Origin of the sequence: Pseudomonas putida (assembly GCF_003228315.1) — a bacterium.
GTDB classification, from domain to species: domain Bacteria; phylum Pseudomonadota; class Gammaproteobacteria; order Pseudomonadales; family Pseudomonadaceae; genus Aquipseudomonas; species Aquipseudomonas putida_S.
Map to the genome: position 1 here is coordinate 3,992,627 of NZ_CP029693.1, position 226,023 is coordinate 4,218,649.

General features: G+C 60.8%; 219 protein-coding genes, 1 other RNA gene and 1 pseudogene (2 of these 221 only partly in view). 109 read left to right on the forward strand and 112 right to left on the reverse strand.

Going from position 1 to position 226,023, the window contains the following annotated elements:
• Positions 1-1,158: the 5' portion of an OprD family porin gene (locus tag DKY63_RS18675; protein WP_110965431.1), read on the reverse strand. It extends 204 nt beyond the left edge of the window; 1,158 of the gene's 1,362 nt are visible here — the first part of the coding sequence; it begins with the start codon at positions 1,156-1,158; the stop codon falls past the left edge of the window.
• A 433-nt stretch (positions 1,159-1,591) separates the two neighbouring features.
• Entirely contained in the window at positions 1,592-2,935 is a 1,344-nt protein-coding gene (locus tag DKY63_RS18680; RefSeq protein ID WP_110965432.1) for an OprD family outer membrane porin, read from the reverse strand.
• Positions 2,936-3,300: 365 nt separating this feature from the next.
• On the opposite strand from DKY63_RS18680, the gene tauA reads away from it, so the two are divergent.
• Entirely contained in the window at positions 3,301-4,290 is a 990-nt protein-coding gene (gene tauA, locus DKY63_RS18685; RefSeq protein ID WP_110965433.1) for a taurine ABC transporter substrate-binding protein, read from the forward strand.
• Positions 4,291-4,428: 138 nt separating this feature from the next.
• On the opposite strand, the gene argA is transcribed toward tauA, so the two are convergent.
• Together argA and argE are read right to left on the reverse strand one after the other, a co-directional pair.
• Positions 4,429-5,727, reverse strand: coding sequence for an amino-acid N-acetyltransferase (gene argA / locus DKY63_RS18695; protein WP_110965435.1), 1,299 nt, complete (start codon positions 5,725-5,727; stop codon positions 4,429-4,431).
• 268 nt (positions 5,728-5,995) lie between these two features.
• Positions 5,996-7,147, reverse strand: coding sequence for an acetylornithine deacetylase (gene argE, locus DKY63_RS18700; RefSeq protein WP_110965436.1), 1,152 nt, complete (start codon positions 7,145-7,147; stop codon positions 5,996-5,998).
• A gap of 157 nt (positions 7,148-7,304) precedes the next feature.
• Here argE and DKY63_RS18705 point away from each other — a divergent pair, with 157 nt between their 5' ends.
• On the forward strand, positions 7,305-8,675 hold the full coding sequence (locus DKY63_RS18705) for an inorganic triphosphatase (RefSeq protein WP_110965437.1): 1,371 nt from the start codon (positions 7,305-7,307) through the stop codon (positions 8,673-8,675).
• Between the two features lie 122 nt (positions 8,676-8,797).
• Here DKY63_RS18705 and DKY63_RS18710 read toward each other — a convergent pair whose 3' ends face one another.
• Complete coding sequence (locus DKY63_RS18710; protein ID WP_110965438.1) at positions 8,798-9,262, reverse strand: Lrp/AsnC family transcriptional regulator; 465 nt, start codon at positions 9,260-9,262, stop codon at positions 8,798-8,800.
• 126 nt (positions 9,263-9,388) lie between these two features.
• Between DKY63_RS18710 and DKY63_RS18715 the strand changes: the two genes are divergently transcribed.
• The 3 genes from DKY63_RS18715 (at position 9,389) to DKY63_RS18725 (ending at position 11,991) form a co-directional block, all read left to right on the forward strand.
• Positions 9,389-9,727, forward strand: a complete 339-nt coding sequence (locus DKY63_RS18715; RefSeq protein ID WP_110965439.1) for a hypothetical protein — start codon at positions 9,389-9,391, stop codon at positions 9,725-9,727.
• Positions 9,728-9,817: 90 nt separating this feature from the next.
• Positions 9,818-11,602, forward strand: a complete 1,785-nt coding sequence (locus DKY63_RS18720) for a GspE/PulE family protein (protein ID WP_110965440.1) — start codon at positions 9,818-9,820, stop codon at positions 11,600-11,602.
• A gap of 71 nt (positions 11,603-11,673) precedes the next feature.
• Positions 11,674-11,991 carry a DUF2388 domain-containing protein gene (locus tag DKY63_RS18725; protein ID WP_110965441.1) on the forward strand — a complete coding sequence of 106 codons (318 nt, stop codon included), beginning with the start codon at positions 11,674-11,676 and terminating at the stop codon, positions 11,989-11,991.
• A 178-nt stretch (positions 11,992-12,169) separates the two neighbouring features.
• Here DKY63_RS18725 and gcvP read toward each other — a convergent pair whose 3' ends face one another.
• Positions 12,170-15,043: an aminomethyl-transferring glycine dehydrogenase gene (gene gcvP, locus DKY63_RS18730; RefSeq protein ID WP_110965442.1), complete on the reverse strand. Its 2,874-nt coding sequence runs from the start codon at positions 15,041-15,043 to the stop codon at positions 12,170-12,172.
• 154 nt (positions 15,044-15,197) lie between these two features.
• Here gcvP and DKY63_RS18735 point away from each other — a divergent pair, with 154 nt between their 5' ends.
• Positions 15,198-16,340, forward strand: coding sequence for a DegT/DnrJ/EryC1/StrS family aminotransferase (locus DKY63_RS18735; RefSeq protein WP_110965443.1), 1,143 nt, complete (start codon positions 15,198-15,200; stop codon positions 16,338-16,340).
• Positions 16,341-16,393: 53 nt separating this feature from the next.
• On the opposite strand, the gene gcvH is transcribed toward DKY63_RS18735, so the two are convergent.
• From gcvH to DKY63_RS18780, 9 genes are all read right to left on the reverse strand, one after another.
• Positions 16,394-16,777 (reverse strand): glycine cleavage system protein GcvH, encoded by a 384-nt coding sequence (gcvH, locus tag DKY63_RS18740; protein ID WP_110965444.1) that lies wholly within the window; start codon positions 16,775-16,777, stop codon positions 16,394-16,396.
• Positions 16,778-16,826: 49 nt separating this feature from the next.
• Positions 16,827-17,909 carry a glycine cleavage system aminomethyltransferase GcvT gene (gcvT, locus tag DKY63_RS18745; RefSeq protein ID WP_110965445.1) on the reverse strand — a complete coding sequence of 361 codons (1,083 nt, stop codon included), beginning with the start codon at positions 17,907-17,909 and terminating at the stop codon, positions 16,827-16,829.
• Positions 17,910-18,065: 156 nt separating this feature from the next.
• Positions 18,066-19,682 (reverse strand): ABC transporter permease, encoded by a 1,617-nt coding sequence (locus DKY63_RS18750; RefSeq protein WP_110965446.1) that lies wholly within the window; start codon positions 19,680-19,682, stop codon positions 18,066-18,068.
• 197 nt (positions 19,683-19,879) lie between these two features.
• Positions 19,880-20,884, reverse strand: a complete 1,005-nt coding sequence (locus DKY63_RS18755; RefSeq protein WP_110965447.1) for an extracellular solute-binding protein — start codon at positions 20,882-20,884, stop codon at positions 19,880-19,882.
• A 218-nt stretch (positions 20,885-21,102) separates the two neighbouring features.
• Complete coding sequence (locus DKY63_RS18760; protein ID WP_204354362.1) at positions 21,103-22,320, reverse strand: 2-octaprenyl-3-methyl-6-methoxy-1,4-benzoquinol hydroxylase; 1,218 nt, start codon at positions 22,318-22,320, stop codon at positions 21,103-21,105.
• Positions 22,321-22,329: 9 nt separating this feature from the next.
• On the reverse strand, positions 22,330-22,815 hold the full coding sequence (locus DKY63_RS18765; protein WP_110965449.1) for a DUF4442 domain-containing protein: 486 nt from the start codon (positions 22,813-22,815) through the stop codon (positions 22,330-22,332).
• A complete protein-coding gene (gene ubiH / locus DKY63_RS18770) occupies positions 22,808-23,995 on the reverse strand; it encodes a 2-octaprenyl-6-methoxyphenyl hydroxylase (protein WP_110965450.1) in 1,188 nt (395 codons plus the stop codon). The genes DKY63_RS18765 and ubiH overlap by 8 nt, the downstream gene beginning before the upstream one ends.
• Positions 23,992-25,326, reverse strand: a complete 1,335-nt coding sequence (gene pepP / locus DKY63_RS18775) for a Xaa-Pro aminopeptidase (RefSeq protein ID WP_110965451.1) — start codon at positions 25,324-25,326, stop codon at positions 23,992-23,994. The genes ubiH and pepP overlap by 4 nt, the downstream gene beginning before the upstream one ends.
• A gap of 26 nt (positions 25,327-25,352) precedes the next feature.
• Positions 25,353-25,913: a YecA family protein gene (locus DKY63_RS18780; protein WP_110965452.1), complete on the reverse strand. Its 561-nt coding sequence runs from the start codon at positions 25,911-25,913 to the stop codon at positions 25,353-25,355.
• A 208-nt stretch (positions 25,914-26,121) separates the two neighbouring features.
• Here DKY63_RS18780 and DKY63_RS18785 point away from each other — a divergent pair, with 208 nt between their 5' ends.
• The 4 genes from DKY63_RS18785 to DKY63_RS18800 all read left to right on the forward strand — a co-directional run bounded on the left by DKY63_RS18785 (position 26,122) and on the right by DKY63_RS18800 (position 27,545).
• Positions 26,122-26,331 (forward strand): TIGR02449 family protein, encoded by a 210-nt coding sequence (locus DKY63_RS18785; protein ID WP_007982902.1) that lies wholly within the window; start codon positions 26,122-26,124, stop codon positions 26,329-26,331.
• Positions 26,328-26,645, forward strand: a complete 318-nt coding sequence (locus tag DKY63_RS18790) for a cell division protein ZapA (protein ID WP_110965453.1) — start codon at positions 26,328-26,330, stop codon at positions 26,643-26,645. Before DKY63_RS18785 ends, DKY63_RS18790 begins: the two co-directional genes overlap by 4 nt.
• A 30-nt stretch (positions 26,646-26,675) precedes the next feature.
• Positions 26,676-26,854: non-coding RNA, 6S RNA (gene ssrS, locus DKY63_RS18795), on the forward strand.
• 85 nt (positions 26,855-26,939) lie between these two features.
• A complete protein-coding gene (locus tag DKY63_RS18800; RefSeq protein WP_110965454.1) occupies positions 26,940-27,545 on the forward strand; it encodes a 5-formyltetrahydrofolate cyclo-ligase in 606 nt (201 codons plus the stop codon).
• Positions 27,546-27,581: 36 nt separating this feature from the next.
• Here the strand turns inward: DKY63_RS18800 and DKY63_RS32400 are convergent, their stop codons facing one another.
• Positions 27,582-27,737 (reverse strand): hypothetical protein, encoded by a 156-nt coding sequence (locus DKY63_RS32400; protein ID WP_204354247.1) that lies wholly within the window; start codon positions 27,735-27,737, stop codon positions 27,582-27,584.
• A 195-nt stretch (positions 27,738-27,932) separates the two neighbouring features.
• Here DKY63_RS32400 and DKY63_RS18805 point away from each other — a divergent pair, with 195 nt between their 5' ends.
• Positions 27,933-28,382, forward strand: coding sequence for an EVE domain-containing protein (locus DKY63_RS18805; RefSeq protein ID WP_110965455.1), 450 nt, complete (start codon positions 27,933-27,935; stop codon positions 28,380-28,382).
• A 73-nt stretch (positions 28,383-28,455) separates the two neighbouring features.
• Here DKY63_RS18805 and DKY63_RS18810 read toward each other — a convergent pair whose 3' ends face one another.
• A complete protein-coding gene (locus tag DKY63_RS18810) occupies positions 28,456-28,863 on the reverse strand; it encodes a flagellar basal body-associated protein FliL (RefSeq protein ID WP_110965456.1) in 408 nt (135 codons plus the stop codon).
• Positions 28,864-29,013: 150 nt separating this feature from the next.
• Here DKY63_RS18810 and DKY63_RS18815 point away from each other — a divergent pair, with 150 nt between their 5' ends.
• Entirely contained in the window at positions 29,014-29,991 is a 978-nt protein-coding gene (locus tag DKY63_RS18815; protein ID WP_110965457.1) for an NADPH:quinone oxidoreductase family protein, read from the forward strand.
• 491 nt (positions 29,992-30,482) lie between these two features.
• Positions 30,483-31,832 (forward strand): glycerol-3-phosphate transporter, encoded by a 1,350-nt coding sequence (glpT, locus tag DKY63_RS18820; protein WP_110965458.1) that lies wholly within the window; start codon positions 30,483-30,485, stop codon positions 31,830-31,832.
• Here the strand turns inward: glpT and DKY63_RS18825 are convergent.
• The 5 genes from DKY63_RS18825 to trxA all read right to left on the reverse strand — a co-directional run bounded on the left by DKY63_RS18825 (position 31,808) and on the right by trxA (position 37,181).
• Positions 31,808-32,476 carry a gamma-glutamylcyclotransferase gene (locus DKY63_RS18825; protein ID WP_110965459.1) on the reverse strand — a complete coding sequence of 223 codons (669 nt, stop codon included), beginning with the start codon at positions 32,474-32,476 and terminating at the stop codon, positions 31,808-31,810. The two genes, glpT and DKY63_RS18825, sit on opposite strands and share 25 nt — an antisense overlap.
• Before the next feature lie 294 nt (positions 32,477-32,770).
• Positions 32,771-33,739: a CDP-6-deoxy-delta-3,4-glucoseen reductase gene (locus DKY63_RS18830; protein ID WP_110965460.1), complete on the reverse strand. Its 969-nt coding sequence runs from the start codon at positions 33,737-33,739 to the stop codon at positions 32,771-32,773.
• The gene (gene ubiD / locus DKY63_RS18835; RefSeq protein ID WP_110965461.1) at positions 33,739-35,205 is read right to left on the reverse strand and encodes a 4-hydroxy-3-polyprenylbenzoate decarboxylase; all 1,467 of its coding nucleotides are present in this window, start codon (positions 35,203-35,205) and stop codon (positions 33,739-33,741) included. The genes DKY63_RS18830 and ubiD overlap by 1 nt, the downstream gene beginning before the upstream one ends.
• 142 nt (positions 35,206-35,347) lie before the next feature.
• Positions 35,348-36,607 carry a transcription termination factor Rho gene (gene rho / locus DKY63_RS18840; RefSeq protein ID WP_003206716.1) on the reverse strand — a complete coding sequence of 420 codons (1,260 nt, stop codon included), beginning with the start codon at positions 36,605-36,607 and terminating at the stop codon, positions 35,348-35,350.
• A 244-nt stretch (positions 36,608-36,851) separates the two neighbouring features.
• A complete protein-coding gene (trxA, locus tag DKY63_RS18845; protein ID WP_003206727.1) occupies positions 36,852-37,181 on the reverse strand; it encodes a thioredoxin TrxA in 330 nt (109 codons plus the stop codon).
• 362 nt (positions 37,182-37,543) lie between these two features.
• Here trxA and DKY63_RS18850 point away from each other — a divergent pair, with 362 nt between their 5' ends.
• Both DKY63_RS18850 and ppx read left to right on the forward strand, forming a co-directional pair.
• Complete coding sequence (locus tag DKY63_RS18850) at positions 37,544-38,209, forward strand: amino acid ABC transporter permease (RefSeq protein ID WP_110965462.1); 666 nt, start codon at positions 37,544-37,546, stop codon at positions 38,207-38,209.
• A 114-nt stretch (positions 38,210-38,323) separates the two neighbouring features.
• Positions 38,324-39,826, forward strand: coding sequence for an exopolyphosphatase (ppx, locus tag DKY63_RS18855; RefSeq protein ID WP_110965463.1), 1,503 nt, complete (start codon positions 38,324-38,326; stop codon positions 39,824-39,826).
• A 166-nt stretch (positions 39,827-39,992) separates the two neighbouring features.
• Here the strand turns inward: ppx and ppk1 are convergent, their stop codons facing one another.
• On the reverse strand, positions 39,993-42,221 hold the full coding sequence (gene ppk1, locus DKY63_RS18860) for a polyphosphate kinase 1 (RefSeq protein WP_110965464.1): 2,229 nt from the start codon (positions 42,219-42,221) through the stop codon (positions 39,993-39,995).
• Between the two features lie 18 nt (positions 42,222-42,239).
• Positions 42,240-43,253, reverse strand: coding sequence for a porphobilinogen synthase (gene hemB, locus DKY63_RS18865; RefSeq protein ID WP_110965465.1), 1,014 nt, complete (start codon positions 43,251-43,253; stop codon positions 42,240-42,242).
• A 207-nt stretch (positions 43,254-43,460) separates the two neighbouring features.
• Here hemB and DKY63_RS18870 point away from each other — a divergent pair, with 207 nt between their 5' ends.
• Entirely contained in the window at positions 43,461-44,081 is a 621-nt protein-coding gene (locus DKY63_RS18870) for a DedA family protein (RefSeq protein WP_110965466.1), read from the forward strand.
• Here the strand turns inward: DKY63_RS18870 and DKY63_RS18875 are convergent.
• A complete protein-coding gene (locus tag DKY63_RS18875) occupies positions 44,062-45,297 on the reverse strand; it encodes a sterol desaturase family protein (protein WP_110965467.1) in 1,236 nt (411 codons plus the stop codon). The two genes, DKY63_RS18870 and DKY63_RS18875, sit on opposite strands and share 20 nt — an antisense overlap.
• 117 nt (positions 45,298-45,414) lie before the next feature.
• Here DKY63_RS18875 and elbB point away from each other — a divergent pair, with 117 nt between their 5' ends.
• The gene (elbB, locus tag DKY63_RS18880) at positions 45,415-46,083 is read left to right on the forward strand and encodes an isoprenoid biosynthesis glyoxalase ElbB (RefSeq protein WP_110965468.1); all 669 of its coding nucleotides are present in this window, start codon (positions 45,415-45,417) and stop codon (positions 46,081-46,083) included.
• Positions 46,084-46,204: 121 nt separating this feature from the next.
• Here the strand turns inward: elbB and DKY63_RS18885 are convergent, their stop codons facing one another.
• Together DKY63_RS18885 and DKY63_RS18890 are read right to left on the reverse strand one after the other, a co-directional pair.
• Positions 46,205-46,660, reverse strand: a complete 456-nt coding sequence (locus DKY63_RS18885; RefSeq protein WP_110965469.1) for a YaiI/YqxD family protein — start codon at positions 46,658-46,660, stop codon at positions 46,205-46,207.
• A gap of 133 nt (positions 46,661-46,793) precedes the next feature.
• On the reverse strand, positions 46,794-48,689 hold the full coding sequence (locus DKY63_RS18890; protein ID WP_110965470.1) for an FTR1 family protein: 1,896 nt from the start codon (positions 48,687-48,689) through the stop codon (positions 46,794-46,796).
• Between the two features lie 165 nt (positions 48,690-48,854).
• Here DKY63_RS18890 and DKY63_RS18895 point away from each other — a divergent pair, with 165 nt between their 5' ends.
• Genes DKY63_RS18895 through DKY63_RS18910 form a run of 4 tightly spaced genes read left to right on the forward strand, consistent with a single transcriptional unit; the run spans position 48,855 to position 51,979 of the window.
• Entirely contained in the window at positions 48,855-50,237 is a 1,383-nt protein-coding gene (locus tag DKY63_RS18895) for a COG3014 family protein (protein ID WP_110965471.1), read from the forward strand.
• 12 nt (positions 50,238-50,249) lie between these two features.
• Positions 50,250-50,618, forward strand: a complete 369-nt coding sequence (locus DKY63_RS18900) for a YcfL family protein (protein ID WP_110965472.1) — start codon at positions 50,250-50,252, stop codon at positions 50,616-50,618.
• A gap of 23 nt (positions 50,619-50,641) precedes the next feature.
• The gene (gene lpoB / locus DKY63_RS18905) at positions 50,642-51,232 is read left to right on the forward strand and encodes a penicillin-binding protein activator LpoB (RefSeq protein ID WP_110967944.1); all 591 of its coding nucleotides are present in this window, start codon (positions 50,642-50,644) and stop codon (positions 51,230-51,232) included.
• Between the two features lie 3 nt (positions 51,233-51,235).
• A complete protein-coding gene (locus DKY63_RS18910; protein ID WP_110965473.1) occupies positions 51,236-51,979 on the forward strand; it encodes a penicillin-binding protein activator LpoB in 744 nt (247 codons plus the stop codon).
• Positions 51,980-52,040: 61 nt separating this feature from the next.
• Here DKY63_RS18910 and DKY63_RS18915 read toward each other — a convergent pair whose 3' ends face one another.
• The 3 genes from DKY63_RS18915 to DKY63_RS18925 form a co-directional block, all read right to left on the reverse strand.
• Positions 52,041-52,673, reverse strand: coding sequence for a LysE family transporter (locus DKY63_RS18915; protein WP_110965474.1), 633 nt, complete (start codon positions 52,671-52,673; stop codon positions 52,041-52,043).
• A gap of 227 nt (positions 52,674-52,900) precedes the next feature.
• Positions 52,901-53,482 (reverse strand): mechanosensitive ion channel family protein, encoded by a 582-nt coding sequence (locus DKY63_RS18920; protein ID WP_110965475.1) that lies wholly within the window; start codon positions 53,480-53,482, stop codon positions 52,901-52,903.
• Positions 53,482-55,392: an ATP-binding cassette domain-containing protein gene (locus tag DKY63_RS18925; protein WP_110965476.1), complete on the reverse strand. Its 1,911-nt coding sequence runs from the start codon at positions 55,390-55,392 to the stop codon at positions 53,482-53,484. The genes DKY63_RS18920 and DKY63_RS18925 overlap by 1 nt, the downstream gene beginning before the upstream one ends.
• Before the next feature lie 50 nt (positions 55,393-55,442).
• On the opposite strand from DKY63_RS18925, the gene DKY63_RS18930 reads away from it, so the two are divergent.
• The gene (locus DKY63_RS18930) at positions 55,443-55,907 is read left to right on the forward strand and encodes a TIGR02444 family protein (RefSeq protein ID WP_110965477.1); all 465 of its coding nucleotides are present in this window, start codon (positions 55,443-55,445) and stop codon (positions 55,905-55,907) included.
• On the opposite strand, the gene DKY63_RS18935 is transcribed toward DKY63_RS18930, so the two are convergent.
• Positions 55,904-57,130, reverse strand: a complete 1,227-nt coding sequence (locus DKY63_RS18935) for an AlgP family protein (protein ID WP_110965478.1) — start codon at positions 57,128-57,130, stop codon at positions 55,904-55,906. The genes DKY63_RS18930 and DKY63_RS18935 overlap by 4 nt on opposite strands.
• Positions 57,131-57,322: 192 nt before the next feature.
• On the opposite strand from DKY63_RS18935, the gene DKY63_RS18940 reads away from it, so the two are divergent.
• Positions 57,323-57,988 carry an FKBP-type peptidyl-prolyl cis-trans isomerase gene (locus DKY63_RS18940; protein WP_110965479.1) on the forward strand — a complete coding sequence of 222 codons (666 nt, stop codon included), beginning with the start codon at positions 57,323-57,325 and terminating at the stop codon, positions 57,986-57,988.
• A 62-nt stretch (positions 57,989-58,050) separates the two neighbouring features.
• Here the strand turns inward: DKY63_RS18940 and rsd are convergent, their stop codons facing one another.
• The 7 genes from rsd to DKY63_RS18975 all read right to left on the reverse strand — a co-directional run bounded on the left by rsd (position 58,051) and on the right by DKY63_RS18975 (position 64,470).
• Positions 58,051-58,509, reverse strand: coding sequence for a sigma D regulator (rsd, locus tag DKY63_RS18945; protein WP_110965480.1), 459 nt, complete (start codon positions 58,507-58,509; stop codon positions 58,051-58,053).
• 172 nt (positions 58,510-58,681) lie between these two features.
• The gene (locus DKY63_RS18950) at positions 58,682-59,233 is read right to left on the reverse strand and encodes a disulfide bond formation protein B (RefSeq protein WP_110965481.1); all 552 of its coding nucleotides are present in this window, start codon (positions 59,231-59,233) and stop codon (positions 58,682-58,684) included.
• 252 nt (positions 59,234-59,485) lie between these two features.
• Positions 59,486-60,724 carry a heme biosynthesis protein HemY gene (locus tag DKY63_RS18955; protein WP_110965482.1) on the reverse strand — a complete coding sequence of 413 codons (1,239 nt, stop codon included), beginning with the start codon at positions 60,722-60,724 and terminating at the stop codon, positions 59,486-59,488.
• A complete protein-coding gene (locus DKY63_RS18960) occupies positions 60,721-61,863 on the reverse strand; it encodes a uroporphyrinogen-III C-methyltransferase (protein ID WP_110965483.1) in 1,143 nt (380 codons plus the stop codon). Before DKY63_RS18960 ends, DKY63_RS18955 begins: the two co-directional genes overlap by 4 nt.
• Before the next feature lie 16 nt (positions 61,864-61,879).
• On the reverse strand, positions 61,880-62,647 hold the full coding sequence (locus DKY63_RS18965; protein WP_110965484.1) for a uroporphyrinogen-III synthase: 768 nt from the start codon (positions 62,645-62,647) through the stop codon (positions 61,880-61,882).
• The gene (gene hemC / locus DKY63_RS18970) at positions 62,644-63,585 is read right to left on the reverse strand and encodes a hydroxymethylbilane synthase (protein WP_110965485.1); all 942 of its coding nucleotides are present in this window, start codon (positions 63,583-63,585) and stop codon (positions 62,644-62,646) included. Before hemC ends, DKY63_RS18965 begins: the two co-directional genes overlap by 4 nt.
• 138 nt (positions 63,586-63,723) lie before the next feature.
• Positions 63,724-64,470, reverse strand: coding sequence for a LytR/AlgR family response regulator transcription factor (locus DKY63_RS18975; RefSeq protein WP_110965486.1), 747 nt, complete (start codon positions 64,468-64,470; stop codon positions 63,724-63,726).
• Positions 64,471-65,013: 543 nt separating this feature from the next.
• On the opposite strand from DKY63_RS18975, the gene argH reads away from it, so the two are divergent.
• On the forward strand, positions 65,014-66,408 hold the full coding sequence (gene argH / locus DKY63_RS18980) for an argininosuccinate lyase (RefSeq protein WP_110965487.1): 1,395 nt from the start codon (positions 65,014-65,016) through the stop codon (positions 66,406-66,408).
• 110 nt (positions 66,409-66,518) lie between these two features.
• Here argH and DKY63_RS18985 read toward each other — a convergent pair whose 3' ends face one another.
• Positions 66,519-67,178 (reverse strand): glutathione S-transferase, encoded by a 660-nt coding sequence (locus DKY63_RS18985; RefSeq protein ID WP_110965488.1) that lies wholly within the window; start codon positions 67,176-67,178, stop codon positions 66,519-66,521.
• A gap of 124 nt (positions 67,179-67,302) precedes the next feature.
• Between DKY63_RS18985 and DKY63_RS18990 the strand changes: the two genes are divergently transcribed.
• The 3 genes from DKY63_RS18990 to DKY63_RS19000 all read left to right on the forward strand — a co-directional run bounded on the left by DKY63_RS18990 (position 67,303) and on the right by DKY63_RS19000 (position 71,092).
• On the forward strand, positions 67,303-67,599 hold the full coding sequence (locus DKY63_RS18990) for a hypothetical protein (protein WP_110965489.1): 297 nt from the start codon (positions 67,303-67,305) through the stop codon (positions 67,597-67,599).
• A gap of 211 nt (positions 67,600-67,810) precedes the next feature.
• Positions 67,811-68,056, forward strand: coding sequence for a TIGR02647 family protein (locus DKY63_RS18995; protein ID WP_110965490.1), 246 nt, complete (start codon positions 67,811-67,813; stop codon positions 68,054-68,056).
• A gap of 192 nt (positions 68,057-68,248) precedes the next feature.
• On the forward strand, positions 68,249-71,092 hold the full coding sequence (locus DKY63_RS19000) for a class I adenylate cyclase (protein WP_110965491.1): 2,844 nt from the start codon (positions 68,249-68,251) through the stop codon (positions 71,090-71,092).
• 7 nt (positions 71,093-71,099) lie between these two features.
• On the opposite strand, the gene rnk is transcribed toward DKY63_RS19000, so the two are convergent.
• The 3 genes from rnk to cyaY form a co-directional block, all read right to left on the reverse strand.
• The gene (gene rnk / locus DKY63_RS19005) at positions 71,100-71,510 is read right to left on the reverse strand and encodes a nucleoside diphosphate kinase regulator (RefSeq protein WP_110965492.1); all 411 of its coding nucleotides are present in this window, start codon (positions 71,508-71,510) and stop codon (positions 71,100-71,102) included.
• A 255-nt stretch (positions 71,511-71,765) separates the two neighbouring features.
• A complete protein-coding gene (locus DKY63_RS19010) occupies positions 71,766-71,984 on the reverse strand; it encodes a DUF1289 domain-containing protein (RefSeq protein ID WP_110965493.1) in 219 nt (72 codons plus the stop codon).
• Between the two features lie 4 nt (positions 71,985-71,988).
• Positions 71,989-72,321 (reverse strand): iron donor protein CyaY, encoded by a 333-nt coding sequence (gene cyaY, locus DKY63_RS19015; protein ID WP_110965494.1) that lies wholly within the window; start codon positions 72,319-72,321, stop codon positions 71,989-71,991.
• 295 nt (positions 72,322-72,616) lie between these two features.
• Between cyaY and lptM the strand changes: the two genes are divergently transcribed.
• The 6 genes from lptM to DKY63_RS19045 are packed head-to-tail and all read left to right on the forward strand — an operon-like array spanning position 72,617 to position 77,221.
• Complete coding sequence (gene lptM / locus DKY63_RS19020; protein WP_110965495.1) at positions 72,617-72,787, forward strand: LPS translocon maturation chaperone LptM; 171 nt, start codon at positions 72,617-72,619, stop codon at positions 72,785-72,787.
• A 9-nt stretch (positions 72,788-72,796) separates the two neighbouring features.
• On the forward strand, positions 72,797-74,044 hold the full coding sequence (lysA, locus tag DKY63_RS19025; RefSeq protein WP_110965496.1) for a diaminopimelate decarboxylase: 1,248 nt from the start codon (positions 72,797-72,799) through the stop codon (positions 74,042-74,044).
• A 4-nt stretch (positions 74,045-74,048) separates the two neighbouring features.
• Positions 74,049-74,879, forward strand: a complete 831-nt coding sequence (dapF, locus tag DKY63_RS19030; RefSeq protein WP_110965497.1) for a diaminopimelate epimerase — start codon at positions 74,049-74,051, stop codon at positions 74,877-74,879.
• Positions 74,880-74,892: 13 nt separating this feature from the next.
• Complete coding sequence (locus DKY63_RS19035) at positions 74,893-75,618, forward strand: DUF484 family protein (protein WP_110965498.1); 726 nt, start codon at positions 74,893-74,895, stop codon at positions 75,616-75,618.
• 2 nt (positions 75,619-75,620) lie between these two features.
• Entirely contained in the window at positions 75,621-76,520 is a 900-nt protein-coding gene (xerC, locus tag DKY63_RS19040) for a tyrosine recombinase XerC (RefSeq protein ID WP_110965499.1), read from the forward strand.
• On the forward strand, positions 76,517-77,221 hold the full coding sequence (locus tag DKY63_RS19045) for an HAD family hydrolase (RefSeq protein WP_110965500.1): 705 nt from the start codon (positions 76,517-76,519) through the stop codon (positions 77,219-77,221). Before xerC ends, DKY63_RS19045 begins: the two co-directional genes overlap by 4 nt.
• A gap of 188 nt (positions 77,222-77,409) precedes the next feature.
• Here the strand turns inward: DKY63_RS19045 and sutA are convergent, their stop codons facing one another.
• The 4 genes from sutA to glnK form a co-directional block, all read right to left on the reverse strand.
• Positions 77,410-77,733: a transcriptional regulator SutA gene (gene sutA / locus DKY63_RS19050; protein WP_110965501.1), complete on the reverse strand. Its 324-nt coding sequence runs from the start codon at positions 77,731-77,733 to the stop codon at positions 77,410-77,412.
• 102 nt (positions 77,734-77,835) lie between these two features.
• On the reverse strand, positions 77,836-78,261 hold the full coding sequence (locus tag DKY63_RS19055; protein ID WP_110965502.1) for a secondary thiamine-phosphate synthase enzyme YjbQ: 426 nt from the start codon (positions 78,259-78,261) through the stop codon (positions 77,836-77,838).
• Positions 78,262-78,476: 215 nt separating this feature from the next.
• Entirely contained in the window at positions 78,477-79,814 is a 1,338-nt protein-coding gene (locus DKY63_RS19060) for an ammonium transporter (protein ID WP_110965503.1), read from the reverse strand.
• A gap of 35 nt (positions 79,815-79,849) precedes the next feature.
• Complete coding sequence (gene glnK / locus DKY63_RS19065; protein ID WP_002555808.1) at positions 79,850-80,188, reverse strand: P-II family nitrogen regulator; 339 nt, start codon at positions 80,186-80,188, stop codon at positions 79,850-79,852.
• Between the two features lie 419 nt (positions 80,189-80,607).
• Between glnK and DKY63_RS19070 the strand changes: the two genes are divergently transcribed.
• Together DKY63_RS19070 and DKY63_RS19075 are read left to right on the forward strand one after the other, a co-directional pair.
• Complete coding sequence (locus DKY63_RS19070; protein WP_110965504.1) at positions 80,608-80,868, forward strand: accessory factor UbiK family protein; 261 nt, start codon at positions 80,608-80,610, stop codon at positions 80,866-80,868.
• 901 nt (positions 80,869-81,769) lie between these two features.
• Positions 81,770-83,263 (forward strand): YifB family Mg chelatase-like AAA ATPase, encoded by a 1,494-nt coding sequence (locus DKY63_RS19075; RefSeq protein ID WP_110965505.1) that lies wholly within the window; start codon positions 81,770-81,772, stop codon positions 83,261-83,263.
• 116 nt (positions 83,264-83,379) lie between these two features.
• On the opposite strand, the gene DKY63_RS19080 is transcribed toward DKY63_RS19075, so the two are convergent.
• Together DKY63_RS19080 and DKY63_RS19090 are read right to left on the reverse strand one after the other, a co-directional pair.
• On the reverse strand, positions 83,380-85,356 hold the full coding sequence (locus DKY63_RS19080; RefSeq protein ID WP_110965506.1) for a methyl-accepting chemotaxis protein: 1,977 nt from the start codon (positions 85,354-85,356) through the stop codon (positions 83,380-83,382).
• 166 nt (positions 85,357-85,522) lie between these two features.
• On the reverse strand, positions 85,523-86,443 hold the full coding sequence (locus DKY63_RS19090) for a LysR substrate-binding domain-containing protein (RefSeq protein ID WP_110965507.1): 921 nt from the start codon (positions 86,441-86,443) through the stop codon (positions 85,523-85,525).
• Between the two features lie 158 nt (positions 86,444-86,601).
• Here DKY63_RS19090 and DKY63_RS19095 point away from each other — a divergent pair, with 158 nt between their 5' ends.
• Positions 86,602-87,999: a NorM family multidrug efflux MATE transporter gene (locus DKY63_RS19095; protein ID WP_110967945.1), complete on the forward strand. Its 1,398-nt coding sequence runs from the start codon at positions 86,602-86,604 to the stop codon at positions 87,997-87,999.
• Positions 88,000-88,107: 108 nt separating this feature from the next.
• Here DKY63_RS19095 and DKY63_RS19100 read toward each other — a convergent pair whose 3' ends face one another.
• The gene (locus DKY63_RS19100) at positions 88,108-89,781 is read right to left on the reverse strand and encodes a putative bifunctional diguanylate cyclase/phosphodiesterase (RefSeq protein ID WP_110965508.1); all 1,674 of its coding nucleotides are present in this window, start codon (positions 89,779-89,781) and stop codon (positions 88,108-88,110) included.
• A gap of 265 nt (positions 89,782-90,046) precedes the next feature.
• Between DKY63_RS19100 and rep the strand changes: the two genes are divergently transcribed.
• Together rep and DKY63_RS19110 are read left to right on the forward strand one after the other, a co-directional pair.
• On the forward strand, positions 90,047-92,056 hold the full coding sequence (gene rep / locus DKY63_RS19105; protein ID WP_110965509.1) for a DNA helicase Rep: 2,010 nt from the start codon (positions 90,047-90,049) through the stop codon (positions 92,054-92,056).
• Positions 92,057-92,113: 57 nt separating this feature from the next.
• Positions 92,114-92,686: a xanthine phosphoribosyltransferase gene (locus DKY63_RS19110; protein ID WP_110965510.1), complete on the forward strand. Its 573-nt coding sequence runs from the start codon at positions 92,114-92,116 to the stop codon at positions 92,684-92,686.
• 128 nt (positions 92,687-92,814) lie between these two features.
• Here the strand turns inward: DKY63_RS19110 and DKY63_RS19115 are convergent, their stop codons facing one another.
• From DKY63_RS19115 to dadA, 5 genes are all read right to left on the reverse strand, one after another.
• Complete coding sequence (locus DKY63_RS19115) at positions 92,815-94,737, reverse strand: acetyl-CoA hydrolase/transferase C-terminal domain-containing protein (protein WP_110965511.1); 1,923 nt, start codon at positions 94,735-94,737, stop codon at positions 92,815-92,817.
• Positions 94,738-94,999: 262 nt separating this feature from the next.
• A complete protein-coding gene (locus tag DKY63_RS19120) occupies positions 95,000-95,413 on the reverse strand; it encodes a c-type cytochrome (RefSeq protein ID WP_110965512.1) in 414 nt (137 codons plus the stop codon).
• Positions 95,414-95,594: 181 nt separating this feature from the next.
• On the reverse strand, positions 95,595-96,143 hold the full coding sequence (locus tag DKY63_RS19125) for a cupin domain-containing protein (protein ID WP_007947433.1): 549 nt from the start codon (positions 96,141-96,143) through the stop codon (positions 95,595-95,597).
• Positions 96,144-96,271: 128 nt separating this feature from the next.
• Complete coding sequence (alr, locus tag DKY63_RS19130) at positions 96,272-97,345, reverse strand: alanine racemase (protein ID WP_110965513.1); 1,074 nt, start codon at positions 97,343-97,345, stop codon at positions 96,272-96,274.
• 134 nt (positions 97,346-97,479) lie between these two features.
• Positions 97,480-98,784, reverse strand: a complete 1,305-nt coding sequence (gene dadA, locus DKY63_RS19135) for a D-amino acid dehydrogenase (RefSeq protein ID WP_110965514.1) — start codon at positions 98,782-98,784, stop codon at positions 97,480-97,482.
• Between the two features lie 156 nt (positions 98,785-98,940).
• Between dadA and DKY63_RS19140 the strand changes: the two genes are divergently transcribed.
• Positions 98,941-99,429 (forward strand): Lrp/AsnC ligand binding domain-containing protein, encoded by a 489-nt coding sequence (locus DKY63_RS19140; protein ID WP_095194410.1) that lies wholly within the window; start codon positions 98,941-98,943, stop codon positions 99,427-99,429.
• 139 nt (positions 99,430-99,568) lie between these two features.
• On the opposite strand, the gene DKY63_RS19145 is transcribed toward DKY63_RS19140, so the two are convergent.
• Positions 99,569-99,922, reverse strand: a complete 354-nt coding sequence (locus DKY63_RS19145) for a YkgJ family cysteine cluster protein (RefSeq protein ID WP_110965515.1) — start codon at positions 99,920-99,922, stop codon at positions 99,569-99,571.
• A gap of 147 nt (positions 99,923-100,069) precedes the next feature.
• Between DKY63_RS19145 and DKY63_RS19150 the strand changes: the two genes are divergently transcribed.
• Complete coding sequence (locus DKY63_RS19150) at positions 100,070-101,362, forward strand: NAD(P)/FAD-dependent oxidoreductase (protein ID WP_110965516.1); 1,293 nt, start codon at positions 100,070-100,072, stop codon at positions 101,360-101,362.
• A 109-nt stretch (positions 101,363-101,471) separates the two neighbouring features.
• Here the strand turns inward: DKY63_RS19150 and DKY63_RS19155 are convergent, their stop codons facing one another.
• Entirely contained in the window at positions 101,472-101,717 is a 246-nt protein-coding gene (locus tag DKY63_RS19155; RefSeq protein WP_110965517.1) for a DUF1127 domain-containing protein, read from the reverse strand.
• Positions 101,718-101,896: 179 nt separating this feature from the next.
• On the opposite strand from DKY63_RS19155, the gene DKY63_RS19160 reads away from it, so the two are divergent.
• Entirely contained in the window at positions 101,897-103,330 is a 1,434-nt protein-coding gene (locus DKY63_RS19160; protein ID WP_110965518.1) for a PLP-dependent aminotransferase family protein, read from the forward strand.
• Between the two features lie 60 nt (positions 103,331-103,390).
• Positions 103,391-104,959, forward strand: coding sequence for a phospholipase D family protein (locus DKY63_RS19165; protein WP_110965519.1), 1,569 nt, complete (start codon positions 103,391-103,393; stop codon positions 104,957-104,959).
• Between the two features lie 7 nt (positions 104,960-104,966).
• On the opposite strand, the gene DKY63_RS19170 is transcribed toward DKY63_RS19165, so the two are convergent.
• Together DKY63_RS19170 and DKY63_RS19175 are read right to left on the reverse strand one after the other, a co-directional pair.
• Positions 104,967-106,109 (reverse strand): MFS transporter, encoded by a 1,143-nt coding sequence (locus DKY63_RS19170; protein WP_110965520.1) that lies wholly within the window; start codon positions 106,107-106,109, stop codon positions 104,967-104,969.
• Between the two features lie 178 nt (positions 106,110-106,287).
• Complete coding sequence (locus DKY63_RS19175) at positions 106,288-107,781, reverse strand: aldehyde dehydrogenase (RefSeq protein WP_110965521.1); 1,494 nt, start codon at positions 107,779-107,781, stop codon at positions 106,288-106,290.
• A 234-nt stretch (positions 107,782-108,015) separates the two neighbouring features.
• Between DKY63_RS19175 and DKY63_RS19180 the strand changes: the two genes are divergently transcribed.
• Positions 108,016-108,378 (forward strand): cupin domain-containing protein, encoded by a 363-nt coding sequence (locus DKY63_RS19180; protein ID WP_110965522.1) that lies wholly within the window; start codon positions 108,016-108,018, stop codon positions 108,376-108,378.
• Positions 108,379-108,519: 141 nt separating this feature from the next.
• Here the strand turns inward: DKY63_RS19180 and rpmG are convergent, their stop codons facing one another.
• Together rpmG and rpmB are read right to left on the reverse strand one after the other, a co-directional pair.
• Complete coding sequence (gene rpmG / locus DKY63_RS19185) at positions 108,520-108,675, reverse strand: 50S ribosomal protein L33 (protein ID WP_003177274.1); 156 nt, start codon at positions 108,673-108,675, stop codon at positions 108,520-108,522.
• A gap of 11 nt (positions 108,676-108,686) precedes the next feature.
• Complete coding sequence (rpmB, locus tag DKY63_RS19190; protein WP_003177273.1) at positions 108,687-108,920, reverse strand: 50S ribosomal protein L28; 234 nt, start codon at positions 108,918-108,920, stop codon at positions 108,687-108,689.
• 433 nt (positions 108,921-109,353) lie between these two features.
• Here rpmB and DKY63_RS19195 point away from each other — a divergent pair, with 433 nt between their 5' ends.
• Positions 109,354-110,940: an ABC transporter substrate-binding protein gene (locus tag DKY63_RS19195; RefSeq protein WP_110965523.1), complete on the forward strand. Its 1,587-nt coding sequence runs from the start codon at positions 109,354-109,356 to the stop codon at positions 110,938-110,940.
• Between the two features lie 123 nt (positions 110,941-111,063).
• On the opposite strand, the gene radC is transcribed toward DKY63_RS19195, so the two are convergent.
• Complete coding sequence (gene radC / locus DKY63_RS19200) at positions 111,064-111,738, reverse strand: RadC family protein (protein WP_110965524.1); 675 nt, start codon at positions 111,736-111,738, stop codon at positions 111,064-111,066.
• Between the two features lie 135 nt (positions 111,739-111,873).
• Here radC and coaBC point away from each other — a divergent pair, with 135 nt between their 5' ends.
• From coaBC to argB, 4 genes and pseudogenes are all read left to right on the forward strand, one after another.
• A complete protein-coding gene (coaBC, locus tag DKY63_RS19205; RefSeq protein ID WP_110965525.1) occupies positions 111,874-113,082 on the forward strand; it encodes a bifunctional phosphopantothenoylcysteine decarboxylase/phosphopantothenate--cysteine ligase CoaBC in 1,209 nt (402 codons plus the stop codon).
• 5 nt (positions 113,083-113,087) lie between these two features.
• The gene (dut, locus tag DKY63_RS19210; protein ID WP_110965526.1) at positions 113,088-113,543 is read left to right on the forward strand and encodes a dUTP diphosphatase; all 456 of its coding nucleotides are present in this window, start codon (positions 113,088-113,090) and stop codon (positions 113,541-113,543) included.
• A 189-nt stretch (positions 113,544-113,732) separates the two neighbouring features.
• Positions 113,733-115,136, forward strand: a pseudogene (locus tag DKY63_RS19215) (phosphomannomutase/phosphoglucomutase); the annotation flags it as partial.
• Positions 115,137-115,153: 17 nt separating this feature from the next.
• Positions 115,154-116,059 (forward strand): acetylglutamate kinase, encoded by a 906-nt coding sequence (argB, locus tag DKY63_RS19220; RefSeq protein ID WP_110965528.1) that lies wholly within the window; start codon positions 115,154-115,156, stop codon positions 116,057-116,059.
• A 109-nt stretch (positions 116,060-116,168) separates the two neighbouring features.
• Here argB and pyrE read toward each other — a convergent pair whose 3' ends face one another.
• A complete protein-coding gene (gene pyrE / locus DKY63_RS19225; protein WP_007954442.1) occupies positions 116,169-116,813 on the reverse strand; it encodes an orotate phosphoribosyltransferase in 645 nt (214 codons plus the stop codon).
• Positions 116,814-116,895: 82 nt separating this feature from the next.
• Here pyrE and DKY63_RS19230 point away from each other — a divergent pair, with 82 nt between their 5' ends.
• Positions 116,896-117,675 (forward strand): exodeoxyribonuclease III, encoded by a 780-nt coding sequence (locus tag DKY63_RS19230; protein WP_110965529.1) that lies wholly within the window; start codon positions 116,896-116,898, stop codon positions 117,673-117,675.
• A gap of 78 nt (positions 117,676-117,753) precedes the next feature.
• Here DKY63_RS19230 and gltS read toward each other — a convergent pair whose 3' ends face one another.
• The 3 genes from gltS to rph all read right to left on the reverse strand — a co-directional run bounded on the left by gltS (position 117,754) and on the right by rph (position 120,476).
• Complete coding sequence (gene gltS / locus DKY63_RS19235; RefSeq protein WP_110965530.1) at positions 117,754-118,962, reverse strand: sodium/glutamate symporter; 1,209 nt, start codon at positions 118,960-118,962, stop codon at positions 117,754-117,756.
• Between the two features lie 394 nt (positions 118,963-119,356).
• Complete coding sequence (locus DKY63_RS19240) at positions 119,357-119,725, reverse strand: DUF4870 domain-containing protein (RefSeq protein ID WP_110965531.1); 369 nt, start codon at positions 119,723-119,725, stop codon at positions 119,357-119,359.
• Positions 119,726-119,753: 28 nt separating this feature from the next.
• Positions 119,754-120,476 carry a ribonuclease PH gene (rph, locus tag DKY63_RS19245; protein WP_110965532.1) on the reverse strand — a complete coding sequence of 241 codons (723 nt, stop codon included), beginning with the start codon at positions 120,474-120,476 and terminating at the stop codon, positions 119,754-119,756.
• Positions 120,477-120,744: 268 nt separating this feature from the next.
• Here rph and DKY63_RS19250 point away from each other — a divergent pair, with 268 nt between their 5' ends.
• The 6 genes from DKY63_RS19250 to DKY63_RS19275 all read left to right on the forward strand — a co-directional run bounded on the left by DKY63_RS19250 (position 120,745) and on the right by DKY63_RS19275 (position 126,051).
• Positions 120,745-121,608 (forward strand): YicC/YloC family endoribonuclease, encoded by an 864-nt coding sequence (locus tag DKY63_RS19250; protein WP_110965533.1) that lies wholly within the window; start codon positions 120,745-120,747, stop codon positions 121,606-121,608.
• 12 nt (positions 121,609-121,620) lie between these two features.
• Positions 121,621-122,241, forward strand: a complete 621-nt coding sequence (gene gmk, locus DKY63_RS19255) for a guanylate kinase (RefSeq protein WP_077046302.1) — start codon at positions 121,621-121,623, stop codon at positions 122,239-122,241.
• 167 nt (positions 122,242-122,408) lie between these two features.
• Complete coding sequence (gene rpoZ, locus DKY63_RS19260) at positions 122,409-122,672, forward strand: DNA-directed RNA polymerase subunit omega (RefSeq protein ID WP_007921129.1); 264 nt, start codon at positions 122,409-122,411, stop codon at positions 122,670-122,672.
• Positions 122,673-122,729: 57 nt separating this feature from the next.
• The gene (spoT, locus tag DKY63_RS19265; protein ID WP_110965534.1) at positions 122,730-124,835 is read left to right on the forward strand and encodes a bifunctional GTP diphosphokinase/guanosine-3',5'-bis pyrophosphate 3'-pyrophosphohydrolase; all 2,106 of its coding nucleotides are present in this window, start codon (positions 122,730-122,732) and stop codon (positions 124,833-124,835) included.
• 27 nt (positions 124,836-124,862) lie between these two features.
• Positions 124,863-125,243, forward strand: a complete 381-nt coding sequence (locus tag DKY63_RS19270) for a RidA family protein (protein WP_110965535.1) — start codon at positions 124,863-124,865, stop codon at positions 125,241-125,243.
• A 67-nt stretch (positions 125,244-125,310) separates the two neighbouring features.
• The gene (locus DKY63_RS19275; RefSeq protein ID WP_110965536.1) at positions 125,311-126,051 is read left to right on the forward strand and encodes a hypothetical protein; all 741 of its coding nucleotides are present in this window, start codon (positions 125,311-125,313) and stop codon (positions 126,049-126,051) included.
• Positions 126,052-126,191: 140 nt separating this feature from the next.
• On the opposite strand, the gene DKY63_RS19285 is transcribed toward DKY63_RS19275, so the two are convergent.
• The gene (locus DKY63_RS19285) at positions 126,192-127,049 is read right to left on the reverse strand and encodes an SDR family oxidoreductase (RefSeq protein ID WP_110965537.1); all 858 of its coding nucleotides are present in this window, start codon (positions 127,047-127,049) and stop codon (positions 126,192-126,194) included.
• 188 nt (positions 127,050-127,237) lie between these two features.
• On the opposite strand from DKY63_RS19285, the gene exbB reads away from it, so the two are divergent.
• The 6 genes from exbB to DKY63_RS19320 all read left to right on the forward strand — a co-directional run bounded on the left by exbB (position 127,238) and on the right by DKY63_RS19320 (position 134,139).
• Positions 127,238-128,200, forward strand: a complete 963-nt coding sequence (gene exbB, locus DKY63_RS19290) for a tonB-system energizer ExbB (RefSeq protein ID WP_110965538.1) — start codon at positions 127,238-127,240, stop codon at positions 128,198-128,200.
• Positions 128,201-128,206: 6 nt separating this feature from the next.
• A complete protein-coding gene (gene exbD, locus DKY63_RS19295) occupies positions 128,207-128,635 on the forward strand; it encodes a TonB system transport protein ExbD (RefSeq protein WP_110965539.1) in 429 nt (142 codons plus the stop codon).
• Positions 128,632-129,378 carry an energy transducer TonB family protein gene (locus DKY63_RS19300; RefSeq protein WP_110965540.1) on the forward strand — a complete coding sequence of 249 codons (747 nt, stop codon included), beginning with the start codon at positions 128,632-128,634 and terminating at the stop codon, positions 129,376-129,378. The genes exbD and DKY63_RS19300 overlap by 4 nt, the downstream gene beginning before the upstream one ends.
• Positions 129,379-129,645: 267 nt before the next feature.
• A complete protein-coding gene (locus tag DKY63_RS19310) occupies positions 129,646-130,575 on the forward strand; it encodes a hydrogen peroxide-inducible genes activator (protein WP_096514223.1) in 930 nt (309 codons plus the stop codon).
• A gap of 9 nt (positions 130,576-130,584) precedes the next feature.
• A complete protein-coding gene (gene recG / locus DKY63_RS19315) occupies positions 130,585-132,660 on the forward strand; it encodes an ATP-dependent DNA helicase RecG (RefSeq protein ID WP_110965542.1) in 2,076 nt (691 codons plus the stop codon).
• Positions 132,661-132,738: 78 nt separating this feature from the next.
• Positions 132,739-134,139 (forward strand): aminoacyl-tRNA deacylase and HDOD domain-containing protein, encoded by a 1,401-nt coding sequence (locus tag DKY63_RS19320; protein ID WP_110965543.1) that lies wholly within the window; start codon positions 132,739-132,741, stop codon positions 134,137-134,139.
• Positions 134,140-134,234: 95 nt separating this feature from the next.
• Here DKY63_RS19320 and DKY63_RS19325 read toward each other — a convergent pair whose 3' ends face one another.
• From DKY63_RS19325 to trpB, 4 genes are all read right to left on the reverse strand, one after another.
• The gene (locus DKY63_RS19325; RefSeq protein ID WP_110965544.1) at positions 134,235-134,618 is read right to left on the reverse strand and encodes a helicase; all 384 of its coding nucleotides are present in this window, start codon (positions 134,616-134,618) and stop codon (positions 134,235-134,237) included.
• A gap of 134 nt (positions 134,619-134,752) precedes the next feature.
• Positions 134,753-135,196, reverse strand: a complete 444-nt coding sequence (locus DKY63_RS19330) for an anti-virulence regulator CigR family protein (protein WP_110965545.1) — start codon at positions 135,194-135,196, stop codon at positions 134,753-134,755.
• Positions 135,197-135,317: 121 nt separating this feature from the next.
• Positions 135,318-136,130, reverse strand: coding sequence for a tryptophan synthase subunit alpha (trpA, locus tag DKY63_RS19335; protein ID WP_110965546.1), 813 nt, complete (start codon positions 136,128-136,130; stop codon positions 135,318-135,320).
• Positions 136,130-137,350 (reverse strand): tryptophan synthase subunit beta, encoded by a 1,221-nt coding sequence (gene trpB, locus DKY63_RS19340; protein ID WP_110965547.1) that lies wholly within the window; start codon positions 137,348-137,350, stop codon positions 136,130-136,132. The genes trpA and trpB overlap by 1 nt, the downstream gene beginning before the upstream one ends.
• A gap of 126 nt (positions 137,351-137,476) precedes the next feature.
• Between trpB and DKY63_RS19345 the strand changes: the two genes are divergently transcribed.
• The gene (locus DKY63_RS19345; protein WP_110965548.1) at positions 137,477-138,370 is read left to right on the forward strand and encodes a LysR family transcriptional regulator; all 894 of its coding nucleotides are present in this window, start codon (positions 137,477-137,479) and stop codon (positions 138,368-138,370) included.
• Here DKY63_RS19345 and DKY63_RS19350 read toward each other — a convergent pair.
• Positions 138,367-138,693, reverse strand: a complete 327-nt coding sequence (locus tag DKY63_RS19350; protein ID WP_110965549.1) for a DUF883 family protein — start codon at positions 138,691-138,693, stop codon at positions 138,367-138,369. The two genes, DKY63_RS19345 and DKY63_RS19350, sit on opposite strands and share 4 nt — an antisense overlap.
• Positions 138,694-138,848: 155 nt before the next feature.
• On the opposite strand from DKY63_RS19350, the gene DKY63_RS19355 reads away from it, so the two are divergent.
• On the forward strand, positions 138,849-139,064 hold the full coding sequence (locus tag DKY63_RS19355; RefSeq protein ID WP_110965550.1) for a dodecin: 216 nt from the start codon (positions 138,849-138,851) through the stop codon (positions 139,062-139,064).
• Positions 139,065-139,185: 121 nt separating this feature from the next.
• On the forward strand, positions 139,186-139,407 hold the full coding sequence (locus DKY63_RS19360) for a DUF1161 domain-containing protein (RefSeq protein ID WP_110965551.1): 222 nt from the start codon (positions 139,186-139,188) through the stop codon (positions 139,405-139,407).
• Positions 139,408-139,538: 131 nt separating this feature from the next.
• On the opposite strand, the gene DKY63_RS19365 is transcribed toward DKY63_RS19360, so the two are convergent.
• Positions 139,539-140,540, reverse strand: a complete 1,002-nt coding sequence (locus DKY63_RS19365; protein ID WP_110965552.1) for an LLM class flavin-dependent oxidoreductase — start codon at positions 140,538-140,540, stop codon at positions 139,539-139,541.
• A 241-nt stretch (positions 140,541-140,781) separates the two neighbouring features.
• Between DKY63_RS19365 and DKY63_RS19370 the strand changes: the two genes are divergently transcribed.
• Positions 140,782-141,213, forward strand: coding sequence for an OsmC family protein (locus tag DKY63_RS19370; protein ID WP_110965553.1), 432 nt, complete (start codon positions 140,782-140,784; stop codon positions 141,211-141,213).
• A 180-nt stretch (positions 141,214-141,393) separates the two neighbouring features.
• Positions 141,394-141,627: a DUF1161 domain-containing protein gene (locus DKY63_RS19375; protein WP_110965554.1), complete on the forward strand. Its 234-nt coding sequence runs from the start codon at positions 141,394-141,396 to the stop codon at positions 141,625-141,627.
• 5 nt (positions 141,628-141,632) lie between these two features.
• Here DKY63_RS19375 and DKY63_RS19380 read toward each other — a convergent pair whose 3' ends face one another.
• Positions 141,633-142,052: a hypothetical protein gene (locus DKY63_RS19380; protein WP_110965555.1), complete on the reverse strand. Its 420-nt coding sequence runs from the start codon at positions 142,050-142,052 to the stop codon at positions 141,633-141,635.
• 40 nt (positions 142,053-142,092) lie between these two features.
• Complete coding sequence (locus tag DKY63_RS19385) at positions 142,093-142,515, reverse strand: hypothetical protein (RefSeq protein WP_110965556.1); 423 nt, start codon at positions 142,513-142,515, stop codon at positions 142,093-142,095.
• A gap of 59 nt (positions 142,516-142,574) precedes the next feature.
• Between DKY63_RS19385 and DKY63_RS19390 the strand changes: the two genes are divergently transcribed.
• Complete coding sequence (locus tag DKY63_RS19390) at positions 142,575-143,666, forward strand: aminopeptidase (RefSeq protein ID WP_110965557.1); 1,092 nt, start codon at positions 142,575-142,577, stop codon at positions 143,664-143,666.
• Positions 143,667-143,793: 127 nt separating this feature from the next.
• Here DKY63_RS19390 and DKY63_RS19395 read toward each other — a convergent pair whose 3' ends face one another.
• The 3 genes from DKY63_RS19395 to DKY63_RS19405 form a co-directional block, all read right to left on the reverse strand.
• Positions 143,794-144,252 carry an REP-associated tyrosine transposase gene (locus DKY63_RS19395; RefSeq protein ID WP_110965558.1) on the reverse strand — a complete coding sequence of 153 codons (459 nt, stop codon included), beginning with the start codon at positions 144,250-144,252 and terminating at the stop codon, positions 143,794-143,796.
• A 192-nt stretch (positions 144,253-144,444) separates the two neighbouring features.
• Positions 144,445-145,098: an HAD family hydrolase gene (locus DKY63_RS19400; RefSeq protein WP_110965559.1), complete on the reverse strand. Its 654-nt coding sequence runs from the start codon at positions 145,096-145,098 to the stop codon at positions 144,445-144,447.
• A 27-nt stretch (positions 145,099-145,125) separates the two neighbouring features.
• Positions 145,126-145,671, reverse strand: a complete 546-nt coding sequence (locus tag DKY63_RS19405) for a gamma carbonic anhydrase family protein (RefSeq protein ID WP_110965560.1) — start codon at positions 145,669-145,671, stop codon at positions 145,126-145,128.
• Positions 145,672-145,733: 62 nt separating this feature from the next.
• On the opposite strand from DKY63_RS19405, the gene prlC reads away from it, so the two are divergent.
• The gene (prlC, locus tag DKY63_RS19410; protein ID WP_162634912.1) at positions 145,734-147,812 is read left to right on the forward strand and encodes an oligopeptidase A; all 2,079 of its coding nucleotides are present in this window, start codon (positions 145,734-145,736) and stop codon (positions 147,810-147,812) included.
• Positions 147,809-148,096 (forward strand): YheV family putative zinc ribbon protein, encoded by a 288-nt coding sequence (locus tag DKY63_RS19415; RefSeq protein WP_110965561.1) that lies wholly within the window; start codon positions 147,809-147,811, stop codon positions 148,094-148,096. The genes prlC and DKY63_RS19415 overlap by 4 nt, the downstream gene beginning before the upstream one ends.
• A 45-nt stretch (positions 148,097-148,141) precedes the next feature.
• Here DKY63_RS19415 and DKY63_RS19420 read toward each other — a convergent pair whose 3' ends face one another.
• Complete coding sequence (locus tag DKY63_RS19420) at positions 148,142-148,789, reverse strand: dual specificity protein phosphatase family protein (protein WP_110965562.1); 648 nt, start codon at positions 148,787-148,789, stop codon at positions 148,142-148,144.
• A gap of 227 nt (positions 148,790-149,016) precedes the next feature.
• Positions 149,017-149,319 (reverse strand): hypothetical protein, encoded by a 303-nt coding sequence (locus DKY63_RS19425; protein ID WP_110965563.1) that lies wholly within the window; start codon positions 149,317-149,319, stop codon positions 149,017-149,019.
• A gap of 198 nt (positions 149,320-149,517) precedes the next feature.
• Here DKY63_RS19425 and DKY63_RS19430 point away from each other — a divergent pair, with 198 nt between their 5' ends.
• The 3 genes from DKY63_RS19430 to DKY63_RS19440 all read left to right on the forward strand — a co-directional run bounded on the left by DKY63_RS19430 (position 149,518) and on the right by DKY63_RS19440 (position 153,166).
• Positions 149,518-150,576 carry a PA0069 family radical SAM protein gene (locus DKY63_RS19430; protein ID WP_110965564.1) on the forward strand — a complete coding sequence of 353 codons (1,059 nt, stop codon included), beginning with the start codon at positions 149,518-149,520 and terminating at the stop codon, positions 150,574-150,576.
• Positions 150,577-150,817: 241 nt separating this feature from the next.
• Positions 150,818-151,549, forward strand: a complete 732-nt coding sequence (locus tag DKY63_RS19435) for a carbonic anhydrase (protein ID WP_110965565.1) — start codon at positions 150,818-150,820, stop codon at positions 151,547-151,549.
• Between the two features lie 90 nt (positions 151,550-151,639).
• Positions 151,640-153,166, forward strand: coding sequence for a SulP family inorganic anion transporter (locus tag DKY63_RS19440; protein ID WP_110965566.1), 1,527 nt, complete (start codon positions 151,640-151,642; stop codon positions 153,164-153,166).
• A 126-nt stretch (positions 153,167-153,292) separates the two neighbouring features.
• Here DKY63_RS19440 and DKY63_RS19445 read toward each other — a convergent pair whose 3' ends face one another.
• The gene (locus DKY63_RS19445; RefSeq protein WP_110965567.1) at positions 153,293-153,934 is read right to left on the reverse strand and encodes a hypothetical protein; all 642 of its coding nucleotides are present in this window, start codon (positions 153,932-153,934) and stop codon (positions 153,293-153,295) included.
• Positions 153,935-154,304: 370 nt separating this feature from the next.
• Between DKY63_RS19445 and coxB the strand changes: the two genes are divergently transcribed.
• The 4 genes from coxB to DKY63_RS19465 all read left to right on the forward strand — a co-directional run bounded on the left by coxB (position 154,305) and on the right by DKY63_RS19465 (position 158,701).
• A complete protein-coding gene (gene coxB / locus DKY63_RS19450) occupies positions 154,305-155,432 on the forward strand; it encodes a cytochrome c oxidase subunit II (RefSeq protein WP_110965568.1) in 1,128 nt (375 codons plus the stop codon).
• A gap of 82 nt (positions 155,433-155,514) precedes the next feature.
• On the forward strand, positions 155,515-157,101 hold the full coding sequence (gene ctaD, locus DKY63_RS19455; RefSeq protein ID WP_110965569.1) for a cytochrome c oxidase subunit I: 1,587 nt from the start codon (positions 155,515-155,517) through the stop codon (positions 157,099-157,101).
• 135 nt (positions 157,102-157,236) lie between these two features.
• Entirely contained in the window at positions 157,237-157,788 is a 552-nt protein-coding gene (locus tag DKY63_RS19460) for a cytochrome c oxidase assembly protein (RefSeq protein WP_110965570.1), read from the forward strand.
• A gap of 25 nt (positions 157,789-157,813) precedes the next feature.
• A complete protein-coding gene (locus tag DKY63_RS19465) occupies positions 157,814-158,701 on the forward strand; it encodes a cytochrome c oxidase subunit 3 (RefSeq protein WP_110965571.1) in 888 nt (295 codons plus the stop codon).
• Positions 158,702-158,719: 18 nt separating this feature from the next.
• Here the strand turns inward: DKY63_RS19465 and DKY63_RS19470 are convergent, their stop codons facing one another.
• Positions 158,720-158,923, reverse strand: a complete 204-nt coding sequence (locus DKY63_RS19470; RefSeq protein ID WP_110965572.1) for a twin transmembrane helix small protein — start codon at positions 158,921-158,923, stop codon at positions 158,720-158,722.
• Positions 158,924-158,993: 70 nt separating this feature from the next.
• On the opposite strand from DKY63_RS19470, the gene DKY63_RS19475 reads away from it, so the two are divergent.
• The 5 genes from DKY63_RS19475 to DKY63_RS19495 are packed head-to-tail and all read left to right on the forward strand — an operon-like array spanning position 158,994 to position 162,896.
• A complete protein-coding gene (locus DKY63_RS19475) occupies positions 158,994-159,734 on the forward strand; it encodes an SURF1 family protein (protein ID WP_110965573.1) in 741 nt (246 codons plus the stop codon).
• A complete protein-coding gene (locus DKY63_RS19480; RefSeq protein WP_110967947.1) occupies positions 159,700-160,293 on the forward strand; it encodes a hypothetical protein in 594 nt (197 codons plus the stop codon). Before DKY63_RS19475 ends, DKY63_RS19480 begins: the two co-directional genes overlap by 35 nt.
• A gap of 10 nt (positions 160,294-160,303) precedes the next feature.
• The gene (locus DKY63_RS19485) at positions 160,304-161,377 is read left to right on the forward strand and encodes a COX15/CtaA family protein (protein ID WP_110965574.1); all 1,074 of its coding nucleotides are present in this window, start codon (positions 160,304-160,306) and stop codon (positions 161,375-161,377) included.
• Positions 161,365-162,264, forward strand: coding sequence for a heme o synthase (cyoE, locus tag DKY63_RS19490; RefSeq protein WP_110965575.1), 900 nt, complete (start codon positions 161,365-161,367; stop codon positions 162,262-162,264). The genes DKY63_RS19485 and cyoE overlap by 13 nt, the downstream gene beginning before the upstream one ends.
• Positions 162,261-162,896 (forward strand): SCO family protein, encoded by a 636-nt coding sequence (locus DKY63_RS19495; protein ID WP_110965576.1) that lies wholly within the window; start codon positions 162,261-162,263, stop codon positions 162,894-162,896. Before cyoE ends, DKY63_RS19495 begins: the two co-directional genes overlap by 4 nt.
• A gap of 184 nt (positions 162,897-163,080) precedes the next feature.
• On the opposite strand, the gene DKY63_RS19500 is transcribed toward DKY63_RS19495, so the two are convergent.
• The 3 genes from DKY63_RS19500 to DKY63_RS19510 all read right to left on the reverse strand — a co-directional run bounded on the left by DKY63_RS19500 (position 163,081) and on the right by DKY63_RS19510 (position 165,594).
• Entirely contained in the window at positions 163,081-163,851 is a 771-nt protein-coding gene (locus tag DKY63_RS19500; RefSeq protein ID WP_110965577.1) for a MetQ/NlpA family ABC transporter substrate-binding protein, read from the reverse strand.
• A 61-nt stretch (positions 163,852-163,912) separates the two neighbouring features.
• Entirely contained in the window at positions 163,913-164,587 is a 675-nt protein-coding gene (locus tag DKY63_RS19505; RefSeq protein WP_110965578.1) for a methionine ABC transporter permease, read from the reverse strand.
• Complete coding sequence (locus DKY63_RS19510) at positions 164,587-165,594, reverse strand: methionine ABC transporter ATP-binding protein (RefSeq protein ID WP_110965579.1); 1,008 nt, start codon at positions 165,592-165,594, stop codon at positions 164,587-164,589. Before DKY63_RS19510 ends, DKY63_RS19505 begins: the two co-directional genes overlap by 1 nt.
• A gap of 187 nt (positions 165,595-165,781) precedes the next feature.
• Here DKY63_RS19510 and katE point away from each other — a divergent pair, with 187 nt between their 5' ends.
• Positions 165,782-167,941 (forward strand): catalase HPII, encoded by a 2,160-nt coding sequence (gene katE / locus DKY63_RS19515; RefSeq protein ID WP_110965580.1) that lies wholly within the window; start codon positions 165,782-165,784, stop codon positions 167,939-167,941.
• 119 nt (positions 167,942-168,060) lie between these two features.
• On the opposite strand, the gene DKY63_RS19520 is transcribed toward katE, so the two are convergent.
• Genes DKY63_RS19520 through zur form a run of 4 tightly spaced genes read right to left on the reverse strand, consistent with a single transcriptional unit; the run spans position 168,061 to position 170,863 of the window.
• A complete protein-coding gene (locus DKY63_RS19520; protein WP_110965581.1) occupies positions 168,061-168,777 on the reverse strand; it encodes a PA5502 family lipoprotein in 717 nt (238 codons plus the stop codon).
• A 37-nt stretch (positions 168,778-168,814) separates the two neighbouring features.
• Positions 168,815-169,603 (reverse strand): zinc ABC transporter permease subunit ZnuB, encoded by a 789-nt coding sequence (gene znuB / locus DKY63_RS19525; protein WP_110965582.1) that lies wholly within the window; start codon positions 169,601-169,603, stop codon positions 168,815-168,817.
• A complete protein-coding gene (znuC, locus tag DKY63_RS19530; protein WP_110965583.1) occupies positions 169,596-170,381 on the reverse strand; it encodes a zinc ABC transporter ATP-binding protein ZnuC in 786 nt (261 codons plus the stop codon). Before znuC ends, znuB begins: the two co-directional genes overlap by 8 nt.
• Positions 170,381-170,863 carry a zinc uptake transcriptional repressor Zur gene (gene zur, locus DKY63_RS19535; protein WP_110965584.1) on the reverse strand — a complete coding sequence of 161 codons (483 nt, stop codon included), beginning with the start codon at positions 170,861-170,863 and terminating at the stop codon, positions 170,381-170,383. The genes znuC and zur overlap by 1 nt, the downstream gene beginning before the upstream one ends.
• Before the next feature lie 66 nt (positions 170,864-170,929).
• Here zur and DKY63_RS19540 point away from each other — a divergent pair, with 66 nt between their 5' ends.
• Positions 170,930-171,850: a zinc ABC transporter substrate-binding protein gene (locus tag DKY63_RS19540; RefSeq protein WP_204354248.1), complete on the forward strand. Its 921-nt coding sequence runs from the start codon at positions 170,930-170,932 to the stop codon at positions 171,848-171,850.
• Positions 171,851-171,896: 46 nt separating this feature from the next.
• Here DKY63_RS19540 and DKY63_RS19545 read toward each other — a convergent pair whose 3' ends face one another.
• Entirely contained in the window at positions 171,897-172,850 is a 954-nt protein-coding gene (locus DKY63_RS19545) for a homoserine kinase (RefSeq protein ID WP_110965586.1), read from the reverse strand.
• A gap of 57 nt (positions 172,851-172,907) precedes the next feature.
• The gene (locus DKY63_RS19550; protein ID WP_110965587.1) at positions 172,908-173,198 is read right to left on the reverse strand and encodes a DUF2782 domain-containing protein; all 291 of its coding nucleotides are present in this window, start codon (positions 173,196-173,198) and stop codon (positions 172,908-172,910) included.
• A gap of 74 nt (positions 173,199-173,272) precedes the next feature.
• Here DKY63_RS19550 and polA point away from each other — a divergent pair, with 74 nt between their 5' ends.
• Positions 173,273-176,077 carry a DNA polymerase I gene (polA, locus tag DKY63_RS19555; protein WP_110965588.1) on the forward strand — a complete coding sequence of 935 codons (2,805 nt, stop codon included), beginning with the start codon at positions 173,273-173,275 and terminating at the stop codon, positions 176,075-176,077.
• A 404-nt stretch (positions 176,078-176,481) separates the two neighbouring features.
• Here polA and yihA read toward each other — a convergent pair whose 3' ends face one another.
• Positions 176,482-177,126 carry a ribosome biogenesis GTP-binding protein YihA/YsxC gene (gene yihA, locus DKY63_RS19560; RefSeq protein WP_110965589.1) on the reverse strand — a complete coding sequence of 215 codons (645 nt, stop codon included), beginning with the start codon at positions 177,124-177,126 and terminating at the stop codon, positions 176,482-176,484.
• A 191-nt stretch (positions 177,127-177,317) separates the two neighbouring features.
• Here yihA and DKY63_RS19565 point away from each other — a divergent pair, with 191 nt between their 5' ends.
• The 7 genes from DKY63_RS19565 to DKY63_RS19595 all read left to right on the forward strand — a co-directional run bounded on the left by DKY63_RS19565 (position 177,318) and on the right by DKY63_RS19595 (position 184,574).
• Complete coding sequence (locus DKY63_RS19565) at positions 177,318-177,608, forward strand: c-type cytochrome (protein WP_110965590.1); 291 nt, start codon at positions 177,318-177,320, stop codon at positions 177,606-177,608.
• Between the two features lie 45 nt (positions 177,609-177,653).
• On the forward strand, positions 177,654-178,283 hold the full coding sequence (locus DKY63_RS19570; RefSeq protein ID WP_110965591.1) for a c-type cytochrome: 630 nt from the start codon (positions 177,654-177,656) through the stop codon (positions 178,281-178,283).
• Positions 178,284-178,483: 200 nt separating this feature from the next.
• The gene (gene dsbA, locus DKY63_RS19575) at positions 178,484-179,125 is read left to right on the forward strand and encodes a thiol:disulfide interchange protein DsbA (protein WP_110965592.1); all 642 of its coding nucleotides are present in this window, start codon (positions 178,484-178,486) and stop codon (positions 179,123-179,125) included.
• A gap of 15 nt (positions 179,126-179,140) precedes the next feature.
• Positions 179,141-180,019 carry an endonuclease/exonuclease/phosphatase family protein gene (locus DKY63_RS19580; protein ID WP_110965593.1) on the forward strand — a complete coding sequence of 293 codons (879 nt, stop codon included), beginning with the start codon at positions 179,141-179,143 and terminating at the stop codon, positions 180,017-180,019.
• A complete protein-coding gene (locus DKY63_RS19585; protein ID WP_110965594.1) occupies positions 180,016-182,001 on the forward strand; it encodes a GGDEF domain-containing protein in 1,986 nt (661 codons plus the stop codon). Before DKY63_RS19580 ends, DKY63_RS19585 begins: the two co-directional genes overlap by 4 nt.
• 100 nt (positions 182,002-182,101) lie before the next feature.
• Positions 182,102-182,884, forward strand: coding sequence for an N-acetylmuramoyl-L-alanine amidase (locus DKY63_RS19590; RefSeq protein ID WP_110965595.1), 783 nt, complete (start codon positions 182,102-182,104; stop codon positions 182,882-182,884).
• Positions 182,885-182,960: 76 nt separating this feature from the next.
• Positions 182,961-184,574: an EAL domain-containing protein gene (locus DKY63_RS19595; RefSeq protein ID WP_110965596.1), complete on the forward strand. Its 1,614-nt coding sequence runs from the start codon at positions 182,961-182,963 to the stop codon at positions 184,572-184,574.
• A 6-nt stretch (positions 184,575-184,580) separates the two neighbouring features.
• Here the strand turns inward: DKY63_RS19595 and DKY63_RS19600 are convergent, their stop codons facing one another.
• Both DKY63_RS19600 and algB read right to left on the reverse strand, forming a co-directional pair.
• Entirely contained in the window at positions 184,581-186,371 is a 1,791-nt protein-coding gene (locus DKY63_RS19600) for a KinB sensor domain-containing domain (protein ID WP_110965597.1), read from the reverse strand.
• A 7-nt stretch (positions 186,372-186,378) separates the two neighbouring features.
• Positions 186,379-187,725, reverse strand: a complete 1,347-nt coding sequence (algB, locus tag DKY63_RS19605; protein ID WP_110965598.1) for a sigma-54-dependent response regulator transcription factor AlgB — start codon at positions 187,723-187,725, stop codon at positions 186,379-186,381.
• A 435-nt stretch (positions 187,726-188,160) separates the two neighbouring features.
• On the opposite strand from algB, the gene DKY63_RS19610 reads away from it, so the two are divergent.
• The 4 genes from DKY63_RS19610 (at position 188,161) to DKY63_RS19630 (ending at position 192,207) form a co-directional block, all read left to right on the forward strand.
• The gene (locus DKY63_RS19610) at positions 188,161-188,448 is read left to right on the forward strand and encodes a hypothetical protein (protein WP_110965599.1); all 288 of its coding nucleotides are present in this window, start codon (positions 188,161-188,163) and stop codon (positions 188,446-188,448) included.
• A gap of 76 nt (positions 188,449-188,524) precedes the next feature.
• Positions 188,525-188,689: a DUF1328 domain-containing protein gene (locus tag DKY63_RS19615; RefSeq protein ID WP_003170804.1), complete on the forward strand. Its 165-nt coding sequence runs from the start codon at positions 188,525-188,527 to the stop codon at positions 188,687-188,689.
• A 710-nt stretch (positions 188,690-189,399) separates the two neighbouring features.
• Positions 189,400-190,731 (forward strand): glutamate/aspartate:proton symporter GltP, encoded by a 1,332-nt coding sequence (gene gltP / locus DKY63_RS19620; RefSeq protein ID WP_110965600.1) that lies wholly within the window; start codon positions 189,400-189,402, stop codon positions 190,729-190,731.
• A gap of 246 nt (positions 190,732-190,977) precedes the next feature.
• Positions 190,978-192,207: a nucleoside recognition domain-containing protein gene (locus DKY63_RS19630; RefSeq protein ID WP_110965602.1), complete on the forward strand. Its 1,230-nt coding sequence runs from the start codon at positions 190,978-190,980 to the stop codon at positions 192,205-192,207.
• Between the two features lie 126 nt (positions 192,208-192,333).
• Here the strand turns inward: DKY63_RS19630 and DKY63_RS19640 are convergent, their stop codons facing one another.
• From DKY63_RS19640 to DKY63_RS19680, 9 genes are all read right to left on the reverse strand, one after another.
• Complete coding sequence (locus DKY63_RS19640; protein ID WP_110965603.1) at positions 192,334-192,960, reverse strand: ABC-type transport auxiliary lipoprotein family protein; 627 nt, start codon at positions 192,958-192,960, stop codon at positions 192,334-192,336.
• Positions 192,957-193,895 (reverse strand): MlaD family protein, encoded by a 939-nt coding sequence (locus tag DKY63_RS19645; RefSeq protein ID WP_110965604.1) that lies wholly within the window; start codon positions 193,893-193,895, stop codon positions 192,957-192,959. The genes DKY63_RS19640 and DKY63_RS19645 overlap by 4 nt, the downstream gene beginning before the upstream one ends.
• 1 nt (position 193,896) lies before the next feature.
• Entirely contained in the window at positions 193,897-194,691 is a 795-nt protein-coding gene (locus DKY63_RS19650; RefSeq protein ID WP_204354363.1) for an ABC transporter ATP-binding protein, read from the reverse strand.
• A gap of 5 nt (positions 194,692-194,696) precedes the next feature.
• The gene (locus DKY63_RS19655) at positions 194,697-195,845 is read right to left on the reverse strand and encodes an ABC transporter permease (protein ID WP_110965606.1); all 1,149 of its coding nucleotides are present in this window, start codon (positions 195,843-195,845) and stop codon (positions 194,697-194,699) included.
• Positions 195,846-195,898: 53 nt separating this feature from the next.
• The gene (locus DKY63_RS19660; RefSeq protein WP_110965607.1) at positions 195,899-196,927 is read right to left on the reverse strand and encodes a DUF5924 family protein; all 1,029 of its coding nucleotides are present in this window, start codon (positions 196,925-196,927) and stop codon (positions 195,899-195,901) included.
• A 180-nt stretch (positions 196,928-197,107) separates the two neighbouring features.
• Positions 197,108-198,484: a M16 family metallopeptidase gene (locus tag DKY63_RS19665; protein ID WP_110965608.1), complete on the reverse strand. Its 1,377-nt coding sequence runs from the start codon at positions 198,482-198,484 to the stop codon at positions 197,108-197,110.
• Between the two features lie 175 nt (positions 198,485-198,659).
• Positions 198,660-200,318 carry a Na/Pi cotransporter family protein gene (locus DKY63_RS19670; RefSeq protein ID WP_110965609.1) on the reverse strand — a complete coding sequence of 553 codons (1,659 nt, stop codon included), beginning with the start codon at positions 200,316-200,318 and terminating at the stop codon, positions 198,660-198,662.
• 313 nt (positions 200,319-200,631) lie between these two features.
• Positions 200,632-201,399 carry a TerC family protein gene (locus tag DKY63_RS19675; RefSeq protein ID WP_110965610.1) on the reverse strand — a complete coding sequence of 256 codons (768 nt, stop codon included), beginning with the start codon at positions 201,397-201,399 and terminating at the stop codon, positions 200,632-200,634.
• Positions 201,400-201,484: 85 nt separating this feature from the next.
• Positions 201,485-202,792: a CitMHS family transporter gene (locus DKY63_RS19680; protein WP_110965611.1), complete on the reverse strand. Its 1,308-nt coding sequence runs from the start codon at positions 202,790-202,792 to the stop codon at positions 201,485-201,487.
• A gap of 421 nt (positions 202,793-203,213) precedes the next feature.
• Between DKY63_RS19680 and DKY63_RS19685 the strand changes: the two genes are divergently transcribed.
• Positions 203,214-203,615, forward strand: coding sequence for a GFA family protein (locus tag DKY63_RS19685; protein WP_110965612.1), 402 nt, complete (start codon positions 203,214-203,216; stop codon positions 203,613-203,615).
• Positions 203,616-203,620: 5 nt separating this feature from the next.
• Here the strand turns inward: DKY63_RS19685 and DKY63_RS19690 are convergent, their stop codons facing one another.
• Complete coding sequence (locus DKY63_RS19690) at positions 203,621-203,947, reverse strand: DOPA 4,5-dioxygenase family protein (RefSeq protein WP_110965613.1); 327 nt, start codon at positions 203,945-203,947, stop codon at positions 203,621-203,623.
• Between the two features lie 82 nt (positions 203,948-204,029).
• Between DKY63_RS19690 and DKY63_RS19695 the strand changes: the two genes are divergently transcribed.
• The gene (locus DKY63_RS19695) at positions 204,030-204,689 is read left to right on the forward strand and encodes an NAD(P)-dependent oxidoreductase (RefSeq protein ID WP_110965614.1); all 660 of its coding nucleotides are present in this window, start codon (positions 204,030-204,032) and stop codon (positions 204,687-204,689) included.
• Between the two features lie 3 nt (positions 204,690-204,692).
• Here the strand turns inward: DKY63_RS19695 and DKY63_RS19700 are convergent, their stop codons facing one another.
• Positions 204,693-205,643: a choline sulfate utilization transcriptional regulator gene (locus DKY63_RS19700; protein WP_110965615.1), complete on the reverse strand. Its 951-nt coding sequence runs from the start codon at positions 205,641-205,643 to the stop codon at positions 204,693-204,695.
• Between the two features lie 114 nt (positions 205,644-205,757).
• On the opposite strand from DKY63_RS19700, the gene betC reads away from it, so the two are divergent.
• The 3 genes from betC (at position 205,758) to DKY63_RS19720 (ending at position 209,915) form a co-directional block, all read left to right on the forward strand.
• Positions 205,758-207,272: a choline-sulfatase gene (gene betC / locus DKY63_RS19705; protein ID WP_110965616.1), complete on the forward strand. Its 1,515-nt coding sequence runs from the start codon at positions 205,758-205,760 to the stop codon at positions 207,270-207,272.
• Positions 207,273-207,288: 16 nt separating this feature from the next.
• Positions 207,289-208,206, forward strand: a complete 918-nt coding sequence (choX, locus tag DKY63_RS19710) for a choline ABC transporter substrate-binding protein (protein ID WP_110965617.1) — start codon at positions 207,289-207,291, stop codon at positions 208,204-208,206.
• 140 nt (positions 208,207-208,346) lie between these two features.
• Positions 208,347-209,915, forward strand: coding sequence for a SulP family inorganic anion transporter (locus DKY63_RS19720; RefSeq protein ID WP_110965618.1), 1,569 nt, complete (start codon positions 208,347-208,349; stop codon positions 209,913-209,915).
• Positions 209,916-210,001: 86 nt separating this feature from the next.
• Here DKY63_RS19720 and aroE read toward each other — a convergent pair whose 3' ends face one another.
• Both aroE and hemF read right to left on the reverse strand, forming a co-directional pair.
• A complete protein-coding gene (aroE, locus tag DKY63_RS19725; RefSeq protein ID WP_110965619.1) occupies positions 210,002-210,823 on the reverse strand; it encodes a shikimate dehydrogenase in 822 nt (273 codons plus the stop codon).
• Positions 210,824-210,836: 13 nt separating this feature from the next.
• A complete protein-coding gene (gene hemF, locus DKY63_RS19730; protein ID WP_110965620.1) occupies positions 210,837-211,751 on the reverse strand; it encodes an oxygen-dependent coproporphyrinogen oxidase in 915 nt (304 codons plus the stop codon).
• A gap of 170 nt (positions 211,752-211,921) precedes the next feature.
• On the opposite strand from hemF, the gene DKY63_RS19735 reads away from it, so the two are divergent.
• Positions 211,922-212,899 (forward strand): NADPH:quinone reductase, encoded by a 978-nt coding sequence (locus tag DKY63_RS19735; RefSeq protein WP_110965621.1) that lies wholly within the window; start codon positions 211,922-211,924, stop codon positions 212,897-212,899.
• A 98-nt stretch (positions 212,900-212,997) separates the two neighbouring features.
• Here DKY63_RS19735 and DKY63_RS19740 read toward each other — a convergent pair whose 3' ends face one another.
• The 3 genes from DKY63_RS19740 to DKY63_RS19750 all read right to left on the reverse strand — a co-directional run bounded on the left by DKY63_RS19740 (position 212,998) and on the right by DKY63_RS19750 (position 215,821).
• Entirely contained in the window at positions 212,998-213,555 is a 558-nt protein-coding gene (locus tag DKY63_RS19740) for an L-threonylcarbamoyladenylate synthase (protein ID WP_110965622.1), read from the reverse strand.
• 55 nt (positions 213,556-213,610) lie between these two features.
• A complete protein-coding gene (gene dprA, locus DKY63_RS19745; RefSeq protein WP_110965623.1) occupies positions 213,611-214,714 on the reverse strand; it encodes a DNA-processing protein DprA in 1,104 nt (367 codons plus the stop codon).
• Positions 214,715-214,795: 81 nt separating this feature from the next.
• Positions 214,796-215,821, reverse strand: a complete 1,026-nt coding sequence (locus DKY63_RS19750) for a LysM peptidoglycan-binding domain-containing protein (RefSeq protein WP_110965624.1) — start codon at positions 215,819-215,821, stop codon at positions 214,796-214,798.
• 170 nt (positions 215,822-215,991) lie between these two features.
• Here DKY63_RS19750 and def point away from each other — a divergent pair, with 170 nt between their 5' ends.
• The 5 genes from def (at position 215,992) to DKY63_RS19775 (ending at position 220,707) form a co-directional block, all read left to right on the forward strand.
• On the forward strand, positions 215,992-216,498 hold the full coding sequence (gene def, locus DKY63_RS19755) for a peptide deformylase (RefSeq protein WP_110965625.1): 507 nt from the start codon (positions 215,992-215,994) through the stop codon (positions 216,496-216,498).
• 70 nt (positions 216,499-216,568) lie between these two features.
• Entirely contained in the window at positions 216,569-217,528 is a 960-nt protein-coding gene (gene fmt, locus DKY63_RS19760) for a methionyl-tRNA formyltransferase (protein ID WP_110965626.1), read from the forward strand.
• A complete protein-coding gene (rsmB, locus tag DKY63_RS19765; RefSeq protein WP_110965627.1) occupies positions 217,525-218,835 on the forward strand; it encodes a 16S rRNA (cytosine(967)-C(5))-methyltransferase RsmB in 1,311 nt (436 codons plus the stop codon). The genes fmt and rsmB overlap by 4 nt, the downstream gene beginning before the upstream one ends.
• 22 nt (positions 218,836-218,857) lie before the next feature.
• Positions 218,858-220,234, forward strand: coding sequence for a Trk system potassium transporter TrkA (trkA, locus tag DKY63_RS19770; protein ID WP_110965628.1), 1,377 nt, complete (start codon positions 218,858-218,860; stop codon positions 220,232-220,234).
• Between the two features lie 158 nt (positions 220,235-220,392).
• Positions 220,393-220,707: a tetratricopeptide repeat protein gene (locus DKY63_RS19775; protein WP_110965629.1), complete on the forward strand. Its 315-nt coding sequence runs from the start codon at positions 220,393-220,395 to the stop codon at positions 220,705-220,707.
• Here DKY63_RS19775 and DKY63_RS19780 read toward each other — a convergent pair whose 3' ends face one another.
• The 3 genes from DKY63_RS19780 to tag all read right to left on the reverse strand — a co-directional run bounded on the left by DKY63_RS19780 (position 220,708) and on the right by tag (position 222,505).
• The gene (locus DKY63_RS19780; RefSeq protein WP_110965630.1) at positions 220,708-220,947 is read right to left on the reverse strand and encodes a PilZ domain-containing protein; all 240 of its coding nucleotides are present in this window, start codon (positions 220,945-220,947) and stop codon (positions 220,708-220,710) included.
• Positions 220,948-221,019: 72 nt separating this feature from the next.
• Complete coding sequence (locus DKY63_RS19785; RefSeq protein ID WP_110965631.1) at positions 221,020-221,907, reverse strand: lysophospholipid acyltransferase; 888 nt, start codon at positions 221,905-221,907, stop codon at positions 221,020-221,022.
• A gap of 40 nt (positions 221,908-221,947) precedes the next feature.
• The gene (tag, locus tag DKY63_RS19790) at positions 221,948-222,505 is read right to left on the reverse strand and encodes a DNA-3-methyladenine glycosylase I (protein WP_110965632.1); all 558 of its coding nucleotides are present in this window, start codon (positions 222,503-222,505) and stop codon (positions 221,948-221,950) included.
• Between the two features lie 81 nt (positions 222,506-222,586).
• Here tag and glyQ point away from each other — a divergent pair, with 81 nt between their 5' ends.
• The 3 genes in view from glyQ to gmhB are tightly spaced (at most 6 nt apart) and all read left to right on the forward strand, a layout consistent with a single transcriptional unit that may run on beyond the window.
• Complete coding sequence (glyQ, locus tag DKY63_RS19795; RefSeq protein WP_110967948.1) at positions 222,587-223,540, forward strand: glycine--tRNA ligase subunit alpha; 954 nt, start codon at positions 222,587-222,589, stop codon at positions 223,538-223,540.
• Positions 223,537-225,591, forward strand: a complete 2,055-nt coding sequence (gene glyS / locus DKY63_RS19800) for a glycine--tRNA ligase subunit beta (RefSeq protein ID WP_110965633.1) — start codon at positions 223,537-223,539, stop codon at positions 225,589-225,591. The genes glyQ and glyS overlap by 4 nt, the downstream gene beginning before the upstream one ends.
• Positions 225,592-225,597: 6 nt before the next feature.
• Positions 225,598-226,023 carry the 5' portion of a D-glycero-beta-D-manno-heptose 1,7-bisphosphate 7-phosphatase gene (gene gmhB / locus DKY63_RS19805; protein WP_110965634.1) on the forward strand. Its footprint extends 108 nt past the window's final position, so only the first 426 of its 534 coding nucleotides appear in the window; its start codon is at positions 225,598-225,600; its stop codon lies off the right edge, out of view.

Below are 226,023 nucleotides of genomic sequence, written 5' to 3' on the forward strand. Positions count from 1 at the left end.
ATCGATGTCGTCGCCGTGCAGGTAGATCATACCGGCCGTCAGGCCTGGTACGCCGACCTTGGCGAAGTCGAACGAGTAGCGTGCCTGCCAGGTTTTCTCGCCGGCACGGGCGAACTTCTGGATCTGCATGTCGGTGATGATGTAGGCCGAGGCACCGTCGCCCTGGTTCAGGTAAGGGAAGTCGCTGCTGCCGTTGCTGACCTGGTAGCCGCCACCGAAGGTGTGACCTTCAACGGTGTACAGGAACAGACCGCTGTACAGGTTGTTGTCGACCTTGCCTTTACCGTTCGGTGCGTTGTAGTTGCCCGAGGTGAAGTAGAACGGATCGTGACCGTTGGCACCGTCATCGCTGCTGTTGAAGTAGCGCAGGTCGGATTTCAGGACGCCCGGGCCGATTGCCCAGTTGTGCGTCAGGCCCAGGAAGTGCTGCTTGTAGAAGTCTTCCAGGTTGCCGTAGTAGTACTGGGCCGTCAGGTCCTTGGTGATTTTGTAGTCACCGCCGCCGTAGATGAACTTGTTGCTGTCACGACCGGCCGCGGTGCGACCGTTGGCACCGGCGATCGACAGCTCTTCGTTGTTGCTGGAGTTACGACCCTTGGCGTGCTCGAGCTGGCCGCCGACCAGTGTCAGGTCCTTGATGTCACCCGAAGTGATCTGACCACCCTGGAAGGTTTGCGGCAGCATGCGACCGTCGTTGGTCACGATCACCGGCAGTTTTGGCTGCAGGGTGCCCAGTTTCAGCTCGGTCTGGGAGATCTTGGCTTTGGCAGTCAGGCCCAGGCTGGAGAAGTTATCAACCGCTTCACCGTTGGACTTGCTTGGGAACACGGTGCCGCCATAAGCGTTACCAGGAGTGCCATCGGCGTTAACGTTGCCATTAGTGCCGCCACCGGAATCCAACTTCACGCCCAGCAGGCCAATCGCATCAATACCGAAGCCGACTGTGCCTTGGGTGTAGCCGGAAGTGAAACGCAGATCGAAGCCTTGGCCCCATTCTTCGTTTTTGTTCGGTTTGGCACTGCCATCGCGGTAGTCGGTGTTGATGTAGAAGTTACGCAGACCCAGAGTGGCCTTGCTGTCTTCGATGAAACCGGCGGCGCTTGCCTGCTGCGCCAAAACCCCTACGGCCACAGCCAGGGCCAAGGTGGACTTGTTCATTGTTTCGCTCCTGTTTTTTCTAGTTTTGTGGTCCGGGGTCGAGTGCCCTGGATCCTTGTTTCGCATGACGTGCACCACGAACCGGCGGTGAATGCACGCCCGGTAAATTTGGGCGGCGCAGCATACCCGTTCATAAAACCGAAATGAATCACTCAATCCTTATTTATATCGGGATGGAATATATCAAGTCGTACGATGTCCGACCATAGAAGATATCGGCCTGTAAACCGATTCCTGTAGTCGTGGTGATCGGAGGATGGAACGGGGGTGAACCGTAGCGCTGCGGGACCTGTGGTACAGGTGGGGCTACTGTAGGCGTTTAGCTAAAAATCTAAAAAGAATAAAAAATCATCAATAGTTACTTTTATGGAATAAAAAAGTTGACCCAAAAAAAAGCCCCGTCCAGGGACGAGGCTCTTTTCACACCGACTGCTTACATGAAGCTGTAGGTGTAGTTGAAGATCAGACGGGTCTGGTCTTCGTCCAGGGTGCTGGTGTTGCCACGATAAGCGCCGTGACGCAGCGTGGTGCCGAAGCCTTTCAGCGGGCCGGTCTGGATGACGTAGTCCACACGCAGGTCGGTTTCGCGCTCGTTCAGGTCCGGACCCGAACCGTTGGTGGCTTTGATGTCGCGGCCGTACAGGTAAGCAGCCGAAGCTTTCAGACCTGGCACGCCCAGGGAGGCGAAGTCGTAGGAGTACTGACCGTAGGTGGTGTTTTCACCAGCACGGATGAAGCTGCCCACGGTGGCGTCGGTGAAGGAGTAGAAGCTGGCGCCGCCGCCGCCTTCGTTTCGACCGTTGCCATCGACAACGTTGCCCTGGTTCAGGAAGACGAAGCCGCCGTCATCGTTGACACGCTGATGACCGAGCAGGAATGCGCTGCCACCCAGGGTGTAGGTGAACGTGGCGCTCCAGGTCTTGTTGTCGATCTCGCCCGGGGTCTTGGCGAAACCGGCGTTGTTGTTGAACTGGTAGCCAGCCTGGCCGCTGCCGTTCTTGCCGTCGGAGCTGCTGTCGAAGTAGCGAATGTCAGTCTTGAACGACTGGTTAGGCGCGATCGGGTAGACGTGCACCAGGCCCAGGAAGTTCTGTTTGTAGAAGTCTTCCAGGTTCGCGAAGTAGTACTGCAGCAACAGGTCTTTGGTGACCTTCCAGTCAGCACCGGCATAACGGAACTGGTTGCTGTCCTTGGTAGCGCCAGCCACGGACAGGCCAGTGCTGTTGGAGGAAGCGCGACCGGTCGCGTGCTCCAGTTGGCCGACGTTGAAAGTGACGTTGTCGATTTCCTTGGAGGTGATGGTGCCACCTTCAAACGTTTGCGGCAGCACGCGGCTGTCGTTCGCGATCAGGATCGGCATGTTCGGCATCAGAGCGCCACCGACGTGGGCCTCTGTCTTCGAGAAGCGTGCCTTGACGTTGGCTGCAGCACGGCTCCACGAGCTCTCTGCAGAACCATCGGAATCGCTAGGGTTGAAGGAGTTGTTGTCCGGGTGGTGGCCCTTGCCGCCATCCAGGTGGATGCCGACCAGTGCCTGGGCGTCGATACCGAAACCAACGACACCTTGAGTGAAACCGGACTGGTAATCGAACTTCAGGCCTTCAGCGGCCTCGCGCTGGCGGTTGGCTGGAATGCTGGCGCCTTCACGTTTGTCCGAGTCGAAATAGTAAGTACGCGAACTAACAGATGCCTTGCTGTCTTCGATGAAACCCGCGGCGCCTGCCTGCTGCGCCACAACCCCAAAGGCCACGGCCAAGGCCAAGGTGGACTTGTTCATTGTTAAGCTCCTCTAGTCTCTAATTCTTGTAGTCCTGGTTTCGGGTCAAGTGCCCGGAATCCTAAGATGCGCGATTAGCGCCGGACGGTGACTCACAAGTCAATCGTAACTTTGTGTGTCTACGACCATAGTCTAATCCCCGGTTTTTTGGTCCATGCAGGGTCATGAAATTGTCATAAACCTGAAAAGAACGGATGACTTCTTTTCTCATACCATTTAGGCATTTAGCTCACTCCTCCTGCACCCCTTCAGAATAGAGCGGCTGGCTAATAAGCTAATTCCTAAATGTTATTTATTTGGCGTTTCTTATATCGATTAGGTTTGGAAGCAATTCTGAAACAAAACCATTCGAAAAGGACAACGCCATGACCACCAGACGCGCACTATCCAGACCAATTGTTACAGTTTGTGTGTCGCTGTTATTTTCTTTTACAGCTCACGCAGCCAACCTCACGGTCGGCTACCAGACCGGCATCGACCCGAGCAAAGTCCCGCAGGCCGATGGCCTCTATGAAAAAACCATCGGTGAGAAGATCGACTGGCGTCGTTTCAACAGCGGACCGGAAGTGGTCACCGCCATCGCTTCGGGTGACGTGCAGATCGGCAACCTCGGCTCCAGCCCGCTGGCCGCCGCCGCGTCGCGCAACCTGCCGATCGTGGCGTTCATCGTTTCGGCGCAGATCAACGCCGCCGAGGCACTCGTAGTACGCAACGGCAGCGGCATTGATAAACCGCAAGATCTGATCGGCAAGACCATCGCCACGCCGTTCGTTTCCACCTCCCACTACAGCCTGCTCGGTGCGCTGAAGCACTGGGACCTGGACACCTCGAAAGTCAAAGTGGTGAACCTGCAGCCGGCGGAAATCGCCGCGGCGTGGAAACGCGGGGACATCGATGGCGCGTTCGTCTGGTCGCCCGCGCTGGGGGAAATTCGCAAGACCGGCAAGACCTTGACCGACGCCGCCCAGGTCGGCCAATGGGGCGCGCCGACCTTCGAGGTGTGGGTGGCGCGCAAGGATTATGCCGAGAAGCACCCCGACGTCGTGGCGAAATTCGCCAAGGTGACCCTGGACTCCTTCGCCGACTATGCGGCGCATAAAGACAGCTGGACGGCGGACTCCGTGCCCGTGCAGAAAATCGCCAAACTGACCGGTGCCAACGCTGCGGACGTACCGGAGTTGCTGGCCGGTTCTGCATTCCCGGATGCCCGGGCACAACAGACCAGCGCGCTGCTGGACGGCGGCACGGCCAAGGCGATTGGCGAGACGGCGAAGTTCTTGAAGGAGCAAGGGAAGGTGGAGACGGTGCTGCCGGACTATTCGCCTTATGTCAGCGCGAAATTCGTACAGGACTAACAACACGACCAATGATCGTTCCCACGCTCTGCGTGGGAATGCCTCATCGGACGCTCCGCGTTCGGCTCTTGATTTGGGACGCGGAGCGTCCCGGGCTGCATTCCCACGCGGAGCGTGGGAACGATCATTGCGTCATGCTCAGAGGGACTTCTCGAAGATCTTCGAATTGCGCTGATAGTTGTACAGCGACGCCCGTGCCGATGGCAGGCGCTCCACACTGCTTGGCGCAAAGCCACGCTCACGGAACCAGTGGGCCGTGCGGGTGGTGAGGACAAACAGGGTTTTCAAGCCCTGTGCCCGGGCACGGGTTTCGATGCGTTCCAACAGTTCATCGCCGCGCCCGCCATGACGGTACTCCGGGTTCACCGCCAGGCAGGCCAGCTCACCGGCATCCGAGTCGGCAATCTGATACAGCGCCGCGCAAGCGATGATCATGCCTTCACGCTCGACCACGCTGAACTGCTCGATCTCGCGCTCCAGCACTTCACGGGAACGGCGCACCAGAATCCCCTGCTCTTCCAGCGGGCTGATCAAGTCCAGCAAACCACCCACGTCCTCGATGGCCGCTTCGCGCACCACTTCGAACTGCTCCTGGGCCACCAGCGTACCGCCACCGTCGCGGGTGAACAGTTCGGTCAGCAGCGCGCCGTCCTCGGCGTAGCTGACGATATGACTGCGGGCCACACCGCCACGGCAGGCTTCGGCCGCCGCATCCAGCAGCTCCGCCTGATAGTTGCTGCCCAGACGCTGCAGATGCGCCGGCACCTGTTGCGGACGCAGCTCGCGGACCAGTCGCCCGTGCTCATCGATTAAACCTTCCTCGGCACCGAACAGCAGCAGCTTGTCCGCGCCCAGATCGATGGCCGCGCGAGTGGCGACGTCTTCACAGGCGAGGTTGAAGATTTCACCGGTCGGCGAGTAGCCCAGTGGCGACAACAGCACGATGGAACGCTCGTCGAGCAGGCGATTGATGCCCTTGCGGTCGACCCGGCGCACTTCGCCGGTGTGGTGATAGTCGACGCCTTCAAGCACGCCGATCGGCCGTGCGGTCACCAGGTTGCCGCTGGCCACCCGCAGGCGCGAGCCCTGCATCGGCGAAGACGCCATGTCCATCGACAGCCGCGCTTCGATGGCGATGCGCAGTTGGCCGACGGCGTCGATCACGCACTCCAGGGTCGCGGCATCGGTGATGCGCATGCCGTGGTGATAGTGCGGAGTCAGGCCACGGGCGGCCAGGCGTGCCTCGATTTGCGGGCGGGAGCCGTGAACCAGCACCAGACGCACACCCAGGCTGTGCAGCAGCACCAGGTCGTGGACGATATTGCCGAAGTTGGAGTGCTCGACGCCGTCGCCGGGCAGCATGACGACAAAGGTGCAATCGCGGTGGGCGTTGATGTAAGGCGAAGCGTGACGAAGCCAATTGACGTATTCGGGCATGAACCTGGGCCTGTAATAAATAGCAGCCGAGAAAAAGGGCGAACAGAAAACGCACAGCGGGCTGATGGTTATCGTCGGAACAGGCTTGGCGACACGCGCGCTCTCCTTATGAATACGGGTTGGGGTACTGGCAATTTAAACGGCTGCCCGGGCAATGCACAAACCTTGTAGGAGCCGAGCTTGCTCGCGATGAGGGCGTCACAGCCAGCATCGATGTTGCCTGACCTGCCGCCATCGCGAGCAAGCTCAGCTCCTACAAGGGTTGAATTCAACCTGCCGGTGTCAGACAGTAATGTTCAATCAACTGTCGTAATAGATGCACCGTAGGCTGCAAACGTGACATTTCGAGGAATTCTCCCGGCTGGTGGGCGCAGGCGATGTCGCCGGGGCCGAGCACCACTGTCTCGCAACCAAGCTGCTGAAGATAAGGCGCTTCGGTGCCGAATGCCACCGCTTCGGCGCTGTGGCCGGTGAGCTTTTCGGCAATCCGCACCAGTTCCGCATCCGCGACCTGCTCGAACGCCGGCACGTCAGGGAACAACGGCGCGTAGTCGATCTTGACCTGATGCCGCTCAGCAACCGGCTTGAGCCGCTGCAGGATCTCGGCGCGCAGGGCTTTGGGGTCCATGCCCGGCAGTGGTCGCAGGTCGAACTCCAACGAACACTGGCCGCAGATGCGGTTGGGGTTGTCGCCACCATGAATGCAACCGAAATTGAGCGTAGGCGTCGGCACGCCAAACTGCGGATTGCGGAATTCGCGCTGCCACAACAGGCGCAGGCCGCGCAGTTCACCGATGGCATCGTGCATGGCTTCCAGGGCGCTGTGCCCCAGGCGCGGGTCCGAGGAGTGACCGCTCTGCCCGAGAATGTCGATGCGCTCCATCATGATGCCCTTGTGCATGCGGATCGGCCGCAGCCCGGTCGGCTCGCCGATCACCGCCGCCCTGCCCAACGGCCGCCCTGCCTGCGCCAGCGCCCGGGCACCGGACATCGAGCTTTCTTCATCGCAGGTGGCGAGGATCATCAGCGGTTGCTTGAAGGGTTGATCGAGCAGGGGCTTGATCGCTTCGATGGCCAGGGCGAAGAAGCTCTTCATGTCGCAAACACCCAAGCCGATCCAGCGGCCATCGATTTCGGTGAGCTTCAATGGATCGGTCTGCCACAGCGCACCGTCGAACGGCACGGTGTCAGTGTGCCCGGCCAATACCAGGCCGCCGGGGCCGGTGCCGAAGGTGGCGAGCAGATTGAATTTGCCGGGGCTGACCTGCTGGATGTCGCAGGCAAAACCCTGATCGCCCAACCAGGCGGCCAGCAGGTCGATCACTGGACGGTTGGATAAATCGAGGCTCGGCTGGGTACAACTGACGGACGGTGCAGCGATCAGCGCAGCGAACTGATCTTTCATGGACGGCAAAGGCATCACAGACTCCAACCCCCGAATTGAAGTCCATCATAGAACCATCCGGCGACAGTAATAAACCGTCACAGACCCTATCCCGGTCGAGTCCTGTACACTGCACGACCTTGGCAGCCACACATTCCCCCCGGCTGCGCTCCCGATCCTGGATTTTCCGGCCATGCAGAAAGAAACCGAAATCAAACTCCGCGTCAGCCGCGAAACCCTCGCCGCCCTGCGCGAGCATCCTCTCCTGAAAAAACGCATCAAGTCGGGCTGGGAACGCCGTGAGTTGATGAATCAGTACTTCGACACGCCCGAGCGCGATCTGGCCGGCGCCAAGGTCGCCCTGCGCCTGCGCAAGGATGGCGAAGAAGTGATTCAGACCCTCAAGACCCGCGGCCAGAGCGTCGCCGGTTTGTCGGTGCGCAACGAGTACGACTGGCACCTGCCCAAAGCCAAGCTCGACCTGAAGAAACTCGACGGCGAGTGCTGGCCCGAGGCGCTGGCCGAGCTGGACAAGAAAACCCTGAAGCCGATCTTCACCACCGACTTCGTCCGCGAACGCGCCGAAATCGCCTGGGGCCGTGGCAAGGCCAAAGTGGTCATCGAAGCCGCACTGGACCTGGGCCATGTCGTGGTCGGCAAACAGAAAGAAGAAATCTGCGAACTGGAGCTGGAACTGCGCGAAGGCGAACCTGCCGCGCTGCTGGAACTGGCTGCCGAACTGGCCGAGAAACTGGCCCTGATGCCTTGCGACATCAGCAAGGCCGAACGCGGCTATCGCCTGTACGACGCCAACAGCTATTCGTTGAGCCTGCCGGCGCCGCAACTCACCGCCGAAACCCCGCTGGACGAAGCCTTCGCCGCGCTGTGCTGGCACTTGCTCGGCAGCAGTCAGCGTCTGGCCGAGCAATATCGCTTCAACGGCCACTGGCGCCTGTTGCTGGACTGGGTGGAAAACCTGGCTGAATTGCGTGCACTGATCAGCAGCCTGGGTCAGGCCGCGCCGCGTCAATCGACCCACGATCTGCGCGTCGCCCTGGACGCCCTGCTGGAAGACTGGCGCCCGCTGGTCCAGGCCGGTCTTGAAGATGAAGACGTGCGCAAGGCCGCGCCTGAGCAATTCCTCGAAGAACTCGAAGACCCGCGCTGGGGCCAGTTCTCGCTCAATACCTCGCGCTGGTTGCTGGCTAAAACCTGGGCCGCCGACCGCAACACCCGTGGCAATCGCCAGGGCGCTGCGCACCTGAGCAGCTGGCTGCCAAGGCTGTTGAGCGAGGAAGCCACCTCACTGCAATTGCAGCGCTACCAGCAGCAACCTGAAGACCTGGCCGAGCAACTGCCGCGTATCGAACGCATCCAGGTCTGGCTGCACCACGCGCGCAACGTGCTGGAGATTCCGGAAATGGATCGCCTGTACGGTGAATTGAACAAGCTGGCGCAACTGGCGAACGAACCGACGATCACTGACGAACTGCTTGATGCGCGCAAGCAGCAGGCGATTGCGGTTTACCAGAATCGCGCCTGGAAGACTCTGCTGCGTCTGTAATACCGCTATCGCGAGCAAGCTTTGCTCCTACAGTGTCGGTGTCGAGCCCAAATCTGGCGATCGACTCTGATCTGTAGGAGCAAGGCTTGCCCGCGATGAGGCCGGCACATCAAACGCAAATCTCAAACCGGCAAACTGGTGGTCGACTTGATCTCCGACAACGCCACAATCGAATTCACCTCCTGAATCCCCGGCACCAACGACAGCTTCTCGAAAAAGAATCGCTCGTACGCCTCGATGTCCGCTGCAACGATCCGCAGCATGAAGTCCACCACCCCCATCAGCACATAACATTCCAGCACTTCGGGAAAGCCGCGAATCGCTTCGGTAAATTCAGTGAAATTGGAACGCCCGTGGGCGTTGAGTTTGACCTGGGCGAAGATCTGCGTGTTCAGGCCGATTTTCTTGCGGTCGAGCAAAGTCACCTGACCACGGATGATCCCCTCTTCTTTCATCCGCTGAATGCGCCGCCAGCAGGGCGACTGTGAAAGTCCCACCTGTTCGGCAATCTGCGCACTGGAAAGCGAAGCGTCCTCCTGCAGCAGCGCCAGGATCCTGCGATCGTAACTGTCCAGCTCGCTCTGCATAAAAAAACCTTCTACTGATTAGTTTTTGAATTGATTTATTCGAATCAAGCTCAATTACGCTCATCTTAGATAAGAAATACCCGCCACCGAATGTAAATATTTCTCCAGTGATTTTGGAGAACAATCATGCCGCACCTGGAAGCCGTGAATACCTCGCCCACCCGCGCCGATGTCTGGAATGCCAGCAACGCGCACTGTCGCGTTCGTTATCAATTGCTGGCCGATGCCGAACCCGACCTGCTGTGTCGCGCGCTCAACCTGTTCGCCTTGCAGTGCCTGACACCGGAGCAAGTGAACGTGCAAAGGCAGGCCGACACCCTCTGCATCGAGGTGGTGATCGACGGATTGAGCTGGCATCGCGCCCAAGTGATTGCGGAAAAATTGCGCAATCTGATCAGCGTCCTCTCGGTCGATCTGCAAACCGCAGACGCCGCCTGGGTTGAAGCGGCTCAGGCTGCCGGCTGAAAAATATCGATATGGCTTCGTCGGGTAGTGGCCCAACGGTCTGTGACGCCACGACTATCCTTTGCGCACTTGTGTTCAAAAGGAGCCCGCATGTCCGTTCAACTCGCCTTTCAGGACCGCTGGCTGGATCTCAATGACGTACTGCGTGAACTGGTCGCCCAGGGCTACATCAGCCAGGACTCGGCCGAACACGCGCTCAATGCCCGTCGCCGTCACGCCAACCATGGCCAGATGCATCCCCTGGAGTTCATCGCCAGCCAACAACTGGACGACCTCAGCCGCCCCGGCAAACACCACGACCTGGAAAACCTGACCCTTTGGCTGTCCCAGCAGGCGGGCCAGCCTTACCTGCGCATCGACCCGCTGAAAATCAACGTCGCGGCCGTCATGCCGCTGATGTCCTACGCCTTCGCGCAACGTCACAAGATTCTCGCGGTATCGATCGACCGCGACGCCGTGACCGTGGCCAGCGCCCAGCCCTATGTCAGCAGTTGGGAAGCCGACCTGACCCACGTGCTGAAGTTGCCGATCAAGCGCGTGGTGGCCAATCCGGTGGACATCCAGCGCTTCAGCGTTGAGTTTTTCCGCCTGGCCAAATCGGTTACCGGCGCCAGCAACGGCGAGCAGCCAATCAACACCTTGGGTAATTTCGAACAATTGCTCAACCTGGGCGCCAGCGACCAGGAGCCGGACGCCAATGACGCGCACATCGTCAACATCGTCGACTGGCTGTTCCAGTACGCCTTTCAACAGCGCGCCAGCGATATCCACATCGAACCCCGGCGCGAACAGGGCACGGTGCGCTTTCGCATCGACGGCGTGCTGCACAACGTCTATCAATTCCCGCCGCAGGTGAGCATGGCCATCGTCAGCCGCCTGAAAACCCTGGGGCGGATGAACGTCGCGGAAAAACGCAAACCCCAGGACGGCCGGGTCAAGACCAAGACACCGGACGGCGGTGAAGTGGAGTTGCGGCTGTCGACCTTGCCCACGGCCTTCGGCGAAAAAATGGTCATGCGGATTTTCGACCCCGAGGTGCTGCTCAAGGATTTCGACCAGCTCGGGTTTTCCAACGACGACCTGCGCCGCTGGCAGGACATGACCCGCCAACCCAACGGCATCATCCTGGTCACCGGGCCGACCGGTTCCGGCAAGACCACCACGCTGTACACCACACTGAAAAAACTGGCGACGCCGGAGGTCAACCTCTGCACCATCGAAGACCCGATCGAAATGGTCGAGCCGGCGTTCAACCAGATGCAGGTCCAGCACAACATCGACCTGACCTTCGCCTCCGGGGTGCGCGCGCTGATGCGGCAAGACCCGGACATCATCATGATCGGCGAGATCCGCGACCTGGAAACCGCCGAGATGGCGATCCAGGCCGCCCTCACCGGCCATCTGGTGCTGTCGACACTGCATACCAACGACGCGCCAAGCGCCATCAGCCGCCTGCTGGAACTGGGCGTGCCGCATTACCTGATCAAGGCCACGGTCCTTGGCGTCATGGCCCAGCGACTGGTGCGTACCTTGTGCCCGCACTGCAAGGCCCCGCAAACCCTGGGCGAAGAAGACTGGCAAAGCCTGACCCGACCCTGGCAGGCACCGCTGCCCACCAACGCGCAACGGGCCATCGGTTGCCTGGAGTGTCGCGACACCGGCTACCACGGCCGCGCCGGGGTGTACGAAATCATGCAATTGACCGATGGCGTGAAGGCCCTGATCAATCCCGACACCGATCTGCTGGCGGTGAGGCGCCAGGCGTTCAAGGAGGGCATGCGCAGCCTGCGACTGTCCGGCGCGCAAAAAGTGGCGGCCGGTTTGACCACGGTCGAAGAGGTGCTGCGGGTGACGCCGCAGAGCGAGCAGAAGTAGGCGCGGCCTGAGGGAACTCGGTCAGGGGCAGGCAATCCAAGGGCGTAGATCAAACAGTGGAGTCACCCATCATGCGTTTCAAACTTGCTGTCGCCACCATCGCCCTCTTGTCCCTGCCAGTCGGCTCGGCGATGGCTGACAGCTTCTGGCGTAACGTCATTTCCTCCGGTGCAACCACCGGTTCGACCTACCTGACGTTCAAGGACCACAAGCTGATCATCGCCGCCCAGGACGATGCCAGCAGCTTCGTCGCCAGCGATGGCGGCATCCGCGGCCCGTACCTGGAAGCGGCGATGCAGAAAGTCCGCGCCGACAACCCGGGTCTGCAGGCTTCGGACATGGAATTGGCGAATGCGATTCTGGCGAAGAATGCCTTGGCTTCGGAATAAGCCTTTTGGCTGAACGAAAATGCCGCTCACATGAGCGGCATTTTTTATTGCCTCACTAAATCCCCTGTGGGAGCGAGCCTGCTCGCGAAGGCGGTTTAACATTCAACAGATTTGTTGACTGAACTGCCGCTTTCGCGAGCAGGCTCGCTCCCACAGTTGTTTTGTGCCGCCTGGAAGATCAGCGGTACTCATCCAGCGGTACACAGGCGCAAAACAGATTCCGGTCCCCGTACACATTGTCCACCCGATTCACCGCCGGCCAATACTTGTGGGCCCTGGTGTGTGCATCCGGCGTAACGGCCTGTTCGACGCTGTAAGGCCGCTCCCAGACCCCGGTGATATCGGCCAAGGTGTGCGGCGCGCGCTTGAGCGGGTTGTCCTCGGCGGGCCAGTTGCCGTTTTGCACTTCGGTGATTTCCGCGCGGATGCTCAGCATCGCGCCGATGAAGCGGTCCAATTCCGCCTTCGACTCACTTTCGGTCGGTTCGACCATCAACGTTCCAGGCACAGGGAACGACATGGTCGGCGCATGGAAGCCATAGTCCATCAGCCGCTTGGCCACGTCCTCCTCGGTGATACCGGTCGCTGCCTTGAGCGGCCGCAAATCGAGAATGCATTCGTGAGCCACCCGCTCGTTGCGCCCGGTGTAGAGCACCGGGAAGGCGCCGGACAAATGCCGCGCCAGGTAATTCGCCGCGAGGATGGCCACTTCGCTGGCATCCGCCAGTTGCGGGCCCATCATGGCGATGTACATCCAACTGATCGGCAGGATGCTCGCGCTGCCCCAGGGCGCGGCGCTGACGGCACCGTTCTGCGCCAATGGTCCCTCGATCGGTACCACCGGGTGATTGGCCACGAACGGCGCCAGGTGCGCGCGCACGCCAATCGGCCCCATGCCCGGCCCGCCACCGCCATGGGGAATGCAGAAGGTTTTGTGCAGGTTCATGTGGGACACATCGGCGCCAATGTCCGCCGGCCGCGCCAGCCCGACCTGAGCATTGAGGTTGGCGCCGTCCATGTACACCTGGCCGCCATGGCTGTGGATAACCTCGCAGATCTCGCTGATGCCTTCTTCATACACACCGTGGGTCGACGGATAGGTCGCCATCAGGCAGGCGAGCTTGTCGCCCGCTTGCGCGGCCTTGTCTTTGAGGTCATCGAGGTCGACGTTACCGGCCTCGTCGCATTCGACGATCACCACGCGCATCCCGGCCATCTGCGCCGATGCCGGGTTGGTGCCGTGGGCCGAGGATGGAATCAGGCAGATATCCCGCCCGCCCTGATGACGACTCTCGTGGTATTTGCGGATTGCCAGCAACCCCGCGTACTCACCCTGGGCACCGGAGTTGGGCTGCATGCAGATCGCGTCGAAACCGGTGATCGCGCAGAGCCAGCGCTCCAGTTCTTCGATCATCAACGAGTAGCCGACCGCCTGCTCTTTCGGCGCGAACGGATGCAGGTTGGCAAATTGCGGCCAGGTGATCGGGATCATCTCGCTGGTGGCGTTGAGCTTCATGGTGCAGGAGCCCAGCGGGATCATTGATTGATTGAGCGCCAGGTCCTTGTTTTCCAGCTGCTTGAGGTAGCGCAACATTTCGGTTTCGCTGTGATGGGCGCTGAACACCGGATGCCGCAGATAGGGCGAGGTTCGCACCAGCGCAGAGGGGATGCCTCCGGCCAGGGTTTCAGCGTCCAGTTCCTCGACGATCAGCCCATGATCGGCACCGAGGAATACATCGAACAGCCGCGCCACCGTGGTTTCGTCGCAGGTTTCATCAAGACTCAGGCCCAACCGCCCGCGCCCCAGAATGCGCAGGTTGATCTGTGCGGCCTGGGCGCTGTCGATGATCGCGGTCTGGGTGCCGCCGACCTCCAGGGTCAGGGTGTCGAAGAAATGCTGGTTCAGGCGCTTGATGCCCTTGCGCTCAAGACCCGCGGCGAGGATGCACGTCAGCCGGTGCACCCGCTGGGCAATGCGCTTGAGGCCTTCCGGCCCGTGGTACACCGCATAGCAACTGGCGATATTGGCCAGCAGCACTTGCGCGGTACAGATGTTGGAGTTGGCCTTTTCCCGGCGAATGTGTTGCTCGCGGGTTTGCAGGGCCATGCGCAGGGCCACGTTGCCACGGGCATCTTTCGACACACCGATGATCCTGCCGGGGATCGCTCGCTTGAACTCTTCGCGGCTGGCGAAGAATGCCGCGTGCGGCCCGCCGTAGCCCATCGGCACACCAAACCGCTGGGAAGAACCGAACACCACGTCGGCACCCAATTCCCCCGGCGGGGTCAACAGCAGCAGGCTCAAAAGGTCAGCAGCAACACACGCCAGCGCCTGCTGGGCATGCAGGTGATCAATCAGGGGACGCAGGTCGCGGATCTCGCCGTGGGTGTCGGGGTACTGCAGCAGCGCGCCGAACACCTGATGCTGTTTCAAGTTATCCACAGCGTCGATGATCAGCTCGAAACCGAAACCCTCGGCACGGGTCTGCACCACGGAAATGGTTTGCGGAAGGCAGTTTTCATCGACGAAGAACAGATTGCTTTTCGACTTCGCGACCCGCTTGGCCAGGGCCATGGCTTCGGCCGCCGCCGTGGCTTCGTCCAGCAGCGAGGCGTTGGCCAGTTCCAGGCCCGTGAGGTCGATGGTCAATTGCTGGAAATTCAGCAGGGCTTCGAGTCGACCCTGGGCGATTTCCGGTTGATAGGGTGTGTAAGCGGTGTACCAGCCGGGGTTTTCCAGGACATTACGCAGGATCACGGCCGGTGTGAGCGTACCGTGATAGCCCATGCCGATCAGGCTGGTCCAGATCTGGTTCTGCTCGGCATAGCCGCGCAACTTCGCCAGTGCGGCTACTTCGTCGAGTGCCGGCGGCAGGTCGAGCGCGCGGTTCAGGCGAATGCCCGGGGGCACCGTCTGTTCGATCAGTTCGACCCGGCTGCCCAGCCCCAGGCTGTCGAGCATCGCCTGCTGCTCGGCGGCATCCGGTCCGAGGTGACGGCGAAGAAAGGCATTGGGGTCGCGTAACTGGCTCAGGGACGGCAACTGGGACATGACGGGCTCTCTCTTGTCTGGCGCTCTGCGTCGATGTGGCACGGTCAATCCAGCATAGCAGCCGGTATTCGCGTCGATGACGTGGCGCGGCCGGACAATCCGGATCATCATGTGCGGCGCTTACCTATTGTCCGATGATCAGGTATCAACATTTATGAGCCAGTTGCCTTTCCTGCCCTTCTCCAAACCCACCATCGATGAAGCCACCATTGCGGCGGTCGGCGACGTATTGCGTTCAGGCTGGATTACCAGCGGCCCCAAGGTTCAGGCCTTTGAAGCGCAACTCTCGGAGTATTTTGGCGGACGCCCGGTGCGCACGTTCAACTCCGGCACCTGCACCATGGAAATCGCCCTGCGCATTGCCGGCATCGGCCCGGGGGACGAAGTGATCACCACGCCGATTTCCTGGGTGGCCACCGCCAACGTCATTCTGGAAGTCGGCGCCACGCCCGTGTTTGCCGACATCGACCCGGTGACCCGAAACATCGATCTGGACCGACTGGAAGCGGCGATTACCCCGCGCACCAAGGCCATCATCCCGGTGTATCTCGCCGGATTGCCCGTGGACATGACGCGGTTGTACGCCCTGGCGCAAAAACACGGCCTGCGGATCATCGAAGATGCGGCCCAGGCACTGGGTTCCAGCTGGAACGGCCAGCGCATTGGCTCGACCGGCGACTTCGTGTCCTTCAGTTTCCAGGCGAACAAAAACGTCACCTCTTCCGAGGGCGGTTGCCTGGTGCTCAATACACCCGAAGAAGTGCGATTGGCAGAGAAATACCGGCTGCAGGGCGTTACCCGCAGCGGCTTCGACGGCCTGGATGTCGACGTGCTGGGTGGCAAATTCAACATGACCGATGTCGCCGCGGCCATTGGCCTGGGGCAATTTGCCCACATCGAAGCGATCACCGCTCATCGCCGTGACCTGGCCCGGCACTACTTCGCCTGCTTTGGCGAGGACTTTGAGGCGCAGTACGGCGCTCAGCTGCCGCCAGCTGACTTCGAGAACAGCAACTGGCACTTGTTCCAGCTGGTATTGCCGGAGCGTACGGATGGCAAACCGGCGCGGGCGACCTTCATGGAGCAGATGCAGGCATTGGGTGTCGGGATCGGCTATCACTACCCGCCGATTCATCTGTTGAGCCTTTACCGCGAGCGCGGGTTCAAGGAGGGGATGTTCCCGGTCGCCGAGCGGGTCGGACGGCTGATTGTCTCGTTGCCGATGTTCACGGCGATGAGCAAGGCGGATGTCGAGCGTTCGGTGGCGGCCGTGAAGGCGGTTTTGCGCGACGCCTGAGCCAGCAATGAAAAAGCCCCGAAGGATCGGGGCTTTGGAGTGTCGCTCAACGATTACTCGCCGATGGCAGCCTTGTAACCGGCCGCATCCAGCAGCTTGTCCAGCTCAGCGGTGTTGCTTGGCTTGAGCTTGAAGATCCAGGCGCCGTAAGGCTCGGAGTTCAGCAACTCAGGCGATGCGCTCAGTTCTTCGTTGATCGCGATCACTTCACCGGAAACCGGGGAATAGATGTCGGATGCCGCTTTAACCGACTCCACCACACCGGATTGATCACCGGCCGCGAAGACTTTTCCTACTTCGGTCAACTCGACGAACACCACATCGCCCAGCGCTTCCTGTGCGTGATCGCTGATGCCCACGGTAACGGTGCCGTCGGCTTCCAGGCGTGCCCATTCGTGACTTTCGGCAAAACGCAGGTCGGCAGGGATATCGCTCATGTTCTGTGTCCTCAGGAAAATGGTCGGCGGACAAGGCCCGCCAGAAAGATTAGATCAGGGTTTTGCCATGGCGGACGAAGGTCGGTTTGACCACTCGGACCGGGTACCACTTGCCACGGATTTCCACTTCCGCGCGGTCGGCAGTTGCCATCGGCACGCGCGCCAGCGCAATCGACTTGCTAAGCGTAGGAGAGAAACTACCACTGGTGATCTCCCCTTCGCCAACATCAGCGATACGGACCACTTGATGAGCACGCAAAACCCCGCGCTCCTCAAGGACCAGACCGACCAGTTTGTGCTGTACGCCACCGCTCTGTTCGGCTTCCAGCGCGGTGCGCCCGATGAACTGGCGAGTGGCGGGCTCCCAGGCGATGCTCCAGGCCATGTTGGAGACCAGCGGTGACACCTGCAGCTCGATGTCCTGGCCGTACAGGTTCATGCCGGCCTCAACCCGCAGGGTATCCCGCGCGCCAAGGCCGATCGGGGAAATGCCCGCGCCCACCAGATCGTTGAAGAATCCCGGCGCCTGATCGGCCGGTAGGATGATTTCCAGGCCGTCTTCCCCGGTATAACCGGTGCGTGCGAAGAACCAGTCGCCGTCAGGCAGGCCTTCGAAGGGCTTGAGCAGCTGGATCAGATTGCCCCGGCACTGATTGACCAGTTCGGCGACTTTCTGTCGGGCGTGGGGGCCTTGAATGGCCAGCATCGCCAGCTCGGAGCGTTCGTTGAGCCGCACATCGAAGCCGGCGAGATGGGCCTGCATCCACGCCATGTCCTGATCGCGGGTGGAGGCGTTGACCACCAGACGATAACCCTCGTCCAGGCGGTAGACGATCATGTCGTCGACGATGCCGCCCTGCTCGTTGAGCATGGTGCTGTACAAGGCGCGGCCGGGGCTGTGCAGGCGCTCGACGTCATTGGCCAGCAGGTGCTGCAGCCAGGCCTTGGCCTGGGGGCCATCGACGTCGATCACGGTCATGTGGGATACATCGAAAACACCGCAGTCGCGGCGCACCGCATGGTGTTCCTCGACCTGCGATCCGTAGTGCAGGGGCATATCCCAACCGCCAAAATCGACCATCTTCGCGCCGAGGGCGAGATGAAGGTCATACAGAGGCGTACGCTGTCCCATGGGTTTCTCCTTCCGGGCGTGGCGAAGGTGCGGGCGAGAAATCTATCGAGTAAAAGCCTTGAGTCAAAAGGCTTGCAGCCGATTTCTACTACTTTTTCTGTCAGACGGACCGCACCGAATGCCGCGCATTGTAGCCGCAAGGTGTAGGACTGGCACCTAGCTGTTTTGATGTGCTGAACGTCGGATCAATCCGATGACCGGTAACAGCCCGACCAGGACCAGGGTCAGTGCCGGCAAAGAGGCCCTCGCCCACTCTCCCTCACTGGTCATTTCGAAGATCCGCACCGCCAGCGTATCCCAGCCAAACGGGCGCATCAGGAGGGTCGCGGGCATTTCCTTGAGCACGTCGACAAACACCAGCAACGCGGCGCTCAACGAGCCCGGCAGCAACAGCGGAAGATACACTTTGAAAAACAGTCGCGGCCCACTGACACCCAGGCTACGTGCCGCTTCGGGCAAAGAAGGCCGTATACGCGCCAGACTGCTTTCCAGCGGCCCGTATGCCACGGCGACAAAGCGCACCAGATAAGCCAGTAGCAACGCCGAAAGACTGCCCAGGAGCAATGGCTTACCGGCACCACCGAACCAGCCGGAAAGCGGAATCACCAGTTCGCGATCCAGATAACTGAACGCGAGCATGATCGACACCGCCAGCACCGAACCGGGCAAGGCGTAACCAAGATTCGCCAGACTGACTCCGGCACGGATTCCCGGGGTCGGCGCCAGTCGCCGGGCGAATGCCAGAATGAGGGCGACACTGACGGTGATCAACGCCGCCATCGCGCCAAGATAGAGCGTGTGAACGATCAGGCCGGTGTATCGCTCATCCAGGTCGAAGCGCCCGCGCTGCCAGAACCACGCCAGCAATTGCAGCATTGGAATGACGAAAGCACAGGCGAACACCAGACCGCACCAGGTCGTGGCCAGCAACGCCTTGATGCCCCGCAGGTGATAGAGCGCCTTGACCCGAGGACGCTCGTTACTCGCCCGATTGGCACCCCGGGCGCGACGCTCGCCGTACAGCACCAGCATCACCACCAACAGCAACAGGCTAGCCAGTTGCGCGGCGGTGGAGAGGCTGAAGAAGCCGTACCAGGTCTTGTAGATCGCCGTGGTGAAGGTGTCGAAGTTGAACACCGATACCGCACCGAAATCCGCCAGGGTCTCCATCAACGCCAACGCCACGCCAGCGCCAATGGCGGGCCGCGCCATCGGCATCGCCACCCGCCAGAACGCTTGCCAGGGTGACTGCCCCAGCACCCGCGCCGCTTCCATCAGGCCCTTGCCCTGGGCCAGGAAAGCGGTGCGCGCCAACAGGTAAACGTAGGGATAGAACACCAGCACCAGAACCAGGATCACCCCGCCCGTGGAGCGCACTCGCGGCAGGCGCAGGCCAGTGCCGAACCATTCGCGCAGCAGGGTTTGCACGGGGCCGGCAAAATCCAGCAGGCCGACGAAAACGAAGGCCAGCACATAGGCAGGAATCGCGAAGGGCAACATCAGCGCCCAGTCCAGCCAGCGCCGGCCGGGAAATTCGCAGAGACTGGTGAGCCACGCCAGGCTGACCCCGAGAACCGTCACGCCGACGCCGACGCCGAGCACCAGCGTCAGGGTGTTGCCCAGCAGGCGCGGCATCTGCGTCTCCCACAGGTGGGACCAGATCTGTTGGTCGATCGATTGCCAGGACAGCAGCAGGACACTCAGGGGCAGCAGGACCAGCGCAGCGATGGCGAAGACCAGGGGATACCAGCGGCGTTGGGCGGGGTGGGCCAAGGACGAACTCTCTAACGGATGGGAGAAGCCCTTGTAGGAGCGAGCATGCTCGCGAAAAACGTCAACGATAACGCGGGGTGCCTGACGGCCAGCGGTGTCGTGTCGTTCATCGCGAGCATGCTCGCTCCTACAGGGTCAGTGGTGCGTTCACAAAAACAAAACGCCCCGCACAGGCGGGGCGAAGCATATCGGGAGACTCAGTTCCAGCCAGCCCGATCCATCATGCGAATCGCCTCCGCCTGGCGCTTGCCGGCGACTTCAACGGGCAGGGTGTCGGCGATGAACTCGCCCCAGGCGGCGACTTCGGCGGAGGGTTTCACGGTCGGGTTGGCAGGGAATTCCTGGTTGACGTCAGCGAAGATCTTTTGCGCCTCGGGCGTGGTCATCCACTCGATCAGGGCCTTGGCCGCTTCCGGATGCGGGGCGTGCTTGGTCAGGCCGATGCCCGACAGGTTCACGTGCACGCCACGATCGGCCTGGTTCGGCCAGAACAGCTTCACCGGCAGGTCAGGTTTCTGCTGGTGCAGGCGACCGTAGTAGTAGGTGTTGACGATGCCGACATCGCACTGACCGGCATTGATCGCTTCCAGTACCGCAACGTCATCGGAGAATACGTCGGTGGACAGGTTGCTGACCCAGCCCTTGAGGATCTTCTCGGTTTTCTCGGCACCGTGGGTTTCGATCATGGTGGCGGTCAGGGACTGGTTGTAGACCTTCTTGGCCGTGCGCAGGCACAGGCGACCTTCCCAGTTCTTGTCCGCCAGCGCTTCGTAGGTGGTCAGTTCGCCCGGCTTCACCCGGGCGGTGGAATAGGCGATGGTCCGCGCCCGCAGGCTGAGGCCGGTCCAGGCGTGGGAAGCGGCGCGGTATTGCAGCGGGATGTTGGCGTCGATGGTTTTCGAGGTGAACGGCTGGAGGATGCCCATTTGTTCGGCTTGCCAGAGGTTGCCGGCATCAACCGTGAGCAGCAGGTCGGCGCTGGCGTTCTCGCCCTCGGCCTTGATCCGCTGCATCAGCGGTGCTTCCTTGTCGGTGATGAACTTCACCTTCACGCCAGTCTTGGCGGTATACGCATCGAAGACCGGCTTGATCAGCTCGTCGATTCGCGAGGAGTAGACCACCACCTCGTCGGCGGCCTGGGCGGTGGTGCTGCCGATCAGGGTCAGGGCGAGTGCGGTCAGTAGACGCTTCGGTGCCAACATGGGAGCGGTCTCTCGATTGAAAAATGAGGCCAAATGATAAGGACTCACATTTACCATCTCAATCGAACAGTTCGCGGAGGAGTTACCAGATGTTGCATGGTTTGAACGTGTGGTGGATGTGCCGACGCCATCGCGAGCAGGCTCGCTCCCACAGTTGTAAATATTCCAATGTGGGAGCGAGCCTGCTCGCGAAGAGGGCATCTGCCTCAATGAAAATCTCAGGCCTTGGCCAACGCCGGCAAATCCCCGGTCAACCCAAGCGCCTCGCGCACGAACAACGCCTTGGCTTCGGGTAGCCGGTCGACCAGCTTCAGTCCGGTATTGCGCAACCAGCGCACGGCCAGTGGATCAGCCTGGAACAGGCGCTCGAATCCTTCCATGGCCGCCATCAGCGCCAGGTTATGCGGCATGCGACGACGCTCGTAGCGGCTGAGCACCTTCACATCCGCCAGGCGTTCGCCGCGGGTGGCGGCTTGCAGCAGCACTTCGGCCAGCACCGCAGCGTCGAGGAAACCCAGGTTCACACCCTGCCCGGCCAACGGGTGGATGGTGTGCGCCGCATCGCCGATCAGCGCCAGGCCTTCGGCCACGTAGCGCTTCGCGTGGCGCTGGCGTAGCGGCACACACAGACGCGGGTCGGCGTTGAGCACACTGCCCAGTTGACCTTCGAAAGCCCGCTCCAGTGCCTTGCAGAACCCCTCTTCATCCAGCGCCATCAGCTGTTCGGCCTCACCCGGCGTGGTCGACCAGACGATCGAGCACCAATCGTGCTTACCGTCTCGCTCCAGCGGCAGGAACGCCAGCGGACCAGTATCGGTAAAGCGTTGCCATGCGGTCATTTGATGGGGTTTGGAGCAGCGCACGCTGGTGACGATCGCGTGATGCAGGTAATCCCACTCCCGCGTCGCCATGCCGGTCAGGCGCCGGACCGCTGAGTTGGCACCATCGGCCGCGATCACCAGCGGCGCGCGCAGGGTGCGGCCATCGGCCAGGGTCAGCAGCCAGTCGTCGCCGGAGCGGCGCATCTGTTCAAGGCGGGCATTGGCCAGCAACCCGAGGTCGCAGTCGTGCAAACGATCCAGCAAGGCGTCCTGGACCACGCGGTTTTCGACGATGTGGCCCAGCACATCGGCATGCACGCTCGCCGCCGAAAAATGGATTTGCCCAGTGCCGCTGCCGTCCCAGACCTGCATGTCGCTGTATGGGCTGCTGCGCCGGCCGGCGATGCCATCCCAGACACCCAGGCGTTCGAGTATTCGCTGGCTGGCGATGGACAACGCGCTCACCCGCGGCTCGAACGGGGCCTGGGCATCGAAGGGTTTGACGCTCAGGGGGCTGCCGTCCAGCAGCAGGACTTCCAGCCCGCTGTCCTGCAACGCCAGCGCCAGGGCGCTGCCGACCATTCCGGCTCCGACAATCAGCAGATCTGCGCGCATTTCCATGCTTTAAGCCTGTCTCGCTTGCGGCTTGAGCCGCACGTAAAGGGTTTTCCCGACACGCGCCACCAGGTGGCCGGCGCCGTCGTGAATATCGACCTGCAGTTGCGGCAGGTATTTCTGACCATCGGCCGTCTGCCGGCGGATGTCGTCGAGCAAGGTGTCATCGATATTGAAGCGGGCGTACACCGGGCCCTTGCCCGGCGCGATGAAATCGATGTCGGCGGCCTTGTCCCAGACGATGTAGTTACGCCCGAGGTTCTCCATGAGCATCAGCATGAAAAACGGGTCGACCATCGAATACAGGCTGCCGCCGAACTGGGTGCCGACGTAGTTGCGGTTGTACCAGCCCAGCCCCATGCGGACCTGAATGTCGCGAAAGTCATCGCTGATATGCCGCACCCGAACCCCGGCGCCAAAGTACGGCGGGTAAATGTTCGTCATCCAGCGCAGCAGTCTTGCCTTGCCAAACCTGTTGATCAGCCACTTAGACATTGGGACGTGTACCCAGCCCCATGGCCTGTCGGGCGAACCAGCGCTTGGCCGGCGGCAACAGATCAAGGCCCAGCAGGCCGAGATTGCGCCCCAGGGAAACCAATGGCTGCTTGCTGCCGAACAGGCGCGTGACTTGATCGGAGAAGCCGACGGTCAGGTTCTGATCCAGGCGCTGATGCTCGCGATAGGCCTGCAAGGTCGCGAAGTCGCCCAACGGCTGCTCGCTGGCAAGCAACGCATCGGCCAGGGCCTGGGCGTCACGCAGGGACAGGTTGAACCCCTGCCCGGCAATCGGGTGCAGGCTGTGGGCAGCGTTGCCGAGGATCGCCAAGTGCGGTCGAACCTGCTCTTCGGCTTCCACCAGCGACAGCGGGTACAGATGGCGCGCACCGACCTGCTTCAGGCTGCCCAGTCGATAGCCGAATACACCCTGCAACTCGCTGAGGAAGCTGCGTTCGTCGAGTGCAGCCAGGCGTTGCGCATCCATGCCCAGACGGGTCCAGACCAGGGCACAGCGGTTGTCCGGCAATGGCAGCAACGCCATCGGGCCATCGTCGGTGAAACGTTCGAACGCCATGCCGTTGTGGGCTTCGCTCGGGGTGATGTTGGCGATCAGGGCGCTCTGGTTGTACGGGCGTTTTTTGACGCCGATACCCAGTTGCTCGCGCAAGCCCGAGCGGCCGCCATCGGCGAGCACCGCGAGGTCGCAATCGAGGGAGGTTTCGTCGTTGAGCGTCAACCGGTAGCCGTCGGTGAGCGGCTCCATGCGCGTGACTTCCGCCGGGCAATGCCAGTGGATCACGTCCTTGTCCAGGCCTTGCCACAGGCATTGGCCGAGCCAGGCGTTTTCCACCACGTAGCCCAGGGCCGGGACGCCTTCTTCCATCGCCGACAGGCGCGCGGTGGAAAACCGTCCCCGGTCGGAGACGTGAATCTGCTTGATCGGTTCGGCGCGGCGGGAAATCTCCTGCCAGATGCCCAACTTCTGATAGATCTGCCGGGAGCCAAAGGACAGGGCCGTGGAGCGCGCGTCATAGCTGGGCTGATAGCTTTCGCCCGGGGCAAACGGTTCGATCAGCACGATCTTCCAGCCCCGGGCCTTCGCCCCGGCCTGTAATGCCATCGCCAGGCTCGCGCCCACCAGGCCGCCACCGATGATTGCCAGATTGAATCGACTCATGCTGCTTGCGTCCTTGCCTGGGCCATCAGGGCCTCGATTTCGGCAACCGTTTTCGGCACGCCTTTGGTCAGGATTTCACAACCGCTTTTGGTGACCACTACGTCGTCCTCGATGCGCACACCAATGCCGCGCCATTTCTTCGCCACGTTCTGGTTGTTCGCCGCGATATAGATGCCCGGCTCCACGGTCAGCGCCATGCCCACTTCCAGCACCCGCCATTCGCCGCCGACCCGGTATTCACCCACGTCATGCACGTCCATGCCCAGCCAGTGTCCGGCGCGGTGCATGTAAAACGCCTTGTAGGCTTCGCTGGCGATCAACTCATCGACGTCGCCCTGCAACAGACCCAACTCCACCAGTCCACTGGTGATCACTCGGACCGTGGCCTCGTGGGCCTGATTCCAGTGTTTGTTCGGGGCAATCTCGGCAAACGCCGCTTCCTGGGCTTTGAGCACCAGTTCGTAGATCGCCTTCTGTTCCGGGGAAAACTTGCCATTGACCGGCCAGGTGCGGGTGATGTCGCTGGCGTAGCAGTCGATTTCGCAACCGGCATCGATCAATACCAGGTCGCCGTCCTTGAGCACGGCGTCATTCTGCTGGTAGTGCAGGATGCAGCTGTTGCGCCCCGCCGCGACGATAGAGCCATAGGCCGGCATTTTCGCGCCGCCCTTGCGAAATTCGTAATCGAGTTCGGCTTCCAGGCTGAATTCGTACAAACCGGCACGGCTGGCCTGCATCGCACGTACGTGGGCCTGGGCCGAGATCCGCGCAGCCTCGCGCATCACCTTCACTTCTGCCGCCGATTTATACAGGCGCATGTCATGCAGCAGGTGATCCAGGGCAACGAATTCGTTCGGCGGCTGGGCGCCGAGGTTCGCCTTGGAGCGGATCACGTTGATCCATTCCATCAAGTGGCGATCAAACTCCGGATTGCTGCCCATGGCCGAATACACCCGATCCCGGCCCTCGATCAGGCCCGGCAGAATGTCGTCGATATCGGTGATCGGAAACGCGTCGTCGGCACCGAAATCGCGAATCGCACCCTCTTGCCCGGCGCGCAAGCCGTCCCACAACTCGCGCTCGGCGTTGCGTTCGCGACAGAACAGGATGTATTCGCCATGTACACGCCCCGGAATCAGGACCAGCACCGCCTGCGGCTCGGGAAAGCCGCTGAGGTATTGAAAGTCGCTGTCCTGGCGGTAGACGTGTTCGACATCACGATTGCGGATGGCCACCGCGGCGGCGGGCAGGATGGCGATGCTGTTGGGTTCCATCTGCGCCATCAAGGCCTTGCGGCGACGGCCGTATTCCGACTTCGGGATATGAATCATGGGCAGATGGCGTTCCCTGGCGTTGATTAGTGCAGCGACGGTTTGGCAGCCGCCGGCTGGTCCGCTTTCCGGGTTTCGGAGAACAGCAACAGCGGCGCTACACGCAGATACTCCATGACTTCCATATAGTCGCTTTCGCCGTCTTCGGATTCCTCGAGGGCATCCTGTACCTGGGAAATGGCCGCCAGGTCCTGCAAAACCTCGGTGGCTTCGCTGCTCAGCATGCTGCTGTCGCGGCAGTTCAGGCCGAAACCGCTGAGGAAACCCTGGCACCACTCGCCCAGTGCAGCGGCGCGTTCAGCCAGAGGTGCATCGTCGGTTGGCAGCAACAGGACGACGGTGACGTCTTCGCCGGTGAGTTCACCCTTGACCATCTCTTGCAGGCCGATCAGCGCCGCGCGAACGTTGTCCTGCGGTTCGTTTTCCAGCAGCTCGGCGGCATCGACCAGCCAGCTCTCGTGGTCGAATCCGGCACCGGCGCAGCTGCGACCGAGCAGGAGGCCGTGCAATTCGGCGGGCGAAACATTGTGCCCGCTGGAAGTCAGCAGGGTGGCGAAGGCTTGGTACGGAGAATTCTGAATGGGCATGGGCAGCTAGGCGCCAGACGGCGCTATGTCTAGAATGAAGGCCTTGTATCCTACATCGACTACCCCTGTAGGAGCGAGCATGCTCGCGATGAGCCCGATAACGCAGCGGTGTGTCAGAGGCCCAGTGTTATCGTTGGCGACCATCGCGAGCATGCTCGCTCCTACGATGGATTGCCCGCGACCACCCATCAGACGAACAGTGGACACAATGGAAGACACCGACCTGCAAGCGCTGATGGCCAGACTCGAACTGCTGATTACCCGAGTCGAGCAACTTAAGAGCCAAAACGGACTCTTACTGGCACAGGAAAAAACCTGGCGCGAGGAACGCGCTCACCTCATTGAAAAAAACGAAATCGCCCGGCGTAAGGTCGAATCGATGATTTCGCGCCTCAAGGCCCTGGAGCAAGACTCATGAGTTCAAGCAATAGCGTCACCGTGCAGATCCTCGACAAAGAATATTCGATCATCTGCCCGCAGGAAGAGCGCAGTAACCTGGTGAGCGCCGCCCGTTACCTGGACGGCAAGATGCGCGAGATCCGCAGCAGCGGAAAAGTCATCGGCGCCGATCGCATTGCCGTCATGGCCGCGCTGAACATCACCCATGACCTGCTGCACAAGCAGGACAGCCCGGATATCCAGGCCAGTGGCTCGACTCGCGAACAGGTGCGTGACCTGCTCGATCGCGTTGATCTGGTGCTCTCTACCGATCCGGACGTCACCAAAGGCTGATTCGCAGTTACGCATGGGGTATACTCCCATCACTCCCTGGGGTGTTTGCCAGTTGACGACGTCCCTGAGCCGATTTGCTATACCCTGGAAGTTGCACGTTGGGCTGGTGTGCATGTCCGCTAGACGGAAAGCCTTAAAGCCTACTGCGTCTTCCACCTTGAACTCTCGGGTTCAAGGGCTAAGTCGATAGCGGCACATTCGGGGAGCCTGATTCCAAGCCGATGCCGGTTTTATACCGGCATCGGCTTTTTTACGGATAAGCTTTGTGAATCCACACTGCTCAAGTCTGAATCCATGAACGAACCTGCGCTGCTTCCCCGCCCGCAACTTCGACGCATGCTGCGCAAAGCCCGCCGCGCCCTGACCGCCAGTCAGCAACGCGAGGCCGCTCGCGGGCTGTACAAACAATTGGCCCAGCAACCGCTGTTCCGCCGCGCCCGCCACATCTCCCTTTACCTGCCTACCGACGGTGAAATCGATCCGCGCCTGCTGCTGCGTGCCGCCCAGCGTCGGGGCAAAGCCACCTATCTGCCGGTACTCAGCGCGTGGCCACGGACCAAAATGGTGTTCCAGCGTATTCGCCCCGGCGAAAAACTCAAACCCAACCGCTTTCGCATTCTGGAGCCCCGGCACAACCTCGCCCGCCAGCGCAAAGTCTGGGCGCTGGACCTGGTGCTGCTACCGCTGGTGGGATTTGACGATGTCGGCGGACGCCTGGGGATGGGCGGCGGCTTCTATGATCGCAGCCTGGCGTATCTGGCGCGCCGCAATGACTGGCGCAAACCGACGCTACTGGGGCTGGCTCATGAATGTCAGAAGGTGGAACGACTGGCTCAGGCGAGCTGGGATGTGCCGTTGCAGGGAACGGTCACGGACAAGGCGTGGTACTTCGCAGGCTAGACGCCACTTCGGGGCAGCGGCGTCGAAAGGCAGGGATCAGCGCTTGAAGGCGGTCGATTGTTGCTGCAGCGCCGAGACTTCAATCGGTGCATCGACCTTGCTGTTCCACAGGCTCTGGGCATAGCCGGTGGTCACGACGCCGAGGCCGAACAAAATAACCAAAATCCATAGTAAATCCGGTTTGCGTTTCATCGACTGCCCCCCAAAGGCATATCTATACGATGACAGCAGCGGTTTCCATTTACAGGCCGTGCAGCAGCGTCAAGCATTGAAGGCCGGCATTTTGCGACAACGTGAACCTGCACGCAAATGCTGGCGTCAACCGACTGTCGGTTTGTCATAAAATTGCCGGACAACCTCTCCACATACCTCGCAAGGAGCCAAACCATGGCCTATTGGCTGATGAAATCCGAGCCCGACGAGCTCTCGATCAAGGGCCTGGAAAAGCTCGGCAAAGCGCGCTGGGACGGGGTTCGCAACTATCAGGCGCGTAATTTCCTGCGGTCCATGGCGGTGGGGGACGAGTTTTTCTTCTATCACTCCAGTTGCCCGGAGCCGGGGATTGCCGGGATCGGCAAGATCGTCGAAGCCGCCTATCCGGACCCGACCGCGCTGGAGCCTGAAAGCCATTACTTCGATCCAAAGGCAACGCCTGAGAAAAATGCCTGGAGCGCGATCGATGTCGCGCATGTCGAGACGTTTTCCAGAGTGTTGAAGCTGGATTATCTGAAGCAGCAGACGGCGCTGGCGGAGATGCCGTTGGTGCAGAAGGGTTCGCGATTGTCGGTGATGCCTGTTACCCCGGAACAGTGGGCGGCGGTGAAAGCACTTTTGTAGGAGCAAAGCTTGCTCGCGATGGCGATCTCGAGGGCGCTATCGCGAGCAAGCTTTGCTCCTACAGGATCCAGCATTACTGGATGATGAGGTTGTTGAACAACAGATCCTCAACCACCGGCTTGCCGGTTTCGTCATTCATGACCTGCTGGGTTTGCTTCAGCGCTTCCTGACGCAACTTTTCCTTGGCCTCGACGTTGTTCATCGTCTCGGTGGTCTGTTGGGCAAACAACGCCACCAGCTGATTACGGATCAATGGCTCGTTGGCCTTGACCGCCTTGGTCGCTTCATCGCCGGTAACCCGCAACGCCACATCGGCCTTGTACACCTTGAGTTTGGGCGTGCCATCGAGCCCATAGTTGCCCACGAATGGCGGGCTCAGGGTGATGTAATTGACCTTCGGCGCGGCATTCTCCGCCGCTTCTTCGGCCATCGCTGCCACCGGCAGGGACAGGGCCATCATCAACACAATCCACGCTTTCACTATTCGCTCCTCATCCGGTTTGCGGCCTAGCATAACGACCCGCCGCTCAAGCACAAGCTTATGGCTGGCTATCAGGGGCAGGCATGCTCGTTGACCCGTTAACTCACACACCTACACTTATCGGCCATCTCTCCCAAAGGAATAGCCCTGATGAAAGCCGTGCTGTGCAAAGCCTTCGGCCCTGCCGAATCGCTGGAGCTGGAAGACGTCGCCAGTCCTGTCGCGAAGAAGAATGAAATCCTGCTGGACGTGCACGCCGCCGGGGTCAATTTCCCCGACACGCTGATCATCGAGGGCAAGTATCAATTCAAGCCGCCCTTCCCTTTTTCCCCGGGTGGCGAAGCGGCCGGCGTGGTCAGTGCGGTGGGTGAAAAGGTCAGTCACTTGAAAGTCGGTGACCGGGTCATGGCCCTGACGGGTTGGGGCAGCTTTGCCGAACAGGTCGCGGTGCCGGGCTACAACGTTCTACCGATCCCGCCTTCGATGGACTTCAACACCGCCGCCGCCTTCAGCATGACCTATGGCACCTCGATGCACGCCCTCAAGCAGCGCGGCAACCTGCAACCGGGTGAAACCCTGCTGGTGCTCGGCGCTTCCGGTGGTGTCGGCCTCGCTGCCGTGGAAATCGGCAAGGCCATGGGCGCCCGGGTGATAGCCGCCGCCAGCAGCGCGGAAAAGCTGGCCGTGGCCAAGGCCGCCGGTGCCGATGAGCTGATCAACTACAGCGAAACCAGCCTCAAGGACGAAATCAAACGCCTGACCGATGGCCAGGGCGCCGACGTGATCTACGATCCGGTAGGCGGCGACCTGTTCGACCAGGCCGTGCGCGCCATCGCCTGGAACGGTCGCCTGCTGGTGGTCGGTTTCGCCAGCGGCCGCATCCCCGAACTACCAGTGAACCTCGCCCTGCTCAAAGGTGCCGCCGTGGTCGGCGTGTTCTGGGGTTCGTTTGCCCAGCGTCAGCCACAGGACAATGCGGCGAACTTCCAGCAACTGTTCGGCTGGTTTGCCGAAGGCAAGTTGAAGCCACTGGTGTCGCAGGTATATCCGTTAAGCAATGCTGCGCAGGCGATCAATGATCTTGGCCAGCGCAAGGCGGTCGGGAAGGTGGTGGTGCAGGTTCGCTGAGCCAACCAGAGGGTCTGGACTTCGTTCAGCGCGGTCCAGACCCGATTAAAACTAAAGCAACTCGCGAATATCCTTCGGCAAGTTCCGGTATCAGGAAAACCTCCTCCGCCCTGGTTTCCACAGACAACATCATCAGCAAAACCACACACACCAACCCACGCATAACCACTCCCTTCGCCACTGAATAGCCAAACCTGGCAACAGCACAAAAGGCTAAAGATCAATGGCACCGGGCTGAAGATCATGACTTCCGGTAACTGCGCAGGACATTCCCCAAAAATCTGACCTACTCCGCAATGACCAGGCGTTTTACAGAGGCCGCCGGTAACGCTTCCTACGCGGCATTCATTTATGTCTGTACGACATGTTCGTAATGCAACGCTCGTTTTCCAACATTTGCACATTTTCCTCAATGCGAACCGCTGCTATTTTCGGTAACGAAACTGTAATATTCGCTTCCGCAGCCAAAACAAGAAATCTGGAGCTCTTGAATGTTTGCTTTCTTTCGCCCTGCCGCACATCAGGCGCCCCTGCCTGAAGAAAAAATAGACAGTACTTATCGACGCCTGCGCTGGCAGATCTTCGCCGGTATCTTCATCGGGTACGCCGGTTACTACCTGCTACGCAAAAACTTCTCCCTGGCCATGCCCTACCTGATCGAAGAGGGTTACACCCGTGGTGAACTGGGTGTGGCGTTGTCGGCGATCGCCATTGCCTACGGCCTGTCCAAGTTCCTGATGGGCATCGTGTCCGATCGCTCCAACCCGCGCTTCTTCCTGCCGTTCGGCCTGATGGTCTCGGCGGCGGTGATGTTCATTTTCGGATTTGCGCATTGGGCGACGTCCAGCGTGACGATCATGTTCGTCCTGCTGTTCATCAACGGCTGGGCACAGGGCATGGGTTGGCCGCCGAGTGGCCGGACCATGGTGCACTGGTGGTCGCAGAAGGAACGCGGCGGCGTGGTGTCGCTGTGGAACGTGGCGCACAACGTGGGTGGCGGTCTGATCGGCCCCCTGTTCCTGATCGGCATGGGCCTGTTCAACGATTGGCATGCCGCGTTTTATGTGCCGGCGGCGGTGGCCATGGCAGTGGCGATTTTTGCCTTCATCACCATGCGCGACACTCCGCAATCGGTCGGTTTGCCGCCCATTGAGAAGTACAAGAATGACTATCCGGAAGGCTACGACGCCAGCCACGAAAAGGAATTCAGCGCCAAGGAAATCTTCGTCAAGTACGTGCTGCGCAACAAGATGCTCTGGTACATCGCCATGGCCAACGTCTTTGTCTACCTGCTGCGCTATGGCGTGCTGGACTGGGCGCCGACCTATCTGAAGGAAGCGAAGGGCTTCACCGTGGACAAGACCTCCTGGGCCTATTTTTTCTACGAGTGGGCCGGTATTCCGGGCACGCTGCTGTGCGGCTGGATGTCGGACAAGATCTTCCGTGGCAACCGTGGCCTGACCGGCATGGTGTTCATGGCGCTGGTGACCGTGGCGACGCTGGTGTACTGGCTCAATCCGGCCGGTAACCCGACGGTGGACATGATCGCGCTGATCTCCATCGGCTTCCTGATCTACGGCCCGGTGATGCTGATCGGCCTGCAGGCGCTGGAACTGGCCCCAAAGAAAGCCGCCGGCACTGCTGCGGGTTTCACCGGCCTGTTCGGTTATCTGGGTGGTTCGGTCGCGGCCAGTGCAGCGATGGGCTACACCGTGGACCATTTCGGCTGGGACGGTGGTTTCGTGCTGTTGATCGGCGCCTGCCTGCTGGCGATGGCCTTCCTTGCGCCAACCCTGTGGCACAAGCAAGCGGCCAGTCAGACCCGCGAAGCGCTCGCCTGATCAATCTTTGATTTGCAACGCTTGAGCCGCGCCTCCAGATTGCGGTCTGGCATGGCGTGGCTGCGCAGGGCCTGGGCGGTCTGCTCGACATAGTCGCGCGTGGTGCCGTAGCGTCCGCAAGCGTTTTCAAACACGTGGCTCAAGACGTGATCCGGCAGGTTGCCCGCATAGCTGGGCAGATGCCGCTCCAGAACGAATCCCAACGCCTGAACCTGGTTGCCGTCTTCGAGACGGCAGTTGAGCCAGTGCGGGCGATAGGATGGAAACGGCATCTCGCGCTTCCATAACGCATACAACGAAGCGTCCAGTTGTTCTTCCGGCAAGCGATAGGCGAAACCGCTGCAAGAGCCGCCACGATCCAAACCGAACACCAGCCCGGGCATTTCCGGCGTGCCGCGATGCTCGTGGGACCACAGGTACAAACCGCGATGATAGCCGTGCACCCGCCCGCGAACGCGCTCAACCGCCGTGCATTCGGGGCGCCAGATCAGCGACCCATACGCGAACAGCCACACCGGCCCACCCTTGTGACGAGCCATGGTCGATTGCATCGAGCTAATTAATTGTTCGTGCGTGAGCTGCGGCCCCAGATCGAGGCGCGGAGGGTAAGCCAGGTTCAGAAATGAAGATTCGATGGCGCTCATGGCGAATAGCGTTCAGCTCCCCGCGAGTAAACAGTTACTAAATAGAACGCACCGCCGAAACAATAAGGCACATATGTTTTCAAGTAATTTAAGTGCCTTGGCGCGGTTCTTAATTAATTACTTGAACGAGTTATAACTTACCGAGATTTACGAGTTTTTATAAATACCGATGGGCTATATAGAGGGTTATAAACCTCGCGATGGTCTTCAACGATTACGCGGGCAGTCAGGCTGCCCGCGGTGTTCTTGAGTCCATCGCGAGCAGGCTCGCTCCTACAGGTGAGGGGATTGCCGTCAGGATCGGGGGGCGTAGGCAAAGACGTCGGCGCGCATCTGGTGGGCATCCATCCCCGCCTCGACCAGCGCATCCAACGTGCCGTAGACCATCGCCGGCGAACCGCTGGCGTAGACGTGCAAGGCCTTGAGATCGGGGAAGTCTTCGCACACCGCTTCGTGCAACATGCCGCAACGCCCCTGCCAGCCGCACTGATCACTGACGACTTTGTGCAGAAACAGATTCGGCAGTTTCAGCCATTCATCCCAGTGTTCGACTTCGTAAAAGTCTTCCGGACGACGCACGCCCCAATACAGGTGCACCGGATGCTTGAAACCGGTCGCGCGGCAATGTTCGATCAGGCCATGAACCTGGCCCATGCCGGTGCCTGCGGCGATCAGCACCAACGGACCGTCGGGCAATTCGGCCAGGTGCGTATCACCGAATGGCATGTCGATGCGCACCATCGAATCACGCTGCAATTGCTTGATCAGATTCAATGCGCTGGCTTCACGCGCCAGCACATGGATTTCCAGATCCCGCCCGGCCGAAGGTGCCGAAGCCAGGGAAAAGGATGATTTGTCGCCGTTGTCCCGATGAATCATCAGGTACTGGCCAGCGTGATAACGAGGTGGCTTGCCCGCCGGTGCCCGCAGGCGAACGCGCCAGGTATCGCCACCGACCTCGGTGCAACTGGTGACCTGACACGACAGGGTGCGCACCGGCAATTCTCCCAGCGCGAGCACGCCATCCCACAGCACGATGCAGTCTTCCAGCGGCTCTGCTATGCAAGTGTAGAACTCGCCATGGTCACGCACGAGGCCGGCTTGCTCGACCCGACCTTCCACCAGCAGCGCGGCGCACACATGGCAGTTGCCGTTGCGACAGCTTTGCGGGCATTCATAGCCCAGGCGGCGTGCGCCATCAAGAATCCGCTCGCCGGGCTGAATCTCCAGCACTGCTCCGGAGGGCTGCAAGGTTACACGCATCAATCTATTCCTAACTGATTCCAGATGGCATCGATCCGCTGGGTCACGGCATCGTCCTTGACGATCACCCGGCCCCACTCACGCGTGGTTTCGCCTGGCCATTTATGGGTGGCGTCCAGGCCCATCTTCGAGCCCAAGCCGGACACCGGCGAGGCGAAGTCCAGGTAGTCGATCGGCGTGTTTTCGATCATCACCGTGTCGCGCTTGGGGTCCATGCGCGTGGTGATGGCCCAGATCACGTCGTTCCAGTCCCGCGCGTTGATATCGTCGTCGGTGACGATAACGAACTTGGTGTACATGAACTGTCGCAAAAACGACCAGACTCCGAGCATTACCCGCTTGGCGTGCCCTGGATACGACTTCTTCATCGTCACCACAGCCATGCGGTACGAGCAGCCTTCCGGCGGCAGGTAGAAGTCGGTGATTTCCGGGAATTGCTTCTGCAGGATCGGCACGAACACTTCGTTGAGCGCCACGCCGAGAATCGCCGGCTCATCCGGCGGACGGCCGGTGTAGGTGCTGTGATAGATCGGCTTGGTGCGGTGCGTGATACGCTCGACCGTGAACACCGGAAAGCTGTCGACTTCGTTGTAGTAACCGGTGTGGTCGCCATACGGACCTTCATCGGCCATCTCGCCCGGATGGATCACGCCTTCGAGGATGATTTCGGCGGTGGCCGGCACCTGCAGGTCATTGCCGCGGCATTTCACCAGTTCGGTGCGGTTGCCACGCAGCAGGCCGGCGAAGGCGTACTCGGATAGGCTGTCCGGCACCGGAGTCACGGCGCCGAGGATGGTCGCAGGGTCGGCGCCCAGTGCCACGGAGACCGGGAACGGCTGGCCGGGATGCTTCTCGCACCACTCGCGATAATCCAGCGCGCCGCCACGGTGGCTCAGCCAGCGCATGATGACCTTGTTGCGGCCAATCACCTGCTGACGGTAGATGCCGAGGTTCTGCCGGTCCTTGTTCGGACCTTTGGTGACGGTCAGGCCCCAGGTGATCAACGGGGCGACATCGCCCGGCCAGCAGGTCTGCACCGGCAACTTGGAGAGGTCGACGTCGTCACCTTCGATGACCACTTCCTGGCAGATCGCATCTTTGACGACCTTGGGCGCCATCGAGATGATCTTGCGGAAGATCGGCAGCTTGGACCACGCATCCTTCAAACCCTTCGGCGGCTCGGGCTCCTTGAGGAACGCCAGCAGCTTGCCGATTTCGCGCAGTTCGCTGACCGCTTCGGCGCCCATGCCCAGCGCAACGCGCTCGGGGGTGCCGAACAGGTTGCCCAGTACGGGAATGTCGAAACCGGTCGGTTTCTCGAAAAGCAGGGCCGGGCCCTTGGCGCGCAAGGTGCGGTCGCAGACCTCGGTCATTTCGAGCACTGGGGACACCGGAACCTGGATGCGCTTGAGTTCACCGCGCTGTTCCAGCCCGCTGATAAAGTCGCGCAAGTCGCGATACTGCATGCGTGAGCCTCGTGTTGGCCGTGGCGTTCGGGGGCAGGCAGTTTAGCGCCGAAGCTGGCGCTTCAGAACCACGAACTGCCTGTTGATCAAAAATCAGATAGCAAAAAGCCGGGTTTCCCCGGCTTTTTGCTCAGCTATCGACTTACTTGCGCTTCATCGACAGGAAGAACTCATCGTTGGTCTTGGTCGTTTTCAGCTTGTCGACCAGGAACTCGATGGCAGCCACTTCGTCCATCGGGTGCAGCAGCTTGCGCAGAATCCACATGCGCTGCAGCTCGTCGTCGGCGGTCAGCAGCTCTTCGCGGCGAGTACCGGAACGGTTGATGTTGATGGCCGGGAAGACGCGCTTTTCAGCGATACGGCGATCCAGAGGCAGTTCCATGTTGCCGGTGCCCTTGAATTCCTCGTAGATCACTTCGTCCATCTTCGAGCCGGTTTCAACCAGCGCGGTGGCGATGATGGTCAGCGAGCCGCCTTCTTCGATGTTGCGCGCGGCGCCGAAGAAACGCTTCGGTTTCTCCAGGGCGTGGGCATCGACACCACCGGTCAGCACCTTGCCGGAGCTCGGGATCACGGTGTTGTAGGCGCGAGCCAGACGGGTGATGGAGTCGAGCAGGATCACCACGTCCTTTTTGTGTTCGACCAGGCGTTTGGCCTTCTCGATCACCATTTCGGCAACCTGCACGTGGCGGGTTGGCGGCTCGTCGAACGTCGAGGCAACCACTTCGCCGCGCACGGTGCGCTGCATTTCGGTTACTTCTTCCGGACGCTCGTCGATCAGCAGCACGATCAAGTGAACTTCAGGGTTGTTACGCGCGATGTTCGCGGCGATGTTCTGCAACATGATCGTCTTGCCCGCTTTCGGCGGAGCAACGATCAGACCGCGCTGGCCTTTACCGATCGGGGCGCACAGGTCGATGACACGACCGGTCAAGTCTTCGGTGGAACCGTTGCCGGCTTCCATCTTCATGCGCACAGTCGGGAACAGCGGGGTCAGGTTCTCGAAGAGAATCTTGTTTTTCGCGTTTTCCGGACGGTCGAAGTTGATCGTGTCGACCTTGAGCAGCGCGAAATAACGCTCGCCTTCCTTTGGAGGGCGGATCTTGCCAACGATGGTGTCACCGGTGCGCAAGTTGAAGCGACGGATCTGGCTCGGAGAGACGTAGATATCGTCTGGGCCGGCGAGATAGGAGGCGTCTGCAGAGCGGAGGAAGCCGAAGCCGTCCTGGAGAATCTCCAGCACGCCATCACCGGAGATTTCCTCACCGCTTTTCGCGTGCTTTTTCAGCAGGGAGAAAATCACGTCCTGCTTGCGCGAACGGGCCATATTTTCTATGCCCATCTGTTCGGCCAATTCGAGCAGTTCGGTAATCGGCTTTTGCTTGAGTTCAGTCAGATTCATATAGGAATGACGTAATCATTTATGGAGGGGGGAAATTAAGCTTTTGGCTTAATGAGGCCGCGCCGCGGAGAAGGCGACAGGATCGCGTACTTATTCGAAAAGGAGAGCGTCGGCGACGGCTAGCAGGGGGCACTGGAGAAACCAGCGCGGGGCCGAATGTAACACCTGAATTTCGGAGCGTCTAGCCCCGAAAACGAAAAAGCCCCGCGATTTGCGGGGCTTTTTTAGAGCGCTACAACGACGCTTAGATATTGGCGTCGAGGAAAGCCGCCAGTTGCGACTTCGACAGTGCGCCGACCTTGGTCGCTTCGACGTTGCCGTTCTTGAACAGCATCAGGGTCGGGATACCACGTACGCCGTGCTTGGCCGGGGTTTCCTGGTTTTCGTCGATGTTCAGTTTGGCAACGGTCAGCTTGCCTTTGTAAGTCTCTGCAATTTCGTCCAGAACAGGAGCGATCATTTTGCAAGGGCCGCACCATTCAGCCCAGTAGTCGACCAGTACAGCGCCTTCAGCCTTGAGTACGTCGGCCTCGAAGCTAGCGTCGCTAACGTGTTTGATAAGATCGCTGCTCATGGAATTCTCCAGGGTTGTAAGCAAAAAAACGTGGCCCATCATAGCCGCCCTTCCTTCGTTCAGGAAGGTGCAGTTGATTGAGTCTCGCTATGGTGTTTCATGAGTCTGTGTATAGCCCAGGTCGCGCAATGCGGTGCCCTGGCAGATCGTCATGACCGCCCGGTCCGGATGAACGGTCGATCCGGTTCCCGGCCCCAAAGCCGTTCAGGACGGCACATCGATGCGCCATCGCGGTGCATCTCGCGTGTCCATTCCACAAGCAAAGCGCGCCCACACCGTCGCATGCAGCGCTCACCAACGCTGGCACGGCACGTGCTCTATCGAATCACAGAGATCACTTCCGGCCGATTCGAGGACACGCTATGGCTAATCAATCCGATTTCCTGCCGATAGCGGACAACACCGAACTGCTCTTGCGCGCTGCGCTGTCCACCCTCGAACTGACGCTCATCGGCGCAGTGCTCGGGGTTGGCATCGGTATCATCGGCGCGCTGATCCGGATAGGAGGCATTCGCCCGCTCGCTGCCATTTTTGGCGTGTATGTCGAACTGATCCGCAACACACCCTTCCTGATGCAGCTGCTGTGCATCTTTTTCGGGCTGCCTTCACTCGGCGTACCGATCTCCGGATGGCAGGCCGCCGCACTGGCGATGGTGATCAATCTGGGCGCGCATGCCACCGACGCCATTCACACCAGCCTCCAGGCATTTCCCCGGCCCCCCGACGAAGCCTGGCGCCATAAAGTGCTGCTTCCCGCGCTCAACAACGCGTGGCCAGCCCTGTGCAACCAGATCATCGTCGTCATGCTCGGCTCGGCGGTGTGTTCGCAGATCGGCGCGCAAGAGTTGAGCTTCGCCGCCGACGTCCTTCAATCACGCAACCTGCGTGCCTTTGAAACCTGCGCACTGATCACCCTGATGTACCTGTGCATGGCGTTGATGATCCGTCAGTTGCTCAACTGGGTCGGCCAACGCTTTCTCACCCGGGACCGCGCAAAGGCCTGTGCGATCGTGCCGGCTCACGAATGACCGGGCAACCGGTCACCGACAGACTGCTCAGGATCAACGCTTTGAATACTGCGCGTTGGCGCCAGCCTGTGATCGTGGCACGATGTCAGGGTTATCGACCGAGACCCCCTGACCATGCCGCAATCCCAAGCCAAGAATCTGTCCCTGATCTCCGGAATCGACCTGGGCTCCAACAGCTTTCACATGGTCGTGGCCAAGGCCCAGAACGGCGAAATCCGTATTCTCGAACGTCTCGGGGAAAAGGTTCAGCTGGCTGCCGGCATCGACGAAGAACGTCACTTGAGCGAAGAATCCATGCAGCGCGGGCTCGACTGCCTGAAGCGCTTCGCCCAACTGATCAACGGCATGCCGCCCGGCGCCGTGCGAATCGTGGGTACCAACGCCCTGCGTGAAGCGCGAAACCGCGCTGAATTCATCCACCGCGCCGAAGAAATCCTCGGCCATCCGGTGGAAGTCATCTCCGGTCGTGAAGAGGCGCGCCTGATCTACCTCGGCGTATCCCACACCCTTGCCGACACCCCTGGCAAACGCCTGGTCGCCGACATCGGCGGCGGCAGTACCGAATTCATCATCGGCCAGCGCTTCGAACCGCTGCTGCGTGAAAGCCTGCAAATGGGTTGCGTGAGCTTCACACAGCGCTACTTCAAGGACGGCAAGATCACCCCGGCACGTTATGCCCAGGCCTACACCGCGGCGCGGCTGGAGATCATGAGCATCGAACACGCCCTGCACCGCCTGACCTGGGATGAAGCCATCGGCTCCTCGGGCACCATTCGCGCCATCGGCCTGGCGCTGAAGGCGGGAGGCCAAGGTTCGGGCGAGGTCAATGCCGAAGGCCTGGCCTGGCTCAAGCGCAAGCTGATCAAGCTCGGCGATGTCGAGAAAATCGACTTCGAAGGCGTCAAGCCTGACCGCCGGGCGATTTTCCCCGCTGGCCTGGCGATTCTCGAAGCCATCTTCGACGCCCTCGAACTCAAGCGTATGGACCATTGCGAAGGCGCGCTGCGCGAAGGCGTGCTCTACGACCTGCTGGGCCGTCACCATCACGAGGACGTGCGCGAACGCACCCTGACCTCGCTGATGGAGCGCTACCACGTTGACCTGGAACAGGCCGCCCGGGTCGAGCGCAAGGCCTTGCACGCCTTCGACCAGGTGGCCAAGGACTGGGATCTGGAAGACGGCGTCTGGCGCGAACTGCTGGGCTGGGCGGCCAAGGTCCATGAAGTGGGCCTCGACATCGCCCACTACCAGTACCACAAGCACGGCGCGTACCTGATCGAACACTCGGACCTCGCCGGCTTCTCCCGCGAAGACCAACTGATGCTCGCCCTGCTGGTGCGCGGTCATCGCCGCAACATCCCCAAGGACCGGTTTGCCGACTTCGGCGATGACGGCATCAAGCTGATTCGCCTGTGCGTGTTGCTGCGCTTCGCGATCCTGTTCCATCACATCCGCGGTACCCAAGCGATGCCTCAGGTGGAGCTCAACGCCAATGGCAACAGCCTGGAAGTGGTGTTCCCGGAACACTGGCTGGAGGACAACCAACTGACCCAGGCCGACTTCGCCATCGAAGCTGAATGGCTGACCCGGGTCGATATCGTCTTGAGCGTGCGCTAACGCCCCCTGTAGGAGCGAGCCTGCTCGCGATGAGCCGGAGAACAGCGCTGGGCAGCTGATAGCCAGCGTAATCGTTCACGTCCATCGCGAGCAGGCTCGCTCCTACAATGGAAACAAAAAAGGCGATCCCTCGGGATCGCCTTTTTCATTACCGCAACACCGCAGGTCAGCTGCTGACCGGCAGAATCGGGCTGCCCAGACGCTCCAGCAGCGTCGCCTGGGCGCTGCGCGGGTTCTGGTTGCCGGTTGGCGTGTTGCGGATGTAACGGCCGTCCGACTGCAGGCTCCAGCTGTGGGTGTTATCGGTCAAATACAACTCCAGCTCTTTCTTGACCCGCATGATCAGCTTCTTGCCTTCCACCGGGAAGCAAGTCTCGACGCGCTTGTCGAGGTTGCGCTCCATCCAGTCGGCACTGGACAGGAACATCTGCTCTTCGCCGCCATTGAGGAAGTAGAAGACCCGGGTGTGCTCCAGGAAGCGACCGATGATCGAGCGCACATGAATGTTGTGGGAAACCCCGGCAATGCCCGGCCGCAGGCAGCACATGCCACGTACGACGAGGTCGATGCGCACACCCGACTGACTGGCCTTGTACAACGCGCGGATGATCTTCGGATCGGTAAGCGAGTTGAACTTGGCGATGATGTGCGCCGGCTTGCCGTCGAGGGCGAACTGGGTTTCGCGGGCAATCATGTCGAGCATGCCCTTCTTCAGGGTGAACGGCGCATGCAGCAGCTTCTTCATGCGCAGCGTCTTGCCCATGCCGATCAACTGGCTGAACAGCTTGCCAACGTCTTCGCACAGCGCATCGTCCGAGGTCAACAGGCTGTAGTCGGTGTACAGACGGGCGTTGCCGGCGTGGTAGTTACCGGTACCCAAGTGGGCGTAACGCACGATCTCCCCGGCCTCGCGACGCAGGATCAACATCATCTTGGCGTGGGTCTTGAAGCCGACCACGCCGTAGATCACCACGGCGCCGGCGGCTTGCAGACGGCTGGCCAGTTGCAGGTTGGATTCTTCGTCGAACCGTGCCCGCAGTTCGATGACGGCAGTCACTTCCTTGCCGTTACGCGCGGCATCCACCAGCGCATCGACGATTTCCGAGTTGGCGCCGGAGCGGTACAGCGTCTGGCGCACCGCCAGCACGTGCGGGTCCTTGGCCGCCTGGCGCAGCAGGTCGACCACCGGGGTAAAGGACTCGAACGGGTGCAGCAGCAAGATGTCCTGCTTGCTGATCACGCTGAAAATGTTTTCGCTGTTCTGCAACAGCTTCGGAATCTGCGGGGTGAACGGCAGATGCTGAAGCTCGCGCTGACTGTCCAGGCCAGTGATGCTGAACAGACGTGTCAGGTTCACCGGGCCGTTGACCTGGTACAACTCGGTCTCGCCCAGGTTGAATTGCTTGAGCAGGTAATCCGACAGGTGTTTCGGGCAGGTGTCGGCCACTTCCAGACGCACCGCGTCACCGTAGCGACGGGAGAACAACTCGCCGCGCAGCGCACGTGCCAGGTCTTCGACGTCTTCGGAGTCCAGTGCAAGGTCGGCGTTACGGGTCAGGCGGAACTGGTAGCAGCCCTTCACCTTCATGCCCTGGAACAGGTCATCGGCGTGGGCGTGGATCATCGACGACAGGAACACATAGTTGTCGCCGGCGCCGCCGACTTCTTCTGGCACCTTTATGATGCGCGGTAACAGACGTGGTGCCGGGATGATCGCCAGACCGGAATCGCGACCGAAGGCATCGATACCTTCAAGCTCGACAATGAAGTTCAGGCTCTTGTTCACCAGCAGCGGGAACGGGTGAGTCGGGTCGAGGCCGATCGGGGTGATGATCGGCGCGATCTCGTCGCGGAAATAGCGGCGCACCCAGGTTTTCAGCTTGGTCGTCCAGTGACGGCGACGGATGAAGCGCACCTGATGCTTTTCCAGCTCCGGCAACAGAATGTCGTTGAGGATCGCGTACTGGCGGTCGACGTGACCGTGGACCAGTTCGCTGATGCGCGCCAGGGCCTGATGCGGCTGCAAACCGTCGGCACCGGCCTGTTCACGGGCGAAGGTGATCTGCTTCTTAAGGCCCGCGACGCGAATTTCGAAGAACTCGTCCAGGTTGCTGGAGAAGATCAGCAGGAACTTCAGCCGCTCCAGCAACGGATAGGACTCATCCAGCGCCTGTTCCAGCACGCGGATGTTGAACTGCAGTTGAGACAACTCGCGATGGATGTACAGGCTGCTGTCATCCAGGCCAGGGATGGCAATCGCCGCCGGTGCCGCCGCAGCAGCCTCGTTGACCGCCGCGGGCGGAGCAGGTTCGAGCTCCGGCGGGGTCTCGTCGATTTGCTCCACAATCGGCTGAGCTTCTTTTACGGCAACTTCAGTGAGTACTTCGGTATTCATCGAATGTTCCTGGGAGGGCTATTTTTGCTCTCGTAACAATTGAGCTGCGCGAACGGCAAAGTACGTCAGGATGCCATCAGCGCCTGCTCGTTTAAAAGCGGTCAGGGATTCGAGAATAACCCCTTCGCTCAACCAGCCATTCTGGATCGCTGCCATGTGCATCGCGTACTCGCCGCTGACTTGATAAACGAAAGTCGGCACTTTGAATTCTTCTTTGACCCGGCAAAGGATGTCCAGGTAGGGCATGCCTGGCTTGACCATGACCATGTCCGCACCTTCAGACAAGTCCGCCGCCACTTCGTGCAGGGCTTCGTTGCTGTTGGCCGGATCCATCTGATAGGAGGCCTTGTTGGCCTTGCCCAGGTTCAGCGCCGAGCCGACCGCATCGCGGAATGGGCCGTAATAGGCGCTGGCGTACTTCGCCGAGTAGGCCATGATCCGCACATTGACGTGCCCGGCCACTTCGAGGGCTTCGCGGATGGCCTGGATGCGACCGTCCATCATGTCCGACGGTGCCACGACCTGCGCGCCGGCTTCGGCATGAGACAGGGCCTGACGGACCAGTGCGTCGACGGTGATGTCGTTCTGCACATAGCCTTCTTCGTCGAGAATGCCGTCCTGGCCGTGGGTGGTGAACGGGTCCAGCGCGACGTCGGTGATCACCCCCAACTCAGGGAACTGCGCACGCAGGGCACGGGTGGCGCGCTGGGCGATGCCTTGCGGGTTCCAGGCTTCGGCGCCATCGAGCGACTTGAGCTCCACCGGTGTCACCGGGAACAGTGCCAGCGCCGGAATCCCCAGCTCGACCCACTTGGCCGCCTCTTCCAGCAACAGGTCGATGGTCAGGCGCTCGACGCCCGGCATCGAGGCCACCGCTTCGCGACGGTTTTCACCGTCCAGCACGAACACCGGCAGAATCAGGTCATCGACGGTCAGGACGTTTTCACGGACCAGTCGACGCGAGAAATCGTCACGGCGGTTGCGGCGCAGGCGGGTGGCGGGGAACAGACGGTTGGCGGGGGTAAAGCTCACGGCAGACTCCTGAGCCCGCGCGTACGGGCGAGCGTGACAGTTATAAGCGGCCATTATGACGAAGGTATTACAGTTGTGTGCATCCCGCGACACGTAGCCGCATTCCATTGTCCTTGTAGGAAATGTTCACGTCGAGACACATTTCGACACTTTCCTGAATGTGTACGAAGGGTTAGGCTGCGCGTTCATTTCGCCAGCACCCAGACAATGCTCCAACAATTTCTGCATGACTTCGGCTACTTTGCCTTGTTCCTCGGCACGTTCTTCGAAGGCGAAACCATTCTGGTACTCGCAGGCTTCCTCGCGTTCCGTGGATACATGGACATCAACCTGGTGGTGGTCGTGGCGTTCTTCGGCAGTTATGCCGGCGATCAGCTGTGGTACTTCCTGGGACGCAAGCACGGGCGCAAGTTGCTGGCGCGCAAACCGCGCTGGCAGATGATGGGCGACCGGGCACTGGAACATATCCGCAAACACCCGGACATCTGGGTCCTGAGCTTCCGTTTCGTCTACGGCCTGCGCACGGTGATGCCGGTGGCGATCGGTCTGTCGGGTTATCCACCGGGACGTTATCTGCTGCTCAACGGCATTGGTGCGGCGATCTGGGCGGCCGCGCTGGCGGCAGCCGCCTATCACTTCGGTGCAGTGCTCGAAGGCATGCTCGGCAGCATCAAGAAGTATGAGCTGTGGGTGTTGGGTGCCCTGCTGGTCCTGGGTGTCGGCCTGTGGCTGCGCCGCCGCTTCAAGAATGCGCGCCTGGCCAAGCAGGTCTACGCCGACGAGCAGAAGGCCAGGCAGACCAGCGAACCTAAGACGCCAGCCGAGTGAAACGGTTTCTGCAGCAGTAGAGACCGATGCCACTGAGCAGGCTGTAGCTGAGCAGGCCGACCCAGCCCACCGCGCTGGCCGGCCATAGCCCCACCACCGGCGCCAGCCACACCAGCGGCACGTTCGACACCAGCCGCAGCAGCTCCAGCTTCAACGCCCACGGGCGATTCTCCAGGGCCACGCCCAGCACGAACAAGCCCAGCGCCACCGCGCCCCAGCCCAGTACGAGGGCCGAGGTCGACAGGCTTGGCTCCAGGTTCATCAGATAACTGCCCAAGGCGATGTACACGCAGAACTGCAGCAGCACATAAATCTGCTGGCGCCCATCCAGCGGCACCTCGAACTTGCGGAACTGGCTCAGGTCCGGCTTGTTCATCGGGTATTTCGCCGCCACATCCGCCGGCCGCCAGCCGGTGCGCATGAACCAGATCCGCAGCTTGTCCCAGGTGCTGTGCGTGCGTCGCGCATCCGCCCACAACTGCGCGTAGAACTGCACATTCGCCCAGATCGGGTTCCAGCTCGCCAGCGGCGTGGTCACGCCGAAAATCACCGGTTCGTTGTCGTCTTCTTCCTGGAACGAGCCGAACAGACGGTCCCAAATAATGAACACGCCGCCGTAGTTGCGATCCATGTAGAGAGCGTTCTGCGCATGGTGAGCCCGATGATTGGACGGCGTAACGAAGAACCACTCGAACCAGCCGAGCTTGGGAATGTGCCGGGTGTGCACCCAGAACTGGTACAGCAGGTTCAGCGCGGCGACGCTGACAAACACCAGCAACGGCACGCCGACCACCGCCATGGGCAGGTAGAAGATCCAGCTCAACAGAAAACCTGTACTGGTCTGGCGCAGGGCGGTGGAGAGGTTGTAGTCCTCGCTCTGGTGATGCACCGAGTGCGCCGCCCAGAGAATGTTGCGCTCGTGGCCCATGCGGTGCAGCCAGTAGTAGCAGAAGTCATAGAAGACGAAGGCGAATATCCAGACCCAGACGCTGTCCGCCGAAAGCTCGAACAACGCCAGATGCTTGAGGGCAAACCCATAGGTCAGCAGCCCCACGCCCTTGGTCAACAGGCCCGTGGTGGTCGACAGCACGCCGGTACTGATGCTGTTGATAGCGTCCGCCACCCGATAGTTGCGGACCCCGCGCCAACGATCAGCCAGCAGCTCGACGGCAATCAGCACAAAGAAAAACGGCACCGCGTACAGAATGAAGTCCATAAGGCGTCCTGAACGGAATTTTTTAAGGACAGATGCTAGGTGTAGCCGCGAAATAACCCTATGGCAACGAGTGACAAATTAGTGGACATTTAACGCCATGAATCTGGAGAAACGCCCATGAGCAAAAAAGTTGCAGTGATCCTTTCCGGTTGTGGCGTGTACGACGGCGCCGAGATCTACGAGAGCGTGATAACCCTGCTGCGCCTGGACCAGCGCGGTGCCCAGGTGCAGTGTTTCGCACCGAACATCGCGCAGTTGCACGTGATCAATCACCTGACCGGCGAAGAAATGCCCGAGTCGCGCAACGTGCTCGTGGAATCGGCGCGCATTGCCCGGGGCCAGGTCAGGGACATCCGCGAGGCCGATGCCGAAGAGTTCGATGCGCTGATCATTCCCGGCGGTTTCGGCGCGGCCAAGAACCTCTCCAACTTCGCCATCGAAGGCACCGCCTGCACCGTGCAACCGGAAGTACTGGCCTTGACCGAAGCCTTTGCCGAAGCCGGCAAGCCCGTCGGCCTGATCTGCATCTCGCCAGCCCTGGCCGCGAAAATCTACGGTCCGGGCGTGACCTGCACCATCGGCAACGACGCCGACACCGCCGCCGCCCTGAACAAAATGGGCGCCACCCACAAGGACTGTGCGGTGAGCGACATCGTCGAAGACAAGGCGCGCAAACTGGTGAGCACCCCGGCCTACATGCTGGCCCAATCGATCAGTGAGGCCGCATCAGGCATCAACAAACTGGTCGACCGCGTGCTCGAACTGACCCACGAAAACGACGCCTGACAGCCCCTCAACTCATGTAGGAGCGAGCCTGCTCGCGATGGCGGCCTTACAGCCAACTTCAATGTTGGACGTGCCGGCCCCATCGCGAGCAGGCTCGCTCCTACAGGATCAATTACAGGCATCAGGCTTTGCGGGTCAGCCTTGTAAGTATCCGATCCAGCGCATTGGCAAACGCCTGCTTCTCCCGCTCGCCAAACGGCGCCGGCCCGCCGCTCATCTGCCCCTGCTCGCGCAAGTCGGTAAACAGGTTACGCACCGCCAGCCGATCACCCATGTTCTGCGCATCGAACTCCTTGCCCCGCGGGTCCAGCGCCGCAACGCCATTCTTTACCAGGCGATCGGCCAGCGGCACGTCGCTGCAGATCACCAGTTCACCGGGCACGGCATGCTCCACCAGGTAGTCGTCGGCCGCATCCGGGCCGCTCGGTACCACGATCAGCTTCACCAGCGCCAGGCCCGGCTTGTTCTGCGGCTGCCCGGCCACCATCACCACTTCGAACTGGCGCTTGAGGGCGAACTTCACCACCAGATCCCTCGCCGCCCGGGGGCAGGCGTCGGCATCGATCCATACGCGCATAGCTTGTTTCCTCGTCTAAAAGCATCGCGGGCAAGCCTTGCTCCTACAGTTAAGTGTCGTACACACCATGGTGTGTCACCACAAAACCTGTGGGAGCAAGGCTTGCCCGCGATTGTGAGCGAAGCGAATGTTGTTAAGCCGTAACCCGCCGCTTTTCAGCCAGACGACTACGACCATACAGCACGACAATCGCAATCAATGCCACCGCCTGCGCACTCAACGAATACGCATCGGCATGAATTCCCAGCCAATCGAACTCAAAGAACGGCACCGGCCGCGTGCCGAAGATGCCCGCTTCCTGCAACGCCTTCACGCCATGCCCGGCAAACACCACCGACAGCGCACACAGCAGGCCGGCGTTGATGCTGAAGAACAACGCCAACGGCAGTTTCGCCGAGCCACGCAGGATCACCCACGCCAGGCCGACCAGCAGCACCAGCGCCGTCGCACCGCCGGCCAATACCGCGTCGTGGCCCGCAGGACCCGCCTGTAACCACAGGGTTTCGTAGAACAGGATCACTTCGAACAGCTCGCGATACACCGAGAAGAACGCCAGGATCGCAAAACCGAAACGCCCACCGCCGCCCACCAGGCTGCTCTTGATGTAGTCCTGCCAGGCTGCCGCGTGACGACGGTCATGCATCCACACGCCCAGCCACAGCACCATGACGCTGGCGAACAACGCGGTCGCGCCTTCCAGCAATTCACGCTGCGAACCGCTGACATCGATCACATACGCCGCCAACGCCCAGGTTCCCAGGCCCGCCAGCAACGCCAGTCCCCAACCGACGTTGACGCTGCGCACCGCCGATTGCTGGCCGGTGTTACGCAGGAAGGCCAGGATCGCCGCCAGCACCAGAATCGCTTCCAACCCTTCGCGCAACAGAATCAACAGGCCGGAAATGTAGCTCAGAGACCAGCTCAAGCCATCGCTGCCGAGCAAGCCTGCAGAGGTCTTGAGCTTGGCCTTGGCCGCGTCCAGGCGCTGCTCGACCTGCTCGATCGGCAGGCCGTCCTGCAACGACTGTCGGTAGGCCATCAGCGATTTTTCGGTGTCCTTGCGCACGTTGGTGTCGACGTTATCGAGGGAGCTTTCGACCAGTTCGAAGCCTTCCAGGTACGCCGCTACTGACAGGTCGTAGGCCTGATCGTGGTCGCCGGCACGGTAGGCGGCGACACTCTTGTCCAGCGTCGCCGCGGTGTAGTCGAGCAACTGCGCCGGGCCGCGCTTGACCTGCGGCGGTTGCGCGCGCTGTGCGCGGAAGATCGCGACGGCCTGCGCGCCATCTGCCGCCTGCACCTCGGCCGGAGTCTGGCGGGCCAGGTCGGCGATGTTGTAGATCTTGTCGCCGGCGGCGGTCGCGGGGTCGGCGCTGAAGCTGGCGATGTAGGTGGCCAGGTCCCAACGCTGACGATCGTCCAGCTGATCGGCGAAGGCCGGCATGTCAGTACCTTCAACACCCAGCCCCAGGGTGCTGTAGATCGCATACAGGCTCAGGTGATCCATTCGCACGGCGTCGCGCAGATTGGCCGGAGGCGGCGTCATCCCCACGCCCGCCGGGCCGTCGCCGGCACCGCTATCGCCATGGCACACCGAGCAGTGCTGCGCGTACAGCGGCGCGCCACGGGTCGGGTCCGGGGTGATGATCGGCGCCTGGCTCACTTCATAGGCCACCGCCAGTTTCGCCCCCAGCTGCCGCGCCTGACGGGCGACATCCGCGCCGTCCTGACGGTCAGTGATCGCCCCGCGAAGCGTGGTGATGCCCTGCTCCAGCACGGCCTTTTCCGGCTTGGCCGGCATGGCGCTCACCAGACCTTGCAACGCCTGGACGAACTCCAGTTGCTCGCGGTATTCCGACTCGTTGACGACCTCACCTGCCTGCACCGCTTGCGGGTAGTCCGCACCGATATAGTCGAGTAGATGCAGGGCTTGCGGCGCGCCTTCCACGGTATCGGCCAGCAGATTGAGGCTGCATAGGGCAAGCACCGGCGCGACCAGCCAGGCCAGGAAACGGGAGGGGGAAATCATGAATGAATCTCATTTGGAAACACGAAGTAATATATTGTTCCCTCTCAATGCTTTTCACTCAAGCTTTGTCTGCTCCAGCGCCTGTCAGCACCGGGAACAAAGTGCCATCATTCGCGTCTACAGTTCGCCACCCTGAGGTGGTCTTTCAAGGAAGACACAAGGCACATGTCCACCCGCTTGCTGCTGGTACTCGGTGCGTGCTTGATGTTGAGCGGTTGCGCGAGCACACGCGACTACAACGCCGAGCTGGGAGAAACCCTGGCTTATTTCCAGGCCGGTCAGCTCGACGGTTCGTTGGCTGTACTGGAACGAAACAACCCCCTTGCTCCACGCGACCTGCTCTATCACATGGAGAAAGGCGAACTGCTGCGCCTGAAAGGTGACATGACCGGCAGTTTTGCAGCCTGGGACTACGCCGACCGGTCTATCGTGGCGTACGAAAACTCGTCGAGATTTGCCACGCTCAAAAATTTCACCGAACTCAGCAGCTACGTTGCCAACGACAAGGTGCGTTTTTACGACGGTTACGATTTCGAGCGGGTCGCCCTGACCACGCAAATGGCCCTGATCTTCATGGCCGGTGCCGATCCCGCCGACGCCCGCGTGCTGATCAAGAAAACCCACGAGCGCGAAGCCGGCATCGCCGAAAAACGCGACCTTGAATACCTCGAACTGGAAAATCAGGCGCAGGCGCAAGGGATCACCCTGCAATACAAGGACCTTCAGGGCTACCCGGTGGCGACCCTCGATGCACCCGAAGTGGTGGCATTGAAAAACAGCTACCAGAGCGCGTTCAGTCATTACCTTGCCGGCTTTATCTATGAGGCCCTGAACGAGAAAGACCTCGCCGCGCCGGGCTATCGCAAGGCGATCGAGCTGCGCCCGAATACGCCATTGCTCGAACAAGCGCTGCGCAACCTCGACAAATCGCCGCTCAAGGCTGGCGAAAGTGATGTCCTGCTGATCGTGCAAACCGGCCTGGCGCCGGCGCGCAGTTCGGTGCGCGTGCCCATCAACGTGGAGGTCGATGGCGAAAACTTCGTCACCAACATGTCCTTCCCGATCATCGTCCCTGACACCTCCACACCGCCGGTGGACTTCATTACCGTGGACGGCAAAAAACACCAGCTGACGCTGCTCAACAGCTTTGGCGACATGGCACGCCGCACCCTGCGTGACGATATGCCGGGCATCATCGAGCGCACCCTGGTTCGAGCCCGTTCCAATGCGCGTAACCAGGCCTACCTGAAAAAGAACCACCCCGAACAGCTGGAGGCGGCGATCCAGGCGCAAATCCAGCGCGAAGATGCCGACACCCGTGGCTGGCGCACGCTGCCCGACAAGACCTTCGTGGCGCGCCTGCGGCTTGACAAAGGCGTGCACCAGTTGACGCTGCCCAACGCGCCGGATTTTCAGCCGGTGAAATTCAGGCTGGATCAAACGCACCAAGCCTTGAGCCTGCGAGCCGTGAGCAACCGTATCTATGCCTCCGACAGAGCCCTGGCGCTTGAGTCCACACCCCCGCCGCAGTCTGCGGTCTTGAACTGAACGGAGATTTTCATGGGATTGAAAAGCATCGCCGTCGTCGCCCTGGCCCTCCTGGCCGGCTGCGCAACGCCGCCGCCGGAGCCGGGCAGCGCCGCCAGCAAGGTTCTGGCAACGGGACCAATCGAGGACCTGGCCATCGGCCCCATGCGCATGGCCCGGGAAAACGGATTCCTGACGGTCAACGCACAATTGAGCAATACCGACACCCGCAATAAAACCCTGTATTACCGCTATCTGTGGCTGGGCCCGGAAGGCTTTCCGGTTGCCGATGCCGAAAGCTGGAAAAGCCTGACCCTTTACGCGCAGCAGACGAGCTTTCTGCCCGCCATCGCCCCTGTGCCCCAGGCCGTGGACTTCCGCCTGGAAATCAACACGCCATGACCAACCCATCAGAGACCCTGCCCATGTTTGCACGCATTTGCTTCCTGACCCTGAGCGCCTTGCTGGTCGGTGGTTGTGCCAACAACACCTCGCCCGTACTGGGCAGCGGCAACATCAGCTACGGCGACCCGAAAGCCGTTGAACTGATCACCAACGAATTCGGCTCCACCGACCTGCAAATGATCGCGGAAAGCATGACCCGCTCCCTCGCCCAGTCCGGCGTGTTGAAAGGCCGCCCGGTGGTCCAGGTGTACGACGTGCGCAACAAGACCAGCGAATACATCGACACCCGTGAAATCACCACGTCGATCAAGACTCAACTGATGCGCTCGGGCACCGCGCGTTTTGCCAGCGACAACACCGACCTGCAGAGCCAGGTCGATCAGCTCAAGCTGCAAAACCAGAGCGGCCTGTACAAAAAGAGCACGGTGGCGAAAACCGGGAACATGATTGCCGCGCGCTATCGCCTGGAAGGCTCGATCAGCTCGATCGTCAAGCGCAGCAGCGATTACAAGGACGTCTTCTACAAATTCAGCCTGCAATTGGTCGACGTCGAAAGCGGGTTGGCGGAGTGGATGGACGAAAAAGAAATCCGCAAGACCACGGAGCGCTGAACCATGCGTACCTGGATTGGCATCATGGCCCTGGCTTGCGCGATCAGCGCCCAAGCCGCACCGAAAATCGCTGTCACCGACCTCGCCTACGAGGCCAGTGTCGAGCAATACGTCCACGTGGTTTCCGCCCGCGATGACCATCAGCAGGATTATTACGGCGCCAGCGGTTCATCGAGTTACGACGAGTACACAACCCGCAACAGCTACCTGGAACAGAGCGAAATCAGGCGCTTTGCCGGTGATATCAAAGGCCAGATGCTCAAGACCGGGATGTTTCAGCTGATTCAGGGCACGCCCTACACCCCACGGGTCGATGCCGACGTCTACGACGTGATCAAGCGCATCAAGGCCGGGCAGTTCGAAGGCGCGGACTATGTGCTGTTCGGCACCTTGTCCGACATCGACTTCACCCAGGACATGAACGAACTGGCTAACACCGACAGTGTTTCGGCGGTGCTGGCGCTGACCCTGGTGGCGGATTTCAGCCTGATTAATACGAAAACCTACGAGATTGTCTCGGCCTTCACGGCGATGGGTGAGGCCCAGGACACCAAGCTGGTTAATGACCGGGATATCCACGTGTCGCTCAATCGGCCACGGGTGGTCAGGGACGTCTCCCGCTCCTTGGGCGAAGACGTCGCGCGGCAATTGCGCGAACAACTCGGTGACGGTAATCAGGAGCCGTCGGGAGAACCGGTGGGGCACAACGACTTGCCGCCGGATACTGCGCCGGTGATTTTGCGCTGAAATCCGTTGGGCAAAGAAAAAGGCGACCTGAGAAGGTCGCCTTTTTCTGTGGCTGATGTTTTTAAACCGCAGCTTTACGCAACGTCGCCATGAACGCCGCCGCGCCGATGAACAGCCCGGCAAAAGTACGGTTCATGCGTTTTTGCTGCTTTGGCGTGCGCAGCAGGCGCAATACCTTGGACGCCAGTCCGGTGTAGCCGGCCATGACAATCAGGTCGACGCAGATCATGGTCGCACCGATGATCAGGTACTGGATCAGCAGTGGCGCGTGCGGATCAATGAACTGAGGCAACACCGCGAGCATAAACACCAGCGCTTTGGGGTTGCTGATGTTCACCAGGAAACCACGGAACACCAGGACCAGCGGCTTGCCGATCGGGCGGATGGCCGCCTCGTCAGTCATGTCGCTGGGCAGTGCACGCCATTGCTTGATGGCGAGGTAAACCAGGTACGCCACACCGAACCATTTGATCGCATAGAAGGCGGTGGCCGATGCGGTGAGAATCGCGCCCACACCGGCGCCGACAATGGCGATTTGCAGCGCCAGGCCCAGTTGCAGGCCCAGGGCGTTCCAGTAACCGCGCCAGAAACCGTATTGCAGACCGCTGGACATCGACGCAATGGCGCCGGCACCGGGAGAAAGACTGATCACCCAACAGGCGGCAAAAAACGCCAGCCATGTTTGAAGCTCCATCGCACACCTCGACTCAGACTCGTGACAAACATCTAAGCTAATGCGGCTTTGGGCGGATGACTACCGATTTTTTGCAGGATGTTGCGGTTGCCGACCAGCGTTTGCGACTCGAGGGCCCCATCGCGAGCAGGCTCGCTCCTACATCGGATCGCGTTTCTCGCGGAACAACTCGGTCAACTGTAGGAGCGAGCCTGCTCGCGATGGCGGTCTTCCAGACAACAGAAGACTTACTTCTCAAACCCGCTGGAAGGGAACACATCGGTCCCGCGCCAACGCCGCACCGAACGCTGGAAGAACAAACTATTGGGCACCTGCACCATGGCGCTACCGGTACCGAGCTCTTCAGCCTCGATCAACGTGGTGTACAGCAGATTGATCGCCACCACCCGCCCTTTCACGCCAGGCTTGTCGGTGGTGTCCACCAGTTCGACCACATCGCCGAGACGGAACGGGCCAACGGTGAAGATCAGCACCGAGCACAGCAGGTTCGAGAGCACGCTCCACATGGCGAAAAACGCCACTGCAGCGACCGCGACAAAGCCGGAAAGCGCCGTCCACAGCACCGTGGCCGACACCCCGAGTCGTTCGAGCACGAAAATCAGCGCACTGCCCATGATCAGCCAGCGCAGGCCGCCACGCAGGGGCATGAGCAATTGCGGCGGAAACGGGTAGCGCTCGCCCAGGCGAGTCAGGACCTTGGCCACGAAACGCTGGGCCAGATAGCCGGCCAGCAGAATCAGCAGGATTTGCACGCCGAGCCAGATCGGCTCGACCCACATCGCTGGCAGCGGCAGTTTGAACGCCTCCATCAGGACAGCGACTCCAGCTCCGCCTGCATGCTTTCCAGCAGTTCCAGCGCTTCCATCCAGGCTTCTTCCAGCTCCGCTTCGCGCACCTTCAACTTGGCCTGTTCCGCCAGCAGGTCGCGCAACTCGTTCTTGCGCGCCGGCTCGTAGATGTCGCTGTCACCGAGGCTGGCATCGACTTTCGCCAGTTTCTCGTGGAGCTTGCCCAGTTCGGCCTCGAGCTTGTCAGCTTCGCGCTTGTGCGGTGCCAACTGCTGACGCAGGGCCGCCGCGGCCTGACGCTGGGCCTTCTTGTCGGTCTTGTCCGGGTTGACCGGCGTGTTGCTGACCGGCGCGTTGCGCTGACGGTAATCGACCAGCCAGCGGGTGTAGTCATCGAGGTCGCCATCGAACTCTTCGACCTTGCCGTCGGCCACCAGGAAGAAATTATCAGTGGTGCTCTTGAGCAGGTGACGGTCGTGGGAGACCACCAGTACCGCGCCGCTGAATTCCTGCAGGGCCATGGTCAGCGCCAGGCGCATTTCCAGGTCCAGGTGGTTGGTCGGTTCGTCGAGCAGCAACAGGTTCGGACGGTCCCAGGCGATCAACGCCAGGGCCAGACGCGCTTTCTCGCCACCGGAGAAATTCAGGACCGGCTCGTCGATGCGCGCGCCACGGAAGTCGAAGCCACCGAGGAAGTCGCGCAGGGTCTGTTCACGCTCGGTCGGCGCCAAACGCTGCAGGTGCAGCAACGGGCTAGCCTTGGAGTCCAGGGAGTCGAGCTGATGCTGAGCGAAGTAGCCAACGACCGTGTTCTCGCCACGGGTCATTCGGCCCGCCAGTGGCGACAGTTCGCCCGCGAGGTTCTTGATCAGGGTCGACTTGCCCGCGCCGTTCGGACCAAGCAAACCGATTCGCGCGCCGGGGGTGAGTTGCAGCTTGACCTTCTCCAGCACGGTCTTCTCGCCGTAGCCCAGGCGGGCATCGGACAGATCGATCAGCGGGCTGGAAATTTTCTGCGATTCGCGGAAGACAAAGTCGAACGGCGAATCGACGTGGGCGGCGGTCAGCTCTTCCATCCGCTCCAGCGCCTTGATCCGGCTCTGGGCCTGGCGGGCCTTGGTGGCCTGGGCCTTGAAGCGGGCGATGTAGCTTTCCATGTGCGCACGCTGCGCCTGCTGCTTCTCGTAGGCCTGTTGTTGCTGGGCCAGACGCTCGGCACGGGCACGTTCAAAGGCGCTGTAGCCACCGCGGTACAGGGTGATCTTGCGCTGATCGACGTGGGCCACGTGATCGACCACGGCATCGAGGAAATCCCGGTCGTGGGAGATCAGCATCAGGGTGCCGGGATAGCCTTTGAGCCACTCTTCGAGCCAGATGATGGCGTCGAGGTCCAAGTGGTTGGTCGGTTCGTCGAGCAGCAGCAGGTCCGAAGGGCACATCAGGGCCTGCGCCAGGTTCAGGCGCATCCGCCAGCCACCGGAGAAGTCGCCGACCTGGCGATCCATCTGCTCGTTGGTAAACCCAAGGCCGGCCAGCAACTTGCGCGCCCGGGCGTCGGCGGTATAGCCGTCGGCGCTGTCGAGTTCCGCGTGCAGGCGGGCCAGGGCAGCGCCGTCGTGGGCGGCTTCGGCTGCCGCCAGCTCGCGTTGCACCTCTCGCAGGCGCAGGTCGCCATCGAGCACGTAGTCGACCGCCAGGCGTTCGAGGGTGTCGACCTCCTGGCGCATGTGGGCGATACGCCAGTCGGCCGGCAGGAAGCAATCACCCGAATCCGGATGCAGTTCACCGCGAAGCAAGGCGAACAGGCTCGATTTGCCGGCGCCGTTGGCACCGATGAGGCCGGCTTTCTGGCCGGCGTGCAGGGTCAGCTCGGCGTCTTCTAGCAGACGTTGCGGACCACGCTGTAAAGTCAGGTTCTGAAGTCGAATCATAATGGCGGCGGAGTCTACCAGCTTCGCTCGCAACTGGCGCGAGTAGCACTATGTCCTCTGACCTGTGGAGCTTTTCCCTTTCCCTTTACGCCCGCCCGGGGGTTGAACAGGCCTGCCTGCAATTGCAGTCGACGGGGGTCAATGTGTGTCTGCTGCTATGTGCGGCATGGCTGGGCCAGCGAGGCGTCGGGTGCAATGAGCAACGCTTGCAGCAACTTCGCAGCGTGGTGAAGCCCTGGGACGCCGATGTGGTGCAGCCGTTGCGGGCATTGCGAACGCAATGGAAATCCGTTGCCACGAGCGATGAGGATCTGCGCGCGCTGCGCGAAAAAGTGAAGGCTCTGGAACTGGAGGCCGAACGGCATTTGATCGTGCGACTGGAGCAGTCGACGCAGGGCTGGCAGCAGGATGAGGCGAGCGATTTAACGCCCTGGCTTGAAGGCGTGGCGGCAGATGCCGCACACCTGGACCGCGACGCGCTGCATCAGCTGCGCGTCGCGGTAACCGGCACTTAGGAAGCGCTGGTTGGGGTGGTGGTAGCGCTCGACGGTGCCACTGGGGTTGGTGCAGTGGTGGCTGTCGAGGTGGTCACTGCTGGCGCGGTTGCGGCCGGAGCAGAAGGTGCTGGCGTCGCAGGCGTTGCTGGCTTGGCGGCAGCTGTCGGGGCCGGAGCCGGCTTGGTGGCAGCGACCGGTTTTTTCACCGCTGGTTTTGCTGCAGGTTTTGCGGCGGCAGGTTTCGCAGCTGGCTTGGCTGCAGGTTTCGCTGCGGCTGGCTTGGCAGCCGGTTTGGCAGCGGCGGGTTTTGCAGCAGCGGCTGGCTTGGCTGCTGGTTTTGCCGCAGCAGGTTTTGCCGCCGTGGCTGGCCTGGTTGCTGGTTTTGCAGCTGCGGTTTTCGCAGCAGGTTTAGCGGCCGGTTTTGCAGCTGGCTTGGCAGCAGTTTTAGCCGCGACAGGTTTTGCCGCAGGCTTGGCAGCCGGTTTCGCAGCAGCGGTTCTAGCGGCGGGTTTTGCAGCCGGTTTGGCGGCTGGTTTTGCAGCTGGCTTGGCCGCTGCAGTTTTCGCCACGGCGGGTTTCGCGGCAGCAGTGCGTGCAGCCGGTTTCGCAGCAGCGGTTCTGGCGGCTGGCTTGGCAGCCGGTTTGGCTGCAGCAGTACCGGCAGCGGGTTTGGCAGCGCTGGCAGCTACAGGTTTTTTCGCCGCTGGTTTAGCGGCAGGTTTTGCTGCGGCTTTCACCGGTGCTTTGGCAACCGGTTTGGCGGCAGGCTTGGCCGGTGCTTTTGCAGCAGCCGGTTTGGCAGCGGTTTTCTTGGCAGGAGTCGCCGCAGCAGATTTGGCCGCACGCAGGGTCAATGCCTTGCCAACAGCCTCTTGAACACGACCAACGCCCTGGGCCAGTTTCAGGCTTTCCTGAGCGTCACGCTTGAGTTGCAGGATGTAGCCGCGAGTGTCCGACTGACGCTCCTTGAGGGCATCGAGCAGGTCTTCGAGTTGGCTCACGGCATCCTTGGCCTTGGCTTGCGCCTTGGCCTTGCCGGCCGCTGCCGCGTCCTGCAATTTGGTGCGGGATTTGTGCAATTTTTCCTGAGCTTTGCCGCGTTGTTTTTCCAGCTTGGCGAGCAGTTTCTCAGCATCAGCCAAAGCTTCCGAACAGGCAGTTTCTAGGTGCTCGAGCAAGCTGCCCGACAGTTGTTGGAGAAGATGCAACGGAGTGTTTACTGGCTTCTTGGTGGCCGACATGGTTTACCTCCTGGCTGAAGTGAGTGCGGCTCATACTAGACCTCTGCTGCAACCGCCGCTAGGGCATGTTGACACTATCGAAAGCGTCCTGTTGCAAAGGAGTGAAAAACTTCTTCGCTTGCGCAAAAGCAGTTCACCGTTAAGCACATTCACACTGGCATAATCGCCCGCACTTCAGGTCGGAGAGTGCCCATGTCGCGCTACCTTTTTTTATCGCTGTGCGTGATTTTTTCCGTGGCTCAGGCCGCCGAAAAAAACCAGGAAAACGACGCTCACGATCTCGCTTACAGCCTCGGTGCGAGCCTCGGCGAACGCCTGCGCCAAGAGGTTCCCGATCTGCAACTCAAGGCTCTGGTCGAAGGGTTGCAGCAGGCCTATCAAGGCAAGCCACTGGCGTTGAAAGACGAGCAGATCGAACAGATTCTGTCCGAGCACGAAGCCCGGGTTGCGATGCAGACACCGGCACCGGAAAACCAGTTGGCGGTAGAAAATGAAAAGCGTTTTCTCGCCGAGGAAAAAGCCAAGCCCGGTGTTCGTGAACTGGCCGATGGAATACTGATGACGGAATTGACACCGGGCAACGGAACCAAGGCCGGACCGAACGGAAAAGTACAGGTGCTGTACATCGGACGCCTGCCTGACGGCACCGTGTTCGACCAGAACGATCAGCCGCAGTGGTTCAGTCTCGATAGCGTGATCAGTGGCTGGCGCAGTGCGTTGCAGCAAATGCCGGTCGGCGCGAAATGGCGCCTGGTGATTCCATCGGCGCAAGCCTATGGTGCCGACGGCGCGGGCGACCTGATCGCACCGTTCACGCCTCTGGTATTTGAAGTCGAATTGCGCGGCGCAGCCGGCTGATCGCACCAATGAAAAACGGTGCGCCATGGCGCACCGTTTTCGTGTCTTGCGGGAGGGAGGGTTCAGACCTGAACCGAGTCCGCTTCCTTGTGAGCGGTGTGCAGCACTTCGATCAGGCAGTCTTCCAGCTCGAAGCGTTCGTGCAACAGGCCGCCAAGCTCCTTGAATTTCTCCGCGACGCACTTGCCTTCATCACACAGGTCGTTGAACGCCAGGAGCTTCTCGGTGATGACATCGATGCGCGGATAGATCGTCTCGGCGAGTTCCAGGCCGCGCTTGTCGTTGAAGGCCTTGGCCTCCCCCGTCAGCTGTTCGTAGATTTCGAAGTGACCGGCCGATACGTAATCGACCAGCACGCCGCAGAACTCCTGCAAGGGTTTGCGGCTTTCACCCAGGGCCGCCGGCTCTGCGCCAAGCGTGTCATAGGCCCCGATCAGTTCTCGACGCTCCTGCAACCAGCGATCGATCAGCAGGTGCACTCCACCCCAGCGTTCCTGAGCATTCTGACAACTTTCGAGCATGGTGATCTCTCTTCCCTTGTGGGTCAGCTGCTCTATGCCCGTTCGCCTCTTGTCATGGGCGTTCGGGGCAGAGCGTCATCGAGCGACAAAATTCCAATGACACGTGCGGGCCAGATTATGCCCGCAGGACTGAGGCTTCAAGGTACGCAGGCGATAAAGTTCATACAAGTGTTTAATCTTTCAACAGGGCTTGTTGCGACGATTCGCCGCTGAGCGGTCGCCGCATGGCGATCCAGAGAAGGCGCAATAACTGATAGACACCCAGAATCGTCATTGCGACGAAGAACAGCAGGCTCCATTCGGGGATGCTCAGATCCAGCCATGTCCAGGTGCGCTGGGTGCAATCGAAAGTGCCTTTGAACATCTGCTGCACAATACAGAGCCATGATCCACTGTCGAACAGCTCCACCAGGTCTGAAGCGCAGGTCGCCAATTGATGCGCTGGATTGCCTTGCAACAGCACCTGCCGCCCTGCGGCGACCGTACCCGCCAGGCTGCAGAGAAGGCCGAGCAGCCAATAGAGAAAGGAGCCGAGTCGACCAGGGCCCTGCACTGCCGCTATCAGGCAGATGCAAGTCAGCAGCGCCAGGCAAATCCGTTGCAACAGGCACAAGCCACAAGGGTTGAGGCCGATGGAGTATTCCAGATAGTAGGACGTGCCCAGGACCAGGGCGCCCACCACGAAGACCGTGAAAAACAAGGAGCGTGTGCAGGCCAATGACATGGCTTTTCCGTAACAATTAGGACCGACGGCTACGGTAGAGGAAAGCGATCCGGCGTTTCAAGGCGGGTTGCTTGGGACACTTCAGCGCAGATGTAGGGAATTCCCAACACATGCCGAAGGATTAGGCGCAGCCCTTTGTAGGACTCTACTGAAGAGGCTGTAGGAAGGTAAAAGCATCGCGAATTTCGCCACTCACAACGGGAGATTACCTTGTAGCCGCTGGCGCAACCTGCGGCTACAAGGGGCCGGAGATCATGCGCGTGCGGGCACCGGTAACGGCGCCGCGAGCAAGCGCTCATCCAGCAATCCCAGACCTTCCTGGAACAGCTGGTTGCTGCGCTCGGTATCACCCATTTGCGCCAACAGCCGCGCCAGCTCGGCGCAGGCCTCCGGATTGCGCTCCATGCGCAGGCTGCTTTCCAGATAGTCACGGGCCTTGCCCCACAGGCTGCTTTGCAGGCACAGACGACCCAGGGTCAGCAGCAGACCGGAATCGGCGGGATGCTCCTTGAGCCAGCCTTCGGCAAGGTGCAATTGACGCGCCGGGTCGCTGCCGCGAACCAGCCCGTAAAGGCGCGCCAGGTGACTGTCATAGTTGCGCTTGAGCGCTGTGCGCAACACCTCTTCTGCCTCGACCTGCGCCCCCAGTTGCCGCAGTTGCTCGGCGTAGGCGAGCACCAGTTGCGGTTCCTGGCGTTGAGCAGACGTCAGTTGCTCCCATGCGCCCTTGAGCGATTGCAAGCCAACGGTTCCGTCCTCTTCCCGCTGCGCCGCCAGGGAAAGATTCTTGCCCCAGGCGCGACGCTCAAGCTCCGCGAGTTCGGCCGCTGGCAGGGCCTTGTCCTTGCGCAATTCCGGCAGCAGGCGAATCACCGCCGACCATTCGCCTCGCTGCTGATGCAAACGCTGCAACTGACGCAACACCTGTGCGTTATGCGGGTGCCGCTCACGCATGGCTTGCAGCGTCGCCAGCGCCCCTTCGGTATCACCACGATCGGTCTGCAATTGCGCATGACTCAAGGCAATGGCCAGCTCGGCCTGTGGCTGGCGCTCCAGCGCTCGCTCCAGCAGGTTGTCGCTTTCTTCGTAGTGCCCTTGTTCGTTCGCGGCGCGGGCAGCGCCGAGGTAATAAAGCAGCGGTTGGCGCTCGGCTTCCGCGGCCCGTTGCAAGTGACGCTGCGCACTGGCCCAACGACCTTCCGCCAGGTCCAGCTGGCCGTGTTCGATCGCCACCTGCACCCGACGACTGCGGTTGCGCCGCGACCAGGGATTGACCACACCGCCGGACGTCAGCACTAGCTCGATCAGTGCCTTGATGCCCCAGAACAGCAGCCACAGCACCGCCACCAGGGCCAGAGTCGCCCACAGGCTCGACTCGTAACGGAAGCTCTTGTAAGCGATCAGCACGTAACCGGAATGCTCGGCTATCGCCAACCCCAGCGCTGCCGAGGCGGCGATGACCAGAAACAGGATCACATACAGGCGCTTCATGGCGTGGCCTCCTGCGCGGTGCTCGCGGCAGGTTTGGTCAGCGGCTTGACCGAGTCCTCGGCGTTGATGTTGCGACGCTCCAGGTAACCCTGCACTGCGCTCAGCGTACCGGTCAGGTCAGGGGTGACCACGGTGACTGGCTGTTTGCTCAGTTCGGCCACCTGTTCAAGCATCACCTTGCTCTGCTGGTTGTCCGGATTGAAGTTGCCCTTGAGCACGTCACGCGCCTCGTCCAGCGCCTGGCTGTAAACCGCCGCCTGGCCATTGAGCGCGGCCCATTGCGCCTGTTCCAGTGCCAGGCTCAAGGCCAGGCGCACCTGGCTCAAACTCTGCCCGGCGAGCAGTGGTCGGACGTTTTTATCGGCGTTGAAATCGATACGGATATAGCGCGAAATCTGATCCCACCATTGCGCCCAGCGACTGGCGCCGTCACCGTCGGCGGTCAGGCCCAGCAGCGACTCGCCACGGTCCTTGTATTCGGGAGCCAGCTCGGTGAGGCCGGTCACCTGTTCGCGTAGCGCGCCCAGGCGCAGGAACAGCCCGGTGCGATCCGGCTGATCGGTGCTGCGCAGCGCCACCAGGGTCTTGGCCACCTGCTCGCGCGCGGCAAAGGAGCCCGGGTCGTTTTGCTCGCGAAGAATATCGTCGGCACCCTGCACCAGGGCCTGGGCGCTGCTGATGTCCTGCAACGCCGACAGGCGCAGGCTGGCCAGGCGCAGCAAGTGCTCGGCCTCGGCCAGGCGCCAATCCTTGCGGCTGGCACCGAGCACCGTTTCCAGGCGTTGATTGAGTCGTTGCTGATCGCCCTGCAACTGAATGACCAGGCGGCTGCGCTCTTCCAGCACGTCGGCAGCGGGCAGTTGCTCCAGACGCGCGCTCAGTCGCTGGTCATTGAGTTTCAGGCTTTGCGCTTCATCGCTCAAAGCCTGGACCTGACTCAATTGCTGTTGATTGGTCGCCTGCAAGTGGCGCACCTGCCAGACTCCCCAACCGCCCACCGCAACACCGGCAGCGCCCAGCAACAGGGCGACGATGGCGAGCCCGTTGCCTCGGCGCGGCTCTACGGCGGGTGGTGGCGTTTCAATCGGCGCATCAAGCACTGGCCGGACGTCTTCTTTAGGCAAGGCTGTTTCGCTCACGTATCCATCCTTTGCATTAGGAAACGGGTACGGGTTGCTCCCGTATCGCCGTCAGCAAGGCCGCGGCACTGGCGCCACGACAATCCACAACTGTCAGGGCACCGGCGGCACGTGCCAGCTCGGCAACCCTGGGACTTGGTACAAACAACGGCAACCGCGCCAACTGCGGCCAGGCGTCGCCAGCCAATTGATGCAGGTGCTCAAAACCCTGTCCACTGCTGACCACCAGCGCATTCAGGCGTTCCACCCGGATCCGCTCCGGCAGCGTCGCTGCCGGGTAGTGCGGCAGCTCGCGGCGGTACAGTTCCAGATAATCGACACTAGCACCTTGCTCGCGCAAGCGCTCTGCCAGCAGTTCGCGACCGCCTTCCCCACGCATGATCAGCACCCGTGGATCAGGCCCGGCGATGGCATCGCGCAGGTTCGGCAATTCAAGCAAGGCTTCGCTGTCATCGCCTTCCAGGGGATAGCTCACGTCCAGGCCGCGATCTTCCAGAATCCGCGCCGTCGCCGCGCCGACGCTGAACCATTTCACAGGCGGCGTCTGCGAGGAAAACCGGTTGAGCAGTTCGACACTGATTCGCGCGGCAGGCTTGCTGACCACGATCACCGCACAATAGCGACCGAGACCCTGGACCACGTCCCGCATTGTGTCAGAGGCAGGGATCGGCACGATGTCCAAAAGCGGCAAGCTGCTGCTGAAAATCCCCTGCTCCGCCAGGACTGCGCTCAGCGCCGCCGACTCATCCGCCGGACGCGTCAGCAGCAGGCGCCAGCCCGTCACTCGTAGCCCGCCTCGCCATAAACCGCTTTCAGTATGTCGGCGGCGCCCTGATTCAACAGGTCTTCGGCTACTTGCACGCCCAGGGCTTCAGCATCGCCACGGGGTGCACGCGCTTGGGCACTGAGCAGCAGACCACCACTCGGATCGCCCACCAGCCCGCGCAACCAGACCTGCTCGCCTTCCAGCACGGCGTAGCAGGCGATCGGCACCTGGCAGCCGCCATTGAGGTGTTTGTTGAGCGCGCGTTCGGCAGTGACGCGGGTCGCGGTGTCCTGGTGATGCAGCGGTGCGAGCAAGGCGTGGATTTCGCTGTCGGCGCTGCGGCACTCGATGCCTACCGCGCCCTGGCCACCGGCCGGCAGGCTGTCGTCGACACTGATGGCCGAGGTGATGCGATCCTCGAAACCCAAGCGGATCAAACCGGCGGACGCCAGGATGATCGCGTCGTACTCGCCTGCATCCAGCTTGGCCAGGCGGGTGTTGACGTTACCGCGCAGGAAGCGGATTTCCAGGTCCGGGCGACGGGTCAGCAGCTGAGCCTGGCGACGCAGGCTCGAAGTGCCGACGATGCTGCCTGGCGGCAACGCATCGAGACTGGAATAGGTATTGGAGACAAAGGCGTCACGCGGGTCTTCGCGCTCGCAGATACAGAACAGGCCCAGGCCTTGGGGGAAGTCCATCGGCACGTCCTTCATGGAGTGCACGGCGATGTCGGCTTCGTTTTCCAGCAGCGCGGTTTCCAGCTCCTTGACGAACAGGCCCTTGCCGCCGATTTTCGACAACGGCGAGTCGAGCAGCTTGTCGCCGCGACTGACCATCGGAACCAGGGTCACGAGCAGGCCCGGATGGGCCTCTTCCAGGCGGGCTTTGACGTATTCGGCCTGCCACAGGGCTAGAGCGCTTTTACGGGTGGCGATGCGGATTTGGCGAGTGGACATGGATCAATCCGTACTGAATAGATACGGCGGATGATAACAGCTCAGCCAAATCCACTTTGACTTGTATCAGAAACTACTCGGCCTCCCTGGCCCCGGATGTCCGGAAATCGGGTGTGGGATCTACATGCAAGCCGCGAATCAAAGCTGCTGCATCATTTTCCGCACGCCAGCCACATGACGCCGGCTGACGATCAGTGCATCGCCGTTCAAGCCTTTCAGGAACAGCTGAAAATGCCCCAGCGGTGTGCGCTGCAAGCGTTCAATGCGGTCGCGGGCGACCAGGGCGTTTCGGTGTATGCGCACGAAACGCTCGCCGAACTCGTCCTCAAGGGCCTTGAGCGGCTCATCCAGCAGCACTTCGCCCGCTTCATGGCGCAAGGTCACGTATTTGTGATCGGCGATGAAGTAGACCACCTGATCGATGGGAATCAGTTCGATCCCCTTGCGGGTGCGCGCACTGATATGGCTGCGAGGACCGCTGCCACTTTCGGCCGCCGGCCGGGTCAGGGCGGAGAGTTGCATGCGATTGGGGCGTTCGGCTTTTTTTAACGCGTCGTTTAACTGTTCAGTTCTCACCGGTTTCACCAGATAGCCTACGGCGCTGGCCCGTAAGGCTCCCTCGGAATATTCATCGGCTCCTGCGCAGAACACCACGGCGGGCGGGGTTTCGCGTTCGCACAATCGTGCAGCCACCTGCAGGCCATCGAGGCCGGGCATGCGGATATCGAGCAACACGATATCCGGCTTGTGGCTGTCGATCAGTGCCAACGCTTCTTCGCCGTTCGTGGCGCTGGGCTCCAGGACACTGTATCCCTCGAGTTCGCCAACCATTCGGCTCAGGCGCTCGCGGGCAATAGGGTCGTCATCAACGATCAGGACATTCATATTGCGCTGGATTCCTGCGTGAGTCTCGCACAAGGATAGCGTAGACAGGTGAAGTGACGTCCGTCACCGCGATCCACGCTAAGACTAGCGCGAGCGTCAAAAAGTGCCGCTCGTCCGGCAGCAAAATTTTCAAATGCCGGGCAATTGACGGTCCAGGCCCGATTTGGCGACGGATCGCCATAGGGTTTGCTGTTACGCAATATGAACACCCCCTCTTCTTATAGTCAGCGTATGCACCGAGAAGTGCGCTGATCCTACTGTCCAACTGTAGACGGTTGCCGGGACGATATTGCTCAATCGGAAAATATCGTTGTTCTGAAGGGAAAACTTGTAGGAGCGAGCCTGCTCGCGATGGACGTTAACGATGACGCGGGCTTACTGGATACACGCGCCGCTCTCGAGTTCATCGCGAGCAGGCTCGCTCCTACAGGTTCGGGGGAGCAGTGAAAACCAGTCGACCAGCGTCTGCGACAGCCCCGGCAACCCTGTTATTATCCGCCGCAGCTTTAACGCCATCTTTTTCCAGCCGATACGAGCGAATTCATGAGCACTGACAAGACCAATCAGTCCTGGGGCGGCCGCTTCAGTGAACCCGTCGACGCCTTCGTCGCCCGCTTCACCGCCTCCGTCACCTTCGACCAGCGCCTGTATCGCCACGACATCATGGGTTCGATAGCCCACGCCACCATGCTGGCCAAGGTCGGCGTGCTGACCGATGCCGAGCGCGACAGCATCATCGACGGCCTGAAGACCATCCAGGGTGAAATCGAGGCCGGCCAGTTCGACTGGCGCATCGACCTGGAAGACGTGCACATGAACATCGAGGCGCGTCTGACCGACCGCATCGGCGTCACCGGTAAAAAACTGCACACCGGTCGCAGCCGTAACGACCAGGTCGCCACCGACATCCGCCTGTGGCTGCGTGACGAGATCGACCTGATCCTGGGCGAAATCACCCGCCTGCAAAAAGGCTTGCTGGAACAGGCCGAGCGCGAAGCCGGCAGTATCATGCCGGGCTTCACTCACCTGCAAACCGCGCAGCCGGTGACCTTCGGGCACCACATGCTGGCCTGGTTCGAAATGCTCAGCCGCGACTACGAGCGCCTCGTCGACTGCCGCAAGCGCACCAACCGCATGCCGCTGGGCAGCGCCGCGCTGGCCGGCACCACCTACCCGATCGACCGCGAATACACCGCGCAACTGCTGGGTTTCGAAGCCGTTGGCGGCAACTCCCTGGACAACGTCTCCGATCGCGACTTCGCCATTGAATTCTGCTCCGCCGCGAGCATCGCGATGATGCACCTGTCGCGCTTCTCCGAAGAGCTGGTGCTGTGGACCAGCGCGCAGTTCCAGTTCATCGATCTGCCAGACCGTTTCTGCACCGGCAGTTCGATCATGCCGCAAAAGAAAAACCCGGACGTGCCAGAGCTGGTACGTGGCAAAACCGGTCGTGTATTCGGCGCGGTGATGGGCCTGTTGACCCTGATGAAGGGCCAGCCGCTGGCCTACAACAAGGACAACCAGGAAGACAAGGAACCGCTGTTCGACGCCGCCGACACCCTGCGCGACTCGCTGCGCGCCTTTGCCGACATGATCCCGGCGATCAAGCCCAAGCACGCCATCATGCGCGAAGCGGCCCTGCGCGGCTTCTCAACTGCCACCGACCTGGCCGACTACCTCGTACGTCGCGGCCTGCCGTTCCGTGATTGCCACGAAATCGTGGGCCATGCGGTGAAGTACGGTGTGGAAAGCGGCAAGGACCTGGCGGAAATGAGCCTCGAAGAGCTGCGCAAGTTCAGCGACCAGATCGATCAGGACGTGTTTGCCGTGCTGACCCTGGAAGGTTCGGTCAATGCCCGTGACCACATTGGCGGCACTGCACCGGCTCAGGTGAAAGCTGCAGTGGTACGCGGTCAGACGCTGCTCGCCAGCCGCTAAAAGCATCGCGGGCAAGCCTTGCTCCCACGGGTTGCGTCGATTTTGAAATCAACGCTGACCTGTGGGAGCAAGGCTTGCCCGCGATGACATCCGCAAGAACGCTACAAAACCTACTTCTTGCCAGCGACCATCGCCATGAACGCCGGCATCGCCGCTTCCTTGTCCGCCGCGATCCGCTGAACGTTCGGATTCTGCTCCAGACGCTCCAGCAGCGACCGCGCACCCGGCAGCTCAGCCAACAGATCAATGCCAAACAACTTCTTCGCCACTCCATAGGCCAGCGGCACGCTGTACAGGAAATACAGGTCCGCCACGCTCAAGCTGTCACCCGCCACATAAGGGCTGAACTTGCCATGTCGCGCCAGGGATGCAAAGCCCAGCAGCAACTCGGCCTTGGTCTTCTCCTTGATGGCATCCGGCACTGTCGAACCGAAAAACGCTTCGGGATAGCAGGCGCGCGCGGGCAGTTCGATGTACAGCTCGATTTCCTTGGCCAGCGCCAGCACCTGTGAGCGCTCGAACGCATCGTTGGGCAGCAGCGGCGTGCCTTTCTGGGTCTGCTCGATGTAGTCCAGGATCACCATGGTTTCATTGATGAATCCCTTCGCGGTTTTCAACACCGGGACTTTCCCGCGAGGACTGATGGCCAACGCCTCGGGGGTTTGGCCGCCGTAGAACGGCACTTCTTCGAAGGGCAGTCCTTTTTCCAACAGTGCCAGCTTGACCATGTTGTAGTAGTTGCTGACGGAGAAACCATAAAGCTGAATCATCACAAAGCCTCCAGGCCGTGCGGGGTGGGCAGTGCCTGTTTATAGAACGCTCGAGGCTTTCTTGCCAGCAGCATCACGGCCTTGAATGCAGGTAAACTGGCCACCTTTCCTTGAGGAGCCTGCCATGAGCGAGCCAACCCCCGGCAACAACCAGGACGACATCGACGACGAAGAGTTCGCCGAAAACACGCTGATCGAAGCCATCGAGAACCAGATCGAAAGCGACAACCCTCCGGCAGCCAAGGCAACGTTCAACAAGCTGACACTGGTCGGTTACGAGCGCGAGGAAATCCTCAACCTGATGGCCCACGTTTTGGCGATAGAAATCGACGCAATCCTCGAAGAAGACCGCGCGTTCAACACCGAATGGTATGAAGCCGCGTTGCGCGCATTACCCGAGCTGCCACCCGAGAAGAAATAAGCCACCCCCCTTCTCCTGTAGGAGCGAGCCCGCTCGCGATTAACCCGAGAGCGCTGCGGGGCATCAGGCTGCAGCGTCATCGTTGACGACCATCGCGAGCAGGCTCACTCCTACCGAGAGAAAAAAGGCTGCTGCGAGCACTGGACATGCCGCACAAGCGGGTTCACCTTAAGGGCGCTGTTTTCTAATTCCTAGAAAGTCTGGAGTCCTTATGTCGCTTACCCCTGAGTTGGTTGCCGAACTGGAAATCCTCGCACTCTTCAACCTGGACAGCTCCCAGGAAGGTTTGAAAATTCATCAGTCCGCTGCCCCGCAAGCCATCGCCGCAGCCAAACGCTTATATGAAAAGGATCTGATCGACCAGCCTGATGGCGGCTACCTCACCAGCCTGGGCCGTGACGCCGCACAAGGTGTGCAAACCGTGCTCACCATTCTGAAAGCCGAAGAAACAGCCTGAATTCCATCGCATCGCCCACGGAAACCCCACCACGGGGATATCCGTGGGCCTGTTCATCTGACTGACCTTTTCCAACGTTATAAATCTGACGCCAAAAAAACAAAATCAGCTTAATTGTCCCCGGGCCGAGGCGCTAAACTGCCACCACCCGAGAGCCCCACGTCCGAGCCCTGCGAGCCGGTTTGAGCTGACATGACCCGCACCCACGAAATCCGCCCCGATCTGGACGAGGGAATCGATCGCAAGGTTCTGAGCCAGCTGCGTGCCCGCTTCCTGAAGCTCAACGAAGGCCGCATGGCCCGCGCCCTGGAGGGTTTATCGACCCGCCAGCAAGGCGTGCTGAACCTTCTGCCGCTGTTCTTCCACGTCAACCATCCGCTGTTGCCAGGCTACGTTTCGGGCAGCACCCCGGCGGGGCTGTCGAATTTCGAACCTGACGCCAACCTACTGGCCGAAGCCCAACGCCTGACCCGTTCGTTTAACTATAAACCTCGCCACGGCAGCAACCCGCCACGCCCGATTCACGGCCTGTTCCTGATGGGCAGCCTCGGCACCCTGGCCCAGGCGGACCAGAGCGATATGGACGTGTGGGTCTGCCACAGCCCGGACTTGAACGAGAACGAACTCGCCGAGCTGCGCAAGAAATGCCAGTTGCTGGAAGCCTGGGCCGCCAGCCAGGGCGCCGAGGCGCATTTCTTCCTGATCGACCCGGTCCGCTTTGTACGGGGCGAGCGCGACAATCAACTGAGCTCCGAGAATTGCGGTACCACCCAGCACTACTTGCTGCTCGACGAGTTCTATCGCACCGCGATCTGGCTGGCCGGGCGTACTCCGATCTGGTGGCTGGTGCCGGTCTATGAAGAGTCCAACTACGACCGCTACACCCATACGCTGATTACCAAGCGCTTCATTCGTGCCGACGAAACCCTCGACCTGGGCAACCTTGCCTTCATCCCGCCCGGGGAGTTCATTGGCGCGGGCCTGTGGCAGTTGTTCAAAGGGATCGAGTCACCTTACAAGTCGGTGCTCAAGCTGCTGTTGACCGAGGTGTACGCCAGTGAGCACCCGAAGGTCCAATGCCTGAGCCTGCGCTACAAACAGGCGGTGTTCGCCAATCGGCTCGACCTCGATGAGCTGGACCCTTACGTTGTCGTTTACCGGCGCATCGAGGAATACCTCATTGCCCGCAACGAACCGGAGCGCCTGGAACTGGTACGGCGCGCGCTTTACCTGAAGGTCAATCGCAAACTCACCGGCAGCACTCGCACCCAGAGTTGGCAGCGCTCGCTGCTGGAACGCCTGGCCCACGAATGGCATTGGGATCATCGGCAACTGGCCCTGCTCGACAGTCGCAGCCAGTGGAAAGTCCGCCAGGTCAGCTCAGAACGGCGGGCGCTGGTCAACGAACTCAATTACAGCTATCGCTTCCTGACCCAATTCGCCCGCCAGGAACAAACCGTCAGCCTGATCAACAAGCGCGACCTCAGCGTACTGGGCCGACGTCTGTACGCAGCGTTCGAACGCAAGGCGGACAAGGTCGAATTCATCAATCCCGGCATCGCACCGGATCTGGCCGAGGACACCCTGACGCTGGTGCATGCGGTTAACAAGAAGGAACCGGGGCAAACCCAGTGGGGCCTGTACAACGGCAGCCTGACCGCCCTTGAGTGGGAGCACTTCGCGCCGATCAAGCGCAGCCGCCAGTTGCTCGAACTGCTCACCTGGTGCCACCGCAACGGCGTGATCGACAGCAGCACGCGCCCGGCCCTGCATCCGGGCAGCAGCGATCTGAGCGAGTTCGAACTGTTCAACCTGCTCGGTAGCCTGCAACAGAGCATTCCCCTGCCGATGCCAACCGTGGACGAAGAGCCTCTGCTGCGGGCGAGCGTGCCCAGCGAAGTGCTGATTCTGGTGAACGTCGGTGTCGACCCGCTCAAACACCACCGCGACCTGAACATCCTGATGACCACCGAGCGCACCGACTCCCTGAGTTATGCGGGGGTCCGAGAAAATCTGGTGCTGACCCTGGATCAGGTCACGCTCAACAGCTGGAACGAGGTGTTGGTCAATCGCTTCGACGGCCCCCATGCCCTCCTCGATTGCCTGCGCGATTACCTCAACAACCTGCCCGACGGCCCTAAGCAACCCCGGCTGCGCGTGCGCTGCTTCTGCCACAACCGTGCGCAATTCATCGCGCAACGGGTGGAAGGCATCCTCGACACCGCGCAGGACCTGTTGCTGAGCAAGCTCAATCACCGCTACCTGATCCAGGTCCAGCAGCACTATCACGTGCTGGAACTGGTGCCGGGCCAAGTCACCCATGTCGCCCTGCCGACGCTGTCGGCACTGGTCGACTACCTGAGCGAGGAGCTGGCCAGTTACAGCCCGCTGCACCTGGATCCGATGGCCCTCGAAGACCACGACCTCGCCGTGTTGCTGCCCATGGGCCAGCCAGACTGCATCCAGGTGTTCTACCGGATCAACGAAGATCAGGCCGAGCTGTACGTGCTCGATGAATTCAATGCGCTATGGCAACAACGATTGCCGTGGCATGACGAGCAAAGCTTGCTGGTGCCGCTGCAGCGTTTCCTGCAATCGATCCAGTACCGGCGCGATGCCTTGCTGCCCATGGAGTCGGCCCAGCCTCGCAGCCTGGACACCTTGTACTACCAGCTCCTGCCGTCGGGCTCTGCCCGGGCACGCCGCGTCGAGGCGCGCCCGGCGCCACACACGCCGGTCAACAAACCCTTCTATGACGTACAGGCGATCGTCGGCAAAGCCGCACCCGGCGAGGTGCAAGTCACCCTGTACTGCAATCAGCGGGAGTTTTCGGAGCTGGAGCATGGCGACCAGCTGTTCAGCGTGGTCGCCAGGGAAATCGTCGAACAGCGCCGCGAGACCAGACGCTATCGCTGCTACATCACCGATCTGGACCTTTCGGGCCTGCTCGGTGACGGTCAGGGTTCAAGCAATCTGTATCTGCGTTACAAGGCGGACCTGGAGCGCGCATTGAACGAGGCGCTCGATCAGGTGTGAGACGCGGTCAAACGTTGTAGTCGCCACCATTGGACGGTTGCGATTCGACTTCGAGCAGTGTCAGTTTCAGCGTCTTGCCGCCAGGTGCCGGCCAGTCGATGTGCTGACCGACTTTCAGGCCCAGCAACGCGCTGCCCACCGGCGCCAGGATCGAGATCTTGCCTTCGTCGGCATTGGCGTCCTTGGGGTAAACCAGGGTCAGGTGATAGTCCTTGCCGCTGATTTCTTCACGGCAGTGAACGCGAGAATTCATGGTCACGACGTCAGGTGGCACTTCATCGTGGCCCACCAGCGTATCGGCACGGTCCAGCTCGGTTTGCAGCGCAATTACGCCCGGCAGTGTTTCATCCAGGCTGTCGATCAGACGCTCCAGACGCTGAACGTCCAGACGGGTAAGGGTGATGGAAGGTGCGGTCATGATCAGGGCAGACTCCTTTCTTCTGCACGAAAAAAGCAAAACCCCGCCAAAAACAAGGCGGGGTTTTCACGAGCCTCGATGGGTTGAGGCGTATTCGGACACTATCACAGCTCAAAAAATATACAAGCTGCCACCGGGCGGTCACCGCCACTCTGTAGGAGCTGAGCTTGCTCGCGATGGCGGTGTATCAGACGGCAGATTTTTTGACTGCCACACCGCCATCGCGAGCAAGCTCAGCTCCTACAGGGGTTTTAGTCAGGCGCGGGGTTTGCGCTGCAAAGCCTGCGTGCAAATCACCCGCCGCCGCTCATCATCGGCCGAGCGCCATTCGCGGATGTCTTCCACATGACGGAAACATCCCAGGCAGACTTTCTGCTCGTCCAGGCGACACACACCGCTGCACGGCGATGGCACCGCCGGGCTGACGTTGCTGTAGAGCGGCTTGGGCGGGCGAACTGGCGCAGGCTGGGTCACGGCGTTACAGGCCTTCGAAATCGAACTCGACACCGGCCTGTTGCTGGACGATGCGCTCGAGCATTTCGCCCAATTGCTCTTCGCTCTTGTCGCACATCCAGCGCCCGCTCTCTTCGTCGTAATCGAAGTGGAAGCCACCGGAGACCGCCGCCAGCCACAGCTGCCGCAGTGGCTCCTGGCGACTGAAGATCAACTGGGTGCCGTTTTCGAACTTGACGGTCAGCACACCGGCCGAGCTCTCCAGATCGATATCCAGGTCGCTGTCCTCGAAGATGTCTTCCAGGGTTTGCTGGGTGGCATCGACCAGATCGTGGAAACGCGCTTCGGACAAACTCATTACGGCAACCTCAAAAAGTGTCTGATCAGGCTCAAGCGCCGCAAGATACGGGCGCTGCTTGCCGAATGCAAAGGATTACGATCTGTAGGAGCGAGCCTGCTCGCGAAGGGGCCGGCACATTCAACATCATAGTTGGCTGACCCACCGCTTTCGCGAGCAGGCTCGCTCCCACAGAGATTGCATGATACCGACTGGCATCTTGCAAGCCCCGCCAGACGGGAGCCCCCTCGCATAGGCAAGCTGCCGGGTGGCCGGTATACTCCGGCCCAATTAATGCATTTTCAAGGATTTCGCCATGAAGCGCCTGATCTCTTCCCTTGCTGCGCTCCTCGCGGTTGCCTGCCTTGTGTCGGCCTGCGGTCAAAAAGGCCCGCTGTACCTGCCAGACGAAGACCAGGACCCTGCGGCGCAAGCCCAGTCCTCGCAAAAGCCATCCAAGGCTCACAAGCACGACGTCTACCAATAAGGGAACCTCATGGACGCTTTTAACTACCGTGACGGTGAACTGTTCGCGGAAGGTGTTGCCCTGTCTGCCATCGCCGATCGCTTTGGCACACCAACCTACGTTTATTCCCGTGCCCACATCGAAGCCCAATACCTGGCTTACGCCGATGCGCTGGCCGGCATGCCGCACCTGGTCTGTTTCGCCGTCAAGGCCAACTCCAACCTGGGCGTGCTGAATGTCCTGGCACGTCTGGGCGCCGGTTTCGACATCGTTTCCCGTGGCGAGCTGGAACGCGTACTGGCCGCTGGCGGCAGCGCCGACAAGATCGTGTTCTCCGGCGTCGGCAAGACCCGTGACGACATGCGTCGCGCCCTGGAAGTCGGCGTGCACTGCTTCAACGTCGAGTCCACCGACGAGCTGGAACGCTTGCAAGTGGTGGCCGCCGAGCTGGGCGTTCGCGCGCCGATCTCGCTGCGCGTGAACCCGGACGTCGATGCCGGCACTCACCCGTACATTTCCACCGGTCTCAAAGAGAACAAGTTCGGCATCGCCATCGCCGACGCCGAAGACGTGTACGTGCGCGCCGCACAGCTGCCGAACCTGGAAGTGGTCGGCGTCGACTGCCATATCGGTTCGCAACTGACCACCCTGCCGCCCTTCATCGACGCCCTCGACCGCCTGCTGGGCCTGGTCGACCGCCTGAGCGATTGTGGCATCTACCTGCGCCACATCGACCTCGGTGGTGGCCTGGGTGTGCGCTATCGCGACGAAGAACCGCCATTGGCCGGCGACTACATCAAGGCCGTGCGTGAGCGTCTCGACGGTCGCGACCTGGCGCTGGTGTTCGAACCGGGCCGCTTCATCGTGGCCAACGCCGGCGTGCTGCTGACCCAGGTCGAGTACCTCAAGCACACCGAACACAAGGATTTCGCCATCGTCGATGCGGCGATGAACGACCTGATCCGCCCGGCGCTGTACCAGGCCTGGATGGACGTCACGGCCGTGCGCCCGCGTAACACCGCTGCCCGTACCTACGACATCGTCGGCCCGATTTGCGAGACCGGTGACTTCCTGGCCAAGGAGCGTGAACTGGCCCTGGAAGAAGGCGATCTGCTGGCCGTGCATTCGGCGGGCGCCTACGGGTTCGTCATGAGTTCCAACTACAACACCCGCGGTCGTGCCGCCGAAGTGCTGGTGGACGGTGATCAGGCCTTTGAAGTGCGTCGCCGTGAAACGGTAGCCGAGTTGTTTGCTGGCGAAAGCCTGCTGCCGGAGTAAAACCATGCTGCTGCGTTTTACCAAGATGCACGGCCTGGGCAATGACTTCATGGTTCTCGACCTGGTCAGCCAGCACGCGCACATCCTGCCCAAGCACGCCAAGCTGTGGGGCGATCGGCATACCGGCATCGGTTTCGACCAGTTGCTGATCGTCGAGGCGCCGAGCAACCCGGACGTGGATTTCCGCTATCGGATCTTCAACTCCGATGGTTCGGAAGTGGAACAGTGCGGCAATGGCGCCCGCTGTTTCGCCCGTTTTGTGCTCGACAAGCGCCTGACCGCCAAGAAGCAGATCCGCGTCGAAACCAAAAGCGGCATCATCGAACTGGATGTGCGCAACGACGGGCAGATCGGCGTCAACATGGGCGCCCCGCGCCAGGTGCCGGCGGATATTCCGTTCCAGGCAGCCGAGCAGGCCCTGAGTTATCAGGTTGACGTCGACGGTACGCCGGTCGATCTGGCCGCCGTGTCGATGGGCAACCCCCATGCCGTGCTGCGGGTCAGCGACATCAACAATGCGCCGGTGCATGAGTTGGGACCGAAAATCGAGCATCACCCGCGCTTCCCGGCGCGGGTCAATGTCGGTTTCCTCCAGGTCATCGACCGCAATCGTGCGCAATTGCGCGTCTGGGAACGCGGCGCCGGGGAAACCCAGGCCTGCGGGACTGGCGCCTGCGCCGCCGCGGTCGCCGCGATCAGCCAGGGGTGGATGGATTCGCCGCTATTGATCGACTTGCCTGGCGGGCGCCTGTCCATTGAATGGGCAGGCCCCGGCCAACCGGTCTTGATGACTGGCCCGGCAGTGCGTGTATACGAAGGACAAGTGCGTCTTTGAGTGAGCCAAAGCCATGACCGATAAGCCACAGGTACCCGCCCGACAGCCCGACGAATCAGCGTCCGAAAGCCTGGAGGCGGCGGCGATTGCCGCGTACCTGGAGGCTCATCCGGACTTCTTCGTCGAACACGAAGAACTGCTCCCGGCCCTGCGCATTCCCCACCGACGCGGCGATACCGTGTCCCTGGTCGAACGGCAGATGACCATTCTGCGTGACCGCAATATCGAGTTGCGTCACCGTCTTTCGCACTTGATGGACGTGGCCCGGGACAACGATCGTCTCTTCGAAAAAACCCGCCGCCTGATCCTCGCCCTGATGGACGCCAGCACCCTGGAAGACGTGGTGATGAGCGTCGAAGACAGCCTGCGCCAGGACTTCCAGGTGCCCTTCGTCAGCCTGATCCTGCTGGGCGACAACGCCACGCCGGTGGGTCGCTGGGTGACTCATGCCGAAGCACAGGTGGCCATTGGCGGCCTGCTGCAGGAAGACAAGAGTGTCAGCGGTACCCTGCGCGAGCATGAGCTGGACTTCCTGTTCGGCGAAGAACAGCGCAAGCAGATCGGCTCCACCGCCGTCGTTGCCATCAGTCACCAGGGCATCCACGGCATCCTGGCCATCGCCAGCCGTGACCCGCAGCACTACAAAAGCTCGGTCGGCACGCTGTTCCTGAGCTACATCGCCGAAGTCATGGGCCGCGTGCTGCCACGGATCAACAGCTCCCTGCGCTCGGTACGCTGATCATGGAACGGCAACTGGACGCTTACTGCGAACACCTGCGCAGTGAGCGGCAGGTGTCGCCACATACGCTGTCGGCCTACCGTCGCGATCTCGATAAAGTGCTGGGCTGGTGTGTCAAACAGAACATTGGCAGTTGGGCCGCACTGGATATCCAGCGCCTGCGCAGCCTGATCGCCCGCCTGCATGCCCAGGGACAATCGTCCCGTAGCCTGGCGCGGCTGCTGTCGGCGGTGCGTGGGCTCTATCACTATCTGAATCGCGAAGGCCTGTGCGATCACGACCCGGCCAATGGCCTGGCGCCGCCCAAGGGCGAACGCCGGCTGCCGAAAACCCTCGATACCGACCGTGCGCTGCAACTGCTGGAAGGCGGGGTTGAAGATGATTTCCTCGCGCGCCGCGATCAGGCAATTCTCGAGCTGTTTTACTCTTCCGGGTTGCGCCTGTCGGAGCTGACCGGGTTGAACCTGGATCAGCTCGATCTGGCTGACGGCATGGTCCAGGTGCTCGGCAAGGGCAGCAAGACCCGTCTACTTCCGGTGGGCAAGAAGGCGCGCGAAGCGCTGGAGTTGTGGCTGCCCTTGCGTGCACTGGCCAATCCGGCGGACGACGCGGTGTTTGTCAGCCAGCAAGGCCGACGACTCGGCCCACGGGCGATACAGGTAAGAGTCAAGGCAGCCGGAGAGCGTGAACTGGGGCAGAACCTGCACCCGCACATGCTGCGGCACTCTTTCGCCAGCCATTTGCTGGAGTCCTCCCAGGACCTGCGGGCGGTGCAGGAACTGCTCGGCCACTCGGACATCAAGACCACGCAGATCTATACCCACCTGGACTTCCAGCATCTGGCCTCCGTTTACGACAGCGCCCATCCACGGGCCAAACGCATTAAAGGCGACGATTCATGACGATCCAACTCATCACCTTCGACCTCGATGACACCCTTTGGGACACCGCCCCGGTAATCGTCAGCGCCGAAGCCGTATTGCGTGAATGGCTGACCGAACATGCACCCAACCTGGGCGCGGTTCCGGTGGAACACCTGTGGGCCATTCGCGAACGTATCCTGAGCCGTGAACCCGGCCTCAAGTACCGCATCAGCGCCTTGCGTCGGCGCGTATTGTTCCTGGCCCTGGAAGAAGCCGGTTACAGCCAGGCGCAAGCATCGGACCTGGCCGAGCGCAGCTTCGAAGTGTTCCTGCATGCCCGGCATCAGCTGGAGATCTTCCCGGAGGTGCAACCGACCCTGGAAGTGCTGGCCAACCATTACGCCCTGGGCGTGGTGACCAACGGCAACGCCGATGTGCGCCGGCTGGGCCTGGCGGACTATTTCAAGTTTGCCTTGTGTGCCGAGGACATCGGCATCGCCAAACCCGATGCCCGACTGTTTCATGAGGCCTTGCAGCGCGGGGGAGTGACGGCTGATAAGGCGGTGCATATCGGCGATCACCCGGGAGACGACATTGCCGGCGCCCAGCAAGCGGGGCTGCGGGCGATCTGGTTCAACCCGGCGGGCAAGGTCTGGGAAGCCGAGCGTTTGCCGGATGCCGAGATTCGCAGCCTGACCGAGTTGCCGGCGTTGTTGGCGTTGTGGAACTCCAGGCAATGACACACCATCCTGTAGGAGCAAAGCTTGCTCGCGATGGCGACTGAACATGCAAAATCCATATCGACTGACATACCGCTATCGCGAGCAAGCTTTGCTCCTACAGGTGTTGTGTCAAGCCGAAGAGCTTTGTTCCAGACATGAAAAAGCCCGCAGCGACGGCGGGCTTTTTCAGTAAGCAGGGAGCAGGCTCAGATAGGCCGGCTGCCATACTTGTTGTCAGGCTTCTTGGGCGGATCGGCGACCACATTGGCCTCCACTTCCTGCACCTTGCCACCACGGGCCAGGAACTCTTCCATAGCCTTGGCCAGAGCATCACGCTCTTTGTTCTTGGCCTCGACACTCGGCAGCTCATCGACCGATACCGCAGCCTTGGCCTTGCCTTTGGCGGTCGGGACGGGTGCATCACCGCCATCGTCTTCAGCGACGTCTTCTGCCGCTGCTTCCAGGCCGTCTTCGGCCTCGTCTTCGTCGCCTACTTCGAGGTCGTCGTTTTCCAGATCATCGTCGCTCATGTTCTACCTCATGACTTGCGAAAAGCAGATTAGTTATAGCCCAGCTTAGCCCTCTGTCGAAGGCCGCCAGAAAAATTCAATAACCACCAGGTGACCAGCGGTTCATGCCTCCTCACCGTGCAAGGTGGCGAGGACTTTACGGGCACCGCCAAAATCACGGTGCTCGCCCAGATAAACGCCTTGCCAGGTTCCTAACGCCAGTCGGCCCGCCGAAATCGGCAGACTGATCTGACAGCCAAGCACGCTGGCCTTGAAGTGCGCCGGGAGGTCGTCCAGGCCTTCGTCGTTATGCTCATAGCCGTCTGTTCCTTGTGGGATCAGACGATTGAAAAATCGTTCGAAGTCGCGACGTACCGCCGGATCGGCGTTCTCGTTGATGGTCAACGACGCCGAGGTATGCTGTAGCCACAAATGCAACAGACCGACCCGGCACGCCTTGAGTTCGGGCAGACCGGCGAGTAACTCGTCCGTTACCAGATGAAAGCCCCTGGGCCTCGCCCGCAGGGTTATCAGAGTCTGTTGCCACATACAGTTCTCCGCACGTTCGGGGCGCATTCTAGCGCGCTCTGGGAAAAAACAAAGGCCCTAATACTGCTTCGAACGCCTAAGCCTTTGACCGTAGAAAATCACCCCGTGGAAACGTTCAAAAAGCTGTCGGAAAAAACCTTTCAGCTGCACCCGCGATGACAAATCGAAGACAAAAAAATGCCCGGCAAGCCGGGCAAATTTTTACATGCGCGTGCTTACAAGTTGTAGCCGCGTTCGTTATGAAGCGCCAGGTCGATGCCCACCGCTTCTTCTTCTTCGGTTACACGCAGGCCCATCACCGCATCCAGCACTTTGAGGATGATGAAGGTGGCGATCGCGGTGTAGATCACCGTGAAGCCCACGCCTTTGCACTGAATCCAGACCTGTGCGCCGATGTCGGTCACGGTGCCGAAGCCACCCAGGGACGGTGCGGCGAAAACACCGGTCAGAATCGCACCGAGAATACCGCCGATACCGTGCACGCCGAAGGCATCCAGCGAGTCGTCATAGCCCATTTTGCGTTTCAGGGTGGTCGCGCAGAAAAAGCACACCACGCCCGCCGCAAGACCGATCACCAGAGCGCCCATCGGGCCCACGGTGCCCGCCGCCGGAGTGATGGCGACCAGACCGGCAACCACACCCGAAGCAATACCCAGTGCGCTCGGTTTGCCGTGGGTGATCCACTCGGCGAACATCCAGCCCAGGGCAGCAGCGGCGGTCGCGATCTGGGTCACCAGCATCGCCATGCCGGCAGTGCCGTTGGCTGCCGCTGCGGAGCCGGCGTTGAAGCCGAACCAGCCGATCCACAGCATCGCGGCGCCCATCAGGGTGTAGCCGAGGTTGTGCGGGGCCATCGGGGTGGTCGGGAAGCCTTTGCGCTTGCCCAGTACCAGGCAGGCGATCAGACCGGCCACACCGGCGTTGATGTGCACCACGGTACCGCCAGCGAAATCGAGCACGCCCCAGTCCCACATCAGGCCGCCGTTGCCGGACCAGACCATGTGCGCAATCGGTGCATAGACCACGGTGAACCAGATGCCCATGAACACCAGCATCGCGGAGAATTTCATGCGCTCGGCGAAGGCACCGACGATCAGCGCCGGGGTGATGATGGCGAACGTCATCTGGAAGGTGATGAACACCGCTTCAGGGAACAGCGCCGCAGGCCCGGTCAGGCTGGCTGGCGTGACACCGGCCAGGAAAGCCTTGCCCATGCCGCCGAAGAAGGAGTTGAAGTTGACGACGCCCTGCTCCATGCCGGTGGTGTCGAACGCGATGCTGTAGCCATAAATGACCCACAGGATGCTGATCAGACCGGTAATGGCGAAGCACTGCATCATCACGGAAAGAATGTTTTTCGACCGAACCATGCCGCCGTAGAACAGCGCGAGGCCGGGAATGGTCATGAACAGCACCAGGGCTGTCGAGGTCAACATCCAGGCTGTGTCGCCGGAGTTGAGGACTGGGGCCGCCACTTCGTCTGCCGCCAAGGCCAGGCCGGGCATTACGATGGACAACAGGGCTCCTAGCCCTGCGAATTTACGCAGAGTCATTTTGTTTTCTCCTGGGGCGTTGGGTTTGTGGCGGCTTAGATGGCGTCGGTATCGGTTTCGCCGGTACGGATGCGAATCGCCTGTTCCAGATTGACCACGAAGATCTTGCCGTCACCGATCTTGCCGGTGTTGGCAGCCTTGGTTATCGCCTCGATGACCCGGTCCAGATCCTTGTCGTCAATGGCGACATCAATCTTCACCTTTGGCAGGAAATCGACCACGTACTCCGCGCCGCGATACAGCTCGGTGTGACCCTTCTGCCGGCCGAAGCCTTTGACTTCAGTGACGGTAATGCCCTGCACGCCGATCTCGGACAGCGACTCGCGCACGTCGTCCAACTTGAACGGCTTGATGATGGCAGTGACTAGCTTCATGAAAACTCTCTCCCGAATTGGTGGACTTGCCCCAGGAAAACAAACCCGTCTCAAGTCTAAGCGCAGTGCCTGGCTTTGTAACGCATCGTCGGCCTTACCTGCCCGTCCGACGCCAGCTAACCGCTCCTTGCCAAACACTCCCCGTGCTTCGCTCGGCGCACTGCATTCGTCACGGCGACTGCATCAGTGCATGGGTCATGAGGGTCTAAGCAGAAAGCTTGCCATCTCTGGAAATTTCACTGTTATCAAGCCTTTGCCCGCAGATGGCCGCGACTTCACAACAACACCCGGCGAGTTACGCACAACAACGGTGCGATGCCGTCCATCCGCATGCGCGAAAAGCGTGCATCCCTTGCCCGCGGATTTGACTATAGACACTGCGTGATACACTGCCCGCCATTGCTAACAGGACATTCCCCATGCTCGCGCCCAAAGACTTCCTCGACGCCCTGAGCGGCACCGCCTCCCGCCTCTTCAGCGGCGACACCCCACTGCCGAAAGCCGAAATCGAAAGCCAGTTCAAGATGCTGCTGCAAAGCGCCTTCAGCAAACTGGACCTGGTCAGTCGTGAAGAGTTTGATAGTCAGATGGTCGTGCTGGCGCGCACCCGCGCCCGCCTGGAGAGCCTTGAAGCGAAAGTGGCGGAGATGGAAGCGAAGCTGAATTCCCCAGCCGAGTGATCCCTCGCTCCCTGTGGGAGCTTGCCCGCGATAGAAGGTCGACGGGACTTTCAAATCTACCTGTAGGAACTGCCGAAGCCCGCGATCTTTTGATCTGAAGCCATGCATGCGAGAAGACATAAAAAAACCGCCCCTGCCGAAGCAGGAGCGGTTTCCATCGGTTCAATCCTTACAACGAATCATCCCAATTGTCTCTCAGAAACTCGTATAGGCGAAAAGCCCATAACGCGCTTCTAACGAGGCGCCACATATGTTTAAGAAACTTAGACATACTTTGGCCCTCCTTGCGTGGGGCCAAACCTCCGATGCACTTTCCGGCATACGAACACCTTCGGGATTACACGCGAGCGTATCCACCAAGGCGGCCGGGTGTGGGTTCCCCAAAAACAACACCGGCACGGTTCTCACACCGTGTCGAGGAACGTGAAGTCGTTACGATCCCGACCAAGCTTGGCGAGCCACCCGATGAGTGGGCATCGTCGGCGCGAATGGTATCGCAGGCGATCACGATGAAATGATCTGAATGAGCTAACAAGTTGTATCAAACCATTAGTGTTTAATCGGTCATGAATGATGCGTCGGACAATGCTTCATTTAGCGCTCCGTTTGGGGACGCATGACGTGTTCACGCGTTGGTGATACTTGCATCTACGATCAAACATGCATAACCTCAACTCACGCGAGTGTATCCACTTGGGATACGCAGGCCTTGGCCTCACCAAAGCCTGCAATCAAAAAACCGTCTTCTCAAGGCGGTTTTTTTTCGCCTGCTGTTCATGCCAAATCATCCGTAATATTCAGTGTAAATTTGCACCCTCGCCCACCCCATCAAAATCCCCTCCCAAACTACTCTTCAAAAACCCGCAGGAAGCGGCCCCCCATAGAAGCTCAAGGAACGACCATGTCCCTTTCCATCGTCCACAGCCGCGCCCAGGTTGGCGTGGATGCACCCGCTGTCACCGTCGAAGTTCATCTGGCCAATGGTTTGCCGTCGCTGACCATGGTCGGCTTGCCCGAGACCGCAGTGAAGGAGAGCAAGGATCGGGTACGCAGCGCGATCATCAATTCGGGGCTGCAGTTTCCGGCGCGGCGGATCACGCTGAATCTGGCGCCGGCGGATTTACCCAAGGATGGCGGGCGGTTCGATCTGGCCATTGCCCTGGGGATTCTGTCGGCCAGCGTGCAGGTGCCGACCCTGACCCTCGATGACGTGGAATGCCTTGGCGAACTGGCCTTGTCCGGCGAAGTGCGGGCGGTGCGCGGGGTACTGCCGGCGGCGCTGGCGGCGCGCAAGGCCGGGCGCACGCTGGTGGTGCCGCGGGCGAATGCCGAGGAGGCTTGCCTGGCGTCGGGCTTGAAGGTGATTGCGGTGGATCATCTGCTGCAGGCGGTGGCGCATTTCAACGGGCATACACCGATCGAGCCTTATGTCTCGGACGGTTTGATCCACGCCGCCAAACCCTATCCTGACCTCAATGAGGTGCAGGGCCAAATGGCGGCGAAACGCGCGCTGCTGATTGCGGCAGCCGGTGCGCACAACCTGCTGTTCAGCGGGCCTCCGGGAACGGGCAAAACCTTGCTGGCCAGTCGATTGCCGGGGTTGCTGCCGCCACTGAGCGAGAGCGAAGCCCTGGAGGTGGCGGCGATTCAGTCGGTCGCCAGTGGTGCGCCGCTCACCCACTGGCCGCAGCGACCGTTTCGCCAGCCCCATCACTCCGCGTCCGGTCCGGCGCTGGTCGGCGGCAGTTCAAAACCGCAACCCGGCGAAATCACCCTGGCCCATCACGGCGTACTTTTTCTGGATGAACTTCCGGAGTTTGATCGCAAGGTATTGGAGGTTTTAAGAGAGCCACTGGAGTCGGGCCATATCGTGATTTCCCGAGCCAGGGAGCGCGTACGTTTTCCGGCGCGCTTTCAACTGGTGGCGGCGATGAATCCCTGCCCCTGTGGATATCTGGGCGAACCAACTGGACGATGTTCATGCACACCGGACATGGTTCAGCGCTATCGCAACAAACTGTCCGGACCGCTGCTGGATCGCATCGACCTGCACCTGACGGTTGCCCGGGAAGCCACCGCCTTGAACCCCATCCCCAGGCCCGAAGATGACAGCAATAGCGCCTCTGCTCTCGTCGCCGACGCGCGCGAGCGCCAGCAGAAACGCCAGCGTTGCGCGAATGCCTTTCTCGATCTGCCGGGGTTGAAACGACACTGCACGTTATCCACAGCCGATGAGCACTGGCTGGAGTCAGCCTGTGAGCGGCTGACCCTGTCGCTGCGTTCGGCGCATCGGTTGCTCAAGGTGGCGCGCACACTGGCTGACCTGGAGCGGGTCGATGAGATCAGTCGGGAGCATCTGGCCGAGGCGTTGCAGTATCGGCCGGCGACTCAATAGGTGCTGAAACCGAGTCGGCCCCATCGCGAGCAGGCTCGCTCCTACAGTGGATCTCGGAATCCCCAAAGATCTTCTGTAGGAGCGAGCCTGCTCGCGAAAGCTATTTCAAGGACACCTCACCGAAACCGGTCAACCTCGGACCGCAAATCCGCCGCCAGCTTCTCCAGCTCTTTAGCGGTCACCGCCAAATTCGACACAACCTCACGCTGCTCACTGTTCGCCAGCGCAATGCTCTGCAAGTTACTGCTGAGCAACGTCGCAGTGCTGCTCTGCTCCTGAGTAGCCGTGGTGATCGCGGCGAACTGCTGTCCCGCCGAACGGCTCTGCTCATCGATCCGCGCCAGCGCTTCCGCAACGTTGGCGTTACGCGACAAACCTTCCTGCATCAGCACATTGCCCTGCTCCATGGTGCTGATGGCGTTGCCGGTCTCCTGCTGAATACTCTGGATCATCCCGGAAATTTCGTCAGTGGCTTCGCGGGTACGGGACGCCAGGTTGCGCACCTCATCGGCCACCACCGCAAAACCACGGCCCTGCTCACCGGCACGAGCAGCTTCGATTGCCGCATTGAGCGCCAGCAGGTTGGTTTGATCGGCAATCGCCGTAATCACCCCGACGATGCCGCCGATCTCCTGGGAACGCTGCCCCAAGGTATTGATCACTGTCGCCGTGCTGTTCAAGGCACCGGCGATCTGCTCCAGCGACGACGACGCCTCGTCCATCGAAGTGCGACCGATCTGCGTCTGCCGGGCGTTGTCCTGGGCCATGCGCTGGGTGTTGCCCATGTTGTCGGCGATGTTCAGGGACGTCGCGCTGAACTCTTCCACGGCCCCGGCCATGCTGGTGATTTCGCCCGATTGCTGCTCCATTCCCTCATAGGCACCACCGGACAGACCGGACAAGGCCTGCGCGCGGCTGTTGACCTCATGCGACGCGTTGCGGATGTGCTCGACCATGGTCGACAGCGCCTGACTCATCTGGTTGAACGCGCGGGCCAACTGGCCGATTTCGTCGTGGCTCGACACACTCAGACGCACGCTCAGATCACCGGCGCCCAGCGCTTCGGCCTGGCGCACCAGATCCCCCAGCGGCGCGAGTTTGCTGCGCAACAGCCAGACCGCCGCGCCGACTGCCAGCAACATCGCCAGCAAACTGCCGATGGCCAGGCGGATACCCACACTCCAGGTCACGGCGCTGATTTCGCTTTTTGGCATGCTCGCCACCACCGACCACGGCCCGCCTTCGAACGGTACGGCGATGCTGTAGAAGTCTTCGACCTTGTCGCTCCAGAAGTCGCCCTTGCCCGGGGTTTTAGCCAGCGCCACGACCGCCGGGACCGCTTGATCCAGCGCCTGCACCCCGGCAATCGGCACCAGCCATTTGTTCTGCTCGTCCAGCAACGCCAGGGAGCCGGTCTGCCCGATGCGGAATCGCTTGAGGTTCTCGAACTGGGCTTTCTGCGCGTCGGTGTAATCGAAGCCTACGTACAGCACCGCGATGACCTTGCCGCTGCTGTCCCGTACCGGGGTGTATTGCGACATGTAGAAGCGCTCGAAAAGCAGGGATCGACCGACGAAGCTCTGCCCCGCCATCAAGCGCGCGTAAGCCGGGTTCGCATGATCCAGGACAGTGCCGATTGCACGGCTGCCGTCCTGCTTGGTGACGTTGGTGCTGACCCGAATGAAGTCTTCGCCGCTGCGCACGAACACCGTGGCCACGCCCGCGGTCATCTGCTTGAACTCATCCACTTCCTTGAAGTTGTTGTTGAGCACTTCGCTGCCCAGGTGCAGGCCCGGTGTCTGCACGCCCGCCACGGTCACCGGTTCATCCGGGTGCACACTCAGCCCTCCGTTGAAGCGCTTCTCGAACAGCCCCGCCAGACGCAGGGTGCTTTCACGCAAGGTACCGTGGAAGGTGCTCAACTGATCGGCCAGCAACCGGGCTTCACTGGCCAGGTGCTCTTCACGGGTGGCGAGGTTGGCGGTGTCCAGCGAACGCAGGGCGAACAGGGTACTGCCGGTGATGACAATCGCCAGTATCACGGCGAGCGCAAGGCCGAGCTGTGAAGCGATCCGGGCGCGAGGTTGAGACATGACTGCTCCTGGCCGAGCAGCCGGATCATCCTGATCTCGACGCAGACTCAGCAAAATTTCTAATAATTTGGGGGGTAGCGTCGGACCTGCACGAAGGTCCCATGTGCACATTTTCGGCGGTTGAGCGGAATACTTGAGCGCTCAACCGGGACATAGCTTCATCGTTTCAGCTCAGGTGCACGACATCCGGTAATTCCATGGCCCGGACCTCACTTTGCAGGAAGTCACTGAGCCGGCGCATGCGCTCTCCGCCCGGGCGGGTTTTCGGCCAGACCAGGTAGTACTTCTCGCCACTGGCGACCGCCGTCGGCCACGGCAGGCTCAACCGCCCCTGGGCGACATCCTCGGCCACCATCAGCAAGTCGCCCATGGACACGCCGTAGCCTCGTGCGGCCGCGATCATGCCCAGCTCCAGCGTATCGAACACCTGCCCGCCCTTGAGTGACACCTGATCGGCCAGGCCCATGCGCTCCAGCCAATTGCGCCAGTCGCGGCGGTCCGGAGTCGGGTGCAACAGCTCGGTGTTGGCCAGGCGCGCGGCATCCCACGGCTGATCGCTCGGCAGATTAGGGGCGCCTACCGGAATCAATTCCTCGGGGAACAGGTAACTCGCCTCCCAGTCCGGCGGGAAATGGCCGTTGCTCAGCAGCACTGCGCAATCGAACGGCTCATCGTTGAAATCCACCGAATCGACATCCATCCAGGCGCTGGTCAATTGCACTTCATTGCCCGGCTGCAAATGGCGGAAGCGACTCAAGCGCGCCAGCAGCCAGCGCATGGTCAGGGTCGATGGAGCCTTCATGCGCAGAATGTCGTCTTCGGCGCGCAAGGTATTACAGGCGCGCTCCAGCGCCGTGAAGCCTTCGCGGATCCCCGGCAGCAGCAAGCGGGCTGATTCGGTCAATTGCAGGTGGCGACCGCTGCGGTGAAACAAGCGGCAGGCAAAATGATCTTCCAGCGTACGAATATGCCGGCTGACCGCACTTTGCGTAATCGACAGCTCTTCGGCCGCACGGGTAAACGAACTGTGCCGCGCCGCCGCTTCGAATGCGCGCAGGGCATACAAGGGAGGAAGGCGACGTGACATGGGGAAAGCTCCTACACGGGGATTCGGCCACCCTAGCAGAAACTGTTCAGCATGAGTTTGAATCATGCCATCCATCCTTTTTATCCCTTTGTGCAAACCCCTCGGAGCGCCGAGAATCGACCCTTCCTGACTACTCTCCATATTCGAGCGTGATGATCATGCAGCATCCAGCACGTACTGAACTCTGGGCCATCCTGCGGCTGTCGGGGCCGTTGATCGCCTCGCAGTTGGCGCACATGCTGATGGTCCTCACCGACACCTTGATGATGGCGCGCCTGAGTCCCGAGGCGCTGGCCGGGGGTTCGCTGGGCGCGGCCAGCTATTCGTTCGTATCGATCTTCTGCATTGGCGTGATTGCCGCGGTCGGCACCCTGGTGGCGATCCGTCAGGGCGCGGGCGATATTTTCGGCGCCGCCCGGCTGACCCAGGCCGGGGTGTGGCTGGCGTGGTTGATGGCGCTGGGTGGCGGGTTGCTGCTGTGGAACCTCAAGCCGGTCCTGCTGCTGTTCGGCCAGACCGAAAGCAACGTTCAGGCCGCCGGGCAGTTCCTGGTGTTCTTGCCCTTCGCCTTGCCGGGCTACCTGACGTTCATGGCCTTGCGTGGCTTCACCAGCGCCATCGGCCGGGCCACGCCAGTGATGGTCATCAGCCTGGGCGGCACGGTGGCCAACTTCCTGCTCAACTACGCGTTGATTACCGGGATGTTCGGCCTGCCGAAACTGGGTCTGATGGGTATCGGCCTGGTCACCGCGATTGTCGCCAACCTCATGGCCTTGGCGCTGGCGTGGCACATTCGCCAGCACCCGGCCTACGACGCCTATCCGTTGCGTCAGGGTTTGCTCAAGTTCAACCGTCAGTACCTCAAGGAACTGTGGCGCCTGGGCCTGCCCATCGGTGGCACCTACGCCGTGGAGGTCGGGCTGTTTGCGTTCGCGGCACTGTGCATGGGCACCATGGGCAGTACGCAACTGGCGGCGCACCAGATCGCCCTGCAAATCGTGTCGGTGGCGTTCATGATCCCGGCGGGGATCTCCTATGCGATCACCATGCGTATCGGCCAGCACTACGGCGCCGGGCAACTGCAGGATGCGCGACTGTCCGGGCGGGTCGGCATTGCCTTCGGTGCGGTGGCGATGCTGTGTTTTGCGATGGTGCTCTGGCTGCTGCCGAACCAGTTGATCGGCCTGTTCCTGGACCACAACGACCCGGCGTTTCGCGAAGTCATCAACCTGGCCGTGAGTCTGCTGGCGGTGGCGGCGTGGTTCGAGTTGTTCGACGGCACGCAAACCATTGCCATGGGCTGCATCCGCGGGCTCAAGGACGCCAAGACCACCTTCCTGGTGGGGCTGGCCTGTTATTGGCTGATTGGCGCGCCGGCCGCATGGTGGATGGCATTCCACCTGCACTGGGGGCCGACGGGCGTCTGGTGGGGACTGGCGTTGGGGCTGGCGTGTTCGGCGGTGAGCCTGACACTGGCGTTCGAGTGGAAGATGAAGCGGATGATCAAGCGCGACACAACGTCAGAGCAGCGCTTCGAGGTCGCCCAGCCTGACTGAGATCCCTTGTAGGAGCGAGCCTGCTCGCGATGATGGCGTGTCAGTCAGCATTGATATTGACTGGTACTCCGCTATCGCGAGCAGGCTCGCTCCTACAATGGGTCCGTGTTAGACCACGACCTCCAAAGCCGGCTGTTGATTGCTGCCAAACATCAGGTACTCCACCAATTCAGCCAGCGCCAGCGGCTTGCTGATCAAATACCCCTGCACCTGATCGCACTCGAACCCGCGCAACAACTCCATTTGCCCAGGCGTTTCCACGCCCTCGGCCACCACTTCCAGGTTGAGGTTGTGCGCCAGGTTGATCATGGCGTGGACCAGCTTGCGGTTCTCCTCGCGCTGTTCCATGCCGCCGACAAAGCTCTTGTCGATCTTCAGCAAGGTGATCGGCAGGCTGTTGAGGTGGACGAACGATGAGAACCCGGTGCCGAAATCGTCGAGGGAGAAGCGCACACCCAGGCGCCCGAGGGCGTCCATGGTCTGCTTGACCAGATCGCTGCGGCGCATGACCGCGGTTTCCGTCAGTTCGAATTCCAGCCATTGCGCCTCGACGCCGCGCTCGGCAATCAGCCGGCTCAGGGTCGACAGCAACTGGCTGTCCTGGAACTGGCGGAACGACAGGTTGATCGCCATGTGCAACGGCGGCAAGCCCAGTTCCAGCAGTGCCTGCATGTCGCGCAGGGCCCGGGAAATCACCCAGTAACCCAGCGGCACGATCAAACCGCTCTGCTCGGCCAGCGGCACGAACTCGCTCGGTGGCAGCAGGCCTCGCTCGGCATGGCGCCAGCGCACCAGGGCTTCGAGGCCGACGATCTGGCCGTCCTCCAGGTTCAGCCGTGGCTGGTAATGCAGTTCCAGCTCATCGCGGCGCAACGCCCGGCGCAGCTCGGTTTCGAGGTCGGCGATGCTGCGGGCGTTACGGTTGATGCGTTCGTTGAAGATGTGAAAGGTGCAGCCCTGGGTGCTCTTGGCCTGCTGCATGGCGATGTGGGCGTGCCACATCAGCGGGTCGGCACCGGCCTGGGCGCGGGCGTGGGCGATACCCAGGCTGGAGCCGATCAACAGGCTTTCGCCATCGATCCAATAGGGCTCGGCCAGCGCTTCGGTGATGCGTTCGGCCATCCACTCGGCACGTTGGGGCGCGCGGCGAGTGTCGATGAGCAAGGCGAATTCGTCGCTGCCCAGGCGCGCCAGCTGGTCGCCGGCTTCGAGCTGGCTCTTGAGCCGCGCGACCACTTGCAGGATCAGCCGATCACCGGCCTGATGGCCGAGGGCGTCGTTGGCGTAACGGAAGTTGTCGAGATCGAGGTGACCCAGCGCCAGGCCGCGGCCGTCGTTCTCCGCCAGGCGCGCGGTCAGCAAGGTCTGGAAGCCCTGGCGATTGGCGATGCCGGTCAGCGGGTCCTGTTCGGCCAGGCGTTGCAGAGTTGTTTCCAGCACGCCGCGCTCACGCACGTGGCGCAGGCAGCGACGCAACATGCCAGGGTCGAGATGGTCGCGTACCAGCCAGTCGCTTACACCGTCGGGCGGGGTCAGGGGCTCATGTTCGAGTAGCAGCACCGTGGGCAGACAGCAACGGCCCGGCGCCGGCTGAAGGGCCGGGATCGTCAACAACACCGCGCTGCGGTTGTCATCGAACAGACTGCTGACCGACTCCCAACTCGGCGCGCTGATGAGCACGGCCGAGCTCCCCATCGGAGCCAGACACTCGCGCAACAACGCTGCCCACGCTGGCTCTTCGGCCAATAGCAGCAAACGCAAGGGTTCGACAGGCGTAGACAAGCTAGCTCCCTAGACTCTGCAAAGATGTAGGCGACAGGCATTATGCCGATCTGATAGGCAATGACCAAATGACATCACTTATCAAACGAGGCCTTTGTATCCGAAATTACGAACATTAGCCGTGAATTCCTTGCGCATCCTGCGTGAAAGTATCAAAACCGGCAATTAGAGATCGCGTTGTGCGTCACAAGTCGGAGAGAGCAGCACAATTCTCTGAGCCTGTTAAAATGCCGGCCCATTTCGTGACCGACTCCTGAATTTACCTATGTCCCGACTCAATCCCCGGCAGCAAGAGGCCGTGAACTACGTCGGCGGCCCTCTTTTGGTGCTCGCCGGTGCAGGCTCCGGCAAGACCAGCGTGATCACCCGCAAGATTGCCCACCTGATCCAGAACTGCGGCATCCGCGCCCAGTACATCGTCGCCATGACCTTCACCAACAAGGCCGCGCGCGAGATGAAGGAACGGGTCGGGACCCTGCTGCGCGCCGGCGAGGGCCGTGGCCTGACGGTCAGCACCTTCCACAATCTGGGCCTGAACATCATCCGCAAGGAACACGTGCGTCTGGGCTACAAGCCGGGCTTCTCGATCTTCGACGAGACCGACGTCAAGGCCCTGATGACCGACATCATGCAGAAGGAATACTCGGGCGACGACGGCGTCGACGAGATCAAGAACATGATCGGCGCCTGGAAGAACGACCTGATCCTGCCCGCCCAGGCCCTGGAAAACGCGCGCAACCCCAAGGAGCAGACCGCCGCCATTGTCTACACCCACTATCAGCGCACGCTCAAGGCGTTCAACGCGGTGGACTTCGACGACCTGATCCTGCTGCCGGTGAAGCTGTTCGAGGAACACGCCGACATTCTGGAAAAGTGGCAGAACAAGGTGCGCTACCTGCTGGTGGACGAATACCAGGACACCAACGCCAGCCAGTACCTGCTGGTGAAAATGCTCATCGGCACGCGCAACCAGTTCACGGTGGTGGGCGACGACGACCAGTCGATCTACGCCTGGCGCGGCGCGCGTCCGGAAAACCTGATGCTGCTCAAGGAAGACTACCCGTCCTTGAAAGTGGTGATGCTGGAGCAGAACTACCGCTCCACCAGCCGCATCCTGCGCTGCGCCAACGTCCTGATCTCGAACAACCCCCACGAATTCGAAAAGCAGCTGTGGAGTGAAATGGGCCACGGCGACGAGATCCGCGTGATTCGCTGCCGCAACGAAGACGCCGAAGCCGAGCGCGTGGCCATGGAAATCCTCAGCCTGCACCTGCGCACAGACCGCCCTTACAGCGATTTCGCGATCCTTTATCGCGGTAACTATCAGGCCAAGCTGATCGAGCTGAAGTTGCAGCACCACCAGGTACCGTATCGCCTGTCCGGCGGCAACAGCTTCTTCGGACGCCAGGAAGTGAAGGACCTGATGGCTTACTTCCGCCTGATCGTGAACCCGGACGATGACAATGCCTTTCTGCGGGTAATCAACGTGCCGCGCCGGGAAATCGGCTCGACCACCCTGGAAAAGCTGGGTAACTACGCCACCGAACGCAAAATCTCGATGTACGCCGCCACCGACGAAATCGGTCTGGGCGAGCATCTGGACAGCCGCTTCACCGATCGCCTGTCGCGCTTCAAGCGCTTCATGGACAAGGTCCGCGAGCAGTGCGCCGGCGAAGACCCGATCTCCGCCCTGCGCAGCATGGTCATGGACATCGACTACGAGAACTGGCTGCGCACCAACAGCTCCAGCGACAAGGCCGCGGACTACCGGATGAGCAACGTCTGGTTCCTGATCGAAGCCCTGAAAAACACCCTGGAAAAAGACGAAGACGGCGAAATGACCGTCGAAGACGCCATTGGCAAGCTCGTTTTGCGCGACATGCTGGAACGCCAGCAGGAAGAGGAAGACGGTGCCGAAGGCGTGCAGATGATGACCTTGCATGCGTCCAAGGGCCTGGAATTCCCCTACGTGTTCATCATGGGCATGGAAGAGGAAATCCTCCCGCACCGCTCCAGCATCGAAGCCGACACCATCGAAGAAGAGCGTCGCCTGGCCTACGTGGGCATTACCCGCGCGCGCCAGACCCTGGCGTTCACCTTCGCCGCCAAGCGCAAGCAGTACGGCGAGATCATCGACTGCGCACCGAGCCGCTTCCTCGATGAACTTCCACCGGACGATCTGGCTTGGGAAGGCAACGACGACACTCCGACCGAAGTCAAAGCCGTTCGCGGCAATAACGCATTGGCAGATATACGCGCGATGTTAAAGCGCTAGAATTGACCACTTTTACATAGACCTTCGGCGCCACAAGCGCCATTAGAGGACAGCTTCATGGAAGCCCTGCACAAGAAAATCCGCGAAGAAGGCATCGTGCTTTCCGACCAGGTCCTGAAAGTCGACGCCTTTCTGAACCATCAGATCGACCCGGCCCTGATGAAGCAGATCGGTGACGAATTCGCCGCGCTGTTCAAGGATTCGGGCATCACCAAGATCGTCACCATCGAAGCCTCGGGCATCGCGCCGGCGATCATGACCGGCCTGAACCTCGGCGTACCGGTGATTTTCGCCCGCAAGCACCAGTCCCTGACCCTGACCGAAAACCTGCTGTCGGCGACCGTGTACTCGTTCACCAAGCAGACCGAAAGCACCGTGGCGATCTCCCCACGCCACCTGACCAGCAGCGACCGCGTGCTGATCATCGACGACTTCCTGGCCAACGGTAAGGCGTCCCAGGCGCTGATCTCGATCATCAAGCAGGCCGGCGCCACCGTGGCGGGCCTGGGCATCGTGATCGAGAAGTCGTTCCAGGGCGGCCGTGCAGAGCTGGATTCGCAGGGTTACCGCGTTGAGTCGCTGGCGCGCGTGAAGTCGCTGGCCGGTGGTGTTGTGACCTTCATCGAGTAACGCCATACCGCAACTCCACTGTAGGAGCGAGCCTGCTCGCGATTGCGGTGTACCAGTCGACATCTTCTTTGACTGATACACCGCAATCGCGAGCAGGCTCGCTCCTACAGTTGTTTTTGGGTTGCCCGTTATTGCGCGGTGGCCTTCAGGCCAGTGAGCAACAACCGCTGAAACAGCTCTTCTTTCAGGCCTTCCGGATCAGTCAGCTGCATCCGCTCCAGATGCTCGGGAAACGCCTCCGCCTGCGGCGCATCCAGCGCAGCCTTGCCCAACTCCACTATCTCGCTCAGCTTGAACTTGCTCTTCAACCAGTTCAGCGCCCGCAACAGATCCCGCTCCACCTCCGTGAAATCACACCCCAACGGATACTCCGGAAACAGGTGCCCATGTCGCGCTTGAATCCCCTGCAAACGCTGCGGGTGGTTGTCGGTGAAACGCGGATCGAGACGGAAATCCTTCGGTAGCTTGCCAACCTTCTGCGCCTGTTCGATCAGCCCGGATTGAAAACGTGAGTCCGTGATGTTCAGCAGCGCTTCGATCACCGCCGCATCGGTCTTGCCGCGCAAATCGGCGATGCCGTATTCGGTGACGACGATGTCCCGCAGGTGCCGCGGGATCGTGCAGTGGCCGTATTCCCAGACGATGTTGGAGCTGACCTCGCCACCCGACTCGCGCCAACTGCGCAGCAGCAACACCGAGCGCGCCCCTTCCAGAGCGTGGCCCTGCGCCACGAAATTGTATTGCCCACCGACGCCGCTGAGCACACGCCCGTCTTCAAGCTGATCCGCCACGCCGGCGCCGAGCAGGGTCACGGTGAACGCGGTGTTGATGAACCGCGCATCCAGGCGCTGCAGGCGCTTGAGTTCTTCCTGGCCGAAGAGTTCGTTGATGTAGCTGATGCGGGTCATGTTGAATTCGCGCCGCTTGCTGTGTGGCAAGTCGCGCAAGCGTTCGTAGAAACTGCGCGGCCCGAGGAAGAAACCGCCGTGCACCGAGATGCCATCGGCCTGCGCCGTTTCATCCAGGGTGCCGGCGTTCGCCTGTTGTTGCGTCGGCACATCCGGGTAGACCTTGCGTCGCACAATGCCGGCATCGGCCAACACCAGCAGGCCGTTGACGAACATCTCGCTACAGCCGTACAGGCCCCGGGCGAAGGGTTCGAGGCCGCCTTCGCGTTCGATCAATTGCACCCATGGGCTCAGGTTTACCTCCGCCAACAGCGACTTGTAGCGGTCGCTATCGGCCTGACGGGCAAGCAACGCCGCCGTCAGCGCATCGCCCATGGAGCCGATACCGATCTGCAGGGTGCCGCCATCGCGTACCAGGGTGCTGGCGTGCAAACCGATGAAATGGTCCTGGAAACCCACCGGCATGTTCGGCGTGGAAAACAGCGTGGTGCTGTCCTTCTCGTCGACCAGCAGGTCTAAGGTATCGATGCCCACCTCGGCATCGCCGGGCATGTAGGGCAAGTCGTTGTGCACCTGCCCGACCATGAGGATCGTCTCCCCGACAGCCCGGCGTTTGGCGATCATCGGCAGCAGGTCGAGAGTGATATCCGGGTTGCAGCTCAGGCTCAGGCGATCGGGGTGATCGGTATGGCTGGCGACCAATTGCGCCACCAGATTCAACCCGGCGGCGTTGATGTCCCGCGCGGCGTGGCTGTAGTTGCTGCTGACGTAGTCCTGCTGAGCCGGGGCACTGTTGAGCAGGCTGCCGGGCTGCATGAAAAACTGCTGGATACGAATGTTGCCCGGCAACTGGTCGCGGTGCAGGTCGGCGAGGTAATCCAGCTCCGGGTAATCACCGAAGATCCGCTCGAGGAAAGGTTCAAGAAAGCGCTTCTGCAAGCCGTCGCCCAAGGCCGGGCGCCCCAGGGACAGCGCGGTATAGATCGTCAGTTGCCGCTGTGGCAGCTGCGCGATGCGCCGATACAGCGCATTCACGAAAGGGTTGGGTTTGCCCAGGCCCAGGGGCAGGCCCATGTGGATATGCGCCGGCAACCGCGCCAGCACCTCGTCGACCGCTTGCTCGATAGAACACAGCTGCACCATCCGAACCTCCCTTACATTCCATGATCTGGGGTTGGACCGAGCTTGCCGGGTCTTTGCTGCAATGAACAGCCTGTTGAAACCAATCGACCACCCCGGCGCCCTGTAGGAGCGAGCCTGCTCGCGATGAACGACCAGGCACCGCGGGTGATCAGATAGCCCGCGTCATCGTTGACGACCATCGCGAGCAGGCTCGCTCCTATAGGGGAAAAACGACAGGCACAAAAAAGCCGCTCGAAAGCGGCTTTTTGGCAGAAGGGTCGGCTTACTTCAGGCCGGACATCTTCTGGATAGCGCCTTTGAGCTCGGCATCGGAGCAGTCGGCGCAGGTGCCTTTAGGCGGCATCGAATTGATACCGGTAATGGCCTTGGCCAGGATGCCGTCGAGGCCGCCCTGGTGATCGGCACGTTCTTTCCAGGCCGCGGCATCACCGATTTTCGGTGCACCCAGCAGGCCGGAACCGTGGCAAGCGTTGCAGTGCTTGGCAATCACTTCATCCGGGGTTTTCGCAGCACCGCCACTGGCGGCTGCCGCCACTTCCATCCCCTTGCATTCCTTGCCCTGTACACAAACCTGGCCGACTGGCTCGAGGCGCTTGGCAATGTCGTCATTCGTCGCAGCTTGAGCGCTGACAGCCCAGAGGGCCAATACGGTTGCTGGTGCGGCCAGCATTTTCATAATTAGGTTCACGCGTTCACCCTCAATGGTGGCTAGTCACGCCTGCGGCCACGGTTCGCAGGCGGGCGCAAGTATAGCGGTTAGCCCGCGACACTGAAACAACCCCAAAATCAAAGGGGTCTTGTTGCGCAACGGTAAAACGGCTCGGGGCCTCGGCCATGCTGGCAGGGCGCCTCTTTTCTTAAAAATTCGCGGGTGTAGCTGCGCTGATTAGTCGCGCCGGCGCATCGAACGGATTACGGAAACGATGCGGCTTGGTACTTTCAAAGTAGTAGCTATCGCCGGCTTCGAGCACAAAAGTTTCAAGCCCGACCACCAACTCAAGCCGACCCTCCACCAGAATGCCGGTCTCTTCGCCTTCGTGGGTCAGCATCTCGTCACCGGTGTCGGCGCCTGGCGGGTAGATTTCATTGAGGAATGCGATGGCCCGGCTCGGGTGCGCCCGGCCGACCAGTTTCATGGTCACGGCACCATCGGAAATGTCGATCAGCTCGTTGGCCTTGTAGACGATCTGGGTCGGCTTTTCCTGGAGGATCTCTTCGGAAAAGAACTCGACCATGGACATGGGGATCCCGCCCAACACTTTGCGCAGCGAACTGATCGAGGGGCTGACGCTGTTCTTTTCGATCATCGAAATGGTGCTGTTGGTCACGCCCGCGCGTTTGGCGAGTTCACGCTGGGAAAGCCCTTTGAGCTTTCGGATCGATTGCAGTCGTTCACCGACGTCCAAAGCTTGCGCCTCCAGGAATCAGGGTTGTTGAAATATTGATCGTTATCATGGCGACAGCGTTCAGTATTTACAACACCTCGACCTGAATCCTGTTCAGTCAGGCGACTTCCGGCTTGCACCCGCCGGTGTCAGTCCCCGGAATAGAGCATTGGCACGCGGCGCAAGTTGCAGAAGATCTGATAAGGAATCGTGCCGGCCGCGATGGCCACGTCGCTGGCGAGAATGTTTTTGCCCCACAACTCGACGGTCGAACCCAGGCCGGCCTGTGGAATGTCGGTCAGGTCGACGCAGAGCATGTCCATCGACACCCGGCCAATCAACTGGCTGCGCTGCCCAGCCACCAGCACAGGCGTACCGGTTGGTGCCAGGCGAGGATAGCCATCGGCGTAACCCATGGCCACCACACCGACGCGCATCGGTTTTGGCGTGATGAAGCGAGCGCCGTAACCAATCGGCTCGCCGGCCGGCAGTTCACGCACGCTGATCACTTTCGATTCGAGGGTCATCACCGGCTGCAGGCGCGCAGCCACGGCGTTGGCTTCTTCGAACGGGGTGGCGCCGTAGAGCATGATGCCCGGGCGTACCCAGTCGCTTGGAACCTGCGGCCAACCCAGCACTGCCGGCGAGTTGCGCAGGCTGACTTCGGCCGACAGCCCCTGACGTGCCACTTCAAACACTGCGACCTGCTCGGAGCTGGCCTGACAGTTCAGTTCATCGGCACGGGCGAAGTGGCTCATCAGCACGATCTTCGCCACCTTGCCGCTTGCCAGCAGACGCTGATAAGCGGCCTGGTAATCCTTCGGATGCAAGCCCACCCGATGCATGCCCGAATCGAGCTTGAGCCAGACCACGATCGGTTTGCTCAATGCTGCCTTCTCAATGGCTTCGAGCTGCCACAGCGAATGCACCACGCACCAGAAATCATGCTCGACGATCAGCGACAGCTCGTCGGCTTCAAAGAAGCCTTCCAGCAACAACACCGGAGCACGAATCCCGGCGGCGCGCAGCTCCAGGGCTTCCTCGATACAGGCCACGGCAAACCCGTCCGCCTCGGCTTCGAGCGCTTGGGCGCAACGCACCGCGCCATGACCATAGGCATCGGCCTTGATCACCGCGAGGGCGCGGGCACCCGTGACTTCACGGGCGATCTGGTAGTTGTGACGCAGGGCTTGAAGGTCGATCAGGGCACGGGCAGGACGCATGGCGGCAGACTTCTGGTCGGTCGTTGGGAAGAAAAACCGGCACTGGCTGGCGGCGATGAACCGCCAACAGTGCCGGGAGAGGGATCTATCTGACTGGCTTGAAGCAAAGCGGTCACACTCGACCGCTTGTGCAATTACTGGTGAGCCGGGGCCGGGCTGACGTGCTTGGCAGACTCCGGACGCTGGTTGCCGTAGCGGGAAATATCCAGGCCTTCGGCGCTGATCTGCGGCTTTTTCTTCGCCATCAGGTCTGCCAGCAGGCGACCGGAACCGCAAGCCATGGTCCAGCCGAGCGTACCGTGACCGGTGTTCAGGAACAGGTTCTTGAACGGGGTAGCACCGACGATTGGCGTGCCATCCGGCGTGGTTGGACGCAGGCCGGTCCAGAAGCTGGCTTCGGCCAGATTGCCGCCCTGAGGATAAAGATCATTGACGATCATCTCCAGGGTTTCACGGCGACGCGGGTTCAGCGACAGGTCAAAACCGGCGATCTCCGCCATGCCGCCGACGCGGATGCGGTTGTCAAAACGGGTGATCGCGACCTTGTAGGTTTCGTCGAGAATGGTCGAGGTCGGGGCCATGGCCGGGTTGGTGATCGGCACGGTCATGGAGTAACCCTTGAGCGGGTACACCGGCGCCTTGATGCCCAGCGGCTTGAGCAGTTGCGGCGAGTAGCTGCCGAGCGCCAGCACGTAGCGGTCGGCGGTTTCCAGCTTGCCATCGATCCACACGCCATTGATGCGGTCGCCGGCGAAGTCGAGGCGCTGAATGTCCTGGCCGAAACGGAATTGCACGCCCAGCTTCGCGGCCATTTCCGCCAGCTTGGTGGTGAACATCTGGCAGTCGCCGGTCTGGTCGTTCGGCAGGCGCAGGGCGCCAGAGAGAATATTGGTGACGCTGGCCAGCGCCGGCTCAACGCGGGCAATGCCTTCGCGGTCGAGCAGTTCGAACGGTACGCCGGACTCTTTCAGCACGGCGATGTCTTTCGCGGCGCCGTCGAGCTGGGCCTGGGTACGGAACAGTTGGGTGGTGCCCAGGCTGCGGCCTTCGTAGGCGATACCGGTTTCGGCGCGCAGTTCGTCGAGGCAGTCACGGCTGTACTCGGACAGACGGACCATGCGCTCCTTGTTCACCGCATAGCGGCTGGCAGTACAGTTGCGCAGCATCTGCGCCATCCACAGGTACTGGTCGATGTCGCCAGTGGCCTTGATCGCCAGCGGTGCGTGGCGCTGCAGCAGCCACTTGATGGCCTTGAGCGGCACGCCTGGCGCGGCCCATGGCGAGGCATAACCCGGGGATACCTGGCCGGCGTTGGCGAAACTGGTCTCCATGGCAGCAGCCGGCTGCCGGTCGACGACCACCACTTCAAACCCGGCACGAGCCAGGTAATAGGCACTGGTGACACCGATGACGCCGCTACCCAAGACCATAACGCGCATTTTCATATCCTCATCGCGGCCAGCCGCTGACGTGTGTAATACAGAGCTTTAGATGCGCGCAGTTTAAAAAAGATTCAGCAGTGATTTTCACTATATAAGCGCCTATATTTGGCGACAATTCTCGGCAAAAACCCTTTTCACGGAGGCGCATCCCCTATGCGTACCAACACGCAAACCAAACGGGAACTGGACAAGATCGATCGCAGCATCCTGCGGATCCTGCAAGCGGACGGGCGTATTTCCTTTACCGAGCTTGGGGAGAAGGTCGGCCTGTCGACCACACCCTGCACTGAGCGGGTCCGGCGTCTGGAGCGCGAGGGGATCATCATGGGCTACAACGCGCGGCTCAATCCGCAGCACCTCAAGGGCAGTCTGCTGGTGTTCGTCGAGATCAGCCTGGACTACAAGTCCGGCGATACTTTCGAGGAGTTCCGACGCGCGGTGCTGAAATTGCCCCATGTGCTGGAGTGCCACCTGGTGTCAGGGGATTTTGACTATCTGGTGAAGGCGCGGATTTCCGAGATGGCCTCGTACCGCAAGCTGCTGGGGGACATTCTGCTTAAGCTGCCCCATGTGCGGGAATCCAAGAGCTATATCGTGATGGAAGAGGTGAAGGAGAGTCTGAGCTTGCCAATTCCGGATTGAGCATTTGTGATGCCTGTTCGGCCGCCTTCGCGAGCAGGCTCGCTCCCACAGTTGATCTTCAGTGGCAACAAATTCAGTGCACGACACGATTCCATTGTGGGAGCGAGCCTGCTCGCGAATGCAGGCGACTCGGTCACCTTTAAACCAACACTTGCCTTTTCGAGGCCATGTACTCAAACACCTGCTTCTCGACCCTTGGATGAATCAAGTCCACCGGCCGCCGCCCGTTGGGGCACGGCAAGGTCTGGGTGGTACCAAACAACCGGCAGATCAACGGTCGCTCTTCATAAACAGTGCAGCCATTAGGCCCCAGGTGCACGCAATTGAGTTCGTCCATCGCCGCGTCCTGCTCAGCCCGGGTCTTGCGCGGCAGGCGCGACATTTCTTCGGGCGAGGTGGTCACCGGCCCACAGCAGTCATGACAGCCGGGCACGCACTCAAATGGGGGGATCTGCTGGCGCAGTGTGCGAATTTTCTGGCTGTTGCAGCTCATCGTAGTGCGGACCAATAACGGGACAGGCCGTGATTCTGCGGCAAAAGCCGCGATCCAGACAGCAGCAACCGACCAATGTTGCCCGTGCGCAAAGGTCCGGCTTATGCTCCGTCAAGTTTTCTAAACACAAGAATCAGGATGACGCCCATGAATGCCGGTGCCCAGCACGCTGCCTCCTACTACGCCGCCAGTAGCCTGCCGCAGCCGGATTACCCGGCGCTCAAGGGCGATGTAGTGGCCGACGTATGCGTGGTCGGCGGCGGGTTTTCGGGGCTGAACACGGCGCTGGAACTGGCGGAACGCGGGCTCAGCGTGGTGCTGCTCGAGGCGCGGAAAATCGGCTGGGGCGCCAGCGGTCGCAACGGTGGGCAGTTGATTCGCGGGGTTGGCCACGGCCTCGATCAGTTCGCCAACGTCATCGGCACCGAAGGTGTGCGCCAGATGAAACTCATGGGCCTGGAAGCGGTGGAAATCGTCCGGCGGCGCATCGATCGCTTTCAGATTCCCTGCGACCTGACCTGGGGTTATTGCGACCTGGCCAACAAACCCCGCGACCTCGAAGGCTTCGCCGAAGACGCCGAAGAACTGCGCAGCCTGGGCTACCGCTACGAAACCCGGCTGCTGCAGCCCAGCGAGATGCGCACCGTGGTGGGTTCCAATCGCTATGTGGGCGGCCTGATCGACATGGGTTCCGGGCATTTGCACCCGCTGAACCTGGCCTTGGGCGAAGCAGCCGCCGCACAGCAATTGGGCGTGAAGTTGTTTGAACAATCGGCGGTCACCCGCATCGATTACGGTCCCGAGATCCGGGTACACGCCGCTCAAGGTACGGTCCGTGCCAAAACGCTGGTGCTGGGCTGCAACGCCTACCTCAATGAGCTCAACCCGGAACTGAGCGGCAAAGTGCTGCCCGCCGGCAGTTACATCATCGCCACCGAACCCCTGAGCGAAGAACTGGCGCACTCGCTGCTGCCACAGAACATGGCGGTCTGCGATCAACGGGTGGCGCTGGATTATTACCGACTCTCGGCCGACCGCCGCTTGCTGTTCGGCGGTGCTTGCCACTACTCGGGTCGCGACCCGAAAGACATCGCCGCCTACATGCGCCCGAAGATGCTGGAGGTTTTCCCGCAGCTGGGCGATGTGCGGATCGATTACCAATGGGGCGGCATGATCGGCATCGGCGCCAACCGCCTGCCGCAGATCGGCCGGCTCAAGGACCAGCCGAACGTGTATTACGCCCAGGCTTATTCCGGTCACGGAGTGAATGCCACGCACCTGGCGGGCCAGTTGCTGGCCGAGGCCATCAGCGGGCAGCACAGCGGTGGGTTCGATCTGTTTGCCAAGGTGCCGCACATCACCTTTCCAGGCGGCAAGCTTTTGCGTTCGCCGCTGCTGGCGCTGGGGATGTTGTGGCATCGGTTTAAAGAGTTGGTCTGAAGATATTGGGGCGTTTTGGCAGACGCCATCGCGAGCAAGCTCGCTCCCACAATTGGTCTCCTGTGGGAGCGAGCCTGCTCGCGAATGGTTCTAATGATCACCTCTGCACTCAAATCCTCCAAAACGGCTTGAGCCCCTCCTCCCGCGCCTGCTCACGGGTCAGCCCGATATCCTTGAGCTGCTCCGGCGTCAGCGTCAGCAACGCCTTGCGCGTGTGCAGGCGTTGCCAGAACAGGTCCCAGCGACTCAGGCCGGACCGCGCGTTGCGCATCGGCGCATGGCGTGCGTTGTCCTTTTGCCCGATCTCCAGTTCCTGACTGCGTAACGTCAGCCGCACATCGCTCAAACCGTTCATCTTGAATGCTCCTGTTTACTTGGGTAGCCAGAGGTTTCATGATGCGCGGACGGCAAAAAGCATTACAGATCCAACTAAACTGTATTATTTCCATACAGATTTGCCGATTCTGACTCTGAATCCTGATTTTCTACCCCATCTGTACTGGTTAGCCGAACCACCTCAATCGAGACTGCGCCATGACCCTCTACGTCAACCTCGCCGAATTGCTCGGCACGCGTATCGAACAGGGCTTCTATCGCCCCGGTGACCGGCTGCCGTCCGTGCGGGCATTGAGCGTGGAGCATGGGGTCAGCCTGAGCACGGTGCAGCAGGCCTATCGCATGCTGGAAGACAGCGGGCTGGCCACGCCAAAACCCAAGTCGGGCTATTTCGTGCCGGTCGGTCGTGAGCTGCCGGAATTGCCGGCGGTGGGTCGTCCGGCCCAGCGGCCAGTCGATATCTCGCAATGGGATCAGGTGCTGGAACTGATCCGCGCAGTGCCGCGCAAGGATGTGGTGCAACTGGGCCGAGGCATGCCCGACATCACCACGCCGACCCTCAAGCCGCTATTGCGCGGGCTGGCGCAACTGAGCCGACGGCAGGACATGCCCGGTCTGTATTACGACAACATCCACGGGCACCTCGAACTGCGCGAACAGATCGCCCGGCTGATGCTCGATTCCGGCTGCCAGCTGGGCCCCGGCGACCTGGTGGTGACCACCGGTTGCCACGAAGCGTTGTCCACCAGCATCCGCGCGATCTGCGAGCCGGGTGACATCGTGGCCGTGGACTCCCCCAGTTTTCATGGCGCCATGCAGACCCTCAAGGGTCTTGGCATGAAGGCCCTGGAAATCCCCACCGACCCGCTCACCGGGATCAGCCTGGATGCCCTGGAACTGGCATTGGAACAGTGGCCGATCAAGGCCATACAGTTGACCCCCAACTGCAACAATCCGCTGGGCTACATCATGCCGGAGTCGCGCAAACGCGCGCTCTTGACGCTCGCCCAGCGTTTCGACGTGGCCATCATCGAAGACGATGTGTATGGCGAACTGTCCTACACCTACCCGCGCCCACGCACGATCAAATCCTTCGACGAGGATGGTCGCGTCCTGCTCTGCAGTTCTTTTTCCAAGACCCTCGCCCCCGGCCTGCGCATTGGTTGGGTCGCCCCCGGTCGCTATCTGGAACGGGTGCTGCACATGAAGTACATCAGCACCGGCTCCACCGCGCCGCAGCCGCAGATTGCCATCGCCGAATTCATCAAAGGCGGACACTTCGAACCGCATTTACGGCGGATGCGCACGCAATACCAGCGCAATCGCGACATGATGATCGATTGGGTCACGCGCTACTTCCCCGCCGGCACCCGCGCCAGCCGTCCGCAAGGCAGTTTCATGCTCTGGGTCGAGCTGCCCGAAGGCTTCGACACCCTGAAACTGAATCGTGACCTGCACGATCAGGGCGTACAGATTGCCGTCGGCAGCATCTTTTCCGCCTCGGGCAAATACCGCAATTGCCTGCGCATGAACTACGCTGCCAAACCAACGGCTCAAATTGAAGAAGCCGTACGCAAGGTCGGCGCTGCCGCCATCAGACTGCTGGCAGAGACCGACGGGCTGACCGACTGACCTTTCTGCAAGGACCCGCGTCCATATGCCAACATCCGCCGCCAATCGGAACGATCCTACGTGAGAGTCAGACAGCCGCTTATCACTCTGTTGTTACTCGCTTCGTTCCTCGGCGGCTGCGCCAGCCAGGACCTGCAGCGCGAGCCGAGCCAGGCCTTACCGGCCAGCGCTTCGGCCTTTGGCCGTTCGGTCCAGGCCCAAGCTGCGACTCACGAAGGTAAATCAGGCTTTCGCTTGCTGTCCGACAGCACCGAGGCCTTTACCGCTCGCGCCGAGTTGATTCGCAACGCCCAGAGCAGCCTCGATTTGCAGTACTACATCGTCCATGACGGCATCAGCACGCGCATGCTGGTGGAAGAACTGCTCAAGGCCGCCGATCGCGGCGTGCGCGTGCGCATCCTGCTCGACGACACCACCAGTGATGGCCAGGACGTCACCATCGCCACCCTGGCTGCGCATCCGCAGATCCAGATTCGCGTGTTCAACCCCCTGCACCTCGGACGCAGCACCGGCGTGACACGCACCATGGGCCGACTGTTCAATCTCTCGCAACAGCACCGGCGCATGCACAACAAGTTGTGGCTGGCCGATAACAGCATGGCCATCGTCGGCGGGCGAAATCTGGGGGACGAGTATTTCGACGCGGAACCCAAACTGAACTTCACCGACATCGACATCCTCGGCGTCGGACCGGTCGCCGAGCAGTTGGGGCACAGTTTCGACCAATACTGGAACAGCGCCCTGAGCAAACCGATCGATACCTTCGTCTCCAGCAAACCCACCGCCAAGGACCTGGAAAACACCCGGATCCGGCTGGAGGACTCCCTGAAGGAGTACCGCAAGCAGAACCACGCGCTCTATAAGCAGCTGAAGAAATTCGCCACCGCCCCGCGCCTGGACGCCTGGCGCAAGGAACTGATCTGGGCGTGGAACCAGGCGCTGTGGGATGCGCCGAGCAAGGTACTGGCCAAGGACGAGCCCGATTCGCAATTACTGCTGACCACCCAACTGGCACCGGAACTCAAAGGCGTCAGCAAGGAGCTGATCATGGTGTCGGCCTATTTCGTTCCCGGCCAACCGGGGCTGGTGTACCTGACCGGGCGCGCCGATGCCGGCGTCTCGGTGCGCCTGTTGACCAATGCCCTGGAAGCCACGGACGTACCTGCGGTGCATGGCGGCTATATGCCGTATCGCAGGGCGCTGCTGGAGCACGGCGTGCAGCTGTTCGAATTGCGCCGCCAACCCGGAGATGACAGCGGTAGCGGACCGCGGCTGTTTTCCAGCAAGTCCTACGGCGATTCCGACTCCAGCCTGCACAGCAAGGCGATCGTCTTCGATCAGCAAAAATCCTTCATCGGCTCGTTCAATTTCGACCCGCGCTCGACGCTGTGGAATACCGAAGTCGGCGTACTGGTGGACAGCCCCGAGCTCGCCGCCCGGGTCCGCGAACTGGCACTACAGGGCATGGCGCCGGCCCTGAGTTATCAGGTGAAACTGGAACATGGCCAGGTTGTCTGGGTCACCGAGGACGACGGCAAGATGCACACCGTGACCCAGGAGCCTGGCAACTGGTGGCGCCGCTTCAATGCCTGGCTCAGCAACACCGTCGGACTTGAGCGGATGCTTTGACGCGATCCTAGGCCGGCTGCACCGACCCGAACGCACCTTGGCGCGACACCAGAATCACCAACCCGAACGCCCCCGTCGCCATCAGCAACGGCAAGGCATGCCCGCTGATCCATTGGCTACCGGCGCCGGCGATCAACGGCCCGAGCAGGCAACCGATCCCCCATAGCTGCGCAATATGCGCATTGGCCCGAACCAGCGCGTCGTCGCGATAACGCTCGCCGATAAGTATCAGCGACAGGGTGAACAATCCACCGGCACTGGCGCCGAACAGCACCCACAGCGGCCAAATCAACAGCGTATCGATCAGCGGCGGAATGGCCAGGCTCGAGACCAGCAGGACCATCGCGCAGCCAGTGAACAGCGTGCGCCGCGACACGCGATCGGCCAGCGCGCCAATCGGCAATTGCAGCAGGGCATCGCCCACCACCACCGTGCTGACCATCGCCAGGGCGATTTCCGTGGTGAAGCCCTGGCGCAGGCAGTAGACCGGCAGCAGCGTCAGGATCATGGCTTCGAACGCCGCGAACAGCGACACACCCCAGGCGATCGCGGGTAAGCCGCGACAGAACGCCAGCAGATCACCAAAGGTCACACTGCAGGATTCGCTGCTGGGAGCACCGCTGCGCCCCAGCAACAGGAAAGGCGCCGCCACCAGTAAACCGACGCCGACCCAGAAGCCATAATCGTGTTCGGTGCCGAGCACGCCCAGCAGAATCGGCCCGGCCAACTGGCTCAATGCGTAGCTGCTGCCATACAGCGCTACCAGCCGTCCGCGCCATTGCTCGACCACCAGCTGGTTGATCCAGCTTTCGCCGAGGATGAACACCAGCGTCAGCACCACGCCGATCATCAAGCGCAGCGCCAGCCAGATCGGATAACTGGGCAGCAGCGCCAACAGACCGATGGACACCGCGCCACCCCACAAGCACAGGCGCATCAGGTTGGCCGTGCCCAGGCGTGACGCCAGATGACTGGAAATCTTCGCGCCCACCAGCACGCCGATGGCTGGCATCGCCGCCATTACACCGATTGCAAACGAGCCATAACCCCAGCTTTCCAGGCGAAACGACACCAGCGGCATGCTGACCCCCAGGGCCAGGCCGACACTCAAGACAGACGCCAACACGGCGAAATACGTCGCCCAACGCATGTTCCACGCTCCTGTGGATATTATTTTCTGCACACACAAAACACTGTGGGAGCGAGCCTGCTCGCGATGACGGAGCAACATTCAACATTGACGTCGACTGTCATACCGCTATCGCGAGCAGGCTCGCTCCCACAGGGGATTTGCGTCGAGCCCCGGCATTGCCAGGGCTCGCTTCACATCACAACTTGATCCAGGTCGCCTTCAGCTCGGTGTACTTGTCGAACGCGTGCAGCGACTTGTCGCGACCGTTGCCGGACTGCTTGAAGCCACCGAACGGTGCGGTCATGTCACCGCCGTCGTACTGGTTGACCCACACGCTGCCGGCACGCAGTGCACGGGCGGTGAGGTGAGCCTTGGAGATGTCAGACGTCCAGACCGCTGCCGCCAGGCCGTATGGCGTGTCGTTGGCGATATTGATGGCCTCTTCGGCGGTATCGAATTCGATGACCGACAGTACCGGGCCGAAGATTTCTTCCTGGGCGATTTTCATCGCGTTGCTCACGCCATCGAAAATGGTCGGTTCAACGTAGGTCCCGCCAGTTTCCTGGAGGGTACGCTTGCCACCGGCCACCAGTTTGGCGCCGTCGGCGTGACCGGATTCGATGTAGGACAGCACGGTGTTCATCTGCTGGGTATCGACCAGCGCACCGACGTTGGTCGCCGGATCCAGCGGGTTGCCCGGCTTCCAGGTTTTCAGCGCCTCGATCACCAACGGCAGGAATTTGTCCTTGATGGAACGCTCCACCAGCAGACGCGAGCCGGCGGTGCAGACTTCGCCCTGGTTGAAGGCGATGGCGCCCGCAGCGGATTCGGCGGCTTCTTGCAGGTTCGGGGCATCGGCGAACACGATGTTCGGGCTCTTGCCGCCGGCTTCCAGCCAGATGCGCTTCATGTTCGACTCGCCGGCGTAGATCATCAGTTGCTTGGCGATCTTGGTGGAACCGGTGAACACCAGCGTGTCGACGTCGTTGTGCAGGCCCAGGGCCTTGCCGACGGTGTGGCCGTAGCCCGGCAGTACGTTCAGCACGCCTTTCGGAATGCCGGCCTCGACAGCCAGTGCCGCAATGCGGATGGCGGTCAGCGGGGATTTTTCCGAAGGCTTGAGGATCACCGAGTTACCGGTGGACAGCGCCGGGCCCAGTTTCCAGCAGGCCATCATCAGCGGGAAGTTCCACGGCACGATGGCGGCAACGACACCCACCGGCTCACGGGTCACCAGACCCAGCTGATCGTGCGGGGTGGCCGCGACTTCGTCGTAGATCTTGTCGATGGCTTCGCCGCTCCAGCTCAGGGCTTGCGCCGCGCCGGGAACGTCGATGTACAGGGAGTCACTGATCGGCTTGCCCATGTCCAGGGTTTCAAGCAGGGCCAGTTCCTCGGCGTGCTTTTTCAGCAGGCCGGCGAAACGGATCATGGTGGCTTTGCGCTTGGTCGGCGCCAGGCGCGACCAGACGCCGGAATTGAAGGTGGCGCGAGCGTTTTCCACGGCGCGCTGGGCGTCGGCGGCGTCACAGCTGGCAATCTTGCCAAGCAGGCGGCCATCGACCGGGCTGATGCACTCGAAGGTCTCGCCGGAAACGGCATCGGTGTACTCGCCATTGAGGTAAGCGCGGCCTTCGATCTTCAGGTCGCGAGCCTTTTGTTCCCAGTCGGCACGAGTCAGGGTGGTCATACGAGTGTCCTCCTCTTATTGAATACGACACCCGCGCTTTCGCGGGTGCTTTCAGGAATTCCGCCCGGCCAGGCTGCTTTTCGGCTCTGGGCATCCGCCACCCTAAACCAGCGGCTGGTGAAGTTTCAATATATTTGACATAACGCCGGCAAACGGCCTTGCGATGTTCATTTTAATAAACATAGACTTTGACCAAATCAACCACTCGCACCGCAATGACGGGGGACAACAACAATGAGCATCCAGAACATCGTCGACTTCAGCCAGGCCACCACCGCCGCCGAACGCTATCGCCCGGATCCGGCGAAAGTGCTCAAGGGCGACCCCGAGCAAGCGGTGTACAACCACTACAACAGCCCTTGTGGCCAATTGAACGCTGGTGTGTGGGAAGGAGCCGTTGGCCAGTGGACGGTGAATTTCACGGAACACGAATACTGTGAAATCGTGCAGGGCGTGTCCGTGCTGCGTGATCTTGATGGTAATGCCAAGACATTGCGTGTTGGCGATCGCTTCGTCATCCCGGCAGGTTTCCGGGGTACCTGGGAAGTGCTGGAGCCTTGCCGCAAGATCTATGTGGCGTTTGAGCAGAAGGCCTGAGTTTACTCGTCGTTTGAACTGACGCCTTCGCGAGCAGGCTTGCTCGCGAAGGGGCACTGACAGACAACGCGTAACCAGCAGGCAACAAAAAAGGCCCGTATCTCGCGATACGGGCCTTTTTCGTAAGTCGGGAAAAATCAATTACTTGATTTTGCCTTCCTTGTAGATCACGTGCTTGCGAACAACCGGATCATATTTCTTGATCTCGATTTTGTCCGGAGTAGTGCGCTTGTTCTTGTCGGTAGTGTAGAAGTGACCAGTACCGGCGCTCGAAATCAAACGAATCAATTCACGCATGATTAGCTCCCTTAAACCTTGCCATCGCGACGAAGTTCGGCCAGCACGACACTGATGCCACGCTTGTCGATGATGCGCATGCCTTTGGCAGATACGCGCAGACGTACGAAACGTTTCTCTTCTTCAACCCAGAAGCGGTGATGCTGCAGGTTCGGCAGGAAACGACGACGGGTTTTGTTGTTTGCGTGGGAAATGTTGTTCCCAGTCACCGGACCCTTACCGGTAACTTGACATACTCTAGACATGCCTCAGCCCTCTAAAACCACATGCCCAACCCGGCATGGGTTGGCCGCTTAATCTCTAGTCATTGTGGCGCCAGGCGCCGCGATTCTTTAGAGGTCTTACCGGCTACACCTACAGTGAAGGAACCGGGCCCCTAGAAAAGAGCGCTGCTTTATACCAGAAAGACTGGAGAGCAACAACATTCGCTGTGCCCTGAATCGATAAAAACCCGGTTTTTCCCGCTTCAAGCGCTTTGGATAAGGGCTGTTGGCGATTTCGACCGCTCGTCGCAGAAAACCGCAATCGCGGGTTTCCCAACCAGGCACAGCAAAATCAGGCGCCTATAGTCCACTCAAAATGAAAAAGGGGATAGTCATTTGCAAGGCAGCCCACTAGGGTAAGCCTTTTCCAGACTGCACTTGCAGATGGGCCTTCGATCTGTAAAGGAATCCGACCATGCGCCTCGCTGCTCTACCCCTGTTGCTCGTCCCTCTTCTGCTGAGTCCTTTGGCCCAGGCAGCGGCCCTGAGTGTCTGCACCGAGGCCAGTCCGGAAGGATTCGATGTGGTGCAGTACAACTCGTTGACCACCACCAATGCCTCTGCCGATGTGCTGATGAACCGTCTGGTGGATTTCGACACCGCCAGCGGCAAAGTGGTGCCCAGCCTCGCCGACAGCTGGGAAGTCAGCCCCGATGGCCTGACTTACGTGTTCAAGCTGCACCCACAGGTGAAATTCCACCGCACCGACTACTTCAGCCCGACGCGCGAACTGACCGCCGAAGATGTGAAGTTCAGCTTCGATCGCATGCTCGACCCGGCCAACCCGTGGCACCAGGTCGCCCAGAGCGGCTTCCCCCACGCGCAATCGATGCAATTGCCAGCACTCATCAAGAAGATCGACGCACTTGATCCGCTGACCGTGCGTTTCACCCTTGATCACGCCGACTCGACCTTCCTGGCGACCTTGAGCATGGGTTTTGCCTCGATCTACTCGGCCGAGTACGCCGACAAACTGTTGAAGGCCGGCACGACGGAAAAGCTCAACAGCCAGCCAATCGGCACCGGGCCCTTTGTTTTCACGCGCTTCCAGAAAGACGCCTCGGTTCGCTACAAGGCCAACCCGGACTACTTCGGCGGCAAGCCGTCGGTGGACCCGCTGATCTTCGCCATCACGCCTGATGCCAACGTACGCCTGCAAAAGTTGCGTCGTAACGAATGCCAGATTGCCCTGTCGCCCAAGCCACTGGACGTACAGGCTGCTATGAAAGAACCGACGCTGAAAGTCGAAAAGACTGAAGCCTTCATGACCGCATTCGTCGGCATCAACAGCCAGCATCCTCCCCTGGACAAGCCGGAGGTGCGCCAGGCGATCAACCTTGCCTTCGACAAGGCCAACTACGTCAAAGCCGTGTTCGAAGACACCGCCGAACCTGCCAACGGCCCTTACCCGCCGAACACCTGGAGCTACGCCAAAAACCTGCCTGGCTACCCCCATGACATGGCAAAAGCCAAGGCATTGATGGCCAAGGCCGGGCTGAAGGACGGTTTCCAGACCACCATCTGGACTCGCCCGTCAGGCAGCTTGCTGAACCCGAATCCAAGCCTTGGTGCACAACTGCTGCAGTCGGACCTCGCGGAAATCGGCATTCAGGCCGAGATTCGTGTGATCGAATGGGGTGAACTAATCCGCCGCGCCAAGGCCGGCGAGCACGATCTGCTGTTCATGGGCTGGGCCGGTGATAACGGTGACCCGGACAACTTCCTCACGCCGCAGTTTTCCTGCGCCGCGGTCAAGTCCGGTACTAACTTCGCCCGCTACTGCAACCAGGATCTGGACAAGCTGATCAGCGCCGGCAAGACCACCGGCGAACAGGGCGTGCGCACCAAGCTCTACGAACAGGCCCAGGCGCAGATCCAGCAACAGGCGCTGTGGCTGCCCCTGGCCCATCCGACGGCGTTTGCCCTGACGCGCAAGGATATCGAGGGTTATCAGGTGAGCCCGTTCGGACGGCAGGATTACTCCAAGGTGAGTTTCAAATAATCAACACACAAACCTGTAGAAGCGAACCTGCTCGCGATGGGCGTCAACGATGACGAGGGTCGTCTGGATGAACGCGACGCCCCTGCCACCATCGCGAGCAGGCTCGCTCCTACAGAGAAGCCTTCACATCCAGCCATACTCGGCCATCGACAGCGGATCGCCATCCCCGATGATGAAGTGATCAAGCACCCGCACATCAATCAGCTCAAGCGCCTTCTGCAAGCGCTTGGTCAGCGACCGATCGGCCTGGCTGGGGGTGGAGTTGCCCGACGGGTGGTTGTGGCAGAGGATCAGGGCGGCGGCGTTGTGTACCAATGCGCGCTTGACCACCTCTCGTGGATGGACGCTGGTGTTGTCGATGGAGCCGCGAAACAGCGCCTCAAAGGTCAGCACCTGGTGTTTCGAATCCAGAAACAGACAACCGAACACCTCGTGTGGCTCATGCCGCAGCATCGCCTTGAGGTAATCACGCACCGCATGTGGATTCTCGAGGGCCGGCTTAAGGCGCAATCGTTCGGCCAGATGCCGTCGACTCATTTCCAGCACCGCCTGCAACTGTGCAAATTTTGCCGGCCCCAGCCCCAACTGCGTGCTGAAGGCGGCGAGATCTGCCTCCAACAACGACCGCAGGCTGCCAAACTGGCTCAGCAGATGCCGCGCCAGATCCACCGCGCTTTTGCCGGACACACCGGTTCGTAAAAAGATGGCCAGTAATTCGGCATCCGAAAGGCATGCCGATCCCTGCTCAAGCAGCTTCTCCCGCGGCCGCTCCGCCGCCGGCCAATCGCGAATACTCATAGCACCTCCCTGTCTGTGGGCGCCGCTGTTCCATAGCGGGCGCTGTGATATCGTAGCCCATCTTTTTTGCGGGCGAATTCACCCTGGGGAGGGGGTTTCGCTACGTATGTCACCAACGAATTGAAAGGCAGATCTATGCAGCGGCTGTATCGGAAACGCATTGTTCTGGGCGTCGGCGGCGGCATTGCTGCCTACAAGAGCGCCGATCTGGTTCGCCGCCTGATGGACCAGGGCGCCGAAGTGCGCGTGGTCATGACCCGTGGCGGTGCCGAGTTCATCACTCCGCTGACCATGCAGGCCCTGTCGGGACACCCTGTACACCTGGACCTGCTGGACCCTGCAGCCGAAGCGGCCATGGGGCACATCGAGCTGGCCAAATGGGCCGACCTGGTGCTGATCGCCCCAGCCACCGCCGACCTGATCGCCCGGCTGGCCCAAGGCATTGCCGATGACCTGCTGACCACGCTGGTGCTGGCCACCGATGCGGTGGTCGCCGTAGCTCCAGCGATGAACCAGGCCATGTGGCGCGACCCGGCCACCCAGGCCAACCTGCAAACCCTTGAAAGTCGCGACCTGAAAGTCTTCGGCCCCGCCTCCGGCAGCCAGGCCTGTGGCGACGTAGGCCTGGGCCGCATGCTCGAGGCCACCGACCTGGCCCAGCTTGCCGCGGACTGCTTCAAGCGTCAGGCACTGACCGGCAAGCACGTACTGATCACTGCCGGCCCGACCCAGGAAAACATCGATCCGGTGCGCTACATCACCAACCACAGCTCCGGAAAAATGGGCTTTGCCCTGGCCGAAGCCGCAGTGGAAGCCGGTGCCCGCGTGACCCTGATCACCGGCCCCGTGCACCTGCCGACCCCGGATCGCGTCACCCGTATCGACGTGGTCAGCGCCCGCGACATGCTCGCCGCCTGCGAAGCGGCGATTCCTTGCGACCTGTTCATCGCCTCGGCTGCGGTTGCCGATTACCGCCCGGAAGTCGTCGCACCACAGAAACTCAAGAAAGATCCTACGAACGGCGACGGCTTGTTGCTACAAATGGTGCGCAACCCGGACATCCTGGCCAGCATCGCCACGCGCCCCGACCGCCCGTTCAGTGTCGGTTTCGCCGCTGAAACCGAACACCTGCTCGACTACGCTGCCCGCAAGTTGAAAGACAAGAATCTCGATTTGATCGTCGCCAACGACGTCGCCAACCCGAGCATTGGCTTCAACAGCGAAGAGAACGCCTGCAGCGTGATCGACCGCGACCTCCACGCCACACTTTTCGCCCAGACCAGCAAGAGCAAGATTGCTCGACAGCTGATCACCTTCATCGCTGAACGACTGAACCAGGTTTAATTTACATGCACGCTTTGCAAGCCAAGATCCTCGACCCTCGCATCGGTACCGAATTCCCGCTGCCGCAGTACGCCACTCCGGGCTCCGCTGGCCTGGACCTGCGCGCCATGCTGGAAAAAGACATTGTGATCAAACCGGGAGAGACGGTGCTGATCCCGACCGGGCTGTCGGTCTACATCGGCGACCCGAGCCTCGCCGCCCTGATCCTGCCGCGCTCCGGCCTGGGCCATAAGCACGGCATCGTGCTGGGCAACCTGGTCGGTCTGATCGACTCGGACTACCAGGGCCCGCTGATGGTGTCCTGCTGGAACCGTGGCCAGACCGACTTCACCATGGCGGTAGGAGAGCGTCTGGCGCAGCTGGTATTGGTGCCGGTGGTTCAGGCTCATTTCGAGATGGTCGAAGAGTTCGTCGAGACCCAGCGCGGCACCGGCGGTTTTGGCCACTCCGGCAGCCATTGATCCGAAACGCAGCCCCTTCAGGGAGCCCGCCTGAATCAAGGCATTGGCTGGTCAAACGACTGTCGACATTGCTGGCATGGCCTTTTCGCACCACGAACTCTCTGCGAAAAACGCCGTCATACCTTCCAGTTTGAGCTTGCCGCCGAATGATTCGCCGGCAAGTCCAGCCACTTTCAAGATGGAGCATTTCCGCAGATGAGCACCCCCGCCCGCGTCGCCCCCAAGTTCCCCGACAGTATTTTTCGTGCCTACGACATTCGTGGCACCGTCCCGGAATTTCTGAACGCCGAGACGGCTTACTGGCTCGGTCGCGCCATCGGTGCCCAGAGCCTGGCCCAGAACGAACCGAATGTTTCCGTCGGCCGCGACGGTCGTCTTTCCGGCCCGGAACTGGTGGAGCAATTGATTCAGGGCCTGGCCGACAGCGGCTGCCACGTCAGCGACGTTGGCCTGGTACCGACGCCTGCGCTGTACTACGCCGCCAACGTACTGGCCGGCAAGTCCGGTGTGATGCTGACCGGTAGCCACAACCCGTCGAACTACAACGGCTTCAAAATCGTCATCGCGGGCGACACCCTGGCCAACGAACAAATCCAGGCCCTGCACGATCGCCTCAAGAACAACGACCTGAGCAGCGACAAGGGCAGCATCACCAAAGTCGAAATTCTCGACCGCTACACCACCGAAATCGTCCAGGACATCAAGCTGGCCCGTCGCCTGAAAGTCGTGGTGGACTGCGGCAACGGTGCGGCCGGTGTGATTGCCCCACAGTTGATCGAAGCCTTGAACTGCGAAGTCATCCCGCTGTTCTGCGAAGTCGACGGCAACTTCCCGAACCACCACCCGGACCCGGGCAAACCTGAAAACCTCGTCGACCTGATCGCCAAGGTCAAGGAAACCAACGCCGACATCGGCCTGGCTTTCGATGGCGACGGTGACCGCGTCGGCGTGGTGACCAACACCGGCACCATCGTGTTCCCGGATCGCCTGCTGATGCTGTTTGCCCGCGACGTGCTGGCCCGTAACCCGGACGCGGAAATCATCTTCGACGTCAAATGCACCCGTCGCCTGATCCCGCTGATCAAGGAATACGGCGGCCAGTCACTAATGTGGAAGACCGGTCATTCGTTGATCAAAAAGAAAATGAAACAATCCGGCGCCCTGTTGGCCGGCGAAATGAGCGGGCACATCTTCTTCAAGGAGCGCTGGTTCGGTTTCGACGACGGCATTTACAGCGCCGCACGGCTGCTGGAGATTCTCAGCAAGGAAAAATCCACCGCGGAAGAGCTGTTCGCCACCTTCCCGAACGATATTTCTACGCCGGAAATCAATATCCATGTGACCGAAGAGAGCAAATTCAGCATCATTGATGCATTGCATGACGCACAGTGGGGCGCAGGCGCCGACCTGACCACCATTGACGGCGTGCGAGTCGACTATGCCAAAGGCTGGGGCCTGGTTCGCGCCTCCAACACCACACCGGTGCTGGTACTGCGGTTCGAGGCCGATGACGAGGCAGAACTTTCGCGCATCAAGGACGTTTTCCGCGTCCAGTTGAAGCGCGTTGCACCTGATCTCCAACTACCGTTCTGATTCACCCGGAGCCCTGAATGACCCTCGAACGCGAAGCCGCCGCCAACACCGCCAAGGTCCTGTCCGAAGCGTTGCCTTACATTCGCCGCTATGTCGGCAAGACACTGGTGATCAAATACGGCGGCAACGCGATGGAAAGCGAGGAGCTGAAAACCGGCTTCGCCCGCGACATCGTGCTGATGAAGGCTGTCGGCATCAACCCGGTCGTGGTTCACGGTGGTGGCCCGCAAATCGGTGATCTGCTCAAGCGCCTGTCGATCGAGAGCCACTTCGTCGACGGCATGCGCGTCACCGACGCCGCGACCATGGACGTGGTGGAGATGGTCCTCGGCGGCCAGGTCAACAAGGACATCGTCAACCTGATCAACCGTCATGGCGGCAGCGCCATCGGCCTGACCGGTAAAGATGCCGAGCTGATCCGCGCGAAGAAGCTCACCGTCACCCGCCAGACCCCGGAGATGACCCAGCCGGAAATCATCGACATCGGTCACGTCGGCGAAGTGGTCGGGATCAACACCGACTTGCTGAACCTGCTGGTCAAAGGCGATTTCATTCCGGTGATCGCACCGATCGGCGTTGGCGAAAACGGCGAGTCGTACAACATCAACGCCGACCTGGTGGCCGGTAAAGTGGCCGAAGCACTCAAGGCCGAAAAACTGATGCTGCTGACCAATATCGCCGGCCTGATGGACAAGTCGGGCAAGGTCCTGACCGGTCTGAGCACGCAGCAAGTCGATGACCTGATCGCCGACGGCACCATCTATGGCGGCATGCTGCCGAAGATCCGTTGCGCGCTGGAAGCGGTCCAGGGTGGCGTGGGCAGCTCGCTGATCATTGATGGTCGCGTGCCGAACGCGATCCTGCTGGAGATCTTTACCGATACCGGCGTGGGCACCCTAATCAGCAATCGCAAGCGTCACTAAGCGATAGCGCATACGAAAAGACCCCGCTCAGCCTGGCTGAGCGGGGTCTTTTTTTGCCTGCACTCCACTGTAGGGGCGAGCATGCTCGCTCCTACAGAGGCCGCGTGTGCTAAACGCCGAACTGTGCGCGGTACGCTTCCACGGCAGGCAGGTGTTGCTTGAGCTGAGGATCGTCAGCCAGGAACTCCAGCACCTGGTTCAGCGAAACAATGCTGATCACCGGAATGCCGAAGTCGCGCTCCACTTCCTGAATCGCCGACAGCTCACCGTTGCCGCGCTCCTGACGGTTCAGGGCGATCAGAACGCCCGCCGCCTTGGCGCCATCCTGGGAGGCGATGATCTGCATCACTTCGCGGATGGCGGTGCCGGCGGTGATCACGTCGTCGATGATCAGCACTTCGCCGGTCAACGGTGCACCCACCAGACTGCCACCTTCGCCGTGGGCCTTGGCTTCCTTGCGGTTGAAGCACCATGGCAGGTCACGGTTGTGATGCTCGGCCAACGCCACGGCAGTGGTCGCCGCCAAAGGGATGCCCTTGTAGGCCGGACCGAACAGAACGTCGAAGGGAATGCCGCTTTCGGCAATGGCGGCGGCGTAGAAACGCCCCAGCTGCGCCAGGGCCGAACCCGAGTTGAACAGGCCGGCGTTGAAGAAGTAAGGACTGGTACGCCCGGACTTCAGGGTGAACTCACCGAAGCGCAAAACGCCGCGATCGATGGCAAAACGAATGAAATCGCGCTGATACGCTTGCATGAAAAAAACCCCAAATACCACGGATTTAGCTAATTAGCTTGACGCCGTGTATCATACACGCACGCGATTTTTGGGGCCATTTATGCGGATCATCAGTGTGAACGTCAATGGTATTCAGGCTGCAGTCGAGCGCGGTTTGCTCAGTTGGCTGCAGGCTCAGAATGCCGACGTCATCTGCCTGCAGGACACCCGTGCCTCCGCCTTTGAACTGGACGATCCAGCCTTCCAACTGGATGGATACTTCCTTTATGCCTGCGACGCCGAAGTCCCCGCCCAAGGTGGTGTGGCTTTGTATTCGCGGTTGCAACCGAAGGCTGTCATCAGCGGTCTCGGTTTCGAGACGGCCGACCGCTACGGGCGCTACCTGCAAGCCGATTTCGACAAAGTCAGTATTGCAACCTTGCTGCTTCCGTCGGGTATGAACGGCGATGAGGACTTGAACCAGAAGTTCAAGCTCATGGACGACTTCGCCAAGTACCTGGACAAGCAGCGGCGCAAACGCCGCGAGTACATTTATTGTGGCTCGCTGTACGTGGCGCAACAGAAGCTCGACATCAAGAACTGGCGCGACAGCCAGCAATCTCCGGGCTTCCTGGCACCTGAACGTGCCTGGATGGACGAGATTGTCGGCAACATGGGCTACGTCGATGCCTTGCGCGAAGTCAGCCGCGAAGGCGACCAGTACAGCTGGTGGCCGGACACCGAACAGGCAGAAATGCTCAACCTCGGATGGCGTTTCGACTATCAGATCCTGACACCGGGTCTGCGCCGCTTCGTACGCAGCGCGCGCCTGCCACGTCAGCCACGGTTCTCGCAGCACGCGCCGCTGATCGTGGACTACGACTGGACGCTGACCATCTAAGCGTCGTTTCACCATAAAAAATGCCCGTATCGCGAGATACGGGCATTTTTTATGCGCCAGTTCGAGCCAGCGGCTGCCTCAGACCGCCGCAATAAACGGCAGGGACAGGTACAACTTGATCACGATGACATTGATGATGTCGATAAAGAACGCGCCCACCATCGGCACCACCAGGAACGCGATCTGCGAAGGCCCATAGCGCTGCGTCACCGCCTGCATATTCGCGATGGCCGTTGGCGTCGCACCCAACCCGAAACCACAATGCCCTGCCGCCAATACTGCCGCATCGTAGTTGCCGCCCATCATTCTGAACGTCACGAAAATCGCGAAAAGTGCCATGACCAACGCCTGCACAGCCAGGATGATAAAGATCGGCAAAGCCAGCGCCGCCAAATCCCACAGCTTGAGCGACATCAGCGCGATGGCAAGAAACAGCGACAGGCTGACATTTCCCAGCACCGAGACTTCACGCTCGAATACCTGATAAAGACCAAAAATTGAAAGACCGTTGCGCAGCAACACCCCTCCGAAAAGCACGCAAACGAATGTCGGCAACTCGAATGCCGTCCCGTGCAGCAGACCATTCAAAAGATTGCCAAACAGCAGGCTGACTGCGATCAAAGCCAGGGTTTCGATAAACGTAAAGGGAGTGATCGAGCGCTCTTTGTTCGGCTGTTCAAAACCCTTCGGCAGGCGCGGTACCTCCTGCATGTTGCAGCCAGGCACCTCCACACGCCTGATGAGCAAGCGCGCGACCGGACCACCGATCAATCCGCCCAACACCAGACCGAAGGTCGCTGAGGCTATCGCCAGTTCAGAAGCGGAAGCCAGGCCGTATTTCTCGCTGAATACCGTTCCCCATGCAGCGCCAGTTCCGTGACCGCCCGCCAGGGTAATCGAACCCGTCAACAACCCCATCAGCGGATCGAGTCCCAGCATGGCTGCCAGTCCGATACCCATGGCGTTCTGCAGCACCAGAAGTCCGGTGACCGCCAATAGAAATATCCCCACTACGCGGCCGCCTTTCTTCAGGCTGGCGAAATCTGCACTCAAACCGATAGTCGCAAAAAACGCCAGCATCAAGGGAGTTTGCAGCGAAGTGTCGAAACGGACTTCAACATCAAGCGTTCGCAATACCAGAAGGATCACGGCAATCAACAGACCACCCGCCACAGGCTCGGGAATATTAAAATTGCGCAGAACACCAACACGGGCAATAAGACCACGTCCCAAAAGAAGCACAAGGGAGGCGGCCACGAGCGTGCCGTAAAAATCGAGCTGAATCATTTGGATTATTCTTGACTGTATATTCAGGGGCGAACTCTTCCTTATGTCTGCCTCATGAACCGGCTGATTGTCTCAACACTGACCACACTGAAATTCAAGAACCTTCAATGGTTTGAACATATAGAAATATTGTCGATTTAATATTTCGCGCGAGGACTTTACCAATCACAAAGTCTCGCTGCCAAGGACATGAAGTCACACTAAGAAACCACAGTTGTGACTAAACATGTAAGTGCGGCATATATATAAAATATTCACACGCCATTCATCGCAGACAGATTAGTCCTACACATATTGAGGATTATCTTAGTTGCAAAAAGCCCCGACAAGTCGGGGCTTCTGGTTTTCAAATTTTCGAAACTGCATCTTCAAACGCGGGAGGCTTGAACAGGCGCTATTTGATCAAACGCCATGTGAAAGGATAACGGTATGGAAAACCATCATTGGCCTTCACCCCGGCAATGATCGTCAGCACCAGCGCGCCAATGGCGATCAAGCCAAACAGGAAGAACCCGATAATCACCACCATCAGCAGGAAACTGATGGCGGACGCGATAGCGACGGTGATCTGAAAATTCAACGCTTCCTTGCCCTGGGCATCGATGAACGGGTCCATCTCGCGCTTCATCTGCCACAGAATCAGAGGGCCAATCAGTGTGCCGAACGGCACCCAGATTCCCAGCAAGGCGGACAAGTGACAAAACATCGCCCACTGCCGGACTTCTTTACTCGGGGTGGGAAGCAGTTGTTGCTCGTCACTCATGGCGTCCTCCTTGCCAGTAGCCATCCGATCAGTCAGCCAGTGCAGCCTTTTGCAGATCGAAAATCTCGTTCATGCCTTTTTTCGCCAGCTCCAGCATGGCGTTCAGGTCTTCAGGCTGGAACGGCGCGCCTTCGGCAGTACCCTGAACTTCGATGAAGCCGCCAGTGCTGGTCATCACAACGTTCAGGTCGGTCTCGGCAGCCGAGTCCTCAAGGTAGTCGAGGTCGAGTACCGCTTCGCCCTGGTACATGCCGACGGAAACCGCACCGATCATTTGCTTGAGCGGGTCGCCGCCTTTCAGGCCGCCGCGCTTCTTGATCACTTTCAACGCGTCGACCAGGGCCACCATGGCGCCGGTGATGGAAGCGGTACGAGTACCACCGTCGGCCTGGATCACGTCGCAGTCGACGTACAGGGTGACATCGCCCAGCTTGGACATGTCCAGCGCAGCGCGCAGGGAACGACCGATCAGACGCTGGATTTCCAGGGTACGGCCGCCTTGTTTGCCGCGACTGGCTTCACGCTGGTTACGCTCACCGGTGGCGCGCGGCAGCATGCCGTACTCGGCGGTCAACCAGCCCTGGCCCTGGCCCTTGAGGAACCGCGGCACGCCGTTTTCGACGCTGACGGTGCAGATGACCTTGGTATCACCGAACTCCACCAGTACAGATCCCTCGGCGTGTTTGGTGTAGTTGCGGGTAATGCGGATCGAGCGAAGCTGATCGGCAGCGCGACCACTTGGACGTTTCATAAGGGATACCTGTACGGGGACGGAAAACTGCGGAGCATTATAGAGCCGCCAGCCATGCGTGGGCACTTCTAAAAAAATCCTCCGACGAGCAAAGGCTCTGAACAGCCCGTTGCCGACGACCTGCGGCTCTTTGTCACCTCGTGTGTTTGGGGGCACCCATCGCTCTGCGCTACAATCCTGCGCCTTTGCTGCCAGTCGGCTTTAATTCATTCATATCGGATACCCGGAACGCCTGTTTCTGGCCGATCTGCATTGCGAGGTGCCTCCCATGGTGCACAGCATGACCGCCTTCGCCCGCGTCGAGAAAGCCGGCGTCCAGGGCACCCTGAGCTGGGAGCTGCGCTCGGTCAACAGCCGCTACCTGGAACCCCACGTGCGCCTGCCGGAGTCCTTTCGCGATCTCGAGGGCGCTGTCCGCGAAGCACTGCGCCAGGGCGTGTCCCGAGGCAAGCTCGAGTGCACCCTGCGCTTTACCGAAGAAAATGCCGGTAAACCGCTGCAAGTGGATCAGGCACGCGCCGCGCAACTGGTTGCGGCCGCGGAGACCGTCGCCGGCCTGATCAAGAACCCCGCAGCCTTGAACCCCCTCGAAGTGTTGGCCTGGCCCGGAGTACTGGTGGGCGACGCCAGCGATCCGCAAGCCTTGAACGCCGAGGCCCTGGCACTGTTCAACCAGGGCCTGAAGGAGCTCAAGGCCGGCCGCGAGCGCGAAGGCGCGGAGCTGGCACGGCTGATCGACGACCGCCTGACCTCCATTGAAGAAGACGTGGTGACCCTGCGTGAACTGGTTCCACAGATGCTCGCCACCCAGCGCCAGAAAGTGCTCGACCGCTTCGCCGACATGAAGGCCGAGATGGACCCGCAGCGCCTGGAGCAGGAAATGGTCATGCTCGCGCAAAAAAGCGACGTCGCCGAAGAACTGGATCGCCTGAGCACTCACATCATCGAAGTTCGCCGGGTGCTCAAGTCCGGTGGAGCTGCCGGGCGACGCCTGGACTTCCTGATGCAGGAGCTCAATCGCGAGGCCAACACACTGGGCTCCAAGGCCTTCGATCCGCGCAGTACCCAAGCGGCGATCAACCTCAAGGTGTTGATCGAGCAGATGCGCGAACAAGTGCAGAATATTGAGTAAGGCAAACCTGACATGACCCACAGCACCGGCACCCTGTACATCATTTCCGCCCCCTCCGGCGCGGGCAAAAGCAGCCTGGTCAAGGCCCTGACCGACGCCAACCCGGAGATCCGCGTCTCGATCTCCCACACCACCCGCGCCATGCGTCCCGGTGAAGTGAACGGCGTGAACTATCACTTCGTTGACCGCAGCGAATTTGTGAAGATGATCGAGCACGGGGATTTCCTCGAGCGCGCCGAAGTCTTCGGCAATCTCTACGGCACCTCGCAAAGCCACCTGCAGCAGACGCTGGATGAAGGCCACGACCTGATTCTGGAAATCGACTGGCAGGGTGCCGAGCAAGTGCGCAAGCTGATGCCTCAGGCCCGTTCGATCTTCATCCTGCCGCCGTCGCTGCAGGCCTTGCACCAGCGCCTGACCAACCGTGGCCAGGACAGTGACGAGATCATCGACGGCCGGATGCGCGAAGCCGTCAGCGAAATGAGCCACTACGTCGATTACGACTACTTGATCATCAACGACGATTTCGCCCACGCATTGCACGATTTGAAAGCGATTTTCCGTGCCAATCAGCTGCAGCAGAAGCGTCAGCAGCAGCGTCACGGCAAATTGCTGGCTGAATTGTTGGGCTGATCCGCTCTTCCCAAAACCGCTGCGAGGGCTTTACATTGGCACTTGCAGCGCGTTGAAGGGCTTGATCAAAAAATCAGCGCTTCCCTAATCGCTGGTGATTTTTTAAACTGTCGAGTCCGCTCGCCCATCCGGGCAGCGCGCATATTGCATTTGCTACGAGGAAGACCATGGCCCGCGTAACCGTTGAAGACTGCCTAGAACACGTGGATAACCGCTTTGAGCTGGTCATGCTCTCTACCAAGCGTGCCCGTCAACTGGCCACCGGCGGCAAAGAGCCGAAAGTAGCATGGGAAAACGACAAGCCTACCGTTGTCGCCCTGCGTGAAATCGCTGAAGGCCTGATCGACTACGCCGCTATCGCCGAAGCCGAAATCGTTGAAGATGAACCGCTTTTCGCTGCATTCGAGGACGAGTCCAACGAGGCCGTCTAAGCCTATGCCTGGTCGACGTAGCACGGCGCGGGATCACAGCTTTTGGCAGGAGACATCATGCCGAGCATAGACGCCCTCGCCGATCGCTTATCGACCTACCTCGGCAAAGACCAGGTCAACCTGGTCCGCCGAGCGTATTTCTACGCCGAACAAGCCCACGACGGCCAACGCCGTCGCAGCGGCGAGGCGTACGTCACGCACCCACTCGCGGTTGCGAATATTCTTGCCGACATGCATATGGACCATCAGAGCCTGATGGCGGCCATGCTGCATGACGTGATCGAAGACACCGGTATCGCCAAGGAAGCGCTGCAAGCGCAGTTCGGTGAAACCGTGGCCGAACTGGTCGACGGGGTCAGCAAACTGACCCAGATGAACTTCGAGACCAAGGCCGAGGCACAAGCCGAAAACTTCCAGAAAATGGCCATGGCCATGGCACGCGACATTCGCGTGATCCTGGTTAAGCTGGCCGACCGCCTGCACAACATGCGCACCCTGGAAGTGCTGTCCGGCGAAAAGCGCCGACGCATCGCCAAGGAAACCCTGGAAATCTATGCGCCCATCGCCAACCGGCTGGGCATGCACGCCATCCGCATAGAGTTCGAAGACCTCGGCTTCAAGGCGATGCACCCGATGCGTTCCGCGCGCATCTACCAGGCCGTCAAGCGCGCCCGGGGCAATCGCAAGGAAATCGTCAACAAGATCGAAGAGTCCCTCAGCCACTGCCTGGCCGTCGACGGCATCCAGGGCGAGGTCAGCGGTCGCCAGAAACACCTCTACGGCATCTACAAGAAGATGCGCGGCAAGCGCCGGGCCTTCAACGAAATCATGGACGTCTACGCGTTCCGGATCATCGTCGACAAGGTCGATACCTGCTACCGCGTGCTGGGGGCTGTTCATAATTTGTACAAACCGTTGCCCGGTCGCTTCAAGGATTACATCGCGATCCCCAAGGCCAACGGCTATCAGTCGCTGCACACCACGCTGTTCGGCATGCATGGTGTTCCGATCGAGATCCAGATCCGCACCCGCGAGATGGAAGAGATGGCCAACAACGGCATCGCCGCCCACTGGCTGTACAAATCCAGCGGCGACGAGCAGCCCAAGGGCACTCACGCCCGCGCCCGGCAGTGGGTCAAAGGTGTGCTGGAGATGCAGCAACGCGCCGGCAACTCGCTGGAATTCATTGAAAGCGTGAAGATCGACCTGTTCCCGGACGAGGTCTACGTCTTCACGCCCAAAGGCCGGATCATGGAGCTGCCCAAAGGCTCCACGGCGGTCGACTTTGCTTACGCAGTGCACACCGACGTGGGCAACAGCTGCATCGCGTGCCGGATCAATCGTCGTCTCGCGCCACTGTCCGAACCGTTGCAAAGCGGCTCCACGGTCGAGATCGTCAGCGCCCCGGGCGCACGACCGAACCCGGCGTGGCTCAATTTCGTGGTCACCGGCAAGGCACGCACGCACATCCGTCATGCGCTGAAACTGCAACGCCGCTCCGAGTCCATCAGCCTGGGCGAACGCCTGTTGAACAAGGTCCTCAACGGTTTCGACAGTTCGCTGGAAAAAATCCCGGCCGAGCGTATCAAGGCCATCCTCAGCGAATATCGCCTCGAACTGGCTGAAGACTTGCTCGAAGACATCGGCCTGGGCAATCGCATGGCCTATGTCGTGGCGCGCAGGCTGCTGGGCGAAGGCGAACAGCTGCCGAGCCCTGAAGGCCCGCTGGCGATTCGCGGCACCGAAGGCCTGGTGCTCAGCTACGCCAAGTGCTGCACACCGATCCCGGGCGACCCGATTGTCGGCCACCTGTCCGCGGGCAAGGGCATGGTTGTGCACCTGGACAACTGCCGCAACATCAGTGAAATCCGCCACAACCCGGAAAAATGCATCCAGCTCTCGTGGGCCAAGGATGTCACCGGCGAATTCAACGTCGAACTGCGCGTCGAGCTGGAACACCAGCGCGGCTTGATCGCCCTGCTGGCCAGCAGCGTCAACGCAGCCGACGGCAACATCGAAAAAATCAGCATGGACGAACGCGATGGTCGCATCAGCGTGGTCCAACTGGTGGTCAGCGTGCACGACCGCGTGCATCTGGCCCGCGTGATCAAGAAACTGCGTGCCTTGACCGGGGTGATCCGCATCACCCGCATGCGTGCGTAGCCACCCATCCATTACAAGGAGTCCTTCATGACCAAGACTGTTATCACCAGCGACAAGGCCCCGGCCGCCATCGGTACTTACTCCCAGGCGATCAAGGCTGGCAACACCGTTTACATGTCGGGTCAGATTCCTCTGGACCCAAAAACCATGGAACTGGTCGAAGGCTTCGAAGCCCAGACCGTCCAGGTGTTCGAGAACCTCAAGGCTGTTGCTGAAGCCGCTGGTGGTTCGTTCAAGGACATCGTCAAGCTGAACATCTTCCTCACCGACCTGAGCCACTTCGCCAAGGTCAACGAGATCATGGGCAAATACTTCGAACAACCTTACCCAGCTCGCGCCGCCATCGGCGTAGCAGCCCTGCCAAAGGGTTCGCAGGTTGAAATGGATGCCATCCTGGTCATCGAGTAACGTGCCCGGCGCAGCCACAGGCTGCGCCACCGCTCTGCTGTAAAGAAAAGCTTGAAAGGATTCCACCATGCGCAAAGCGCTTGCTCTCTCGCTGCTCGCCCTGCTTTTGGGCGGTTGTGCCAGCAACCCTGCCGATCGTGATATCAGTGGCACCTGGATCAACCAGGTGGCGATCGATGCAGCCTCCAAGGGCGTTCCCCTGCGCGAAGCGCTCCAGGCCTATGGTCCGAACCTGGAATGGGACGTCAACACCAAGGCCGGTCAGGCCCGCTACACCAATGGTTTTGAAAATGTCGACGGCAAGCTGTCGGGCGAAGAGTCCGGCGCCTGGAAAATCGACTTTTATGGCAGCTCCGGCAGCGAGCTGAAGCGCGACGGCAAACAATTGAGCCAGGCCGCGACTGAAAACGAACCGGCCCAGGTCTTCGATCGCGCGCTGATCCCGGTCCCCGAAGGCGCGCCGATCGGTGCCAGCTTTGAACGTGCGCTGTACTCGGCCTATATGGGCGGCACGTGGAAAGTCATCAGTGGCCCCGGCGAAGGCAACACCGTGCAATTTCAGGCCGACGGTCAGGTGACGGGCCTGCAGGGTGCGGATCGTTATGCGCTGTGCCTGGCCGGTGATTGCGCCTCGATGAGTGGCGGCAATGACAACATGTGGCTGCAGCTCAATGGCCAGGGAAATCCGTGGATCTTTGCGCGCAAGGGCAAGGAGCTGGAGATCTTCCAGGCCGTGAACACCGCCCTGGCGGATGAACAGCCTCAGTTCACGCCGGGTGATCGCAAGTGGCTGCTCGAGAAGCAGTAACCCGGTTCTAACTGCAAAGCACACCCCATGTAGGAGCGAGCCTGCTCGCGATAGCGGTGTGACAGTCAACGATGATGTTGAATGTCATGCCCTCATCGCGAGCAGGCTCGCTCCTACAGTGGTTATGGGGCGTCTGGACGTCAGCATCGCCCCTCAAGAATCGCCGCATAACCCTCGCGGAAACTCGGATACTTCGGCTCCCATCCCAAAGCCCTGGCTCGGGCATTGCTGCAACGCTTGCTCCCGGTGCGTCGCACACTGGCCTCGTCCGCCCATTCGGTCACACCCAAATACTCGCGCATCCAGCCCACCACATCCGCCAGCGCGGCCGGCGCGTCATCGACACCGATATAGACATCATCCAGCGCTACACCCCGGCGATCCGCCTCAAGCAGATACGCCATCAACCCGGCAGCGTCATCGGCGTGAATTCGATTGGCATACAGCGGCGGATCGACCGCCACGCGATAACCCTCGCGCACCTGAGTCAGTAGCCGCTCACGGCCCGGACCATAAATGCCGGTCAACCGCAAAATGCTGGCAGGAATGCCGCTACCGAGCGCAATCTGCTCGGCTTCGAGCATCAAGCGCCCTGAAAAGCCGGTAGCCACAGCTGGCGAAGCCTCATCAACCCACTCGCCCTCCTGCTGCCCATAAACACTGCTGCTGGAAACGAACAACAGACGACTGGGTGCTTGCCCGTAGTCGTCCAGCCACTCCAGCACATGCTGCAGTCCCTCGACATAAGCGGCGCGATAGCCAGCCTCGTCATGGTTAGTGGCAGCCGCGCAATACACCAGGTAATCCACTGCACCGATTGGCCAGGTCGCCGGGCATTCCTTGTTGAACAGGTCGCCTGCAACACCGATCACCCCCTCGGGCAATCGGGAAACGTCCCGACGCAGGCCATGGACCTCCCACCCTGCAGCCAACAATTGCTTGGCCAGGCGGCTGCCAACATCACCGCAACCGGCGATCAAAACAGAAGGCGCGGACATCAGAAAACTCCCTTGGGAAACGGACAGACTAGCGCTGGCACTGGACGAGCGGCCAGCAATACAGGAAAAAAAGAGACTCTATTACTTTTGTTAACAAGAATTACTTGCAATAATGCGCGCCACTTTTGTTCTCGGCCTCACGAGGCCTGGAAGAGCACCATCGTTTTTCTATCTCAGGTCCGGCCAGCATGACACGCAACCAAACCCTCGCTTCGCCAACCAAACGACCTCGCGCCTGGAGCGCTGTGGCCGCCCTGCTTCTCAGCCTGATGCTGGCACCGGTTGCCGCTTTCGCTGACGCACAAGCACCCGCCAACGCGCCAGCCACCGCAGACCATACCGCCCCGGCTGTCACGCCTGTCGCTACCGACCCGGCCCAGGCAGCACCGGCTCAAGATGCCACTAGCGAAAACGTCCCTGAAGTCCTCGAAGCCGACAACACCCTGGGCATGGCCCATGACCTGTCGCCGTGGGGCATGTACCAGAACGCCGACGTCGTCGTGAAAAGCGTGATGATCGGCCTGGCCATCGCCTCGATCATCACCTGGACCATCTGGATCGCCAAGGGCCTTGAGCTGCTGGGCGCCAAGCGCCGCCTGCGCACCGAGATCGTCCACCTGAAAAAGGCCGCCACCCTCAAGGAAGCCAGCGCCACCGCCACCAAACCCGGCACCCTTGCCAATCTGCTGGTGCACGACGCGCTGGAGGAAATGCACCTGTCGGCCAGCGCCCGGGAAAAAGAAGGCATCAAGGAACGCGTCAGCTTCCGTCTTGAGCGCCTGGTCGCGGCCTGCGGTCGCAACATGAGCAGCGGCACTGGTGTGCTCGCCACCATTGGCTCTACCGCGCCGTTCGTCGGCCTGTTCGGTACCGTATGGGGCATCATGAACAGCTTCATCGGCATCGCCAAAACCCAGACCACCAACCTCGCCGTCGTGGCACCCGGCATCGCCGAAGCCCTGCTGGCGACCGCACTGGGTCTGGTGGCGGCGATTCCTGCGGTGGTGATCTACAACGTGTTTGCCCGCTCCATCGCCGGTTACAAGGCGCAAGTATCCGACGCGTCGGCAGAAGTCCTGCTGCTGGTCAGCCGTGACCTCGATCACCAGCCTGAGCGCAGCTCGCAACCGCACATGGTGAAAGTGGGGTAATCGGCCATGGGCCTGCATTTGAAAGAAGGGGCAGACGACGATCTGTCCGAGAACCACGAAATCAACGTTACGCCGTTCATTGACGTGATGCTGGTGCTGTTGATCATCTTCATGGTGGCGGCACCGCTGGCCACCGTGGACATCAAGGTCGACCTGCCCGCCTCCACCGCCAAACCGGCGCCACGGCCGGAGAAACCGGTGTTCCTCAGCGTCAAGGCTGACCAGCGTCTGTATCTGGGCGACGACGAAGTGAAGGCCGAAGCACTCGGCGCCACGCTCGACGCCAAAACCCAGGGCAAGAAAGACACGACAATCTTCTTCCAGGCCGATAAAGGCGTGGATTACGGCGACCTGATGAGCGTGATGGACAAACTGCGCTCGGCCGGTTACCTGAAGGTCGGTTTGGTTGGTCTCGAGTCGGCAGCCAAGAAATGATCACAACGCGCCATAAGCTGACGCGTTACAGCGGTAGCCTGGCCATTGTGCTGGGTGTTCACGCGCTGGCCATCGCGCTGGCCGTGAACTGGACCGCCCGCCCGCCCATCGAATTGCCACCCCAGGCAATGATGGTCGAGCTGGCACCGGTTCCGGCTCCGCCACCGCCTGCACCGCCGAAGGTCGTCACCCCACCGCAGCCACCGGCTCCGGTTGAAGAATTGCCGATTCCGAAATTGGCCGAAGCGCCGAAGGCCGAGATCGCCGTTCCGAAACCGGTCAAGCCCAAGCCCAAGCCGCAACCGCCCAAGCCTGTGGAGAAAAAGCCGGAGCCACCGAAGGAAAAACCTTCCGAGGCCAAACCGAGCGAAGCACCACCGACGCCGGCACCGACCGAGAAATCCGCGGCACCCGATCCGGGTCCTTCGGCTGCTCAAGTCGCTGCCAAGGCCAGCTGGGAAGGTACTCTGCTAGCGCACCTGCAGAAGTACAAAAAATACCCTGCCAGCGCACAGGCACGGGGCAAGGAAGGCGTGAACCGTCTGCGATTCGTGGTGGATGCCGAAGGTAATGTGCTGTCGTTCGAACTGGTGGGGGCCTCAGGCACGGCCGATCTGGACCGGGCCACTCTGGACATGATCCGTCGCGCCCAGCCGCTGCCAAAACCACCGGCACACATGCTCACCAACGGCTCCATCGAAATCGTCGCGCCGTTTGTCTACAAGATCGAACGCAGGCGTTAACGCACCACCGACCCATTGTGGGAGCGAGCCTGCTCGCGAAGAGGCCGCTCCATTCAATCTCTTCATCGAAGATTGAACCGCTTTCGCGAGCAGGCTCGCTCCCACTCAGGTTCTCGCATCACCCCCAAAGGCACCGAAAGGTGCCTTTGGCATATCTACCCACGGCAAACCGGCATTGGCCGGTGTCACCCGACACATACCTTCTGATAACGTGCGTCTATCGATTGCAGCCGGTATGCTTGGCCCGCATCTTCATGGACGCTTGCTATGACTCTCACAGAATTACGCTACATCGTTACCCTCGCCCAAGAGCAGCATTTCGGCCACGCGGCCGAGCGTTGCCACGTCAGCCAGCCGACCCTGTCGGTGGGCGTGAAAAAGCTTGAAGACGAACTCGGTGTGCTGATTTTCGAGCGCAGCAAAAGCGCCGTGCGCCTGACCCCGGTCGGCGAAGGCATCGTGGCCCAGGCGCAAAAGGTGCTGGAACAGGCCCAGGGCATTCGCGAACTGGCCCAGGCCGGCAAGAACCAGCTGACCGCGCCGCTGAAAGTCGGTGCGATCTACACGGTTGGCCCCTATCTGTTTCCCCACCTGATTCCGCAACTGCACCGGGTCGCCCCGCAGATGCCGTTGTACATTGAAGAAAACTTCACCCACGTGCTGCGCGACAAACTGCGCAATGGCGAACTCGACGCGATCATCATCGCCCTGCCGTTCAACGAAGCCGACGTGCTGACGCTGCAGCTCTACGACGAGCCGTTCTACGTCCTGATGCCGGCCCAGCACCCGTGGACACAAAAGGAATCCATCGACGCCAACCTGCTCAACGACAAGAGCCTGTTGCTGCTGGGCGAAGGCCACTGCTTCCGCGACCAGGTGCTGGAAGCCTGCCCGACCCTGACCAAGGGCAATGACGGCGCCAAGCACACCACGGTGGAATCCAGCTCGCTGGAGACCATTCGCCACATGGTTGCATCGGGCCTTGGCATATCGATCCTGCCGTTGTCGGCGGTGGACAGTCATCACTATGCCCCCGGCGTGATCGAAGTCCGCCCGCTGTCGGCACCGACACCCTATCGCACGGTGGCGATCGCCTGGCGCGCCAGCTTCCCGCGGCCCAAGGCCATTGAAATCCTCGCTGACTCCATTCGCCTGTGCTCGGTGGCCAAGCCGTCCGCGCAGGTGGTGGCAGGTTAAGCACGCGTCATGACGGAGTTGTCGCAGGTGTCGGTGACGGCACTCAAGGGTGTCGGCGAAGCCATGGCCGAAAAATTGGCCAGGGTCGGCCTGGAAAACCTCCAGGACGTGCTGTTTCACTTGCCGCTGCGCTATCAGGATCGCACCCGCGTGGTGCCGATCGGTGCGCTGCGCCCGGGCCAGGATGCCGTGGTCGAAGGCACGGTCAGCGGTGCCGACGTGGTGATGGGGCGGCGCCGCAGCCTGGTGGTGCGCCTGCAGGACGGCACCGGCGGGCTGAGCCTGCGCTTCTATCACTTCAGCAACGCGCAGAAGGAAGGCCTCAAGCGCGGCACGCGGATTCGCTGCTATGGCGAAGCGCGCCCCGGTGCTTCGGGGCTGGAAATCTACCACCCGGAATACCGCGCCATCTCCGGTGATGAACCCCCACCCGTGGACGCAACCCTGACTCCGGTGTACCCGCTCACCGAAGGCCTGACCCAGCAACGCCTGCGCCAACTGTGCATGCAGACCCTGACCATGCTCGGTCCCACCAGCCTGCCCGACTGGCTGCCGACCGAACTGGCCCGCGACTACCAATTGGCGCCACTAGCCGATGCGATCCGCTATCTGCACAACCCGCCTGCCGACGCCGACGTCGACGAATTGGCCCTCGGTCATCACTGGGCTCAGCATCGCCTGGCTTTCGAAGAATTGCTGACTCACCAACTGTCCCAGCAGCGCCTGCGCGAAAGCATGCGTTCGTTGCGCGCACCGGCCATGCCCAAAGCCACGCAGTTGCCGCCCAAATACCTGGCCAACCTGGGGTTCAACCCCACCGGTGCCCAGCAACGGGTGGGCAATGAAATCGCCTATGACCTGAGCCAGCACGAGCCCATGCTGCGGCTGATCCAGGGTGACGTCGGCGCGGGCAAAACCGTGGTCGCCGCCCTCGCCGCATTGCAGGCACTGGAGGCCGGCTATCAAGTAGCGCTGATGGCGCCCACCGAGATTCTCGCCGAGCAGCACTTCATCACCTTCAAGCGCTGGCTCGAACCGCTGGGCATTGAAGTGGCGTGGCTGGCCGGCAAGCTCAAGGGCAAGAACCGCGCCGCCGCGCTGGAGCAGATCGCTGGCGGCACACCGATGGTGGTGGGCACCCACGCGCTGTTTCAGGACGAAGTGCAATTCAAGAATCTGGCGCTGGTGATCATCGACGAACAGCATCGCTTCGGCGTGCAGCAGCGCCTGGCACTGCGCCAGAAAGGTGTTGGCGGGCGCATGTGCCCGCATCAGTTGATCATGACGGCCACGCCTATTCCGCGCACGCTGGCCATGAGCGCCTACGCTGACCTCGACACCTCGATCCTCGACGAACTCCCCCCTGGCCGGACCCCGGTCAACACCGTGCTGATCACCGACACCCGACGCGTCGAAGTCATCGAGCGGGTACGAAGCGCCTGCGCCGAAGGGCGCCAGGCCTACTGGGTTTGCACCCTGATCGAGGAGTCGGAGGAGCTGACCTGCCAGGCCGCCGAAAGCACCCATGAAGACCTGACTGCTGCGTTGGGCGAGTTGAAAGTCGGGCTGATCCACGGTCGCATGAAGCCAGCCGAGAAGGCTGCGGTCATGGCTGAATTCAAGGCCGGCCACCTGCAGCTGCTGGTGGCCACCACCGTGATCGAGGTCGGCGTGGATGTGCCCAACGCCAGCCTGATGATCATCGAAAACCCGGAACGCCTGGGGCTGGCGCAACTGCACCAGTTGCGCGGCCGCGTCGGACGGGGCAGCGCGGCCAGCCATTGCGTGCTGCTCTATCATCCGCCGCTGTCGCAGATCGGCCGCCAGCGCCTGGGCATCATGCGCGAAACCAACGATGGCTTTGTCATCGCCGAAAAAGACCTCGAACTGCGCGGCCCCGGTGAAATGCTCGGCACGCGGCAGACAGGCCTGCTTCAATTCAAGGTCGCCGACCTGATGCGCGACGCCGACCTGCTGCCCGCAGTACGCGACGCGGCCCAAGCCTTGCTCGAACGCTGGCCGGATCACGTGAGTCCGTTACTCGACCGCTGGCTGCGCCACGGGCAGCAATATGGACAAGTGTGAGCACCGTCTCAGTTTCCGGAGGATGGGCCCCCGCAAGCTGGTTATACTCCTGCAATTGTTTTAGTACGGATACAGACCATGACCGAAGCTGCCCTTGCACCCGCTACCCCGCACACTCCGTCGGTCATTCGGATGCTGCTGGACAAGCTGGGCATCGCCTATGAAGAAGTGCTCGACCATCACGGATTGAATCCGGCGCGCAAGGTCCAGGCCGTACTGCTCGACGACGCTGTCGGCTCGCTGATGGTGCTGTTCCCGCAGAGCCAGTTGCTCGACCTCAACCGTTTGACCGAACTCACCGGCCGGCGCCTGACCGCCGTATCCACCGAGCGCCTGATCAAGATGCTCGGCAAGCACAACCTGAGCCTGCTGCCGGGCATTCCTGCCCTCACCAGCGCCCCATGCCTGTACGAAGAAAGCTTGCTGCGCGAGCCGAAAGTGCTGGTCAATTCGGGGGAGCCGGATGTGCTGCTGGAAATCTCCAGCGAAGCCTTCAAGTCCATGCTCAACAAGGCCAGCGCCGCCAATTTCGGTGAACCGCTGAGCAGCATTCGCCCGAACCTGGATCGCCCCGATGATGACCGCGAGGAAATCACCCAGGCTGTTCAGGCGTTCACCGCACGGCGTATCCAGCAACGCCTGGAAGCGACCATCGAAATTCCGCCCCTGGCCGAAACCGCGCAGAAGATCATCAAGCTGCGCGTCGACCCCAACGCGACCATCGACGACATCACCGGCGTGGTCGAAACCGACCCGGCCCTGGCCGCACAGGTGGTGAGCTGGGCAGCGTCGCCGTACTACGCCTCGCCGGGCAAGATCCGTTCGGTGGAGGACGCCATCGTGCGGGTCCTGGGTTTCGACCTGGTGATCAACCTGGCGCTGGGCCTGGCCCTGGGTAAAACCCTGAGCCTGCCCAAGGACCACCCGCAACACAGCACGCCGTACTGGCAGCAATCGATCTACACCGCCGCCGTCATCGAGGGCCTGACGCGCGCCATGCCGCGCACCCAGCGCCCGGAAGCCGGCCTGACCTACCTGGCAGGCCTGCTGCACAACTTCGGTTACCTGCTGCTGGCCCATGTGTTCCCGCCGCACTTCTCGCTGATCTGCCGGCATATGGAGGTCAATCCGCACCTGTGCCACAGCTATATCGAGCAGCATCTGCTGGGTATCAGCCGTGAACAGATCGGTTCGTGGCTGATGCGCTTCTGGGACATGCCCGAAGAACTGGCCACCGCGCTGCGTTTCCAGCACGACCCGCTTTACGACGGCGCTTTCGCCGAGTACCCGAACCTGGTGTGCCTGTCGGTACGCCTGCTGCGCAGCCGTGGCATCGGCTCGGGCCCGGACGAGGACATCCCCGACGCCCTGCTGGAACGCCTGGGCCTGAGCCGCGAAAAAGCCAACGACGTGGTCAGCAAGGTCCTCGAAGCCGAGGTGCTGTTGCGCGAACTGGCCTCGCAGTTCAGCCAATCCTAATAGCATCGCGGGCAAGCCCGCTCCCACAGGGGTTAATCAAAACCTGTGGGAGCGGGCTTGCCCGCGATGAATCCACCTCGGTTTAACCGACTATCTCAAGCCTTTGGCTTGGCCTTCCTCGGCTTCAAATACTTGGTCAACCCCTGGAACCAGATCACCAACGCCGGGTTGCCCTTGATCTGAATCGACTTGTCCTGAATCCCGGTCATGAACGCCAACTGCTTGTTCTTCGCCTGCATCGTGGCAAAGCCGTAGGCTGCATCCTTGAAGGCGATGGCAAACGCAGGCTCGGCATGTACCCCGCCCTTGCTGGTGATGCGCTGATCCTTCACCCGGAAATGTCGTGCCACCTTCCCGTCCAGGGTCTGCAGCTGGAACACCAATTCCTTGTCACCCAACTGCTGCTGAAACGCAGGGTTGGTCCGGCTGGCCTTGCCCATCAACAAACCCAGCATCCACAGCAGAAAACGAAATTTCATGCGCAAGCCTCAAGAGAAAAATGAACGGCCGGCGCATTGTATCGAGCGAAGGCAATAAAGCCACTATCGCGTTTAATTAGCAGAAGATGGACTGCTTTTTGACGCTGATGACTACCAAGTCACTGTCGATACGTTCAATACAGAACGCCCTGCAATACCTCATAAACGATCCCGGTGCCGGCCGCGATCAGCACGATATCGCTGCCCGCACGGCGCCATTCATAGCCTGGGTAATAAGGCAGGCGACTCAAGGCGCGATTATCCAGGCGCTCACCGTAGTAACCATGGGGCAGTGGTCGCCCGCGGACTACATAGATACCAGGCGGTGGAGGCGCGCCGCGTACGAAATAGTCGCGATGATCGTGAATGGTCTGACGGACCGGGCCAAAGTCCCGTGGCGGCGGACCACCGTGATAATGCTCCTGCCCACCTCGGTGATCGTCATCGTAGTGTTCGTAATGCCCCTGTGGGCCGCCGTGGTCATGATCGTCGCGCTGATCGGCGCTGGCGTGCAGCAACGGCGTCGCACTGAGCATCAGCACGCCCAGGCTGGTCATCAGACGTTTCGGCATTTTCATTCGGGATTTCCTCACAACACCTACAGCAAAAAGGGCTTCAGAACGTAGTCCTGAAGCCCTCGGTCTTGCTGTTTAGTCTGTGTCGAAAGGCGCTAATTCCTCTGTATCAGGAACTTTACTCTCAGCTGACACGGGCCTTACGTACGCCGTCGGCGAGCGCCGAGCACAGGCTCAACACGCCATCGACAGCCTGTTCTGGCGTGGCTGCTTCGGCGATCTGATCGATCAGCGCGGAGCCCACCACCACACCATCGGCCAGACGCGCGATGTTCGCAGCCTGCTCCGGTGTGCGAATCCCGAAACCGATGCTGATCGGCAGATCGGTATGGCGACGCAGACGGGCCACCGCTTCTTCGACGTGCTCCAGTGTCGCCGCTCCCGCACCGGTCACACCGGCCACAGACACGTAATACACAAACCCGGAGCTGCCATTGAGCACGGTTGGCAGACGCACATCGTCAGTGGTCGGGGTGGTCAGACGGATGAAGTCCAGGCCCGCGGCCTGGGCCGGGTCACACAGCTCGCCGTTGTGCTCGGGCGGCATGTCGACCACGATCAGGCCATCTACACCGGCTTCCTTTGCTTCAGCAATGAAACGTGGCACGCCGTACTTGTGGATCGGGTTGAAGTAACCCATCAGCACCAGCGGCGTTTCATTGTTGTCCTTGCGGAACTCGCGAACCATTTGCAGGGTTTTCGCCAGATTCTGCTTGGCGCCCAGCGCACGGATGTTGGCGAGCTGGATCGCCGGGCCGTCAGCCATCGGGTCGGTGAAGGGCATGCCCAGCTCGATCACGTCGGCGCCCGCTGCCGGCAAGCCCTTGAGGATCGCCAGGGAGGTGTCGTAGCCCGGGTCGCCAGCGGTGACGAAGGTCACCAGGGCGGCGCGGTTCTGTTCCTTGAGTTCGGCAAAACGCGTTTGCAGGCGGCTCATCAGTGTTTCTCCTGCGAGGATTGTTCCATATGGTGCATCACGGTCTGCATGTCTTTGTCGCCACGCCCGGACAGGTTGACCACCATCAGGTGATCCTTCGGCAGCTTCGGTGCGCGCTTGAACACTTCAGCCAGGGCGTGGGCGCTTTCCAGCGCCGGGATGATCCCTTCCAGGCGGCAGCACTGGTGGAAGGCGGCGAGTGCTTCGTCGTCCGTCACCGAGGTGTACTGAACGCGACCGATGTCATGCAACCAGGCGTGTTCCGGACCGATGCCCGGATAGTCCAGGCCGGCGGAAATGGAGTGGGCGTCGATGATCTGGCCATCTTCGTCCTGCAACAGGAAGGTACGGTTACCGTGCAACACGCCCGGAACGCCGCCGTTGAGGCTGGCGGCGTGCTTGCCGGTTTCGATGCCGTAGCCGGCCGCTTCAACGCCGATGATCTCGACGCTCTTGTCATCAAGGAACGGGTGGAACAGGCCCATGGCGTTGGAACCACCGCCGATGCAAGCCACCAGGCTGTCCGGCAGACGGCCTTCCTGGGCTTGCAGCTGGTCACGGGTTTCCTTGCCGATGACCGCCTGGAAGTCGCGAACCATCGCAGGATAAGGGTGCGGACCGGCCACGGTGCCGATCAGGTAGAAGGTGTTGTCGACGTTGGTCACCCAGTCACGCAGGGCTTCGTTCATCGCATCCTTCAGGGTGCCGGTGCCGGCCACGACCGGAATCACGGTGGCGCCCAGCAGCTTCATGCGGAACACGTTGGCCTGCTGGCGCTCGATGTCGGTGGTGCCCATGTAGATCACGCATTCCAGACCGAAGCGCGCGGCCACGGTGGCGGTCGCCACGCCGTGCATGCCGGCGCCGGTCTCGGCGATGATGCGTTTCTTGCCCATGCGCCGCGCCAGCAGGATCTGGCCGATGCAGTTGTTGATCTTGTGCGCGCCGGTGTGGTTCAGCTCTTCACGCTTGAGATAAATCTTCGCGCCGCCACAGAATTCGGTCAGGCGTTCGGCGAAATAGAGCGGACTTGGACGACCGACATAGTCGCGCTGGAAGTAGGCCAATTCTTCCTTGAAGGCAGGATCTTCCTTGGCCGCTTCGTATTCGCGGGCCAGATCGAGGACCAGTGGCATCAGGGTTTCAGCGACATAACGGCCGCCGAACGCGCCAAACAGGCCGTTGGCGTCAGGGCCGTTGCGCAGATTGGTCTGGGTCATGGGGCGCTCCAGTTGAATGCGAGAAATAGTGTTTTTGAACAAAGAGTGGGCTTCACTCTACCCCTGACGCCGCATGCTGAAAACCGATAAGATCGCTGCAACCTGTCAGGAAAACTCACAGATACCATGAGCCACGAACTGCCACCTCTGAACGCCTTGCGTGCCTTCGAAGCCACTGCCCGATTGAACAGCGTCAGTCAGGCTGCCGAACAGCTGCATGTCACCCATGGCGCGGTGAGCCGGCAATTGAAGGTGCTGGAAGAACACCTCGGCGTGAGCCTGTTCACCAAGGAAGGTCGCGGCCTCAAACTCACAGATGCCGGCATGCGCTTGCGTGATGCCAGCGCCGAAGCTTTCGAGCGCCTGCGCACGGCCTGTGCCGATATCTCCCGCAGCACCGCCGATGCGCCCTTCGTACTGGGCTGCTCGGGCAGCCTGCTGGCCCGCTGGTTCATCCCGCGCCTGGGACGACTGAACGCCGACCTGCCGGATCTGCGCCTGCATCTGTCCGCTGGAGAAGGCGATCTCGACCCCCGTCGTCCTGGGCTGGACGCCTTGCTGGTGTTCGCCGAGCCTCCCTGGCCGGCGGACATGCAGGTGTTCGAGCTGGCCAGCGAACGGATCGGGCCGGTCATGAGCCCCCGCTTCGTCGGCTACGACAGGCTCAGAAACGCGCCGCCGACTGCCCTTCTCGGTGAACCATTGCTGCACACCACTTCCCGTCCGCAGGCCTGGCCCAGTTGGGCACAACAAAGCGGCCTCGACGCCGGGGCGTTGAAGTACGGTCAGGGCTTTGAACATTTGTATTACTTGCTGGAGGCGGCCGTCGCCGGATTAGGCGTGGCCATCGCCCCCGAGCCGCTGGTGGCCGAGGACTTGAAGGCGGGTCGACTGGTAGCACCCTGGGGTTTCAGCGAAACCCCAGCGCAATTGGCATTGTGGCTGCCAAAGCGCGCCGCGGACGGGCGCGCCCGGCAACTGGCGCAGTGGCTGAAAAACGAACTGCGCCAGACGGATTAGTCACCGCGCCTGCACATCAGGTACGCGGCCAGCAGGCCTAGCGCACCGACGGCAACACCCGCTGTCGTCCAGGGATGTTCCTGGGCGTAATCGCGGGTGGCAATTCCGGTTTCCCGGGTCTTCACTTTAACTTCCTCATAGGCATCCGAGAGCAGATGGCGCGAATGTCTCAGCGCATTCTCGGCGTTGCCCTTGAGGACCTTGAGGGTTCTACGCGACTCGTCGGAGGCGTCGTCCTTCAGGCTTTCCAGGGATTTGAGCAGACTCTCGATTTCCGCTTCCATGCTTTGCAATGAGGCTTTGCGTAACGCGCTGTTGGCCATGGTGGCTCTCCTGCATTGTTGATGAGTGGCGTGTGTTGGTTGGGACTTCGGGGGCTCGAGAAAGTGCAGTAAATGTGAACTTGCCTGTGGGATCGACCGACAGAAGAAAGTCAGAAAATCACTGCTAGGCTGTATGCAAACCCAAGGAGAACGCCATGACTGACCATCACACTTACAAGAAAGTCGAACTGGTTGGCTCGTCCACCAGCAGCATTGAAGACGCGATCAACAACGCTCTGGCCGAGGCCCATAAAAGCCTCAAGTACATGGAATGGTTTGAAGTGACCGAAACCCGGGGACATATCAAGGACGGCAAGGCTGCGCATTTCCAGGTGACCCTCAAGGTGGGGTTCCGGATTGCCAGCAGCTGATCGGTTTTCGACCTCCGAGCTTGCACGCTGGCCGAGTGCCATAGGGATTGGCAAGGCGCTACATGAGTGAATCCGGCCCATGACCGGATGCCCCTTTTGATCCGACCAGAGAATGCCACTGATGAAGAGATTTATTTTGGCGGTAGGTTTGTTATGCCTGGCGGGCACTGCCATGGCTGACGGCAAGTCCTGCGAAGAGCTCAAAGCCGAGATCGCCGCAAAGCTTGATGCCAAGGGTGTTTCCAATTACTCGCTGGACATCGTCGACAAAGGCGCCAGCGCCGGCGGAAAAGTCGTCGGTACCTGTGAGAAGGGCACCAAGGAAATCGTCTACAAGCGCTAGATCACAAATACCTGTAGGAGCGAGCCTGCTCGCGATGGTCTCAAGGACAACGCGCTGCATCAGACAGTGCGTGTCATCGTTGACGACCATCGCGAGCAGGCTCGCTCCTACAGTGGTGAGCAGGGCACACCTCAGCCTTTCATGACCTGCGCCAGCAGCTCGTAGGAGTGCAGGCGATCAGCGTGTTCATACAAATCGCAGGTGAAAATCAGTTCATCGGCTTGGGTCTGCGCGATCAGCACTTCCAGCTTGGCGCGGATTTTCTGCGGACTGCCAATCATCGCCAGGCCCAGGAAGTCCATGACCGCCTCCCGCTCATGGGGCAACCACAGGCCGTTCATGGTTTCCACCGGTGGACGCTGCACCAGGCTCTGGCCGCGTATCAGGGCGAGGATGCGCTGGAATACCGAGGTCGCCAGATAGTCGGCCTGTTCATCGGTATCGGCGGCCACCAAGGGCACACCGAGCATCACGTAAGGCTTGTCCAGCACCTCTGAAGGCTTGAAGTGATTGCGGTAGACGCGAATCGCTTCATGCATGTAGCGCGGTGCGAAATGTGAGGCGAAGGCGTAGGGCAAACCGCGCTCACCTGCCAGCTGTGCACTGAACAGGCTGGAGCCGAGCAACCAGATCGGCACATTGGTATTGGTCCCCGGCATCGCGATGACACGCTGGTCCGGTGTGCGCGGACCCAGGTAGCGCACCAGTTCGGCCACATCTTCCGGGAAATCGTCAGCACTGCCGGAGCGCTCGCGGCGCAACGCGCGGGCGGTCATCTGATCGGAACCCGGAGCACGTCCCAGGCCAAGGTCGATACGCCCCGGATACAGGCTTTCAAGGGTGCCGAACTGTTCGGCGATGACCAGTGGCGCGTGGTTGGGCAGCATCACCCCGCCCGAGCCCACACGAATCGTCGACGTGCCGCCCGCAAGATACCCCAGCAACACCGATGTCGCGGAACTGGCGATGCCATCCATGTTGTGGTGCTCGGCGACCCAGAACCGGTTGTAGCCGAATTTCTCGACGTGTTGCGCAAGGTCCAGCGAATTGCGCAGCGACTGCGCCGCGCTGCCGTTTGCTCTGACGGGCACGAGGTCGAGGGTCGAGAACTTGATGTCGGACAGTCGTTTCATAAGCCTGCTTCTCCAATTGAGGGCGCAGGTTTTTTCTTGCGAACGAAAACCTGCCGAATCCAAAAGCGTGTTTCATGCAATGTGGGCATATACCCGAGTTTCAATAGCTGAGGGAAAATTTCCTACTAAAGAAGTAGGTCAATCGGATCAAGTGAACTTTGCGCCACGGTCTATCCTCAGAAACCTGTAACCGACCATCACACAGGCGCAACACCTTGCGCCGGATCCCGAGGAGACAGGCATGGCTATCATCAAGAAGGCATCGGCACATTGGGCCGGTGATCTGAAAACCGGCATCGGCTCGATTTCCACCGAAACCGGCGTACTCAGGGAAGCGCCCTACGGCTTCAAGGCACGATTCGAAGGCGGCAAGGGCACCAATCCGGAAGAACTGATCGGCGCGGCCCACGCCGGGTGCTTCTCCATGGCCTTTTCCATGATCCTTGGCGAGGCAGGCCTGAAGGCCGACAGTATCGATACCAACGCCGAAGTCACCCTGGACCAGGTGGACGGCGGCTTCGCGATCACGGCGGTGAAGCTGATCCTCAAGGCGAAGATTCCCGGTGCCAGCCAGGCGCAGTTTGATGAACTGAGCAAGAAAGCCAAGGAAGGTTGCCCGGTGTCCAAGGTGCTGAATGCGAAAATCACACTTGAGGCGACGCTGGTGAACTGAGAAGCAAAAGATCGCAGCCTTCGGCAGCTCCTACATTGAAAAGCGATCCCATGTAGGAGCTGCCACAGGCTGCGATCTTTTTTTGCCTTGTAACAAAACAAGGCTCATGAATATGTGGTCGAATAAATGACAGCAGTCAAAACGCAGAATCCTGCGTGCTGCTTCAAGGGAGCTGCAACCATGAAACGTTTTGCCTTGACGGTTATCTGCTGCGCATTGGCTACCTCGGCCATGGCAGCTCCGAAACCCTGCGAAGAACTCAAGGCTGAAATCGAAGCAAAGATCCAGGCTCGCGGGGTCACGTCCTACACCCTGGAGATCGTCAGCAACAGCGAAGTGCATGATCAGAACATGGTCGTGGGCTCGTGCGAAAACGGCACCAAGAAAATCATCTACCAGAAAAACGACCGCTGAATGCCCTAGGGCACGCAGTTGGTCTGGCGATCTTCGGCGACGATTTCATGCCGGGCGTTGAACAGGCGAGCTTCGGGGGTGAACGCCATGGAACGCGCTTGTAGCAGATAGCGTTGGCCGGCTTCGAAATGGTCGTACTTGATGATCATGTAGCACAGTCGCTCCGTGCCTCCGTCGAACAAATCCGAGCCGCCACTGGGCACTTCGAAATCGAAGCGAACGGTCAATTCGTGGCTCCCGGGAGTCACCTCAAAATATCGCCCGTCTCTCATTCGCTGGCCGTCCAGCCGCTCGGCCATCAGCAACTTGTCGTTGGGAAATGGCGTGGAAAAGTCGACCCACGCCATTTTTGGGTTGGCCGCGGGCATCGGCGTCGAACAACCGGTAACCGCGATTGCAGTGAGCAACAACATCAACCTGCACATGATGAATGTCCTGAATACCCAGTATTCAGAATAGCGCCGATCAGGTGTGTTGGCAGCCAGCCGGTGTGCCTTGGCCGATCACTTTGCGCTGCTGATCGTAGAGCTTGGCCCAGGGCCGAAAACCGATATTCCCCGCTTGTAGCTGATAACGCTCCCCGGCGTTGAATTCGCTGAATTTCACGTTCATCTGACAATCGCGCCACAGCGGCTTGGCGTCGGGCCCGATGTTGGTGGGTTGCACGGGAAACTGATAGCGAACCTTGAGCTCATGACTACCGGGCTGCACCTGAAAGTAGCGTTTATCGGTCGTCGCCTGGTTATCGACCCCCAGCGCCAGCAGCGCCGTATCTTCCTGATGGGATTCCAGATCGATCCATGCTTGCGTCGGATCATGATGAGGCAAGCCGAACCCGGCACAACCGGCCAGTGTCAGCAGGCCTCCCATCAGCATCAAATTGCGCATAGCGGAGCTCCAGTCAGGCGGGATAGTCTTGCGAACAGACTCTCCAGGGATTTTTTATTTTGATGAGGCCGTGTCCAAGCCTTGGGTTACTTGATCGCGTTTTTCGCGTTTTGTTTCCGGCTGCGTTGCTTTTGTTACTCAACGGTTGTTCCACCGTCAGCTACTACAGCCAGCTGGTCAGTGGCCAGGTGCAATTGCTGTGGGCCAGGGAGCCGGTTTCAGAGGTCATCGCCGATAACCATCGGGATGAGAAACTGCGCGCTCACCTGAGCCAATCGCAAAAGGCCAGGACCTTCGCCAGCCAGCAACTGCATCTGCCGGACAATCAGAGCTACCGGCTCTACGCGGATATTGGCCGGCCCTATGTGGTCTGGAACGTGTTCGTCACCCCGGAGTTTTCCCTCAAGCCGCAGAACCACTGCTTCCCGATCGCCGGCTGCGTGGCCTATCGCGGCTACTACAGCCAGAGCGCGGCGCGTGGCGAAGCAGCGCTGCAACGCCTGCAGGGCATGGATGTGACCATCGGTGGCGTCGAGGCCTATTCGACCCTTGGCTGGTTCAACGATCCAATCATGAGTTCGATGATGAACTGGGGCGACGAGCGCCTGGCTACGCTGATCTTTCATGAACTGGCACATCAGCGTGTTTATGTGAAGGACGACACGGAGTTCAACGAGTCGTTTGCCACGTTCGTCGAGCAGGAGGGCACCCGCCAATGGCGTACCTGGCGCAATTTGCCGCCGGACAATGCCGACCAGGCAAAGCGCCGGGATCAGTTCACTCAGCTTGTTCTCGACACCCGCTCCCGACTTGAACAGCTTTACACCCAGCCTCTGCCACCTGAACAGATGCGCCAGCGCAAGGCGGCGGAATTCGAGCGCCTGCGTGGCGAGTACCGGCAACTGCGTGACAGCCAATGGGTGGGAGATAAACGTTACGACGCGTGGATCAATGCGCCAATGAACAATGCGCGGTTGCTGCCATTTGGGCTTTATGACCAGTGGGTGCCGGCGTTTGTAGAACTATTCAAGCAAGTGAATGGGGATTGGGTGAGGTTCTACGCGGAAGTCGAGCGGATGGGCGCATTGCCGATTGAACAGCGCAAGACGGCATTGAAAGCCCTGGCGACATCCACTATTTCCGGCGCCTGAGCGTATGCCATCGCGGGCAAGCCTTGCTCCCACAGGGCTCCGGTTGTACGCAATGCTTCGAATGACACAAATCCGTGGGAGCAAGGCTTGCCCGCGATGGCGCCCTTAAGGTTTCACTAGTACAGGATCACAACCAAATCGCGTCCCACAATGGATAATCCCCAGCTTTCTCGACCAGTCCCGCACGCAATGGATTGGCAACGATGTAGCGGGCTACTGCCTGCAGATCCTCTTCTTTTCGAATGGCGCGATCATGAAATCCCGACTGCCACAATGAACCCTCTCTCTGTAGCAAGCGGTTGAGCGCAACCGTTGTCCGCGACTTTGTGCGCCCCATTAAAGAGCGCAACGGCAGGTTTTTCAGTTCGATCAGCCAGTGGAAATGATCCGGCATGACAACGAAGGCTAATGAATTGGCCGATTGCTCTTGCTGCGCTTTGCGAAACGCGTGGACAACCAATCGGCCCGCCTCAAAGCTGGAAAGGACGGGCTGGCGGTTGCTTACAACAACCGTCAACAAATAGATCTGTCCCGCCTCCGAGTAGCGACCCGAACGCAAACGATGGGAGTGATTCTGGCTTGTCATGAGTGATCCTCCTTGATCATGGCCTGACTCATCAGGCTAGATCGATGAAGGAGGGTCCGAGCTAATCAGTGGATCAGGATATGTCAGAGCTGACGCCATCGCGGGCAAGCCTTGCTCCCACAGGGCTCCGGTTGTACGAAATGCCTCGAACGACACTAATCTGTGGGAGCAAGGCTTGCCCGCGATGCGATCTCAAGTGCGCCGCAAAAACGCCTGATGCATCTCCTTCAGCGTTTCGAAATGATAAGCCGGCGATTCAGCGCTGAGTTCTTCCCGACTGCCAAACCCGTACCCCACCGCCGCCGCATCCAGCCCATTGCTGCGGGCGCCAATCAGGTCGTGCTTGCGGTCGCCGATCATCAGGGTGTCCGTCGGGTCCAGGTCTTCTTCGGCCATCAAGTGAGCAATCAGCTCGACCTTGTTGGTCCGGGTGCCGTCCAGTTCGCTGCCGTAGATCACTTTGAAATGCTTGGCGAAGTCGAAATGCCGGGCGATTTCCCGGGCGAAGACCCACGGTTTCGAGGTCGCGATGTACAGCTGTCGACCTTGCCCGCCCAGGGTTTCCAACAGCGGCATGACACCGTCGAACAAACGGTTCTCGTACAGCCCGGTGACCTTGAAGCGTTCGCGGTAGAAATTCACCGCCTCCCAGGCCTTGGCCTCGTCGAAGTCATAGAACTGCATGAAGGCCTGCAGCAACGGTGGCCCGATGAAGTGCTCGAGCTTGGTCAGGTCGGGCTCTTCGATGCCCAGCTTGCTCAAGGCGAACTGAATCGAACGGGTAATGCCTTCGCGCGGGTCGGTCAGGGTGCCATCGAGGTCGAACAGAATGGTTTGGTAGTGCATGTCGAATCCTGAATAAGAGCGTCGAAGTCAGATATGGTCGTAGCCTTCGGCCAGATGCAGATCCTTGAGCTTCACGTAGTTCGCCGCGCTGTAGGTGAAAAACGCCTGTTCCTTGTCCGTCAGCGGCCGGATCTGTTTCACCGGGCTGCCCACGTAGAGGAAACCGCTTTCCAGGCGCTTGCCCGGCGGCACCAGGCTGCCGGCGCCGATGATCACATCATCGGCGACCACCGCACCGTCCATGACGATGCTGCCCATGCCGATCAACACCCGGCTGCCGACGGTGCAGCCATGCAACATGACCTTGTGGGCAATGGTCACGTCATCGCCGATCAGCAGCGGGAAACCCTCGGGATTGAACGGCCCGGCGTGGGTGATGTGCAGCACGCAACCGTCCTGCACGCTGGTGCGCGCACCAATGCGGATGCGGTGCATGTCGCCACGAATCACGGTCAATGGCCAGACCGAGCTGTCCTCGCCGATCTCGACGTCGCCGATCACCACGGCCGAGCTGTCGACAAAAGCGCCGTTGCCAAGCAACGGCGTGTGGTTCTGATACTTGCGAAGGGACACGATAGGTTCTCTCTCTGTCGCTGATAGCTGCGGTGAGTGCCGATTGTAATTAAGATGGCTGCATGTTTCTTCCAGCCAAGGTGTCAACCGTGAGCGTGAACAACCCTCTTTTGCAGTCCTACGACCTGCCGCCGTTCTCCGCGATCCGTGCCGAACACGTGCAACCGGCCATCGAGCAGATCCTGGCCGACAACCGCGCCGCCATTATCGAGATCCTCAAGACCCAGGGCAAACAACCGACCTGGGCCGGCCTGGTGCTGGCGATGGACGAACTCAATGATCGCCTGGGCGCTGCATGGAGCCCGGTCAGCCACTTGAATGCCGTGTGCAACAGCGCCGAGTTGCGCGAAGCCTATGAATCCTGCCTGCCGGCCCTGAGCGCTTACTCCACCGAGATGGGCCAGAACCGTGAGCTGTTCCAGGCCTATGAAGCCCTGACCAGCAGCCCTGAAGCCGCCGGTTTCGATGTGGCGCAGAAAACCATCCTGGAACATGCCCTGCGCGATTTCCGCCTGTCGGGCATCGACCTGCCGGAAGCCGAACAGAAGCGCTACGCCGAAGTGCAAAGCAAGCTGTCCGAGCTGGGCAGCCGCTTCTCCAACCAGTTGCTGGACGCGACCCAGGCCTGGACCAAACACATCACCGACGAAGCCGCCCTTGCCGGCCTGACCGATTCGGCCAAGGCGCAGATGGCTGCCGCGGCCCAGGCCAAGGGCCTCGACGGCTGGCTGATCACCCTGGAATTCCCGAGCTACTACGCGGTGATGACCTACGCCCAGGACCGTGCCCTGCGCGAGGAAGTCTATGCCGCCTACTGCACCCGTGCGTCGGACCAAGGCCCGAATGCCGGCCAGAACGACAACGGCCCGGTCATGGAAGAAATCCTCGACCTGCGTCAGGAGTTGGCCAAACTGCTGGGCTTCGCCAGTTTCTCGGAGTTGAGCCTGGCCACCAAAATGGCCGAATCCAGCGATCAGGTGCTGAGTTTCCTGCGCGATCTGGCCAAGCGCAGCAAGCCGTTCGCGGCCCAGGACCTGGAACAGCTCAAGGCATATGCCGCCGAACAGGGCTGCCCTGACCTGCAAAGCTGGGACAGTGGTTTCTACGGCGAGAAACTCCGCGAGCAGCGTTACAGCGTTGCCCAGGAAGCCCTGCGCGCCTACTTCCCGATCGATAAAGTGCTGAGCGGCCTGTTCGCCATCGTCCAGCGCCTGTACGGCATCGAGATCGCCGAGCAGAAAGGCTTCGACACTTGGCATCCGGATGTTCGCCTGTTCGAAATCAAGGAAAACGGCCAGCACGTCGGCCGCTTCTTCTTCGACCTCTATGCCCGCGCCAACAAGCGCGGCGGCGCCTGGATGGATGGCGCTCGCGATCGTCGTCGCACCGCAGAAGGTGTACTGCAAAGCCCGGTGGCCAACCTGGTGTGCAACTTCACCCCGGCCGACAGCGGCAAGCCTGCGCTGCTGACCCACGATGAAGTCACCACCCTGTTCCACGAGTTCGGCCACGGTCTGCATCACCTGCTGACCCGTGTCGAACATGCCGGCGTCTCCGGCATCAACGGCGTGGCCTGGGATGCGGTCGAGCTGCCGAGCCAGTTCATGGAAAACTGGTGCTGGGAGCCCGAAGGCCTGGCGCTGATTTCCGGTCACTACGAAACCGGCGAGCCTCTACCTCAGGACCTGCTGCAAAAAATGCTCGCGGCGAAAAACTTCCAGTCCGGCCTGATGATGGTCCGCCAGTTGGAGTTCTCGCTGTTCGACTTCGAACTGCACGCCACCCACGGCGATGGCCGCAGCGTGCTGCAAGTGCTCGAAGGTGTGCGTGACGAGGTTTCGGTGATGCGTCCGCCGGCCTACAACCGTTTCCCCAACAGCTTCGCGCACATTTTCGCTGGCGGTTATGCGGCCGGTTACTACAGCTACAAATGGGCGGAAGTGTTGTCGGCCGATGCGTTCTCGAAGTTCGAGGAAGAAGGCGTGCTCAATGCCGACACCGGTCGCGCGTTCCGCGAGGCGATCCTGGCACGAGGCGGCTCCCAGGAACCGATGGTGCTGTTCGTCGACTTCCGTGGCCGTGAGCCGTCGATTGACGCACTCTTGCGCCACAGCGGCCTGAGTGAAGGCGTCGCAGCATGAGTGAGGGTCCTGTGATTACCAAACGACGCTTTATCGCCGGTGCGGTGTGCCCGGCCTGCAGCGAGCCGGACAAATTGATGATGTGGAGCGAAGACAACGTCCCCCATCGCGAGTGCGTCGCCTGCGGTTACTCCGACACGCTGAATGAACAAGGCCTGTCCGTGCCCAAGGAGTTGGGCACGCGGGTCAATACACCGGCGGTGAAAGTGGCGGATGCAAAGGTTCAGGCGGTGCAGTTTTTCCCCAACCCGAAACTGAAAAAGAAGCCTGACGACCCCCAATAAGCGGTCAGAATCACCTTCCACTGCGCAACGCAGTGGAAGGTGTCATCACTGCACGTGAGCCGACTGGAACCAGCTCTTCATTGAACACGCCGCGAACGGGCTGGTGCTGCAATCACCATTGACCAATGCAGTGCGAAGCTTTTCGACATCGGCCTGCATCATGTAACGCACGCCGTCCTTGAAGTGACCGCTTTCACCGAAACCACCTCGGGTCATTTCGCTCAAGGCCTCTTCCTTGCTCCAGCCCTGGATCACAACCCGATACATCGCCGCCATCAGGCCTGTGCGGTCAGAGCCGTGCTTGCAATGCATCAGCACCGGGCCCTTGGTTTCGGCCTCCTGAATCGCACGCAATGCCTTCAGCACGTCGGCGTCATCCACATGATTGGTGCGATAGGGCAGTTGCACCTGGGTGATATCGGGCTTGGATAACCAGCGCGAATCCGATTCGGGCAGAAAGTTGATGACGGTTGCGACCTTGAGCTTTTCCAGCAACGGCACCGCGGCACTGTCAGGCAGCGCGCTGCGGTACAGCGTCGGCGACATCTGGAACAGATTGTATTGCGCTTCGACCGGCTGCGCCCATTCCGCTGGACGGGTCGCAGCGGTGTCATCGGCGTGGGCAAGAGACAGATTGAAAAGCGCAACCAGTGACAACAGTAATGCCGCAGGTGAAAGACGCGGTAAGCGCATGCTCGGACGACCCCGGGAAATGTGAATGAGTGGGCACAGTCTCGCGTTTTGCTGGTTAAGAGCCTGTGAGGTGACTGTCAAAGAATCGTGAATTGCAGGATTTTCAGTTTGTTCTTATTTCAAAATATATAAGTCAAATGCAAGAACGGCACGAAAGTTTCGTGCCGTTCTTATGTTCCGGGTTACGTGAATTCAACTATTAGAGTGCACGCGATACTTTGGATGAATCAGGGATTAATGATCTTCGAATAAGCTTTCGCCAACCCCATCAATACCGCCTTGTCCTGCAAATCGATATCGCCATCGCCATCCACATCTGAAGTAGCCTTTATTGTGAAGGTGACGCCGCCATCGTTCGACACCGCCTCGCGCAGGGTCGAGTCGAGCAGGGCACAGGTGACTTCACGGTTTACCGGGTCGTAACCTTCTTCCTTGAGAGCGAACTGCATGGATACTCTGACTTCTTTTGGATTAGTGGGGCCTGGACGTAATAACTGTAGAAACACACCGCGCTGATTGTAAGTCGACATTATTTAAATCCTTTTAATAATGAGCACACGACCAATTCGTGTATTGAAGATGGTACTGATGAAATAGCGGGACACGGCGGGCCATATGTTTCCCGCCGTGACATGAGTATTAGTGCGAATGCTCCGGGTGCCGAACGGCACTGGCCTGACTGTCGAACCTCGGATACTGTATACCCATACAGCCAAAGGATCGCAACGATGGCTACCCCACTGCCTCCTCGCGGGCGCGGCACCGCGACCAACCCGCACAATCGCTTCGCCCCCAACCGCTCGGTGGCCGAGGACGACGGCTGGTACCAGGAAGTGCCAATGACCCAGGGCACCGAGGTACAAATCGAGACGGCAAAGACCATCATCACCCGCAACAACTCGCCGGACCTGCCTTTCGATCGTTCGATCAACCCTTATCGTGGCTGCGAGCATGGCTGCATTTATTGCTACGCACGCCCCAGCCATGCCTATTGGGACATGTCACCAGGGCTGGACTTCGAAACCCGGCTGATTGCCAAGACCAACGCCGTGGACGTGCTCGAACAGCAGCTGTCCAAACGCGGTTATCAATGCGCGCCGATCAACCTCGGCTCCAACACTGATCCTTATCAGCCGATCGAGCGCGAATACAAACTCACCCGACAAACCCTCGAAGTGCTGCTGCGATACCGGCATCCGGTCACCATCGTCACCAAGGGTTCGCTGATTCTGCGTGATCTGGATCTGCTCACCGAACTGGCCCGGCACAGGCTGGTGGCGGTGATGATCAGCCTGACTTCGCTGGATGACGAACTCAAACGCATCCTCGAACCCCGCGCCGCGGCGCCAAAGGCCCGGTTGCGGGCGATTCGGGTGATGCGCGACGCGGGGATTCCGGTGGGCGTGCTGTGCTCGCCGATGATTCCGATGATCAACGACAGCGAGCTCGAAAGCCTGCTCACCGAAGCCCATGCCGCCGGAGCGCAAAGCGCCGCCTATATGATGTTGCGCCTGCCGCTGGAAGTGGCACCGCTGTTCGAGGAATGGCTGGCCGCCCACTACCCACAGCGGGCCGCGCATGTCCTGAGCCTGATTCGCCAAAGCCGGGGCGGTGAGCTGTACGACAGTCGCTTTGGCGCGCGGATGCGTGGCGAAGGGCCGTTTGCCGACCTGCTGGCGCAACGTTTCACCAAAGCCATCAAGCGCCTGGGGCTCAATCACCGGGAAGGTTTCAACCTGGACTGCGACGCCTTCTGTCCGCCCGGTCGCCAAATGTCATTGATTTGAGGACAATTGGCCTATGTTTGAGGACGGGGAAACAGGCGAAATCGTCAGGCTGGTCACGTTTTTGTGACCTGGAACACACGGTCCAGAGCCTTTGATTCAGTTTGAGTTAAGATTTGGTCGCTACCTTGTTCATCGAGTGACTGATGGGTCGAGCCTCATGACCTGGATGTTTTTTAACCAGCCACTGGCTTCACGCCGGACAATCGGGACAGTTCCCCGAGCCCGCCAAAGAGGATGAATCATGAGTGACAAGGATAAACAGCCGTTGGCTGCGTCGGCCTCCACCCAGCCCGAGGTGGAATCCGCCGATGCAGCGTTGAAGCATATCGTTGACGGCTTTTTGCATTTTCATCATGAGGTCTTTCCGCAGCAGGAAGAGCTCTTCAAGAAACTCGCCACGGCGCAAACGCCACGGGCGATGTTCATTACCTGCGCTGACTCGCGCATCGTTCCCGAACTCATCACCCACAGCTCTCCAGGCGATCTGTTCGTCACCCGTAACGTCGGCAACGTCGTCCCGCCCTACGGGCAGATGAACGGCGGCGTCTCCACGGCCATCGAGTACGCGGTGCTGGCGCTGGGCGTGCAGCACATCATCATCTGCGGCCACTCCGATTGCGGCGCGATGCGCGCGGTGCTCAACCCTCACACCCTGGAAAAAATGCCCACAGTCAAAGCCTGGCTGCAGCATGCGGAAGTGGCGAAAACCATGGTGCACGACAACTGCAACTGCGCCGACGAAAACGAGACGATGCATGTCCTCACCGAGGAAAATGTCATCGCTCAACTGCAACACTTGCGCACCCACCCCTCGGTAGCCTCGCGCATCGCCAACGGTCAACTGTTCATCCATGGCTGGGTCTACGACATCGAATCCAGCAAGATCAAAGCCTACGACGCCGATCAGGGTCGTTTCCTGCCGCTTGATGGCAGCGTGCCGATTCCGATGGCGACGCCCAAAGCGCGCTTCTAAATCCTCCTAAAAATCCGCGTGGTCTGACGCCGGTCGCTGTTTCAGCGGCCCGGCTTCGCCACGCCTGAAGAAAACTTCGGGAGAATCACTATGCGTGCGGCTCAACTCAAAGCTGTTATGCCACGGGAGCTGCTGGCTTCGGTGGTTGTGTTTCTGGTCGCCCTGCCCTTGTGCATGGGCATCGCCATTGCCTCGGGGCTACCGCCAGCCAAAGGTTTGATCACCGGCATCATCGGTGGCCTGGTCGTGGGCTGGCTGGCGGGTTCTCCGTTGCAAGTCAGCGGCCCGGCGGCGGGCCTGGCGGTGCTGGTGTTCGAATTGGTGCGCCAGCATGGGGTGGCCATGCTCGGGCCGATCCTGTTGCTGGCAGGGTTTCTGCAATTGCTGGCGGGGCGATTCAAGCTCGGGTGCTGGTTCCGGGTGACGGCACCGGCCGTGGTGTACGGCATGCTCGCCGGGATCGGCGTGCTGATCGTGCTCTCACAGGTGCATGTGATGCTCGACGCCGCGCCAAAACCCTCTGGCCTCGATAACCTCACGGCCTTCCCCGGCGCAGTGGCCCAGGCGCTGCCGTCGTTTGGCTGGCAGGCCGGACTGCTGGGGCTGTCGACCATCGCGGTGATGTGGCTATGGGAAAAACTGCGCCCACATTCACTGCGCTTCATTCCCGGCGCGCTGCTCGGGGTGGGCCTGGCGACGATCGCCAGCCTGCTGCTGGCATTGCCGGTGAAACGGGTCGAAGTCCCGGCCAATCTGGCGCAAGCCATTGATTGGCTGAAACCGGCCGACCTGCTCAACCTCGCCGATCCCGCGTTGCTGATTGCCGCTTTCGCCGTGGCCTTCATCGCCAGCGCCGAAACCCTGCTGTCCGCTGCGGCCGTGGATCGCATGCACAGCGGCGAGCGAGCGGACTTCGACCGTGAATTGTCGGCACAAGGGGTTGGCAACATGCTCTGCGGGCTGCTCGGCGCCTTGCCGATGACCGGAGTTATTGTGCGCAGCTCGGCCAACGTGCAGGCCGGCGCAACCACCCGCTACTCGACGATTTTCCACGGCCTGTGGCTGCTGGGGTTCGTATTGCTGCTGTCGAGCGTGCTGCAAAGCATTCCGGTGGCGAGCCTGGCCGGCGTGTTGGTCTATACCGGCTTCAAACTGGTGGATCTCAAAGCCTTTCGCGGGTTGGGTCGTTATGGCCGGATGCCGATGTTCACCTACGCCGCGACAGCCTTGGCGATTATTTTCACTGACTTGCTGACCGGTGTTCTGATCGGTTTCGGTCTCACGCTGGTGAAACTGGCACTGAAGGCTTCACGGTTGAAAATCAGCCTGATCGACCTGCCTCAGGCCGGTGAAATGGAACTGCGCCTGAGCGGCGCGGCCACCTTCCTCAAAGTACCGGCGCTGACCCAGGTATTGGGCAGCATTCCTGCGGGCACAACGGTGCACGTGCCGCTCAATAACCTGAGCTACATCGATCACTCGTGCCTGGAGTTGCTGGAAGAATGGGGTCGGGCGAATGCGGCCAAGGGCTCGACGCTGTTGATCGAGTCGCGGGGGTTGAAGCGCAGGTTGGAGGGGCGTGTTAGAACCAATACCGGTATCGGCGCGGCAGGCTAAAAAACCGCCCCTGTAGGAGCGAGCATGCTCGCGATGGACCAGAGAACACCGCAGGGCATCAGGAGCCCCGCGTAATCGTTGTCGACCATCGCGAGCATGCTCGCTCCTACAGGGGAAGGTGGAGGGTCAGGCTTCCAGTTCGAGGCCCACACCCAGCCGGCGGGACATGCACGGCCAGCGCTTCCACGCCGCACCGGTGTCCGGGCTGCTGAGTTTCTCGCGGTAGGCCTCGACCGACTCCAGCGCGAAGCTGTCGTCGTTGAGCATCTCGTCCACGGCGTGATGCACCGCCTCGTCCAGTTGGTTGGCAAATTCCTCACCGATCAATTGGTGAGCAATCAGATTGGCGACCGTCATGTCCAGTGGGATCAATGGCTGGCCGAAATGCTTGATGTACAGGTCGTTGACCTCTTCGACGAATCGGTGCGCCAGATAGGCTTCATCCAGCAAGCTGTCGAGCCCGACATGGCCGGCCATGATGGCGGGCGGCTGAAGGAAATACTGCTCGGCAATTTTCAGCACCGGTTTGATCTGCGACTCGATTCCCGCTTCCCTGGCGACTTCATTGGCTGCTTCCAGCAGATCAGGCACTTCGTCGATGTAGGCGGCGACAAAACGTGTCAGCACGCCGTTGGCATCGGCTTCCGGCAATTGGATCGCCGGGTGGAGATGAGGCAGTTTGCTTTCCAGTTGACGGGTCAGCAGGCCGGTTTCGGCTTCGTGTTGTTGGGCTTTTAGGATCTGCTCGCGCAATGCGGCGGTGTTCATGAAAACTCCAGGAAACAAGGCAATGAATTAGGGAAGACATAACTTAGCTGGCTTACGAAAAATGCTAAGACGCATTTGTCATAATTGTTTCATCCTTGAGACGCCCCCGTTATATCGGTTTGCCACCACTCATCCTCATCCTTCTCCATTCTTGACCTGCAAAGCAAGTTAATGCTGTTTCAGATGATTTACGCCTTCACATTGCGAGGTGAGAGTCGCTGTCTATACTCGCTCATGAATGGAGTTAGCTGATGACGCCCGACTGCAACTGCAGCAAGGCCCGGCAATTCAAGTTCGTAGTCTGATGCAGCCGCTCCCTTGCCGCAGGTGAAAGCCGGCGGGATAACAAGAACGATAAGGGGAACCCGCAATGATGCGACATCCACATGTCTGGATGGGCCTCCTGTTGTGGTCGATTTTCAGCCCGGCGCAAGCAGCCTGGACTGTGAATATGGCGCCTGGAGCGACTGAAATCAGTCACGCTGTATTTGACCTGCACATGACCATTTTCTGGATCTGTGTAGTGATTGGCATCATCGTCTTCGGCGCCATGTTCTGGTCGATGATTCTGCATCGCCGCTCGACCGGGCAAGTCGCCGCAAAATTTCACGAAAGCACGACCGTCGAAATCCTCTGGACCATCGTGCCCTTTGTGATTCTGGTGGTCATGGCCATTCCCGCGACAGCCACCCTCATCAAGATGTACGACGCCAGCGAGCCGGATATCGATATCCAAGTCACTGGCTATCAGTGGAAGTGGCACTACAAATACCTGGGCCAGGACGTCGAGTTCTTCAGCAACCTGACCACCCCCGCCGAGCAGATCCACAACAAGGAAGCCAAGGGCGAGCACTACTTGCTCGAGGTCGACAAGCCGCTGGTGCTGCCGGTTGGCGCCAAGGTGCGTTTCCTTGTGACCTCCGCCGACGTGATCCACTCCTGGTGGGTACCGGCCTTCGCGGTCAAGCGCGATGCGATCCCCGGGTTCGTCAACGAAGCCTGGACCCGTGTCGAAAAACCCGGCCTCTATCGTGGCCAGTGCGCCGAGCTGTGCGGCAAGGACCACGGGTTCATGCCGATCGTGGTCGACGTCAAGGAAAAGGCCGACTACGAAAAATGGCTGGCCGATCGCAAGGCTGAAGCCGCGCAACTCAAAGAGCTGACCAGCAAGGAATGGACGCTCGACGAGCTCAAGGATCGCGGCGACAAGATCTACCACACCACCTGCGTGGCCTGTCACCAGGCTGAAGGCCAGGGCCTGCCGCCGATGTTCCCGGCCCTCAAGGGCTCGAAAATCGCCACCGGCCCGAAAGAAGCTCACCTGAGCCTGGTCTTCCACGGCAAGCCCGGCACCGCCATGGCGGCGTTCGGCAAGCAGCTCTCGGAAGTCGATATCGCGGCCGTCGTGACCTACGAACGTAACGCCTGGGGCAACAACAAGGGCGACATGGTCACGCCGAAAGAAGTGCTTGAGCTGAAACAGGCGGAAAGCAAATGACCCGGACCATAGCGCACGCAAGCAACCGGTCGGGGCAATGCGCCCCGGCCCGCCCAGCCCATTCGTTGACAGGAGACAGGCCATGAGCGCCGTCATCGATGACCATGGTCATGCCGACCACGCCCACGGCCCCGCCAAAGGCCTGATGCGCTGGGTACTGACCACCAACCACAAGGACATCGGCACGCTGTACCTGTGGTTTGCGTTCTGCATGTTCCTGCTCGGCGGCTCGTTCGCGATGGTGATTCGCGCCGAACTGTTCCAGCCAGGCCTGCAAATCGTCCAGCCGGAATTCTTCAACCAGATGACCACCATGCACGGCCTGGTGATGGTCTTCGGTGCCGTGATGCCGGCCTTCGTCGGCCTGGCCAACTGGATGGTGCCGCTGATGATCGGCGCGCCGGACATGGCCCTGCCGCGCATGAACAACTTCAGCTTCTGGCTGTTGCCCGCTGCGTTTGGGCTGTTGGTGTCGACGCTGTTCATGCCCGGTGGCGGTCCGAACTTCGGCTGGACGTTCTACGCCCCGCTGTCGACGACCTACGCGCCGGAAAGCGTGACGTTCTTCATCTTTGCCATCCACATGATGGGGATCAGTTCGATCATGGGCGCGATCAACGTGATCGCCACCATCCTCAACCTGCGCGCCCCCGGCATGACGTTGATGAAAATGCCGCTGTTCGTCTGGACCTGGCTGATCACCGCGTTCCTGCTGATCGCGGTAATGCCGGTGCTGGCCGGGTGCGTGACCATGATGCTGATGGACATCCACTTCCACACCAGCTTCTTCAGTGCGGCCGGTGGCGGTGACCCGGTACTGTTCCAGCATGTGTTCTGGTTCTTCGGCCACCCCGAGGTGTACATCATGATCCTGCCGGCCTTCGGCGCCGTCAGCTCGATCATCCCGGCGTTCTCACGCAAGCCGCTGTTCGGCTACACCTCGATGGTCTACGCCACGGCGAGCATCGCGTTCCTTTCGTTCATCGTCTGGGCGCACCACATGTTCGTGGTGGGCATTCCGCTGGTGGGCGAGCTGTTCTTCATGTATGCCACCATGCTGATCGCCGTACCGACCGGGGTGAAGGTGTTCAACTGGGCGAGCACCATGTGGCAAGGCTCGCTGACCTTCGAAACACCGATGCTGTTCGCGGTGGCGTTCGTGATCCTGTTCTCCATCGGCGGCTTCTCCGGCCTGATGCTGGCCATCGCCCCGGCGGACTTCCAGTACCAGGACACCTACTTCGTGGTCGCGCATTTCCACTACGTGCTGGTACCGGGAGCGATCTTCGGGATCTTCGCCTCGGCGTACTACTGGCTGCCGAAATGGACCGGCCACATGTACGACGAAACCCTCGGCAAGCTGCATTTCTGGCTGTCGTTCATCGGCATGAACATGGCCTTCTTCCCGATGCACTTCGTGGGGCTGGCGGGCATGCCGCGGCGGATCCCGGACTACAACCTGCAATTCGCCGACTTCAACATGGTGTCGTCGATCGGCGCGTTCCTGTTCGGCTCAACGCAGATCTTCTTCCTGTTCATCGTCATCAAGACCATTCGCGGCGGCCCACCAGCCCCGGCCAAACCCTGGGATGGGGCTGAAGGCCTGGAGTGGAGCATTCCGTCACCGGCGCCGTACCACACCTTCACCACGCCGCCGGAAGTGAAATGAAACACCTCACTGTAGGAGCGAGCATGCTCGCGAAAAACCCGAGAGCGCCGTGGGGTTTCAGGCACCCAGCGTCATCGTTAACGACCATCGCGAGCATGCTCGCTCCTACAGGGTTATACGAAGAGGTCGGGAATCATGGCTGACTCGATTTCACTGAAGAAACTCGTCACCCGCCTGTTGCTGGTGGTGGTGGCGATGTTTGTCTTCGGGTTTGCCCTGGTGCCGATCTACGACGTGATGTGCAAGGCCTTCGGCATCAACGGAAAGACCGCCGGACAGTACGAGGGCGAGCAGACGGTGGACACATCGCGGCAGGTTCGCGTGCAGTTTCTGTCGACCAACTCCGCCGACATGCCCTGGGATTTCTACCCCAAGGGCGAAGAACTGACGACCAACCCCGGGGCGGTGAACGAGATGATCTTCATCGCCCACAACCCCACCGACCGCCCGATGAGTGCCCAGGCCGTGCCGAGCATCGCGCCCAGCACGGCGGCGGCGTACTTCCACAAGACCGAATGCTTCTGCTTTACCCAGCAAGTGCTGCAGCCCGGTGAACGAATAGAAATGCCGGTGCGCTTCATCGTTGACCGTGACATGCCCAAGGATGTGAAGCATTTGACGCTGTCCTACACGCTGTTCGATATCACCGCCCGACATCCACCGGTCGCTGTAAACACTGGCGGTTGAGCGTGCCCGATAAGGAGAACAATAAATGGCAACTCATGAGCACTATTACGTTCCGGCCCAGAGCAAATGGCCGATCATCGCCACCGTCGGGATGTTCGTCACCATGTTCGGCCTGGGCACCTGGTTCAACGATCTGAAGGCTGCGCGGCCGGAATCCCACGGCCCGCTGATCTTTTTCGTTGGCGGCCTGATGCTGGCCTACATTCTGTTCGGCTGGTTCGGCACGGTGATCAAGGAGAGCCGCAGCGGGTTGTACAGCGCGCAGATGGATCGCTCGTTCCGCTGGGGCATGAGCTGGTTCATTTTCTCGGAGGTCATGTTCTTCATCGCCTTCTTCGGCGCCCTGTTTTATGTGCGCCACCTTGCCGGGCCAGCCCTCGGCGGTGAAGGCACCAAGGGCATCGCCCATATGCTGTGGCCGAACTTCCAGTTCACCTGGCCGCTGCTGGACAACCCCGACTCCAAGCTCTTCCCGCCACCCAAGGAAGTCATCAGCCCCTGGGGCCTGCCGCTGCTCAACACCGTATTACTGGTCAGCTCCAGCGTCACCGTGACCATCGCCCACCACGCCTTGAAAAAGGGCCATCGCGGCGCATTGAAACTCTGGCTGGCGATCACCGTGTTGCTGGGCTGTGCGTTCCTCGGCTTCCAGGCCGAAGAGTACATGCACGCCTACCACGAACTGGGCCTGACCCTGGGCTCGGGCATCTACGGTGCCACATTCTTCATGCTCACCGGGTTCCACGGGGCCCACGTGACCATCGGCACCATCATCCTGTTCGTGATGTTGATGCGGATCATGCGCGGGCACTTCGACAACGAGCATCAGTTCGGCTTCGAGGCGGCGAGTTGGTACTGGCACTTCGTGGACGTGGTGTGGATCGGGTTGTTCGTTTTCGTTTACGTGCTGTGACGCGTTCCACTTAACGCCTTACCAAGGCGCATGCGACACCAACTGGCCGCTGAAGAAACCCCAGGCAATCAAGCCCACGGTCACGGCGGCCAGGGCAACACGGACACTCAAGGCAATGACGAGGCGGTTTGAACGGCTGTCGTCCTTGACCAGAAAAAACAGGCCGCTGAACAGGCTGACAACCGTGGCAATCAGCATCAGGACGATAGCTGCTTTGAGCATGGGGACACTCCGGGGGACATGCGATGCATTTGAGTATAGCTATCGCGCTGACCGACTTTCTGGCCACGCCATGAAGCGCTTTCGGCCGGGCGTTGTACCGACGCTGGTGGTCGCCCTTCTGCTGCCGCTGCTGGTGTCGCTCGGGTTCTGGCAACTGAGTCGCGGCGCGGAGAAAAGCGCGCTGCTGCAAAGCTACGCCGAACGCCGGGCCGCCGAACCGATGGCCAGCACCGAACTGCAACACAGCGCAGACCCGGCTTTCCGCCAGGTACGCCTGCACGGTCAATTCGATGCCGCCCACAGCCTGCTGCTGGACAACCGCCAGCGCGGCGGCAAGGTCGGGGTCGAGTTGCTGCAACCGTTCCAGGATCAGGCAACGGGATTGTGGCTGCTGGTCAATCGCGGCTGGTTGCCCTGGCCGGATCGCCGTACCCCACCGCAATTCACCACGCCCGCTGAAGTCCTGAGCCTCGACGCCTGGGTCTACGTGTCCCCCGGCGCTGCCTTCCAGCTGCACGCCGACCCGAGCACCAGCGCCTGGCCAAAACTGCTGACGGCCATTGACCCCAAGGCGCTCTGGACCTCCCTGGACCGCGACGGCTTTGCCTACGAATTACGCGCAGAAACCGGCCCCGCGACGTACCAGGCCGATTGGCCGGTGGTCGCCATGGGCCCGGAGAAACATATCGCTTATGCCGTTCAGTGGTTCGCCATGTCGATCGCCCTGTTCGGCCTTTATCTGTACCTCGGCTGGCACAACGCAAAGGAGAAACACCATGGGAGCGGCCATGAATCCACCCAGCATGTCTGAGGCCAAAACACCGGCGACGCGGCGCAAGGGACGCATTCAACTGTTGCTGATCCTGCTCGGGGTGGTCGGTCCGATGATCCTCGCCACCGGCATGTACAAATTGCAGTTCTGGGTGCCGGAGGGCCGCAGCTATCACGGTGAATTGATCGGCAACGGCCAGTCCCGCGCCGACCTTGGTGTGCAAGCCGATGAGCAGCGCTGGCAGCTGTTGGTGACCGCGCCGCAGGAATGCGCCGTGGACTGTCAGCAACTGGTGTACCTGGCCCGGCAGATTCAGATTGGCCTGGGCAAGGACGCCTCGCGCGCCAGCCATGCCATCGCCACCGCACAGCCTCTGAGCGGCGACTACGACGCCAAGCTGACCCGCGAATACCCACAGTTGCAGCGTTATCCGCTGGACCTGGGCACGTATCGCAAGACCTCGCCGGACCAGGCCTTGCCGCACCTGTGGATCGTCGACCCCCACGGCAATCTGGTGCTGCGCTACGACCCTTCGGTCAAAGGCAAGGACCTGCTCAACGACCTGCGCCACCTGCTGAAACTGTCGAACATCGGATAAGGGCATCGTCATGGCCAAACCTGGATTTCGCCTCGCGCTGTTTGCCACCCTGCTGGCGCTGATTGTGGTGTTGCTCGGCGCCTACACCCGCCTGACCCACGCCGGTCTCGGCTGCCCGGACTGGCCCGGCTGCTACGGCTTCATCAGCGTGCCGAAAAGCGAAGCCCAGCTGGCCCATGCCGAACTGCATTTCCCGGACACCCCGGTGGAAGCCCACAAGGGCTGGAACGAGATGATCCATCGCTACTTTGCCGGCACCCTCGGCCTGCTGATTTCAGTGTTGGCCGGCCGCGCGTGGGTGAATCGCCGGCATCCGGGGCAACCGCTGAAACTGCCGCTGTTTCTGCTGGGGGTGGTGTTCGCCCAGGCGGCTTTCGGCATGTGGACGGTGACGCTCAAACTCTGGCCGCAGGTGGTGACCGGGCATTTGCTCGGCGGTTTCGCCACCTTGAGTCTGTTGTTCCTGCTGACCTTGCGGCTGTCCGGAGTCTTGCCGGCGCTGACGGTGCCACGCCGCTTGCAATATTGGGCTACCGCCGGGCTGTTGCTGGTGATCGGGCAAATCGCCCTTGGCGGCTGGGTCAGTTCCAACTATGCCGCCGTGGCCTGCATCGACTTCCCCACCTGCCACGGCCAATGGCTGCCGGCCGCCGACTTCGCCAACGGCTTTCACCTGACCCAGCACATCGGCCCGAATTACCTCGGTGGCCAGCTCGACAGCGATGCCCGCACGGCGATTCACCTGACCCATCGCATCGGTGCCTTGCTGGTGACGCTGGTGCTGTTCGGCCTCGCCTGGCAGTTGAAGGTCGTTGGCATGACACGGCTGGCAGGGTTGGTACTGGTCGCCCTCGCCGCGCAGATCACCCTGGGCATCAGCAACGTGCTGTTTCATCTGCCGCTGCCCGTAGCCGTGGCGCACAACGCCGGCGGCGCGGCGCTACTGCTGACGATGGTGCTGGTCAATTATCACGCGCGAACCAGTCTGGTGCGGGTCACACAGCCGTCACGCTGGCGTTTCAGCCCGCGTAAACAATCCGCCGGGCCCATAACAATAAAAGGAGAGATGCCATGGCGATTCTGATCGGCGAACGTCCCAGCCAGGCGATCTGGCGTGACTACCTGGAGCTGACCAAACCCAAGGTGGTGGTGCTGATGCTCATCACCTCGCTGGTCGGGATGTTCCTCGCGACCCGCGCCGGCGTGCCCTGGACCGTGCTGGTGTTCGGCAACCTGGGCATCGCCTTGTGTGCCGGGGGAGCGGCGGCGGTGAACCATGTGGTGGATCGGCGGATCGATGCGGTGATGGCCCGCACCCACAAGCGGCCATTGGCCGAAGGACGGGTTTCACCGGCGGCGGCACTGACGTTCGCCCTGGTGCTGGCGCTGCTGGGGCAGGCGTTACTGCTGGCGTTTACCAACCCGCTGACGGCCTGGCTGACCCTGGCGTCCCTGCTCGGCTACGCCGTGATCTACACCGGCTTCCTGAAACGCGCGACACCGCAGAACATCGTCATCGGCGGTCTCGCCGGCGCCGCCCCTCCACTGCTGGGCTGGACCGCCGCCACCGGCCACGTCAGCGCCGAACCGCTGTTGCTGGTATTGATCATCTTCGCCTGGACCCCGCCGCACTTCTGGGCGCTGGCGATCCATCGCAAGGAGGAATACGCCAAGGCCGACATCCCGATGCTGCCGGTCACCCACGGCGAGCACTACACCAAGGTGCACATCCTGCTTTATACCGGCGCGCTGCTGGCCGTCAGCATGATGCCCTACGCGATCCACATGAGCGGCCTGCTCTATCTGATTTGCGCCGCAGGGCTAGGCGCAAGGTTTCTGCAATGGGCCGTGGTGCTGTACCGTGGCACTCGGCCGCACGCGGCGATCAACACCTTCAAGTACTCTATTTATTACTTGTTCCTGCTGTTTATCGCCCTGCTCGTAGACCACTACCTGATGTTGAACCTATGACTCGAACCCAAAAAACCGTCTTCATCCTTGTTGCCCTGATTGCACTGGTCCTGGGCCTGACCATCAACAAAGTGCTCTCCAGCAAGGGCCAGGGCGACCCGACGGCGCTGATCGATGCCGGCATCATCCTGCTGCCGCAAAGCCGCACCCTGCCGGATGTGAGCATGACCGATCAGGACGGCAAACCGGTGGCGATCAACGAGCTCAAGGGCAAGTGGAGCCTGCTGTTCTTCGGCTATACCTTCTGCCCGGACATCTGCCCGACCACCCTCGCCCAGCTGCGCCAGATCAAGAGCGAACTGCCGCCGGAGGCTGTGGCCAAGTTGCAGATCATCCTGGTCAGCGTCGACCCGAACCGCGACACACCCAAGCAGCTCAAGCAGTACCTGGGCTACTTCGACCCGCAGTTCATCGGCCTGACGCCTACATCCACCGATGAGCTGCAGAAAGTCGCCAACGCGGTGAGCATTCCGTTCATTCCGGCTGATACCAGCAAGCCCAATTACACGGTGGATCACAGCGGCAACCTCGCGGTGATCGGGCCGGACGGAACGCAACGCGGGTTTATTCGGGCGCCATTGAACAATGTGAAGCTGGTGGCGCAGTTACCGGTGATGGTTAACCGTAAATAATCGTCGCATCTCTCCCTGTAGGAGCGAGCATGCTCGCGATGGACTCCAGAACACCGCTGGGTATCAGGCTCCCAGCGTAATCGTTCACCTCCATCGCGAGCATGCTCGCTCCTACAGGGGGCCGTGTTTCAGGCATAAAAAAGGGGACGCTCATGGCGTCCCCTTTTTTAATTGCATCAGCCAATCAGAACGCCGGCACTACCGCGCCTTTGTACTTCTCGACGATGAATGCCTTCACTTCCGGGCTGTGCAAGGCAGCAACCAGCTTCTTCATCGCTTCGCTGTCCTTGTCGTCCGGACGGGCAACCAGGATGTTCACGTACGGCGAGTCGCTGCCTTCGATGACCAGTGCATCCTTGGCCGGATCGAGCTTGGCTTCCAGCGCGTAGTTGGTGTTGATCAGCGCCAGGTCGACCTGGGTCAGCACGCGCGGGATGGTCGCGGCTTCCAGTTCACGGAACTTCAGGTTTTTCGGGTTCTCGGTGATGTCCTTGACGGTCGACAGGATGTTGTTCGAATCCTTCAACTTGATCACGCCCGCCTTGTCCAGCAGCAACAGTGCGCGGCCGCCGTTGGTGGCATCGTTCGGGATCACCACGGTGGCGGTGCTTGGCAGCTCGGTCAGCGCCTTGTACTTGCTGGAGTAAGCACCCAGCGGCTCCAGGTGCACGCCGGCAACCGACACCAGGTTGGTGCCCTTGGCCTTGTTGAACTCATCGAGGTACGGCTGGTGCTGGAAGAAGTTGGCGTCCAGACGTTTCTCGGCTACCTGTACGTTCGGCTGGATGTAGTCGGTGAAGACCTTGACCTTCAAGTCCACGCCTTCTTTGGCCAGCGCCGGCTTCACGAACTCGAGAATCTCGGCGTGCGGCACCGGGGTGGCCGCAACGGTCAGGGTGTCGGCGTGGGCGGAAAAGGCCGCAACGGCAGCGAACGCGACGAGTAGTTTTTTCATTCAGCTAACTCCTTTAGAGGCGCCCGTTTTGGCGCCTGCCAGCGAATGGCCGGCACATGTCTTACTTACGGGAAAAATGCACAACCAATTTGTCGCCAACGGTTTGCAGGACCTGCACCAGCACCAGCAGCAAAATCACCGTGACCACCATCACGTCAGTCTGGAAACGCTGGTAGCCGAAACGGATCGCCAGGTCACCCAGACCACCGGCGCCCACCACACCGGCCATCGCCGTGTAGGAAACCAGTGTAATCGCAGTCACCGTAATCGCCGCGAAGATACCCGGACGGGCCTCCGGCAATAGCGCATTGGTGATGATCTGCCGGGTGGTCGCGCCCATGGCCTGGGTCGCCTCGATGATGCCGCGATCCACTTCACGCAGCGCGGTTTCCACCAGTCGTGCGAAGAACGGCGTGGCACCCACCACCAATGGCGGAATCGCACCGGCGACACCCAGCGAGGTACCTGTGATCAGCACAGTGAACGGGATCATCACGATCAGCAGAATGATGAAGGGCAGCGAACGCAGGATGTTCACCACCAGCGACAGCATCGCGTAGACACCTTTGGCTTCCAGCAATTGACGCGGGCTGCACAGGAACAACAGCACGCCCAGCGGCAGACCCAGCAGCACGGTGAACAGCAGCGAACCGCCGAGCATCAGCATCGTGTCGCCGGTGGCCAGCCAGATTTCGTACCAGTCGATGTTGGAGAAGAAACTCATCAGGGCTTCCATTAGCGCAGCACCTCCATGTGGACGTCGGCCGCGGTGAAGCGGGCGAAAGCCGCTTCCATGTCACCGCCGGTCACGGCCAGGGTCAGTTGCCCGTAAGGGATGTCTTTGATGCGGTCGATACGACCGGCGAGGATGCTGTAGTCCACACCGGTTTCGCGGGCGACGGTACCCAGCAACGGCGCGTAGGTCGCTTCGCCCTGGAAGGTCAGACGCACGATACGGCCCGGCACATGGGCGAAGTCGTCGCGCTGTTCGCTTTCGTCGATCTGCTCGTCTTCCTGGACGAAGCGCTTGGTGGTCGGGTGCTTCGGATGCAGGAACACCTCGGCCACCGAACCTTGCTCGACGATCACGCCAGCGTCCATCACGCCGACCTGATCGCAGACACGGCGGATCACGTCCATCTCATGGGTGATCAACACGATGGTCAGTTTCAGTTCGCGGTTGATCTCGGCCAGCAGTTGCAGGACCGACGCCGTGGTCTGCGGGTCCAGGGCACTGGTGGCCTCGTCGCACAGCAGGATTTTCGGCTTGGTGGCCAGGGCGCGGGCAATGCCGACACGCTGCTTCTGCCCACCGGACAACTGCGCCGGGTACTTGTTGGCGTGATCGGACAAACCCACGCGCGCCAGCAACTCGGCAACACGCTGGTCGATGTCGCTGCGGGACATTTCACCGGCCAGCGTCAGCGGCAGCGCGACGTTGTCGGCCACGGTCTTGGAAGCCAGCAGGTTGAAGTGCTGGAAAATCATCCCGACCTGTTGACGGAAACGGCGCAGGCCGTTGGCGTCGAGCGCGGTGACTTCCTCGCCGTCGACGATGATTTTGCCGCCGCTGGCGTTTTCCAGGCGGTTGATCAGACGCAGCAGGGTACTTTTTCCCGCACCGGAATGGCCGATCAGGCCGAAGACCTGGCCGTTCTCAATCGTCAGACTGGTCGGGTGCAGGGCGGGGATATCCTTACCGGCGACGCGGTAGGTTTTATGGACGTTTTGAAACTCGATCACGTAGCGAACCTTGTGGGGCGCGTTGGAAAAGGATCAGCGGTTAGCCGGGCGCGCATTTTAGCCTGTCCGTATAGAGGTTCTTAGCATTTATTTCGCTTTCATCCAGCGTTTTGGCAATAACGCGATCAAAGGTCAGATAAAAGGAACGCCCAAAAACCTCATCAGTCACTACTTAGGCCACTCGAAAATGCCTGAGGAGTCATGCCTGATGAGCACCAAGAAGCCCGCCGCCACCAAGAGCGCAATGGCCGGAACCGATACCCCGGACCGCAAGAACACCAACGCCAAGCTCGATAGCCTGGAACAATTCCGCTCCGATGCCACCGGTGAAGCCTTGCGAACCAATCAAGGCGTGAAGGTGGCGGACAACCAGAACACGCTGAAGGCCGGCGCTCGCGGGCCTTCGCTGCTGGAAGACTTCATCATGCGTGAAAAGATCACGCATTTTGACCATGAGCGCATCCCCGAACGCATCGTGCATGCCCGCGGCACCGGGGCCCATGGCTACTTCCAGTCGTACGAAAACCATAGCACGCTGACCAAGGCCGGTTTCCTACGGGACCCAGGCAAGAAAACCCCGGTGTTCGTGCGTTTTTCGACGGTGCAGGGACCGCGCGGGTCAGGCGATACCGTGCGTGATGTACGAGGTTTCGCCGTGAAGTTCTACACCGATGAAGGGGTCTACGACCTGGTGGGCAACAACATGCCGGTGTTTTTCATTCAGGACGCCATCAAGTTTCCCGACTTCGTCCACGCGGTGAAGCCCGAGCCCCATAACGAAATGCCCACCGGCGGCTCGGCCCACGACACCTTCTGGGACTTCGTTTCGCTGCAGCCGGAGTCGGCGCACATGGTGATCTGGGCCATGTCTGACCGAGCAATCCCGAAAAGCCTGCGCAGCATGCAGGGCTTCGGCGTGCATACCTTTCGCCTGATCAATGCCGAGGGCCAATCACGCTTCGTCAAATTCCATTGGCGCCCCACCGCCGGGACCTGTTCGCTGGTGTGGGATGAAGCCCAGAAGCTGGCGGGAAAGGACACCGACTATCACCGCCGCGACCTGTGGGAGGCCATCGAAACGGGCGATTACCCGGAATGGGAACTGGGGGTGCAGGTCATTGAAGAAGAGAACGAGCACGCCTTCGATTTCGACATTCTCGACCCGACCAAGCTGATTCCTGAAGAGCTGGTGCCAATCACCCCGCTGGGCAAGATGGTCCTGAACCGCAACCCGGACAATTTCTTCGCCGAGACCGAACAGGTTGCGTTCTGCCCGGGGCACGTCGTGCCGGGGATCGACTTTTCCAACGACCCGTTGCTGCAAGGTCGGTTGTTTTCCTACACCGATACGCAAATCAGTCGACTGGGCGGGCCGAACTTTCACGAGATTCCCATCAACCGCCCGGTGATCCCTGTCCACAATGGCCAGCGCGACGCCCAGCATCGCAGCACCATCGACAAGGGACGCGCAGCCTACGAGCCGAATTCCGTCGATGGCGGCTGGCCGAAAGAGACCCCGCCGGCAGCCGTGGACGGCGGTTTCGAGAGTTATCACGAGCGCATCGACGCCAATAAAATCCGTCAGCGCAGCGAATCGTTCAGCGACCACTTCTCCCAGGCACGGCTGTTTTTCCACAGCATGAGCACGCACGAGCAGGAACACATTATCTCGGCGTATAGCTTTGAGCTGGGCAAGGTCGAGCGCGAGTTCATCCGGGCACGGCAGGTCAACGAAATCCTCGCAAACATTGATTTGGAACTGGCCAAGCGGGTCGCGCAGAACCTGGGGTTGCCGGTGCCGAAGGCTGGGACAGTCAAAGTTGCGAAAACGTCTCTGGAGCGTTCGCCGGCCTTGAGTCAGGCCAACTTGCTGCCCGCCGATATCAAGACCCGCAAAGTCGCGATTCTCGCTGCCAATGGCGTCGACAGCGCGGCGATTGATGCCATGAAGAAAGCGCTGAAGGCCGAAGGCGCCCACGCCAAACTGCTGGGCCCGACCTCGGCGCCGGTGAAAACTGCCGACGGCAAGTCGTTACCCGTGGATGCGTCGATGGAAGGTTTGCCTTCAGTGACGTTCGACGCGGTGTTCGTGCCGGGTGGCGCCGCATCGATCAAGGCCTTGAGCGCTGACGGCGTGGCGCTGCATTACCTGCTGGAGGCTTACAAGCACCTGAAAGCGATTGCCTTGCATGGCGAGGCGAAGCAGTTGCTGGACGTGTTGAAGCTGGAGGTGGATGCGGGGTTGGTCGTCGGGGCGGACGCCAAGCTGTTCAAGGCGTTTATTGCCGCGATCGGGCAGCATCGGGTTTGGGAGAGGGAGGCGAAGGCCAAGGCGGTTCCTGCCTAGGTCTTGAGTGGATTGAGAGGTCGCCATCGCGAGCAAGCCTTGCTCCTACAGGGTAAGGGTCGTTCATCAATATGTGGACGACCTAAAACCTGTAGGAGCAAGGCTTGCCCGCGATGCTTTTAAGGTTGCTTACGCGGAGTCAAAACCACCTGCGCCGGAACACCGCGATCAATCTTGCGCTCCAGCTTCAGATCAAACTGCGGATCAAGCTTGTTCACCCGCTTGGTCAGCAAATTGGCCAGCCAGGGGTAATCATCGGTACGCGGCACCTGAAGGCTCACATCACACTGAAAGTTCACCACATCGGCGGCGATGGCATCCAATTGGCGGCGCATTTTGCCCATATCGTTGATATTGAGCTTCACCGTGGTGCTTTCAGCCTCCGGGTCGATGACCTTGGCCTTGCGCCTGGCTTCGGCTGACTTCAGGTCGGCTTCGGCTTTGTCCAGTTCCGCCTTGCGCGCTTGCGCGACGGCACCATTGACGCCCCCGGTCAGCGCAGGCGCCTTGGGCATCAACGCGCGGGCACGGGCCAGGGCCGTGGCGGCTGCGTTGACGTCGCCTTTTTGCAGCACGATCTGGCTGCGCATCAAATAGGCTTCGGCCAATTGCCGCTGGTATTGCTCCAGGGACTGATCGTTGGGCGATTCCGCCTGCAAGGCAGCCAGTTGATCTTCGGCCGTCGCCAGCTCGCTGCTGGCCAGGCTTTGCTCAAGCTGGGCAATGGCCGTGGCCCGCGCGTCCGGGGTCTCGGCCGCCGGCGGCGTGCTTTGGCATGCGCCCAGCAGCAGGGAAAATGCGACCAGGAGCACATATCGGGAGGTGAACAGCTTCATTCCTGCGACTCTCTAATTGCGCAAAAAGCGAGCAAGTCTACACCCCTCGACGGGGCAGAACAAAACTCAGCAGAAACAGTGCGGCGGCCGTCACAACGATGGACGGGCCGGCCGGGGTGTCCTTGAACCAGGACAATGCCAGCCCGCCGCACACGGCGAGTATGCCCAGCAGGCTCGCGCCCAGTGCCATCTGCTCCGGGGAGCGGGCGTGACGTTGTGCCGCAGCCGCCGGGATGATCAGCAACGAGGTGATCAACAGGACACCGACGATTTTCATCGCCACGGCAATCACCACGGCAATCAGCAACATCAGCGCCATGCGCAGCCCGGCCACCGGCAGGCCTTCGACCTTGGCCAGTTCTTCATGCACGGTGATGGCCAGCAAGGGGCGCCACAGGGTCACCAGCAACACCAGCACCGCCGCGCTGCCACCGAGGATCCAGGCCAGATCGGTCGGACTGATCGCCAGCAGGTCGCCGAACAGATAGGCCATCAGGTCGATCCGGACTTCGTGCATGAAGCTTAGTACGACCAGGCCGAGAGAGAGGGTGCTGGGTGCGAGAATTCCCAAAAGCGTGTCGGACGCCAGCGGTTGGCGCTGCTGCAAGGTCACCAGCAGCACCGCCAGCAGCAGGCAGCCCACGGTGACCGCGACTGTCGGGCTGACATCCAGCAGGAAGCCCAACGCCACCCCCAACAGCGCCGCGTGGGACAGGGTGTCGCCGAAATAGGCCATGCGCCGCCAGACCACGAACGACCCCAAGGGGCCCGCGACCACCGCCAAAGCCAGACCTGCAAGCAGGGCGTAGAGCAGGAAATCAGCCATGCTTGCAGTTGTCTCCGTGCACATGGTTATGGCCCGACGCGGGCGCCTTGACCACCGAGCCGTGCAGATCGTGGGCGTGGTCGTGATGGTGGTGATAAATCGCCAGGCTGGGTGCGTTCTTTCCGAACAGCTCGACGAAGGCCGGATCCCCACTGACCTGCTCGGGATGCCCGGAGCAGCAGACGTGACGATTGAGGCAGACCACTTGATCGGTGGTGCTCATCACCAGATGCAGATCGTGGGACACCATCAACACGCCGCAGCCGTGGCGGTCACGCAGGCGGGTGATCAGGCTGTAGAGCTCGGCCTGGCCGGCCACATCGACGCCTTGTACCGGTTCATCGAGCACCAGCAGTTCCGGTTCGCGCAGCAGGGCACGGGCCAGCAGGACGCGCTGCATTTCGCCGCCGGAGACGCTTTGCACCGGGCTGTCGATAACGTGCTCGGCGCCCACCTCCTTGAGTGCGGACAGGGCCATCGCACGGTCCACGCCCGGCACCAGGCGCAAGAAACGCAGCACCGAGAGCGGCAGGGTCGGATCGACGTGCAGTTTTTGCGGCATGTAGCCGACACGCAGTTTCGGCTTGCGCCAGACCGTGCCGCTGTCGGGTTTCAACAGACCCAGCACGGCCCGGACCAGCGTGGTCTTGCCGGCACCGTTGGGGCCGATCAGGGTGACGATCTGCCCGGGCTCGACGCTCAGCTCGATGTTATCCAGCACAGGCTGCCCGGCAAAAGTGACGGCGACCTGCTGCAAACGGATCAACGCATTGCTCATCAAGCCCCCTGGCAACCCGAGCAGAGACCGACCACTTCGACGGTCTGACCTTCGACGACGAACCCGACATCGGCAGCGCTGGCGATGATCGCGTCGCTGATGGGTTTCTGTTCGAGTTCAATGGCGGCGTGGCAGTCGCGGCAGATCAGGAACTGGCCCTGGTGCGGGTGCTCCGGGTGATTGCAACCGATGAAAGCGTTGAGCGAGGCGATACGGTGCACCAGGCCGTTCTCCAGGAGGAAGTCCAGCGCGCGGTACACCGTTGGCGGCGCGGCGCGGCGACCATCCTGCTCACTGAGCACCGCGAGAATGTCGTAGGCGCCCAGCGGTTTGTGGCTTTGCCAGACCAATTCCAGCACCCGCCGACGCAAGGCGGTCAGGCGCAGGCCCTGGCGCTCGCACAGGGCATCGGCCTCGGACAAGGCGCTGTGCACGCAATGAGAGTGGTCGTGGGGACGGCTGGCAATCGGTGTGATAGACATGAGCGGCGACGAGTTTTGTGAGAGACGTTATTATGTTACCCGTTCTCGCCTCTTCGAGTGGTCATCGTGTCCCGACTTTTTTCATACTTTGTCGCATTTATCGCAAGTTTTCTGCTGATCGGTCAGGCGCAAGCCGAGGTCAGGGTCCTCACCAGCATCAAGCCGCTGCAATTGATCGCCGCTGCCGTGCAGGATGGCGTGGCGATTCCGGAGGTCTTGCTGCCGCCGGGCGCGTCGCCGCATAACTATGCCTTGCGACCTTCCGATGTACGCAAGGTGCAATCGGTGGACCTGCTGTACTGGATCGGGCCGGACATGGAGGGGTTCCTGCCTCGCGTACTGAATGGCCGCTCGCTGCCGAGTGTCGCCGTACAGGACTTGCCCGGCATGAAACTTCGCCGTTTCGCCGAAGATAGCCACTCCCACGCCGAAGAAGCCGACGAACACGACCACGATCACCGTCCGGGCAGCCTGGATGCGCATTTGTGGCTCTCGCCCGTCAACGCCCGGGTCATCGCCACGAAGATGGCCGCCGACCTCAGCGCCGCCGACCCCGCCAACGCGGCGCGTTACGAGAGCAACCTCAAGGCCTTTGATGAACGTCTCGACGCCCTCGACCTGCGCCTGAAGAAGCGTCTGGCCGGCATTGAAGGCAAACCCTACTTCGTCTTCCACGAAGCCTTCGACTACTTCGAAGATGCCTACGGCCTGAAGCACACCGGCGTGTTCAGCGTTGCCGCTGAAGTTCAGCCGGGCGCCCAGCATGTCGCGGCGATGCGCGCGCGTTTGCAGGAAGTCGGCAAGACCTGTGTGTTCAGCGAACCACCGTTGCGTCCGCGCCTGGCGGAAACCCTGGTGGCCGGGCTGCCGGTGAAGTTGGCGGAGCTGGATGCGCTGGGTGGATACACACCGGCGACCGCTCAGGGGTATGAGCAGGTGCTGGAGAAGTTGGGGAATGATTTGGCGGGGTGTTTGGAGTCGTTGTAACAGGCACACACCTGTGGCGAGAGAGCTTGCTCCCTCGCCACAATATTTAAAGGGCGAAAGGCAACGGCGTATTGACGGTCTGCCGCTGCGCCAACCGCAGCTGGAACTCCATCGGATCGTGAATCAACACATCCTGCCCGGCGAACGATTCCGCCGCGATCAGACGCGACAACCAGAACCGCACACACGCCACCCGCAGCATGGTCGGCCACAGCTCGGCCTCGGCGGCGGTGAACGGACGCAGTGCGGCATAAGCGCCCAGCATCGCCCGCGCCCGCGGCCCGTCGATCAGGCCGTCGTCATCCGAACACCAGTCGTTCAAGGCAATCGCCACGTCGTAGAGCATCGGCCCCGAGCAGGCGTTGTAGAAGTCGATCAAGCCGGTCAGGTGCGTGCCTTCGAACATCGCGTTATCGCGGAACAGATCCGCGTGGATGTTGGCGCGCGGCAGGGCCAGGATTTTTTCTTTGTGCAGGGTGATTTCATCCAGCGCCCGTTCCAGTAGCGCTTTCTGCTCGGCATCGAGGTGCGAGAGAAACTGCGTGCCCTCCTCCAGCATCCAGTCCAGGCCACGATCGGTCTTGCGCTTGATCATGTTGTCGGCCTGGGTCGCCAGGTGCAGATGCGCCTGCAACTCACCCACCTGCGCGCAGTGCTGGGTGTTGGCTTGCTTGATGTGCTTGCCGGCCAGGCGTGGTTGCAGGAGCGCCGGCTTGCCGGCCAGTTCGCGCAACGCCACGCCGTCGGTGGTGCGCAGGGCGTAAGGCACCGGCAAGTCAGCGTCGTGCAGGACGTCGAGCAATTCGATGAAGAACGGCATCTCCTGGACCGGGCCGCGTTCGACCAGCGTCAGGACAAACTCGCCCTGCTCCAGGCTGATAAAGAAATTGGTGTTTTCACTACCGGCGGCAATCCCCTGGAAATCAAGCAGGCGGCCAAGGCCATAAGGGGCGAGAAAGGTTTCCAGCTCGGGCCGAGCCAGGGGGGTGAACACAGACATGTTTAAGCTGCCAGTACGGGCGCCGCTTGCGAGCCAGCGCCAATTGAAATTAGGAAACTATTTCCACTCGAAAATCTTCCACGACGGAATCAGCATATCCGGCTGATCCGAGCGGATGAAGTTTGCATCTGTACCGTCCGCACGCACCAGAAAGTACGGTTTCCCGCCTTTCGGAGTGACCTTGATGGCATATAGAAAACCATTCTGACGGTACTCTTGAATCGTTTTATCGCCTTCCGTGCGAATGGTTACATCCGGATCCGGCGTCGGTGCATCGTTCGCCGCCATCACGGCCAACGGTGTGATTGCAAACAACCCAGCCAGCAACAGGCGATTTAGTGTGCGCATGATAACCTTGTCCCTTTGTCGTCAACGGTCCCGCTATTCTAGCGCCGGACCCGCCGAAAAGGTTGATCGTGCTCATGAGCCAAGCCCCCCTCGTCCTGGTGGACGGTTCTTCTTACCTGTACCGCGCCTTTTTTGCGCTGCCACCTTTGACCACTTCCAAAGGCCTGCCGACCGGAGCGGTCAAGGGCGTGTTGAACATGCTCAAGAGCCTGCGCAAGCAGTATCCCGACAGCCCGTTCGCCGTGGTGTTCGACGCCAAGGGTGGGACCTTTCGCGATGAGATGTACGCCGAATACAAGGCCAACCGCCCGAGCATGCCCGACGACATGCGCCTGCAGATCGAGCCCCTGCACCAGAGCGTGAAAGCACTCGGCTTTCCGCTGCTGTGCGTCGAGGGCGTCGAAGCCGACGACGTGATCGGCACCCTGGCCCGCAGCAGCGCCGCCGCCAACCGCCCGGTGATCATCTCCACCGGCGACAAGGACATGGCGCAGCTGGTCGACGGGCACATTACCTTGGTCAATACCATGACCGGTAGCTCGATGGACGTGGAAGGCGTAAAGGAGAAATACGGCGTCGCTCCCGAGCAGATCATCGATTATCTGGCACTGATGGGCGATTCTTCCGACAACATTCCGGGCGTTCCCGGCATCGGCCCGAAGACCGCTTCCGGCCTGCTGGTGGGCGTGAATGGCGGCCTGACCGAACTTTACGCGCAGCTCGATATTGTTCCGACCCTGCCGATCCGCGGCGCCAAGACCCTGCCGGCCAAGCTCGAAGAGCACAAGGACATGGCATTCCTCTCCTATCAACTGGCGACGATCAAGGTCGATGTGCCGCTGGATGTTGGCCTCGACGACCTGCAAATGGGTCCCGAAGACCCGGTCAAACTCACCGAGCTCTACAACCTGCTCGAATTCAAGAGTTGGTTGAACGATTTGCAGCGCGACGCCAAGCGCGCCGAACTGAGCACCGCCGCCGAACCTGAGCCGGCACTCGACCTGTTCAGCGCCGCCGAGGCCGAAGCGCCAGCAGCCGCCTCTGAAACCCGCTACGAGACCATCCTCGATCAGGCACGCTTCGACGTCTGGCTGGAGAAATTGAACAACGCCAAACTGTTCGCTTTCGACACCGAAACCACCGGCATCGACGCGCAACAGGCACAACTGGTGGGCCTGTCGTTTGCCGTTCAGCCCAACGAAGCGGCCTACATCCCGCTGACCCACTCCTATATCGGCGTGCCGGAGCAGCTGGATCGTGACACCGTCCTGCGCGCCCTCAAGCCGATTCTGGAAGACCCGAACAAACTCAAGGTCGGCCAGCACGCCAAGTTCGACATGAACATCCTGGCCAACTGCGCCATCGGCGGCGATCAGGCCAACGGCATCACCGTGCGCGGCATCGCCTTCGACACCATGCTCGAATCCTATGTGCTCAACTCCACGGCCACCCGCCATGACATGGACAGCCTGGCGCTGAAGTACCTGGACCACACCACCGTGAGCTTCCAGGACATCGCCGGCAAAGGCGTGAAGCAGCTGACGTTCGATCAGATCGCGCTGGAGCAGGCCGGCCCCTATGCCGCCGAAGACGCCGACATCACTCTGCGCCTGCACGAGGCGCTGTTCGACAAGCTCAGCGCCATTCCGAGCCTGGCCAGTGTGCTGACCGACATCGAAATCCCGCTGGTGCCGGTGCTGGCGCGCATCGAACGCCAGGGTGCGTTCGTCGATGCCGCGCTGCTCGGCGTCCAAAGCATCGAACTGGGCGACAAGATGGTCGCGCTGGAGCGTGAGGCCTTCGAGATTGCCGGTGAGGAGTTCAACCTCGGCTCACCCAAGCAACTGGGCGTGATCCTCTACGAAAAACTCGGCCTGCCGGTGCTGAAGAAGACCGCCAAGGGCCAGCCGTCCACCGCCGAAGAGGTGTTGGCCAAGCTGGCCGAAGAAGACTATCGGCTGCCCAAGGTGCTGATGGAATACCGTTCCATGAGCAAGCTGAAAAGCACCTACACCGATCGCCTGCCGGAGCAGATCAACCCACGTACCGGGCGAATCCACACTTCGTACCACCAGGCAGTCGCGTCCACCGGACGCCTGTCCTCCAGCGACCCGAACCTGCAGAACATCCCGGTGCGCACCGCTGAAGGGCGGCGCATCCGCCAGGCGTTCGTGGCGCCGGCTGGCTACAAGCTGCTGGCAGCGGACTATTCGCAGATCGAGCTGCGGATCATGGCGCACCTGTCCCGGGACGAAGGCCTGATGAATGCCTTCCGGCACAATCTGGACGTGCACACCGCGACCGCCGCCGAGGTGTTCAAGGTCGAACTGACCGATGTGACCTCCGATCAGCGTCGCGGCGCCAAGGCGATCAACTTCGGCCTGATCTATGGCATGGGCGCACAAAAGCTCGGCAAGGACATCGGCGTCGATACCAAGACCGCCAAGGCCTACATCGACACCTACTTCGCCCGCTACCCGGGTGTGCGCGAGTACATGGACCGCACCCGCGCCCAGGCGGCGGACCAGGGTTATGTGGAGACTTTCTTCGGCCGCCGCTTGTATCTGCCGGAGATCAACTCCAACAAGCCGCAGGAACGCGCTGCCGCCGAGCGCACGGCGATCAACGCACCGATGCAGGGCACCGCGGCCGACATCATCAAGAAAGCCATGGTGGCTGTGGATAACTGGCTGACGTCCTCCGGGCTCGACGCCAAGGTGATCCTGCAGGTACACGATGAATTGGTGCTGGAGGTGCGTGAGGATCTGGTCGATCAGGTTCGCGATGAAATTCGCGTTCACATGAGTGGCGCGGCAAAACTGGATGTTCCGCTACTGGTCGAAGTCGGCGTGGGCAACAACTGGGATGAGGCGCACTAAGCCGTCTGTCGGCTAGTTTTCAGGCATCAGCCTGCTCGAGACGGCGTGTCAGTGGGATCCAATGCCCCCGGCACACCCTCGCGAGGCCCGAAATCACTGGGTTTGGCTGCGGCGTGGCGCCGCGCCGGAGCGCGAATCGACCCTTAGTACGGAAAATCCGTCGGTCAATTCCAAAGACATTGAAAAAAATTCTGAACTAATCTGAAGAAGCACCACTCAGAGATACTGAATGGCTGGTGAAGCCCTTCGATGCTCCTATGTTGTGTTAAGTGTTGGCAGATATCTGGACCCCGCCCTAGCGGTCTAGAACTTGAACCCCGGAACTTCCCCCTCCCCATAGAAGTCCGGGGTTTTTTTTGCCCGCAGAAAACTGCCCGGGGCGCGCCCCAGACAGTTCCCGGCCCTTACTGCGCCTCTGCCTCGGCGCCTTTGTCCGCCAGCTCCATCCAGCCCGCCAGCACTGTGTAGGCCTCTTCCAGCCCCATGCGCTTGGGCGCCGAGAACAGCTGGATCGTCACTGCGCTGCCCCAGCCCTTGCGGATTTCCGATTGAACCTTGAGCAGCGTGTTTTTCGCCGCGCCATAGGTCAACTTGTCCGCCTTGGTCAGCAGAATGTGCATCGGCATGCCGCTGGCGACGGCCCAGTCGAGCATCAGCAGGTCGAAATCTGTCATCGGGTGACGGATGTCCATCATCAGAATCAGACCTTTCAAACTCTCGCGGCTGCCCAGGTAGGCCTCGAGGTGACGCTGCCAGTGTTGCTTGAGCGGGATAGGGACTTTTGCATAACCGTAGCCCGGAAGGTCGACCAGACGGCGTTCATCGTCTAGCTTGAAGAAATTCAACAGTTGCGTGCGCCCCGGCGTTTTCGAGGTTCGCGCCAGGCTGGCATGGGTCAGGGTGTTGAGAGCACTGGACTTGCCGGCGTTGGAACGCCCGGCGAAGGCGACTTCAAAACCTTCGTCATCCGGACATTGGTCGACTTTGGCCGCGCTGAGCATGAAGGTGGCCTGTTGGCACAGACCGAGGATGGGATTCTTGAGTTGCATGGGATTTCCGATGTGGGCGGCGCCTGGAATGGGCGCGGCAAGCGGTGTCGCTTCCGTTTCAGTGACGCCAGTATATAATGCCGCAGATTTTGTGTGCGCTTTGTCCCAGCGTAGGACGAAGTTCACGAGAGCGACAGAACTGAATTGCGCACTAGAACGCAGCACGCTCTCAACCCTGAAAAGGTCGTTTTATGACGAAATGGCTGCTGGTAGCCGGGGTCTTGATGCCGCTTTACAGCGCTCAGGCTACACAAGATCCGGAAGCCGTGTACAACCGTGTTTGTGGTGCCTGTCATTCCGGCCAACTACCCATGGCGCCCAAAAGAGGCGATCAGGAAGCTTGGACGCCGAGGTTGGCGAAAGGTATGGAGACGCTGGTACAACACGTGACCCAGGGTTTCAAGGCGATGCCGCCGCGTGGTTTGTGCATGGACTGCAGTGCCGAGGATTACCGAGCCATCATCCAGTGGATGAGCGAGTAAACCCGGTCCATAACTCTTAACCCTTAGCCGTAGTTGGATTAGCTGATGAACAAACTGATCGTGAGTCTGCTGTTGACCGTGGGGATCTCCGGCGCTGCCTATGCCGCAGGTGAGCCAGTAAAACCTGGTGACGCCGCAGCAGGCCAGGCAAAAGCCGCCGTATGTGGCGCCTGTCATGGCCCGGATGGCAACAGCATGGCGCCTAACTTTCCAAAACTGGCCGGCCAGGGTGAACGCTACCTGACCAAGCAGCTGCACGACATCAAGTCGGGCAAGCGCACCGTTCTGGAAATGACCGGCCTGCTGACCAACCTGAGCGATCAGGACCTGGCGGACATCGCCGCCTACTTCGCCAGCCAGAAAGGCAGCGTCGGCGCCGCCGACCCGAAAATCGTGGCTCGCGGTGAAGCGCTGTTCCGTGGCGGTGACCTGGCCAAGGGCATGCCAGCCTGCACCGGTTGCCACTCGCCAAACGGCGCGGGCAACGCCGCTGCCGGCTTCCCGCACCTGGGTGGCCAGCACGCTCAATACGTCACCAAGCAACTGACCGATTTCCGCAAGGAAGAAGGCGGCCGCACCAACGACGGCGACGCCAAACCGATGCAGAGCATTGCCAAGAAGATGAGCGACGAAGACATCGCCGCCGTGTCGAGCTACATTCAAGGCCTGCACTAAAACCGGTGAGTCGGGCGTAGCGTGAGGCATACAACTCTTGCAACGTTAACGCCCGATTAATCCATTGCAGGAAGTATAAAAAGGGTGGCTTTGGCCGCCCTTTTTTGTGGCTGCTGCCGTTACACTACAGAACTCACGCCCGCCTCGACCTGTCTGAAAACAGGTCGCGCGAGGCGATAAAATTTGTCCAGGAGTAAAGCATGCGTAATCTGATCATCAGCGCCGCACTGGTCGCTGCCAGCCTGTTCGGCATGACTGCCCAGGCCGCCGAAACCCCAGCCGCCCCTTACGTTGAACTGAGCAATCCGGTTCCGGTCGCCGTTCCAGGCAAGATCGAAGTGGTGGAGCTGTTCTGGTACGGCTGCCCGCACTGCTACGCCTTCGAGCCGGTGATCAACCCTTGGGTCGAGAAACTGCCTTCGGACGTTAACTTCGTCCGTATTCCCGCCATGTTCGGTGGCCCGTGGAACGCCCACGGCCAGATGTTCCTGACCCTGGAAGCCATGGGTGTGGAGCACAAGGTTCACGCGGCGGTGTTCAACGCGATTCAGAAAGAACACAAGAAGCTGACCGACAAAAATGAAATGGCGGACTTCCTGGCCACCCAGGGCGTCGACAAGGACAAGTTCCTGGCCACCTTCGATTCTTTCGCCATCAAGGGCCAGATCGTGAAGGCCACTGACCTGGCCAAGAAATATGAGATCACCGGTGTTCCAACCATGATCGTCAACGGCAAGTATCGCTTTGACGTGGGTTCTGCCGGTGGCGCTCAAGAAGCCCTGCAACTGGCCGACAAGCTGATCGACAAAGAGCGAGCAGCCAACAAGGCGGCCTCCAACTAAAAGGCTTTACCCACCATGCGCCGCTGGGGAAGTGAACGCAGTGTTGGCCTGCATGATCCGCGGGTCAACGAGCATCATCTGCAAACGACGGGCCTGCCCGAAGACAGCCGTTTGCGTTTGCTCAGTTTCAATATCCAGGTCGGCATCAGTACCGAACGTTATCGGCATTACCTGACCCGGGGCTGGCAACACCTGTTGCCGCACCCCGGGCGTGCCGACAATCTGCAGAAAATCGGCAGCCTGCTCGGCGACTTCGATCTGGTCGCCCTGCAGGAAGCCGACGGCGGCAGCCTGCGCTCAGGCTACGTCAATCAAGTCGAACACCTGGCCCAGCTCGGCGCCTTTCCCTACTGGTATCAGCAACTCAATCGCAATCTCGGACGCTTCGCCCAGCACAGCAATGGCGTGCTGAGCCGCCTGCGGCCGTGGGCGATCGAGGATCATCCGTTGCCGGGGCCGAAAGGTCGCGGAGCGATTCTGGTGCGCTTCGGCGAAGGCCCGGATGCCATGGTGGTGGTGATGATGCACCTGGCCCTCGGCGCACGGACCCGCAGCCTGCAACTGGCCTATATCCGCGAGCTGATTGGTGGCTACAAGCACCAGGTCCTGATGGGCGACATGAACACCCATGCCAGCGATCTGCTGCAAAGCTCGCCTTTGCGTGACCTCGGCCTGCTCGCGCCACAGCTGGAAGCGACATTCCCCAGCTGGCGTCCGCAACGCTGCCTTGACCACATTCTCCTGAGCCCGAGCCTGACCCTGGAAAAGGTCGAGGTGCTGGCCCAACCCATTTCTGATCACCTGCCCGTCGCGGTAGAGATTCGTCTGCCGAGTTCGCTCACGGCCGATGCATTGCCCGCGTTGAGTCCTACCCATCGCGGAACCCCTGAATGAGCGACGACGCCCAGCGCTGGAAAGAGAAATACCTCAAAAGTATCGAACAACAGGAAAAGCTCGAACGCCGCTGGGACGCCCGCCTCGACTTGCTGCGCCGCGGCCTGGTGCGCAGTACGCTGGCGGCGGAAGGCACCGACCGCGCCGTCGATCAATGCATGAAGGAAATGCGTGAAGTCGTGCGCACCGACGACATGGATGCAGGCCTGGCAGCCCTGATCCCGCGCCTGGAAAAAGCCGTGCTCGACTCCGAGCAGCGCAGGGAAACCCGCATCAACCAGACCAGCGCCGCACTGACAGCGCTCGTCACTCAACTGCAAACCTTGCCGCTGCCTCGGGAAGTCAGTCGTCCGCTGAAGAATTTCGCCAAACACCTGGATGACCGGGTCAGCCAGGCGCGCGAGATGCCGTTGCTGCTCAGTGAGCTGAGCGGTTTGCAGGGCAAGGCCTTGAGTCAGCTGGAAACCCCGGCGGAACCTGATCGACCCAGCCTGCTGCAACGATTGTTCGGGCACCGCGAAGCCGATGATGCAACAGCCCAGGCCGCGCCGATCGCCGAGCAACAGCCCATTCGGCCGGTGGAAACCGTACACCCTGCGGTAGAAGTTGAGTTGCACGTCGAAACGCCGGAAGCGACGTCCGAGCCACAAACTCCGCAGATGACACCTGCGCCGACAATTCCAGCCATTGAACCGACGGTACTCGAAGCACAGCCAGAGCCTGCGACGCTTGCGCCAACAGAACCCCAGTCAGATCCATCCGAAACAGCTGCAACCGTCTCCGAGGCGCCCGCAGCCCCGATCGAACCGGCCATCAATCCCGACGAGCTGACCCACACCGAGCCTGCCGCCCCACAGCCCTCGGAACTGGCTGCCGACGAGCCCGAGCAGCCCGCGCATGACGTTCTCTATGCCCTGCCAGACTCCCCCGAGCCGTCCTACAGCTCGGTGGCCAAGCACATCGAAGAGACCTTGCTGGGCCTGCTCGACGATCTGACGATCCCCGAGCACCATCGCCCGCAGGCGGATTCGATGCGCTATCGCCTGCAAAACGGCTTGAACTGGTATGAGCTGCTACCCATCCTCGACGATCTGGCCACCCTGATGCTGGCCATCTCGGGCAGCGGCCAGCACGAATTCGAAACCTACTTGCAGCATCTCAATGAACGCCTCGAAACGTTCCAGAGCAATCTGCAAGCCGCCAGCGAGGGCCATGCCGACAACCGCAGCGCCGCCCAGGCCATGGACACGCAGATCCGCGAGCAAGTGGATGGCATGCAGAGCAGCATGCATGAAGCGTCCAACCTGGACGACCTCAAAGTGGTGCTGGAAAACCACCTCGAAGGCTTGCTCGGCACCATGGATCGTCATCGCCAGCAACGCGACGAGCGCGAGCAGGAGGTAGCGGCCCGTCTGCAGAGCCTGGCCGAGCGCGTGACCCACATGGAACAGGAGGCCCTGGGCTTTCGCGAACACCTCGAAGAACAGCGCCAGAAAGCCTTGGTCGACCCGCTGACGGGATTGCCCAACCGCGCGGCCTGGAGTGAGCGTCTGGAGCATGAAGTCAGGCAGTGGCAACAGCACGGCAATACGTTGATGCTGGCCATGCTCGACCTCGATCACTTCAAGCGCATCAACGATAACTACGGTCACCTGGCCGGTGACAAGGTACTGAAAATCATTGCCACGGTGCTGCGCAAGCGCCTGCGCGGAACAGATTTCATTGCCCGGTTTGGTGGTGAAGAGTTCGTCCTGCTATTGCCGTCGACGGTGCCGGCAGCCGGGATGAAACTGCTGGAGCACCTGCGCGCCTCGATCGAAGCCTGCCCGTTCCACTTCAAGGGTGAGCCGGTCACCGTCACCATTTCCATGGGTTTGACGGCGTTCAAAGCCGGTGAAAACAGCGATCTGGTGCTCAAGCGAGCCGACCAGGCGCTTTATCGTGCAAAAAATGCCGGGCGCAATCGAGTGGAGTTGGGCTGAGTGGCCGTACCGGCACTGATTTAAAACTTTGTCATTGCCCGCCGCACGCAAGGCAGTACGTTACACTGTTGCATTACTGTCTTGCGTGTATTGCCCAGCCATGAAATTTTCCGCGTTCATCATCACGTCACTTCTGCTTCTGGCCGGCTGTGCCAGTGGCCCTCGCTACGACACCAGTCACCCTTCCAGCAATCACGACAGCCGCATCCAGTTCGTGGTGTTGCATTACACAAACGCCTCGCAGGAACGTTCGCTGCAATTGCTGACAACGGGTGAAGTCAGCAGCCATTACCTGATCGGCGACGACAAAAAGGCGACCATCTTCAAATTGATGGATGAGAACCAGCGGGCCTGGCACGCCGGAGAAAGCCAATGGCAAGGCCGGACCTGGCTGAACTCGAGCTCCATCGGCATCGAAATCGTCAATCCGGGATTCAAGGACACCCCCACCGGACGTCTCTGGTACCCCTACAGCGAAGCGCAGGTGCAGTCCATGATCGTGCTGCTCAAGGACATCACCACTCGCTACCGCATCAGTCCTCGCAGCATCGTTGGTCATAGCGATATTGCCCCCCTGCGCAAACTGGACCCGGGCCCGCTGTTTCCCTGGAAGCGCCTGGCGGCGGCAGGTTTCGGCATCTGGCCCAACGAGCAGGCCGTGGCGCGGCAACAGCTACAATTTGAAGCACAGCTGCCCAGCGTCAGCTGGTACCAGTCGCAGTTAGCCCGCTTCGGTTACGAGATTGCACAGACTGGCGAACTCGACGTCGCCACTCGCCATGTAATCGCTGCCTTCCAGATGCATTTCCGGCCCTCGCGCTTTGACGGCACGCCGGACGCGCAAACAGCGGCGCTGCTCCAGGTGTTGAATCAGACAAAATAGTGACGACCGCCCGACGGTCAGCGCGCCGTTGCCGATCAGCAGCTATAACTCATTGGTAATTCGCCGGATATCCACGATGCCTGCTGCCAGAGAGACATTCCGTAATTGGTTCTATCGCCCGTGGTTTCTGGCGATGATGGCGGCTGTCCTGAGTGCAACGCTCCTGATGTCGGGCAGTTTGTTCATCGCCCTGCACCAGGTCGAGCAGAACGAAAGCCTGGAAATGAATGCCCAGGGCGAGCGCTTCCTCGCCCGCTTGGAGCAACTGTTCGGGCAACTGCGTGAAAGCCTCGACGACCTGGAAGCCCAGCCGCTTCGGGGCTGCGATGACGAAATGATCGCGACCTTGCAGCAAGTCACGTTCAACTACCGCTTCGTCTACGAAGCCGCGTACATGGATTCGACGCGCATCTGCTCCAACCGACCGCGACAGGAAGGTTTGTCGCTGGTACGTCCTCCCGACATCAAGGGTCCCACCTACAGCTACTGGCTGAACACCACCACCGAACCCGATGAAAACCGCGCGGCACTGATGCTCGGGCGCGGCAATTTTCGCGTCGCGACCTCCCGCGGGCATTTGACCGACATGGTCGATCTGTCGCCCGGCAGCAGCCTCTTGGTCGTCCTGGACCGTGGTACTCGGGCAATCCCCGTGCTGGGCGCCGCACAGGTGTGGCCGCCGTCCGAACACTGGCCACCGAAGAGCCGGGATGCCCTGCAAGTCACGCAGAAGCGTCTGATCTACCGCATGCCCACCGACAACCCGGAGTACCAACTGGTGCTCATCAGCCCCCGCGGCGGCACACACATACCGCCGATGTGGTGGTGGCTGCTCCCGGTCTGCCTGAGCTTGTCCCTGTGCGTAGGGTTCCTGGTGTTCCTGCTGGTGCGTCAGCGGCAGTCGCTGGATGCGGAATTGACCGGCGCCATACGCCGGGGCGAATTGCAGGTCCTGTATCAACCGATCTTCGACCTCGACAGTCGCAACTGTGTCGGCGCCGAAGCCTTGCTGCGCTGGCGCAGGCCGGACGGAACGCTGACCAGCCCTGACCTGTTCATCCCGATGGCGGAGAACACCGGGCAGATCCGGCAGATGACCGACTTCGTCCTGCAACGCCTGCTGGAGCAACTGGGTCAACTGTTGCGAGCCAATCCGCAGCTGTACATCTCGGTCAACCTGGCGGCCTGTGATGTGATGGTGCCGCGTATCGGCCAGGTGATGGCGCGCTTGCTGACCCTGCATCGGGTTGCCGCCCGGCAGATTGCCTTCGAGGTCACCGAACGCGGGCTGATCGACGTGGTGGTGGCGCGAGAAAACCTGCAAGCGCTGCGCGATGTCGGCCATCAGGTACTGATCGATGACTTTGGCACGGGCTATTGCAGCCTCGCCTACCTGCAAACCCTGCCCGTGGACTGCCTGAAGATCGACAAGGCCTTTATCGATGCGCTGGGCCATGACGCCGCCAGCAGCGGTGTCGCCCCGCACATCATTCATATGGCGCAGTCGCTGCACCTGAAGGTGATTGCCGAAGGCATCGAGCATGAGGCCCAGGCGGAGCTCCTGAGCAGTGAAGGGGTGAAATTCGGCCAGGGCTGGCTGTTCGCCCATGCCTTGAGCGCCGTGCAGTTCATCGAGTTGATTACCCGTGGCCGTCGGCTGGCCGGCCGACGCCTGGATGATGAAGCGTAAGGTGCGCTAGACGGTCAGCGCCATGTAGAACTGCGTGCCCTGCCCCGGCCGCGAATAAACGCCCATCCGCCCACCGTGCAACTGGACGATCTCCTTGCACAACGCCAACCCGAGTCCGGCGCCACCCTTCTTGCGGCCAACCTGCACGAAGGGCTCGAAGATTCGCCCCTGTTGCCCGTAGGCAATGCCCTCGCCGTTATCCTCGACACTGATGATCACCCGATCGCCATGGCGCCGAGCCTGCAAGCGAATGAGGCCACCGGCGGCGGTATGGCGCAGCGCGTTGTCGATCAGATTGTCGAGCACCCGATCCAGTTGCGGCTGGTCGGCCTGCAAGCGCGGCAGCGGCCCCTGCACCTCCACCAGCAACTCGATGCCCTTTTCCTCGGCGTCGCTGCTAAAGCGCAGCTGCGCCTGCTCCAGCAGGTCGTCGATGGAACAGGGTGCCAGGCTGAGCTTCTGCAGGCCGTTCTGGTAGCGCGAGAAATTCAGCAGGTCGTTGATCAATTGCATCAGGCGCTGCATTTCTTCGTTCACCGTATCCAGCAGGTCGGCTTCACGGGAGTCGGGGGCGAAATGCGCGCGCTCGCGGAACAGGCCAAACGCCATGTGCATGCCGGTCACCGGCGTGCGCAGCTCATGGGAGGCGCGCAGCACGAACTCGCTGCGCACCCGCTCGAAGGCACGCTGCTCGGTGACGTCATGCAGCACCATCACCGCGCCGAGAATATGTCCCTGGGTATGAACCACAGGCGTCAGGCTGAAGGTCAGCAAGCGGGTCTCACCGTCGACCTCGATACTCAGGTCCTCCGGTTGACGCTCCAGCGAGCCACCGCGCAGCACCATCTGTATTTGTTCATCGAGTTCGGGACGTTGCAGGGCCACGTCCAGCGCTTGCCCGACCCGATCAGCCTCCCAGCCCAATTGGCGCTGGGCCACCGGGTTGAGATGCTCCAGGCGCCCCTGGCGATCGATCATCAACAAGCCGTCGTCGATGCTGTCCAGTACGGCCTGCAAGCGCTGCTGCCCCGCCAGCAGCTCATCGACATTGGTGGCCTGGTGTTCGCGCAACGCCTCGGCCATGATTCCGAAACGCCGGGTCAGCTGGTTCAACTCGACTGCCGAGGACACCGGCAGCGTGACGTCGAAATTGCCCTGGCCGATATTGTCCGCCGCCTGCGCCAGCGCCTCGATGGGTTCACCGAAACGCCGGGCGATGGCATGGGCGGTCACGAAGCCGATAATCAGCACCGCCAATCCCACCAGCCCCAGCAGGCCAGCGATCAGCAAGGCACGCTCGCGGGCCTGACGCTCGGTATCGTTGATGTTGTCCAGCGCCCGCTTGTGTTCGGCAATCAGGCCATTGCGCAAGGCATTGAATCTGTCCGTGAGCTCGTCGTTGCCGCTCAGCACATGGGTGGTATCAGGCGCCACTTCGTACGCCTTGATGAAACTCAGGTAGTCCGCCTTGGCCCTCTTGAAGCCGAATTCGCTACTCTCGCCCTCCGGCTCCTGGGCAATGCCCTCCTCCAGCAACTGCAGATAATGCTGTTTGGAGGTTTCGAAGGCCGAAGAGTCCGGTTGCTCGCTGAGCATGATGATCAGCTGATCGCCCAGGGTCTGGCGCAGCTTGAGGCCGATATCCAGGGTGACGAAATTGTTGCGCACCAGCGCTTCCTGGGTACCGGCCATCTGCATCACGCTGACCAGGCCGAGCATCAGCCCAAGCAGCGCGACGGTGATCAGTGCGGAGATGCTCAGGAACAGCCGGGTCCGCAACTTCATCGCCAGTTTCATCAGCGGCTCACAAGTTGTATTGCTTGCGTTTGCGGTACAGGGTCGACGCGTCAATCCCCAGGGTCTTGGCCGCCTGATCCAGTGTGCCGGCGGTGGCGAGGACCGCACCGATATGCGCTTTCTCCAGCTCATCCAGACTCAGGGCTGCGCCGATGCGCGGCGCATTGTTGATCGGCGTTTCCGCCATCCCGAGGTGACTGACCTCCACCCGCTCCTGCGCACAGATGATGCTCGCGCGCTCCACCACATTGCGCAGTTCACGGATGTTCCCGGGCCAGCGATAGCCCAGCAGCGCTTCGCGGGCTTCCTCGCTGAAGCCCCGGGCCGGGCGCGCGTACTCTTTGACGAAGCGCGCCAGGAACCGGTCGGCCAGGGTCAGGATGTCTTCCCGGCGCTCGCGCAACGGCGGCAGGTGCAAGGTGATGACGTTCAGGCGATAAAGCAGATCTTCGCGGAAACGGCCGTCGCGAACCATGTCCTCGAGGTTCTGGTTGGTGGCCGCCAAGATGCGTACATCGGCGCGACGGGTGACCGGGTCGCCGACCCGTTCGTATTCCTTGTCTTGAATGAAGCGCAGCAACTTGGGTTGCAGGACAAGGGGAAAATCGCCGATCTCGTCGAGAAACAGCGTTCCGCCATCGGCCTGATTGACCCGCCCCAGCGTGCTTTCGCTGGCCCCGGTGAACGCCCCGCGGCTGTGGCCGAACAGCTCGCTTTCCATGAGCTCGGCGGTCAGCGACGGGCAGTTGATGGTGATGCAGGACTTCTTCGCGCGTTTGCTCCAGCCGTGAATGGCCTGGGACAGTTCGCCCTTACCGGTGCCCGACTCGCCGAGAATCAGGATATTGGCATCGGTGCCGGCGACCTGGCGGGCGGTTTCCAGCACAACCTTCATGGCCGGGCTGTGGGAGTCCAGGCCATCCCTGGGTTTGCGCACCTCGCCTTCCAGCGCTTCCAGGCGCGCCGACAACTGCCGCACTTCCAACTGTTTGGCGGTGGCCAGTCGCAACTGGTCCGGGCTGCATGGCTTGACCAGGTAATCCGCGGCACCGGCCTGAATGGCATCGACCGCCGTGTCCACCGCCGAGTGCGCGGTAACGATCACCACGCGCATCCAGGGCGCCTGAATGCGCATCTGAGCCAGGACATCCAGGCCGTTGTCCTCTCCAAGCCGCAGATCGAGGAAACACAGATCGAAAACCTGACGTTGCAGCAGCATGTCGGCCTGGGCGGCGCTGTTGGCCGTGGCCACGCTGTAGCCTTCGTCTTCGAGGCAATAACGGAAAGTACGCAGGATGGCGGACTCATCATCCACGAGAAGAATACGGCCCTGATGCTCCGTGGCTGATTCCATTTTCCTACGCTCCTTTATGAATGATCTTGGTTTAGTCCCGGAAAAATCGGGCAAGTTGCATGGTTCATTCTGATCCTTTCCTGCGATGACAGGATAGTTATCTCCTGCCGCACCGGTTTGCGCGCTGATTTCGTGCGCCTTTTATAGATAGGCACTTATCAAACGCCGGATCACGTTTATTTCTGACAGCTGCGCCCTTCTCTCAATTCAAAAATATTGCGCGGTCAGGCAGGTCGATCGTGCATTACGCACGACCGCGCGAAAGCCCATCGTGCAGGATGCGTCCGAAGGACAATACGCCATCATTTTAACTTATTGATTTATATGGATTTTTTGCCAGGAAAAATCTGGCACGCAGGCTGCAATAGCTGAAATATCGCAGGGCAACAACAAAACGCCCTCAACCGACTACCCCAAAGTGGGAGGAGCTTCAGGATGAATCGCCAACGTGCCACCCAATCGCGGCTTTCTCCCTTGCATCTGCAGCAAGGCCTGTTCGCCGTATTGGCATTGCTGATCACCTTGATTGCCGGTCAGCAATTTCTGCGCTGGGAACAGAACCAGCAGCAGGTAAGGCCAAGCGTGTCGTTTCAACACCCGACGCAAACCCACTTCAGTGCCGCCCGCAGCGGCATGGACGACAGCACTTCGATGCGAATGCTGGATGTCGACCAACACCAGACGATGGAGCAATCGCCTCGTCAGGAACGCTGGGTGTTCTAGATCCACACCCCTGACGCGCTCGAAGCGCCAGGCAACGCAAGACCTCTAAATAAATAGAAGCGTAAGGAGAATCACCATGTTGAGCTGGGCAATTACATTCTTGATCATTGCCATTGTCGCTGCCGTACTGGGCTTCGGTGGTATCGCGGGCACCGCCACGGGTATCGCCAAGATTCTCTTTGTCGTCTTCCTGGTGATGTTCATCGCTTCCTTCTTCTTTGGCCGTCGCGGCCGAGGCTGACCGGACACATGACAAGGAAAGAGGCGCAAAGCCTCTTTCCCGGTGCGCCCACCCGAGGAAGGCAGGCGCATGACCAGGGGGCCGGGACGTTCTGCCTGTTTCAGGGGCGGAGTGACCTACGGGTACAGGGAGTGCCTGCGCAAGGGTCGGGTCAGGAAAAGCTGCTGCGCAGGTTCGCCGATCTTCGATGAATCGACGGACCTGCGAAGAGCTTGAATAGGCAAAGCATTGAATTAGAGCGATCCATCGGTTTTTCGATCATCCCCGCTGCACCCCCTCCTTCACCGTCGGAAAAACACTTTCCCAGCGACCGTATATCGAGAAAAGACGCCATTGTCAGACAAGAAATTCGTCGAGTCCCAAGCTGAATTTTCCCGAAAATGACTCTTCGCAAATCTGATCAAAAAACACTCAAATAGCGCTGCAATGGCCGGTTCACGGCACCTATGTCTGCCGAAATGTCGTATTCGAACCGATTGCGACGTCGCTTTCAGCTAAAAGACCTCATGCCGATTCGGCATAGGGTAGGCGTTTACGGCATTAGACGTCGCTTCCTTGCATCGGAATAGTTGCGCCTTTTTTCGCCTGCCAGAGAGCCATAACAAGTGCTCCGGGGCTCCTTATACGGGGGCATTTGCACGCGACTCTTTCGCCACAAGCGGACACGGGTCGCGCAACTGCTCGAGTCAAACTGAAGTAAGGGTAAAGATATGAAGAAGGCAAAGCTTAGCCTCGCCTGGCAGATCCTCATCGGTCTGGTATTGGGGATTGCAATCGGTGCGTTGCTCAACCATTTCAGTGCCGAGAAAGCCTGGTGGATCAGCAACGTTCTGCAACCGGCAGGCGATATCTTTATCCGTCTGATCAAGATGATCGTGATCCCGATCGTCATTTCCTCGCTGATCGTCGGCATCGCGGGCGTGGGCGATGCGAAGAAACTCGGGCGCATCGGCCTGAAGACCATCATCTACTTCGAAATCGTCACGACCATTGCCATCGTCGTCGGTCTGGTGCTGGCCAACGTGTTCCACCCGGGCTCGGGCATCGACATGAGCACCCTGGGTACCGTGGACATCTCCAAGTACAAGGCGACCGCAGCCGAAGTCCAGCATGAGCATGCGTTCATCGAGACCATCCTCAACCTGATCCCGTCGAACATCTTCGCGGCCATGGCCCGCGGTGAAATGCTGCCGATCATCTTCTTCTCCGTGCTGTTTGGCCTGGGTCTGTCGAGCCTGCAAGCGGATGTACGCGAACCGCTGGTGAAGATGTTCCAGGGCGTGTCGGAAGCCATGTTCAAAGTCACCCACATGATCATGAACTACGCCCCGATCGGCGTTTTCGCCCTGATCGCGGTCACTGTGGCCAACTTCGGCTTCGCTTCCTTGCTGCCACTGGCGAAACTGGTGGTGCTGGTTTACTTCGCCATCGCCTTCTTCGCCTTCATGGTGCTGGGCCTGGTCGCTCGCCTGTTCGGCTTCTCGGTGATCAAGCTGATGCGCATCTTCAAGGATGAGCTGGTACTGGCCTACTCCACCGCCTCCTCCGAAACCGTGCTGCCGCGCGTCATCGAGAAGATGGAAGCCTACGGCGCACCAAAAGCCATCTGCAGCTTCGTGGTGCCGACCGGTTACTCGTTCAACCTCGACGGGTCGACCCTGTACCAGAGCATCGCGGCCATCTTCATCGCCCAGCTGTACGGCATCGACCTGTCGATCAGCCAGCAGCTGCTGCTGGTGCTGACCCTGATGGTCACCTCCAAAGGCATCGCCGGCGTACCGGGCGTGTCCTTCGTGGTGCTGCTGGCCACCCTGGGCAGCGTGGGTATCCCGCTGGAAGGCCTGGCGTTCATCGCCGGTGTCGACCGCATCATGGACATGGCCCGTACCGCACTGAACGTGATCGGCAACGCCCTGGCCGTGCTGGTGATCGCTCGTTGGGAAGGCATGTACGACGACGCCAAGGGCCAGCGCTACTGGAACTCCCTGCCGCACTGGCGCAGCAAAGAGAAGCTGCCGGCTGGCGAGACGTCCCGTAACTGATCAAGGCGTGTTGGTATCGGCTTTTCTGTAGGAGCGAGCCTGCTCGCGATAGCGGTGTTTCAAACAACAGATATGTTGAATGTGCCGCCATCATCGCGAGCAGGCTCGCTCCTACAGGGGTTTTGGGCCAGCCCCCAAATTCCGGTTGCCGACCAAAAACAAGCCAGACAAACCCCGGAGAAATCCGGGGTTTGTCGTTTCTGGCCACCCCGCTATCATTCGCCCATCTTTTGGGGGATTTGACTGATGCTCAATGGCCTGTGGCTTGGCTTCTTTATCGTGGCCGCCGTATCGGCGCTGGCGCAATGGCTGGTCGGCGGCAATGCCGGGATCTTCGCGGCGATGGTGGAAAGCATCTTCGCCATGGCCAAGCTGTCAGTCGAAGTCATGGTGTTGCTGTTCGGCACCCTCACCCTCTGGCTGGGCTTTCTGCGGATCGCCGAGAAAGCCGGGATCGTCGAATGGCTGGCCAAGGCCCTCGGCCCGCTGTTTCTGCGCCTGATGCCGGAAGTGCCGCCCGGTCACCCCGCCATCGGCCTGATCACCCTGAACTTCGCGGCCAATGGCCTGGGCCTGGACAACGCCGCCACACCCATCGGCCTCAAGGCCATGAAGGCCCTGCAGGAGCTCAACCCCAGCGACACCATCGCCAGTAACGCGCAGATCCTGTTCCTGGTACTCAACGCCTCCTCCCTGACCCTGCTGCCGGTGACGATCTTCATGTACCGCGCCCAGCAAGGCGCGCCCGATCCGACCCTGGTGTTCCTGCCGATCCTGCTGGCCACCAGTTGCTCGACCATCGTCGGCTTTCTGTCCGTGGCGTTCATGCAACGCCTTCGCGTGTGGGACCCGGTGGTGCTGGCCTATCTGATTCCCGGCGCCCTCGCCCTTGGCGGTTTCATGGCGTTGCTGGCGACGCTTTCTTCCGCCGCACTGGCGAGTTTGTCATCGATCCTCGGCAATCTGACGCTATTTGGCATCATCATGCTGTTTCTGGTGATAGGTGCGTTGCGCAAGGTGAAGGTCTACGAGGCCTTCGTCGAGGGCGCCAAGGAAGGCTTCGACGTGGCTAAGAACCTGCTGCCGTATCTGGTGGCGATGCTCTGCGCGGTGGGCGTGCTGCGGGCGTCCGGGGCACTGGACTTCGGCCTGGACGGGATTCGTCATTTCGTGGAGTGGGCCGGTTGGGACACACGCTTTGTCGACGCGCTGCCGACGGCGATGGTCAAGCCATTTTCCGGTAGCGCCGCCCGGGCGATGCTGATCGAAACGATGAAAACCTCGGGCGTGGACAGCTTCCCGGCGCTGGTGGCGGCGACTGTTCAGGGCAGTACCGAAACCACGTTCTATGTACTGGCCGTGTACTTCGGTGCGGTGGGTATCCAGCGGGCGCGGCATGCGGTGGGGTGTGCGTTGCTGGCGGAGCTGGCGGGTGTGCTTGGCGCAATCGGGGTTTGCTACTGGTTCTTTGGCTAACCACGCCGCCCTGTAGGAGCGAGCATGCTCGCGATGGTCGTCAACGATGACGCGTGCATTCTGGATAAACGCGGTGCTCCTGCCACCATCGCGAGCATGCTCGCTCCTACAGGGGGTTGCGTGGGCTCAGGGTCTTGGTGGCGGCGCCACTTTCTGCCCTTGCTCGACCGCCCATGCCACCACCTGCGCCGTCAGCTGATCGCTGGCCTGGCCGAACCCGGCCACCACCGCCGGCACCTTCACATCACTCAATGATTGGCGCACTTCAAAGCGTTTGCTGGCGAGTAGTCGCTGGTCATAACCGCGCACGAGCAGCGCATCGAACCGCACGACGACACTGGCGGCGGTCCCTTGATACTCCGCCTGAAACGCCTGCAAGCTGCCACCCAGCTCCAGATCTGCCTGGAAATTGCTGTCGTCGGTACTGAGCAGCGTCACCCGGCCATCACGCTGGAACCCATCCAGCAGGCGGTTACGCAGCAGTACCGGCGCCGGGTCGCTCCAGCGCGACGCCTTGTAGGTGCTGATCACATCGCCCGCAGGGATGACAGCGATATTCGGACTGTTCAGCGCCTCGCTGGCCTGGGGCTTGTTCAAGCGCAACGACCAGCGCAGCGGCGTGCCGTGACTGGCGGGCAGGGCGCTCTGTGCCGAGGGTAATCGATACAGGGTGAACGGCTCGGGCTCGGGCAGGATCGAGCAGGCACCGAGCAGCGTGAAGCTGGCGAGGAGGGCAAAGCGGGTCAGCTTCATGGGGTGAATTCCTTGTGCTTGTCGCTACCCAGCAGATAACCGCTGGGGTCGGCCTCCAGACGTCGCGTGATCGTCCTCAGTGAGGTCAGGGTTTCTCGTAGCTCACGCACCGCAGGGGCCAGGCCATTGAGGCCCTGCATGCCGCTGTTGAGCGAATCCTGGTTGGCCGTGATCAGCTTGTTGATCGTCGCGCTGCTCTGTTCCAGCGACTTCATCGCCTGTTCGGCACTGCCCAACATGTCCTTGCCATGCTCATTGAGCAGCCCGTTGGCATTGCGCATCAACGCCGTGGTCTGTTCCAGCATGCTGCCGGCCTGCTTGCCGATCGAGCCCAGTTGCTGCATGGCCTGGCGAATATCTTCGCGCTGGTCGGCGATGGTGCCCGTGGTGACGTCAAGATGTTCGAGGATCTTGCTGATATGTTCGATGTTCTGCTCGGAAAACATCTGGTTCGCGTTCTGCATCAGCGAGTTGACCCCGGACAGCAGATCATTGCTGTCGTTGATCAGGCGAGCGATGGGCGAGGGCTTGGCGACGATCACCGGCAGCTTGCCGTCCTTGCCCCTGAGTTTCGGACTTTCCGGCGTACCGCCACTGAGCTGGATGATCGACGTCCCGGTAACGCCGGTCAGCGCCAGCTTGGCCTGGGTGTCTTCCTTGACCGGGGTATCGCCGGCCAGGCGGATACGCGCCAGCACCCGGCGCGGGTCTTCGGGGTCCAGGCGCAGCGACACCACGTCGCCCACCTTGATCCCGCTGTACTGCACCGAGCTGCCGTTGGACAGGCCGCTGACCGCTTCGTTGAACACCACTTCGTAATCCTTGAACTCGGTGTCGACGCTGGATTTGGCCAGCCACAGGCCGAAGAGCAGGGCGCCTGCCACCACAATCACGGTGAACAGGCCGATCAACACATGATGGGCTCGGGTTTCCACGTCAGACCTCGTTGAACTGTTGGGCGGCTGTCAGCGCCGCGCGGCCGCGAGGGCCATGGAAGTACTCATGAATCCACGCGTCGTCGGTTTCCGAGACGACATCGATGGCATCGGCCACCAGCACCTTCTTCTGCGCCAGCACCGCCACCCGGTCGGTGATGGTGTAGAGGGTGTCGAGGTCGTGGGTCACCAGGAAAACGCTCAGGCCCAGGGCATCGCGCAGGGTCAGAATCAGTTGATCGAAGGCGGCGGCACCGATCGGATCGAGGCCGGCGGTGGGTTCGTCGAGAAACAGGATGTCCGGATCCAGCGCCAGGGCCCGGGCCAGCGCCGCGCGCTTGATCATGCCGCCGGACAGGGACGCGGGATATTTGTCCGCCGCCGACAACGGCAGCCCGGCCAGGGCCATTTTCACCGCCGCCAGATGCTCGGCGTCGTCGCGGCTCAGGCCGGCGTGTTCGATGAGGGGCAGGGCGACGTTTTCGGTCACGGTCAGCGAAGAGAACAGGGCGCCTTTCTGGAACAGCACACCGAAACGCCGCTCCACCAGCGAGCGCTCGCGCTCGGGCAGGCTGGGCAGGTTTTTGCCGAAAACTTTCACCATGCCCTCGCTGGGCTGGCGCAAGCCGACGATGCTGCGCAGCAGCACCGATTTGCCGCTACCGGAGCCGCCGACCACGGCGAGGATTTCGCCCTTGTACAGGTCCAGGTCGAGGTTCTCGTGCACACTCTGGCGGCCAAAGCGATTGCACAGCCCACGGACTTCGATCACCGCCTCGGCGGGCCCTCGGGGCATACGGTTCACCAACTGATCTCCATGAAAAACAACGCGGCCACGGCGTCGAGCACGATCACCACGAAAATCGACTGCACCACGGCGGAGGTGGTGTGTGCGCCCACGGACTCGGCGCTGCCACTGACCTTGAAGCCTTCCAGACAACCGATGGCAGCGATCAGGAAGGCAAACACCGGCGCCTTGATCATGCCCACCAGAAAGTGCTGAACACCGATGTTCGTTTGCAGCAACGACAGGAACATCGCCGGGGAAATATCCAGCGACACCGCGCAAACCAACGCACCACCGACAATCCCCGAGACCATCGCCAGAAACGTCAGCATCGGCAACGCCACCAGCAGGGCCAGGACCCGGGGCACCACCAGCAGCTCCATGGGGTCGAGGCCCAGGGTGCGGATCGCGTCGATTTCTTCGTTGGCCTTCATCGAACCGATCTGCGCGGTGAAGGCGCTGGCGGTGCGCCCGGCCATCAGGATCGCCGTCAGCAATACCGCGAACTCACGCAGGAAGGAGAACGCCACCAGATGCACGGTAAACACCGTGGCACCGAAGTTGGCCAGTACCGTCGCCCCGAGAAACGCCACCACGGCGCCCACCAGGAAGGTCAGCAGGGCGACGATGGGTGCGGCGTCGAGGCCGGTCTGTTCGATGTGCGCAATCATCGGCGTGACCCGCCAGCATTTCGGGCGAAACAGACCGCGCACGATGGTTTCGAGGATCAGGCCGACGAAACCCAGCAGTTGCAGGGTGTCCTGCCAGACGGTGTCCACCGCACGGCCAATACGCGTCAGCAATTGAATGCCGACGCTGATTTCCGGCTCCTTGATCGGCACGCAGAAATCGGTCAGCGAGCGATAGACCGTCTGCAGCAGGGCGCGGTCGGGGGCCGAAAGGGTGCAATCTGGGTGTTCGGCGGAGCGGCCCAGGCGCTCCGAGCCCAGCAGCTCCACCAGCAACGAGGCACCGGCGGTATCCAGGGCGCCCAGGCCGTTGAGGTCGATGCGGGTATTGGCGTCGTAGTGGCCTTCGAGCTTCTCGCTCAAGCGCTTGAGGTCGGCGTAATGGGCAAGCGTCCAGTCCCCGGTAACCCGTATCTGAGGCGGGCTAAGCGAGGTATCGAGTCGGGCATCGCCGGCCACTGTGTCGCTGCTCATAAGCTCCGTGCTTTCAAGTGATTACGCAGATCTACGTAATAGCACGAACCCGGTCACTTTTCTTTGGTCGGTGTGCTGTCGGTGATATCAAAACGCAGTACGCCGATGACTTGACCGTCTTCAGTCAGCACCCGGACCTGCCATTTGCCGACCGGATTACCGGGGAAATTCTGCTTGTGGGTCCACGCGCGGTAGCCTTCCTTGCGCCCGCCGTGGATGTCCAGGGCAATGCGGTCGACCTCTTTGCCGTTGAATTGCCAGACGTGATAAATCCGCTCGTCGAGGCCACGCGGGGCGTTGATCGCGGTGTAGGCGTACAGCCCGTCGGCACGGATCTGCGCGGCGCTGACTTCGTCCAGGCTCTTGCCCGGGGTGCGGTCCTGCAGTTGCGTGCTGATCGCCACGTCGGTCATCCACAGCGTCGCTGGCGGCACCCACGAACGCAGGACCCAGCCCACACCACCGATGCCCACGGTGATACAGAGAATCGCCAAGGCGTTGCGCACAGTGCGGATCGGGAAGATCGAAGCCAGGCTGGGGAAAGACAACAGCACCGCGATGCCCAGCGCATATTTGAAACTCTGCGAGGTGGTCAGGTGCATGATCACCGGCAATGCGGTGAGCAGGGCGGCGAACAGGGTCAGCGTATGCAGCGCCAGGAACGCCCAGCGCCGTGGCGCCAGCCACTTGTAGTACAGCGGGTCGATGATGGAAATCAGCGCGGCGATGCCCAACAGCCCGGTGAAGAACAACTGGCCGCTGTTCCAGGTGGTGGTGACGAAAAAGAACGGCAGAACGAAAAACAGACTTTCCTGGTGAATCATCTGCGTCGCGTAACGCAGCAGTGGCTGGGGAATTTCCCGCTTGAAGATCCGGGTGAACAGCTTGGTCAGGCTGTTTTCCAGCATCAGCCAGACCCAGCTGATCAGCATGATGGTGGTGATCCAGCTCGCCAGACCCTGTTGCCGATCCACCAGAATGAAACTGCCGACCCCGGAGATAAAACCACCAAGCGCGATGACCCCAGGGTAGCGCTTCATCAGTTCGAGGATGCGCTGTACGAAAAGGGTCAGGGTCGGCATTCGGCGGGTTCACAGTAGTCGTAGGAAAAATCCTCGACAGGTTACCGCTGGCGGGGCGGTGTGGCGAGCATCCGAGCGTGTTTGGACGGTGAATCTCATGAAGCCAAAAAGATCGCAGCCTGCGGCAGCTCCTACATTGGAATGTGTACTCCTGTAGGAGCTGCCGCAGGCTGCGATCTTTTAGCGTCTGCGATAAAACTGCCAGCCCGCCAATACCACCACGATCAGCCCCAACACCCCGGCAATCAGCCACAGCACCTGATCATCACCGAGCAACGGTTTCTCGATCCGGATGTACCCCGGCTGCAGGAGCAGTTCGCGCATGGCCTTGTTGGCTTCCGCAAGGCTGACCGATTGCAGCTCACTGGCCGGGTTGGCGAAACGGCCGTCCTCGTAGTCGCCGATGGCACTCCAGTAGTAGTCGGCCAGCGCACTGTTGCCTTGCACCGCCCAGGACTGGCGGGCGATGGCGGCCTGCTTGAGGCGGTTGAAGGTCTCGGCGTTCAGGCCGTCCTTGAGCAAGCCGGCCTTCAATTCATCCAGGACCTTTAGCGCTTCGTCGACGTCGTCGCGCTCAAGATCGGCATTCAGGCTCATGAAGCCCACACCGCCGAACACCTCGCGCTCGGCCCACGGCCCATAGGACAAACTGTGCGCCAGGCGCAACTGGCGATAGAGCGCCCAGTCCAGATAGTCCTTGAGCAGGTCGAAGGTCTGGTCGTGCTGATCCTCCAGTACCGGCTCCGGAACCAGCCAGTGCAACTTGGCGCTATCGCCGATAAAGCCGCGAATCAGATTGCGCTCATGGGCGGCGCTGGTCTTGATTTGCGGCAGTTCCGGGTGGTCGCTTGGATCGATCGGCTTCAACGCACCGTAGGTCCGCTCCAGATAGGCCGGCAGCAGGCGATCGAGATCGCCGACCACGATCAGTGTCATGTTGTTGGGCGCGTACCAGTCCTTGCGCACCTTCTCCAGTTGCGCGCGGGTCAGTTGATCGACCTGGGCGCGCTCGGAGCACTTGAGACCCAGTTCGACGGCCAGTTGATTGCTGGCGGTATGGCCCAAATCCTGGCGGTCCAGCCAACGCTGCAAATGCGAGTAATGGCCGCCGTCTTCGCGTTCGACCACTTGCTTGGCGGCATTGACGGCGTTGTCGTCGAATTGGGTCTGGGTCAGCAGGTCCAGCAGCAGATCGAGGACTTTGCGCTGGTTTTTCGCCGGGGCCTCGATCACGAATGTGGTGTCGGCGTTACTGGTGTAAGCGTTCCACTCGCCACCCAGCGCCTGCATGCGCTCCTCCAGGCCGCCTTCGCCGCTGGCGTCGATGCCGCTGAACAGCAGGTGCTCGAGAAGGTGCGGCAGTTCCTTGTCGGCACAGCTGAAGTCATCGATACCGACACCCACCACCAGCCGAATCGCTACATGCCCACGGTCGACACCGGGCTTGAGCAGCAATTGCAGGCCATTACGCAGGGTGTAGCCCTCGACCTGGAAGCGATCCAGGGCAAGAGAGGGGAGAGAACCCAGCAGTAGACAGGCGAACAGCAGGCAACGCATAACGAGCTTCCAGGCAAACGATTGGAGATCCGTGTCGTCAGTCAGGCCGTCTTCGCGAGCAGGCTCGCTCCCACAGTGGATTTGCGGCGTTCACAAAACCCATGTGGGAGCGAGCCTGCTCGCGAATGGCCTTCAAGTCGAACCCATGTTACTGACTGATCGCACCGCCAGACGTTCAAGGCGAATGCGTAATGTCAGCCATATCGTCCACCGCCAGCGCACCGGTTTCCGAGGTTTCCAACACCACATAGGCACTGCTGCAGAACAGCGAATTCAAACGTTTCATGTCGGCGATCAGCTCAAGGTGCAGGGAGCTGGTCTCGATACTCTGCACGATCTTACGTTGCAAACGACTGACATGCGCATGGGCCAGGCGGCGTTCCTGTGCGCGAAAGCGACGTTTCTCGCGCAACAACTGCCGGGCGCTTTCCTTGTCGGCACTGAGAAACACCGACAATCCCAGCCGCAGGTTGGCAATCAGTTGACTCTGCAACCCCGCCAGTTCTTCCAGCCCCACCTCGGAAAACGAGCGGCGCTGGGAAGTTTTCTGCTGCTGAACCTTGCGCAACATGCGTTCGATCAGGTCGCTGGCCAGTTTCAGGTTGATCGCCAGCTCGATGATCTCGGCCCAGCGCCGGCTGTCCTGGTCGCTGAGGTCTTCCCGGGGCATTTGCGCCAGATAGAGTTTGATCGCGCTGTAGAGCGATTCCACATCATCGGTCAGGCGGCGCACTTCCTGGGTGACAGCGGTTTGCTTGCCGTGCAGCACGTCCTGCATGGCTTCGAGCATGTTGTCGATCAGGTCACCCATGCGCAGGGTTTCCCGCGCCGCGTTGGCCAGTGCGAGGCTGGGTGTGACCAGCGCCGTCAAATCAAGGTGGCGGGGTTTGGCCGTGCCGTTGGCTTGCGGGCGCTCCGGCAGCACCCAGGCGCAGAACCTGGCCATCGGCCCGACGCTGGGCAACAGGATCAGACAGCGCGCGGTGTTGTAGAGCAGGTGGAAGCCAATGACCATTTCCTGAGGACTGAAGTCGAGGCTGTCGATCCAGTGCACCAGGGGGTCGAGCACCGGAATGATCAGCAACAGGCCGATCAGTTTGTACAGCAGGCTGCCCAAGGCCACCTGACGCCCGGCGGCGTTCTGCATGCTGGTGCTGAGGAACGCCAGCACACCGCTGCCGATGTTGGCGCCAATGACCAGGCCAAGGGCCACCGGCAGGCCGATCACCTTGGCGCCGGCCAGGGTCGCGGTCAGCAGCACGGCCGCCAGGCTGGAGTAGGAAATCATGGCGAACAGCGCGCCCATCAGGGCATCGAGCAGGATGTCGCCGGTCAGCGAGGCAAAGATCACCTTGACGCCTTTGGCGTGGGTGATCGGGGCGGCGGCCTCGACGATCAGTTGCAGCGCCAGAATGATCAGCCCCAGGCCAATCGCCACGCGGCCCATCTGGCCCAGACGGGTCTGTTTGCGCGACAGGAAGAAAATCACCCCGATGAAAATCAGCAGCGGCGACAGCCAGGACAGGTCGAAGGTCAGCACCCGCGCCATCAGCGCCGTACCGACGTCGGCCCCGAGCATGGTCGACAAGGCCGGGGTCAACGCCATCAGGCCCTGACCGACGAAGGAAGTCACGAGCATCGCCGTGGCGTTACTGCTCTGGACCATCGCCGTCACCGCGATCCCCGAGAGAAAAGCCAGCCAGCGTTTGGACATGTTGCGGCCAATGACATGGCGCAGGTTGGAGCCGTACACCCGCAGGATGCCGGTTCGGACGATGTGCGTGCCCCAGATCAGCAAGGCCACGGCTGAGAGCAAATTGAGCAGGGTGAGCATGACGGCCCCCTGTGGTGGTAGCGCCCCAAAGGAGCAAGTTGACGGTACCGCGACGTTCTACGTTTTGTACTTAAGCTGTAGTTGGCTAACGGTCTGGGCGCCAGCATCGCATAGCTAAAGTCGTCTTTGAAACAAAACTGTCATGAAAACAGCTTCATGCAGGCGTGAAAAAGGGACCCGAAGGCCCCTGGAATTCGCTTTCTGTAGGAGCGAGCATGCTCGCGATGGGTGAGTGGTCGCCATGGGTGTCAGGTGCCCAGCGTCAGCGTTGACGACCATCGCGAGCATGCTCGCTCCTACAAAGGGTTTTGCGTTACTGGCCGGGAATGTCCTTGCGCAGTTTCACCGGATCTTGCTGCTGCTTCTTGCGGGCAATGGCGGTGCGCATCTTGATGTTGATCGCTTCCACCGCCAGCGAGAACGCCATGGCGAAGTAGACGTAGCCTTTTGGCACGTGAACGTCGAAGGATTCGGCGATCAGCACGGTACCGACGATCAGCAGGAACGCCAGTGCCAGCATTTTCAGCGACGGGTGCTTGTCGATGAACGCGCTGATGGTGCCGGAAGCCCACATCATCACCAGTACCGCCACGATGATCGCCGCGACCATGACCGGTACATGGGAGACCATGCCGACAGCGGTGATCACCGAGTCCAGGGAGAACACGATGTCGATGATCGCGATCTGGACGATGGTGTAGAGGAAGTTGCCGCCCTTGCCACTCGGCTCGTCGTTGGTTTCGTCTTCACCTTCCAGCGCGTGGTACATCTCCTGGGAGCTTTTCCACAACAGGAACAGGCCACCGAAGAACAGGATCAGGTCGCGACCGGAAATACCCTGGCCGAACACTTCGAACAGGTCGGCGGTGAGGCGCATGACCCAGGTGATCGACAGCAGCAACAGAATCCGCGTCACCATGGCCAGCGCCAGACCGAAGATTCGGGTGCGCGCCTGCATGTGTTTGGGCATGCGGCTGACCAGGATCGAAATCATGATGATGTTATCGATACCCAGGACGATTTCCAGGGCGGTCAAGGTAAAGAAGGCAACCCAGATTTCAGGGTTGGTCAGCCATTCCATGTGTATTCCTTTGAGCGAGTGTTAAACCACAAAGGGTCCAGGCTTCAGACTGCGAAGCCGGGACCCCGGGTGGCGAGTCTTTGGATTATAGAGTGCTGAACAGCGGGAAAATCCCCATCAGCAACGCGGCAACCAGTATGCACATGCACACCAGCACTGCCCACTTGAGGGTAAAGCGCTGGTGATCACCGAAATCGATACCGGCCAGGGCCACCAACAGATAGGTCGATGGTACCAGCGGGCTCAGCAAGTGGACGGGCTGACCGACGATCGAGGCACGTGCCATTTCCACGGCGGTAATGCCGTAGTGGCTGGCGGCTTCGGCCAGTACCGGCAACACGCCATAATAAAATGCATCGTTCGACATGAAGAAGGTGAACGGCATGCTCACCAGCGCCGTGATCACGGCCAGGTACGGGCCGAGGAAGTCCGGGATCACCGACAGCAGGCTTTTCGACATCGCGTCGACCATGCCGGTGCCGGAAAGGATGCCGGTGAAGATACCGGCGGCAAAGATCAGCCCGACCACGGCCAGCACGCTGCCAGCGTGGGCCGCGACGCGGTCCTTCTGCGCTTGCAGGCATGGATAGTTGACGATCATCGCGATACTGAAGGCCACCATGAACAGCACCGGCAGCGGCAACAGGCCGGCGATCAGAGTGCACATCAGCGCCAGGGTCAGGGCACCGTTGAACCAGATCAGATTCGGACGACGGGCATCCGGGAACTGCGAAACGGTGATTTCGCTGTGATCGATCTCATCGCCCACCAGGTGCAGCTCACCCAGACGCGCACGTTCACGCTTGCCGTAGAAATAGGCGATGGCGAGGATGGCCACGACACCGGCAGCCATCGCCGGAATCATCGGCACGAAGATCGCCGAAGGGTCGACATGCAGCGCACTGGCCGCACGAGCGGTCGGGCCACCCCATGGGGTCATGTTCATCACGCCACCGGCGAGGATGATCAGGCCGGCCATGATCCGCGGGCTCATGCCGATACGGCTGTAGAGCGGCAGCATGGCGGCGACACAGATCATGTAGGTGGTCGCGCCGTCACCGTCCAGGGAGACGACGAGGGCCAGTACGGCCGTACCGACCGACACTTTTAGCGGGTCACCCTTGACCATCTTGAGGATCTTGCGCACGGCCGGGTCGAACAGGCCGGAGTCGATCATCAGGGCGAAGTACAGAATGGCAAACATCAGCATCACGCCGGTCGGCGCGAGCTTGGTGATGCCTTCGAGCATCATCGGGCCGATTTTCGGGCCGAAGCCACCAAACAGGGCGAAGACGATCGGGATGATGATCAGAGCGATCAGCGCGGACAGGCGCTTGGTCATGATCAGGAACATGAAGGTGATGACCATGGCAAAGCCAAGGAAAGTCAGCATGGGAATACTCCAGGCGTAGCGCAGCTTAGGGAATGGGCGGACCGGGTGGGATCAGCGCAAAACGGGAAGCACGAGGCGTACGGGTGGAGTTGTGGCGAAGCGGCGGGTAAAGGACATCAGGGTCACCATTGTTGTTGTTAAATGGACCTGGCGAGCAATCGAACGCTCGCATTGGCCAACCGGTCTATTGCCGGCAGTGGAGGCGATCCTAATCGGGGAAGCTTTCAGCCAGCTTTCGCCAATGAAAGGGTTGACCGGAAGTACGACCGGTCGTCGGACGGGGTAGGGGCAGGGAATGAGACCGAGTTGAATTCATCGCGAGCAGGCTCGCTCCTACAGGGGACCTGGGTGGTGCACAAATCACTGTAGGAGCGAGCCTGCTCGCGATGGCGCCCGTAAGAACGCATCAGGAGGAAAAGGTATGCCTGACATCCACACCGGCGGCTGCCATTGCGGACAGCTGCGCTACCAGTTCAGCGGCCCGCTGCAAGACATCGCCCACTGCCATTGCTCGATTTGCCGAAGGGTCAGTGGCGGCATCGTGACCACCTGGATCACCGTCCCCTCATCGGCCTTCCAATGGCTGGCGGGCACGCCATCGCGGTACGACTCTTCATCCACCTGCGTGCGATATTTCTGCGGCCATTGCGGGGCGCAGCTGGCACTGACGACCCACCTCAGCCCCGAGAGTATCGATGTGACCATCGCCACCCTCGACCATCCAGAGCAAGCGCCGGCCGAGCGCCACATCTGGACCGACAGCCGCCTGCCATGGCTGCATCTGGACGAGCATCTGCCCGAGGAACCGGAAGAAACCCTGTAGCCTGATCAAAAAATAGACAGGTCCAACGGTCGAATCGCGCCCATCCAGATCGCGTGATCGCGGTGGTCCAGCAGATCGTTGCCGGTATCGGGATGCAGGAACACCACCAGCCCCTTGCGGTTGAGCGCCAGCCACGGCAGCACTTCGCCGATCAGTTCCGGGCCGAAGGCCAGCTGGCAACTCCAGTCCGGATGCGGGCCCACAGGGCGCTCGTGCATGCGACCCATCTTCAGCGGGAATAACTGCGCCGCCTGCTCGCACAGCGTGCGCGCCTGATCGATGGTGGCGGCATCGAAATAAACATGGGCGTGATAACCCTTGATCGTTTGCATCTGGAGCCCTCTGAATCGGTTCGAACCCTCGTTGTTACCTGCATGTCACACACCATATAGGCGACAAACAAGGAACTGCGCCATGAAAAATGCCGAAACGCCGGTGGTGAAAGTAGTGCTCTATGGTGCCATGAGTAGCCTGGGAAGCGCCCTGATGGCTGAATTGCTGCGGCGCCAGCATGAAGTGATCGCCATTCTCGATGATTTGAACGCCCTCGCACCGCGGCCTGGCCTGCGCACCAAGACCGGCAATCTGTTCGAGGCTGAACGGGTCAAGCAAAGCGTCGCTGGCAGCTCGGCGGTCATCTGCCTGCTGGACTCGCCCGGGTTGCCGCTTAACAGCGAATACGTGGAAAAAACCATTGTGCCGGGGCCGGTCGAGCAAGTGCTGGCGTCGGATGCGTTGATCGACGGGATGCTGGCCGCCGGCATAGGCCGGTTGTTTCTGGTGGGCAATTTCGAGGTTCTGGATGATCCGGACACCTTTGATCCGCTGCAACGCCACGCCGCCGAGGAAATCCGCGAAGCGCTGCAAAGCAGTGCCTTGCAGTGGACACTGGTGAATGCGCCGCGAGGCGTGCCCGGCTTGACCATTGAACATTTCAGCCAGACCGGGGGCACCCTGGAGCCCGGTCTTGCCGAACCGCTGGAGCGGCTGATGCGCACGGCGGTGGGGATTGCCGATGAATTGCAGTTGAACCTGCACGTCGGTGAGCACGTGGACTTCGTCGCGATCTCTTGATGTTCAAACCGCAATCGAAGGAAACGACAAGCCATTGAGCGACTGCGCACTGCTGGCCTGTTCAGCCATCACCCAATCGACAAACCGCTGGATCAACGCCCCGCGCCGTTTGCGCTGGGGCAGTACCACGTAGTATCCGAGCCGCGAAATCACGGTCTCGGCAATCGGCCGGCACAACAAGCCTTGCGCCAGCAAGTTATCCACAAGGTGCCGCCAGCCGATCGCCACGCCCTGGCCGCCAATCGCCGCCTGAATCAACAAGGTGTAGTTGTCGAAACGCAATTGACCCGGGGCAGGGGGCGAGGTGATCCCCAGTTCGCGAAACACGCCGCTCCAGTCAAACCAGTTGCTGCTGTATTCACCGCGCAGGTGCAGCAGCGGGAACTCCAGCAAGGCGTTGGCCGGCAAGGGCAGGGTGCGTTCATTCAATAGCTGCGGGCTGCACACCGGAAAGACTTCCTCGCTGAACAACCAGTGGCTTTCGCCCTGTTTGAAGCGACCATCGCCGAACAGCACGGCCACATCAATATCGGTGCGCAACATGTTGTGGCTGCGCTCGCTGGTCACCAGGCTGACATCCACTTGCGGATTGGCCGCGTGAAAACGGTGCAGACGCGGCATCAACCAGTAGGCGGCGAAGGCAAAATCGGTCGCCACCTGGAGGACTTCGTGTTGCTGCTGTGCGCTGATGGCGCTCAATCCTGCGTCGATATTCTGCAAACCGAGCTGAACCTGCTCGAAAAGGATCATTCCCGGCTCGGTCAGTTCGATGCCGCGATAAATGCGGTCGAACAACCGGGTCGCCAGTTGCTCCTCCAAGCGCTTGATCTGCTGGCTGATCGCCGGCTGCGTGGTACCCAGCTCTACCGCCGCCGCCGTGAAACTGCGATGCCGCGCTGCCGCTTCAAAGGCGCGGAGCAGATCGAGAGACAGGTCACCGAGGGCGTCATACATAAGCTGTGCTTATCCTAGTCATTGCCGCGCATGGGCTTTACCGCAAAGAGCGGGGATTTCATTCTCGATCCCAGCACTCTCGCATAAACGTCCACTATGGAATGCCGCGATCACATGAAGCGCAAGAACATTCTTTTCATCATGGCCGATCAAATGGCCGCGCCAATGTTGCCGTTCTACGGTCCTTCGCCCATCAAGCTGCCTAATTTGAGCCGCCTCGCCACCCAGGGCGTGGTGTTCGACTCCGCGTACTGCAACAGCCCGCTGTGCGCGCCGTCGCGTTTCACCCTGGTCAGCGGCCAGTTGCCGAGCAAGATCGGCGCCTTCGACAACGCCGCGGATTTCCCCGCCGATGTACCGACCTATGCCCATTACCTGCGCCGCCTGGGTTACCGAACCGCGCTATCGGGCAAGATGCACTTCTGCGGCCCGGACCAGTTGCACGGCTACGAAGAGCGCCTGACCAGCGATATTTACCCGGCCGACTTCGGTTGGGCGGTGAACTGGGACGAACCGGACGTGCGTCCGACCTGGTACCACAACATGTCATCCGTACTACAGGCCGGTCCTTGTGTACGTACCAACCAGTTGGATTTCGACGAAGAGGTGGTGTTCAAGGCCCAGCAGTACCTCTTCGATCACGTTCGCGAGGACGGCGATCAACCGTTCTGCCTGACCGTTTCGATGACCCACCCACATGATCCGTACACCATTCCCAAGGCGTTCTGGAATCTGTACGAGGATGCCGAAATTCCGTTGCCGGTGACCCCCGCTCAACAGGATCTGGACCCGCACTCCCAGCGTTTGCTCAAGGTCTATGACCTGTGGGAAAAACCGCTGCCTGTGGATAAGATTCGCGACGCTCGCCGCGCCTACTTCGGTGCGTGCAGCTATATCGACAGTAACGTCGGCAAACTCCTGCAAACTCTCGAGGAAACGGGGCTGATCGATGACACCATCATCGTCTTCTCTGGCGACCACGGCGACATGCTGGGTGAGCGCGGCCTCTGGTACAAAATGCACTGGTATGAAATGGCGGCACGGGTGCCCCTGTTGATAAGTGCACCGGGGCAATTCGGCGCCGGTCGAGTCAGCGCCTCGGTGTCCACCGCCGACCTGTTGCCGACCTTCGTCGAACTGGCGGGCGGCTCCCTGGAACCTGGCCTGCCGCTGGATGGCCGCTCACTGGTTCCGCACCTGCAAGGGCAGGGCGGGCATGACGAGGTATTCGGCGAGTACATGGCCGAAGGCACCATCAGCCCGTTAATGATGATTCGCCGTGGTGCCTACAAATTTATCTACAGCGAAGACGACCCTTGCCTACTCTTCGATGTGCACAATGACCCGAAAGAGCTGGAAGAACTCAGCCAATCGCCGCAACATCGCCAGCTGTTCGACGAATTTCTCGCCGAAGCACGGGCCAAATGGGACATACCGTCGATTCACCAGCAGGTGCTCGCCAGTCAGCGACGCCGGCGTTTCGTCGCCGAGGCGCTGACCCTCGGCAAGCTGAAGAGTTGGGATCACCAGCCACTGGTGGACGCCAGTCAGCAGTACATGCGCAACCATATCGACCTTGATGATCTGGAGCGTAAAGCACGTTATCCACAACCCTGCCAAAACCAATAATGTTAAGGGGAAGTCCATGCAACGGTTATCCACAGTACTGACGGTCGGGCTCCTGGCCCTGAGCAGTGCATCGGCGTACGCCGATCAATGCGAGACGGTGAAAATGGCGGATCCTGGCTGGAGCGACATCGCTGCGACCAACGCCATCACCGGGTTTCTGCTGGACGGCATGGGCTACAAGGCCAAGGTCGATACCCTCGCGGTACCGATTACCTTTGGCGGGCTCAAGGATGGCCAGGTGGACGTGTTCCTGGGTAACTGGATGCCGGCGCAGCAAGGTTTCTACGACAAATTCGTGGCCACCGGCGATGTCACGCAACTGGCCAAGAACCTCGACGGCACCGAGTTCACCCTCGCCGTACCGGACTATGTGTGGGACGCAGGTGTGCATAACTTTGCCGACCTGAACAAGTACGCGGACAAGTTCGACCACAAGATCTATGGCATCGGCTCGGGTGCACCGGCGAACATTTCCCTGCAGGAAATCATCAAGAAAAACGATTTCGACATGGGCCAATGGAAACTTGTCGAGTCCAGCGAACAGGCGATGCTGGCCGAAGTGTCCCGCGCGGTGAAGAAACAGAAGTTCGTGACCTTCCTTGGCTGGACGCCGCACCCGATGAACGTGCAGCTGAAAATGCACTACCTCAAGGGCGGCGAGAAATACTTCGGTGACACCGGTTCGGTTCATACCTTGACCCGCAAAGGTTATGCACAGGCCTGTCCGAACGTCGGCAAGCTGCTGACCAACTTGAGTTTCACTCAGGACATGGAGAACAGCATCATGGCCGAGGTGGTGAACAAGAAAGTCAGCAATGCCGATGCGGCCAAGGCCTGGATCAAGGCCAACCCGGCGGTGCTGGACAAGTGGCTCGATGGCGTGAAGACCGTGGATGGCAAGGATGCGTTGCCAGTTGTGAAAGCGAAGCTGTAAACCTGTGGGAGCGAGCCTGCTCGCGAAAGGCCCGTCAGATCCGAAATTTGTATCGACTGACACTCCGCATTCGCGAGCAGGCTCGCTCCCACAATGTCTGGTGCTGATACCCTTATGCAAAACCCCAACCGAGAGGCTTCATGGCCCTTCCCAGCCGCCATTCACTCTTCCCCTTTCTCAGCTGGTTGCCCCGCCAAACCCGCAGCAGTGTCGGCCGCGACCTGATCGTTGGCCTAAGCGGCGCGATTCTCGCGTTGCCGCAATCCATTGCCTACGCGCTGATTGCCGGTCTCCCACCGGAATACGGCTTGTACGCGGCGATCATCCCGGTGTTGATTGCGTGTCTGTGGGGCTCGTCCTGGCATTTGATTTGCGGTCCTACGGCGGCCATTTCCATTGTCCTCTACGCCAGCGTCAGTCCTCTGGCCGTGCCGGCGTCACAGGACTACGTCACCCTGATCCTGTTACTGACGTTCCTGGCCGGGATTTTCCAGTGGTTGCTGGGCTTGTTGCGCTTTGGCGCACTGGTGAACTTCGTTTCTCACTCGGTGGTGCTTGGCTTCACCCTCGGCGCGGCGGTGGTCATTGCCATCGGCCAGTTACCCAACCTGCTGGGGCTGGACTTGCCCAGCCAGGCCACCGCGCTGGACAGCTTCATCACGCTGTTCAGGCACCTCTCACAAATCGACAAACCCTCGCTGGCGCTGGGATTGGCGACGGTGGTGACCGGTGTGGTTCTCAAATGGCTACTGCCGCGCTGGCCGACGCTGTTGATCACCCTCGTACTGGGTTCACTGCTGGTCTGGCTCTGGCCGTCGATGTTCGGGCATGTGGCGCTGGTCAGCGCTTTCACCGGCAAACTGCCGCCCTTCAGCCCGCTACCACTGGACCTCGACCTGATCCTGCGCCTGCTGCCCAGCGCGGTGGCCGTGGGCATGCTTGGCCTGGTCACCAGCCTGTCGATTGCCCGCTCGCTGTCGGCGCGCTCGCAGCAATTGCTCGACGCCAATCAAGAAGTCCGCGCCCAGGGTTTATCCAATATCGTCGGTGCGTTTTTCTCAGGTTCCTTGTCAGCCGGATCTTTCACCCGCTCGGGCCTGAGCTACGAAGCGGGGGCCTGCTCACCCCTGGCGGGGATCTTTTCGGCGATGTGGGTAGCGTTGTTCGCGGTCTTCGGCGCGCAACTGATCGAACACATTCCGATCCCGGCCATGGCCGGCAGCATTTTGCTGATCGCCTGGGGCCTGGTGGACCATCGTGGCATTCGCGCGTTGCTACGGGTCAGCCGCGCCGAGTTCGTGGTCATGGCCCTGACCTGTGTCGCCACGCTGTTGCTGGAACTGCAGACGGCAATCTATGCCGGGGTGCTGGCGTCGCTATTCTTTTACCTCAAGCGCACCTCGCAACCGCGGGTGCAGCATGTGCGCGACGGTGATGAGGACATTTTGCGGGTGGGCGGTTCGATCTTTTTCGGCGCCAGCCACTACCTGCAAGTGCGCCTGCAGCGGATGCACGGCGCGCGGGTGGTGATCGAAGCGCAACAGATCAACTTCATCGACTATTCCGGCGTGGAAATGCTGCATCAGGAGGCGCGACGGCTGTTGCGCCAGGACCGCAGCCTGACGTTGCGCAGGGCGCGGCCGCAGGTGGTGGAAGAGTTGAGGAAGCTTGAAGGGGCGGAGAAGTGCCCGATCCGGTTTGAAGACTGAATACCATTTACTGTAGGAGCAAGGCTTGCCCGCGATAGCGGTCTCAAGGGCGCCATCGCGGGCAAGCCTTGCTCCTACAGGGGGCGTTACGCGGCCAGTTGTCGACGCAATTCGGCCAGCACCGGCGCCGTGTCCGGGCGCACGCCGCGCCACAGGAAGAAGGCTTCAGCCGCCTGTTCAGCCAGCATCCCCAAGCCATCCATCGACACCGCCGCGCCATGCTCGCTGGCCCAACGACAGAACGAGGTTGGCTCCTTGCCGTACATCATGTCGTAGCACACCGTTTTGCCCGGTTCGATCAGGCTGGCGGCAATCGGCGGCACATCCCCTGACAGGCTGGCGGACGTGGCATTGATGATCAGGTCGACCGATTCCTCCAGCCAGTCGTAGCCACTGGCCGATACCGGCCCCAGGTCACAGAACAGTTCTGCCAGCAACTCGGCCTTGTCCACGGTGCGGTTGGCGATGATCACCGATGCCGGCTGTTCGGCCAGTAATGGCTCCAGCGCACCGCGCACCGCGCCGCCGGCACCGAGCAGCAGAATGCGTTTGCCCTTGAGGCTGAACCCGGTGTTGACCGTCAGGTCCCGCACCAGGCCGGCGCCGTCGGTGTTATCGCCCAGCAAGGTGCCATCGTCGAGCTTGCTCAAAGTGTTCACCGCGCCAGCCCGCTGCGCCCGCGCGGTCAGGCTGTTGGCCAGGCGGAACGCTTCTTCCTTGAACGGCACCGTCACATTCGCGCCGCATCCCTCGAGGAAAAACGCCCGCGCAAAGTCGGAAAAGTCATCGAGCGGCGCCAGCGAAGCGCTGTAGTCCAGTTGCTGGGCGGTCTGCTCGGCGAACAGGCGATGAATCAGTGGCGACTTGCTGTGGCCAATCGGATTACCAAAAACAACATAGCGGTCCATCAACAATCCTCGTTCAGGCTTCGGCCAACCAGTCGCGGTCTTGCAGGAAGTACTCGGTCAGGCGTGCTTCTTCGCTGCCGGGTTCGGCTTTCCAGTCATAGCCCCAGCGCACTTGCGGCGGCAGGGACATGAGGATCGACTCGGTACGACCGCCCGATTGCAGGCCGAACAGCGTGCCACGGTCGTACACCAGGTTGAACTCGACATAGCGGCCGCGGCGAAATTCCTGGAACTCGCGCTGCTGCGCCGTGAAGGCATCGTGCTTGCGGCGCTGCACGATCGGCAAATAAGCATCGATGTAGGCATCACCAATGGCGCGCATGAAGGCGAAACTGGTGTCGAAGTCCCACTCGTTCAGGTCATCGAAAAACAGGCCGCCGATGCCACGAGGTTCGTGGCGATGCTTGATGTGGAAATAGCTGTCGCACCAGGCCTTGTATCGCGGATAGACATCCGGGCCGAACGGCGCGCAGGCCTGTTCGGCGACGCGGTGCCAGTGCACGCAGTCTTCGATGTTGCCGTAGTAGGGGGTCAGGTCGAAGCCGCCGCCGAACCACCAGACCGGCTCTTCGCCTTCTTTTTCGGCAATGAAGAAACGCACGTTGGCGTGGGAGGTCGGGACGTGCGGGTTGTGCGGGTGAATCACCAGCGACACGCCCAGGGCTTCGAAGCCACGCCCGGCCAGCTCCGGACGATGGGCGCTGGCGGACGGTGGCAGGCCGCTGCCGTACACATGGGAAAAGTTGACGCCGCCCTTTTCGATGACCGTACCGTCTGCGATCACCCGCGTGCGTCCGCCACCGCCGGCAGGCCGGGTCCAGGCGTCTTCGACGAAGCGGGTGCCGCCGTCTTCGGCTTCCAGCGCGGCGCAGATACGGTCTTGCAGGTCGAGCAGATAGGCTTTTACGGCCTCGGTGCGGGTAGTCATGGCATCACCTTGGATCGGGCAAAGCTACACGGCGTTCTAAAGGCCGGCGGCAAATTGCTGCACAGGATAACACCGCACATCACTGCGTCGCAGTTGACGAAGATCAACCTTAGGAGTTCGATAGGGCGCTTCGCATTTCCACAATCAGCATCGATCTCAGGAGAGAACAGATGGCAAAGCGTATCCAGTTCCGTGCCCATGGCGGCCCCGAAGTGCTCGAGTATGTGGATTACCAACCCGCCGCACCGGGTCCGAAGGAAGTCCGCGTGAGCAACAAGGCCATCGGCCTGAACTTCATCGATACCTATTACCGCAGCGGCCTCTATCCGCCGCCCTCGCTGCCATCGGGCGTAGGGTCGGAAGGCGCGGGCGTGGTCGAGGCCATCGGCAGCGAAGTCAGCCGATTCAAGGTCGGTGATCGCGTCGCCTACGGCAGCGGCCCGCTGGGTGCGTACAGCGAGTTGCATGTCTTGCCCGAGGCCAATCTGGTGCACCTGCCAGACGCCATCAGTTTCGAACAGGCTGCCGGCGTCATGCTCAAGGGCCTGACGGTCCAGTATCTGTTGCGTCAGACCTACGAACTCAAGGGTGGCGAGACCATTCTGTTCCACGCCGCTGCCGGCGGTGTCGGTTCCCTGGCCTGTCAGTGGGCCAAGGCGCTGGGCGTGAAGTTGATCGGCACCGTGAGTTCACCTGAGAAAGCCGCCCTGGCCAAGGCCAACGGTGCCTGGGCCACCATCGACTACAGCCATGAGAACGTCGCGCAACGGGTGCTGGAATTGACTGACGGCAAGAAAGTCCAAGTGGTGTATGACGGCGTGGGCAAGGACACCTGGCTGACGTCCCTCGACAGCGTTGCAGCGCGAGGGTTGGTGGTGAGTTTCGGCAATGCATCCGGTGCGGTGGACGGGGTGAATCTGGGGATTCTCGCGGCGAAGGGTTCGCTGTATGTCACCCGGCCGACTCTGGGGACTTACGCCAACAATGCACAGAATCTGCAGCGCATGGCGGATGAGCTGTTCGAGATGATCATCAGCGGCAAGCTGAAGGTGGATGTCAGTCAGCGGTTTGCGCTGGCTGATGCGGCGAAGGCGCAGACTGAGTTGTCGGCGCGGAGAACGACTGGATCGGTTGTGTTGTTGCCTTAAGGACGCCATCGCGAGCAGGCTCGCTCCCACATGGGTTATGTGTCGATCACAAATAACCTGTAGGAGCGAGCCTGCTCGCGAATGGCAGCAACGCGGTCTTAATCCGGGCGCACAACTCTGCCGGTGGCCAGATCGCGAATCACGCTCGGGTTCTTGCGCCCGCCCAGCAACCCGCCCAGCACCATATCCACCTCTCCCCGGAAATACTGCTCGACGCGAAGACGCGTGCGCGCCGCCGGGCGACCCTGTGGGTTGGCAGAGGTCGACACCAGCGGCCCGACCAGTGCACACAGCTCGCGCACCTGAGGATGATCGCTGACCCGCAGCGCCACCGTGTCATGAACGCCGGTAATCCACTGCGGCAGCAGGTTCTGATGCGGCACCAGCCACGTGTTTGGCCCCGGCCAGGTGCTGGACATGCGGTCCATCCACAGTTCAGGGAAATCCTCGAACAGGAAGTCGAACTGGCGAATGTTATCGGCGACCAGAATCAGCCCCTTATCCACAGACCGGCCCTTGATCAGCAACAAACGCTCCACTGCCTCTTCGTCCCATGGGTCGCAACCCAGACCCCAGACAGCTTCGGTTGGGTAGGCAAGCACCGCCCCGGCGCGAATAGCTCGTGCGGCTTGTTGCACACGCCAACTGTTGACCATGAATAAACTCTCCAGAATAAGGCTCTGCGCAGTTTACCGATCTTGTTTATAAAACCTAGCTCACGCGCGCAATCCATCGGCCGTTTTCGCAGACGGCGCTGCCCTCCATCTCCAGTTCAGTCAGCGCGATCAGTACTTTGGGCAAGGCCCAGCCACTGGCATCGGCCAATGCCTCGCTGGTGTGGGGCGCGGCGTGCAGCAAGGCCAATAGTGGATGACTTGCCGCCATGGCGGGGGCGGGGGAGAAGGACGGCTGCTGCCAGCCGCGCAGGGCTTCGAAGATATGCTCGACGGTTTCCACCAGCGCCGCACCATCGCGGATCAACTGGTGACAACCCTTGGCGCCCGGATGATGGATCGAGCCCGGAATCGCGTACACCTCGCGCCCCTGCTCCGCCGCCAGCCTGGCGGTGATCAGCGAGCCACTGGCCACACTGGCCTCCACCACCAGTACACCGAGGGACAGGCCACTGATGATGCGATTGCGTCGGGGAAAGTTGCTGGCGCTGGGGCCGGCGTCCAGGGGGAACTCGGACAGTACCGCACTGCCCGAGGCGATCATCGCGTCGGCCAGCCGTCGATTGCGCTGTGGATAAAAATTTTCCAGACCCGTACCCAGAACTCCGATTGTCTGACCACCGACATCCAATGCGGCCTGATGAGCGGCAGCATCGATACCCAGCGCGAGACCGCTGGTGATCACGAAACCGGCACTGGCCAGGCTGCGGGAAAACGCGGCAGCCGTGTCCATGCCCGGCCTTGAAGCGCGACGACTGCCGACCATCGCCAGCTGCGGTTTTTCCAGAATGCCGGGATCGCCCGCCACGAACAGCAGCGGCGGCGCGTCGCTGATTTGCGCCAGCAGTGCAGGGTAGTCAGGCTGGTCCCACATCAATAAATGCTGGGCAGGACGCTCTAGCCAGGCCAGTGCATGGCTGGCTCCATCGCGAATTTCAGGGCAACGCCGGGCCTCCGCACAGCTCAGCGGCAAGCCCAATGCACGCCAGGCGCTGGCCGGTGCGCTGATGGCTTTGGACGCTGAACCGAAGGCTTCCAGCAATTTCCTGAACCGCGCCGGGCCGAGTTCCGGCAAGCGGTGCAGACGTAGACGAGCTTCCAGTTCCGCAGGGGAAACCGGTGCAGCAGTAGGTAGCGACATGGATCATCCTTGATCGTTATAAGCCCGTATCCAGACGGGAATAAGCTGTGGATAACTCTGTTGGTAACTTGTGAAGCCTGCTTACGGATTTCGTACTTTATCCATCACCGCCAGCGAGCGCGAGGCGTTGAGCACCAGCCCGTAGCTGAGCTTGTCGTAGGTACGGAACACCATCAGCAGACCGGCGCGCTCATCGGGAATCTTCAGCGGCTGACCGGTGATCCGGTCGCGCACGGTTTCACCGGTTTTCATCACGGCCAGCACGTTGCCTTCGACCAGACCATCACGCTGGCCCTTGTTCAGCGTGACCACATCCAGCGCTCCGATCTGGGTAACGCCACGGGGTACGTCGATGATCAGGCCGTCGACCTGATCTTTCGGTGCGCTGGGCATGAACGTCGAGTTGATCGCGCGCTCTTCACTGCTGAACAAACGATCGCCCAGGCGCACTTCCTGGGTGGTGCGCTGCAAGGCCAGGGTGGCGACGTCACCTTCGGTGGCGACAATCTCGCCGCCACCGATGTCATCGGCATTGATCCCCAGAAATTCCTGGGTTTGCGGGTCGGTGTAGACCTTGCCCTGGCGGAAGATGCCGTAGACAGGTTGCGCCATGTCGAAGTGGCCACGAGCGAAGATGCGATCGCCCATGCCGCTGAGTACGCGTTCGGCATCACCGGCCACGATGTACGGCGCCTTGTCGAAATCTTCGGCCTTGTCGACGATGCGGTTGCTCAGCAGAAAGCTGTTGATAGATTTCAGCGGGATGCTCGGAATGGCATCGGCCACCGGGCTGCTGCGTACTTTCGGCGAAAGCTTGATGGTGCCGCGAGAAGCGCCACGATTGAGTGTCAGGCGAGGCTGACCGTTGACGTAGACCAGCGAAAGCGTGTCGCCGGGGTAGATGAGATTGGGGTTTTCGATGTGTGGATTGGCTTGCCACAGCTGCGGCCATTGCCACGGTTCACGAAGGAATTTGCCCGAGATCCCCCAGAGTGTGTCCCCCGAGACCACTGTGTATTGCTGTGGAAAACCTTCCTTGAGTTGCACTTGCCCGTGGGCCCAACCGGCAGAGACCAGAAGGAGCAGGGCGAGTAGTGATTTCCTCATGCGGTGAATCCCTTTATTATGTCCGTTCGCGTGAAACGCCAGAGCCGTCAGTGGCTCGCTCCCCACTTGCTTATGCATGGAAGGGAGCTACGTTTTACAACGGTAGCCTGCATCTTCGGACTCGCCAGGCACCGACCCGACCATACCTCACACGTGCATTCATCAAGCTTATGGCCATTTTGAACATCCTCGAATTCCCTGACTCGCGCCTGCGTACCATCGCCAAACCGGTGGCCGAAGTGGACGACGAAGTGCGTCAGTTGGTCGATGACATGTTTGAAACAATGTATGAGGCTCCAGGCATCGGCCTCGCCGCGACCCAGGTCAACGTCCACAAGCGCATCGTTGTCATGGACCTTTCCGAAGACCGCACCGAGCCGCGAGTGTTCATCAATCCCGAACTCGAGCCCCTGACCGAAGACATGGGCCAGTATCAGGAAGGCTGCCTTTCGGTACCGGGCTTCTACGAAAACGTCGATCGCCCGCAACGGGTCAAGGTCAAGGCGCTGGACCGCGACGGCAAGCCTTACGAACTGATCGCCGAAGATCTGCTCGCCGTGTGCATCCAGCATGAATTCGACCACCTCAACGGCAAATTGTTCGTCGATTACCTGTCCACGCTCAAACGCGACCGCATCAAGAAGAAACTGGAAAAGCTTCATCGCCAGAACGCCTGATGCCCCTCTTCAAAGGCTTGCCGCGGCAAGCCTTTTTCTTTTCAAGAAGCTTTGCAATAGAGAGCCACCCATGACCGAGCCACTGCGCATTGTCTTTGCCGGCACCCCGGAATTCGCCGCCGAACACCTCAAGGCCCTGCTGAGCAGCCCGTATGAGATCGTCGCGGTCTACACCCAACCGGATCGCCCGGCAGGTCGTGGGCAGAAGCTGATGCCGAGCCCGGTCAAGCAGCTTGCTCTGGAGAACAACATCCCGGTGCTGCAACCGCCCACCTTGCGCAACGCCGACGCTCAGGCCGAACTGGCCGCACTGAAACCGGACTTGATGGTGGTGGTCGCCTACGGCCTGATCCTGCCGCAGGTGGTGCTGGATATTCCGCGCCTGGGTTGCATCAACAGCCACGCGTCCCTGCTGCCGCGCTGGCGCGGGGCGGCGCCGATCCAGCGGGCCGTCGAAGCCGGTGACGACGAAAGTGGCGTGACCGTGATGCGTATGGAGGCGGGTCTGGACACCGGCCCGATGCTGCTGAAAGTCACCACGCCGATCAGCGCCGAAGACACCGGCGGCAGCCTGCACGACCGTCTGGCTGAAATGGGGCCGCCCGCCGTGATTCAAGCGATTGCCGGACTCGCCGCCGGGACGCTGGAAGGCGAGGTGCAAGACGACAGCCTGGCCACTTACGCACACAAGTTGAATAAAGACGAAGCCCGCATTGACTGGACTCGCCCTGCAGTTGAACTGGAGCGCCTGGTGCGCGCCTTCAACCCTTGGCCGATCACCCACAGCACGCTCAACGGCGAAGCCCTGAAAGTACTGGCCGCCAGCCTCTCGCAAGGCAAGGGCGCACCCGGGGAAATCATCGGCGCCAGCAAGGACGGCCTGATCGTCGCCTGCGGTGAACAGGCCCTGTGCCTGACCCGCCTGCAATTGCCCGGCGGCAAGGCGCTGAACTTCAGCGATCTGTTCAACAGCCGTCGCGAGAAATTCGCCATCGGTACGGTGCTCGGCCAAGCGGCGGACGCTCAATGAATCCGCGTCTGGCCGCCGCCAAGGCACTGGCCGCTGTACTCAGCGGAAAAGCCTCGCTCAACAGCTCATTGCCGACTCAACTGGACAAGGTCGAAGACCGCGATCGCGGCTTCACCCAGGACTTGGCGTTCGGCACCGCCCGCTGGCAACCGCGCTTGTCGGAGCTGGCGGCCAAGCTGCTGCAAAAGCCGTTCAAGGCCGCCGATGCCGATGTCGAGGCGCTGATGCTGGTCGGTCTCTACCAGTTGCTCTACACCCGCGTGCCGGCCCATGCCGCCATCGGCGAAACGGTCGGTTGCGCAGACAAGCTGAAAAAGCCCTGGGCCAAAGCCCTGCTCAACGCCGTACTGCGCCGCGCCCAACGGGAAAGCGAAGCGCTGCTGGCGGAGCTTGAGCGCGATCCGGTGGTGCGCACCGCTCACCCGCGCTGGCTGCAAAAATCCCTGAAGGCGTTCTGGCCGGAGCAGTGGGAGGCGATTTGCGCGGCCAACAATGCGCACCCACCGATGATTCTGCGGGTCAATCGTCGCCATCATTCTCGTGACGCGTATCTGCAGTTGCTCGTTGAGGCCGGCATCACCGCCAGCCCATGCGTTTACAGCCGCGATGGCATCATCCTCGACGCGGCCGCCGACGTTCGCAGCCTGCCAGGGTTCGCCGAAGGCTGGATCAGCGTGCAGGACGAAGCGGCGCAACTGGCCGCCGACCTGCTCGATCTCGCGCCTGGCCAGCGGGTGCTGGACGCTTGCTGTGCGCCGGGTGGCAAGACTTGCCACATCCTCGAAGCCGAACCGGCACTGGCCGGCGTAGTGGCGGTGGATCTGGAGGCCAAACGCCTGGTGCGGGTGCAGGAAAACCTCGATCGCCTTGGCCTGAACGCCGAACTGATCGCCGCCGACGGCCGTGACACTCAGGCCTGGTGGGACGGCAAACCGTTCCAGCGCATCCTGCTGGACGCGCCGTGTTCGGCCACCGGCGTGATTCGTCGGCACCCCGACATCAAGCTCACCCGCCAACCGGACGACATTGCCGCGCTGGCGCTGCTGCAAGGCGAGTTGCTCGACGCCATGTGGAAAACCCTGGAAGTCGGCGGCATCCTGCTCTACGCCACGTGCTCCACCTTGCCGACCGAGAACACTGAAGTCATCGAAGCGTTCCTCGCCCGCACACCCGGGGCCCGTGAGCTGGACCTCGCCACCGCAGCGGGCATCAAGCAGCCCCATGGCCGTCAATTGCTGGCCCAGGAAGGCGGGCACGACGGGTTCTATTACGCCAAGCTGATCAAGATCGCCGCCGCGCGCGGTTAAACGGATTCAATGGAGTGACTGGATGAAAATCATCATCCTTGGTGCAGGGCAGGTGGGCGGGTCGCTGGCGGAACATCTGGCCAGCGAGGCGAACGACATCACGGTGGTCGACACCGACGGCGAACGCCTGCGCGACCTCGGTGATCGCCTGGACATCCGCACGATACAGGGCCGCGGCTCGATACCGAGCGTGCTGCGCCAAGCGGGTGCCGATGATGCTGACATGCTGGTCGCCGTGACCAACAGCGACGAAACCAACATGGTCGCCTGTCAGGTCGCCCACACCCTGTTCCACACCCCGACAAAGATCGCTCGTGTGCGCGAAGCCGCGTACCTGACCCGCGCCGATGAGTTGTTCGATAACGAAGCGATTCCGGTGGACGTGCTGATCAGCCCGGAGCAAGTGGTCACCAACTACATCAAGCGCCTGATCCAGCACCCCGGCGCCTTGCAGGTGATCGACTTCGCCGAAGGCAAGGCACAACTGGTGGCGGTGCGGGCCTATTACGGCGGGCCGCTGGTGGGTCAGCAACTGCGGCAGTTGCGCGAACACATGCCCAACGTCGAAACCCGCGTGGCGGCGATTTTCCGTAGGGACCGGCCAATCCTGCCCCAGGGCGATACGGTGATCGAAGCGGACGACGAAGTGTTTTTCATCGCGGCCCGAGCAAACATTCGCGCAGTCATGAGTGAAATGCGCCGTCTCGATGAGACCTACAAACGCATCGTCATTGCCGGTGGCGGGCAGATCGGCGAGCGTTTGGCCGAAGCCATCGAAAGCCGTTATCAGGTGAAGATCATCGAGATGAACCCGGCCCGCTGCCGCCATCTCTCCGACCACCTCGACAGCACCGTGGTGCTGCAGGGCAGCGCTTCGGACCGCGACCTGCTGTTGGAAGAGAACATCGCCGACGCAGACATCTTCCTGGCCCTGACCAACGATGACGAAGCCAACATCATGTCGTCGCTGCTGGCCAAGCGCCTGGGTGCGAAGAAGGTGATGACCATCATCAACAACCCGGCCTACGTGGATCTGATCCAGGGCGGCGACATCGACATCGCCATCAGCCCGCAACTGGCAACCATCGGCACCTTGCTGGCCCACGTGCGGCGCGGCGACATCGTCAGCGTACACTCACTGCGTCGGGGCGCGGCGGAAGCCATCGAGGCCATTGCCCATGGTGATGCGAAATCGAGCAAGGTCATCGGCAAGGCCATCGAGAACATCGGCCTGCCGCCAGGAGCCACCATCGGCGCGATCATCCGCGATGAAGAAGTGATCATTGCCCACGATGACACGGTGATCCAGACCGGGGACCACGTGATTCTGTTCCTTGTGGATAAAAAGCATATTCGCGATGTGGAAAAGCTGTTCCATGTGGGATTGAGCTTCTTCTGATCCGGTAATTGCTGTGTCTGAACGGACCTCATCGCGGGCAAGCCTTGCTCCTACAGGTTTGGGGCGCACACATAACCGGTGAACGGCTCGAACCTGTAGGAGCAAGGCTTGCCCGCGAAAGCAATCTCAAAATCGCAGATCACTCAAAGGAAATACCCATGATCGAATCCCTGGAAAAAATGCTCGCCAAGGGTGTGGATAACCCGCTGCTGCGCTTCGGCCTGGGCAAGGGCTATCTGGATCTGGGGGAGAGCGCCAAGGCTGTGGAACACTTCCAGCGCTGCGTCGAGCTCGATCCGAAGTATTCGGCGGCCTGGAAACTGCTGGGCAAGGCCCATCTGGCGCTGGCGGATTACGCGGCTGCGCGCCAGGTGTGGGAGAAAGGCATCGAAGCGGCGCAAAACCACGGCGATAAACAGGCCGAGAAAGAAATGACGGTGTTCCTGAAGAAACTCGACCGCCAGGCCCACTGATCAGAGATAACGCAGGCCGATCCCTTCGGCGTCCACCTGCACCACTTCCATCTTCACCTTCGGCGCGCCTGTGGGTAAGTCCTGGACTTGCCCATAAACCACGGCGCCTCGGGGTAATGCCGACAACGCCGGATGCTTGACGTAAACACCTGTGGTCGACAGGTTTCGCGTCTGGCCCAGACATTCGCCGAAGCTTTCGTGACTGATCTTTATGCGAAAGGATTTGCGGTGTTCGGACATCTATTGCGCCCTTTAATGAACGGTTGTGGATAAACCCGAACCCAAGGTTATCCACAGATCATGCCAATCGACTCAGTACCAGCGTTCTTCTCCCGGAGGACGCTTCTTGAAGCGCTTCATGCTCCACATGTATTGGCTCGGATACGCCGCCACGTAGCGCTCGACCACCTGGCTCATCGCCGCGCACGACGTAGCGGTATCGGTGCTGTACATGGCTTCGGGCGCGGCTTCCAGGATCACTTTGTAGCCTGAACCGTCCGGCAGCCGCAGCGCATGCAGGAACACACCCACCGCCTTGTGGCCTGCGAGCATGTTCGGTACGAATTTGCTGGTCAGCGCCTGAGTTGCGAAGAACGGCACAAATATACCGGCGGACTCGGCCGGTTCCGGGTCAGCGGGAATGCCCACTGCACCACCTTTGCGCACTTCCTTGATGACACTGAGGATGCCTTCCTTGGTCGACGCGGCAACTTTGTTGCCCAGTTGCACCCGCTGCTTTTGCAGCAACTCATCCACAGCCTTCAACTTTGGCGGACGATAAAAGATGATCGGTTTGCACTGGCTGCAATAAAAGTGGTTGAGCACTTCCCAGTTACCCAGGTGACTGGTGATGCCCACGACGCCTTTGCCGGAGGCCAGAGCATCCTTCAACACCTCGAGGCCTTCGACTTCGCGCACCAGGTCGATGGATCGTTGAGCCGGCCAGATCCAGGCGCAGGCGCTCTCGGTCAGGGACTTGCCGATGTCTTTCAGGCTCTGCCCGACCAGACGCTCGCGCTCGGCGGGGTCCATCTCGGGAAAGCATTTGGCGAGGTTGATCCGCACCACATCGCGGGAACGGTTGGGGGTTTTCCACATCACCCAGCCGATGGCTGAGCCAACGGCCTGCACTGCCCGCCACGGGAGCAGGGCAAACAGCCGCAGAGCGCCTACCAGCAAGGCGCCTTTAAACTTATCCACAGGTCACTCCTGATCTTGTGCTGTGCGCGAGGCGGCTATTCTAACCGCCGTTCGCCAGCATCGCGTAGCGGTCGCAATCGCGCGTGTGGTCCATGACCATGCCCGAGGCCTGCATGAAGGCGTAGCAAATGGTCGGCCCGACGAAGGTGAAGCCTGCCTTCTTAAGGCCCTTGCTCATCTCCACCGCCTCGGGCGTGATAGCCGGTACTTCGCTGCGATCCTTGAAATGGTTGATCTTCGGCACATCGCCGACGAAGGACCAGAGAAACGCCACCGGGTCATGCAGCTCCAGCCAGGCCCGGGCGTTGCGCCGGGCGGCATTGAGCTTCAAGCGATTGCGGATGATGCCGGGGTCGAGCATCAATTCATCGATTTCCGCGTCGCTCATCTGCGCCACGCGCTGCACGTCGAAGCCGAACATCACCTGGCGATAATGCTCGCGTTTGCGCAGCACGGTGATCCAGGAAAGCCCGGCCTGGAACCCTTCGAGCAAAAGCAACTCGAACAAACCCTGCGCATCGCGTAGCGGCGTGCCCCACTCCTGATCGTGATAAGCCATGTACAGCGGATCTTCGGAACACCAAAAGCAGCGTGGCATAAGGCTCCAGGGGGCGTGCGCAGCAATGAATCGGGTATACTCCCGCTCTTTAAATCGCAGCCCAAGAAACAGGTGAATTTCGTGAGCCAGCCTACGCCAGCCGTGCGTACCTTCCAAGACTTGATCCTCGCCCTCCAGCAATACTGGGCCGAGCAAGGTTGTGTGGTACTTCAGCCCTACGATATGGAAGTAGGCGCCGGCACTTTCCACACCGCTACATTCCTGCGCGCCATTGGCCCGGAAACCTGGAACGCCGCCTACGTGCAGCCAAGCCGCCGTCCGACTGACGGCCGCTACGGGGAAAACCCGAACCGCCTGCAGCATTACTATCAGTTCCAGGTCGTGCTCAAGCCGAACCCGGACAACTTCCAGGAGCTGTACCTGGGCTCCCTCAAGCACGTGGGCCTGGACCCACTGGTGCATGACATCCGTTTCGTCGAAGACAACTGGGAATCGCCGACCCTCGGCGCCTGGGGCCTGGGCTGGGAAGTCTGGCTCAACGGCATGGAAGTGACGCAGTTCACTTACTTCCAGCAAGCGGGCGGTATCGAGTGCTACCCGGTGACCGGCGAGATCACTTACGGCCTGGAACGCCTGGCCATGTACCTGCAGGGCGTGGACTCGGTCTACGACCTGGTCTGGGCCGACGGTCCATTCGGCAAAGTGACTTACGGCGACGTGTTCCACCAGAACGAAGTGGAGCAGTCGACCTACAACTTCGAGCACGCCAACGTCGAGAAGCTGTTCGAACTGTTCGATTTCTATGAAAGCGAAGCCAAGCGCCTGATCGAACTCGATGAGCCGCTGCCGTTGCCGAGCTACGAAATGGTGTTGAAGGCCTCCCATACCTTCAACCTGCTGGATGCGCGCCGGGCGATTTCCGTGACCGCGCGTCAGCAATACATCCTGCGTGTTCGCACCCTGGCGCGTTCCGTTGCGCAAGCCTACCTGCTGGCTCGCGCCAAGCTGGGCTTCCCGATGGCGACCCCGGACCTGCGTGACGAAGTACTGGCCAAGCTGGAGGCTGCACAATGAGTGCTCTGGATTTTCTGGTTGAACTGGGCACTGAAGAACTGCCACCCAAAGCCCTGAACACCCTGGCCGAGGCGTTCCTTGCGGGTATCGACAAGGGCCTGCAAGCCGCCGGCCTGAACTACGAGACCAAAACTGTTTATGCGGCGCCGCGTCGCCTGGCCGTGCTGATCACCGCGCTGGCCACCCAGCAACCGGATCGCAGCATCAACCTGGACGGCCCGCCACGTCAGGCCGCTTTCGATGCCGAAGGCAATCCGACGCAAGCGGCACTGGGCTTTGCCAAGAAGTGCGGCGTCGACCTGAGCGAAATCGATCAGAGCGGCCCGAAACTGCGCTACAGCCAGAGCATCGCCGGCAAGCCGACCGCGAGCCTGCTGCCGACCATCGTCGAAGACTCCCTGAACGACCTGCCGATTCCCAAGCGCATGCGCTGGGGCGCGCGCAAGGAAGAGTTCGTGCGTCCGACCCAGTGGCTGGTGATGCTGCTCGGTGACCAGGTCATCGACTGCACCATCCTCGCCCAGAAGGCCGGTCGTGACTCCCGTGGTCACCGTTTCCACCACCCGGAAAGCGTGCGCATCGGTTCGCCGTCCAGCTACCTGGCCGACCTGCGTGCCGCCTATGTATTGGCCGATGCCAACGAGCGTCGCGAGATCATCAGCAAGCGCACCGAAGAACTGGCCACCCGCCAGGAAGGCACCGCCATCGTGCCGCCGGACCTGCTCGACGAAGTGACCGCGCTGGTCGAGTGGCCAGTACCGCTGGTGTGCTCGTTCGAAGAACGCTTCCTCGATGTGCCGCAAGAAGCCCTGATCACCACCATGCAGGACAACCAGAAGTACTTCTGCCTGCTGGATGTCGACGGCAAGTTGCTGCCACGTTTCATCACCGTGGCCAACATCGAGAGCAAGGACCCGCAGCAGATCATCGCCGGTAACGAGAAAGTGGTTCGCCCGCGCCTGACCGACGCCGAGTTCTTCTTCAAGCAAGACAAGAAGCAGAAGCTGGAAGACTTCAACCAGCGCCTGCAAAACGTGGTGTTCCAGGAAAAACTCGGCAGCGTCTATGACAAGGCCGAGCGCGTTTCCAAGCTCGCGGCCTACATTGCCGCGCGCATTGGCGGCAACGCTTCCTGGGCCGCCCGTGCTGGCTTGCTCTCCAAGTGCGACCTGGCGACCGAAATGGTCGGCGAATTCCCGGAAATGCAAGGCGTCGCCGGTTACTACTACGCCCTCAACGATGGCGAGCCGGAAGATGTGGCCCTGGCGCTGAACGAGCAGTACATGCCGCGCGGTGCTGGCGCTGAACTGCCGTCCACCCTGACCGGTGCTGCGGTGGCCATCGCCGACAAGCTCGACACCCTGGTCGGCATTTTCGGTATCGGCATGCTGCCGACCGGCAGCAAAGACCCGTATGCCCTGCGCCGTGCTGCACTGGGCGTGCTGCGTATCCTGATCGAGAAACAACTGGATCTGGACCTGAACGACGCCGTGGCCTTCGCCGTGAACGCGTTCGGCGCCAAGGTCAAGGCGGCCGGTCTGAACGACGCGGTGCTGGAATTCATCTTCGACCGCCTGCGTGCGCGTTACGAAGACGAAGGCGTCGATGTTGCGACTTACCTGTCGGTCCGTGCCCTGAAGCCGGGTTCTGCCTTGGACTTCGACCAGCGCGTGCAAGCGGTGCAAGCGTTCCGCAAGTTGCCGGAAGCGGCTGCGCTGGCGGCAGTGAACAAGCGTGTGTCGAACTTGCTGAGCAAGGTCGAAGGTTCCGTGCCGACCGTCGTTGAAGCCAAGTACTTCGACAACGCCAACGAGTTCTCCCTGTACTCGGCGATCCAGCAAGCGGACCAGGCTGTACAGCCGATGGCCGCCTCGCGTCAGTACAGCGAGTCCCTGGCTCGCCTGGCTGCCTTGCGCGAGCCAGTGGATGCGTTCTTCGAAGCCGTAATGGTCAACGCGGAAGACGCCAAAGTCCGCGCCAACCGTTATGCCTTGCTGGCGCGTCTGCGTGGGCTGTTCCTCGGCGTCGCCGATATTTCGTTGCTGGGGTAAGACTGTTTGAAACTGCTGATTCTCGATCGGGACGGAGTGATCAATTACGACTCCGACGCTTACATCAAATCGGTGGAGGAGTGGATTCCACTTCCCGGTTCGATCGAAGCCATCGCGCAGTTGAGCAAGGCCGGCTGGACGGTAGCGGTCGCTACCAACCAGTCGGGCATCGCTCGCGGCTACTACGACATCGCCACCCTCGATGCCATGCACGAGCGCTTGCGCTCGCTGGTGGCCGAGCAGGGTGGTGAAGTCGGGCTGATCGTCTATTGCCCGCACGGGCCGGACGACGGCTGCGATTGCCGCAAGCCCAAACCCGGGATGTTGAAAAACATCGCCGCGCATTACAACGTATCGCTGACTGACCTATGGTTCGTCGGCGATAGTATCGGTGACCTGGAAGCCGCCAAAGCCGTCGATTCTCAGCCAGTT

Coding starts and splice junctions, on each gene's coding strand:
- DKY63_RS18680 (WP_110965432.1), bottom strand. CDS start 2,935: ATGAACAAGTCCACCTTGGCCTTGGCCGTGGCCTTTGGGGTTGTGGCG.
- tauA (WP_110965433.1), top strand. CDS start 3,301: ATGACCACCAGACGCGCACTATCCAGACCAATTGTTACAGTTTGTGTG.
- argA (WP_110965435.1), bottom strand. CDS start 5,727: ATGCCCGAATACGTCAATTGGCTTCGTCACGCTTCGCCTTACATCAAC.
- argE (WP_110965436.1), bottom strand. CDS start 7,147: ATGCCTTTGCCGTCCATGAAAGATCAGTTCGCTGCGCTGATCGCTGCA.
- DKY63_RS18705 (WP_110965437.1), top strand. CDS start 7,305: ATGCAGAAAGAAACCGAAATCAAACTCCGCGTCAGCCGCGAAACCCTC.
- DKY63_RS18710 (WP_110965438.1), bottom strand. CDS start 9,262: ATGCAGAGCGAGCTGGACAGTTACGATCGCAGGATCCTGGCGCTGCTG.
- DKY63_RS18715 (WP_110965439.1), top strand. CDS start 9,389: ATGCCGCACCTGGAAGCCGTGAATACCTCGCCCACCCGCGCCGATGTC.
- DKY63_RS18720 (WP_110965440.1), top strand. CDS start 9,818: ATGTCCGTTCAACTCGCCTTTCAGGACCGCTGGCTGGATCTCAATGAC.
- DKY63_RS18725 (WP_110965441.1), top strand. CDS start 11,674: ATGCGTTTCAAACTTGCTGTCGCCACCATCGCCCTCTTGTCCCTGCCA.
- gcvP (WP_110965442.1), bottom strand. CDS start 15,043: ATGTCCCAGTTGCCGTCCCTGAGCCAGTTACGCGACCCCAATGCCTTT.
- DKY63_RS18735 (WP_110965443.1), top strand. CDS start 15,198: ATGAGCCAGTTGCCTTTCCTGCCCTTCTCCAAACCCACCATCGATGAA.
- gcvH (WP_110965444.1), bottom strand. CDS start 16,777: ATGAGCGATATCCCTGCCGACCTGCGTTTTGCCGAAAGTCACGAATGG.
- gcvT (WP_110965445.1), bottom strand. CDS start 17,909: ATGGGACAGCGTACGCCTCTGTATGACCTTCATCTCGCCCTCGGCGCG.
- DKY63_RS18755 (WP_110965447.1), bottom strand. CDS start 20,884: ATGTTGGCACCGAAGCGTCTACTGACCGCACTCGCCCTGACCCTGATC.
- DKY63_RS18760 (WP_204354362.1), bottom strand. CDS start 22,320: ATGCGCGCAGATCTGCTGATTGTCGGAGCCGGAATGGTCGGCAGCGCC.
- DKY63_RS18765 (WP_110965449.1), bottom strand. CDS start 22,815: ATGTCTAAGTGGCTGATCAACAGGTTTGGCAAGGCAAGACTGCTGCGC.
- ubiH (WP_110965450.1), bottom strand. CDS start 23,995: ATGAGTCGATTCAATCTGGCAATCATCGGTGGCGGCCTGGTGGGCGCG.
- pepP (WP_110965451.1), bottom strand. CDS start 25,326: ATGATTCATATCCCGAAGTCGGAATACGGCCGTCGCCGCAAGGCCTTG.
- DKY63_RS18780 (WP_110965452.1), bottom strand. CDS start 25,913: ATGCCCATTCAGAATTCTCCGTACCAAGCCTTCGCCACCCTGCTGACT.
- DKY63_RS18785 (WP_007982902.1), top strand. CDS start 26,122: ATGGAAGACACCGACCTGCAAGCGCTGATGGCCAGACTCGAACTGCTG.
- DKY63_RS18790 (WP_110965453.1), top strand. CDS start 26,328: ATGAGTTCAAGCAATAGCGTCACCGTGCAGATCCTCGACAAAGAATAT.
- DKY63_RS18800 (WP_110965454.1), top strand. CDS start 26,940: ATGAACGAACCTGCGCTGCTTCCCCGCCCGCAACTTCGACGCATGCTG.
- DKY63_RS32400 (WP_204354247.1), bottom strand. CDS start 27,737: ATGAAACGCAAACCGGATTTACTATGGATTTTGGTTATTTTGTTCGGC.
- DKY63_RS18805 (WP_110965455.1), top strand. CDS start 27,933: ATGGCCTATTGGCTGATGAAATCCGAGCCCGACGAGCTCTCGATCAAG.
- DKY63_RS18815 (WP_110965457.1), top strand. CDS start 29,014: ATGAAAGCCGTGCTGTGCAAAGCCTTCGGCCCTGCCGAATCGCTGGAG.
- glpT (WP_110965458.1), top strand. CDS start 30,483: ATGTTTGCTTTCTTTCGCCCTGCCGCACATCAGGCGCCCCTGCCTGAA.
- DKY63_RS18825 (WP_110965459.1), bottom strand. CDS start 32,476: ATGAGCGCCATCGAATCTTCATTTCTGAACCTGGCTTACCCTCCGCGC.
- DKY63_RS18830 (WP_110965460.1), bottom strand. CDS start 33,739: ATGCGTGTAACCTTGCAGCCCTCCGGAGCAGTGCTGGAGATTCAGCCC.
- ubiD (WP_110965461.1), bottom strand. CDS start 35,205: ATGCAGTATCGCGACTTGCGCGACTTTATCAGCGGGCTGGAACAGCGC.
- rho (WP_003206716.1), bottom strand. CDS start 36,607: ATGAATCTGACTGAACTCAAGCAAAAGCCGATTACCGAACTGCTCGAA.
- trxA (WP_003206727.1), bottom strand. CDS start 37,181: ATGAGCAGCGATCTTATCAAACACGTTAGCGACGCTAGCTTCGAGGCC.
- DKY63_RS18850 (WP_110965462.1), top strand. CDS start 37,544: ATGGCTAATCAATCCGATTTCCTGCCGATAGCGGACAACACCGAACTG.
- ppx (WP_110965463.1), top strand. CDS start 38,324: ATGCCGCAATCCCAAGCCAAGAATCTGTCCCTGATCTCCGGAATCGAC.
- ppk1 (WP_110965464.1), bottom strand. CDS start 42,221: ATGAATACCGAAGTACTCACTGAAGTTGCCGTAAAAGAAGCTCAGCCG.
- DKY63_RS18870 (WP_110965466.1), top strand. CDS start 43,461: ATGCTCCAACAATTTCTGCATGACTTCGGCTACTTTGCCTTGTTCCTC.
- DKY63_RS18875 (WP_110965467.1), bottom strand. CDS start 45,297: ATGGACTTCATTCTGTACGCGGTGCCGTTTTTCTTTGTGCTGATTGCC.
- elbB (WP_110965468.1), top strand. CDS start 45,415: ATGAGCAAAAAAGTTGCAGTGATCCTTTCCGGTTGTGGCGTGTACGAC.
- DKY63_RS18885 (WP_110965469.1), bottom strand. CDS start 46,660: ATGCGCGTATGGATCGATGCCGACGCCTGCCCCCGGGCGGCGAGGGAT.
- DKY63_RS18890 (WP_110965470.1), bottom strand. CDS start 48,689: ATGATTTCCCCCTCCCGTTTCCTGGCCTGGCTGGTCGCGCCGGTGCTT.
- DKY63_RS18895 (WP_110965471.1), top strand. CDS start 48,855: ATGTCCACCCGCTTGCTGCTGGTACTCGGTGCGTGCTTGATGTTGAGC.
- DKY63_RS18900 (WP_110965472.1), top strand. CDS start 50,250: ATGGGATTGAAAAGCATCGCCGTCGTCGCCCTGGCCCTCCTGGCCGGC.
- lpoB (WP_110967944.1), top strand. CDS start 50,642: ATGTTTGCACGCATTTGCTTCCTGACCCTGAGCGCCTTGCTGGTCGGT.
- DKY63_RS18910 (WP_110965473.1), top strand. CDS start 51,236: ATGCGTACCTGGATTGGCATCATGGCCCTGGCTTGCGCGATCAGCGCC.
- DKY63_RS18915 (WP_110965474.1), bottom strand. CDS start 52,673: ATGGAGCTTCAAACATGGCTGGCGTTTTTTGCCGCCTGTTGGGTGATC.
- DKY63_RS18920 (WP_110965475.1), bottom strand. CDS start 53,482: ATGGAGGCGTTCAAACTGCCGCTGCCAGCGATGTGGGTCGAGCCGATC.
- DKY63_RS18925 (WP_110965476.1), bottom strand. CDS start 55,392: ATGATTCGACTTCAGAACCTGACTTTACAGCGTGGTCCGCAACGTCTG.
- DKY63_RS18930 (WP_110965477.1), top strand. CDS start 55,443: ATGTCCTCTGACCTGTGGAGCTTTTCCCTTTCCCTTTACGCCCGCCCG.
- DKY63_RS18935 (WP_110965478.1), bottom strand. CDS start 57,130: ATGTCGGCCACCAAGAAGCCAGTAAACACTCCGTTGCATCTTCTCCAA.
- DKY63_RS18940 (WP_110965479.1), top strand. CDS start 57,323: ATGTCGCGCTACCTTTTTTTATCGCTGTGCGTGATTTTTTCCGTGGCT.
- rsd (WP_110965480.1), bottom strand. CDS start 58,509: ATGCTCGAAAGTTGTCAGAATGCTCAGGAACGCTGGGGTGGAGTGCAC.
- DKY63_RS18950 (WP_110965481.1), bottom strand. CDS start 59,233: ATGTCATTGGCCTGCACACGCTCCTTGTTTTTCACGGTCTTCGTGGTG.
- DKY63_RS18955 (WP_110965482.1), bottom strand. CDS start 60,724: ATGAAGCGCCTGTATGTGATCCTGTTTCTGGTCATCGCCGCCTCGGCA.
- hemC (WP_110965485.1), bottom strand. CDS start 63,585: ATGTCCACTCGCCAAATCCGCATCGCCACCCGTAAAAGCGCTCTAGCC.
- DKY63_RS18975 (WP_110965486.1), bottom strand. CDS start 64,470: ATGAATGTCCTGATCGTTGATGACGACCCTATTGCCCGCGAGCGCCTG.
- argH (WP_110965487.1), top strand. CDS start 65,014: ATGAGCACTGACAAGACCAATCAGTCCTGGGGCGGCCGCTTCAGTGAA.
- DKY63_RS18985 (WP_110965488.1), bottom strand. CDS start 67,178: ATGATTCAGCTTTATGGTTTCTCCGTCAGCAACTACTACAACATGGTC.
- DKY63_RS18990 (WP_110965489.1), top strand. CDS start 67,303: ATGAGCGAGCCAACCCCCGGCAACAACCAGGACGACATCGACGACGAA.
- DKY63_RS18995 (WP_110965490.1), top strand. CDS start 67,811: ATGTCGCTTACCCCTGAGTTGGTTGCCGAACTGGAAATCCTCGCACTC.
- DKY63_RS19000 (WP_110965491.1), top strand. CDS start 68,249: ATGACCCGCACCCACGAAATCCGCCCCGATCTGGACGAGGGAATCGAT.
- rnk (WP_110965492.1), bottom strand. CDS start 71,510: ATGACCGCACCTTCCATCACCCTTACCCGTCTGGACGTTCAGCGTCTG.
- cyaY (WP_110965494.1), bottom strand. CDS start 72,321: ATGAGTTTGTCCGAAGCGCGTTTCCACGATCTGGTCGATGCCACCCAG.
- lptM (WP_110965495.1), top strand. CDS start 72,617: ATGAAGCGCCTGATCTCTTCCCTTGCTGCGCTCCTCGCGGTTGCCTGC.
- lysA (WP_110965496.1), top strand. CDS start 72,797: ATGGACGCTTTTAACTACCGTGACGGTGAACTGTTCGCGGAAGGTGTT.
- dapF (WP_110965497.1), top strand. CDS start 74,049: ATGCTGCTGCGTTTTACCAAGATGCACGGCCTGGGCAATGACTTCATG.
- DKY63_RS19035 (WP_110965498.1), top strand. CDS start 74,893: ATGACCGATAAGCCACAGGTACCCGCCCGACAGCCCGACGAATCAGCG.
- xerC (WP_110965499.1), top strand. CDS start 75,621: ATGGAACGGCAACTGGACGCTTACTGCGAACACCTGCGCAGTGAGCGG.
- DKY63_RS19045 (WP_110965500.1), top strand. CDS start 76,517: ATGACGATCCAACTCATCACCTTCGACCTCGATGACACCCTTTGGGAC.
- sutA (WP_110965501.1), bottom strand. CDS start 77,733: ATGAGCGACGATGATCTGGAAAACGACGACCTCGAAGTAGGCGACGAA.
- DKY63_RS19055 (WP_110965502.1), bottom strand. CDS start 78,261: ATGTGGCAACAGACTCTGATAACCCTGCGGGCGAGGCCCAGGGGCTTT.
- DKY63_RS19060 (WP_110965503.1), bottom strand. CDS start 79,814: ATGACTCTGCGTAAATTCGCAGGGCTAGGAGCCCTGTTGTCCATCGTA.
- glnK (WP_002555808.1), bottom strand. CDS start 80,188: ATGAAGCTAGTCACTGCCATCATCAAGCCGTTCAAGTTGGACGACGTG.
- DKY63_RS19070 (WP_110965504.1), top strand. CDS start 80,608: ATGCTCGCGCCCAAAGACTTCCTCGACGCCCTGAGCGGCACCGCCTCC.
- DKY63_RS19075 (WP_110965505.1), top strand. CDS start 81,770: ATGTCCCTTTCCATCGTCCACAGCCGCGCCCAGGTTGGCGTGGATGCA.
- DKY63_RS19080 (WP_110965506.1), bottom strand. CDS start 85,356: ATGTCTCAACCTCGCGCCCGGATCGCTTCACAGCTCGGCCTTGCGCTC.
- DKY63_RS19090 (WP_110965507.1), bottom strand. CDS start 86,443: ATGTCACGTCGCCTTCCTCCCTTGTATGCCCTGCGCGCATTCGAAGCG.
- DKY63_RS19095 (WP_110967945.1), top strand. CDS start 86,602: ATGCAGCATCCAGCACGTACTGAACTCTGGGCCATCCTGCGGCTGTCG.
- rep (WP_110965509.1), top strand. CDS start 90,047: ATGTCCCGACTCAATCCCCGGCAGCAAGAGGCCGTGAACTACGTCGGC.
- DKY63_RS19110 (WP_110965510.1), top strand. CDS start 92,114: ATGGAAGCCCTGCACAAGAAAATCCGCGAAGAAGGCATCGTGCTTTCC.
- DKY63_RS19115 (WP_110965511.1), bottom strand. CDS start 94,737: ATGGTGCAGCTGTGTTCTATCGAGCAAGCGGTCGACGAGGTGCTGGCG.
- DKY63_RS19120 (WP_110965512.1), bottom strand. CDS start 95,413: ATGAAAATGCTGGCCGCACCAGCAACCGTATTGGCCCTCTGGGCTGTC.
- alr (WP_110965513.1), bottom strand. CDS start 97,345: ATGCGTCCTGCCCGTGCCCTGATCGACCTTCAAGCCCTGCGTCACAAC.
- dadA (WP_110965514.1), bottom strand. CDS start 98,784: ATGCGCGTTATGGTCTTGGGTAGCGGCGTCATCGGTGTCACCAGTGCC.
- DKY63_RS19140 (WP_095194410.1), top strand. CDS start 98,941: ATGCGTACCAACACGCAAACCAAACGGGAACTGGACAAGATCGATCGC.
- DKY63_RS19145 (WP_110965515.1), bottom strand. CDS start 99,922: ATGAGCTGCAACAGCCAGAAAATTCGCACACTGCGCCAGCAGATCCCC.
- DKY63_RS19150 (WP_110965516.1), top strand. CDS start 100,070: ATGAATGCCGGTGCCCAGCACGCTGCCTCCTACTACGCCGCCAGTAGC.
- DKY63_RS19155 (WP_110965517.1), bottom strand. CDS start 101,717: ATGAACGGTTTGAGCGATGTGCGGCTGACGTTACGCAGTCAGGAACTG.
- DKY63_RS19160 (WP_110965518.1), top strand. CDS start 101,897: ATGACCCTCTACGTCAACCTCGCCGAATTGCTCGGCACGCGTATCGAA.
- DKY63_RS19170 (WP_110965520.1), bottom strand. CDS start 106,109: ATGCGTTGGGCGACGTATTTCGCCGTGTTGGCGTCTGTCTTGAGTGTC.
- DKY63_RS19175 (WP_110965521.1), bottom strand. CDS start 107,781: ATGACCACCCTGACTCGTGCCGACTGGGAACAAAAGGCTCGCGACCTG.
- DKY63_RS19180 (WP_110965522.1), top strand. CDS start 108,016: ATGAGCATCCAGAACATCGTCGACTTCAGCCAGGCCACCACCGCCGCC.
- rpmG (WP_003177274.1), bottom strand. CDS start 108,675: ATGCGTGAATTGATTCGTTTGATTTCGAGCGCCGGTACTGGTCACTTC.
- rpmB (WP_003177273.1), bottom strand. CDS start 108,920: ATGTCTAGAGTATGTCAAGTTACCGGTAAGGGTCCGGTGACTGGGAAC.
- DKY63_RS19195 (WP_110965523.1), top strand. CDS start 109,354: ATGCGCCTCGCTGCTCTACCCCTGTTGCTCGTCCCTCTTCTGCTGAGT.
- radC (WP_110965524.1), bottom strand. CDS start 111,738: ATGAGTATTCGCGATTGGCCGGCGGCGGAGCGGCCGCGGGAGAAGCTG.
- coaBC (WP_110965525.1), top strand. CDS start 111,874: ATGCAGCGGCTGTATCGGAAACGCATTGTTCTGGGCGTCGGCGGCGGC.
- dut (WP_110965526.1), top strand. CDS start 113,088: ATGCACGCTTTGCAAGCCAAGATCCTCGACCCTCGCATCGGTACCGAA.
- argB (WP_110965528.1), top strand. CDS start 115,154: ATGACCCTCGAACGCGAAGCCGCCGCCAACACCGCCAAGGTCCTGTCC.
- pyrE (WP_007954442.1), bottom strand. CDS start 116,813: ATGCAAGCGTATCAGCGCGATTTCATTCGTTTTGCCATCGATCGCGGC.
- DKY63_RS19230 (WP_110965529.1), top strand. CDS start 116,896: ATGCGGATCATCAGTGTGAACGTCAATGGTATTCAGGCTGCAGTCGAG.
- gltS (WP_110965530.1), bottom strand. CDS start 118,962: ATGATTCAGCTCGATTTTTACGGCACGCTCGTGGCCGCCTCCCTTGTG.
- DKY63_RS19240 (WP_110965531.1), bottom strand. CDS start 119,725: ATGAGTGACGAGCAACAACTGCTTCCCACCCCGAGTAAAGAAGTCCGG.
- rph (WP_110965532.1), bottom strand. CDS start 120,476: ATGAAACGTCCAAGTGGTCGCGCTGCCGATCAGCTTCGCTCGATCCGC.
- DKY63_RS19250 (WP_110965533.1), top strand. CDS start 120,745: ATGGTGCACAGCATGACCGCCTTCGCCCGCGTCGAGAAAGCCGGCGTC.
- gmk (WP_077046302.1), top strand. CDS start 121,621: ATGACCCACAGCACCGGCACCCTGTACATCATTTCCGCCCCCTCCGGC.
- rpoZ (WP_007921129.1), top strand. CDS start 122,409: ATGGCCCGCGTAACCGTTGAAGACTGCCTAGAACACGTGGATAACCGC.
- spoT (WP_110965534.1), top strand. CDS start 122,730: ATGCCGAGCATAGACGCCCTCGCCGATCGCTTATCGACCTACCTCGGC.
- DKY63_RS19270 (WP_110965535.1), top strand. CDS start 124,863: ATGACCAAGACTGTTATCACCAGCGACAAGGCCCCGGCCGCCATCGGT.
- DKY63_RS19275 (WP_110965536.1), top strand. CDS start 125,311: ATGCGCAAAGCGCTTGCTCTCTCGCTGCTCGCCCTGCTTTTGGGCGGT.
- DKY63_RS19285 (WP_110965537.1), bottom strand. CDS start 127,049: ATGTCCGCGCCTTCTGTTTTGATCGCCGGTTGCGGTGATGTTGGCAGC.
- exbB (WP_110965538.1), top strand. CDS start 127,238: ATGACACGCAACCAAACCCTCGCTTCGCCAACCAAACGACCTCGCGCC.
- exbD (WP_110965539.1), top strand. CDS start 128,207: ATGGGCCTGCATTTGAAAGAAGGGGCAGACGACGATCTGTCCGAGAAC.
- DKY63_RS19300 (WP_110965540.1), top strand. CDS start 128,632: ATGATCACAACGCGCCATAAGCTGACGCGTTACAGCGGTAGCCTGGCC.
- DKY63_RS19310 (WP_096514223.1), top strand. CDS start 129,646: ATGACTCTCACAGAATTACGCTACATCGTTACCCTCGCCCAAGAGCAG.
- recG (WP_110965542.1), top strand. CDS start 130,585: ATGACGGAGTTGTCGCAGGTGTCGGTGACGGCACTCAAGGGTGTCGGC.
- DKY63_RS19320 (WP_110965543.1), top strand. CDS start 132,739: ATGACCGAAGCTGCCCTTGCACCCGCTACCCCGCACACTCCGTCGGTC.
- DKY63_RS19325 (WP_110965544.1), bottom strand. CDS start 134,618: ATGAAATTTCGTTTTCTGCTGTGGATGCTGGGTTTGTTGATGGGCAAG.
- DKY63_RS19330 (WP_110965545.1), bottom strand. CDS start 135,196: ATGAAAATGCCGAAACGTCTGATGACCAGCCTGGGCGTGCTGATGCTC.
- trpA (WP_110965546.1), bottom strand. CDS start 136,130: ATGAGCCGCCTGCAAACGCGTTTTGCCGAACTCAAGGAACAGAACCGC.
- trpB (WP_110965547.1), bottom strand. CDS start 137,350: ATGACCCAGACCAATCTGCGCAACGGCCCTGACGCCAACGGCCTGTTT.
- DKY63_RS19345 (WP_110965548.1), top strand. CDS start 137,477: ATGAGCCACGAACTGCCACCTCTGAACGCCTTGCGTGCCTTCGAAGCC.
- DKY63_RS19350 (WP_110965549.1), bottom strand. CDS start 138,693: ATGGCCAACAGCGCGTTACGCAAAGCCTCATTGCAAAGCATGGAAGCG.
- DKY63_RS19355 (WP_110965550.1), top strand. CDS start 138,849: ATGACTGACCATCACACTTACAAGAAAGTCGAACTGGTTGGCTCGTCC.
- DKY63_RS19360 (WP_110965551.1), top strand. CDS start 139,186: ATGAAGAGATTTATTTTGGCGGTAGGTTTGTTATGCCTGGCGGGCACT.
- DKY63_RS19365 (WP_110965552.1), bottom strand. CDS start 140,540: ATGAAACGACTGTCCGACATCAAGTTCTCGACCCTCGACCTCGTGCCC.
- DKY63_RS19370 (WP_110965553.1), top strand. CDS start 140,782: ATGGCTATCATCAAGAAGGCATCGGCACATTGGGCCGGTGATCTGAAA.
- DKY63_RS19375 (WP_110965554.1), top strand. CDS start 141,394: ATGAAACGTTTTGCCTTGACGGTTATCTGCTGCGCATTGGCTACCTCG.
- DKY63_RS19380 (WP_110965555.1), bottom strand. CDS start 142,052: ATGTGCAGGTTGATGTTGTTGCTCACTGCAATCGCGGTTACCGGTTGT.
- DKY63_RS19385 (WP_110965556.1), bottom strand. CDS start 142,515: ATGCGCAATTTGATGCTGATGGGAGGCCTGCTGACACTGGCCGGTTGT.
- DKY63_RS19395 (WP_110965558.1), bottom strand. CDS start 144,252: ATGACAAGCCAGAATCACTCCCATCGTTTGCGTTCGGGTCGCTACTCG.
- DKY63_RS19400 (WP_110965559.1), bottom strand. CDS start 145,098: ATGCACTACCAAACCATTCTGTTCGACCTCGATGGCACCCTGACCGAC.
- prlC (WP_162634912.1), top strand. CDS start 145,734: ATGTTTCTTCCAGCCAAGGTGTCAACCGTGAGCGTGAACAACCCTCTT.
- DKY63_RS19415 (WP_110965561.1), top strand. CDS start 147,809: ATGAGTGAGGGTCCTGTGATTACCAAACGACGCTTTATCGCCGGTGCG.
- DKY63_RS19420 (WP_110965562.1), bottom strand. CDS start 148,789: ATGCGCTTACCGCGTCTTTCACCTGCGGCATTACTGTTGTCACTGGTT.
- DKY63_RS19425 (WP_110965563.1), bottom strand. CDS start 149,319: ATGTCGACTTACAATCAGCGCGGTGTGTTTCTACAGTTATTACGTCCA.
- DKY63_RS19430 (WP_110965564.1), top strand. CDS start 149,518: ATGGCTACCCCACTGCCTCCTCGCGGGCGCGGCACCGCGACCAACCCG.
- DKY63_RS19435 (WP_110965565.1), top strand. CDS start 150,818: ATGAGTGACAAGGATAAACAGCCGTTGGCTGCGTCGGCCTCCACCCAG.
- DKY63_RS19440 (WP_110965566.1), top strand. CDS start 151,640: ATGCGTGCGGCTCAACTCAAAGCTGTTATGCCACGGGAGCTGCTGGCT.
- DKY63_RS19445 (WP_110965567.1), bottom strand. CDS start 153,934: ATGAACACCGCCGCATTGCGCGAGCAGATCCTAAAAGCCCAACAACAC.
- coxB (WP_110965568.1), top strand. CDS start 154,305: ATGATGCGACATCCACATGTCTGGATGGGCCTCCTGTTGTGGTCGATT.
- ctaD (WP_110965569.1), top strand. CDS start 155,515: ATGAGCGCCGTCATCGATGACCATGGTCATGCCGACCACGCCCACGGC.
- DKY63_RS19460 (WP_110965570.1), top strand. CDS start 157,237: ATGGCTGACTCGATTTCACTGAAGAAACTCGTCACCCGCCTGTTGCTG.
- DKY63_RS19465 (WP_110965571.1), top strand. CDS start 157,814: ATGGCAACTCATGAGCACTATTACGTTCCGGCCCAGAGCAAATGGCCG.
- DKY63_RS19470 (WP_110965572.1), bottom strand. CDS start 158,923: ATGCTCAAAGCAGCTATCGTCCTGATGCTGATTGCCACGGTTGTCAGC.
- DKY63_RS19475 (WP_110965573.1), top strand. CDS start 158,994: ATGAAGCGCTTTCGGCCGGGCGTTGTACCGACGCTGGTGGTCGCCCTT.
- DKY63_RS19480 (WP_110967947.1), top strand. CDS start 159,700: ATGGGAGCGGCCATGAATCCACCCAGCATGTCTGAGGCCAAAACACCG.
- DKY63_RS19485 (WP_110965574.1), top strand. CDS start 160,304: ATGGCCAAACCTGGATTTCGCCTCGCGCTGTTTGCCACCCTGCTGGCG.
- cyoE (WP_110965575.1), top strand. CDS start 161,365: ATGGCGATTCTGATCGGCGAACGTCCCAGCCAGGCGATCTGGCGTGAC.
- DKY63_RS19495 (WP_110965576.1), top strand. CDS start 162,261: ATGACTCGAACCCAAAAAACCGTCTTCATCCTTGTTGCCCTGATTGCA.
- DKY63_RS19500 (WP_110965577.1), bottom strand. CDS start 163,851: ATGAAAAAACTACTCGTCGCGTTCGCTGCCGTTGCGGCCTTTTCCGCC.
- DKY63_RS19505 (WP_110965578.1), bottom strand. CDS start 164,587: ATGGAAGCCCTGATGAGTTTCTTCTCCAACATCGACTGGTACGAAATC.
- katE (WP_110965580.1), top strand. CDS start 165,782: ATGCCTGAGGAGTCATGCCTGATGAGCACCAAGAAGCCCGCCGCCACC.
- DKY63_RS19520 (WP_110965581.1), bottom strand. CDS start 168,777: ATGAAGCTGTTCACCTCCCGATATGTGCTCCTGGTCGCATTTTCCCTG.
- znuB (WP_110965582.1), bottom strand. CDS start 169,603: ATGGCTGATTTCCTGCTCTACGCCCTGCTTGCAGGTCTGGCTTTGGCG.
- znuC (WP_110965583.1), bottom strand. CDS start 170,381: ATGAGCAATGCGTTGATCCGTTTGCAGCAGGTCGCCGTCACTTTTGCC.
- zur (WP_110965584.1), bottom strand. CDS start 170,863: ATGTCTATCACACCGATTGCCAGCCGTCCCCACGACCACTCTCATTGC.
- DKY63_RS19545 (WP_110965586.1), bottom strand. CDS start 172,850: ATGTCTGTGTTCACCCCCCTGGCTCGGCCCGAGCTGGAAACCTTTCTC.
- DKY63_RS19550 (WP_110965587.1), bottom strand. CDS start 173,198: ATGCGCACACTAAATCGCCTGTTGCTGGCTGGGTTGTTTGCAATCACA.
- polA (WP_110965588.1), top strand. CDS start 173,273: ATGAGCCAAGCCCCCCTCGTCCTGGTGGACGGTTCTTCTTACCTGTAC.
- yihA (WP_110965589.1), bottom strand. CDS start 177,126: ATGCAACTCAAGAATCCCATCCTCGGTCTGTGCCAACAGGCCACCTTC.
- DKY63_RS19565 (WP_110965590.1), top strand. CDS start 177,318: ATGACGAAATGGCTGCTGGTAGCCGGGGTCTTGATGCCGCTTTACAGC.
- DKY63_RS19570 (WP_110965591.1), top strand. CDS start 177,654: ATGAACAAACTGATCGTGAGTCTGCTGTTGACCGTGGGGATCTCCGGC.
- dsbA (WP_110965592.1), top strand. CDS start 178,484: ATGCGTAATCTGATCATCAGCGCCGCACTGGTCGCTGCCAGCCTGTTC.
- DKY63_RS19580 (WP_110965593.1), top strand. CDS start 179,141: ATGCGCCGCTGGGGAAGTGAACGCAGTGTTGGCCTGCATGATCCGCGG.
- DKY63_RS19585 (WP_110965594.1), top strand. CDS start 180,016: ATGAGCGACGACGCCCAGCGCTGGAAAGAGAAATACCTCAAAAGTATC.
- DKY63_RS19590 (WP_110965595.1), top strand. CDS start 182,102: ATGAAATTTTCCGCGTTCATCATCACGTCACTTCTGCTTCTGGCCGGC.
- DKY63_RS19595 (WP_110965596.1), top strand. CDS start 182,961: ATGCCTGCTGCCAGAGAGACATTCCGTAATTGGTTCTATCGCCCGTGG.
- DKY63_RS19600 (WP_110965597.1), bottom strand. CDS start 186,371: ATGAAACTGGCGATGAAGTTGCGGACCCGGCTGTTCCTGAGCATCTCC.
- algB (WP_110965598.1), bottom strand. CDS start 187,725: ATGGAATCAGCCACGGAGCATCAGGGCCGTATTCTTCTCGTGGATGAT.
- DKY63_RS19610 (WP_110965599.1), top strand. CDS start 188,161: ATGAATCGCCAACGTGCCACCCAATCGCGGCTTTCTCCCTTGCATCTG.
- DKY63_RS19615 (WP_003170804.1), top strand. CDS start 188,525: ATGTTGAGCTGGGCAATTACATTCTTGATCATTGCCATTGTCGCTGCC.
- gltP (WP_110965600.1), top strand. CDS start 189,400: ATGAAGAAGGCAAAGCTTAGCCTCGCCTGGCAGATCCTCATCGGTCTG.
- DKY63_RS19630 (WP_110965602.1), top strand. CDS start 190,978: ATGCTCAATGGCCTGTGGCTTGGCTTCTTTATCGTGGCCGCCGTATCG.
- DKY63_RS19640 (WP_110965603.1), bottom strand. CDS start 192,960: ATGAAGCTGACCCGCTTTGCCCTCCTCGCCAGCTTCACGCTGCTCGGT.
- DKY63_RS19650 (WP_204354363.1), bottom strand. CDS start 194,691: ATGCCCCGAGGGCCCGCCGAGGCGGTGATCGAAGTCCGTGGGCTGTGC.
- DKY63_RS19655 (WP_110965606.1), bottom strand. CDS start 195,845: ATGAGCAGCGACACAGTGGCCGGCGATGCCCGACTCGATACCTCGCTT.
- DKY63_RS19660 (WP_110965607.1), bottom strand. CDS start 196,927: ATGCCGACCCTGACCCTTTTCGTACAGCGCATCCTCGAACTGATGAAG.
- DKY63_RS19665 (WP_110965608.1), bottom strand. CDS start 198,484: ATGCGTTGCCTGCTGTTCGCCTGTCTACTGCTGGGTTCTCTCCCCTCT.
- DKY63_RS19670 (WP_110965609.1), bottom strand. CDS start 200,318: ATGCTCACCCTGCTCAATTTGCTCTCAGCCGTGGCCTTGCTGATCTGG.
- DKY63_RS19675 (WP_110965610.1), bottom strand. CDS start 201,399: ATGGAATGGCTGACCAACCCTGAAATCTGGGTTGCCTTCTTTACCTTG.
- DKY63_RS19680 (WP_110965611.1), bottom strand. CDS start 202,792: ATGCTGACTTTCCTTGGCTTTGCCATGGTCATCACCTTCATGTTCCTG.
- DKY63_RS19685 (WP_110965612.1), top strand. CDS start 203,214: ATGCCTGACATCCACACCGGCGGCTGCCATTGCGGACAGCTGCGCTAC.
- DKY63_RS19690 (WP_110965613.1), bottom strand. CDS start 203,947: ATGCAAACGATCAAGGGTTATCACGCCCATGTTTATTTCGATGCCGCC.
- DKY63_RS19695 (WP_110965614.1), top strand. CDS start 204,030: ATGAAAAATGCCGAAACGCCGGTGGTGAAAGTAGTGCTCTATGGTGCC.
- DKY63_RS19700 (WP_110965615.1), bottom strand. CDS start 205,643: ATGTATGACGCCCTCGGTGACCTGTCTCTCGATCTGCTCCGCGCCTTT.
- betC (WP_110965616.1), top strand. CDS start 205,758: ATGAAGCGCAAGAACATTCTTTTCATCATGGCCGATCAAATGGCCGCG.
- choX (WP_110965617.1), top strand. CDS start 207,289: ATGCAACGGTTATCCACAGTACTGACGGTCGGGCTCCTGGCCCTGAGC.
- DKY63_RS19720 (WP_110965618.1), top strand. CDS start 208,347: ATGGCCCTTCCCAGCCGCCATTCACTCTTCCCCTTTCTCAGCTGGTTG.
- aroE (WP_110965619.1), bottom strand. CDS start 210,823: ATGGACCGCTATGTTGTTTTTGGTAATCCGATTGGCCACAGCAAGTCG.
- hemF (WP_110965620.1), bottom strand. CDS start 211,751: ATGACTACCCGCACCGAGGCCGTAAAAGCCTATCTGCTCGACCTGCAA.
- DKY63_RS19735 (WP_110965621.1), top strand. CDS start 211,922: ATGGCAAAGCGTATCCAGTTCCGTGCCCATGGCGGCCCCGAAGTGCTC.
- DKY63_RS19740 (WP_110965622.1), bottom strand. CDS start 213,555: ATGGTCAACAGTTGGCGTGTGCAACAAGCCGCACGAGCTATTCGCGCC.
- dprA (WP_110965623.1), bottom strand. CDS start 214,714: ATGTCGCTACCTACTGCTGCACCGGTTTCCCCTGCGGAACTGGAAGCT.
- DKY63_RS19750 (WP_110965624.1), bottom strand. CDS start 215,821: ATGAGGAAATCACTACTCGCCCTGCTCCTTCTGGTCTCTGCCGGTTGG.
- def (WP_110965625.1), top strand. CDS start 215,992: ATGGCCATTTTGAACATCCTCGAATTCCCTGACTCGCGCCTGCGTACC.
- fmt (WP_110965626.1), top strand. CDS start 216,569: ATGACCGAGCCACTGCGCATTGTCTTTGCCGGCACCCCGGAATTCGCC.
- rsmB (WP_110965627.1), top strand. CDS start 217,525: ATGAATCCGCGTCTGGCCGCCGCCAAGGCACTGGCCGCTGTACTCAGC.
- trkA (WP_110965628.1), top strand. CDS start 218,858: ATGAAAATCATCATCCTTGGTGCAGGGCAGGTGGGCGGGTCGCTGGCG.
- DKY63_RS19775 (WP_110965629.1), top strand. CDS start 220,393: ATGATCGAATCCCTGGAAAAAATGCTCGCCAAGGGTGTGGATAACCCG.
- DKY63_RS19780 (WP_110965630.1), bottom strand. CDS start 220,947: ATGTCCGAACACCGCAAATCCTTTCGCATAAAGATCAGTCACGAAAGC.
- tag (WP_110965632.1), bottom strand. CDS start 222,505: ATGCCACGCTGCTTTTGGTGTTCCGAAGATCCGCTGTACATGGCTTAT.
- glyS (WP_110965633.1), top strand. CDS start 223,537: ATGAGTGCTCTGGATTTTCTGGTTGAACTGGGCACTGAAGAACTGCCA.